The following is a 228,021-nucleotide window of genomic DNA, read 5'->3' as shown; positions in this document are numbered from 1 at the left end:
GCTCGCTGGCGCGCCGGGGACCGATGCCGCCCTCTTCGCCGTGGCGGCCGGGGTCGAGGCCGCGCTGAAGGACTGAACGCCGCTCAGGCTTTGGGGGCGCCCGGTTTGGGCAGCCGCACGATGAGGCGCGCGCCACCGCCGGGGCGGTCATCGATGGTGACGCTGCCGCCATGCCCCTCGGCGATCTGCCGGACGATGGTGAGGCCGAGCCCGGCGCCGCCGCTGTCGCGGTTGCGCGAGGGCTCCAGCCGGTAGAAGGGCTCGAACACCGTCTCGCGTTCGCCCGCCGGAATGCCCGGCCCGCGATCCTCCACCACGAGGTCCACCGTGTCGCCGCGATCGTGCAGGGAGATATCCGCGCACGTCCCGTAGGTGATGGCGTTGCCGACAAGATTGGCGAGCACGCGGGCGAGCGCCCCGCGATTGCCCTCCACCACCAGCGGCGCCTCGGCCCCGGTGAGCGTGACGGCCGCGCCCTGCGCCCTGCGCGCCTCCCACTCGGCGCGTGCCAGCGCGGCGAGATCCACCGTCTCGCCCGAGGCGGGGGAGAAGGAGGCGCGGGCGAAGGCGAGAGCGTCGTCCACCAGCGCCTGCATTCCATCGAGATCGGCCTGCGCCTTTTCCACCTGATCGCCGGGGGGCATCAGCTCCAGCCGCAGGCGCAGGCGGGTGAGATAGGTGCGCAGATCGTGGCTGATGGCGCCCAGCACCAGGGTGCGCATGCGCACCAGCTCCACGATGCGATCCTGCATGGCGTTCACCGCCCGCACCACCAGCCGCACGTCCGGCGCGCCGCGCTCCTTGACGTGCGATGGCTGGAGCTGGACGCCGAACCGCTCCACCGCCCCCGCGAGATCGGACAGGGGGCGCGTCTCCCGGCGCACCGCGAGGAGCGCGAGGAGCGCCACGAGGAAGCCGAGGATGCCGGCGACGAGCCCCACCGGCAGGCCGAGGAAGCGCACGGTGATGTCGCCGCCGGCGACGATTTCCAGATAATCCCCGCCCGCAAGGCCGATGGCGACGGTGAGGTTCGCGCCGCGCAGGTCGCGCAGGCGATCGACCGGGCGCAGGGGGCGGCTCGAGCCGGTGAGCGCCACGGCGATGAAGCGATCGGGCGGTCCGCCGATGAGCTGCCGCAGCCGGCGCTCGGCGAAGCGGAGCAGACGGGGACTTTCGATTTCCGGCCGCTCCGTCCGGATGGCGGGCTGGAAGCCCGAGGTCGCGACGGCGCGCAAGGCGAGGTCGCGCTCGCCCGGCGGCAGACGCTCCAGAAGCTGAACAAGCGCGGCGACACGCTGCATCGCCGGTACGAAAGCGCTCGGCGCGGCCGCACGCTCGCGCTCCGCCACATAGGCGAGCAGCATCAGCACCTGCACCGCCAACAGGCCCCCGACCACGATCAGCGCCAGCCGCGCGGCAAGGCCGAAGCGGCGGGGGCGCGCGGGCGCGGTCTCAGAGGGGGCGGACATCGACCGTGAGAAGATAGCCGCCATTGCGCACGGTCTTGATGAGGCTGGCCGCGTCGTCGGACACGCCGGAGAGCTTGCGCCGCAGGCGGCTGACGGAGACATCGATGGTGCGGTCGAACGGATCGGCCGAGCGCCCGCGCGTCCAGTCCAGCAACTGGTCGCGGGAGAGCACGCGCTTCGGCCGCTCCAGGAAGCAGGCGAGCAGCTCGAACTCCGCAGAGGTGAGGTCGAGCGCGCCCCCCTCGGCCCCGGCGACGCTGCGCGCATCGAGATCGGCCACGAAGCCGGCGAAGGTGACGCGGCGATTGCGCGGGGTGGCTTCCGCCAGCGCCCCCTCCGCCCGCCGCAGCACGGCGCGGATGCGGGCGAGCAGCTCGCGCGGATTGAACGGCTTCGGCAGATAATCGTCGGCGCCCATCTCCAGCCCGACGATGCGATCCACGTCGTCGCCCTTGGCCGTGAGCATGAGGATGGGCAGTCCGCCCCGCGCCCTGAGGCGGCGGCAGATGGACAGCCCGTCCTCGCCGGGCAGCATGAGGTCGAGGATCACCAGATCCGGCCGCGCGGTGGAAAGGATACGGTCCATGGCGACGCCATCCTCGGCCGCCAGCACGCCATAGCCCTCACGGCCGAGAAAGTCCGAGAGCAGGGCGCGGATCTCGCGGTCGTCCTCGACGATGAGCAGCGTGCGCAGGGCCAAAGCAGTCTCCGGGAAGGGCGCGGGCAGTGTCGCGGAGGGGAGGGGGGCGAGCAATCCCGGCCGATGGCGGGGTTACAAAACGTTACACCACCTCACTCCGGCGATAAGCGGACGCAACGGCGCGCCCTCAGTCTTTCCCCATCGCAATCGGCCGGCCCTTCGGACGGCCCTGCACGGAGGCCACCATGTCCCGCATTGCCCCCCTCGCCGTCGTTCTTTCCGTGTCCGGCTTCACCCTGCTCGCCGGCATCGGCGAGGCCGCCGCTTGGACCCGATCCGGCAGCGTGACCACGCCGCGCGGCACCTATACCGGCGCCGCCGCCGGAAGCTGTGCGGGCGGCACCTGCAGCCGCGCCGCCGTCGCGACCGGCCCTTACGGCGGCAGCGTCTCGCGCACCGGCAGCGTCACCCGCACCGCGCCGGGCAGCTACTCCTATCAGCGCACCACCACCGGCCCCGCTGGCAACAGCGTCACCCGCTCGGGCGCGGTGAGCCGCTACTGAGCGGCGGACCAGATCCGGGCGCCTCGGCGCCCGGGACACCGGGTCGCGGCAATGCCGCCCCTATGCCGCGACCCGGCTGCCGTCCATGCAACTTATAAGCGCGTATGGGTTGCAGATCGCGGCCGCAGACGCGATTTTTCCGCGCCTTGTGGGCAGGCCCCGGAGGGGTCAGCGCTGACTCCTCTCGAACCTCGACCGAACCGACCCGGAAACCGGGGTGGACAGCGCCCGAATCCGCTTTGACTCGTGGCAGTTCAGCTCCGATCGCCTACTCCGGTAGGCACAGGATTGCGTGGAATGCATTTCTGGAATGCGGAAAATAGGCGTGCTGCATCGCAGCAAGTGGTCTATGTTGCGCCACAGCTAAAGCGCACCGAGATCTTGGCCGTGGGCCGCACGGAGCGCAGCGAGGCTGACATGAAGACCATCCTCCTTGCCGGTGCCGCCGGCCTCCTTGCCGCGACCTCCGTGCTCGCGACCGCCCCCGCCTTCGCCGGCGAGACCCTCCCCGCCGAGCGTCAGGCCATCGTGACCTACCTCGGTGGCAAGGCCTCCGCCGTGACCTATTATGTGCGTAATGCCAAGGGTTATCAGGTGGTTACGACCCTCGATGCGGCCGGCGAGCCCGGTGCCGCACCGGCCGTGGTCCGCGTCTCCACCGTGCTCCAGCAGCCCGGCGACGAGCAGACCGTATCCCTGCCTGGCCCCCTCGGCCGCGACGGCACCTCGCTGCGCATCGTCCGCGTGGGCGATGCCATCCAGGTGGAAAAGGTCGGCGCGCTCGCCTACTGACATTTTGCCGCAGTGCAGCAGAAAGGCGCCCGTCCGGGCGCCTTTTTTGTGTCCGGAGTGGCTACCGCCCCCTCAGCTTCGCATCCCCATAGCCACCCCCCGTCGGGGTGACAATGATGACTGCCTCTCCTGCCTCCAATACCTTCTGGTCGCAGCCCTGCAGGATCTCGGTCGAGCCATCCAGCCGCCGCACAAACCCTTCTCCCAATTGACCTTTTTCACCCCCGTCCACGCCGAAGGGATGGACGCGGCGGTGCGAGGAGAGCAGGGCGCAGTCCATCTTCTCCAGGAACCGGATGCGCCGGTACGTCCCCGACCCGGCCTGCCACCGCCCGCGCCCGCCGGAGCCGGGACGGATGTGAAAGTCTTCCAGCAGAACGGGAAACCGCGTTTCCAGCACCTCCGGATCGGTCAGTCGGGAATTGGTCATGTGGACATGCACCGCATCCGTCCCGTCAAAGCCGGGACCGGCCGGCGAGCCGGAGCAGATGGTCTCGTAATACTGGTAGATGTCGTTGCCGAAGGTGAGGTTGTTCATGGTGCCCTGCGAGGCCGACATGGCCTTCAAGGCGCCAAACAGGCAGTTGGTAACCGCTTGGGATGTCTCGACATTTCCCGCCACCACAGCGGCCGGATAGACCGGCGACAGCATGCATCCTTCCGGCACGACAATGCGGATGGGCCGCAGGCACCCCGCATTCATGGGGATCTCGTCCTCCACCATCACCCGGAACACATAGAGCACCGCGGCGCGGGTGACGGGGGCGGGGGCATTGAAATTGGTGGGCTGCTGGGGCGAGGTGCCGGTGAAATCCACCGTCGCTTCGCGCTTCTCCTTGTCCACCGAGATCTTGACCTTGATGACGGTGCCCTGGTCCATCTCATAATGGAAGGAGCAATCATCCAGCCGATCCAGGACACGACGGACGCTTTCGGCAGCATTGTCCTGCACATGACCCATATAGGCTTGAACCACATCGAGGCCGAACGTGTCGATCATCTTCAGAAGTTCACGTACGCCCTTTTCATTGGCCGCAATCTGCGCCTTGAGATCTGCGATATTCTGGACGGGATTACGTACCGGATAGCGGGCGGAGGTGAGCAATTCCAGAAGCGCGGCCTCGCGGAAGGTGCCTTCCGAGACCAGCTTGAAATTGTCGATATAGACGCCCTCTTCCTCGATATGGGTCGCGAGCGGGCTCATGGAGCCGGGGGCGACGCCGCCCACGTCTGCATGGTGTCCGCGGGAGGCGACCCAGAACAGGATGGCCTTGCCGGCATCGTCGAAAACCGGCGTTACCACTGTAATATCAGGCAGATGCGTCCCGCCATTGTAGGGGGCGTTGAGGGCGAAGACGTCGCCGGGGCGGATGTCGCCGGCGTTCTCGCGGATGACGGTTTCCACCGAGCGGTCCATGGATCCGAGGTGGACGGGCATGTGGGGGGCGTTGGCGACGAGATCGCCCTCGGCGGAGAAGACCGCGCAGGAAAAATCCAGTCGTTCCTTGATGTTAACCGAGTAGGCGGTGTTCTGGAGGGTGACCCCCATCTGCTCGGCGATGGACATGAAGAGGTTGTTGAAGACCTCCAGCATCACCGGGTCGGCATGGGTGCCAACCGCTTCTGAACGTTGAAGTTTTTCCGTCCGGGTGAGGATCAGGTGGTTCTTCGCGGAGACCTCCGCCCGCCAGCCCTTCTCCACCACCACCGTCTGGTTCGGCTCGATGACGATAGCCGGACCCTGCAAGCCCATGCCCGGCCTGAAGTTTTCCCGCTTCACCACCGGCGCGTCATGCCATGCGCCGCGGGCGAAGAAGCGGGTATTGACGGTATCATAAGGGGTATCGGACTCGATCGGCAGGTCAGGCTCGGCGATTCCCGCGCCGCCGCCGGCGGAAATCACCTCAAGCGCTTCCACCACAATGGTTTTTTCCGGGGACACGAAGCCGAACTGGGCGCGGTGCTTGGCCTCGAACTCGGCGGTCATCGCCGCGATATCGGCGAGTTGAACCGGGATTGCGGTATCGGTTCCACCGTATCTCAGGTGGGCTTTGGCATCTGTCAGGATCGCATCGGTTCGAATGCCCTGAGCGGCGAGCTCGGCGCCGGTCGCGGCGGCAAGTTCCGCCTTCAGCTCAACCAGGCCGGGAACGAGGGTTGCAGTCATCTCCTCCCCCACCGCGCGGGTGCGCTGGGCGCGGACGGAGGCGAGGCCCATGCCATAGGCGGAGAGGAGGCCGGAGAAGGGGTGCAGCAGCACCGTGGTCATGCCCAGCGCGTCGGCGACGAGGCAGGCGTGCTGGCCGCCGGCGCCACCGAAGCAGTTCAGGGCATAGCGGGTCACGTCATAGCCGCGCTCGACGGAGATCTTCTTGATGGCGTTGGCCATGTTCTCCACGGCGATGGTGACGAAGCCGTCCGCCACCTCCTCGGGGGTGCGGCCGCCGCCGATCTCGGCGGCCAGCGCCGAGAACTTCTGCCGCACCACCTCGGCATCGAGGGGCTGGTCCTGGGCCGGGCCGAAGATCTTCGGGAAGTAGTCCGGGATCAGCTTGCCCAGCATCACGTTGGCATCGGTGACGGCCAGCGGCCCACCGCGGCGATAGCAGGCGGGTCCGGGATTGGCCCCGGCGGAATCCGGGCCGACGCGGAAGCGCGCGCCGTCGTAATGCAGGATGGAGCCGCCGCCCGCCGCCACCGTGTGGATGCGCATCATGGGCGCGCGGATGCGCACGCCGGCGACCTCGGTGTCGAAGGCGGTCTCCAGCTCGCCGTCATAGTGGCAGACATCGGTGGAGGTGCCGCCCATGTCGAAGCCGATGATGCGCTCGAAGCCGGCCAGCGCCCCGGTCTCCGCCGCGCCCACCACGCCGCCGGCCGGGCCGGAGAGCAGGGCATCCTTGCCCTGGAACAGGTCGGCGGCGGTGAGGCCGCCCGACGACATCATGAACATCAGGCGGATCGCGCTCTCCGCCTCCTCCGCGCCGCCGGAGAGTTCATCCGCCACCTGCCGCACATAGCGGCGCAGGATGGGGGAGAGATAGGCGTCGGCGACCGTGGTGTCGCCACGCCCCACCAGCTTGATGAGGGGTGAGACCTCGTGGGAGACGGACACCTGCGGGAAGCCCATGTCCCGCGCCAGCGCAGCCACCTGCTGCTCGTGCTCGGGGTAGCGGTAGCCATGCATGAAGACGATGGCGACCGCGACGAGACCGTCCGCCTTCGCCTGCTCCAGCGCGGTGCGGACGGCGGCAAGATCGGGCGCAGCTTCGACGGTGCCGTCGGCGCGCACGCGCTCGTCCACCTCCAGCACGCGCTCGAACAGCATGTCCGGCAGCACGATCTTCTTGGCGAAGATCTTCGGCCGCGCCTGATAGCCGATCTTGAGCGCGTCCCTGAAGCCGCGGGTGGTGACGAGGAGGGTGCGGTCGCCCTTGCGCTCCAGAAGGGCATTGGTGGCGACCGTGGTGCCCATCTTCACGGCAGAGACCAGTCCGGGCGGGATGGCCGCACCGGGGGCAAGGCCCAGCAGTTCGCGGATGCCGTGCACGGCGGCGTCGCGATAGGCCTCGGGATTTTCCGACAGCACCTTGTGCGCGACCAGCGTCCCGTCCGGCCGCCTGCCGACGATATCGGTGAAGGTGCCGCCCCGGTCGATCCAGAATTCCCAGGGGGCGGGAGGGGGCACCAAGGCTGCCGCTTGGCGCTCGGGCGCCCCCGCCGTCCCGCTGCCCAGATCGCCTTCGGTCCCCGTCATTGCCCGTTCTCCCGATCATCGAGCCGCAGCGCTGGCGTCGCCGTGCGCGCTTGTGGCGTGTACCTTGCTTGGGTCGGCTCCAGGCTGCCGCACGGTCAGCCTTCCCGTCCGTTACCCTGCTTCGGGTTCAAGAAGGCCACGCCCGCGTTTTTTCGTCAACGGATCGTTGACATTTTATCGACGTGTCCCAAAAATGCCATCAAACGCCACAGAGCGGGCGGCCCTGCGCCGCGAGAGGGGATCACTGGACATGTTGAAACACCCGCCTCGCACGGGCGTCGCCCCGTCGCGTCCCGCCGCCGGCGCCCGCTCCGGATCGGGCGCCTTCACCACCGGGAGGCGCGCATGATCCGCCGCGCCCTCGACGGGCTCTACCTTGGGGCGGGCTGGCTCGCCGGCCTCTTCATGCTTGCCATCTTCGTGCTGATGATGCTGCTCTCCGTGGGCCGCTTGGTGGCCCTCAACATTCCGGCGGGCGATGATTTCGTCGCCTGGTGCATGGCAGCCAGCGCCTTCCTTGGCCTCGCCCACACCTTCCGGTCGGGAGAGCTGATCCGCGTCGGCCTCATCACGGACCACATCAAGGGCCCGGCCAAGCGGGCGGTGGAGTTGCTCTGCCTCGTCATCGGCGTCGCCTCGGTGGGCTTCTTCGCCTGGAACGCGGTGACGCTCACGTGGGATTCCTACCGCTTCAACGACATCTCGCAGGGCGTCATCGCCATCCCGCTCTGGATTCCCCAGCTCGGCTATTCGGGCGGGCTCGTCATCCTGTTCATCGCCTTCGTGGACGAACTGGTGAACGCGCTGATGGGCGGCAAGCCGCGCTACGAGAAGGAACCTCCGGCCACCGCCGAAGAACTGGTCGAGCGCGCCATGCAGAGCGGAGTGTGATGCCATGGCGATGATCGAGATTTCCGGGCTTCTGCTGCTCCTGCTCATGGCCCTGCTGGCCTGCGGGGTGTGGATCGGCATCGCCCTTCTGGTGGTGGGCTATGTGGGCATGCAGTTCGTCGGGGGCGGCATTCCCGCGGGCGCGGTGCTGGCCACCACCATATGGGGCAATTCCGCCTCCTGGACCCTTGCGGCGCTGCCCCTGTTCGTCTGGATGGGCGAAATCCTGTTCCGCACCCGTTTATCGGAAGAGATGTTCCGGGGCCTTGCGCCCTGGCTCAACTGGCTGCCGGGGCGGCTGATGCACGTGAACGTCATTGCCTGCGGCCTGTTCGGCTCGGTGTCGGGCTCCTCCGCCGCCACCTGCGCCACCGTGGCCAAGATCGCCTTGCCGGAGCTGAAGAAGCGCGGCTACGACGATAATGTCAGCCTCGGTTCGCTCGCCGGCGCCGGCACGCTCGGCATCCTCATCCCGCCGTCCATCACCATGGTGGTGTATGCGGTGGCGGCCAACGTCTCCATCATCCAGGTGTTCCTCGCCGGCTTCCTGCCCGGTTTCCTGGTGATGGCGCTCTATTCCGGCTACATCATCGTCTGGTCGCTGCTGAACCCATCGAAGACGCCGCCGGCCGATCCGCCCCTGCCGTGGCGCGAGAAGATGCGGGAATCGGCCAACCTGATCCCGGTCAGCCTGCTCATCATTTTCGTGTTCGCCTCGCTGCTGTTCGGCTGGGCGACGGCGACCGAATGCGCCGCCTGGGGCGTCGCCGGCTCGCTGGCCATCGCCTGGTGGCAGGGCGCGCTGAACTGGCCCGCCTTCTGGGCCTCGGTGATGGGGGCGACGCGCCTGACCTGCATGATCATGCTGATCCTGGCGGGCGCCTCCTTCATGTCCACTTCCATGGCCTATACGGGCATCCCGGTGGCGCTGGCCGAATGGGTGGATAGCCTCCACCTCTCCCCCTACGCCCTGATCGCCGCGCTCACCGTCATGTACATCGTGCTCGGCACGGCGCTCGACGGCCTGTCCATGATCGTGCTCACCACCTCCGTGGTGATCCCCATGATCAAGACGGCGGGCTTCGATCCGGTCTGGTTCGGCATCTTCCTCGTGCTGGTGGTGGAGATGGCGGAGGTCTCGCCGCCCGTGGGCTTCAACCTGTTCGTGCTGCAGACCATGTCGGGGAAGGATTCCAACACGGTCGCGCTCGCCTCGCTGCCGTTCTTCTTCCTTCTCGTTGCGGCAGTTGCCATCATCACGGTGTTTCCGCAGATCGTCATGATCCTGCCGGACCTCGCCTACGGGAACTGACGGGCACCCGCCCGCCCGGGCCTTTCCGCCCGGGGAGAGTGCATAAAAGGTCCAACCGAAGGAGTTCTCATGTCTCGACTGACGCGCATCCTCGCCCCGGCCCTGGCATTGGGGGCCCTCGCCTTCGCCGGCCCGGCGCTCGCCCAGACCAAGTGGAACCTGCCGTCCGCCTATCCGGCCGACAACCTCCACACCGAGAACCTCGCCCAGTTCGCCAAGGACGTGGAGACCGCCACCGGCGGCAAGCTCGTCATCACGCTCCATCCCAACGCCTCGCTGTTCAAGGCGCCGGAGATCAAGCGCGCGGTGCAGACCGGGCAGGCGCAGGCGGGCGAGGTGATCATCTCCATCCACGAGAACGAGGACCCGGTCTTCGGCGTGGACGTGGTGCCCTTCCTCGCCACCTCCTTCGAGCAGTCCAAGAAGCTGTGGGCCGCCTCCCGCCCGGCGGTGGAGAAGAAGCTCGCCACCCAGGGCATCAAGGTGCTCTACGCCATGCCGTGGCCGCCGCAGGGCCTGTTCTCCAAGATGACGGTCGAGAAGGTGGAGGATCTCAAGGGCGCCAAGTGGCGCGCCTACAATCCGGGCACGTCGCGCATCGGCGAGATGGTCGGCGCCCAGGCCGTCACCGTGCAGCAGGCGGAGCTCGCCCAGGCGCTCGCCACCGGCGTCGTCAACGCGCTCATCACCTCCAGCGCCACCGGCAACGACGTGAAGATCTGGGAGAGCGTGCCCAATTTCTACGACATCCAGGCCTGGCTGCCGAAGAACGTGGTGTTCGTGAATCAGGCCGCCTTCGACGCCCTCGACAAGCCCACGCAGGAGGCCGTGCTCAAGGCCGCCGCCGCAGCCGAGGAGCGCGGGTGGAAGCTCTCCGAGGCCAAGACCAAGGGCTACATGGACACCCTCGCCGCCAAGGGCATGAAGGTGGTCCCGCCCTCGCCCGAGCTGAAGGCCGGCTTCGAGAAGATCGGCGGCACCCTGTCCGAAGCCTGGCTCGCCAAGGCCGGTGCGACCGGGCAGGAGATCATCGCCGCCTACAAGAAGTGATGGCGCGCGGCCGGGACGGAACGCCGCCCCGGCCGCCTCCCCAAGGACCGAGCCCGTGACCAAGGACACACTCCCGAAGCCGACCGATGGCGCCCGCCGCAAGGCCGGCCCCTCCATCGTCTCCTCCGCGCATCTCGCCGACGGGGCGCTGCCGGCGCTGTCCGAGTTCGAGTTCGGGCTCAACATGCTCACCCACGCCTACAGCCGCTGGATGGTGCGCTGCATGGCGGCGGCCGGTGTGCCGGACCTCTCCGCGCTGGACGTGCTGATCCTGCACCATGTGGTCCACCGCGACCGGCCCAAGACCATCGCCGACCTCTGCCTCGTGCTCGATGTGGAGGACACCCACCTCGTGACCTATGCGGCGAAGAAGCTGCAGGCCCTCGGCCTCGTCGAAGGCGGCCGCCGGGGCAAGGAAAAGACGCTCTCCGCCAGCCTCACCGGCCGTGCCGCCTGCGCCCGCTATCGCGAGGTGCGCGAGGCGCTGCTCGCCGACGCGGTGGCCGCCACCGGCATCGATCCCGGCCGCCTGTCCGAGGTCGCGGCGCTGATGCGCACGCTCTCCGGCCATTACGACCAGGCCGCCCGCGCGGCGGCGTCGCTCTGAAGCCGGCTTAACATTTCCGCCACAGGCATGGTGCGCCGGGGGCGTTCGGCTATGATGGGCCGTCGCCCCACCCGGACCGCAAAGGACGGACCGCGCCTCATGTGGCTTGACGATCTGCGTCCCTTCCGTCCCGCGGCGGCCGATCCGCTGCCCTGCGCGACCGAGGACGCCTATCGCGCGTTCGGGCTGGCCAGCGGCGTCGTGCGCGAGGAGGTACCGGCCGGCCTTCCCTTCGGCCGGCTGCGGCTGTTCTGCCGGCAGGATGCACCTGACGCGCCCGCCCGCACCGTGCTGGTGGTGGCGCCCATCGCCGGCGGCTATCCTTTCCTGATGCGCGATCTCGTCGCCGCGCTTTTGCCTGCTGCGGGGCGTGTCGGCATCACCGAATGGCCCAATGCGCGCTACCTGCCGGCCGGCGCGGGCCGCTTCGGCTTTGCCGAGAATTGCCTTGAAACGGCGCAGATGGCCCGTGCGCTCGCGGTGACGGGGCCGGTGCATCTGGTGGGCGTCTGCCAGGGTGCGCTGCCCGCCTTCGCTGCCGCCTGCCTGCTGGCGGAGGAGGGGGTGCCGGTGGCGAGCCTCAGCCTTGTCGGTGGACCGATGGACCCCGCGCGCAACCCCACGCGCCTGTGGAAGATGCTGCAGGAGCGCTCCCTTGAGGCGCTGGAAGCGCAGGTGATGGAGGACGTGCCGCAGGGCCTGCCGGGCGCCGGGCGGCGCGTGTTTCCGGCGTGGCGGCAGATCGACACCTTCGCGCTGTACCTCTGGCGCCAGTCCATCAGCGGCGGCGACCTGCCCATGCGCCTGCTGTTCGACGAGGGCGACGACCCTTTGCGCTTTCCGCTCTCCCGCCTGTGCTGGACCATGATGGACGTGCCGGACGAATTCTTCATGGAGAACGTCTCCACCATCTTCCGCGACAACGCGCTGGCTAAAGGCACGCTGGAGATCGGCGGGCATCGGGTGCGGGCGGAGGCCCTGCGCGGCGTCCTGCTCACGGTCGAGGGCGCGCAGGACGACATCTCCGCCCCCGGCCAGACCGAGGCGGCGCACGATTTCTGTCGTGCCGTCCCCGAGGCCCTGCGTCGCCGCGTCAGCGTCGCGGACTGCGGCCATTTCGGCCTGTTCTACGGCCGAAGGATGCGCGCGACCGTGATCCCGGCTCTGGTCGAGGCGATGGAGGCGGGGGAACGGGCGCTGTGAGGAGGGTTGGCCTGGCGCCCACCCCTTCGGCTGATCGCAACGGCGCGTCACTTTGAACGCGCGCGTCACATTGAACGAAGGTGCGCGCAAGCCCCTCCGGCTGTCATCGCCCGCCGTGTGCGGGCGATCCACGGTACGGTGGGGAGGGGTGTCGGTCCGGCGCGGGCGGGACAAGCGGCAGAGTGGATCCCCCGGACGAGCCGGGGGATGACGGCTTTGGGAGGGCCGAGGCTGATCCCAACGCCCACCCTATTCCTCCGTCACGCTCTCCCATGTGGCATGGCGGGTATTGGGGCGCCTAGCCAGACGATCGGTGATGGCGTCAAGTTCGGCCGGAACCACCGAGGTGGTGACGAGCTTCGCCACCAGCACCACGGCGCCGTCGGTGCCGGGCTCCTCGTCCACGTCGCCCACGAGATATTTCTCGGCCTCCAGCGTGTCGATGAGCACGTCGCGCAGATCGGCGGCGGCGGCGGAATCCACCGTGAGGCGCACCTCGTAGCTGACTTCCGAGCGGCGGGCGTCGAGGGGCGCGCGGTCGATGGCACGGGCGACCGGGCGCAGCACCGTATTGCCGGCGATGATGATGAAGGTGATGAGCGCCGCCTCGGCGAGGCGGTCGGCTCCGGCGCAACTGCCTACTGCCGCCGAGCACCAGAGCGTCGCGGCGGTGTTGAGGCCGCGCACGTTCATGCCTTCCTTCATGATGACGCCGGCGCCGAGGAAGCCGACGCCCGTCACCACGTTGGCGGCGACGCGCATGGCGTCGGTCGGCCCGCCGAGGCTGGCGGCGAGATCGACGAAGGCGGCGGAGCCCACGGCCACCAGGACGTTGGTGCGCAGCCCGGCGGTGCGCTGGCGATACTGCCGCTCGGCCCCGATCAGCGTGCCGAACAGGAAGGCGGCGGCGAGGCTGACCACGGTATCTAGGAACTGCACCCCGTGGAAATTGGAGACGAACTGCACCCGAAACTCCTCCTCCTGCGGCGGGCCTCACGGCCGGCCGCCCAGCGCCTCGCCCAAGATGATGGCGACGGCAAGGTCGCGGGGCCGGATCATCCCCGCCCCGCGCCCGGTTTTCACATCGCTGCGCGCCGGATTGTCGCGCCATCGTGGAACTGCTAAAAACCCGCCCCATGCGACAGACGCGTGACCATCGCCACAGCCTCGACCGGGCGGCCCATTGCGGGGCCGGCCCGTTCGCGCGCACGACGATGGAGTTCGCGGCGGTGCCGGACCATGTGCGCCTGCCGGGTCGCTTCTTCGGCCGCTTCACCACGGCGGCGTCCTCGGTGCTTTGACGCCCGCATGGTGACGCGCCCATAAGCGGCGCGACGGATACCGCCCTTCCATCGTTACCGGCCCGGCCGCACCGACGCGCGCCGGCCTTTCCTCAGGACACGACGCGATGAACGCCCCGGTGAACGGTCCCAAGACCCTCTACGACAAGATCTTCGACGACCACGTCGTCTCCCGGCAGGATGACGGCACCTGCCTGCTCTACATTGACCGCCACCTGGTGCACGAAGTGACCAGCCCGCAGGCGTTCGAGGGCCTGCGCATGACCGGCCGCAAGGTGCGCGCGCCGCAGAAGACCCTCGCCGTGGTGGACCACAACGTCCCCACCACCGACCGTACCCTGCCGAACCCGGACCCGGAGAGCGTCGCGCAGATCGCCGCGCTCGCCGAGAACACGAAGGAGTTCGGCGTCGAATATTATGACGGCTTCGACAAGCGCCAGGGCGTCGTCCACGTGGTCGGCCCCGAGCAGGGCTTCACTTTGCCCGGCACCACCATCGTCTGCGGCGACAGCCACACCTCCACCCACGGCGCGTTCGGCGCCCTCGCCCACGGCATCGGCACGTCCGAGGTGGAGCATGTGCTCGCCACCCAGACGCTGATCCAGAAGAAGGCGAAGAACATGCGCGTCACCGTCTCCGGGCCGCTGCCCGAGGGCGTCGGCGCCAAGGACGTGGTGCTCGCCATCATCGGCACCATCGGCACGGCCGGCGGCACCGGCTACGTCATCGAATATGCCGGCGAAGGCATCACCTCCCTCTCCATGGAAGGGCGGATGACCGTCTGCAACATGTCCATCGAGGGTGGCGCCCGCGCCGGCATGGTGGCCCCCGACGAGAAGGCGTTCGAATATCTCAAGGGCCGGCCGAAGTCCCCCAAGGGCGCCGACTGGGATGCGGCGCTGCGCTACTGGCAGACCCTGCGCTCGGACGAGGGCGCGCATTTCGACGCCGAAATCCACATCGACGGCGCCAACCTGCCGCCCATCGTCTCCTGGGGCACCAGCCCCGAGGACGTTGTGTCCGTGGAAGGCTTCGTGCCCGATCCCGCGCTCATCGAGGACGAGGGCAAGCGCGCCGCCAAGATCCGGGCGCTCGGCTACATGGGCCTCACCGCCGGCACGAAGATCACCGACATCGCCATCGACCGGGCCTTCATCGGTTCCTGCACCAACGGCCGTATCGAGGACATGCGCGCGGCGGCCGCCGTGGTGAAGGGCCACAAGGTGAACCCGCGCGTGAGCGCCATGGTCGTTCCGGGCTCCGGCCTCGTGAAGGAGCAGGCCGAGGCCGAGGGGCTGGACAAGATCTTCATCGAGGCGGGCTTCGAGTGGCGCGAGGCGGGCTGCTCCATGTGCCTCGCCATGAACGCCGACCGCCTCGCCCCCGAGGAGCGCTGCGCCTCCACCTCGAACCGCAATTTCGAGGGCCGCCAGGGCTTCAAGGGCCGCACCCACCTCGTCTCCCCCGCCATGGCGGCGGCGGCGGCCATCGCCGGCCACTTCGTGGACGTGCGGGCGTGGCCGAAGGCCTGAGCCTCTTTTCTTCCTGAACACAGACGGCCGGGCCGGGAGACTCTCCTCGCCCGGCCGTTTTCGTTTCCGGGCCTCACTCCGCCAGTTGGTAGGTGAGGGGGAGCCAGCGATAGGCGCTGCCCTGCCGCTCCACATAGCCCACCGACGGGAAGGACGTGTGATAGCCCACCACCGGGATGCGGTCGGTGGCGGCCATGTCGTAGATGCGCTTGCGGGTGGCGGCGCCCTGCGTCTTGTCCATGTCGAACAAGGCGTGCCACTCGGGGTGCGCGAGGGACGCCACCTCGTGGTGGGCGCAGTCGCCCCAGACGAGCAGCCGCTTGCCCCCGCTCTCCAGATGGAACGCCAGATGGCCGGGCGTGTGCCCGAAGGCTTCCACCGCATGGATGCCGGGGACGATCTCGGCGCCCGGCCGCACCCGGGTGACGCGATCGGCGAAGGGGGCGAGGTTGCGGGCGAACACCTGCGCGGTCGCGTGTTCGAGGCTGTCGGGGGCCGCCGCGCGCCGCTCGGGCGCGGCCCAGAAGGAATATTCCGCCTCGCCGATGACGTAGCGGGCCTTGGGAAACACCTCCTTGCCCGCCTCCACCAGCCCGCCGATATGGTCCACATGGGCGTGGGAGAGCACCACCACGTCCACCTGCTCGGGCGCATAGCCGGCGGCGGCGATCTGCTGCGTGAGCCAACCCCCGTTCGGCCTCGGGATGAAGCCGTTCGCGCCGTTGCCGGCATCGAACAGGACGAGCTGCGAGCCGGTATTCACCAGCGTCGGGGTGAAGCCGGGCCGGAAGCGCTTTTCCGGCAGCAGGCTGGCCTGCATCAGCGCCGCCACCTCGCCGGCCGGCCGGTCCTCGCCGACGATGGGCCACGGGCCGTCGATCATGGCGGAGGCGTCGAGCACGGTGGTCACCTCGAACGCGCCCAGGCGGAAGCGGAAGGGCGTGACGGGGAGGGCGCCGCGCTCGGGCGCCGTTGCGCTCGCCCGACCCGTGCGCAGGAGCGCCGGGGCGGCGATGGCGGCGGCGAGGAGGGCGCGGCGGCTGGGCGCGCCGGGCCGGAATGGCGAAGCCGGATCTGTCTGCATGGCGGTCCCCCTGCGGGCCGCTTTGTACTGCCCGCTATGTGTGTTGAAGTGTGGTGGGAGGAGCCTAGGCATGGGCACGCGGCCCCGCTTGTACGAACGTGCTGCGCCGGGGACAGCGGGCCTCGGGCCGCTCTGGTTCCTGGATGCGGGCCGCACCTTCTTCGCCGGGCCGCTCATCTACAATGCCCCGCACCAGCACGGCGCCCCGGTGTTCCTTGCCGGGCTGTACGGGCCGTTCGGGCTGCGCGTGCGCGGCGGGGAATGGCAGGCGTGCCGCACGGCGCTGGTGCCCGCCGGGGTGGTGCACGAGCTGGACGTGGGCGGCGAGCCCATCGCGGTCTTCTATCTGGAGCCGAGCGTCGACGGCGCCCATGCGCTGGCGCCTCTGGTGGCCAATGCGCGGGAGGAGCAGGGCGCCCTCTTCGGTGCCGGCACCGCGCTGCCGCTGCTGCGCGAATTATGGGAGGCGCCGGACGCGGCCGGCTGGGCCGGCGAGGCCCTCGCCGACATGGTGGATGTCTCCCGCCGGCGCGCCCGCGCCGGGCTCGATCCCCGCATCCAGCGGGTGGCGGCGGCGATGACCGACGCGGAGCGCGTGCCGGAGCTTGCGGCCCTCGCCCGCAAGGTGGGCCTGTCGCCCTCGCGCCTGCAGCACCTGTTCACCGCCGAGATGGGCGTGCCGTTCCGCCGCTACCGCGCCTGGGGGCGGATGCGGCGGGCCATCGCCGAGATCGCCGACGGCAGCAGCTTCACCGCCGCCGCCCATGCGGCCGGCTTTGCCGACCAGGCGCATTTCACCCACGACTTCCGCCGCACTTTCGGCGCGGCGCCGTCCCAGAGCCTGCGCGGCGTGCGCCTGTGATCCGCGTCAGCCCACCCAGTCGAGGCCGATGTCGAGGATGGGGGCGCTGTGGGTCAGCCAGCCCACGGAGATGAGGTCCACGCCCGACGCCGCGATGGCCGGCGCGGTCTCGCGGTTCACCCGGCCGGAGGCCTCGGTGAGCATCCGCCCGCCGACCATGCGCACGGCCTCCGTGAGGGTGGCGGGGGTCATGTTGTCGAGCAGCACGGCGTCGGCGCCGAGGGTCAACAGCTCTTCGAGCTGAGCGAGGGTATCCACCTCCACCTCCACCTTCACCATGTGACCGGCACGGGCGCGCACACGCCGCACCGCTTCGGCCACTGAGCCGGCGATGGCGACGTGGTTGTCCTTCACCAGCACCGCATCATCGAGGCCGAAGCGGTGGTTGGCGCCGCCGCCGGCGCGCACGGCGTATTTCTCCAGCGCGCGCAGGCCGGGCGTGGTCTTGCGGGTGCAGACGATCTGCGCCTTGTGGCCCGCCACCGCATCCGCCAGCGAGGCGGTCGCCGTGGCGATGCCGGAGAGGCGGCAGGCAAGGTTGAGGCCGGTGCGCTCGCCGGTGAGCAGAGCGCGGGAGGGGCCTTCCACCTCCGCCAGAACGGTGTCCGGCGTTACCCGCGAACCGTCCGCCACCACGGGCGTGAAGCGCACGTCCGGGTTGAGCAGGCGGAAGGCGAGGCGGGCGCAGTCGAGCCCGGCAACCACGCCATCCTGCCGCGCGGCGAGCACGAGGCGGCTGACGTGTCCGGCCGGCACCACGGCGTCGGTGGTGATGTCCCCGGCGCGGCCGAGATCTTCCAGCAGGGCGGCGCGGACGATGGGCTCCACCATCAGTTCGGGGAGCGGGTCGAGGGCGGCCATGGCGGCTCCGTTCGATAGGATCATGTCCCCGTTTCGCGGAAACGGGGACATGATCCACGTTATTGAGTTGACGCATTTTCTTCACGCGAACCGGTGCCCACTTCGCTTGAAAATGCTTTAGGCGAAGGCGAGGTCCGGCACGCGCACGCGACCGGCGGCGGCGCGCGCTTCGGCGAGGGTGATGCGCGAGCGCCGGGCGACCGGCGCCGTCTGCGGAAAGTCGGTGCGCGCATGGGCGCCGCGGCTTTCGGTGCGGGCGAGGGCGGCGGCCGCCATCATCAGGCCGACGCGGGCGGGCGCTGTGGCCGGGGTCGCGCCTACGGCCAAAGGCAGCAGGCGCTGGAGCGCCATCGTCAGCCCCTCCGCATCGCGGGTGACGCCGACGAGGCGGGAGACGATGGCGCGCGCCGGCGCCGCATCCGCCGCCGGGGGCAAAGCGGACGGCGCTGGGACGATCGCGCGTCCCACCGGGCGGCCGGCGATGTCGTTCGCCACCTCCCGCCCGCACACCACCGCTTCCAGCAGGGAGTTGGAGGCGAGGCGATTGGCGCCGTGCAGGCCGGTGGCGGCGCATTCGCCCGCCGCCCAGAGGCCGGGGAGGGTGCTGCGGCCGTGCGCGTCCACGGCGATGCCGCCCATGTGGTAGTGCGCGGCGGGGCGGATGGGCACGAGATCGGTCGCCGGATCAATGCCGGCGGCGCGGCAGCCCGCCGCCACCTGCGGGAAGCGGGCGGAAAAGCGCGCGCCGAGGCTGGCGCGGGCATCGAGAAACACCTCGCGCCCCGCCACCACTTCGCGCCAGACAGCGCGGGCCACCACGTCGCGCGGCGCCAGCTCCCGGCCCGGAACACCCTCCAGAATGCGCCGGCCGTTGCCGTCCACGATGAGCGCGCCTTCGCCGCGCACCGCCTCGCTGATGAGCGGGAGCGGGCGGGCGGGCGTCGCCAGTGCGGTGGGGTGGAACTGCACGAATTCGAGGTCCGCCAGCTCCGCCCCGGCCTCGGCGGCCAGCGCGATCCCCACGCCCCAGGATGCGGCGGGGTTTGTGGTGTGCTCATAGAGCGCGCCGACACCGCCCGTCGCCAGCACGACGCGGCGCGTGGCGAGCACCTGCGCGCCTTCGGCCGTGGCCACGAGCAGGCCGCAGACCGCGCCGTCGCGCATCAGGATGCGCCGCGCCTCGCCCTGAACCAGCATGATGGAGGGGCAGGCCCGCGCGGCCTCGGAGAGCGCGCGCACCAGTTCGCGCCCGGTGCCGTCGCCGTCCGCATGGACGATGCGGCGCCGGCTGTGGGCGGCTTCGAGGCCGAGCAGCAGGCTGCCGGCCGCGTCGCGGTCGAAGCGCACGCCGAGACGTTCGAGGGCCGCGATAGCATCCGGGCCGGCGGAGAGGATGCGGCGGGCCGCCTCGGCATCGCAGAGGCCGTCGCCCGCCGCCAGCGTGTCGGCGAGGTGGAGGGCGTCGTCGTCGTCCGCCCCGACACTGGCGGCGATGCCGCCCTGCGCGAGCGGACTGGAGCCGTCCGCGCCCAGCGGCGCGCGGGTGACGAGCACCACCGGCTCGGGGGCGAGGAAGAGGGCGGCCGCGAGCCCCGCGATGCCGGCACCGACGATGACGGGGCGGCCGTCCAGCCTGTCCCCGGTCATAGCGCCAGCATCCGCTCGACCGAGGCACGGGCGCGCGCGGCGATCTCGGGGTCGATGGTGACTTCGTGGAGGTTGTTCTCCAGCGCCGCCCGGATGTTGCGCAGCGTGATCTTCTTCATGTGCGGGCAGAGATTGCAGGGGCGCACGAAGTCGATGTCGGGATAGTGGACCGCCACGTTGTCGGCCATGGAGCATTCGGTGAGGAGCACCACGCGGGGCGGGCGCTTCTCGCTCACATAGTCGCTCATGGCGGCGGTGGAGCCGGCGAAATCGGCTTCCGCCACCACCTCCGGCGGGCACTCGGGGTGGACGAGCACGGTGACGCCGGGATTGGCGGCGCGCAGCTCGCGCACGTCGGCGGCGGTGAACAGCTCGTGCACCTCGCACTGGCCGGCCCAGGAGATGATGTCGATGCCGGTCTCGGCGGCGACGTTCTTCGCCAGATACTGGTCCGGCAGCATGATGACCTTGGGCACGCCGAACGACTTCACCACCCGCGCCGCATTGCCCGAGGTGCAGCACACGTCCACCTCGGCCTTCACGGCGGCGGACGTGTTCACATAGGCGATCACCGGCACGCCGGGATGGGCGGCGCGCATGAGGCGCACGTCGGCGGCGGTGATGGAATCGGCCAGCGAGCAGCCGGCCTCCTGATCCGGGATCAGCACGGTCTTGCCGGGGTTCAGCAGCTTTGCCGTCTCGGCCATGAAGTAGACGCCGGCGAGCACGATCACGTCCGCATCCACCCGCATGGCCTCACGGGCCAGCGCCAAGCTGTCGCCCACGATATCGGCGACGCAGTGGAAGATTTCCGGCGTCTGGTAGTTGTGCGCGAGGATGACCGCGTTGCGCTCGCGCTTCAGCCGGAGGATCGCCTCCGCATCCTCGGCGAGGAAGGCCCAGTCGGCGGGCGGCACCACCCGGCGGATCTTCTCGTAGAGCGGCGCGGTGCGGGCGAAGGCCGCCGCGAGGGCGTCCGGCGTGGGAGAAACGGCGGCGGTGGAAAGGGCGGATACGACCATCGTCTATACTCAGTTTGAGCATATGGTGGGCATATGCTTATCCTGAGCATAAGCCGTGTCAAGAGCGTGCGAGGGGCAATTTCGTTCCGGCGAAGGCCCGCTCCTCCACCACCGCATGGCGGAAGCGGAAGAGTTTTGCAGGCCGGCCAAGGGTTTCGGTGGTGGCGCCGCCGGCTTCCTCCACCAGTTCCTGCTGCTCCATCAGCCGGCGAAAATTCTGCTTGTGCAGGGTCCGCCCGGCGATAGCCTCCACGCAGCGCTGCAGCTGGAGCAGGGTGAAGGTGGGCGGCATCAGCTCGAACACCACGGGGCGGTATTTGATCTTGGCCCTGAGCCGCGCGATGGCGGTGGCGAGGATGCGGCGGTGGTCGGCTATCATCGGCCGTCCGGCGCCGGCGGTCTCCTGCCGGCCCTCGCGGCGCAGGCGCTCGGCGACGATGCCGGCCTCGTAGAGGAGTTCATAGCGCTGGAGCGTCAGCTCCTCGTTCCATATAGCGCCGTCGAGCCCGAAGCTGATGGCGGCGCGCTGGCCGCGATGGCTGCGCTCGGCCGCCGAGGGGGCGGCATCCGCCCAGGCGGCGAGGGCCGGCGCGAGCGTTCCGGCGATGACGGGCGGCGCCCCGTCGCGGTGGTCCTCCCAGGGGAAATACTCATACCAGCCGTGCCACTCGGCGGCGCCGGCGGTGGCCGCCTGCTCCCGGGCGAGGCCGAGATAGGAGATGGAGATGGTGCGGGCCGCGCTCTCCGCTCCGGCGCGGTCCTTGTCGGCGAAGGTGTAGAGCTGTTCGAGATAGCCGAGCGGATGGTGGGTGCGCTGCTCCACCCAGTCGCGCAGGCCCTGCTGGAGCGAGCGGTGCGCCAGCTCGAACGGGCCGGAGGGCAGGGCCGAGCCGTGCTCTACCGTCATCACCCGCGGCGCGCCCCCCGTCACTGCCGCGAGCACGGCGATGAGGTCCACGACGACGGATCGGCTGGCGGACTTCGGCATGAAGCTCCCGGAAGGCGATGGGCTGGGCGATGGGGTATTCGCCCACGATCTCCCGGATATCATGGCCGCGCCGGGCTGCGAAGGCGCCGCGCCCCTTCAGGCGTTCCGCCTCAGGCGGATTCCACCGCCGCCCGCGGGGCGGCCACGCGCACGCCGTCCTTGCCCTGCTGCTTCACCTCGTACATGGCCGTGTCCGCGAGGCGGATCAGTTCGGTCTCGTCCGTGGTGTGGCGCGGATAGAGCGCGATGCCGATGCTCGCGCCGACGCTGACCGTGTAGGACTGGTCGTTGTACGAAACGACATAGGGCTCGCGCAGCGCCTCGCACAGGCGCTGACCCTGGGCGTGGGCGGCGTCGCCCTCGACGAGGTCCACCATGATGACGGCGAACTCGTCGCCCGACAGGCGGACCGCGAAATCCTCCTGCCGCAGGTTGCTGCGCAGCCGGCTGGCGATGGCGCAGAGCAGCTTGTCGCCGACCCCGTGGCCGTGCCTGTCGTTGACCTGCTTGAAGCCGTCGATGTCGATGTAGAGCAAGGCGAACTCGCGGCCGTGGCGCTGCGCCTGCGAGCGCGCGCGGGTCAGGTGCTCGACGAACAGGATGCGGTTGCCGAGGCCGGTGAGGGCGTCGTGGGTCGCCATATGGCGGATCTGCTTCTCGACCCGGCGGCGCTCCTCGATCTCGATCTCCAGCTGGCGGTTGCGCTTCTCCAGCTCCTCCAGCGCGCCCTTGAGGCGCAGCTTGGAGATGTGCAGGTCGAGGAAGACCGTGACCTTGGACAGGAGCACGGCGTCGTTGATGGGCTTGGCGATGTAGTCCACTGCGCCGAAGGTGTAGCCCTTCAGCCGGTTGATGTCGTCGTGATAGGCCGCCGTGACGAACACGATGGGAATGTCGCAGGTGTCCGGGTCGTTGTTGAGGAGGGAGGCCACCTCGAATCCGTCCATGTCCGGCATCTGCACGTCGAGCAGGATGAGCGCGAAGCGATGGTCGAGGCAGAGCGCCAGCGCCTCGTTGCCGGAATGGGCCTCGTAGATCTCGGCCTTCACCGGCGCGAGCAGGCGGCGCATGCCGACGAGGTTCGCACGCACGTCGTCGACGACGAGAATTTTGGGCAGGTCGGCCGTGGTCATTCGGGCATCCCCCGGCCCGGACGCGCGCGAGGAGCGCGGCAGAAGGCATCGAGGGCGACGGCGAGCGCGGCGAGGGGCGCGCACAGGTCCGCTCCGGCGCGCGCGAGCGCGGCCAGCGGCATGGTCTCGACCTCGGCTTCCGACGGCTCTTGCACGAAGGCGCGGCCTCCCAGTTCCCGAATGCGCTTCAGCCCGTCCGCCCCGTCGCTGCTGGCTCCGGTGAGAACCACGCCAGCCAGGGCGTCACCGTAAGCCTCCGCTGCGCTGGCGAACAGCACATCAATTGCAGGCCGCGAATAGCACACCCGTGGGTCCACGGAGAGTGAAAAACGGCGGTCGCGACCGACTTCCAAGTGGTAGCCGCTGGGTGCGACGTGAACAAGGCCGCCCAGGAGGGGGGCCCGCTCCTGCGCCAGCACCACGGTGCGGCCGGAGAGGCGGGCGAGGATGGCGGGCAGCATGTCCGGCCCGTCCGCCCCGACGTGGTTGACCACAGCGATGCCCACGTCCGGGTGCGGCGCCAGTGCGGCGAAGAGCCGTCCCAGCGCCGGAAGTCCGCCCGCCGACGCGCCCACCACGATGGCGCGCGGCGCGGGAGTGCCGGGAGCGGACGGACCCATCCCGCCCCTCCTGTCAGCGCCGCGGCCGACTTATGGCGTCACAACCAGGGCTGCTCGGCGCCCTTGGCGGCTTCGTACTGGTCGATGGCCGGCGCCTTCTGAAGGGTGAGGCCGATGTCGTCCAGGCCCTCGACCAGGCAGCGCTTGCGGAAGGGGTCGATCTCGAACTTGACCACGCCACCGTCCGGGCCGCGGATTTCCTGGGCCGGCAGGTCGATGGTGAGGGTGGCGTTGGCGCCGCGCTCGGCATCGTCGAACAGCTTGTCCAGGTCGTCCTTGGAGACGACGATGGGCAGGATGCCGTTCTTGAAGCAATTGTTGTAGAAGATGTCCGCGAACGACGTGGAGATCACGCAGCGGATTCCGAAGTCGAGCAGCGCCCACGGCGCGTGCTCACGCGAGGAGCCGCAGCCGAAATTGTCGCCGGCGACGAGGATCTTGGAAGAGCGGTACGCGGGCTGGTTCAGCACGAAGGCGGGGTTCTCGGCGCCGTCGTCGAGATAGCGCATCTCGGAGAAGAGGCCCTTGCCGAGGCCGGTGCGCTGGATCGTCTTCAGATACTGCTTGGGGATGATCATGTCGGTATCGACATTGACCAGCTTCATCGGCGCCGCGACGCCCTCCAGGACCGTGAACTTCTCCATGGGACCTACTGCCTTGTCTCGTCTGCCGGATCTCGTCTGCCGGGGGCCGGTGGCCGGACCCGCGGCGGCGCGGCCCGCTCAAAGGGCGCGCCGGAGGCGCCCCGCAGGGTGCCTCCGTAGCGTTCATCCATAACAGGCGGACCGGGCCTTGCACAGCACCTTGGCCAGCCCCGAGCGCGAGCCTCTCCCAGGCGCGTCTCAGGGCGCGAGGCGCTCCGGCAGCATGCGCTTCAGCACATCGTCCTTGAGCACCACGTGGTGGAGCACGGCCGCCGCCGCGTGGAGGAGGGCGAGGACGATGACGGCGTTGGCCATCAGCTCGTGGATCTCCTGCACCTGCTTGCCCAGATCGCGATTGACCGCGATGGGCGAGGGGATGGTGAAGAGCGAGAAGAAGGACACCGGGGCACCGCGCAGGAAGGCGAGATAGACGCCGAGCGCGAGCGTGGCGATGAGCGCAAGATAGAGCAGCCCGTGCACGATGTGCGAGGCGATCGCCACCGGCCGGCTGATCTGCGTGGAGGCGGGCGGATTGCGCCCGAAGATGCGCACGGGGATGCGCACCGCCAGAAGCGCGATGATCAGGAGGCCGACCGAGATGTGGACCCACCACACCATGCCCCGCGCCGGCGTGCCGCGGGCGTAGAACTGCTCCAGATAGGTGACGCCGAACGCCGTGAACACGGCGATGGCGGTCAGCCAGTGCAGCGCGCGCAGGGCCGGCCCGTAACGGGTCATGCTGGAATCGACAGGCATGGGGGTCTCCTTTTTGGAGTCATTCTAGAAAGCGCTGCCCCTGCGTCCAGTGCCAGGGTCACGTTTTGCCTGCGGTCAATTGGCCCGGTCCTCGATGGCCTCCATGTCGTCGTCGCTGAGGCCGAAATGATGGCCGATCTCATGCACCAGCACATGGGTGACCACGTCGCCGAGGGTTTCCTCGTTCTCCGCCCAGTAATCGAGGATGGGGCGCCGATAGAGGAACACCATGTTCGGCATCTGCCCGGTCTGGGCCACCGCGCCGCCCTGCGCGCGGCCGATGCCGTGGAACAGGCCGAGCAGATCGAACGGCGTCTCGGCGCCGAGCTCGTCCAGCACTTCGTCGGTGGGGAAGTCCTCCACCTTGATGACGAGGCCGGCGCACAGGGCGCGGAAGGTGTCGGGCAAAGCGGCGAAGGCTTCCCGCGCAAGCTGCTCCAGCTCGTCCTGTCCCGGGGCCTCCAGATCACGCCATCGGCTCTTCGACGGTACGCCGGTGAACGACATGCTTCCCCTCCTGGCGGTTACATCCGCGTTACATCGGTATTGCGTCGCAACATCACGAACCGCTGAAGTCCTCGCGGCCGCTGACTTGGCCGGCTCTGGCGTCACGGACCCGTGACTTTCCTGAACACTTCGTTAACGCAAGCATCAATCCGGGTTCAGGGTGACTTGGTTAAGGAACTCTTAACCCACCTGCATCGTTGAGGGTGCAGAACGGGTTCGTATGGGATCTGGGAGTTAAGCCATGCTTCGCAAGCTTGCTGTCACCGGTGCTCTGGTGTCCATCCTTGGTATCGCTGCGTTTTTCGCTCCGCACGAGGCGAGCGCGGCATCGGTCGCCACCGTGGTGGGCGCGGTCTTCTGAGTCAGCGGAAGATTGCGCGGGCCTTTTGTGCCCCGGTCGATCACGTGATTGTGATGTTATTGGAGCGGGTTCAGGATTGCTCGTTTCTTCGATGCAACAGCTCCGAATCGTCTTCGCAGGTGCGAAATGCGCCGCGAGGCGGGCCGTGGTGAGCCGCAAAGGCTTGCCGCGCCAGAATGCTGTGCGCCTTCGCGTGGCGGCCGAAAGGGCTGCCGGCGCCGTGAACTGATTCGCGCCGACGCGGCCTGACCGGTCTGTTCTGGTCGAGAGGCTCATTCCGTGGCCGCCCGCACCAGTTCCTCCTCCGCCTCCGCAAGCAGTGCCTCATTGGCATCCCCGCCGACGCTCTCCCGCCCGATTTCCAGCAGGACTGGCACCGCCAGCGGCGACACGCGCGGCAGCGGCTGGTGCACCACGTGCCCCCGGATGCGCGCCAGCATCTCCCCGAGCCGCTTCACGTCCAGAAGGCCCGTCGCCGCGTCCGCCCGCGCCGCGCGCAACAGCAGATGGTCCGGCTCGTGCCGGCGCAGCACGTCATAGATAAGGTCGGTGGAGACGGTGACCTGCCGCGAGGTCTTCTCCTTGCCCGGAAACCGCCGTTCGATGAGGCCGGCGATGACGGCGCAATAGCGGAAGGTCCGCTTCATCAGCGCGCTTTCGGCGAGCCACGCCTCCAGATCGTCGCCCAGCATGTCCTGATCGAACAACTCGTCCAGCGAGAGCCGCCCCTGGCTGATGGCCGCCCCCATGTCGCCGGCCGCATAGACGGCGAGGGCGTAGTCGTTGGCGACGAAGCCCAGCGGCTTCAGCCGGGCGCGCTCCAGCCGGCGGGTCAGCAGCATGCCCAGCGTCTGGTGGGCGAGCCGGCCCTCGAACGGGTAGGTGACGAGATAGTAGCGCCCCGACCGCTCGAAGGTTTCCACCAGAAGATCGTCCCGGCCGGGCAGGCGGGACTTGGCCTTCTGCAATTCCAGCCAGTCGCGCACCTGCGGCGGCAGCGCGGCCCAGCGCTCCGGCGCGGAGAGCAGGGCGCGCACGCCGGCGGCGAGGAAGGTGGAGAGCGGGAACTTGCCGCCCGCATAGGCCGGCACTTTGGGCTCGGTGGCGGTGGTGCGGGAGACATAGACTTCGTCCTCTACCAGCACCTCGTAGCGCAGGATTTCCCCGGCGAAGACGAAGGTGTCGCCGGGCACCAGAGTCTCGACGAAATATTCCTCCACCTCGCCCAGCAGCCGCCCGCCGAAGCGCACCCGGCCCGCCACCCCTGTTTTGGCCGCCCCGCGCGCCGAGACGAGGCGTACCTTGAGCATGGAGGCTTCCACAATGGTGCCCACGTTCAGCCGGTAGGCCTGCGCGATCATGGGATTGGCGACGCGCCACAGCCCGTCCTTGGTGCGGCGGATCTTGGCGTAGCGCTCATAGGCGCGCAGCGCATAGCCGCCGGTGGCGACGAAATCGAGCGCCGCGTCAAAGTCTTCGCGCGACAGGGCCCGATAGGGCGCGGCCGAGCGCACCTCCGCATAAAGGGCATCGGCAGAGAAGGGCGCGGCGCAGGCCATGCCGAGGATGTGCTGGGCCAGCACGTCGAACGCCCCCTGCCGCTCGGGCGGCGTGTCCTGCGCGCCCGCCTTCACCGCCTCCAGCGCGGCACGGCATTCCAGCACCTCGAACCGGTTGGCCGGGATCAGCACGGCACGCGAGGGCTCATCCAGCCGGTGGTTGGCGCGGCCGATGCGCTGCATGAGGCGGGAGGCGCCCTTGGGCGCGCCCACATTGATGACGAGATCCACATCGCCCCAGTCGATGCCGAGGTCGAGGGAGGACGTGGCCACGACGGCCTTCAGTTTCCCCGCCGCCATGGCCGCCTCCACCCGGCGCCGCTGCTCCACCGCGAGGGAGCCGTGATGGAGCGCGATGGGGAAATCGAGGTCGTTGATGCGCCAGAGTTCCTGAAACAGGAATTCGGCCTGCCAGCGGGTATTGACGAAGACGAGGGACAGCTTGTTGGCGCCGATCAGCTCGTAGATCTCGGCGAAGGCGTGCTGCGCCGTGTGGCTCGCCCACGGCATCCGCGCGCGGCTCTCCAGCATGGAGATGTCGGGCGCCGCGCCGCCGGCCGCGATCACGAGATCGGCGAGGGCGGGTTCGACCTTTTCCTCATCCTGCGGCACCAGATAGCGCCTGAGGTCGTCCGGCTCCGCCACGGTGGCGGAGAGGCCAACGCATTGCAGGCCCGGCGCGATGGCGCGCAGCCGCGCGAGGGCGAGGGACAGCAGATCGCCGCGCTTGGAGGTGACGAGGGCGTGCAACTCGTCCAGCACCACGCGCTTCAGGCCGGAGAAGAGGTGCTCCGCATCCTTCGAGGCGAGCAGCAGGGAAATCTGCTCCGGCGTGGTGAGGAGAATGTGCGGCGGGTCGCGCCGCTGGCGCTGGCGGCGCGAGGCGGGCGTGTCGCCGGTGCGGGTCTCGACGCGGATATCGAGCCCCATCTCCGCGACGGGCGCCTCCAGATTGCGGGCGATGTCCACCGCCAGCGCCTTCAGCGGCGAGATATAGAGCGTGTGCAGGGGCGATGCCGGCCGCTCCGCCTGCCAGCGGGCGAAGGGGACGGGGGCTTCAGCGGCGCCGGGTTCGTCCGGCGGCGGCGAGGCCTTGCGCGCCTTCGTCTTCGGCCGGCTCAGCTCGATGAGGCTCGGCAAAAATCCGGCCAGCGTCTTGCCGGCGCCCGTGGGGGCGATGAGCAGCACCGAGTGCCCGCTCTCGGCGGCGGCGATGAGGTCGAGCTGGTGCGCGCGCGGCGTCCAGCCCCGCGCGCGGAACCAGCCGGCGAACGGCTCGGGAAGGGCGGGGGACGCCCCACGCCGTGGTTCGCCGGTCTCGGGACGGGTTTTGCCGATGGATCTGGTCGCTTTGGCCACCTGCGGAAGATAGGCACACCACGGCGTGGGCGCGAGCCTCCGCGCCGCTCAAGCGAACGATTCCGTCCGCGCGCGGTTCCTTCGGTGTCCTGGCCCGGAGGAGTCGCCCATGAGCTACGCGCGCTTTGCCGCCATGATCGCCACTTCGACCGTGGTGATGTTCGGTCTGATGTACCTGAACACCTACGCCCTCGATCATGTGGCCTTCAGCGAAACCCGCGCCTTCATGGCGCTCGTCATGGGGGCCGTGATGGCGGGGATCATGCTCGGCTTCATGTGGGGCATGTATCCGAACCGCCGCATCAACCTCGCCATCCTCCTGGCCAGCACCGCCGTCTTCGCCGGAGCGCTCGCTCTGGTGCGCACCCAGGCGACGGTCGGCGATGTGGCGTATATGCGGGCGATGATCCCGCACCATTCGATCGCCGTCCTCACCAGCGAGCGCGCGCACATCCGCGATCCGCGCGTGCGGCTGCTGGCGGACCGGATCATCGACGCGCAGGTGCGCGAGATCGGCGAGATGAGGGCGCTGGTCGCCGATCTCTCGCGCAACCCACCCCCTGCGGACGCGCCGGACCTTCCGTCCTACCGGGCACGGGGCGCGAGCCCGCCCGCGCCCGAACGTCCTTAATCCGCCGTCAACCAACGCGGGGGCATGGTGCGGGAAATGTCCCGTCCCGGAGTATGCGTCCCATGATGTCGCGCGCCGACCGCACCGTCTTGAGCGAATGGTGGTGGACGGTGGACCGCGCCCTGCTCGCGAGCCTCGTCGGGCTGATGGTGATCGGCATCATCCTGTGCCTCGCCGCGAGCCCGGCCGTGGCGGCCCGCCTGAACATCCCCGATCCGTTCCATTTCGTGAACCGGCAGGTGCTGTTCCTCATCCCCGCCGCGGTGGTGATGATCGCCACCTCCTTCCTCTCGCCCCGCACCATAAGGCGCACCTGCGTGGTGGTGTTCGGCCTGTTCTTCGTGCTGCTGCTGGCGACGCTGGTGTTCGGGCCGGAGGTGAAGGGCGCGCGGCGCTGGCTCACCATCGCCGGCATCACCGTGCAGCCGTCGGAATTCATCAAGCCGGCCTTCGTCATCCTCGCCGCGTGGCTGTTCGCCGAGAGCACCAAGCGGCCGGAGATGCCGGCGACCCTGTTCGCCTTCCTGCTGCTCGGCAGCGTGCTCGGCCCGCTGGTGAAGCAGCCGGACTTCGGCCAGAGCCTGCTCATCTGCCTCGTCTGGGCGTCGCTGTTCTTCCTCGCCGGCCTGCGCTGGATCTGGATGGTGGGGCTCGCGGGCATCGGCGCGGGCGGCGGCTTCATCGCCTACATGACCGTGTCCCACGTCCAGAAGCGCATCAACCGCTTCATCAATCCGGATTCCGGCGACACCTACCAGATCGATGCGGCGCTGAACTCGTTCCGCAGCGGCGGCTGGTTCGGCACCGGGCCGGGCGAGGGCACCATGAAGCGGATGCTCCCCGACGGCCACACCGACTTCGTGTTCGCGGTGGCGGGCGAAGAGTTCGGCATCATCCTGTGCATGATCATCCTCGCCCTGTTCGCCTTCATCCTCCTGCGCTCGCTCTCGCGCGCCTCCAAGGAGAGCGATCCCTTCACCCGCTTCGCCATCACCGGCCTTGCGCTGCTGTTCAGCCTGCAGGCCTCCATCAACATGGCGGTGAACGTCCACATCGCGCCGGCCAAGGGCATGACGCTGCCGTTCATCTCCTATGGCGGCTCCTCGCTCATCTCCATCGCCTTCGGCATGGGAATGCTGCTGGCCCTCTCGCGCAAGCGGCCCGGCGCCGCGGCGCTGGCGCGGCTCAGCGAGGGGCATGGCGATGCGCGCAGGGGTGAAAGCCTCGCCCGCCCGGTGTCGCCGCCGCCCGCAGCGGTGGCGGAACCGGCCTGATCGCGGGCCTGATCGAAGGTCGCGCGGACGCGGAACCGCCGCATTGCCGGGGCACTGCGGCGCGTGCGCCGGATGATCCGGCCGCACCGCTGCCCGGCAGCCCGAGGGGATAATGTGACCGATCTCGTCCTTCTCGCCGCCGGCGGCACCGGCGGCCACCTGTTCCCGGCCGAGGCGCTGGCCGCCGTTTTGACCCGGCAGGGCTTCACCGTGGACCTCGCCACCGACGCCCGCGCTGCCCGCTATGCCGGGCATTTCCCGGCGCGGGAGCTGCACGTGCTGCCGGCGGATACGGTGCGTGGGCGCTCGCCCATCTCGCTCGCCCGCACCGGGCTCGCGCTCGCCTCGGGCTTTGTCTCCAGCCTCTCTCTGCTGCGGCGGGTGAAGCCCGTGGCGGTGGTGGGCTTCGGCGGCTATCCCACCGTGCCGCCGCTGCTGGCGGCGAGCTTTTCCGGCGTGCCGAGCATCGTGCACGAGGCGAACGGCGTGATGGGCCGGGCCAACCGGATGCTGGCGCGCCGCGTTACCGCCATCGCCACCGGCTTTCCCGGCGTGGTCGATGCCGATCCCGCGCTGAAGGCCAAGGCGGTGTGGACGGGCAATCCCCTGCGCCCCGCCGCCATTGCCGCCGCCGCCGCACCCTATGATCCGCCGCTGCCCGGCGGCGACCTCCACGTGCTGGTCTTCGGCGGCAGCCAGGGCGCACGGGTGATGTCCGATGTGGTGCCCGAGGCCATCACGCGGCTCGGCGCCGATCTGCGCGCCCGCCTCGTCCTCGTCCAGCAGGCGCGGGAGGAGGATCTGGAGCGGGTGACCGCCACCTATGCCCGGCTCGGCGTTCGGGCCGAGGTGCAGACCTTCTTCGACGATCTGCCGGCCCGCATGGCGCGCGCCCACCTCGTCATCTCCCGCTCCGGCGCCGGCACGGTGGCGGAACTCGCCGCGCTGGGCCGGCCCTCCATCCTCGTGCCGCTGCCCCACGCGCTGGACCAGGATCAGGCCGCCAATGCCCGCACCCTCGCGGACGTGGGCGCGGCGCTGGTGCTGCGACAGGTGGAATTCGAGCCGGACCGGCTGGCGCTGGAACTCAATACCTTTGCCGGCGAACCCGGATCATTGACGCGCATGGCCGATCGGGCCAGAAGCCAGAGCGTGCTTGACGCCGCCGAGCGGCTGGGCGGTCTCGTCCGGCATCTGGCGGGCGGCGGCGCGGTCGCAACCTTCAGGGGAAACAGCGCATGAAGCTGCCGTCCGGCCTCGGCTCCATCCACTTCGTCGGCATCGGCGGCATCGGCATGAGCGGCATCGCCGAGGTGCTGCACAATCTCGGCTACGCGGTGCAGGGCTCGGACGTGGCCGACAGCGCCAATGTGAAGCGCCTGCGCGAACACGGCATCACGGTGATGATCGGCCACGCCGCCGCCAATGTGGACGATGCTGACGTGGTGGTGGTCTCCTCCGCCATCAAGCGCGACAATCCAGAATTGATGGCCGCCCGCGCCAAGCGCCTGCCCGTGGTGCGCCGCGCCGAGATGCTGGCCGAGCTGATGCGGCTGAAGAGCTGCGTCTCCATTGCCGGCACCCACGGCAAGACCACCACCACCTCGCTGGTGGCGACGCTGCTCGACGCCGGCAATTTCGACCCCACCGTCATCAACGGCGGCATCATCAACGCCTACGGCACCAATGCCCGCCTCGGCGACGGCAACTGGATGGTGGTGGAGGCGGACGAGAGCGACGGCACCTTCCTGAAGCTGCCCACCGAGGTGGCCATCGTTACCAACGTGGACCCTGAGCACCTCGACCACTTCAAGACCTTCGACAGGGTACAGGAGGCGTTCAAGGCGTTCGTGGAGAACGTGCCCTTCTACGGCTTCGCGGTGATGTGCATCGACCATCCGGTGGTGCAGGCGCTGGTGGGCCGCATCGAGGACCGGCGCGTCATCACCTATGGCGAGAATCCGCAGGCCGACGTGCGCCTCGTGGACGTGGACCTCAAGGGCGGCGTCACCAAGTTCGGCGTGGTGTTCCGCAACCGCGCGGGCGAGACCGTGCACGAGATCCGCGGCCTGCGCCTGCCCATGCCCGGCAAGCACAATGCGCTGAACGCCACCGCCGCCATCGCCGTCGCGCACGAGCTGAAGGTGCCGGATGAGAAGATCATCGAGGCGCTGAGCCAGTTCGGCGGCGTGAAGCGGCGCTTCACCCGCACCGGGGAATGGAACGGCGTGACGGTGTTCGACGATTACGGCCACCACCCGGTGGAGATCGCCGCCGTGCTCAAGGCCGCCCGCGCGGCGAGCGACGGGCAGGTGATCGCTGTGGTGCAGCCGCATCGCTACACCCGCCTCGCCTCGCTGTTCGACGAATTCTGCACCTGCTTCAACGATGCCGACCATGTGGTGGTGGCGCCGGTCTACACCGCCGGCGAGGCGCCCATTCCCGGCGCGGACCGCGACCATCTGGTGCAGGGCCTCATCGCCCACGGCCACCGCTCGGTGACGGCGCTCGACGGACCGGAGCAACTGGCCGGCATCGTCGCTGGCCTCGCCAAGCCCGGCGATTACGTGATCTGCCTCGGTGCCGGCTCCATCTCGGGCTGGGCCTATGCGCTGCCGGGGGAGTTGCAGGCGCTCAAGCCGGCGGCTTAGTCGGCGCAGACCCGCGCGCACCTCCAGAAACAAAAAAGCCCCCGGACGCGCCGGGGGCTTTCGCTTTCAGGGACGCCTCACTTCTTCGGCAGGGCCTCGAGCACGTCGTCGAACGTGCGCAGGCCGGTGCGGGGGGAATTCACCAGCACCGCCATGTTGCCGGGGGCGTGCTGGTTCTTCCACATCTTGGTGTGCGCCTCGGGGATGCGGTCCCACGGGAACACTTCCGACATGCAGGGGTCCACGCGCCGGTCGATGATGAACTGGTTGGCGGCGGAGGCCTGCTTGAGGTGGGCGAAGTGCGAGCCCTGGATGCGCTTCTGGCGCATCCACACATAGCGGGCGTCGAAGGTGATGTTGAAGCCGGTGGTGCCGGCGCAGAACACGATCATGCCGCCGCGCTTGCCCACCAGCGTGGACACCGGGAAGGTGCTCTCGCCGGGATGCTCGAACACGATGTCCACGTCGCGCTTGCCGGTGATGTCCCAGATGGCCTTGCCGAACTTGCGGGCTTCCTTGAGCCACTCCGCATATTCCGGCGAGTTCACCGTGGGCAGCTGGCCCCAGCACTTGAAGTCCTTGCGGTTGATGACGCCCTTGGCGCCGAGGCCGAGCACGTAGTCGCGCTTGGTCTCGTCCGAGATGACGCCGATGACGTGCGCGCCGGAGGCGGCGGCGAGCTGCACGCCGAACACGCCGAGGCCGCCCGAGGCGCCCCACACCAGCACGTAGTCACCCGGCTTCACCGTGTGCGGCGGGTGGCCGAACAGCATGCGATAGGCGGTGGCCATGGTCAGCGTGTAGCAGGCGCTCTCTTCCCAGGTGAGGTGCTGGGGGCGCGGCATCAGCTGGCGGGCCTGCACCCGGCAGAACTGGCCGAAGGAGCCGTCCGGCGTCTCATAGCCCCAGATGCGCTGGGAGGGGGAGAACATCGGGTCGCCGCCGTTGCACTCCTCGTCGTCCCCGTCGTCCTGGTTGCAGTGGACGACCACCTCGTCGCCCACCTTCCAGCGCTTCACCTTCGGGCCCACCGCCCAGACGATGCCCGAGGCATCGGAGCCGGCAACGTGGAACGGCGCCTTGTGGACATCGAACGGGGAGATCGGCTGGCCGAGACCCGCCCAGATGCCGTTGTAGTTCACGCCGGCCGCCATCACGAGCACGAGCACGTCCTGCTCACCCAGCTCCCAGGTCGGCACCACCTCCAGCTGGAACGATTGCTCCGGCGGCCCGTGGCGGTCGCGGCGGATGGTCCAGGCATACATGTTGGCAGGCACGTGGCCGAGCGGCGGGATCTCGCCGAGCTCATAAAGGTCCTTCACCGGTCCCTCGTTCGTATTGGCGGCTGCCGTCTGGGCCATGGCTGTCATCCTCTCCTGGATTGGACCGTTCGGTCGCGTCGTTGCAGTCCCTATCTCGCAATGCAGCGTAGCAGAGAAAAAATCCAAGGCGAGAGCCATTCTCAACCCCGACATTGGGCCATGTGGACGCTGCGGCGCGGAACAGGAACGCCCAAGGCCCCGCCGGCGTTTCCGGCCGCGCTGGCGTTTCCGGCGGCGGCGTGCCCCGCTAGAGTGGGACTGTTGCGCGCCGGACGGCCGGCGTCGCCGCAAGGGGATGGGAGAATTTCATGGGCATCATCTGGATGATCATCGTCGGGGCGGTCGCCGGCTTCCTGGCGGGCCAGCTGTTCCAGGGCTACGGCTTCGGCCTGTTGGGGAACATCGCCGTCGGCATCGTCGGCGCCATCATCGGCGGCTTCCTGTTCGGCGGCGTCTTCGTGGTGGGCGGCGTGATCGGCCAGATCATCTCCGCGACGCTGGGCGCGGTGATTCTCCTGTTTGTCATCTCGCTGGTGAAGCGCTAGCGCGCCGGCCCGGCGCGCCATGTCGCGGGCGCGCCATTTCGCGGGCGGGTCAGGAGGCCTTCTGGCCCTCCTCGCGCTGGAAGGCGATGCCGCATTTCTTCTGGATGGACACCTGCTCGATGGCGTCCATCTCGCCTTTCAGCCGCGCCAGCTCGGCGGTCTGCGCATCGTCGCCGCCCACCAGGAAGGCGGCGGGCCAGAAGACCACCACGGCGACGGTGGTCGCCACCGCGTCGCTCGTCGCGCGGTTGTTCTGGGCGCCGGTGAGGGCAATGGCGCGGGCCGAGCTGCTGGCAGCTGTAGCTCTGGAACTGCATGGGTGAGACATAGGCGGCCGAGACCTTGTCGGCCGATTTCGCGCATGCGGCGGTCGCAAGCGCCGCCATGAGAACCACCACCGTCCGCACCCTCGCCCCCCGGATGTCCAGCGGGGGAACGCTAGCATCAATGCAATCAGAATGAGAATTTATTTATTGATGCAATTTTAAGTATTCTCCGCCGCGCCGCTGCGCACGGCTCCCGGCGTCCCGTCCATTGGATAATTTTCCCATCGACGGCGCTGCCATTGCGACGCACAATCCCGGCAAATATCCAAAAGCGATGGATGGGGATTAGGAATGGTGCTCCGCGACAAACCCTGGCTCTTCCGCACCTATGCGGGGCACTCCACCGCCGCGGAATCCAACAAGCTCTATCGCTCCAACCTCGCCAAGGGCCAGACCGGCCTCTCCGTCGCCTTCGACCTGCCGACCCAGACCGGCTACGACAGCGACCACGCCCTCGCCCGTGGCGAAGTGGGCAAGGTGGGCGTCCCCATCTCCCACCTCGGGGACATGCGCACCCTGTTCCAGGGCATCCCGCTCGCCGAGATGAACACCTCGATGACCATCAACGCCTGCGCGGCGTGGCTGCTCTCGCTCTACATCGCCACCGCCGACGAGCAGGGGGCCGACCGCGCCAAGCTCCAGGGCACGACGCAGAACGACATCATCAAGGAATATCTCTCGCGCGGCACCTATGTGTTCCCGCCCGCGCCCTCCATGCGGCTCACCAAGGACACCATCATCTTCACCACCGAGCATCTGCCCCGGTGGAACCCGATGAACGTGTGCTCCTACCACCTGCAGGAAGCCGGGGCGACGCCGGTGCAGGAGCTGGCCTTCGCGCTCGCCAACGCCATCGCCATCCTCGACACGGTGAAGAAGTCCGGCGAGGCGGAAGGCGCGGTGTTCGGCGAGGTGGTGGGGCGCATCTCCTTCTTCGTGAATGCGGGCATGCGGTTCATCACCGAGATGTGCAAGATGCGCGCGTTCGTGGACCTCTGGGACGAGATCTGCGTCAACCGGTACGGCATCACCGACGCCAAGCAGAAGCTGTTCCGCTATGGCGTGCAGGTGAACTCGCTGGGCCTCACCGAGCAGCAGCCGGAGAACAACGTCTACCGCATCCTGCTGGAGATGCTGGCCGTTACCCTCTCCAAGAAGGCCCGCGCCCGCGCCGTGCAGCTGCCGGCCTGGAACGAGGCGCTGGGCCTGCCGCGCTCCTTCGACCAGCAATGGTCGCTGCGCATGCAGCAGGTGGTGGCCTATGAGACCGACCTCCTCGAATACGGCGACATCTTCGACGGCTCCACCGAGATCGCCAAGAAGGTGGAGGAGCTGAAGGCCGAGGCCCGCGCCGAGCTGGCGCAGATCGAGGCCATGGGCGGCGCCGTCGCGGCCATCGAGAACAGCTACATGAAGCAGCAGCTGGTGGAGAGCAACACCCGCCGGCTGGAGGCCATCGAGCGCGGCGACCAGGTGGTGGTGGGCGTCAACCGCTGGACCGAGAGCGAGCCCTCGCCGCTCACCACCGGCGAAGGCGCCATCCTCACCGTGCCGGAGGGCGTCGAGGCGGAACAGATTGCGCGCCTTCAGGCGTGGCGCGAGGCGCGAGACGCCAAGGCGGTGGACGCGGCGCTGGCGGACCTGAAGAGCGCGGCGCAGGAAGGCCGCAACATCATGGAGCCCTCCATCGTCTGTGCCAAGGCGGGCGTGACGACGGGCGAATGGGGCACCTGCCTGCGCGAGGTGTTCGGCGAATATCGCGCCCCCACCGGCGTCGGCCGCGCCGCCCGCGTGGATACGCAGGGCCTCGAAGAGGTGCGCAAGAACGTGGATGCGGTCTCCGAGAAGCTCGGCCGCCGCATCAAGTTCCTCGTGGGCAAGCCTGGCCTCGACGGCCATTCCAACGGCGCCGAGCAGATCGCGGTGCGCGCCCGCGATTGCGGCATGGAAGTGGTCTACGAGGGCATCCGCCTCACCCCGGCGGAGATCGTCAACGCGGCGCTGGAGGAGAGCGTCCACGTGGTGGGTCTCTCCATCCTCTCCGGCTCCCACGTGCCGCTGGTGCGCGACGTGATGGAGCGGATGCGGGCGGAAGGTCTCTCCGACGTGCCGGTGGTGGTCGGCGGCATCATCCCGCCGGAGGACGAAGCCCAGCTCAAGGGCTTCGGCGTCGCCGCCGTCTACACGCCGAAGAATTTCGAGCTGAACCGCATCATGGCGGACATCGTGACCATCGTGGACCGCGAGGCCCAGAAGGCGGCGTGACCGCTGCGGGACGTATCGGGCGCAGCTCATCCCGCTGCGCCCGGCGCCCGGGATCTCCGATGGCGGCTGTATTCGAGGCCTGAGACGCCAGCTTTTGCTTGCAATGGTGCAATGGCGTCTTGCGCGGGGCGTGTCCATATTTGGCTCAACGCCCAGCCGGGCGGACGACACCGCCCGGCGCCAAGGAGCCTCATCATGACCCTCGCCGCCCCCGCCGGCTCGCCCGGCGCACATCCTGCCATTGGGATCGAGCCGTCTGCCCGCATCGCCCCGCACGATCTTGTGCTCGGTGCCGTCAGCCTCGCCAGCCCCGACCCGCGCCGCCTCGTCGCCTTCTACCGCGACCTCCTCGGCCTCGATGTTCTCGCCGAGGGTGAGGCGACCATGCTCGGGGCCGGCGTCCGGCCGCTGGTGGAAATCCTCTCCCGGCCCAAAGCCCCGCCGGCGCCGCGCCGGGCGCCCGGCCTGTTCCACATGGCCATCCGCGTGCCGGACCGCGCCAGCCTCGCCGCGCGGCTGCTCGCGCTACACGGTGCGGGCCTGCGCCTCGGAGCCTCGAACCATCTGGTGAGCGAGGCGCTCTATGTGGACGATCCGGACGGCAACGGCGTCGAAATCTATCGCGACCTGCCGCGCGCGGAATGGCCCGTCGAGCCGGACGGCTCCATCGCCATGCAGACGCTGCCGCTCGACCTCCAGTCCCTCGCCCGCGAGGCGAAGGTGGCGGGCGGGCCGGCTCCGGCCGGCACCGACATGGGCCACGTCCACCTCAAGGTGAACGACCTCGACGCGGCCAAGCGCTTCTGGGTGGATACGGTGGGCCTCGCCATCATGGCCCGCTATCCCGGCGCGCTGTTCGTGAGCGCCGACGGCTATCACCACCATGTGGGGCTGAACGTCTGGCAGTCCGGCGGCGCCCCGGTGCCGGCGGCGGGCACGGCGGGGCTCGACCATTTCACCGTCACGCTGGCGGCGGACGCCTTCGCCGCCCTCGCCGTCCGCCTCGTCGCGGCGGGTGTGGAAACGCAGCCGGGACGGGACGGTGCCCTGCGTGTGGCCGATCCCTCCGGCAACACGGTCGAGTTCCGCGCCGCAGCGTGACGCCCGCGTCGGCCTCCTTTACCCTCGGCAGGCACCGAATCGCACATCCGCGACGGTGCGGGCCGGGGGGCCGAAGCCATGATGTCGCTGCCGTTCTTCGGCGTGTTCCTCGCCCTCGCGGCGACGCTCATGGGCCAGCGCATGGCCGCGCTTGCGCTCTGGGTGCTGTCGGTGGCGACCATGCTGGTGCTGTTCCGCCTGCACGTCACCGATCCGCTCAACATCGCGCTGTGAGGGGCGTCATGGACACCGGCTTCACCCTCGCGGACCGCTTCCGGGTGCTGAACGCGCTTGGCCTCCTCGCCGTCTCGGCGGTGCTCATCGCCGCCTTCTTCGACCAATTGGTGTTCAACGACCTGCCGTGCCCGCTCTGTCTGCTGCAACGCGCCGGCTTCGTCTGCGTCGCCGCCGGGCTCGCGCTGAACGTGAAGTTCGGCCCGCGCCCCTCGCATTACGCCATCATGATCCTCTCCGCGCTGGCCGGCGGGGCGGTCTCCACCCGCCAGACCCTGCTGCACATCATTCCCGGCGAGGGCGCCTATGGCGACGCCTTCTTCGGCCTGCACTTCTACGCCTGGGCGCTGGTGCTGTTCGGCGTGTGTATCCTCGGCTCGGCCGTGCTGCTGCTGTTCGACGGCCAGTTCGAGCGGCAGTCGGCGGACGCACCGCCCCATCGCCCGCTGCTCGGCACGGCGGCGATCGTGCTGGTGCTGCTGCTGGCGCTGGCGAACGGCGTCTCCACCGTGCTCGAATGCGGCGGGGGCCTGTGCGCCGACAACCCCACCGGCTACCAGCTGATCCAGGACGGCACCATCAACCGCCTGCTCGGGCGCTGAAGCTTCAGCGGCGCCGGAAACATCTCACGGCTTTGCCTGGGTCATCACTTATTGTGATGCTTTGCGCCGTGAAATTCGATTTCCCTCATGGCTCTCCTCGGGTTAGAGGAGGGGGCCCGTGGGCCGTCGCAATAAGAGGGGACGGACGGCACTCCCGGCCAACAGGTCATCAGATGGCGCGCCGTCACGGCGCGCCTCGGGAGAAGACATGTCCGCCACCCCGGTCCGCCCCAGCCGTTTCGCCCTCTATGACGCCCCTTATGTGCTGCTGACCCTGGTGGCCCTCCTGTGGGCCATCAACCTCGTGGTGGGGCGCTACATCGCCGGCCACATCCCGCCCATCACGCTGGCCATGGTGCGCTGGATGGGCGCGACGCTCATCCTCCTGCCGTTCGCCTGGAAGCAGATCGTGCGCGACGCGCCGATCATCCGGCGCAATCTGCCGTTCCTCGTGCTGCTCTCGGCCACCGGCATCGCCTGCTACAACGCCATGAGCTATTACGGCCTGCAATACACGCAGGCGGTGAACGGCCTTCTGGTGCAGTCCACGGCGCCGCTTCTGGTGGCCGTGTGGACCTTTGTGCTGTTCCGGGAAAAGCTCAGCCTCGGCCAGGCGGCGGGGGTCATCACCTCCCTTCTCGGCGTGATGGTCATCATCAGCCACGGCGACCTCGACACCTTCCTCCACCTCAAACCCAACATCGGCGACGTGGTCATCATCGTGGCGCTGGTGATCTATGCTTTTTATGCCGCCATCCTGCGCAAGCGTCCGCCGCTCGGACCGCTCTCCTTCCTCGCGTCCATCATGGCGCTGGGCTCGTTGCTGCTCTCGCCCTTCGCGCTCTGGGAATATCTGAACGGGCAGGTGCTGCCGCTCGACCACATCACCTTCACCACCCTCGCCTATGTGATGACCGGGCCGTCGCTGATCGCCTATCTGTTCTTCAACCGGGGAATCGAGCTGGTGGGCGCCAACGCGGCCGCGCCCTTCCTGCACCTGATGCCGGTGTTCGGAACGGCGATCGCCATCGTCGTCCTCGGCGAAACCATGGCCTGGTATCATCTGGCGGGCTATGCGCTGGTCATCGCCGGTATCGCGCTGGCGACGCTTTCCGCGCGGCGGCGGCAAACCGTGCGCTGACCGGCGCGGGCGGCGGCCCGCCACTTTCTTCTTCAATCCTTCTTCACCCCCGCCTATGCATGCTGCGCCGGGCGCGGAAGGGGTTTAGGGGATGCTGGAAAAGCTGACCGAACGGTCGTGGTTCGCCAATCTCGGGATGCAGGCCAAGGCTGGGCTGATCGTCGGCCTCCTCATCTCCATGTTCCTGCTGCTGCTCGGCGCCAACTGGGTGATGGGGCAGATGGTGAAGGCGCAGGAGCGCCGGGTGGAGCAGGTCCGCCAGGTCAGCGTGCTGGCCGCCGACGCGATCCGCGCCTTCAATCGCCGGCAGCTCGAGACGACGCGCACCGCGCTCGCCGAGCCTCGCAACCTCAAGGCCCGACTTGCGGCATCGACCGCGCTCACCACCGAAATGCTCGCGGCCCTGCGCGCGGCGGTGTCGGGCGAGCCCACGCTGCTGCCGTTCGCCGAGCGGGCCTCGCGCATCTCCGGGCGCTGGAGCGACGCGGTGGCGGCGCCCCTTCTGACGGCGGCCGAGAGCGCGGATCTCGATACCATCGAGGCGGCGCTGCGCGTCTTCCTCGCCGCCGAAGCGAGCGAGGAGGGCTATCGCGGCATCGTCGGCGCCATCGACGAATTGAGCGCCGCCGCCTCCGCCGAGGTCGTCAGCGCCCAGGTGGACCTCGACCGCGCGGACGCCATCGTCAGCGCCATCGATGTCATCGCGCTGGTGGCGACCCTTTTCGTGGCGGTGGCGGGCGTGTTCCTCGGTGCCGTCTTCATGGCCATCCCGCTGCGGCGCCTCGCCGAGCTGATGACGCGCCTCGCCGAGCAGGACCACACCATCGAGGTGCCCTACGCCGAGCGCAAGGACGAGGTGGGCACGCTGGCCCGCGCCCTCAGGGTGTTCAAGGCCACCTCCATCGCCGCCTATGACACCGATTGGGTGAAGACCAGCCTCAACGCCATCGGCACCCGCCTGCAGGCGCAGGAGGACACCCGCGCCTTTGCCGATGCGCTGCTCACCGAGCTGGCGCCGCTGCTGGGCGCCGGGGTGGGCGTGTTCTACGCCCACGATGAGACAGCGGGGCCGGAAGGGGAGGCGCTGGAGCTGGTCGGCAGCTACGCCTTCAGCGAGCGGCGCCATCTCGCCACCCGCGTGCGCCTCGGGGAGGGGCTCGTCGGCCAGTGCGCGCTGGAGCGGCAGACCATCGTCCTCTCGCCCGTGCCGGCCGACCACATGCGCATCCGCACCGGCACCGGAGAGGCGGCGGCCCATACGGTCGTCGCCGTGCCGCTGGTGCTGAAGAAACGCCTGCTCGGCGTCGTCGAGCTGGCGCTCCTCGCCCCCATGGACGAGCGGGCCCGCCGCCTGCTCCACGAGGTGATGCCCCTCGCGGCCCTGTCGCTGGACAATCTGGCCCGCGCCGCCCGCACCCGCGAGCTGCTGGAGCAGAGCCAGAAGCAGGCGCAGGAACTGCGCGTCGCCGAGGAGGAACTGCGCACCCAGCAGGAGGAATTGCGCGCCACCAACGAGCAGCTGCACGAGCGCACCCTGCGCCTCGCCGCCTCGGAGGAGGAACTGCGGGTGCAGGCGGAAGAGCTGCAGGCCTCCAACGATGTGCTGCGCCGCTCCTCGCAGGAGATGACGGAGCAGAAGGAACTGCTCGAGGCGCTGAACCAGCAGATGGAGGCGCGGGCCGAGGAACTGCTGCGGGCCAACGAGTACAAGTCGCAATTCCTCGCCAACATGTCCCACGAGCTGCGCACGCCGCTCAACAGCCTGCTGATCCTCTCCCAGGACCTCGCCGAGAACCGCACCGGCAATCTCGACGCCGACCAGGTGGAGGCGGCGAGCATCATCCATTCCTCCGGCTCGAACCTCCTGCGCCTCATCAACGACATCCTCGATCTCTCGAAGGTCGAGGCCGGCAAGATGGAAGTGGTGCGCGAGCCGGTGAAGGTGGCGAGCGTCGCCCAGCGCCTCGAACGCAACTTCCGGCGCCTCGCCCAGGAGCGCAAGCTGCGCCTTTCGGTCAGCGTCACCGAGGCGCCGGACCTCGTGTTCACCGACCCCGGCAAGCTCGACCAGATCCTCACCAACCTCGTCGGCAATGCACTGAAATTCACCATGCAGGGCCGGGTCTCCGTCACCTTCTCGCAGGACGAGGCGGGCAAGCGGCTGAGGGTGGCGGTGGCCGACAGCGGCATCGGCATTCCGGAGGAAAAGCTCGGCACCATCTTCGAGGCGTTCGAGCAGGTGGATGCGTCTACCCGCCGCCAGTTCGGCGGCACCGGCCTCGGCCTCGCCATCACCCAGCGCCTCGCCGGCCTGCTCGGCGGCAGCGTGAGCGTGGAGAGCTCCCTCGGCCAGGGCTCCACCTTCACGCTGGAAATCCCGGTCGGCGAGCCTTTGCCGGATGAGGCCGACGGGGAAAGCGGGACCGCCCCTTCACTCGCCCCTTCACTCCCCCCTTCACTTGCCCCCTCCCTCGCCCCGTCCGCAGGCCTCTCGCCGGCGCAGGTCACGTTCGACACCACCCGGCAGGAGCGCGAGGCCGCCGGCCTCTCCGGCCTGCCGCCGGTGCCCGCCGTGAGCGTGGAGGACGACCGCGACCGGCTCACGCCCGGTTCCACCGTGATCCTCGTGGTGGAGGACGATCCGGTGTTCGCCCGCACCCTGGTGGGGCTGGTGCGGCGCAAGGGCTATCTGGCGCTCGCCGCCGGCGACGGCGAGAGCGGCCTCGCCCTCGCCCGCACCTACAGGCCCACCGGCATCCTTTTGGACGTGATGCTGCCCGGCCTCGACGGCTGGACAGTGATCGAGCGGCTGAAGGCCGACGCCGCCACGCGCCACATCCCGGTGCATTTCGTCTCGGCGCTGGACGAGAGCCGGCGCGGCCGCGACCTCGGCGCCGTGGGCTTCCTCACCAAGCCGGTGAGCGCGGAGCAGCTCTCCGAGGCGCTCGGCCTCCTCACCCATTATTCGGCCGACCGTCCCCGCCGCGTGCTGGTGGTGGACGACGACGCCGCCGCCCGCCACGCGGTGCGCACCCTGCTCGCCCGCGAGAAGGCGCAGATCGTGGAGGCGGCGAGCGCCGAGGCGGCGCTGGAGGTGGTGGCTGCCGGCGATCTCGACTGCATCGTGCTCGACCTCGGCCTGCCCGGCATGTCCGGCTTCGAGCTGATCGAGCGCCTCGCCGAGGGGGACAGGCATGTGCCGGTGGTGGTCTATTCGGGCCGCGACCTCACCACCGAGGAGCGCATGAAGCTGCGCGCCTTCACCGATGCCATCGTGGTGAAGGGCGCGCTCTCGCCCGAGCGTCTGCTCGACGAGGTCTCGCTGTTCCTCCACTCGGTGCAGCGCGAGCCGGAGCAGCTCGCGGCCAATCCGGACGGCGATCTCGAAGGGCGCAAGCTGCTGCTGGTCGACGATGACATGCGCAACATCTACGCTCTCGCCAAGGTGCTGCGCGCGCGCGGCGTCAACGTGGTGCTGGCGCAGGATGGCGCCAAGGCGCTGGGGCAGCTCGACGAGCAGCCGGATATCGAGATCGTGCTCATGGACGTGATGATGCCGGTGATGGACGGCTACGAGGCGATGACGCAGATCCGCGCCCAGCCGCGGTTCGCCAAGCTGCCGGTCATCGCCCTCACCGCCAAGGCCATGAAGGACGACCGGGAGAAGTGCCTCGCCGCCGGCGCCAGCGATTATCTGGCGAAGCCGGTGGACGTGCCGAAGCTGCTGTCCATGATCCGCACCTGGCTCGCCGCCCGATGACCGCGGACACCGACGCGCAGGACGATTCGCCGCCGCCGGCCTCCACAGCGGCGGCGCGGGATGCGCTGGCGCTGGAGACCATCGAGGTGGATCTCTTCGTCGAGGGCCTGTTCCGCCGCTACGGCTACGACTTCCGGGACTATGGCCGGGCTTCGCTCACGCGGCGGGTGCGCAACCTCGCCACCGCCTTCGGCGCCGCCACCATCTCCGATCTCACCGCCGGGATGCTGCACGCGCCGGAGCGACTGCCCGACATCATCGCCGGCCTCTCGGTGCCGGTGTCTGAATTCTTCCGCGACCCGCACGTGTTCCTGACGCTGAAGGAGCGGGTGTTTCCGCTGCTCGCATCCTATCCGGAGATCAACATCTGGCAGGCGGGCTGCGCCCATGGCGAGGAGGTCTATTCCCTCGCCATCCTGCTCACCGAGGCCGGGCTCTACGAGCGCACGCGCATCTTCGCCACCGACATCTCGAAAGCGGCGCTTACCCGCGCCGCCGAGGGCATCTTCCCGCTGCAGGAGGCGGGCGAGGCGGCGCGCCGCTATCGCGCGGCCGGCGGGGCGGCAAGCTTCTCGGACTATTTCCACGCCCGCTACGAGCTGATGAAGCTGGACCAGAAGCTGACGGCCAACGTCACCTTCGCCGAGCACAACCTCGTCACCGACGGGGTGTTCTGCGAGGCCCATCTCATCCTGTGCCGGAACGTGCTGATCTATTTCACCACGCCGCTGCAGGACAAGGTGCTGGGCCGCTTCGCCGAAAGCCTCGTGCGCGGCGGCTTCCTGTGCATCGGCACCCGCGAGAATCTGGAATTCTCGCAGGCCCGCAACCGCTTCCAGCTGATCGACGGCGCCGCCCAGCTCTACCGGTTGCTGCCGGGAACGGCGGCTGGGTAGGTCTGCGGAGCGAGGAGAGTGCCCGCCTATACCACCGTCATCCCCCGGCCCGTCCGGGGGATCCACGGTTACGCTCGTCGGGCTTTCTGGCGGTTGTCACCCTTTACCCGACGCCCCTCTGGCCCATGAGTGGATCGCCCGCACGAGGCGGGCGATGACGGGCGGTGGGGCATGCATGTAGCTGTCGGCGTTCGGGACGTGCTCAGGGCCGCGCAGGCCACGGCCCCTCACGTTCACGAGGCCTTCAGCCCTTCACATAGACCCGCGTGCCGAGCGGGACGCGCTCGTACAGGTCGATGATGTCCTGGTTGAGCAGGCGGATGCAGCCAGAGGACACCTGCTGGCCGATGCTCCACGGCTCGATGGTGCCGTGGATGCGGAACAGGGTGTCGCGGTCGCCGTCATAGAGATAGAGCGCGCGCGGGCCGAGGGGGTTGGTCTCGCCGCCGGGCAGGCCGGCCTGGTAGGGCCCATAGCGCGCGGGCTGGAGGCGGACCATGTTCGCGGTGGGCGTCCAGTGGGGCCACTTTTCCTTGCGCTTGATGGTGGCCCAGCCCTTGAACGAATAGCCCTGCTTGCCCACGCCCACGCCGTAGCGGATCGCCGTGCCGTTGCGGCCGATGAGGTAGAGATAGCGCTCGCTGATATCCACCACGATGGTACCGGGTCCATAGCCGGCGGGGGCGGGAACCTCCTGCCGCAGGAACCGCGGGTCCACCTCGGAAAGGTCCACGGCATCCACGGGGAAGGGCTCGCCGTCCACCGGGCCATACATCATGCTGGCGCGGCTGAGCGGGGCCGGCGGCGCGTTGGTGACGCACGCGGCGAGCGCCAGCGGCGCGCCAAGCACGAACAGGCGGCGGCCGAGGACGGGTGCGTCCTCCCCCTTCACCATTTCGGCCGCGGCGCGGGAAGCCTTGACCAGGACCTTCGGGAACAACCGGGGCAGAAACGAAGGCATGCTTGGACCACTCAGACGATGCGAGACCCTACGCCGCACACAACGCACGACGCCGCGCTTCAGTTTCCTGTCGGCGCACGGATGCATTGAAGCCGGATAAGGTGGCGTTAAGGTTAACGCCCGGAAGTTGGAGCCCAACCCGGGCGGGACGACCCAGCCTTTGCTGATCTAGCATCTTCGCTGCGTCGCGGGGTTGCGCCGGGGCCACACCCGCCCCGCCATGTGCATCGCACAATCGTGAACGGCCGGCAGCGCGTTTCGATTTTCCTTCCCGACTCCAGCCTGGGGCAAGCCTCGGCGCCTAGCCCTTTGGGGCGTGACGCGCCGCTTCGGGCAGCGCTGCGGCAGGCGGCGGCCTCTCGCCGTGGAGAACAGGACGGACAGCATGACGGCAAGCGCGCTGCGGGCGAGGCCCGAGCCCACGCCCTCCGGACGCGGCACGGTCGCGAAGGAATTCGGCACCCTCGCCACCGGCATGGCGGCGCAGATTATCGCGGCTCTGCCATATGGCGTGCTGCTGTGCGAGGGGCGCGGCCTTGCCGTGGTTCAGGCCAATGCGGCCGCCACCGAGATTCTCAATGCCGTCGCCGCCGGCCTCGCTGCGTCCCCGGCGGGGCTTCAGGGGATGTCGCTCGGCGCGCTTCATCCGGCGCTGGCGGATCTCGGCCGGCGCCTCGCCGAGCCCGGCTTCCTGCCCCATGAGACGCACCTTGCGGTGTCCGGCGAGACGCTGGCGCTGACGCTCACCGCCTTGCGCGACCGGCACGGCGTCCTTGCCCATGTCATGGTCACGCTGCGCTCCGACACGGCGCGCGCCGGCATCGAAGCCCGCGCCCAGCGGCTCCAGCAGATGATGGAGAACATGCCGGTGAACATCATGACCTGCGATCGCGAGACGCTGGTCGTCGATTATGTGAACCGCACCAGCATCGAGACCCTGCGGCGCATCGAATCCCATCTCCGCGTAAAGGCGGACCAGATGCTGGGCACGTCCATCGACGTGTTCCACAAGCACCCCGAGCACCAGCGTCGCCTTCTCGCCGATCCCGCGAACCTGCCGCACAATGCCCGCATCCGCGTCGGGCCGGAGACTTTGGACCTGCGCGTCTCGGCCATCTTCAAGGCGGACGGCAGCTATGACGGCCCCATGCTCACCTGGGACGTGATCACGACCGCCGTTGCCACTGCCGAGGGCGTGACCGAGGTTGGGGAAGACATGTCCCGCACCTCCGAGGCCAGCCAGTCGGCCTCCGCCGAGCTGCTCCAGCTCACCGAGCGCACCGAGGAGATGGCCACCGCGGTCTCGTCGGCCGCGCAGGAAATGTCCGCCTCGTTCAACGGCATCTCGCACCAGATCGAGCGGGCTAGCACCATGTCGCAGGAGGCGACCCAGCGCGCCGCCCGCACCAACGAGCTGGTGGAAAGCCTCGCCACCAGCGTCGGCCGTATCGGCAACGTCACTACCCTGATCGAGAAGATCGCGGCGCAGACCAACCTACTCGCCCTCAACGCCACCATCGAGGCGGCGCGCGTGGGCGAGGCCGGCAAGGGCTTCGCGGTGGTGGCGCAGGAGGTGAAGGCGCTGGCGCTCCAGACCGCCAAGGCGACGCAGGACATCCGCCACCAGGTGGAGCAGGTGCAGCAGGACGGCAGCGTCGCCACCGAGGCGGTGTCCGACATCACCCAGAGCATCGCCAACCTCGGCGACCTGTTCGTGGAGCTGTCGGCGGCCATGGCGCAGCAATCGTCCACCTCGCGCTCCGTCTCCGACAGCATCGACGGCGTGTCCCATGCCGCCTCCGACATCCGCCGCGCGGCGGTGGGCGTGCGCGCCATCGCCGATCAGGTGGCGGGCTATGCCGATCGCCTGCGGCGCGAGGTTTCGGCCCTGCTGCGCCGCTGATCCCGCACGGTTTCTCGCAAACGGATGCACGGCCCTTCGCCAGCCGTGCGCCGCCTCGCCCCGCCCCCCGCCCGGGCGAGGGGTGACGGCCCGCCCGCTTCCCCCGGGCGGGCCGCACGCCGTTTGCGGTGTCGTTCAGGTCAGCCGGGCTCGAGACCCAGCTCCCGGCAGGTGCCCTCGCTCTCGCGCGCCAATTGGTCGAAATGGGCGGCGCGGTTGTTGCCCGCGCGCCAGAAGAATCCCATGTCCCGCGTCGCCGGCCAGCCCTCCACCTTGAGCAAGGCGATATGGTCCTGCACGCGGAATTCCGAGCGCGCGTAAAGCTCGGGGAAGAGCGACAGGCCCATGCCCATGATGACCATCTGGCGCAGGGCATCGAGGCTCGTGCCCTCGTAATCCTCCCGCACCTGGGCGCCGGAGGCCGCCGCCAGCGCCCGCGCGCTCTCGAACAGCTGATGGCCGCGCCCGAGGGTCAGCAGCCGCTCGCCCCTCAGCTGGCCGATCTCCACGCTCTCGCCCTCGCCGAGGCGGTGGTCGCGGGCGGCGCCCAGATAGATGGCTTCCCGGCACAGGCGGCGGAAAGTGAGCACCGAGCCGGACAAGGGCTGCGGGCCGAGGCCGCAATCGAGATTGCCGGCGGTGACCTCCCGCTCGATCACCGAGGGGCGTTCCTCGCGGATGTAGATCTGGAGGCCGGGATAGCGCCGGTGCAGCACCGGCAGGAGGTGGGGCAGGAAGTAGGGCCCGAAGGTGGGCGCGACGCCGAGCCGGATCAGCCCGCCGAGATTGTCCGCGCCGGTGGCGGCGGTGGCGACGATATCGTCCAGCGCCTGCAGCACGGCCCGGGCGGAGGCGATCACTCGCTCGCCGACGGCGGTAGGGATGACCCGGCCGCGCGTGCGATCGAACAGCGGCGTGCCGAGCTGCTCCTCCAGCAAAGCCACCTGCACCGAGAGCGTCGGCTGCGAGACATGGCAGCGCTTGGCGGCCGTGCCGAAATGCCCGGTCTCGGCGAGGGCGACCACATATTCGAGCTGGCGATGGCGTGGCCGGAAGGGCATGGCGATTTCATAGTCCAGAGCTATTACCAATATAGCGACTATGGATTGGAGCTATCAAGCGCCCGGCCCCATCCTCTTCCCATCGAAAGGAGGTTGTCGTGGACCAGTTCATGAAATCCCTGAAGACGCGCCATAGCCTGATCGAGGAGGAGATCTCCTCCGAGCAGACACGGCCGAACCCCGACCGCAATCGCGTGCTGGCACTGAAGAAGATGAAGCTCCGCCTGCGCGACCAGATCGAATATCTGCGCCGGGAGGGGGCCGACATGGCCCGCGTCGTGGTCGTCCACCGCAAGAGGTGGGCGGAAGTCACCCTCAAGCCGGCGAGATAGTCCGGCACAGCGCCCGCGCGCAGAACTCCCGCGCGCCCCCCGGCGCCCGGACCCTTTCCCTCAACACGCGAGGTCCGGGCCCCTCTGACGGGCGCGGATGCGGACCGGCCTGCCCCAGCTGCCCCGGGGCAGGCCGGATCCGTGCCCGCAAGCCCGCCATGTCGGTCCTCCTATCCGGTTTCCTGCCCCGTTTCTGCCCGGCGCCGCTCTTCGCGGCGGCCGCCGCTGGCGCAGGCCCTGAAAGGACCGTCCCATGGATCAAGTCATCGCGCTTCTGTTTCTGGATGTCGCCGGCAAGCCGCTCTGGCTCTGGCTTGGCTTCCTCGCCATCGTCTTCGCTTTGCTCGCCTTCGACCTCGGCGTGCTGCATCGCGACTCGCGGGAGATCGGCATCGCCGAAAGCCTCAGGCTCTCCGTCTTCTATATCGCCGTGGCGGCCGTGTTCGGCGGCTGGATCTGGGCCTCGATGGGGCCGCAGGCCGGCATGCAATACTTCACCGGCTACGCCATCGAGAAGGCGCTCTCCATCGACAACGTCTTCGTCATCTCGCTGATCTTCAGCTACTTCTCGATTCCGCGCGCCTATCAATACCGGGCGCTGGTGTGGGGCATCATCGCCGTGCTGGTGCTGCGCGGGCTGATGATCGGCGTCGGCGCGGCGCTGGTGCAGGCCTATGACTGGGTGCTGCTGCTGTTCGGCGCGTTCCTGCTCGTCACCGGCATCAAGATGCTGTTCGCCAGCGAAGGCGAGACGGACATCTCGCAGAACGCCGCGCTGCGCTTCCTCACCAAGCGGATGCGGGTGACGCACGAACTCCACGGCGAGCGCTTCTTCGTGCGCCAGCCCCACCCGGTCACCGGCAAGGCCGTGCTGTGGGCGACGCCGCTGTTCCTCGCCCTGGTGGTGATCAATATCGCGGACTTCGTGTTCGCGGTGGATTCGGTGCCGGCGATCTTCGCCATCACCACGGACACCTACATCGTGTTCACCGCCAACATCATGGCCATCCTCGGCCTGCGCGCCCTCTACTTCGCGCTGGCCGCCATGGTTCACCGCTTCTCGCACCTGAAGTATGCGCTGGCCGGCGTGCTCGTCTTCATCGGCGGCAAGATCTTCTGGAGCTACTTCTTCGGCAAGGTGGACCCGGCCATCTCGCTGGGCGTGACGGTGGCCATGATCGCGGCCGGCATCCTCTTCTCGCTCTGGCGCACCGGCGGCGGGACGGATGTGAAGCACGCGGCCTGATCCGTCTGAAACGAAAGAAGCCCCGTCCGGCCGGACGGGGCTTCTGCTTTTTCGGGGGGCAGGCTCAGAAAGCGAGGGCCGTCAGAAAGCGAGGGCTTTGGCCGCCTTCACCTGCGGCAGGGCCTGCACCTTGGCGAGCAGCTCGGCCGGAACAGCGCCGTCCACCGCCACCAGGGCGATGGCATCGCCGCCCGCATGATCGCGGCCGAGGGCGAAGGTGGCGATGTTGATGCCGGCATCGCCGAGCAGGCCCGCGAAGCGGCCGATGAAGCCGGGCTTGTCCTCGTTGGTCACATAGACCATGGCGGGGGCGAACTCGGCATCCACCTTGATGCCCTTGATGTTGACGATACGGGGATGCCCGTCCGCGAACACCGTGCCGGAGACCGAGCGCTCGAACTGCTCCGTCACCACCGTCACGGTGATGAGGCTCTCGTAATCGCCGGTGGCGGCGCGGGTCGTCTCCTCGATCACCACGCCGCGCTCCTTGGCCACCGAGGGGGCGGAGACCACGTTGATGTCGGCCAGCGCCGGGCGCAGCAGGCCGGCCACCGCCGCCGAGGTCAGCGCCTTCACCTTCAGGTCGGCCACCGCACCCTCATAGATGATGCGCACGGTCTTGATGTCGGTGTCGGTGAGTTGGCCGGCGAAGGAGCCGAGCTTTTCCGCAAGCTCGATGAAGGGCTTCAGCTTCGGCGCCTCTTCCGCGGTGATGGAGGGGAAGTTCACCGCATTGGAGATGGCGCCGGTGAGGAGATAGTCGCTCATCTGCTCGGCCACCTGCAGCGCGACATTCTCCTGCGCCTCGGTGGTGGCGGCGCCGAGGTGGGGCGTGCACACCACGTTGGGATGGCCGAACAGCGGGTTGGTCTCGGCCGGCTCGATGGTGAACACGTCGAAGGCGGCGCCGGCCACGTGCTTGGAATCGAGCGCGGCGCGCAGCGCCGCCTCGTCCACCAGTCCGCCGCGGGCGCAATTGATGATGCGCACGCCCTTCTTGGTTTTGGCGAGGTTCTCGGCCGAGAGGATGTTCTTGGTCTTCTCGGTGAGGGGCGTGTGCAGGGTGATGAAATCGGCGCGAGCGAGGAGGTCGTCCAGCTCCACCTTCTCCACGCCCAGGTCCAGCGCCCGCTCCGGCGAGAGGAAGGGATCGAAGGCGATGACCTTCATCTTCAGCCCCACGCCGCGCTCGGCGACGATGGAGCCGATATTGCCGCAGCCGATGATGCCGAGGGTCTTGGCGGTGAGTTCCACCCCCATGAAGCGGTTCTTCTCCCACTTGCCGGCCTGGGTGGAGGCGTCCGCCGCCGGGATCTCGCGGGCGAGGGCGAACATCATCGCAATCGCATGCTCGGCGGTGGTGATGGAATTGCCGAACGGCGTGTTCATCACGATCACGCCCTTGGCGGTCGCGGCCGGCAGGTCCACGTTGTCCACGCCGATGCCGGCACGGCCGATGACCTTGAGGCGGCTGGCCTTCTCCAGGATCTTCGGCGTCACCTTGGTGGCCGAGCGGATGGCAAGGCCGTCATAATTGCCGATGATCTCGGCCAACTTGTCCTTGTCCTTGCCGAGGTCGGGCTGGAAATCCACCTCCACGCCGCGGTCCTTGAAGATCTGGATGGCGGCGGGGGAGAGCTTGTCGGAGATGAGAACGCGGGGTGCCATGGGATGGGCTCCGTTTCGCGAAGGGGATGAGCCGGGCATGCGCGGTCGTTCGCGCGTCTCCGGCGTGGACCTCGCCCGCTTGCGGGGGAGGTGAAATGGGGCGGCGCTCTCCCCTCTCCCCTCGAACTCGGCTGTTGCCGAGTTCGACTTTCACGAACCTAACTCGGCAACAGCCGAGTTCGGGCGGGAGAGGGGCCGGGGGTGAGGGGGCTCGCGGCGTCAAGAGCTGTGCTTTCGGCGAGGTCTTACCCCTCACCCTAGCCCTCTCCCGCAAGGGGAGAGGGGACGCAGTGCGCCAAGCCGAACCGCTTGCCCAGCCTTACCCAGCTTAAATCACGCCGCCGAAATCACGCTGCCTTGGGCAGCGCGGACTTCGCCTCGGTGAAGGCCCAGTCGAGCCAGTGGGTCAGGGCTTCCACGTCGGCGCGCTCGACGGTCGCGCCGCACCAGATGCGCAGGCCGGGAGGGGCGTCGCGATACGCGCCGATGTCGTAGGCGATGCCGCCCTTCTCCAGCCCCGAGGCGATGGCCTTGGCGAAGGCGGCCTGCGCGTCGGCGGGCAGCGCGGTCACGTCCGCATCCACCACCTTCAGGCACACAGAGGTGTTGGAGCGCGTCACCGGGTCGGTCGCGAGGAAGTCCACCCACGCCGTGCGGTGCACCCACTGGGCGATGGCCTCGAAGTTGCGGTTGGACCGCTCCTGGAGCGCGGACAGGCCGCCGATGTTCTTCGACCACTTGAGCGCATCGAGATAGTCCTCGACGCACAGCATGGACGGGGTGTTGATGGTCTCGCCCTCGAAGATGCCTTCGATGAGCTTGCCGCCCTTGGTCATGCGGAAGATCTTGGGCAGGGGCCAGGCCGGCTTGTAGCTCTCCAGCCGCTCCACCGCGCGGGGGGAGAGGATGAGCATGCCGTGGGCCGCCTCGCCGCCGAGCACCTTCTGCCAGGAGAAGGTGACCACATCGAGCTTGGCGAAATCGAGCTTCTGCGCGAACGCCGCCGAGGTGGCGTCGCAGATGGTCAGGCCCTCGCGGTCGGCCGGGATCCAGTCCGCGTCCGGCACCATGACGCCGGAGGTGGTGCCGTTCCAGGTGAAGACCACGTCGTGGGTGAAATCGACGCTCTTGAGGTCCGGCAACTCGCCATAGGGGGCGGTCAGCGTGCGGGCATCGGTGAGCTTGAGCTGCTTGATGACATCCGTCACCCAGCCCTCGCCGAAGCTTTCCCAAGCCAGCATGTCCACCGGCCGGGCGCCGAGCATGGACCACAGCACCATTTCCACGGCGCCGGTATCGGAGGCGGGGACGATGCCGATGCGGTAGTCGGCCGGGACTTCCAGCACCTCACGGGTGAGGTCGATGGCTTCCTTCAGCTTCACCTTGCCGACCTTGGCGCGGTGCGAGCGGCCGAGGGGGGCGTCGGAAAGCCCTTCCAGCGTCCAGCCGGGACGCTTGGCGCAGGGGCCGGAGGAAAAATTGGGGTTCTCCGGGCGCGTGGCCGGAGCAGGATTCATCGTCATGTGGTCCATCCTTACAGATGGGCGCCTCCCGTTGGGGGGAGGTGTCCCACGGATGGGGTTACGCCTCGTGGGGGTGGGGCGTCAAGGGCGATGAGGGGGCTGCTGCCGAAGGCTTGATCTTGGCGCTTAAACAGAAGGCAGGCTTGCTTCGGATTGCCGCGCCTTCATCCGCACCCCGACGAACGCCGCGATGAACACGCCCGTCATCAGCAGCACGATGGTCGGGGCGGGCGCCGAGTCGAGGAAGAAGGAGAGATAGACGCCGGCCAGCGAGCAGGAGACGGCCACCAGAACCGCCGTCACCAGCATCCAGCCGAAGCGCTTCGTTACGAGAAACGCGATGGCCCCCGGCGCGATCAGCAGCGCCACGGCGAGGATGATGCCCACGGCTTTCAGGGCCGCGACGATGGTCAGCGAGAGCATCACCAGCAGGCCGTAATGCAACAGGCCGGTGTGAAGCCCCACCGCCTTCGCCTGCGCGGGGTCGAAGGCGTTCAGCAGCAAATCGCGCCATTTGGCGAGCAGCACCAAAGTCACGAGGCCGGCGATGAGCGCGCTCTCGGCGATGTCGCCCCAGCTTATGCCGAGGATGTCGCCGAAGAGGATGTGGTCGAGGTGCACGTCGGTCTGGATCTTGGTGTAGAGCACCAGCCCCAGCCCGAACATGCCGGAGAAGACCACGCCCATCACCGTGTCTTCCTTCACCCGGCTGTTGGCCTTGAGATAGCCGGTGCCGAGCGCGCAGATCATGCCCGCCACGAAGGCGCCGAAGGCGAGCGGGAGCCCGGCCATATAGGCCAGCACCACGCCCGGCAGCACCGCGTGGGAGACGGCATCCCCCATCAGCGACCAGCCCTTCAGCACCAGGAAGCAGGAGAGCAGCGCCATGGGCACCGCCACCAGCGCGGCAATCACGAGGGCGGTCTGCATGAAATCGAACTGGAAGGGGGCGAAAAGGCTCATGCCGCGCCCTCCTTCAGCGCCTCGGCCGCCTGCCGCCGCGCCGCCAGCACGCCGTGCTTCGGGGCGAAGACGAAGGCGAGGAGGAAGATCAGCGTCTGCAGCACCACGATGATGCCGCCCGTCGCGCCGTCGAGGAAATAGGAGGCGTAGGCACCCACGAAGCAGGTCGTCGCGCCGATGGCGACGGACAATGCGATGAGGCGGGGAAAGCGGTCGGTGAGGAGATAGGCGGTCGCGCCCGGCGTCACCACCATGGCGATGACGAGGAAGGCCCCCACGGTCTGGAGTGCCGCCACCGTCGAGGCGGCGAGCAAGGTGAAGAACATCACCTTCAGCGCGGTGGGTTTCAGGCCGATGGAGCGGGCGTGGCTCTCGTCGAAGAAGGTCACCATCAGGTCCTTCCAGAACACGAGCAGCAAGGCGAGCGAGACGAAGCCGATGATGGCGAGTTGCAGCGTGTCGGCGGGCGAGATGGCGAGGATGTTGCCGAGCACGATGGTCTGCACGTTCACCGAGGTCGGCGACAGCGAGACCATGAACAGGCCGAGCCCGAAGAAGGAGGTGAAGATGAGGCCGATGACCGCATCCTCCTTCAGCTTGGTCCGCTCCTGCAAAAACAGCATCGCCCCCGCCGCCAGCGCCCCGGCGAAGAAGGCGCCCACCGAGAAGGGCAGCCCCAGCATGTAGGCCCCCGCCACGCCCGGCACGATGGAATGAGACAGCGCATCGCCGATCAGCGACCAGCCCTTGAGCATGAGAAACGCCGAGAGGAAGGCGCACACGGCGCCGACGAGCGCCGACACCCACATGGCATTGACCATGTAGGAATAGGTGAAGGGTTCGAGGAGGAGGGTCATGGCGTTGCCCTCCGGCGCCGGCCCGTATCCCGGCCGACCGCAGCGGAGCGCGAGCGCAGCGGAGGGAGAGCCGGGATCCAGCGCAAGGACATGTCGAAGGCGCCCTGCTCCGGAGGCCGCTGGATTGGGGCTGCTGCGCAGGAGTCTTGCGCTGGGCCCCGGCTCGGCGCTCCAGCTGCGCTGTCGCTTGTCCGGGGCGCGAAGGCGGTTCCGGGTGCGCCCATCACCCGATCCCCTCGCTCGATCCCGCCGTGCCGCTCTGGGCGGGGCGGTCCTTGTAGAGCACGAGGGGACGCTCGTCGTCGGTGAGCACGCCGAGCGTGCCGGGGGTGGCGGAATGGCTCTCGTCCAGCACGAAGTGGCGCAGCACGCCGCCGAAGGCCTTTTCGAGGTTCGCTTGCGTGAACACCTCGGAGGTGAGGCCGTAGGCGAGCACGGTACCCTTCACCAGCACGGTGCGGTCGCAGAATTCCGGCACCGAGCCGAGATTGTGGGTGGAGACCAGCATCACCCGCCCCTCGTCGCGCAGGGCACGCAGCAGGCCGATGATGGCGTCCTCGGTCTTCACGTCCACGCCGGTGAAGGGCTCGTCCAGCAGGATCACGCGGGCGTCCTGCGCAAGCGCGCGGGCGAGGAACACGCGCTTTCGCTGCCCGCCGGAGAGTTCGCCGATCTGCCGCGTGCGGAAGTCCAGCATGTTGACGCGCGAGAGCGCCGCCTCCACCGCCGCGCGGTCGGCGGCGCCGGGCATGCGCAGGAAGTTCATGTGGCCGTAGCGGCCCATCATCACCACGTCCTCGACGAGGACGGGGAAGGTCCAGTCCACCTCCTCGGCCTGCGGCACATAGGCGACCACGTTGCGCTTCAGCGCCTCGGGCACGCTCATGCCGAGAATGCGCACCTCGCCGCGCGCCGCCTTGAGGAAGCCCATGATGGTCTTGAACAGGGTGGACTTGCCCGAACCGTTCACCCCCACCAGCGCCGTGATGGTGCCGGTGGGAATGGCGAAGCTCGCGTCACGCAGCGCCGTGTGGCCGTTGCGATAGGTGACGGTGACATGCTCGACGACGATGCCGGCGCCGGCCTCGGCGAGGCTCTGGCGGGAGAGGGGCGCGTTCATTGTGCCGCCTTTCCCGTCAGGCCGGCGGCGATGGTGCTGCTGGTCACCCTCAGCAGGTCGAGATAGGTGGGCACCGGCCCGGACGCATCGGAGAGGGAATCCACATAGAGCACGCCGCCGTAGCGCGCGCCGGTCTCCCGTGCCACCTGCTTGGCGGGCTCGGCCGAGATGGTGCTTTCCGAGAAGATGACGGGGATCTTGTCCTTCCGCATCAGGTCCACCACGCGGCGCACCTGCTGGGGGGTACCTTGCTGGTCGGCATTGATGGGCCAGAGGTAGAGCGCCTTCAGCCCGAAATCGCGGGCGAGGTAGGAGAAGGCGCCCTCGCTGGTGACGAGCCAGCGCTGCTCGGCCGGCACCTTTTCCAGCTCGGCGCGGATGGGGTCGATGGCGGCGGTGATCTTCGCCTTGTAGGCGGCGGCATTGGCCGTGTAGGTCGCGGCGTTGGCCGGATCATACTTCACCAGCGCGTCGCGGATGTTGTCCACGTAGATCAGCGCGGCGGAGGGTGACATCCAGGCGTGCGGGTTGGGCTTGCCGCTATAGGGGCCATCCGTGATGCCCATGGGCTCGACGCCCTTGGAGACCACCACGCTCGGCACGTTCTTCAGGCGCGAGAAGAATTTCTCGAACCACAGTTCCAGGTTCAGCCCGTTCCACAGGATCAGGTTCGCGCCCTGCGCCTTGATGAGGTCGCCGGGGGTCGGCTGGTAATTATGGATCTCGGCGCCGGGCTTGGTGATGCTCTCCACCTGCGCGGCGTCCCCCGCCACGTTCTTCGCCATGTCGGCGATGACGGTGAAGGTGGTGACCACCTTGAACGGCGGAGCCGCGCGGGCCGGCTGGGGGGCGAGAAAAGCCGCCGCGGCGGCGAGGGCGAGCGCCGGAAAATGCCGGCGGGACAAAACGAAAGCGTCGGGCACGGGAATGCTCCGGTCCGGCGGTCGTGACGGGTGCGGCCGCCTCTGTTGCGATCAATTCGCAAAAACTACCGCACCCTTCCTGCAATTGCAAATTATTCGCAATAAGGTCGAGCTACAGCGTCTCTTTTTGCGCCGCCGCAGCAGGCTCCGCAAGGCCGCGCTGGTTGGGGCCGGGCTCCACGGAAGCGGCGGCTGCCACGCCCGATGCCGAGTCGGCCACCTGCGCGGCATCCGGGGCAAGCGGCGGTCCCGCCTGATTTCCGCCCGGCACCGCCTGTTCGGCGGCCGCGGCTGCGGCGATATCGTTCTGGGAGGTCTCCAGCACATGCGCCAGCATGCCGCGCGCCACCTCCCGCTCGCCCATGATGATGAAATCGGCCCCGCTCTGCCTCAGGTGCTCAACTTCCGCATCCGAATGGGCGCGCGCCACGATCTCGATGCCGGGATTGAGCTGGCGCGCCCTCTTCAGCACGTTGCTGGCCTCGAACCCGTCCGGGATGGCGAGGATGATGCGCCGCGCGCCGACGAGATTGGCCGCCGCAATGGCGGGGGCCGAGGCGGCGTTGGCGTTCACCGCCTCCAGGCCGAGGCGCTTCAGCTCCTCCAGCCGGTCGCCCTGGTCCTCGATGACGAGGAAGGGCGTGCCCGCCGCCTTCAGCCCGTCGGCGACGAGGCGGCCCACCCGGCCGTAGCCCACGAGCACGGTGTGGTTGGCGAGCGCCGTCACCGGCAGTTCAGGAATGGGCTGCGGGGCAGGGACGGGCGCGGCGGCTTTCTCCGGCCGCAGCGGCGCATGGCGGGCGCGGTAGCGGTCCAGCACCAGGAAGAAGAAGGGGTTGGCGAGGATGGAGATGATCGCCGCCGCGAGGATCAGGTCGCGCCCCTCGGACGGCAGCAATTGCAGGTCCACGCCCAGCGCCACGAGGATGAAGGAGAATTCGCCGATCTGCGCCAGCGAGGCGGAGATGGTGAAGGCGGTGGAATTGCCGTAGCCGAACGCCCGCACGATGAGAAAGGCGGCGATCGACTTGCCGAACAGCACGATCAGCACCGTCACCAGCAGCGGAACCGGGCTCTTCACCACGATGGAGGGGTCCACCAGCATGCCCACCGAGACGAAGAACAGCACGGCGAAGGCGTCGCGCAGGGGCAGCGTCTCCTCGGCGGCGCGGTGGGAGAGGGGGCTTTCGCTCAACACCATGCCGGCGAAGAAGGCGCCGAGCGCGAACGACACGCCGAACAGCTTGGCCGAGCCGAACGCGACGCCCAGCGCGATGGCCAGCACCGCAAGCCGGAACAGCTCGCGCGAGCCGATGTGCGCCACCCAGTGCATCACCCACGGGATGACGCGGCGGCCCACCACCAGCATCAGCACCACGAAACCCGCCACCTTCACCAGCGTAACGGCGAGCGTGGTCCACACATCCCCGCCGAGGCCCAGCCAGTCGATGGTGCCGGTGGTCACCGTGCGTCCGCCGAGCGCGCCGGAGAGGGCCGGCAGCAGCACCAGCGCCAGGACCATGGCGAGGTCCTCGACGATGAGCCAGCCCACCGCGATGCGTCCCTGCTCGCTCTCCACCATGCGCCGTTCCTGCAGGGCGCGCAGCAGCACCACGGTGGAGGCGACCGACAAAGCGATGCCGAAGACGATGCCCGCCCCGAGGCCCCAGCCCATCGCCCAGGCGAGGCCCATGCCCATGAGGGTCGCCACCGCGATCTGCACCACCGCGCCGGGAATGGCGATGGCTCTCACCGACAGAAGGTCGGACAAGGAAAAATGCAGGCCGACGCCGAACATCAGGAGGATGACGCCGATCTCCGCCAGCTCCAGCGCCAGATGCTCGTCGGCCACGAAGCCGGGGGTGAACGGCCCCACCAGCACGCCGGCGAGGAGATAGCCCACCAGCGGCGACAGCTTGAGGCGCTGCGCGATGGCGCCCAGCACGAAGGCGAGGACGAAAGCCCCCACGAGGGTCGCAATAAGCGGCGTGTCGTGGGGCAAGCGTGTCCTCCATGCGGCAATGGGCGCCACTCCGCGCCCCAGGGCACAGCATGACGGCAGGTCTGGGATGAGGATCGGTCGGCGGTTGCCGTGACCCGTTTACATCATGCGCGCAGAACACGGCGCTGTCATGGCGCAGGTGACGAAACGGAAGCTTTTTGCACCGTGCGCAGCCGTTCCCGGCCCGCGACCTTGCCGTCACCGGCCCCGTCCTTTAAGACGCCCCGACCCTTGCATTTACCGAGCGGGACACGGGTCCCGAAGCATTGAAGCTCGAAGCATCATGGCCAAAGAATTCAAGCCGAAGGCGCGGCTCCCGCGCGGCCTTGTCGACCGCACCGGCGCGGAGCTGTCCGCCACCCGCGCCATGCTGGAGAAGATCCGCGCCGTCTATGCGCTCTACGGCTTCGAGGCGCTGGAGACCCCGGCCATCGAATATACGGACGCGCTCGGCAAGTTCCTGCCCGACCTCGACCGGCCCAACGAGGGCGTCTTTTCCTTCCAGGACGATGACGAGCAGTGGCTCTCCCTGCGCTACGACCTCACCGCGCCGCTGGCGCGCTATGTGGCCGAGCATTTCGAACAGCTGCCCAAGCCCTATCGCTCCTACCGGGCGGGCTATGTCTTCCGCAACGAGAAGCCCGGCCCCGGCCGCTTCCGCCAGTTCATGCAGTTCGACGCCGACACGGTGGGCGCTCCTTCGGTGGCCGCCGACGCCGAGATCTGCATGATGGCCGCCGACACGCTGGAGGCGGTGGGCATTCCGCGCGGCTCCTATGTGGTGAAGGTGAACAACCGCAAGGTGCTCGACGGCGTGATGGAGGCCATCGGCCTCGGCGGCGACGAGAATGCCGGCCGCCGCCTCACCGTGCTGCGCGCCATCGACAAGTTCGACAAGTTCGGCGCCGAGGGCGTCGCCCTCCTGCTCGGTCCCGGCCGCAAGGACGAGAGCGGCGACTTCACCAAGGGCGCCGGCCTCGATGAGCGGCAGGCGGCCGTGGTGCTCGCCATGCTCACCGGCAAGGGCGTGCGCGCCACCGATGTGGGCGTCGAGGTGGAACTGGACGATGTCGGGCTCGCCACCGCGCTCGCCGGCAACGCCGCCTTCCAGGACGGCATGGCGGAGCTGAACGACATCCGCACCCTGCTCGCGGCCGGCGGCTATCAGGACCGGGTGAAGATCGACCCTTCCGTGGTGCGCGGCCTCGAATATTACACCGGCCCCGTCTACGAGGCGGAGCTGACCTTCGAGATCACCGACGAAACCGGCCGCCCCGTGCGCTTCGGCTCGGTGGCCGGCGGGGGGCGCTATGACGGCCTCGTCGCCCGCTTCCGCGGCGAGAAGGTGCCGGCGACCGGCTTCTCCATCGGCGTCTCCCGCCTGCTCGCGGCCCTCGCCTTCCTCGGCAAGATGGACGCGGACGCCGAGGTCGGCCCCGTCGTGGTGCTGGCCATGGACAAGGAGCCGGCCCGCATCGCCGATTACATGAAGATGGTGGCCGAGCTGCGCGCCAACGGCATCCGCGCCGAGATGTATCTCGGCGGCGCCGGCATGAAGGCGCAGATGAAATATGCCGACCGGCGCGGCGCCCCGGCCGTCATCATCCAGGGCTCCAACGAGAAGGACGCCGGTGAGGTCCAGATCAAGGATCTGGTGGAAGGCGCGAAGATCGCCGCCGGCATCGCCGACAATGCGGAATATCGCGCCGCCCGTCCTGCCCAGTTCGCGGTGAAGGAAAGCGAGATGGTCGCCGCCATCCGCGACGTGCTGGAGCGCCGCGCGGCGCCCTCGCTGGGGCTGGACGACTGAGGGCTCAAGCAGGCTGAAAGAAAAAGGCCCGCCTCCGGCTGGAGACGGGCCATCCTTCTTGAGGATCTTGCTTTTCCTGGGCGGCATGAACGCCCGACGCGATGCGAACGCTGTCTTCCTGAGCCGTCATGCCCCGGCTTGTCCGGGGCATCCACCGGGCCGACAGGCCGGCGCAGCCATCCCTGGCGCGGGCCTGCGGAAGCGTGGATCCCCCGGACGAGCCGGGGGATGACGCCGCCCCCAGAAACAAGAAGGGCCGGCCTCCGCCCGGACGCCGGCCCTTTTTCATGTCGCCTGTCCGTCGGCGCCGGAGGCCTCTTCCGGCGCCTCCCGCCTCAGAGAAACGCGAGACGGCGGTCGCGGCGGCGGTCCTGCACCGGCTGGTAGGCGATGCGGGCGTGGGTCTGGCAATAGGGCATGCCCGGATTGGCCTTGCCGCCGCAGAAATGGAAGCTCTCGGTGCCGGGCTCGCCCAGCGGCCAGCGACAGGTGCTCTCGGTGAGCTGCATGATGGTGCAGCCCTGGGTCATGGGCACCACGTTGTCGCTCATGACGGGGGCGGGCGCCGGTGCCTCTTCCGGTGCCTCGTCCAGATCGGCCGCAAGCGCGGTGTTGCCGATGGTGGTGGGCCGCTGCGGCCGCGCCTGAGCGTCGGGACGCCCGGCCGGGGCGCCCATCGGCCCGTTCATCGGGCCGGCCTTTGCCGGCGCCGCTCCGCTGGCGCGGGGGCGCGCCGGGGTGGGGGCGGACTTCGCCCGGCCGGACAGGCCGAGGCGGTGGACCTTGCCGATGACGGCATTGCGCGTCACCTCGCCAAGCTCCGTCGCGATCTGGCTCGCGGAGAGGCCTTCGCTCCAGAGCTTTTTCAAGAGTTCGACGCGCTCGTCATTCCAGCTCATCGCTCTTCTCCATTCGCCGCATCTACTTGCCGCATTTCAACCGGCAGCATCTCAAGAACGCCGCGGGCGCCGGAAACGCTCGGCGCCGCATCCAGCCATCCGCGGGCGCGCCGCTGCGGGCGCGTCCGGGCCGTGACTTCGCAGGGCTGAATCCCTTCCCGTTCCCGTGCGCGGCAAAGCGCTCGGATGGACCCGGATTGCGGTTCCTTGGAAGAGGGTTCCTGATGCCCCTGCGCACGACATCTCGTGGCTGACGATCACGAACCTACAATATGGCCCGTCCTCGCAACAGAGTCGGCAAGGGGTGCCGGCGTGTTTTCCCCAGCTCCTTAAGGCTTCGTTTACCCTTGGGCGGCGTCGGGTCGCGACAGCGATTCGCCGCGCGGCCGGCGATCGGTTGACCTCGCGCGCATGATCATTAGAATCCGGAGGTCGGGCTGCCCCCGCTTGGGCGGCCTTTTTTAGTTTGTGCGCGCGGCTGGGCGAGGGCCCGCTGTCGCACAGTGTTCGCAAACCCGTGCAACCTCGAGGCCGAAGCCTGAAGCCAAGCCCCCCAGGAGGATAGTGTGATCACCCCCGTTCTGCCGACCTACGCACGCATCGACCTCCAGTTCGAGAGGGGAGAGGGCTGCTGGCTCGTCACGACGGACGGGCGACGTTTCCTCGACTTCACCGCCGGCATCGCCGTGAACGTGCTGGGCCACGCCAACCCTTATCTCGCCGCCGCGCTCTCCGAGCAGGCGTCGAAGCTGTGGCACGTGTCCAACCTGTTCCGCATTCCCGGCGCCGAGAAGCTGGCCGACCGGCTGAAGGCCGCGACCTTCGCGGACACCATGTTTTTCACCAATTCCGGTGCGGAAGCGCTGGAGTGCGCCATCAAGATGGCGCGCCGCTATCAATATGTGAGCGGCCATCCGGAGAAGAACCGCATCATCACCTTCGAGGGCGCCTTCCACGGGCGCACGCTGGCGACCATCGCCGCCGGCGGCAACCCGAAGTATCTGGAAGGCTTCGGCCCGGACCTGCCGGGCTTCGACCAGGTGCCGTTCGGCGACCTGGACGCGGCCCGCGCCGCAGTGACCTCCGAGACCGCCGCCATCCTGGTGGAGCCGGTGCAGGGCGAGGGCGGCGTGCGCGTGCCGCCGGCAGGCTTCCTCGCCGGCCTGCGCCAGCTGTGCGACGAGAACGGCCTGCTGCTGGTGCTGGACGAGGTGCAGAGCGGTGTCGGCCGCACCGGGCGCCTGTTCGCGCACGAGTGGACCGGCGTCACGCCGGACATCATGTCGGTGGCCAAGGGCATCGGCGGCGGCTTCCCCATGGGCGCGTGCCTCGCCACCGAGGAGGCGGCCAAGGGCATGACGGTGGGCACCCACGGTTCCACCTATGGCGGCAACCCGCTGGCCATGGCGGTGGGCAATGCGGTGCTGGACGTGGTCCTGGAGGAGGGCTTCCTCGATCGCGTCAACCGCGTCGCCGGCCGCTTCCAGCAGCGCCTCGCCGAGCTGCGCGACAGCCATCCGGCCGTCATCGCCGAACTGCGCGGGCAGGGCCTGCTGCTCGGCATCAAGGCCGCCGTGCCCGCGCCCGAGCTGATCGCGGCGCTGCGCGAGGAGGGCATGCTGGTGCCCGGCGCCGCCGAAAACGTCATCCGCCTTCTGCCGCCGCTCAACGTGAGCGAGGAGGAGGTGGGCATCGCAGCCGACAAGATCGAAGCCGCCTGCCGGCGCATCGAGGCGCGCCTCGCCGCAGATCCGGTGAAGGGAGCGGCCGAATGAGGGGGAATGGGGTGCGTCATTTTCTCGACCTGTCCGAGATCCCGGCCGAGGAGCTGCGCCGGGTCCTGGACTTCTCCAAGGACCTGAAGGCCCGGCGCAAGGCGGGCGAGCCGGTGGAAAAGCCGCTCGCCGGCAAGTCGCTGGCGATGGTGTTTGACAAGCCGTCCACCCGCACGCGCGTGTCGTTCGACCTCGCCATGCGCCAGCTGGGCGGCGAGACCATCATGCTCACCGGCCAGGAGATGCAGCTCGGCCGCGGCGAGACCATCGCCGACACGGCCCGCGTGCTGTCGCGCTTCGTCGACGCCATCATGATCCGCATCCTGGACCATGACGACCTGACGGAGCTGGCCAAATACGCCACCGTGCCGGTCATCAACGGCCTCACCCGCATCTCCCATCCCTGCCAGGTGATGGCGGACGTGATGACCTTCGAGGAGCATCGCGGCCCCATCACCGGCCGCTCGGTGGCCTGGACGGGCGACGCCAACAACGTGCTGGCCTCGTGGGTGCACGCCGCCCAGCGCTTCGACTTCTCCCTGAAGGTGGCGACGCCCAAGGAATTGTCGCCGCGTCAGGCGCTGAAGGATTTCGTCAAGCGCACCAAGGCCAAGGTGAAGTTCATGCGCGACCCGGAAGAGGCGGTGGAGGGCGTGGATTGCGTCATCACCGACACCTGGGTCTCCATGGGCGACAAGGAGGCCGAGCGCCGCCACAACATCCTCAAGCCCTATCAGGTCAATTCGGCCCTGATGGCGCGGGCGGACAAGGATGCCATCTTCATGCACTGCCTGCCCGCCCATCGCGGGGAAGAGGTGACGGACGTGGTGATGGACGGCCCGCAGTCCGTGGTGTTCGACGAGGCGGAGAACCGCCTGCACGCGCAGAAGGGCGTGCTCGCCTGGTGCTTCGACGCGGTCGGCGGCTGAGGCCTCTGGCGGACGACAGGACGAGCCGGGTTGAAACGGCCCGGCTCGTGAATATGTGTGGGACCAAACCTTTGGGACCCATTGGCTGTGCGTAGAGCGCGGGCAGGCGGGTCCGGCACGTCCGGAGACCAGTCATGAAGGGCGAGCGCACCCGCACCGCCACCCGCGCCGCATCGGATGCCGCGCAGGACGATATCGTCACCGCCTTCCAGGTGGACGCCCTCGACATTCGCGGCCGCACGGTCCGCCTCGGCCCCACGCTCGATGCGCTTCTCGCCCATCACGCCTATCCCCCCGCCGTGAAGCGGGTGGTGGGCGAGGCGGTGACGCTCGCCGTCCTGCTCGGCTCCTCGCTGAAGTTCGAGGGCCGCTTCATCCTCCAGACCCAGACCGACGGGCCGGTGGACATGGTGGTGGCCGACTTCGTCACCCCCGACAAGATCCGCGCCTATGCCCGCTACGATGCCGATGCCCTGGCGGAAGCAGAGCGCCGCAACGAGACCTCGCCCGCGGCTTTGCTCGGGCGTGGCCATCTCGCCATGACCATCGACCAGGGCATCAGCACCAACCGCTACCAGGGCGTGGTCGCCCTCGACGGCTCGGGGCTGGAGGCGGCGGCGCACGAATATTTCCACCAGTCGGAGCAGATCCCCACCCGGGTGCGCCTCGCCGTCGGCGAGGAGATGAAGCCGGGGGGAGGGGAGTCCTCCTGGCGTGCCGGCGGCCTGCTCGCCCAGTTCCTGCCGCAGGACGCCTCCCGCGCCCGCATGGCCGACCTCTCCCCCGGCGACGCGCCCGAGGGCGTGGAAGAGCACACGGTGGACGAGGACGACGCCTGGGTGGAGGCCCGCTCCCTCGTCGGCACGCTGGAGGACGTGGAGCTGATCGACCGCGACCTCTCCTCCGAGCGGCTGCTCTACCGCCTGTTCCACGAGCGCGGGGTGCGGGTGTTCGACGCGCTGCCCATCGCCGCGCGCTGCTCGTGCTCGCGCGAAAAGGTCTCCGGCGTCCTCGCCTCCTTCGGGCCGGAGGAGCGCCGCGAGATGATCCAGGACGACGGCAAGGTGACGGTGACCTGCGAATTCTGCGGCCGCACCTACAAGTTCACCGCCGAGGAGGTTCTCGGCCGGGCGGACGGGTGACATTTTAGGTGTGCCGTCGTGCTCCGGTTCGGTGGGCGGGGGTAAGAGGCGGCGCCCGCGCCGCAAGAGCCGTCATCCCCCGGTTCATCCGGGGGATCCACCCCTCCGCCTGTCGGCGCCCAGCCATTAAGGCTTAGCGTCAGACCACCCGTGGATCGCCCGGACGAGCCGGGCGATGACGGTTGAGTGGGGATGGTAAGAGGCGGCGTCCTCGCTGCAAGAGGCCGTCATCCCCCGGTTCATCCGGGGGATCCACCCCTCCGTCTGTCGGCTCCCGGCCATCGGGGCACGGCGTCAGACCATCCGTGGATCGCCCGGACGAGCCGGGCGATGACAGCGCGGTGGGCGGGGCTGCCTCCCGCCCCTCACATCTCCTCCGCCGTCTTCAGCAGAAACGCATAGAGCGCTTCCGCCGCGAGGCCGATGTCGGCGGGGGCGGCGTATTCGCGGGGGTTGTGGCTGCCGTTCTCCGAGCGCACGAACAGCATGGCCATGGGCATCACGCCGCGAAACACCATGGCGTCGTGGCCGGCACCGGAGGGCAGGCGCATCACGGGCAGCTGAAGGCTCTCCACCACCCGCGCCATGCGCTCCTTGAGCGGTCCGTGGCAGGGGGCGGCGGGCACCTCGTGGCCGATGTCCACGCTGGCCTTCACCCCACGCCGGGCCGCGATATCGGCGACCGCCGCGCGGATGTCGGCGACGGCACGGGTGCGCAATGCGTCCGAGAGGGCGCGCACGTCGAGGGAGAATTGCACCTCCCCGGGCACCACGTTGACCGCGCTGCCGGCGATGATGAGGGTGCCGACCGTGGCGACGAGTTCCTTCCCGTCGGCGCGGCCGCGCGCCTCCACGGCGAGGATCATTTCGGCGGCGGCGGCGAGCGCGTCGTGGCGCATGGCCATGGGCAACGTGCCGGAATGGCCGGCCTCGCCCCGGATGCGCACATAGCCGCGCGAGGCCCCGGCGATGCCGGTGACGATGCCGAGCGGCGCGCCCGCCGCCTCCAGCACCGGGCCCTGCTCGATATGCACTTCCACATAGCCCAGCGTCTCGGCGGGATCGCGCCGGCAGTCGGCGACGCGATCCACCGGCGCGCCGAAGGAGCGCAGCGCCTCGATGCGGGAGATGCCCTGCGCGTCCACGTCCTCCAGGCTTTTCGGATCGAAGAGGCCGGCCATGGCCTTGGAGGAGGTGAGGGTGGAGAGGAAGCGCACGCCCTCCTCGTCGGCGAAGGCCGCGACCTCGATGGCGAAGGGCAGGCGGATGCCGTTCTGCTTCAGCGCCTCCACGGCGGCGATGGCGACGAGCACGCCGAGATTGCCGTCATAGATGCCGGCATTGCGCACGGTATCGATGTGCGAGCCGAGGATGAGGGTCTTGGCGTTCGCCCGGTCGGCGGCATAGCGGCCGACGATGGAGCCGGTGGCGTCCATGTGGACCTGCGCGAGCCCCGCCTCCCGCATCCAGAACGACACCTGCGCCGCCGCCCTTTTGTGGGCCGGGGTCAGCGTCAGGCGCGTCATCTCGCCGGGCACGTCGGTGCAGGCGGCTAGCTCCTTCAGGCGAGAGACGATGGTCTCGCCGTCGAGGGGCGAGGGGAGCGAGGCGGAGCCGGTGGCGGAGCGGGGCACGGGGGAGACCTTGTTCAGGAGGCGGCCGGCAGCATCTGGGAGAGGCGCAGCAGGCCGATGCGCTCGATCTGCGCCAGCGCCTCCGCCACCTCGGTCTCCCGGTCGTGGGCGAGGCGGCGCTCGAAGGCGGCGAGGATGTCGGCCTTGCTGCGCCCGCGGATGGCCATGATGAAGACGAAGCCGAACTTCGCCTTGTAGGCGTCGTTCAGCGCGGTGAAGCGCGCCTTCTCGTCCGGCGTGAGCTGGTCGAGGCCGGCGGAGGCCTGCTCGGCGGCGGACTCGGCGGTGAGGAGCTTTGCCTCCGCGAGCTTGCCGGCGAGATCCGGGTGGGCGTGGATGACACCCATCTGCTTCTCAGGGGGCGCGGCGCGCAGCACGGCGGCGAGGGCGTCGTTGAGCCCCTCGGCGGTGTCGGCGGCGGCGGTGAGGCCCTTGTCATAGGCGCCTTCCGCGATCCACGGGGAATGCTCGTAGATGCCGCCGAACCGTTCCACGAACAGGCCGCGCGGCATGTAGGTGGGCCGGTATCCCCCGACGGGTGGGTGATGAGCGATCCAGTGGCGGGCGATGTCGAGGCGGCGCGCCACCCACACCTTCTCGTGCCCGGCGATGTAGTCGAGGAAACGGGCCAGCGCCTGCGCCCGGCCGGGCCGTCCGGCGAGGCGGGGGTGGAGGCCGATGGACATCATGCGCGGGGCGGTGGCGCCCTCGGCATAAAGCAGGTCGAAGCTGTCCTTCAGATAGTCGAAGAATTCGGTGCCGTTGGCAAAGCCCGCCGCCACCGAGAAGCGCATGTCATTGGCGTCGAGCGTGTAGGGCACGACCAACTGAGGCCCGCGCGGGCCATGGATCCAGTAGGGCAGCTCGTCCGCATAGCTGTCGGCCACATAGAGGAAGCCGCCTTCCTCCATCAGCAGCGGCACCGTGTGCTCGGCGGAGCGGCCCTGATAGAAGCCGAGGGGGCGTTCGCCCGTCACCTCAGTGTGCAGGCGCACGGCCTCCTCGATGTGCTCGCGCTCGGCGTCGCGGGTGAAGTCCTTGTATTCGATCCATTTGTAGCCGTGGCTCGCCAGCTCCCAGCCGGCCTCCTGCATGGCTGCGACGGCATCGGGATTGCGGGCGAGCGCGGTGGCGACGCCATAGACGGTCGCCGGCATGTTGCGCTCGCCGAACAGGCGCAAAAGCCGCCAGATGCCGACGCGGGCGCCGAACTCGTAGATGGATTCCATGTTCATGTGCCGCTGGCGGGGCCACGGCACGGCACCGATGATCTCGGACAGGAAGGCCTCCGAGGCATTGTCGCCATGGAGCACCGAATTCTCGCCGCCCTCCTCGTAATTCACCACGAACTGCACCGCGATGCGCGCATCCCCCGGCCAATGGGGATGGGGCGGATTGCGGCCGTAGCCCACGAGATCGCGCGGATAGGGCTTGCCGGTGACGGGATCGGTGGGGATGCCGGAATTGTCGCGTCCGGTGAAGGGGGCGGGCATGGGCTCAGGATCCCCGATAGGTGGAATAGCTCCACGGGGAGCACAGCAGCGGCACGTGATAGTGGCCTTCGATGAGGGTCACGCGCAGCGGCACCACGTCGAGGAAGGGCGGGTCGGCGACCGGCGCGCCCGTGGCGCGGAAATGCGCGCCGATGTGGAAGACCAGCTCATAGGTGCCGGGGATGAAGTCGTCGCCCGCCAGCAGGGGCGTGTCGGTGCGGCCGTCCGCATTGGTCTGACGGGTGGTGACGAGGGCGCGTTCGCCCTCCGCGGTCAGCCGGTAGAGTTCAACCGCGACACCGGCGGCAGGGCCGCCGGACACCGTATCGAGCACATGCGTGGACAGCCGCCCCATCGCTTCCTCATCCGTTCCTGGTTCAGCCCCGACCGCCCGCCACGCCTTGGGTGCGCAGGGCTGGAGGCCGGGGCAAAGGTCCGCTGCACGGCAGCATAACCTGCGCCTCGCCGATCTATTTTCCGAAAAAATCGGAAGATATTCCGATTTCCCGACCTGTTTCCCCGGCGCAGGATTTGATCTCCAATGAGGCATGCCGATGTGTTGGGCAATGCCCGTTCGGTTCCCGCGCCGGAGCGTTGCCGTCGCCAAAAAAATTTGAAGAACGCCCTTCCGTTTCAACCGACCTTCCGTTTGGGGAAACCTGATGTCACAAGCCGTTCATCCCGTAGATGAAGTCCTGCCGACACCGAAACTCGCGGCGCTCGGCCTCCAGCATGTGCTCGTGATGTATGCCGGTGCGGTCGCCGTGCCGCTCATCATCGGCCGGGCGCTGAAGCTGCCGCCGGAGCAGGTGGCGTTCCTGATCTCGGCCGACCTGTTCGCCTGCGGCCTCGCCACCCTCGCCCAGTGCCTCGGCATCCTCGGCGTCGGCATCCGCCTGCCGGTGATGATGGGCGTCACCTTCGCGTCCGTCGGCCCCATGCTCTCCATGGCCAACGATCCGTCCATCGGCATCCTCGGCATCTACGGCTCGGTCATCGCCGCCGGCATCTTCGGCATCATCGTCGCCCCCTTCATCTCGCGCCTTCTGCCGCTGTTCCCGCCGGTGGTCACGGGCACCATCATCATGGTGATCGGCATCTCGCTGATGCGGGTGGGCATCAACTGGGCGGGCGGCGGCATCCCCTTCTTCACCCAGACCATCGACGGCAAGGTGGTGCAGATCGCCAACCCCAATTACGGGCAGCTGCAGGGCCTCGGCATCGCGCTGTTCGTGCTGCTGGTGATCCTCGCCTTCATCCGTTTCGGCAAGGGCTTCGTCGCCAACGTGGCGGTGCTGCTCGGCATCGTCGCCGGTGCGGTGCTCGCCTCAGCCCTGGGCCTCATGCATTTCGAGAAGGTCGCGGCGGCGCCGTGGTTCGACGTGATCCTGCCGTTCCACTTCGGCATGCCCACGTTCCACCTCGTGCCCATCATCACCATGTGCATCGTGATGATCGTGGTGATGATCGAGTCGCTGGGCATGTTCCTCGCCCTCTCCGACATGACCGGCAAGCCGGTGGACGAGAAGGCGCTCGCCCGCGGCCTCAGGGCCGATGGCGTGGGCACGCTGCTGGGCGGCATCTTCAACACCTTCCCCTACACCTCCTTCTCGCAGAACGTGGGCCTCGTCGGCGTCACCGGCGTTCGCTCGCGCTGGGTGACGGTGACGGGCGGCGTCATCATGCTCGCCCTCGGCCTTTTGCCGAAGATGGCCGCGCTGGTGGAGGCGGTTCCGCAGGTGGTGCTCGGCGGCGCGGGTCTCGTGATGTTCGGCATGGTGGCGGCCACCGGCGCGCGCATCCTCACCGGCGTCGATTTCAAGACCAACCGCAACAATCTCTTCATCGTCGCCATCGCGGTGGGCTTCGGCATGATCCCGCTGGTGTCGCCCAACTTCTTCAAGGCGCTGCCGCACGAGCTGCACCCGCTTCTGGAGAGCGGCATCCTGCTCTGCGCCATCGTCGCGGTCGTGCTCAACGTCTTCTTCAACGGCGTGAAGAAGAGCTCGACCGAGGAGATCGTCGCCGCCGCCAAGCAGGCCGAGGCGCACTGAGGTCCGGTCAGGGGCAGGCCGGGGAGTGGTTGCCTGTCGGTGTCGAAAGGCTCAGGCGGGCAGCCGCTCCCCGATCTTGGCGAGTTCGCGGGCGATGTAGCGCCGTCCCTCGTCCACCAGCATGTCGGCGAAGGCCTTCACCTTCAGCGGCACCAATTGGCGGGCGGGATAGAGCACCGCCAGCGTCGCCGGCTTCGGCGGGTTCTTCTCCAGGAGCGGCACCAGGCGGCCGTCCGCGAGGGCGTCCGCCACCTCGAACCGCGGCTTCACCACGATGCCGCGCCCCTCGACGGCCCACACCGTCAGCACGTCGCCGTCGTCGGCCTCCAGATGGCCGGTGACGGGAACGGCGAGGTCGCGCCCCTCGTCGGTGAGCATCCAGCGCAATTCCCGAAGGCTCGCGAACCGCAGGAGGAGGCATTGATGGGCGAGGAGATCCTGCGGCCTGTTCGGCACGCCGGCCCGGTCCAGATAGCTGGGTGCGGCGCACACAATGCGCTCGACCTGCGAGACCTTGCGCATGATCATGCTGGAATCCTCGAAGGTGGCGAGGCGCAGCGCCACGTCGATGGATTCGGCGATGAGGTCGAGGGTATGTTCCGACAGGCGCAGGCGCACGTCGATCTCGGGATGGATTTCCTGGTAACGCGCCGCCACCTGCGCCACCAGCCGCCGGCCGAGATGGAGCGGCGCGGTGACGCGCAGCGCGCCGCGCGGCAGGGCGCCGAGTTCCGAGACATTGCTTTCCGCCGCCTCGATGAGGCGCAGCGCCTCGGTGATGGCCTCGTAATAGACGCGCCCCTGCTCGGTCAGGCTCATGCGGCGGGTGGTGCGGTTGAACAGCCGGCAGCCGAGGTGCTTCTCCAGCATCTGGATGCGGTGGCTGACCACGTTGGCAGAGAGGTGCAGGCGGCGCCCGGCCTCCGAGAAGCTCTCGCTCTCCACCGAGGCGACGAAGGCCTTCATGTTCTCCAGCACGTCGCGCGACCCCTCAGCCCAAGCCACAACAACGATAGCCAAACCGACATTACCCATGCCGCCGGCCCGGGCCAATGGTCCCGCCCGGCGGACGTGACGGGCGCGAACGCCCCATCCTCTTCCAGCCACGGGATCTGAACGGCAATGGAACCCATTCTCCACGAGTACGGCAGCCTGCTTCTGCGCTGGACCCACATCATCGCCGGCATGGCGTGGATCGGTGCGTCGTTCTACTTCATGCATCTCGATGCCAGCCTGAAGGCGACGCCCGACATCCCCGCAGGCAAGGGCGGCGAGGCGTGGGAGGTGCATGGCGGCGGCTTCTATCAGGTGAAGAAGTATCTGGTGGCGCCCGACTTCCTCCCCGATGAGCTGGGCTGGCACAAATGGCAGTCCTACGCCACCTGGATCACCGGCTTCTTCCTGCTCATCTGGGTCTATTACTACCAGTCGTCCATCTATCTCATCGATCCGGAGGTGATGAATCTGAAGCCCGCCGCAGCCATCGCCATCGGCCTCGGCGGGCTGGCGCTGGGCTGGATCGCCTATGACCAATTGTGCCGCTCGAAGCTCGGCGACCAGCCGCTGGTGGTGGGCATCATCGTGTTCACGGGCGTGGTGCTGGCGACGTTCCTCTACCAGCAGGTCTTCTCGCCCCGCGCCGCCTTCATCCATACCGGCGCGCTGATGGCGACCATCATGAGCGGCAACGTCTTCTTCGTCATCATCCCCAACCAGCACAAGGTGGTTGCGGCGCTCAAAGCGGGCGAGGTGCCGAACCCCTATTACGGCAAGACCGCCAAGCTCAGGTCCGGGCACAACAATTATTTCACCCTGCCCGTCGTCTTCCTGATGATCTCCAACCATTACCCGCTCACCTATTCCACCCCTTATGCCTTCGTCATCGTGGGGCTGGCGCTGATCGCGGGAACGGTGATCCGCTATTTCTACAACGAGCGGCACGCGGGGCGCGGCGACAAGGCGTGGTGCTGGCTGGTGGCGGCGGTATGCCTGATCGTCGCCGTGTTCATCTCGGCCACCACCACCGCCGCCGGCCGCATGGCGCTCGGCCTGCCGCCGCTGGTCACGACGGCCTATGCGAAGAGCGGGCCGCCGGCCGACGTGCCGGTGGACATCCAGAACATCGTCATGGGCCGCTGCGCCATGTGCCACGCCGCCGAGCCGGTGTATGAGGGGTTCGCCATCGCCCCGCGCGGCGTGCTGCTCGACACCGCGGAGGCCATCCACAAGAACCGCAAGCTCATTCTCGTCCAGGCCGGCCTCACCCATGCCATGCCGCCCAACAACATCACCGAACTCTCCGACGAGGACCGGGCCATGCTGAAGGAATGGGCCTCCGGCAAATAGGCCGCACCCCATCGCAACGACAGAACCGGCGGGCCGTCGCCCGCCCCAGAACAAGGAAGCATTCATGTCCACCGCCGCCGCCGACACACTCCGCAGCCTGATCGCCGAGCGCGCGGAAGCGCAGCGCCAGTTCCTGGCGGAGCTGGTGAAGGTGCCGTCCGACAATCCGCCCGGCGACTGCGCGCCCCACGCGGCGCGCGCCGCCGATCTGCTGGAGGCCCTCGGCTACACCGTCGAGCGCCATGCGGTGCCGGCCGACCGGGTGAAGGCGGCGGGCATGGTGACGGCCACCAACCTCATCATCCGCCACCGGTTTGGTGACGGCCCCGTGGTGGCGCTCAACGCCCATGGCGACGTGGTGCCCCCCGGCGAGGGCTGGACCAAGGACCCCTATGGCGCCGAGGTTGTGGATGGTCGCATGTATGGCCGTGGTGTCGCGGTCTCCAAGTCCGATTTCGCCACCTATGCCTTCGCCCTCGACGCGCTGAAGCGCTCCGGCCTGCCGCTGAAGGGCACGGTGGAACTGCACTTCACCTATGACGAGGAGATCGGCGGCGAGGTCGGGCCGGGCTGGATTCTCGAAACCGGCCTCACCAAGCCCGACTACGCCGTCTCCGCCGGCTTCTCCTACGCCGTCGTGGTGGCCCACAACGGCTGCCTGCATCTGGAGGTGGAGGTGATCGGCAAGTCCGCCCACGCCGCGCTGCCCTTCACCGGCATCGACGCGCTGGAGGGCGCGACCCACATCCTCGCCGCCCTCTACGCCTATCGCGACACGCTGCAGGCGAAGGTCTCGGACGTGCCGGGCATCGGCTCGCCGCAGCTCACGGTGGGTCTCATTTCCGGCGGCATCAACACCAATGTGGTGCCCGATCGCGTCACCTTCCGCCTCGACCGCCGCATTGTCCCCGGCGAGAATCCGGATCAGGTGGAGGCCGAGGTGCGCGGCGTCATCGCCAAGGCGCTGGAGGGCTCGAAGGCCAGGGCCGAGGTGAGGCGCATCCTCATCGCCCGTCCGCTGGTGCCGGACGACAAGGCCCTGCACCTCGCCGGCGTCATCTGCCGCAACGCCTCGGCCGTCACCGGCGAGGAGGTGAAGACCACCGGCGTGCCGCTCTATACCGACGCGCGGCTCTATGCCGAGGCCGGCGTGCCCGTGGTGCTCTACGGCGCCGGCCCGCACACCATCGAGGAGGCCAACGGCCACCGGGCGGACGAGAACCTGCTTTTGTCCGACCTCGACAAGGCGACGCTGGTGATCGCCCTTACTGTCGCCGATCTGCTCGCCTGAACAAGGCGTGCTTCCCTCCGGTCCCGCCGGAGGGGCGCGCGTTCAGCCCTGCTCGGCGAGAAGCTGCGCCACCGCCGCGCGCAGCTCTGGGAAACCCTGGCCGGTGTTGCTGGAGGTGGGGAAGATCTTCGGATAGGCCGCCGGCCGCCGGCGGATCTTCTCCTCCACCCCGGCGATGACCGATGGCAAGGCGGTGGGCTTCACCTGGTCCACCTTGGTGAGGATGATGGCGTAGGAGACCGCCGCCTTGTCCAGCAGATCAAGGATCTCCTCGTCCACCGGCTTGATGCCGTGGCGGGAATCGATGAGCACGAACACGCGTGCCAGGTTCACCCGGCCGCGCAGATAGTCCTTGATGGTGCGCGTCCACGCATCCACCTTCTCCTTCGGCGCCTTGGCGAAGCCGTAGCCCGGCATATCCACCAGACACAGCTCCGGCCCCACCCGGAAGAAAATCAATTCCTGCGTCCGCCCCGGCGTCACCGAGGTGCGGGCCAAAGCCTTGCGGCCGGTCAGCGCATTGACGAGGGACGACTTGCCCACGTTGGAACGGCCTGCCAGCGCGATTTCCATGCCCTGCATGGGCGGCAGCACGTCGACGGTGGGCGCGGCCGAGACGAACTGCCAGTCGCCCGCGAACAGCAGGCGTCCGGGCTCGAGATAGGGATCGGCTTCGGCGGGGGAAGGGCTCTCGGTCATGACGCCTTATCCTAGAGCCGGGCGGCGCGCGCAAGGCAATGGGCTTGCCAAGGCCCTGTTTGAGTTTCCGGCGTGGCCGTGCACCATGGCGGAAAAGGGGAGAGCGCCGTGGTTCCTGATGTAACCGTCCTGGTGGTGGGGGCCGGACCCACCGGGCTGCTGCTGGGTGCCGAACTGAAGCGCCGGGGCGTGGACAGCCTCGTCATCGATGCCCATGAGGCGCCCATGACGTGGGACCGCGCCACCGTGGTGCATCCGCGCTCCATCGAGGTGTTCGACCACCTCGGCATCGCCGACGCCCTGCTCGACGCCGGTGTGAAGCAGCGTTTCGCCCGCATCCATGCGGACGGCGCCGTGCTGGGCGAGATCGACCTCAGCCTGTCCGGCAGCCGCTACGCCTTCAACATCGGCGTTTCCGAGGAGGTGACGGAACAGATCCTCACCGACTATCTCGTCCGGCTCGGCGGCGCGGTCACGCGCGGTACCAAGCTCGTGGATCTGGAGCCGCATGGCGACGGGGTCGTCGCCATGCTCGAGAATGGCAGCGAGTCCAAGGTGGTGCGCGCCCGCTGGGTGGTAGGCTGCGACGGCCATCGCAGCGCCGTGCGCACCCTCGCGGGCATTGCGCAGGATGGCCATCCCATCGAGGAGCCGTGGGCGGTGTTCGACGCCACGCTTACCGATTTCCCGCACACCTTCGAGGCCAATTACGCCTATCTGGACGACATCCCCCTCATCCTCACCGCTCTGCCGGGCCAGCGCTGGCGCGCCTATGTGCGGCCGAGCGGGCCGGACAGCGATCTGGTGGCGGATGCCTCCGCCACGCTTGCCCGCTACCTCCCGGCTGCGCGCTTCGTGGACGTGGCCAATCCCGTCCGCTTCCAGTGCTTTACGCGGGTGGCCCAGCACTACCGCTCGGGTCGCCTGCTGCTGGCGGGCGATGCCGCCCACACCTGCAGCCCCATCCAGGGGCACGGGATGAACAGCGGCATCCAGGATGCCTTCAACCTCGCCTGGAAGCTCGCTTTGGTGGCGCAGGGCCATTGCGCCGACACCCTGCTGGACAGCTACGAGGCGGAGCGCCGGCCGGTGGCCCTGCGCATCACCGCCTCGGGCGACGAGGCCGACAGCGCCCAGATGCTCAAGAGCGCGGCCGACCGGCAGGCCCGCAATGCCGTCATCCGGGACGTCCTGTCCGATCCCGAGGCGCGACACCACGAGGCGGTGGCCGAAGCGGAGCTGGATGTGGACTATGCCGCCTCGCCCATCGTGGTGGGGGAGGCGGGGTCCGCGCTCTCCCCCGGCCAGCGCCTGCCGGATCGTGTCCCGCTGGGGATGGCGGACGGCGAGGTGCTGATGCTGGACGATCTCGTCAACCGCACCGGCCACACTTTGCTCCTGCTCGGCGGCGAGACGGCGCGCGTGGAGAAGGTCGCCTCGCTCTTTCAGGCCCTCTGCGCCCGCGCCGACCCCCGCCTCTATGGCGCCAGCTTCGCCGCGACCGTGCTGAACCAGGGGGCGGGCGGGACCGACGTGGCGCACGGCGTCGCCGGGCTGCCGGCCGAGGATGCCCTTCGGATGGGGATCACCGGCATCACCCTGCTCGTCGTCCGGCCGGACGGCCACGTTGGCCTCCGGGCCGACACCGGCCACGAGGCGGCGCTCGTCTCCTACGGGCTGAAGCTGGGCGTTCGACGGTAATCGAGTGCTATCGAATCGAACTCCGCTCTCGAACGCGCCAAACGCCATCGATTCCCGGCCTGAACCCCTGGTGCTACTCGCACTGATCTCGGTGTCAGGTCAGAGGAAGGGCTTGCCGCCGGTGACGGCGATGGTCGCGCCGGAGACGTAGCTGGAGCGCGGATCGGCCAGCATCACATAGGCCGTCGCCAGCTCCGCCGGCTGCCCCGGACGGCCCATGGGCACTGATTTTCCAAAGTTTTTCACCGCCTCCTCCGGCATCGTGGAGGGGATCAGCGGCGTCCAGATCGGCCCCGGCGCCACCGCGTTGACCCGAATGCCGCGCGGGGCGAGCGATTGGGCAAGTCCTGCCGTGAAATTATGGATGGCACCCTTGGTCGCTGCGTAAGCCAGCAAGGTTGGATTGGGATTGTCCGAGTTGATCGACGCGGTATTGATGATGGAGCCGCCGTCCTTCATATACTTAAGCGCGGCCTTGCTGAGATAGAACATGGAATGGATATTGACGGCGAAGGTATGTTCCCACTCGCTATCTGGAATATCTTCCACTTTCTCGAACGTGGCCTGATGGGCGGCATTGTTTACCAGAATATCGAGCCCGCCGAGCGCCTCCGCCGCATCGTCCACCAGCCGCCGGCAGAATGCGGGGTCGGAAATATCCCCCGCCGCCAAAATCCCTATTTGCCCAGCCTCTTCCACCAGCCGGCGGGTCTCTTCAGCGTCCTCGTCCTCTTCCAGATAGGCGATGCACACGTCAGCGCCCTCGCGGGCAAAGGCCAGGCAGACGGCCCGCCCGATGCCGCTGTCGCCTCCGGTAACCAAGGCCTTGAGGCCCTTGAGCTTTCCGGAGCCGACATAGCTCGTCTCGCCATGATCGGGGCGCGGATCCATCGCCTCGGTCAGGCCCGGCATGGGCTGCCGCTGCGCGGGAAGCGGAGGCGTCGCGGGATGGTCCATGATGCTGCTCCCGTCGGGGAATGGGTTCGAATGCAGGACAACCCGTCCGGCGGTGGCCGGTTCCGCCTCACGCCGCGTCGGCCGTTCGCCAGGCCGACAAAATCTCTTCCATTTCAGCGACTTCCACCTGGATCGACAATCGTTGCGACAGCATGTGCAGCACCGCATCGTGTCCCGCGTCGGAGGACGAGCACACCGCGTCTCGCGCCACCACGACCCGAAATCCGTAATCCACGGCATCGAACAGCGTTGCGAGAATGCACACATCCGTCTCCGCCCCCGTCAGCACGAGGGTGTCGGCACCGAGATGGGCGAGAAGGGGCAGGAGGCTCGGGGAGGAGAACGCAGAATAGCGAGTCTTATCAACGAGTTGTGCGGGAGGTGAGAATCGCTGTAGCTCCGGTACCAGCTCCAGGAGTTCGGGCGCGAGTTGGGCCTGCGTCACCTCTCGCCATTTGCTGTAGAGCTGGCGCCAGGTGCCCGGCAGTGCTTCCGGCGCATGCGGCGGGATGAAGCGGGAGAACAGGGTCCGCCCTGGCACACGGCCGGCCAGCTCGACGATCACCGGCAGAATCCGCGGTGCCCAGGGCGTCGGCCAAGGTCCTCCGGGCGCGAACAATTGCTGCATGTCCACGCACAGATGCACTGCGCGGGGACCGATGGGGCTTCTCAGGCCTTGTCCCATTCATTCCTCCGGCGGCGGTCCGCTTTCTCCGGGCCGGCCCGTCGGCTGGTCCGCGCCGCGCTTGCCGATGCCGACGATTGCGGCTTCCCGAGTCGGGTAGGGACCTGCCGCCGGCGTGCCGTCGGGTGCGACGGCCCACCAACCGGCCATCACGCCGAGGCGGGTGGCATCAGCCTCGGAAATAAGTCGCGGTTCGAGCGTCATGGCGCCTCCTTGTCGGCCCGCAACCGGCGGGCGCATAAGGCTCAACGGCGCCGTGCGGAGGCAGGTTCCGGCACCGGACATCGCGACAGGTGGACAGCCCCGGTGCTGCTGTGCATTTTAGCCGCTCCCGGAGGGGGTGACGGCGGCGCTGCCGCCGTGGATCGGGTACGGAGAAGTTGCGTGGCGGAATTCAGCGGACGCAGGGCCGAAATCCTCGCGGTCATCGCAGAAGAGGCATCCATCGATCCGGCCATCATCGACGCGGACACCAGCGTCGCGGACCTCGGCATCGGATCGCTCGACCTCGTGGAACTGATCTTCAAGATCGAGGAACGCTTCGGCATCGAAGTGCCGTCCCAGGGCGTGCTCGAAAGCAACGACGTGAAGGTTTTCGCCCTGCTCGAAGCGGTCGAGCAGCTCATCGACGCGCGGAGCGGCACGGTGTCCACGGCGCAGCCGGCCCGATGAGCCGCAGGGTCGCCATCACCGGCATCGGCGCCGTTTCCGCCCTCGGCCTCGGCATTCCCATTCATCTCGAAGCCCTCCGGCAGGGGCGTGGCGGCATTGGGCCGCTCACGCTGGTGCCGCAGGAACAGGTCAAGACGCGGGTGGTGGGTGAGGTGCCGGGCTACTCGGCTGAAGCGCACTTCACCCCACGGCAGATTTCCACGGTCGACCGGTCCGGCCAGTTCGCCTTGCTGGCGGCGGCGGAGGCGATGACCGAGGCTGCAGGCGCCACCGAGGGCGTGGCGCCGCAGAAGGCCGGCGTCATCTTCGGTGCGGCGGTGGGCTGCCAGACGTTGGAAGAGGGCTATGTGCGCATCCTGCGCGATGGCGCGCGCCCTCTGCCCTTCACGGTGCCGCGCGTCATGCCCTCGTCCGCGGCCAGCCAGATTTCCATGGCCTATCACATCACCGGGCCGAGCTTCAGCGCCGCCTCGGCCTGCGCCTCGGCTTCCCATGCCATCGGCCTCGCTTTTCAGATGATCCGCGGCGGGATGCTGGATATGGCCGTCACCGGCGGCTGCGAGGCCCCGCTGACGCTGGGCATGGTGAAGAGCTGGGAAGCGCTGCGCGTGCTCGCGGCCGACACCTGCCGCCCCTTTTCCAAAGACCGCAGCGGGCTGGTGCTGGGTGAAGGCGCGGCCGTGCTGGTGCTGGAGGAGATGGAACGGGCCCGCGCCCGCGGCGCCACCATTCTCGGCGAGGTGCTCGGCTTCGGCATGACCGCCGACGGCGCCGACCTCACGGCGCCCGATGCCTCGAGCACCGCCCGCGCCATTTCCGCCGCCCTCGACGATGCGGGGCTCGATGCCGGCGCGGTGGATTACGTCGCGGCGCACGGCACCGGCACGGTGCTGAACGACAAGACCGAGACCACGTCGCTGCGCACGGTGCTTGGCGAGCGGCTGGCCAAGGTGCCGGTGTCGTCGCTGAAATCCATGACCGGCCACTGCTTCGGCGCCTCGGGGGCGCTGGGCGTCACGGCGGCGCTGCTCGGCATGCGCAACGGCTTCCTGCCGCCCACGCTGAATTTCCGCGAGCCTGATCCCGAATGTGACGTGGATTGCGTGCCCAACGCCCCGCGGACGGCCACGGCGGAAATCGCCCTGGTCAACGCCTTCGCCTTCGGCGGCCTGAACGCGGTGCTCGCGATCAGGGCCGCCTGAAGGGGTTTCAGTCCACCGTCAGGCGGATTTCGCCGACGCCCTCGACGCCGCCTTCCAGCACGTCGCCCTTCTGCACCGCCCCGACGCCCGCCGGGGTGCCGGCGAAGATCAGGTCGCCGGGGGCGAGGCGGAACAGGGTGGAGAGGGTCGCGATCATCTCCGGCACCTTCCAGATCATCTGGTTCAGGTTGCCTTCCTGCTTCACCTTGTCATTGACCTTCAGGAAGATGCGCCCGGCACCGGGATGCCCGGCGGTCGCGACCGGAAGAATCGCCGAGCAGGGCGCGGAGTCCTCGAAGGCCTTTCCGGTTTCCCACGGGCGGCCGAGCTTCTTGGCTTCGCCCTGGAGGTCGCGGCGGGTCAGATCGAGGCCGACGCCGTAGCCGAACACGTGGTCGAGGGCCCGTTCCACCGGAATGTCCTCGCCGCCTTCCTTCAGCGCCACCACCAGTTCGACCTCGTGGTGCAGGTCCTTGGTGAGCTTGGGGTAGGTGATGGTCGCGCCCGAGCGCACCAGCGTGTCCGGGTTCTTCTGGAAGAAGAAGGGCGGCTCCTTGTTGGGGTCGTGGCCCATCTCCACCGCATGGTCAGCGAAGTTGCGGCCGACGCAATAGATGCGATGCACCGGAAACACGGCATCGCTGCCGACGATGGGCAGGTGGGGATGGGGCTGGGGCTGGAAGACGTAGCTGGCCATGGGGCGCTCCGAAGGTTCGGGTGCTTGAATAGGGCGCGGCGGCCGGCGAGGAAAGGGCGAAACGTCGCAGCGCGTGGCGGGTGAACGGATTTCGCGAGCCTCAGGCCCGGCGGGCTTCCACGATGGCGAGCGCCGCCGCAAAGGCGGCTTCGATGCCGAGGTCGGAGGTGTCGAGCAGCACGGCGTCGTCGGCCTTCAAGAGCGGCGCGCTGGAGCGGCCCGAATCGCGCTCGTCGCGCTTCAGGATGTCGGCCAGGACGGCGTCGTATGCGATGGTCTCGCTCCGTCCGGCCAGCTCGCGGAACCGGCGCTCGGCCCGCACCTCCGGCCGTGCGGTGACGAACAGCTTGGCCGGCGCATCGGGGCAGATGACCGTTCCGATGTCGCGCCCGTCCAGCACCGCCCCGCCGGCCTGGGCGGCGAAGCGGCGTTGGAGGTCCAAAAGCGCCGCGCGCACGCCGGGCCGGGCGGCCACCACGGATGCCGCCTCGCCGAGTTCAGCCGTTCGCAGCGCGTCCGGATCTAGTGCCGAAACATCAAGGCTCAGGGCGGCTGCGACCGACGCTCCCTCGTCGCCGAGGCGGCCCTCTTTGAGGCAGCGCGCTCCGACCGCGCGATAAAGCAGGCCGGTATCGAGATGCGGCAGGCCGTAATGCGCGGCCAGCCGCCGGGCCAGCGTGCCCTTGCCGGATGCCGCCGGCCCGTCGATGGCGATGATCATGGCCGTCCCGTCAGTCGATGATGGCGCCGAGGCCGCGCATCATGGGCATGAAGGTGGGGAAGGAGGTGGCGATGAAGGCCACGTCGTCGACGCTCACCCCATCCTCGCTGGCAAGCCCCAGCACGAGGAACGACATGGCGATGCGGTGGTCCATGTGGGTCTCCACCGGCCCGCCGCCCTTGACCGTCGCGGCGCCGGTGACGAGGAGGTCGTCGCCCTTGACCTCATGGGCGATGCCGCAGGCGGCGAGGCCGGCGGCCACGGCGGCGAGCCGGTCGCTCTCCTTCACCCGCAGCTCGGACAGGCCGCGCATGGCCGTCGTGCCCTCGGCGAAGGCCGCGGCGACGGCAAGGACGGGATATTCGTCGATCATGGCCGGTGCCCGCTCGGGCGGCACCTCGACGCCCTTGAGGCGGGAATGACGCACGCGCAGGTCCGCGACCCGCTCGCCGCCCTCGGTGCGCTCGCCGACCACGGTGATGTCGGCGCCCATCTCGATGAGGGTGGTGATGAGGCCGGTGCGCAGCGGATTCATCATCACGTCGGTGAGGATGATGTCCGACCCGGGCACGATCAGCGCCGCCACCAGCGGGAACGCCGCAGAGGAGGGGTCGGCCGGCACGTCGACCGGCGCGGCGACGAGATGCGGGCGGCCCTTCAGCGTGATACGGCGGCCATGGGCGCCATGGGGCTCGACGGAAATCTCCGCGCCGAAATGCTCCAGCATCCGCTCGGTATGGTCGCGGGTGGCCTCGCGCTCGATCACCACCGTCTCGCCGTCGGCGCCGAGGCCGGCGAGCAGCACGGCGGACTTCACCTGCGCGGAGGGAACCGGGGTCTCGTAGATGATGGGCTTGGTTTCGCTGCTGCCCTTCAGCGTCAGCGGCAGACGGCCACCCTCGGCCGAAGAAACCACCTCGACGCCCATCTGCGTCAGGGGATCGAGCACGCGCTTCATGGGCCGGCGGCGAAGGCTGGCGTCCCCGTCGAACCCGGCGATGACATGCTGTCCGGCCACCGCACCCATCATCAGACGCACGCCCGTGCCGGAGTTTCCGAAATCGAGCGGCGCGGCGGGGGAGGCGAGGCCCCGCCCGCCTGTGCCCGTCACCTCCCAGGCGCCTTCGCCCGTGCGGGTGACGCAGGCGCCCAGCGCCGCGCAGGCCTTGGCGGTATTCAGCACGTCCTCGCCTTCGAGCAGGCCGGTGATGTGGGTCGTGCCCTCCGCGAACAGGCCGAAGATCAGAGCGCGGTGCGAGACGGACTTGTCTCCCGGCACCCGGACCCGGCCGGAGAGGGCGGGCGAGCGGCGCCCGGTGGCGGGGCGGGCCTCGCCCGTGCCGTGGCCGTGTGCTTCGGGAGCGCTTGCGGTTGCGGGTTCGGGATGGGCCATTTCTGCCTCGCTCGGGCGCTCGGCCGCCGGCCTCGGCCGGGGCGATCGCCGCATGTTCTGTGCCGCCGTCGTCTAGCACGCCGTCGCTTGCGGCGTCACGCTGTTGCGACGCCATGATGATCTGCCCTTGACAGGGCGCGGGCGAAACGCCAATGGAGCACGCTCCTTATACAGCTCCGAGGAACTTTGCCGTGGCGAAGCCCGAACTCGGCACCAAGCGCATCTGTCCGGTTACGGGGCGCAAGTTTTACGACCTCAACAAGGATCCCGTCGTGTCTCCGTTCACGGGGGAATCCTATCCGAGGTCCTATTTTGAACCCGCCGCCCGTGGCAGCAGCCGCGCGGAGCCGCGCGCGGCCGTCGCTGCCGAAGAGGTGGACGGCGAAGAGGCTGAGGCCGAGGTCATCAGCCTCGAGGAAGCCGACGAGGAAGCCGCAGCCCCCGCGAAGGTGGTGGTCGGCGACGACGTGGATGTGGACGACGACATCGAGGCCGGTGACGACGACACGTTCCTTGAAGAAGACGAAGATGATGGGGATGACGTCTCCGATCTGATCGGAGAGGGCCTCGAAGACGACGAAGAGGCTTGATACCCGACGCGGCCTGTGCTTTAAGGCCGCTCTCGCTCGGCGGACATCAATCGCCGGGCACCCCGCCGCGGGACTTCCCGGCGCGCTAACTGGTTCTGATGCCGAGGTTTTCAGCCTTGGCTATGAAACCCAAAGCGCGCAGCCCGCGGCCCGGTGGGGCCATAGCTCAGTTGGGAGAGCGCTTGAATGGCATTCAAGAGGTCGGCGGTTCGATTCCGCCTGGCTCCACCAAATTTCCACCCGGCATTCCCCATCGATCGCTCCATGCCGGGTCGTTCCACCCAGGTTTCCGGCTGAGGTTCATCCCCCGATTCGGGTGGGTTCGGCCTGATTCGAGCGACGATTCGAACCCCCGCCGATAGCCGTCCCTCCGGCAGCCCGCTCCGACAGGCCGACTCATCCGCGAATCGCGCCCGGCCCGCGCCGCGAACGGCGGCGCGCTACGCGCAATCTTGAGCATTGCAATTGCGACGCACTTTCAGGTTGCGACGGCGCGAGGGCCACTCCCGCACGCCCGTTGCGCCGTGGGGTCCCGCCTGCCAGCCTGCTTCAGCTGCCCGCCAGCTCCGCCCCGGGCTTGCCCCTGACCTGCTTGCCCCTGACCTGCTTGCCACCGAGCTGCTTGCGCCCGACCTCCTTGTCCCCGATCTGCCCGCCCGAAAGGTATCCCCACCCTCATCCGCCGCCCGGTCCGCCCGCCCCAGCGTCATCGATCGAGGTCCTGCCCCTTGTGGACACCCCCCGCCGCCCCTGCGAACGAGGCCCAGCGCCTCACCGTCCTTGCGACGTGTGGTCTCATGGATACGCCCCCCGACGAGCGGTTCGACCGGCTGACGCGGCTGGCGCGGCGGCTCTACGAGGCGGATGTCGCCTTCCTCGGCCTCATCGACGGCACCCACCAGTGGCAGAAATCGCGCACGTCCGCTCTCGTGCCGGCCAGCGTTCCCCGGCGCGACACCATGTGCAACATGCTGGTGGGGAGCGGCGCACCGCTGGTGATCGGCGACATGAAGTCCGATCCGCGCCTTCTGGGCCATCCCCTCGTCCCGCACCTGCCGCTGCGCTTCTATGCGGGCGCGCCGCTGATGGTTGAGCCGGATCTGGTCATCGGCACGATGTGCGTGATGGGGCGGGAGGCGCGGGACAAGGAGGCCTTTGACTTCGGCCCGCTGCTCGACCTCGCGGCGGTGGCGGCGGACGAAGTGGAGCTTCTGCGCCTCAATCGCGATCTCGCCCGCAAGTCCCAGCTGGACGCACTCACGGGCCTGCCCAACCGGCGCAGCTTCGACGAGGAACTGGAGCGTGCCATGCGCAGGGCGCAGCGCCTGGAGGGGCCGCTGTCGCTGCTGGTGATCGACATCGACCACTTCAAGGTGGTGAACGATTTGTGGGGCCATCAGGCCGGAGATGCGGCGCTGGCCGCGGTGGGCGGCGTGCTGGCGCGGCTTCCGGGGCGGGCGCAGGATACCGCGGCGCGCTATGGCGGCGAGGAATTCGCGGTGATCCTGCCGGATACCGACGAGGCCGGCTGCGATGTGGTGGGCGAGGCGCTGCTGGCCGCGTTCCGGGCAGAGAGCATCCCGCACCCGTCGGGCGGCCATCTTACGGCGAGCATCGGCGGGGCCACAGCGCGGGGCTGCGATCTCGCCGGCCTGTTCGCGGCGGCCGATGCCGCCCTTTATGGGGCGAAGGCCGGCGGCCGCAATCGCTATCGCCGCGCCGCGGCACACTGACCGGCGCGACGGGCGGGCTCAGTCCACGGCCGCCTCGGCGCCGAGGCTCTCGAACACCGCGTCGATCTTGCCCTTCAGCGTCTGTGCGTTGAACGGCTTGACGATGTAATTGCTGACGCCGGCCTTCTTGGCGGCGATCACGTTCTCGGACTTGGCTTCCGCCGTCACCATGATGAACGGGATCTGGCCAAGGGCCCCGTCCGCGCGCACCTGCTTCAACAGCTCGTAGCCGGTCATCGGCTCCATGTTCCAGTCCGAGATGACGAGGCCGTAGCTGCGTTCCTTCAGCTTGGCCAGCGCCTCGGTGCCATCGGAGGCCTCGTCCACATCCTCGAAGCCGATCTGCTTCAGAAGGTTTCGGATGATGCGCACCATGGTCTTGTAGTCGTCGACCACAAGGACGGGCATCCCAAGATCAACGGACATGATCAACCCCCATGACACACTCCAGAAACGGGGACGATGAACACGCTCTTTCCAACTCTGGCGAGATCCAGGTCTGGCGAGCGCAGCGATGAGAATTGTTTTGATGTCCCGGGCTTGTGCGAGGCTTGCACCAAGAATTGGGGCTATCTTCCTCAATCATCGGGGAGGATTTATAGGAGGGTGCAAAGCAAAGCGTGTTTCAGGAGGCCTTCATGTCGGCTGCCCGGCGACCCTTCAGGATTGAGACCCCGTGTTCCGCCGGCGCCGCCGTCGATCTCCTCGCGGTGGATGGCCTTGACGATCAGCTGCGCCGCATCTTCGGCGAGATCGCCGGGGTGCGCGAGGAGATCTCGCGCTTCAAGGCGCGCGATCCGGCGGTGGATCGCGAGCGCGACCGCAATGTGCTGTGGGCCGGCATCGAGACCATCCAGGATGCCATCCAGCACACCAAGCACGAGATCGCGAGCCTGCACGCCGAGGGCGCGCGGGGCGAGAAGCTGTTGCGCGCCACCAGCGAGCTGGAGGCGGTGGTGAGCGACACGGAGGAGGCGACCGAGGCCATCCTCACCTCCGCCGAGCGGGTGGACGCGCTGATGGTCCAGATGCATACGCTGCTCACGGGCGATGCGGCGGACCTTGCCTCCGAGATCCAGAACGAGACCACCAAGATCTTCGAAGCCTGCAATTTCCAGGACATCACCGGCCAGCGCATCCGCAAGGTGGTGAAGCTGCTGCTCTTCATCGAGGAGCGGGTGGCACGCATGACCGACATCTGGGGCGGTGCCGACCTGGTGGCGCAGGGCGCCCGCATCATCCCGCGCGAAGGCGACGAGGCCCTCCTCAACGGCCCGGCGCTCGCCGACGACATCGGCGTGGTCTCGCAGGACGACATCGACAGCCTGTTCGCCTGAGGGGCGGGCGGGGGCGGCCGATGATGGGTGCCCCCCGCCTTCGCCAAGTTCTCTTCCCCGCAAGCCTCGCGCAAGCTTGCGCCTCTAACGTCTCTTCCATGGCAGGTTGACCGGCCCCGAAACGGGCCGGGCGCCGGACCCCCTGGAGCGCGATCCGAGCGGAAACAATCCGCTCGGGAAATCGCCCTCCAGCTCTAGGGACCGGTCATCCAAAGGCATGACGCCGCCCTGCCATGCCGGTGCGAACCCGGCATGTCCCCCTTCATTCCAAGTCACAGAGGGACATTCCCATGACCAGCCTGATCACCAACAACTCCGCCATGGTCGCCCTGCAGACCCTGCGGACGATCAACGCCAACCTCGACACCACCAACGCCCACGTCTCCACCGGCAAGCGGATCAACTCCGCCAATGACGGCGCGGCCTACTGGTCCATCGCCACCACCCTCACCTCGGACAACGGGGCGCTCGGCGCGGTGAAGGATGCCATGAGCCTCGACAAGAACTCGGTGGATGCCGCCTCCAGCGGCGTCAACGCGGTGGTCGCCTCGCTCGCGAAGATCAAGAACAACCTGACGGCCGCCCTCTCGCCGAACGTCGACCGGGCCAAGCTGCAGACGGAAATCTCGTCCTACGTCAGCGAAATCAAGACCACCGCCGACAACACCGTGATGAACGGCAGCAACTGGCTGTCGGTGGATACCAGCGCCTCGGGCTTCAACGGCACCAAGAACCTGCTGTCGTCCTTCTCGCGGACCGGCTCGACCGTGACGGTGGGCTCCACCTCCATCGACACCGGCTCGTTCACTGTCTACGACGCCTCCACCACCGGCACCTCCACCGGCACGTCCACGACCCTCGACAAGGCCGTCACGGCCGTGGCGACGGCCGCGAACATCACCGGCGGCGCCACCGTGACCGTCGACACGACCGCGGGCAGCCTCAAGGGCTTCATGGACACCAAGTACGTCATCGGCGGCACCGCCACGGCGGGCACGGAAGCCATCACGGACTTCGACGTGTCCGGCCTCGGCAACACCGACGCTGACCTCGCGAAGATCCAGGCCTATGTGAAGATCGTGGACGCTACCATGCAGCAGCTGCAGAACGGCGCCACCACGCTCGGCACCACCTCGACCCGGCTGGACTCGCAGCAGACCTTCGCCCAGAGCCTGATCGACCTCAACACCTCCTCCATCGGCACCCTCGTGGATGCCAACATGGAAGAGGAATCGACCAAGCTGAAGGCCCTGCAGACCCAGCAGCAGCTCGCGGTGCAGTCCCTGTCCATCGCGAACAGCTCTTCGCAGAACGTGATGACCCTGTTCCGCTGATCGCGTCCCCGCCGCGCCTCCGGGCGCGGCGGTTTTCGTCCCCCGCGCCTCCGGGCGCGGCGGTCCGCGCGCGGGCGCCGTCCCCTCCGGCGGCGCTCCGGCGTTCCCTGAGTTTCAGCGTCCCCCCGACGCCCCCCTCGGCCACCTCCGCCCCCCGGAGCGTGGCCATTTTTTTGTCCTCTTCCCCTCTCCCCTCGCGGGAGAGGGTGGATCGCGGCAAGGCCGCGAGACGGGTGAGGGGGCTGGCGCAGCACGAGCGGACGCCGAGATCGCGCCCCGCCTCACCCCTCACCCCCGCCCCCTCTCCCTCTCCCTCTCCCGCAAGGGGAGAGGGGAGACGCAAAGCCCCCGCAACGCCCATGCAAGTTTGACCGTCGAGATTGCCGCCCGAGGCACATGAGCGCGAGGGGTCCCGTCCCCCGCGCGTGCCCGGTCCCTGAGGTGCGCCTCCGCGCGCCGCAATCAGACGAGATCCCGCCGATGATCGGCAAGGAACAGTTGGAGCAACTCTGGCGCAATCTGCGCGACCTCGGCGCCCGGCGCCTGATCGCGCTGGCGCTGATCGGCCTCACGGCGGTGGCCGCCGTGGCGCTCGGCGCCTGGTATCTCGGCCAGCCCGAGCGCGAGCCGCTCTACGCCAACCTCACCCGCGAGGACGTGAACCGCATCGGCGGCGCGCTGAAGGACGCGGGCATCGCCTTCGACGTGAATGCGGACGGCACCACCGTCCTCGTCTCCCATTCGGACACCGCCCGCGCCCGCATGCTTCTGGCGGTGAAGGGCCTGCCGCAGAGCGGCAATACCGGCTACGAATTGTTCAACGATGTCCGCGCCTTCGGCCTCACCTCCTTCATGCAGGAGGTGACGCGGGTGCGCGCGCTGGAGGGCGAGCTGGCCCGCACCATCCAGACCATGAAGGGCATCAAGGCGGCGCGCGTCCATATCGTCCTGCCCGAGCGCGGCTCCTTCCGCCGCGACCAGCAGGGCGCCTCCGCCTCCGTCGTCATCCGCACCGAGACGGCGGAGGACGCCTCCACCGCGCAGGCCATCCGCCACCTCGTCGCCGCCGCCATTCCCGGCCTCAAGATGGACCAGGTGACGGTGCTCAGCACCGAGGGGGCGGTGCTCTCCTCCAGCGAGGACGGCGCCAGCGCCGCCGCCGGCAAGAAGGCCATGCTCCAGCAGCAGGTGAGCCGCGAGACCGAGGAGAAGGTGCGCCGCACCCTCGCGCCCTATCTCGGCCTCGGCAATTTCGAGGTGCAGGTCTCCGCCCGCCTGGACACCGATCGCGTCACCACCTCCGAAACCACGTTCGATCCCGCCTCCAAGGTGGAGCGCTCCGTGCGCGTGGTGAAGGAGCTGGGCCAGAGCCAGAACAAGACCAAGCAGCCCAATACGTCCGTCCAGCAGAACATCCCCGGCCAGCAGCAGCAGGGCGACGGCGGCACGGATTCCAACGAGAACTCCTCCCGCCGCGAGGAGCTGACCAATTTCGAGGTCTCCACCCGCACCGTGCAGACCGTGCGCGAGGCCTTCGTGGTGCGCGGCCTGTCCATCGCCGTGCTGGTGAACAAGGAGCGCCTCGTGGGCGCGGCCGGCGGCGCCGATGCCATTCCCGTGGAGCAGCAGCTCTACGAGGTGGAGCAGATCGTCGCCTCCGCCTCCGGCTTCGACAAGGAGCGCGGTGACAAATTGAAGGTCGCGGCCGTCTCCTTCGCCAATGGCGGGGCGGGGCTGGAGCCGGTGCCGCCCTTGCCGTGGTCCGAGCTTCTGCTGCGGCAGGCCGGCACCATGATCAACGCGGCCACCATTCTCATCGTCGCCGGCCTCGTGATCTGGTTCGGCCTCCGGCCCGCCGTGCGCGCCATCCTCGCCCGCCCCGAGCGCGACGAGGTGGAGGACGCGGATGCCATCGAGGCCGCCATGCTGGCGGGCGGCGCGCCGCTCGCCGCCGTCGCCGGCCCGTCCGTGGTGCCGGGCGATGGCGCCGCAGGGGAGGAGGCGCCAGGCGCGCTCAGCCTCATCGAGGATCTCACCAGCCGCCTCAACCGCTCGCCGCAGAAGCGGCTGGAGCAGATCGTCGAGTTCGATGAGGAGCAGGCCGCCGCCATCCTGCGCCAGTGGCTGCATCAGGACGCCCGCGCATGAGCACCACCGCGCTTCACCGTCACCTGCCCCATTTCGGCCTCGCGCCGCGCGCTCCGGTGAGCGCCGTGCCGCCCGTGCCGGCCCTTGCACCCACCCCCGCCTTGCGCCCGCACGAGCCGCCCGGCGCCGATGCCATCCGCGCGGCGGCCGAGGAGGCCCGGCGCCTTGCGCTGGAGGAGGCCGCCATCGCGCTGGCCGCCTGCGAGCAGCAGCTCGCCGATGCCGAGGCCGCCTTCGCCGCGCGCCTCGAGGACGAGATCGAAGCGGCCCGCGCCCGCTGGTGCAGCGAGGAGAGCGAACGGCTCGCCGGCCTCATCGGTGAAGGCCTCGATGCGGTGGAGGCGCGCATCGGCGAGGCGCTCGCCGCCGTGCTGCGCCCCTTCGTGAGCGGGGCCGCCCGCGCCCGCGCGCTGGAGGAACTGGCCCGCCGGGTGCGCGACCTGCTGCGCGGCGGGGCGGCGGGGCCGTCCATCACCATCACCGGCTCCGGCGACCTCGCGGCGGCTTTGCGCGCGCGGCTCGCGGACGTGCCGGGCATCGTCATCGCGGACGGATCGACGAGCGACCTCAAGATCACCTGCGACGACAGCGTGCTGGAGACTCAGCTCTCCGGCTGGGCGGCCGCCGCCGCGCGCGGCAACTGACGGGAGCGCGGCATGTCCGGCAAGGAAGGCCACCAGGAGCCTCACGGCGAGATCATCATCGTCAAGCGCCACGACGACGAGGAGCACGAGCACCATTCGAGCGCCTGGAAGGTGGCGCACGCCGACTTCATGACGGCGATGATGGCCTTCTTCCTCATCATGTGGCTCATCAACGTTACCGACAAGGATACGCGGAAAGCCATCGCCAATTACTTCAATCCGGTGGATCTCGCCTCCAGCATCACTGACGTGCGCGGGCTGAACGATCCCGAGGATACGAAGGCCAAGGGCACCTCTTCCGATGGCGACAAGCAGTCGAGCCTGAAGAACACCACGGGGCCGGAGACCGGCGCCGGCGACGACCGCCAGCAGGGCGACAAGGAGCGCGCCGCCTTCCGCGATCCCTATGCGGTGCTGAACAAGCTCGCGGGCGATGCCGATGCGCGGGCCGGGGGCACGCCCGACGCCGCCGCCGGGGATACCGGCTCGCCGGGTACCGGGGCGGGCGACGTGAACCGCGATCCGTTCGATCCCACCTATTGGCAGATGTCCAGCGGCCGGCAGGCCCGCAATCCGCAGGCGAAGCCCTCCAAGGTGGACCAGCCCACCGGCCGCCCCGACGCCACCACCGCCGCGGCGAAGCCCGGCGAGGCACAGGACAAGGCGGCCGCGCAGGCCGCGGCTCAAGCCGCCACCAAGGCCGCGCGCGACCTGGAAGGCGAGCTGAAGCAGGTGGTCGCCGCCACCGTGGGCACGGCCGGTGCCGCCCCGCGTGTGGATGTGCGCGCGACGAAGGAAGGGCTCGTCGTCGATCTCACCGACGATCTCGACTTCTCCATGTTCCCGGTGGGGTCGGCGGTGCCGGATGCCCGCTTCGTGCGGGCCATGGGCGAGATCGCGAAGAAGCTCGGCGCGCGGCCAGGCGAGATCGTCATTCGCGGCCACACCGACGCGCGGCCGTTCCGCTCCGACACCTACGACAATTGGCGGCTCTCCAGCGCGCGGGCGCAGATGGCCCTCTACATGATGGTGCGCGGCGGGCTGGAGGAGAAGCGCGTCACCGCCATCGAGGGCCTCGCCGACCGCAATCTCAAGAACACCGCCGATCCCAACGCGCCGCAGAACCGGCGCATCGAGATCCTGCTGAAGGCGCCCTCATGACCCGGCCCCGCCTTTTCCCCCTCGTCCTCGCCGGGGCGCTCCTGATGACCGGCGCCGCCCGCGCCCAGGACGATGCGGACCCGTGGGACGGCCTGCGCGAGGAGCCCGCCGCCCCCGCGCGCCCCGCTGCGGCGAAGCCGGCGCCGAAGCCGGTCGCGACCAAGCCTGCGGCGCCGAAGCCCGCGACGGCGAGTGCGAGCGCTGCGAACCCGGCAGGGCCGAACGCCGAAAATCCGAAACCAGCGCCCGCCGGCGCGCCTGTGGCCGTTTCCCCGGCGACCGCGCCGGTGGCGCCCAACGCCGCCCGGCCGGCTCCCCCGGCTGGCACGCCCGCGCCAAAGCCGGCCCCAGGCGCGACCGCTCCCGCTGCGCCGATGTCCGTCCCAAGCGCCCAACCCAAGCCAGCCGTCGCTCAGAAGCCGGCCCCTGCCAGCGCCGCGTCGACAGCCATCACCGATGCCCGACCGGCGGCTCCCGCCGCGCCGCCAGCCGCGCCGAAGCCCGTGGCCTCCTCGCCAGCCGGACCCGCCGTGCGCCCGGTGGTCGCGACGCCTCCCGCCAATGCGGGAGCAGCCACCTCCGGCCAACCTGTGCCGGCACCGGCTCCCAAGCCGACCGCAGCGCCCAGACCGGTGGCGGCGCCCGTCCCCGCGCCCGTTTCCGTGCCCCTTCCCCAGCCTGCGCCCGCATCCAATCCCGCAGCGGCCTCCAAGCCCGTGCCCGCGCCGCCCCAACCCACGCCCGCCTCCGCGCCGGGCCCGGCTGTCGCGACGCCCGCACCTGCATCGGCGGTCTCCGCCTATGCTCCCCTCGCGCCCATGCCGCTGCCGCCGCGACGTCCGCTGCCGCCCGCGCCGGCGGCGCCGATGGCTCCGGCCGTCTTGCCGCTCCCGGCCGCCGTTTCGACCGCCGTCCCCGGCCTCGCTCTCGCTCCGCCCGCTGCGCCGGCCGAGGCGAGCGGAATGGCCGCTGCGCCGCCGGCGCCATCCATTCCCGATCCTGCCGAGGCCGGCTCGCCCGCAGTTGCAGAACCTTCGGCGGAGCCCGTCGCCATGGCCGCTCCGTCCGCTGATGCCGCGGCTGCTCCGCCCCGCGACGCCCAATCCGCTCCGGCTGCCGCCCCGGCGCGCCCGTCCGAGCCTGCTTCCGCCCATGCGGACGCCGCCGCCCCCCACAGCGCACCGGCCGCGGCCGCGGCGCCGACCGGACGCACGGACATCTATCCCGTCACGTTGGTACGTCGGCTCCAGCGCTTGCAGGACCTCATCGCCGCCGGCTCCACCGCCGGCATCGCCCAGCAGCGGGCCATGATCACCGAGATGGACGTGGCGTTCGGCGAGGCCGACCCCTCCGTCTGGCAGGACCCCGCCAATGCGCGGGCGCTGGTGATGTATTTCCTCGGCGGCGGCAATCCCGCCGTGCTGCGCGATATCATCAACCGCGAGCCCAGGCCGAACATCGACGAGAAGCTGCTCACCGGCAGCCTGCTCTATCTCGAAGGCCGCGAGGAGCCGGCGCTGCGCCAGCTCGGCGAGATCGACGCCCGCAAGCTGCCCAACGGCATCGGCGGGCAGATCGCGCTGGCCCAGGCCGCGCTCACCGTACGCACCGATCCGGCCAAGGCGTCGCGCCTGCTGGAGGTGGCGCGGCTGCTCATGCCCGGCACGCTGGTGGACGAGGCGGCCCTGCGCCGCGCTGTTCTGGTCGCCGCGCAGGCCGGCGACCTCGACCAGTTCGAGCGGCTGTCCGGCCAGTACTTCAGCCGCTTCCGGCACTCCGCCTATGCCGGCAATTTCCGCCAGCGCTTCGCCGCCGCCTTGAGCCGCATGAACGTGCTGGCGACGCCGGACGGCCTGTTGCGCCTCGACGCCCTGCTCGCGCCGCTCGACGAGGAGGCCCGCCGCGAGGTGTTCCTGCTGGTGTCGCGCGCCGCCATCGTGGAGGGCAAGACCGCGCTCGCCACCGCCAGCGCGGAGCGTGCCATGGTCCTCGCCCCGGTGGCGAGCCGCGATGCCGAGCGCGCCCGCGTCTATCTGAGCGCGGCGCAGGCGGCGACTCCGGACCGCTACAAGGCGGCGGAAGAGGCGCTGAAGGCCATTGACCGCGCCCGCCTCGATCCCTCCGACCAGGCCCTGCTCGAGGCCGCGCGCCGCACCGCCGAGCTGATCCGCCGCGCCGACGAGGCCCCGCCCGCTGCGCCCGCGCCCGCAGCAGCCCCCGCTGCTCCGGCGGTGGTCGCCAGCGCGCAGCCGTCGCGCGCGGCACAGGAGGGGGAGAAGCCCTCGACGGCCATCAGCAAGGCGCAGGCGAAGCTCGGCGAGATCGACGCCATGCTGAAGGAGGCTCCGCGATGAGGACCGCCGACATCGCCCCCGCCGCTGTGGCGCGCCCACCGGACCTCGCCGGCCGCGCGGCACTGCCGGATGGCCAGCCCTTTGACGACCTGCTCAGCGGGATGGGCGAAGCCCCGGCAGCGCCTGTTCCCGAGACCGCGGCGGGGGTGCCGCCCGCCGACGCTTCGCCTTGCCCGCCGCCTGCAAGCCTCGACCGGCTGCTCGCCCGCTGCGCCCGCTCCGACCCGGAGCGCGAGGCGATCGAGACCCCTCCCGCCCCGGGCCGCGCGCCGGGCCTCCTGCGGCCGGAGGCGGAGCCCGTCGACACCGCCGATGCCGCGCCCGCTCCGCTGCCGGACGCACCCGCTCCGGACACGCCTGACCGCCCCCAGCCGCCGCCGCTCCTCGCCCTGCTATCCGCGCCGCTCGCGGGACCGCGGGACGTGTCGGCGGAGGTGGCCCCCCAGCCCCGCGCGAGCCCCCCGCCTGTCCCCCTCGCGGTGCCGGCCGTGCCGGCGGAGACCGCGGCGGAAGCGCCGGCGCCCATGCGGGTCGCCGTGCTGCGACAGGAAACCCATTTCGCGCCGGTGCGGCCGTTCACGCCGGAGCCCCCGCCAGCCCTGGCGGAAGCCGCGCGAGAGGCGCCTGGCGGGCGCGATATCGAGGCGAACCCGCCGAGCCGTGAGGGCCGCATCCCCGTCCGGCCGCTCCCCCTTGGCGCGGCGGCCGATGATGGCGCGCCGAACGATCAGCCAGAACCCCGCCGCGCCGACGCCCGGCAGAGCCCCGGGACGGCGCGCGCCGCCGCCGCGCCCGCGGTCCTGGACGACCGGCCACCTGCGCCCGTCCGGCCGGCGGAGGCAACGCCCGCGCTGCCGTTCGCCAGCCTCGCCCAGATCGGCCGCGCCATCGCGGCGGAAGTCGCGCAGATGGATACGGCGCCCGCCGCTGCCGGGACGGGCGCGCCGCCCGCAAGCGAGGACGCCCCCGTGCCCACCGGCCCCGTGCGCGTGCTCGATATCGCGCTGTCGCCGGACAGCCTCGGCCGGGTGGTGGTGCATATGCGCCTCACGCCCCACGGCCTCACCGTGCGCCTCAAGGCGGACGACCCCGCAACCGCCGCCCTTCTGGCGGGCGACAGGGCGCACCTCTCCGCGCTGCTCGGATCAGCCGGCCTGCCGGACGTGGATCTGGAGGTCGGCGGCGCCGGCCTGCCCGTGATCGACGCGCCGCTGCGCGCCCCCGCCGCCATGGAGGGTCCGCCCCCGCAGGACACGGCGGACCATCCGGATGGCGGCAGCCGGGGCGGCGCCGATCCCGGCCGTCAGGGCCGCGGCGGCCGAAACGACAGGACTTATCCCGATGACGACGCTGCGCCTTCTTTTGCTGACGAGCCTCGCTTTGGCGCCGGGTGAGGCACGCTGCGGCGACGCCTCGTCAATCGTCGGATCGTCCGAGCCCCTGCCCGCCGCTTCGGCATCTCCCGCCACCATCCGGCCGATCTGGGGCGAACGGCGCGCGCCCGCCGGCACGCCGCGCCAGACGGCGGCTTCGGCTCCGGCTCCCACCAGTCCGGCGGCGGCGGACTCAGCGCCCGGCAAGGCCTCCGCCAAGGCCTCCGGCAAGCCCTCCGCCAAAACCTCCGCAAACCCCGCCCCGCAGGGCGTCTGCGAGCGGGAACTGGCCCGCGCGGCGGCGAAATACCAGATCCCGCTCCAGATCCTCTATGCCGTCGCGCTGACCGAAAGCGGCACGGGCAAGGGCCTCCAGCCGCTGATGCTGCACATCGAGGGCAAGGACCATATCCCCGCGACGCTGCCCGAGGCGCTGACGCTGTTCCGCGCCGCCAATGAGCGCGGGGTGAAGCTGATCGACATCGGCTGCATGCAGGTGAACTGGTACTGGCACCGGCACGAGTTCAATTCGCTGGAGGAGATCTTCGATCCGCGCCTCAACGTGGAGCAGGGGGCGCGCTTCCTGCAGGTCCTGCGCAAGCGGCATGGCAACTGGACCATGGCGGCCGCGCGCTACAATGCCGGCCCGAAGAACACCGTGGCGCAGCACCGCTATGTGTGCCGGGTGATGAAGAATCTGGTGAAGGCCGGAGTGGGGCAATGGACTGCCACAGCCGAGGCCTTCTGTGCCGCGCCGCCGGAGCCGCCGCAGCAGGCCCGCGTGGAGTGACCGGCGCGGCGTGGCGCGGCGGGCCACCGGCCGTGCGGTCCGCGCTCAGAAGAAGGAGCGGATCAGCCCGCCGACGAGCAGGTTCCAGCCGTCGATGAGGATGAAGAAGAGGATCTTGAACGGCAGGGAGATCACCGCCGGCGGCATCATCATCATGCCCATAGACATGACCAGCGTCGCCACGATCATGTCGATGATGAGGAAGGGCAGGACGATGAGAAAACCGATCTCGAAGCCGCGCCTGAGTTCCGAGATCATGAAGGCGGGGATGAGCACCCGCAGGGGCACTTTTTCCTCGCCCGCCTTCTCCGGCGCGGGCGCAGGGGAGGTCGCCTCCTCGGCCGGCTTGTCGCGCGAGGCGATGTCGGCGAACAGCTTCAGATCCTTGCCGCGCACGTGGGTGAGCATGAAATCGCGGAACGGGTCGGCGATGCGCTGCAGCGCCTCTTCCTCGCTGATCCGGTTCTCGGTGAGGGGCTTCACCCCGTCCTGCCAGGCGCGGTCGAAGGTCGGGCCCATCACATAAAAGGTCATGAACAGGGAGAGCGAGACCAGCACGAGATTGGCCGGCGTCGAGGGCAGGCCGAGGCCGGAGCGCAGGAAGGAGAAGGCGATCACGAAGCGGGTGAAGCTGGTGACCATGATGAGCAGCCCGGGCGCCACCGACAGCACCGTGAGCAGGGCCACCATCTGGATGAGGCGCCCCGCCGTGCTGCCGCCGCCCTCGGGCAGAAGCTGCTCCAGGGAAGGCATCTGCGCGGCAGCCTGCGCCAAGGCCGGCGCGGCGGAGAGGAGCAAGGCGGCGACGAGCGCGGATATCAGCGCCGCAAGGCGCACCGGCCCCCTCACTGCACCACCAGCGTCGAGACGATCAGTTCGTCCACCTTGCCGTCGGATCGGGCGCGGGCGCGCTCGTTGAGGTCCTCGCGCAGGTGCTGGAGCGCGCTCGGGCCTTCGAGCTGGCTCAGCGCCAGGGTGCGCATGTAGGCCATGATGTCCTCGCGCAATTCGGCGGCCGTCACGTCCGGGTTCGTCAGCGCTCCGTTCTTGAACACGATGGCCGTCTCGATGCGGATGAAGGTGGAGGAGGGCGCGGAAAGGTTCACCACCACCGGCTTCAGGTCCTTCAGCACCAGGTCGCCGGAATGCCGCAATGGCGGGGCCGGCTTCTTCTCCGGCTCGGCGGCGACCTTCTTCGTCACCGCCTGCTCCACCGTGCCGGCGAGCTGGAGCCCGAGCCCCGCGCCGGCGGCGAGCGCCAGCAGCGTGACGATGAGGAGGGGCACGAGGAGCCCGGGCTTCTTCTCGGGCGCTCCGTTCGGGGCGAGGGCTTTGGCGGGGGCTGCGGTCGCCATCACGTCACCAGGGCGTCACGACGTCATAGAGGCGCTGGCCCCAGGCGGGCTGCTGCACATCCGTGAGCCGGCCGCGTCCGCCATAGGAGATGCGTGCCTCGGCGATCTTGTCGTAGGGGATGATGTTGGTCGAAGACACGTCCAGCGGGTTGACGATGCCGGCGATGGTCAGCTCGCGCACCTCGTAATTGACGAGGATCTCCTGCGAGCCGCGGATGACGAAATTGCCGTCCGGCAGGATCTCCGTCACCACCACGGCGACCGAGAGGCGCAGCTTCTCGGAGCGGTCGATGTTGCCCTTGCCCTTGGTCTTGGTGTCGCCGTTGATGTCGAGATTGCCGGAGCCCGCGCCCGCGTTCGCGCCCTTGCCGAAGCCGGAGAGGGTGAGCGCCGCGTCGAAGCCGAGGTTGCTCTTCGATTCCCGCGAGCGATCGGTGGCGTTGTCGAACTGGGCCTTGTCGTCGATGGCGATGGCCACGCGGATCACGTCGCCCACCTTGGCGGCGCGCAGGTCGCGATACATGCTCGACGAGCGGTTGAGGTCCCAGGTGGAGCGGAAGGTCTTCTTCTCTGGCTGCTGGAAGGTCATGGGCAGCGGTTCGCGCTTGGCGGTGTCGAGCCCGTAGCCGACGGGGGTCAGCGACGGCCCGGTGGCGAGGTTGTCGTAGGTGCTCTTGCAGCCGGAAAGGGCGAGGCCGGCGAGGGCCGCGAGGGCGGCGCGGGCGATGAGGGGGATGAGGGGGATGAGGGTCATGGTGCTTGGGGCCTTTCTGGCGCGCATCAGCCGGGCCGCCCGGTGGTGCGGGGCGCCTCGGTCCGCCCTTCCTGCGCGCGGCGGGCCATGCCGACCATGGTGGAGGTGAGGCGCGCGGCGCGGGCCGGCTCGCTCTCGTTAAGGATGGCGCTGGCGACGCGCGGCGACAGCCGGGCGAGCACGGCGGCCGCCATGTCCTCGTTCATGGCCGCGAGCTGGGCGGCGGCGGCGTCCGGGCGCATCTGCGAGACCACGGCGATGAGGCTGTCGTCGGCCTTTTTCAGGAACGTCTCGCGGCGGGCCAGCCACTCCTGGTATTCGGCGCGCTTGGCCTCGAGCTGGGCGAGGCGGGCCTCGATCTCCTTCTCCATGGCGGCGAGCGCGGCCTGCTGGCGGGTGAAGCGGGCGTCGGCGGCGGCATCGGCGATGTTGCGGCAATAGAGGGCCGCATTCTCGCCGGCGGCGGCGTCGGGGGCGCCGGGGGAGGGCTCCGCGCGGGCGTCGCCCGATATCGCCAGGGCGGAGCCGCAGAGCGCGGCGAGGGCCAGCGCGGCACCGGCGTTGCGGCCGGATCTCGCCCGGGCCACCTTGCGGCGCCGCGCGGTGACGAAGACGGCATGGAGCCGCGAGCAGGTCACGCGCCGGAGCGCGATCACGCCCACGAGCAGCGAGCACGAGACCGAGGCGATCGCATAGACGATTGCGGCGTCCAGCAGGACCGTCGACACGGACATGGAACCTCTCCTCTTCCCCGAGGGGCGGCGCCGGCAGGGGCAGGGGCGCCTTGATGGTTCCGGTCTAGGGGGAGAGACTTGCGCGACGCTTGCGGGGGCAGTCTGCGCCCGGCGGGGTCACTGGAACACCAGCTCGGCCTGCAGCGCGCCGGAGGTCTTCACCGCCTGGAGGATGGAGATGATGTCCGAGGGCTTGAGCCCGAAGCGGTTGAGCCCGTTCACCAATTGCTGGAGATTGGGGCCGCGGACGATGCCGATGGGCCCGCCACTCTCGTCGGCCTGGATGTTGGTGCGCGGCACCACCACCGTCTCCCCGAAGGTGTAGGGCTCGGGCTGCGACACCTCCGGCGCCTCGGTGACCTGTACGGTCAGGTTGCCCTGGGTGACGGCGAAGGTGGAGACCTGCACGTTACGGCCGATCACCACCGTGCCGGTGCGCTGGTCCACCACCACCTTGGCCGGCGTGTCGGGCGTGATGCGCAGTTCGCCGATCTCGGCGATGAAGCGGGCGGTGCCGGAATTCGGCGGGCGCTGCACCACCACCGTGCGCAGGTCGCGCTCGCGGGCGAGGCGCTTGCCGTAGCGGGCGTGGGTGTAGGCGTTGATGACGTCGGCCATCAGCGCGGCGGTGCGGAAATCCGGATTGGTGAGGTCGATGAGGATTTCCGGCAGCTCGGAGAGCTGGCCGGGGATCTGCCGCTCCACCAGCGCACCGTTGGCGATGCGCCCTGCGGTGGGCACGCCCTGGCTCAGCGTCTCCGCCTGCCCGGTGATCTGGATGCCGGAGACGATCTGGCCCTGCGCCACCGCATAGGTCACGCCATCGGCGCCGTTGAGGGGCGTGACGAGCAGGGTGCCGCCGCGCAGGGAGGTCGCGTCGCCCAGCGAGGCGATGGTCACGTCGATGCGCGTGCCGAGGCCGGCGAAGGCGGGCAGGTTGGCGGTGACGGCCACCGCCGCCACGTTCTTGGCGCGCAGCGACAGGCCCTGCACATTGATGCCCATGCGGTCGAGCATGGATTGCATGGCCTGCTCGGTGAAGGGCGAGTTGCGCAGCGTGTCGCCGGTGCCCTGGAGGCCGATGATGAGGCCGTAGCCCACGAGCTGGTTGTCGCGCACGCCCTGGATGGAAGAGATGTCCTTGATGCGCGTCGTCGCCTGCGCCGCCGCGGGGCCGGCGAGGGCGAGGAGCGCGGCGAGGGCCATAAGCGCGCGGCGGATCATCGCGTCTTCACCCACACGGTGCCGTCGCCGGCCACCTCGCCGACGATGATCTGGCCGGATTCCATGTTCTTGAGCCGGATGGTGGCGCCCGCCGCGCCGGAATCCAGCGGCATGCCGTAGCCGGAAATGGAGAGACCCCCCTCCCTCAGCTGGATGCGGGTGGCGACGCCCTTGGTGACGAGGGTCACGTCGGCGAGCGCATTGAGCGGCACCGGCTGGCCGGCGGCGACGACCCGCCGGGCCGACTTGCCCACGATGGCGGAGGCTTGCAGCGCGATGCCGCCGCGATCGAGCACGGCATCGGCCACCTCGCGCTGCGCCAGCATGCCGGCGGAAATGACATCGCCCGGATAGAGGGTGACGGCGGCGACGGGGACGCGCGCCATCGGCGCGGCATCGGCCGTCGGGCGCGCGGGGGCGGGGCGGGGCGGCTCCACCTCCTCGCGGCCGGCGGCGGCCTGCTGGGCCAGGGAAGAGATGCTCTGCGCCGCAGCGGGGGCGGCAACGGCGCAGAGCAAAGCTGCGGTGCCGGCCCAGAGGCCGAACCGCAGGCATCGGGTGCCACGCATGGCGCGCCGCCGCGATTGCGTGTTCATCTCGATTGCGTTCACCGGATTCCCTTCGACACGACCCCGGCCATGTCGTCGGCGGCCTGGATCACCTTGGAGTTCATCTCATAGGCGCGCTGGGCCTGGATGAGTTGGGTGATCTCCTTGATGGGGTCCACGTTGGAGCCTTCCAGATACCCCTGCACCACGGCGCCGAAGCCGGTGGTGCCGGCGACGCCCGTCACCGGCTGGCCGGAGGCGGATGTCTCGCGATAGAGGTTGTCGCCGAGCGGCTCCAGGCCGGAATCGTTGGCGAAGGTCGAGAGCGTCAGCTGGCCCACCAGGGTCGGCGAGGACTGGTTGGCGATCTGGGCATAGATCTGCCCGCTCTCGTTGATGACGATGCTGCTGGCATCCTGCGGCAGTGTGAGGGACGGGTTCAGCGCATAGCCGTCGGCGGTCACGAGCTGGCCGGTCGGGCCCTTGTTGAAGGAGCCGGCGCGGGTATAGAGCGTGTCGCCCGAGGGGCTGGTGATCTGGAACCAGCCGCGGCCGTTCAGGGCAAGATCGAGCGGGTTGCCGGTCTGCGCCAGCGGCCCCTGCAGGTGCAGGTTGCGGATGCCGATGGTGCGCACGCCGAGGCCGACGAGCGCGCCTTCCGGCACCGGGTCCGCGCCGTCCTGATTGGGCACGCCCTGGGCGCGCTCGGCCTGATAGAGCAGGTCCGTGAACTCGGCGCGGGCGCGCTTGAAGCCGGTGGTGTTGATGTTCGCGATGTTGTTCGCGATCACCTCCACGTTGGTCTGCTGCGCCGACATGCCGGTCGCGGCGATGGCCAAAGCTCTCATGTCATTCTCCTCAGATGGCCATCCGGCTGATTTCCTGATAGGCGGCGACCACCTTGTCGCGCACCGCGATGGCGGTCTGGAGCGTCTGCTCGGCGGACATCACCGCCTCCACCACCTGCTGCACGGAGACGCGTCCGTGGATGCCGGAAATGGCGCTCGCCTCCGCCGTCTTCACCTGGTCCACCGCATCCGACGACATGCGGGCGAGCATGGTGGAGAAGTCCGAAATGCTGCCCGCGCTCTGGGTGGCGTTCGCGGCCTCGGTGGCGCGGGCGGCGGTGGTGGCGCTCGTGGCGGTGGTGCGGCTCAGCGCATTGAGGGAAACGGCGTCGATCATCACGGCGTCCTCAGAAGATCGATGGTCATGGCGACCATGGAGCGGGCCTGCTTGATCATCTGGAGGTTGGCCTGATAGCTGCGGCCGGCCTCCCGGAGATCCGCCATCTCGGCGAGCGGATTGACGTTCGGCACCTTCACCCGCCCCTCGGCATCGGCGGCCGGATTGCCGGGGTCGAACTCCACGGAAAAGGCGCTGCGGTCCACGCTCGTCGCCTTCACCTTCACCCGCGATGCGCCGAGCGCGCGGTCGGGCTCCTGGGTGAATTCCACGGTCTTGCGGCGATAGGGGTCGGCGCCCGGCGTCGTGCCGGTGGAGCGCGCGTTGGCGATGTTCTCCGCCACGATGCGCATGCGCTGGGTCTGCGCGGCAAGGCCGCTCGACGCGATGCCGGTGATGGTCTTGAACGGATCGCCGATCATTTGACGCTCGCGAGGATCATGCGGTGGAAGGAACGGACGATGGAGGTGTTGAGCGAATAGGCGCGGTTCACCTCGTCGGCCTTCAGCATCTCCTGCTCCAGGCTCACGCTGTTGCCGGAATGGGAGGTGTCCCAGCCGTCGCGGGGGGCCACCTTGGTGGCGCCGATGCCGCCCGCCGCCACGTCCATGTGGCTGCCCGAGGTGCGGGCGACGGCGAGGCGGGTGCGGTCGAGGATGGCGCTGAACGGCTCGGCGTCCACCGCCTTGTAGCCGGGGGTGTTGGCGTTCGCGATGTTCCCCGCGATGGCTGTCTGCCGCACCGTGGCCCACTGGGCGTGCCGCGAGGTGAGATTGAACAGGAACAGGGGTTCCATGGCACATTCCCCGGATGAACCGCGATGGTCTCGCGCGCCTTTGGAAGGGGCGAGATAACGAGTGCTAGCGCGTCAACCTTGCCCGAGGCTGGCCGGTCAACCGCCTCTCCCTCACGCCCCCAGCCGCACGCCCTCCAGCGTGGCGGTGAGGTGTTCGAGGAGCCCGTCCGCCTCCGGTTCCGCCTCGTGGTAGAGGATGCTGTCCATCTCCACGCCCACGGTGCCGGCGTCGAAGATGATGCGGAAGTAGAGCGAGCAGTCGGCGCAGCCAAGCTCCATGTCCATGGCGACGGTGGGGGCGACGCCCCAGTCGGCCTGGATCAGCGCCTGCCCGCCATAGCGCAGCGCGCCTGGCTTCAGGGAGCGTTCGGCGCAGGAGGCGACGATGTCGTCGATGATGTTGGTCTGCCCGGCATGGATATAGGCCATGAGCAGGCCGGCATTGGTGAAGAACAGTTCGGTCATCACCTCGCGCAGCGCGCCGGCCAAAACCCGCTCGCAGGCGAGCCGCTCCAACTTCGGGCGGCCGGCGAGGCGCTGGAGGCGGAGGAATTCATTTCGCGCCATGGCCCGGCCTCGCATAGATGTAGTGCAGTATTTTCGCCACCGGCCGATAGAAATCCTGCGGAATCCACTGGTCCACCTCCACCGCCGCGAACAGGGCGCGGGCGAGCGGGCGGTCCTCGATCACCGGCACGCCGTGGCGTTCGGCGATCTCGCGGATCTTGAGGGCGATGAGGTCCACGCCCTTGGCCACCACCAGCGGCGCGCCGCCGGTCTGCCGGTCGTATTGCAAGGCGACGGCGTAATGGGTCGGGTTGGCGATGACGACGGTGGCCTTGGGCACGGCGTTCATCATGCGCTGGCGCGCCCGCTCGCGGGCCACGGCGCGGATGCGCGCCTTGACCATGGGGTCGCCCTCGGCCTGCTTGAACTCGTCCTTCACCTCCTGCTTCGTCATGCGCAGATTGGTCTTCCAGCTCACCCGCGACCACACGATGTCGGCGGCCACCAGCCCGATGGTGACGACGCACACCGTCGCCACCAGCCGCATGGCGAGGGCGAGGAGCAGGCTCGGCAGGCGGAGCGGATCGGTGAACATGGCATCCACCATCTCGCGCTCCTGGGCATAGAGCACGAGCGCCGCGACGATGCCGATGGCGAACAGCTTGAACAGCGCCTTGCCGAACTCGATCTGCCCCTGCGTGCCGAAGATGCGCTTGAAGCCGGCGGAGGGCGACACCCGCGACCATTGCGGACGGATGCGCTCCGCCACCAGCGAGGGCACGTTCTGGAAGCCCGAGGCGACGAGGCCGGCGAGCATCAGCACGATGACCATGGGCATCAGGAAGCGCCCGGCCCCCGCCAGCGCGCCCCACAGGATGGAGACCGCATCGTTGCCGGTGGCGATGGGAAAGCCCGCCGGATCGTCGATGAGGCGGGAGAGGTCGGCGGTGAGGAGCTTTGTCGGCGCCGCGACGAAGAAGGCGAGGATGGCGAGGATGCCGATGAGCGAGGCGAACAGCGTCGCCTCCCGCGAGAAGGGCACGTTGCCCTTCTCCACGGCGTCGGAAATCTTCTTCTCGCTCGCCTCTTCTGTCTTGCTCTCCTTGTCCTGTTCCTCAGACATGGCGCCCCCGGTGCGGCGGGCTCAAAAGGCCGGGCAGAGGGGCGCGGGTCTCAGCGCACATAGGCGTCCTCCTCCGTGCCGGAGGCGATCTCGATCTCGCCGCGCCCGGCCATGTCGAGAGCGAGGTCGGTGACGGTGCGGCGCGCCTCCATGACATCCTTGGCGGGCGCCGGCTCGCTGCCGGCCATCTCCTGCTCCACCATGCGGCGCACGCGGGCGCCGAGCGATTGCAGGATGATCTCGCGGAAGTCGGGATCGGTGCCCTTCAGCGCCAGCACCAGCTTGTCGGTGGGCACCTGGTCGAACAGCGATGTGCGGGCGCGGGGCGTCAGCTTCACGATGTCGTCGAAGGTGAAGAGCAGGCCCTTCAGGATCTCCGCCGATTTCGGGCGCGTGTTGGCGAGGCTCGCGAGCACCGTCTCCATGGCGTCGCGGTCCATCTTGTTGATGATGTCGGCCATGCGCGCGTGCGGGTCGGCGCCGGCGTTGCGCGAGAAGTTCATCATGAAGTCCTCGTGCACCTGCCGCTCGATGACCTGCATGGTGGCGTCCACGATGGGCTTGAAGGTGAGCATGCGGCGCAGGATGCCGTTGCGCTTCTCCTCGGGAATGAAGCTCAGCACCTTGGCGGCGCAGGCGGGCTTCACCTTGGAGAGCATCAGCGCGGCGGTCTGCGGGTGCTCCTTCGCGACGTAGGCCGCGAGCACGTTCTCGTTGACGGTGGAGATGCGGTCCCAGATGGACTGGTTCGCCGCGCCCATGATGTCGTTCATGATGTCGGCGATCTGCTCGGCCGGCAGCACGCCCTGCAGCAGCCGCTCCACGTCGGCGACCGTGCCCACGAGGTTCGCCCCGCCGGCGAAATTGCTGGCGAAGTCCTCGACGAGGGTCTCGATCTGCGCGGTGGTGACCGGCTTCAGCGCCGCGATGGAGCGCGTGATGAGGCGGATCTCGTCCGCCTCGAAATGCTTCATCACCCGGTTGGCCGTGGGCGCGCCCATGGCCATCAGCAGCGCCGCCACGCGGTCGATGCCCTGGAGGGGACGCGGCTTCGCCGCGCTCGCAGCCGCCATGGCCGCCTCAGCCGGCGTCGGCGTCGTTGGGGCCGACGATCTCGGTGAGAGAGACGCCGAAGCGGGAATTGTCGTCCTCCACCACCATCACCTCGCCACGGGCGATGACGCGGCCGTTCACCACCACGTCCACCGGCTCGCCGACGCGATGATCGAGGGGCACCACCGTGCCGCGATTGAGCTTCAGCAGGCTCGACACCGGCATGGAGGCGGAGCCGAGCACCACCTGCAGCAGCACCGGGATGCGCTTGACGGTCTCAAGCCCCGCGCCGGAGCCGAGCGTCTCGCCCCCCTTGGCGAGCAGCGCCTCGTCGAGGGCGCTGGAGGGGGTCATGGTTTCGATGTCGGGAGCGGGCATGGCTTTGATCCGGAAGTGCGAGAAACGATTCAGCGGTCGCTGAGTTCGGGGGCGCGCCGCGCGTCGATCTCGGCGATGAGGTCGTGGGCGGTGTCGATGCGGCCGGCGAGCATCACCAGCACCTCGCGGCCGTCGCGGCCGAAGGTGTCGAGCGCGTCGCGGGCGCAGACGAGGGCGGCGGAGGCTTCCGCCAGCGCCCGCCCGTAATCGGCGTTCAGCCGGTCCACCGCCTTGAGCCGGCGGTTGAGCAAAGCGACGGCGGCGGTGGTGACGACCAGCGCCGCGAGCAGGAGGAGATCAGCGGGGAAGGATGTCATCGAGAAAGTCCTGATGCTGGTTGATCTGCTCGTCGAGGCGCACCACGTAGCCGCCGTCGGACTGGCCGAGGTGGCACCAGAACAGCGGCTGGGCGGCGCTCTCCAGCTTCACCCGGCTCGCCGGGGTAGCGGCGAGCTTGAGGATCTGGCCCACCTTGAGGGCGGCGATGTCGCCGAGCGTCACCTCGTGCTCGTCGAGCACGGCGCGCAGCTCCACCTCGGTGCGGTTCACCTCGTCGCGGATCTTCTGCGCCCATTTCGGGTCGCGCCCGCCGGTCTCCGCCTGGCTGGTGCTGGAGAGCGCGCGGCGCAGCGGGGTGAGGGCCGACTGGGGGATGGTGACGAACATCTCGCCGCCCCGGTTCAGCGCCTGCAGCAGGAATTTCGCGGTCACCGCCAGATTGTTGCGCCGGCCGATGACGGCGAAGTCCATGCGGGTTTCCTGCCGCTCGAACTGGAAGGTGGTGTCGCTGACCAGGGCGAAGGCGGCTTTCAGCGCCTTCGTCATCTGCTCGAACAGGAGCTGCGCCACCCGCCCCTCGATGTTGGAGAAGGAGCGCTCGTCCTCCACCGGCGGCTCCGAGCCGTCGGCGCCGAACAGCACCTCGATCATGGTGAAGATGAAGTCGCGGTCGAAGCCGACGATGAGCTGGCTGTCCCAGGACGGCGCGTTGAAGATGCCGGCGATGGCCATGCCCTCATAGGCTTCCAGCACGTCGCCGATGCGCCCGCTCTCGACGCTGGAGAGCGAGTAATAGGCCTGCGAGGCCGCCACCTGCCGAAGGCCGTCGGCGCAGAAGGTGGCCATGCGGTCGAACAGCACATGCAGCATGGGCAGCCGGTCCAGCGAGAGGCCGGCGGCATCGAGCAGCATGTCGCGGATGTCGTGGTGCTTGGATGCGGATTTGGCGGCGGACTTGGCGTTCATGGCTCAGGCCGCCTGCTGCACGGCGCCGCTGGAGGAGGGCGCGGCCTGGATGGCCTCGCTCTCCACCTCGTCGATGGTCGGGCGCTCGCCGGCCGAGATGGTCTTGCGGCCATGCTCCAGCGCGATGGGTGGCAGCGCGCCGTTCATGAAGGCGATGAGCGTCTGCTTGGTGATGATGAAGGGCTGGCACTGCTTCTCGCGCGTGCTCTTCACCTTGGCGGCGAGGGGCGAGACGATGGCGTAGGACGCATAGATGCCGACGAAGGTGCCAATGAGCGCCGAGGCGATGTAGTGGCCGAGGATTTCCGGCGACTGGTCGATGGCGCCCATGGCCTTGACGATGCCGAGCACCGCCGCGCAGATGCCCAGCGCCGGCAGCGCCTCCGCCACCGTGCCGAGGGCTCCGGCCGCCTTGGTCTTGTGCTTCTTGATGGTGGAGATCTCCTGCTCCATCAGCGCCTCGATCTCGTGCGACTTGGCGTTGCCGATGAGGATGAGGCGGGCGTAGTCGCAGATGTACTGCGTCAGTTCCTTATCCTTGAGCAGGCTCGGGAAATGGCCGAACAGCGGCGAACTGGCCGGATCGTCGATATGCGCCTCGATCTCGTTGCGTGGCTTCTGCCGCATGTCCCGCATCAGCGCGTAGAGCAGGCTCAGCAAAGCGAGGAAATCCTTGCGCTTCGGCGCCGTGCCCTTCAACGCCTGCATGATGCCCGAGCCCGTGTCCTTGATGACGGACAGCGGGTTGGCGATGATGAAGGTGGAAAAGGCGATGCCGCCGATGATGACATATTCAAACGGCTGCCACACCACTTCCGGGTGTCCGCCCATGGCCATGAAGCCACCAAAGGTAGCGGCCAACCCCAATATAATTCCGATGATGACGGCCACGGCTTCCCCCGTTCTGTCCGGTGTCCGGTGGTAGGGGGCGAGGATTGTGCGAGGCTGTGCTGTGTCGAGCTTGGCAATGTGCCCGGTTTCACTCCATAATCATCGCCAAAATGGAGCGGATTCTTCTGCCATCCATGGGTTGTGCGTGCTACACAACTCGCGTCTTGGCTCGCAGGCCTTTCTGGTTGCACGTTCGGCCGATGCGAAGCCTTCGATATCCCGTGCCAAGCCCTGACCGGCACGGGGTGGCCGGACCGGGGGGTGTCAGAGATGACGTCTTCCGGTCCGCGCTGGGCTGATCCCGGACAAATCCCCCCAGAAAAATCCCCACAGATTGAAGCCCTTGCGCCCGCAAGGCTGGCGCAAGGCAGCGCGGGCGAGATGGGGCGCGCGTCGGCGGGCCGCCGCGCGCCCCTGCTCCCTGCGGATGCCGATATGGACAGCACGCTCCTCACCTACCGCCAGCTGACGCGCGACATGACGCGCTCCTTGTCCGCCAAGGCGGCCGAGAAGCCGGTGGCGCTCGAATCCGCCTACTATCTCAAGCATATCGGCAAGGTGACGGGCATCGAGGGTTTCCTCAAGGATACCCGGCTCTTCACCTATGCCATGAAGGCGTTCGGCCTGGAGGACATGGCCTATGCCAAGGGCTACATGCGCAAGGTGCTGAAGGAGGGCGTCACCGATCCCAAGAGCTTCGCCAACAAGCTCAACGACGACCGCTTCAAGGCTTTCGCGAAGGTCTTCGATTTCCAGGGCCTCGGCGCCGCCGCCACCCGCTTGCCCGACGCCGGGCAGAAGGTGGTGGACCGCTATGTGCGCCAGGCGCTGGAGGTGGACCAGGGCACCAGCAACGAGGGCGTGCAGCTCGCGCTCTACTTCCAGCGCCAGGCGCCCACGGTGAAATCGGTCTATGGCCTGCTCGCCGATCCCGCGCTGTGGAAGGTCACGAAGACCATCTTCGACTTCCCCGATGCCATGGCGGCAGCGCCCATCGAGAAGCAGGCCAAGGCGGTGAAGGCCCAGATGAACATCGCGGATCTCAAGGAGCCGGCGAAGCTCGACGCGCTGCTGCGCCGCTTCAGCGCGAAATGGGACGTGGCGCAGACCATGAGCGCGACGCCGGTGCTGGACCTGTTCTCGGCCCGCACCTCCAGCGCGGCCTCATTCTCCATCCTCAACCTGAAATACGGGGGTTGAGATGGGCTCGGGTCTCTACGTCTCGCTCTCGGCGCAATTCGCCGCCGACAAGCGCCTCGCCACCATCGCCAACAATGTCGCCAACCTGAACACCGCCGGCTACCGCGCCGAGGAGGTGCGGTTCGAGTCGCTGGTCTCCAAGGCGGGCGGGCAGGACGTGTCGTTTACCTCCGCGGGCGAGACCTACACCTCGCGCAAGTCCGGCCCCATCAACCCCACCGGCAATCCGCTGGATATCGCGGTGGAGGGCCAGGGCTGGTTCGCGGTGCGCGACGGCGCGACCACCGCCTATACCCGCGACGGGCGCATGAGCATGAGCCCGGAGGGCGAGTTGCGCACCCTCTCCGGCCGTCCCATCCTCGATGCATCCGGTGCGCCGGTGGTCATCGATCCCACCGGCGGCACGGTGCGCATCGGCACCGATGGCTCCATCTCCCAGAACCGCCGCCCCATCGGCCGCGTCGGCCTGTACCTGATCCCGGACGACGCCAAGCTCACCCGCCGCGACGGTGCGCTGGTGGTGCCGGACAAGCCCGGCGCGCTGGTGCAGGACTACACCCGCAACGTGGTGCGGCAGGGCTTCGTGGAAGGCGCGAACGTGGATGCCGTCACCGAGATGACGCGCCTCATCGCCTTGCAGCGCGCCTTCGAGATGGCCGCCTCCGCCGTGTCGCAGACCGAGGATGCCACCTCACAGACCATCCGCGAGCTTGGTCCGGGATGACCGCGCCGCCGACCAACGCGCTCCAGCGCCTGCGCCAGGCCGTCGAAAGCGGGCTGGAGGACAATCCCCTCGTCCGCGTCGGCGGCATCGTTCGCGAGGTGGCGCCGACCCATCTGCGGGTCTCCGGCCTCTCCAGCTTCGTCACTTTGGGCGAGCGCGTGGGCTTTGAGCAGGCCTCCGGCACCAGCATCGGCGAGGTGGTGCGCATCGATGGCGCGGGCGCGGTGGTGAAGCCGTTCGACGAGCGGGTGGCGGTGGGCATCGGCACGCCGGCCTTCCGCATCGGCCCCCTCGCGCTCAGTCCCGACCGCTCCTGGAAGGGCCGCGTGATCGACGCCCTCGGCCGTCCCCTCGACCGCGCGGAACCCCTCGCCCACGGCCCGCGCCGCATGCCGCTCGACGCCGAGCCGCCGCCCGCCATGGCGCGCGGGCGGGTGCACCGGCCCCTCGTCACCGGCGTGCGCGCGGTGGATATCTTCACGCCCCTCTGCGAGGGCCAGCGCATCGGCATCTTCGCCGGTTCGGGCGTGGGCAAGTCCACGCTGCTCTCCATGTTCGCCCGGTCGGCCGGCTTCGACACGGTGGTGGTGGCGCTGGTGGGCGAGCGCGGGCGCGAGGTGCGCGAGTTTCTCGAAGGCCCGCTCGCCGCCAGCCGCGACCGCGCGGTGGTCATCGTCTCCACCTCCGACCAGAGCCCCATGATGCGCCGCCTCGCCCCGCAGGCGGCGCTGGCGGTGGCCGAGTATTTCCGGGATGCCGGCGAGAGCGTGCTGCTCATCGTCGATTCCGTCACCCGTTACGCGCATGCGGCCCGCGACGTGGCGCTGGCGGCGGGCGAGCCGGCGGTGGCGCGGGGCTATGCGCCGAGCGTTTTCTCCACGCTGCCGAAGCTGCTGGAACGCGCCGGGCCGGGCCTGGAAGGGGAGGGCGCCATCACCGGCATCTTTTCCGTGCTGGTGGATGGCGACGACCACAACGATCCCGTCGCCGACGCCATCCGCGGCACCCTCGACGGGCACATCGTGCTCGACCGCGCCATCGCCGATCAGGGGCGCTTTCCGGCCGTCAATTTGCTCGGCTCCATCTCGCGCCTCGCGGGGGAGGTGTGGAGCGAGCCGGAGCGCGATCTGGTGCGGCGGCTCAAGGCCATGATCGCCCGCTTCGAGGACACAAGCGACCTGCGCCTCATGGGCGGTTACCAGCCCGGCGCCGACGGCGAGCTGGACCAGGCGGTCGCCATCGTGCCGCGCATCTACGATGCCCTGCGGCAGGACCCCGGCGCCCCGCCCAGCCTCGCCGCCTTCTCCGACCTCGCCGCCGCACTGAAGGCCTGAGCGGCTGACTCCAGCCCCGCGCAAGCCATCCGCCCTCAGATGCGGCGAAGACACTGGCGCAGGCTCCGCCCCCGGGCGGGCGGCGCGCCCCATATCCAGACCGCGACGAGGACGAAGCCATGAGCCTTTACGGAATGCTGCGCACCAGCGTGTCGGGGATGACCGCGCAATCCAACCTGCTCGGCACGGTCTCCGACAACATCGCCAATGCCGGCACCACGGGCTACAAGCGCGCCGACACGGAATTCTCCTCCCTGCTGCTGGAGACCGGCGGCACGGAATATCAGTCCGGCTCGGTCAATACGGATGTGCGCTATGCCATCACCCAGCAGGGGGCGCTGGACTACACCTCCTCCTCCACCGATCTCGCCATTCAGGGCGGGGGCTTCTTCCTCGTCAACGACCCGTCGGGCCAGACCCAGCTGACCCGCGCCGGCTCGTTCCAGGTGGATGCCAGCACCGGCAACCTCGTGAACAGCGCCGGCCTCACCCTCATGGGCTACGACGTCTCCAAGGGTGATCCCAGCGTGGTGCTGAACGGCACGGCCGGCCTCGTGCCCATCAATCTGCAGAACACCAAGCTCGCGGCGACGCCCTCCACCGAGGGCACGTTTGCGGCGAACCTGCCGTCCAATGCCCCGGTCGCCACCGCCCCCGTCGCCGGCGCCAATGTGGCGGGCGCGAGCTTCACCGAGAAGTCCTCGCTGGTGGCCTACGACAATCTCGGCAATGCGGTGACGCTGGATCTCTATCTCACCAAGACGGCGGCGAACCCGGATACGTGGCAGCTCGCGGTCTATGACCAGGCGGGCGCGCCCGCCACCGGCACCTTCCCCTATGCCTCCGGCCCGCTGTCCACCCAGACCCTGACCTTCGACGCCAGCGGCAAGCTCGCTTCCGGCGACAGCATCTCGTTGGCCGTGCCGAACGGGGCGACGCTGACCCTCGATCTCTCCGGCATGTCGCAGCTGGCGGCGCCCTACACGCCGTTTACCGCCAGCGTGAACGGCAATGCCCCGAGCGCCATTTCCGACTTCTCCATCGCCAAGGACGGCACGGTCTACGCCACCGATGCCAATGGCCGGAAATCCGCCATCTACCGCATCCCGCTGGCCACGGTGGCAAGCCCCGACCGGCTGGAGCCGCTCACCGGCAACGCCTACAGCACCACGCTGGAATCCGGCGCCATCCAGGTCGGCTTTCCCAACGAGGGCGGGGCCGGCACGCTGCTGTCGGGCGCCACCGAGCAGTCCAACGTGGACATGGCCTCCGAGCTGACCCGCATGATCGTGGCGCAGCGCGACTACACCGCCAATTCCAAGGTGTTCCAGACCGGCACCGAGCTGCTCGACGTGCTGATGAACCTGAAGCGCTGATCTGACGGCGCCGCCGCGCGCACGGGTGCATCATGAGCCTTTCCCTCGCCTTCAACACGGCGCAATCCTCGCTCACCGCCAATGCGGCGAAGATCGCTTTGTCCAGCCGCAACGTGGCGGGGGCGGGCGAGGCCTCGGCCTCGCGCAAGATCGCCGTCACCACCACGGCGGCGGACGGCTCGGTGCGGGTGGTCTCCATCACCCGCGCCACCGGCAGCGCCCTGTTCGACCGGATGCTCGGCGCCACCTCCGACAGCGCCGCGCAGCAGGCCCTCGCCGATGGCCTCGGCCGCCTCGCCCAGACGGTGGGCGACCCGCAGGACCCGACCTCCCCCGTCGCCCGCCTCGGCACGCTGAAGGATGCGCTGGCCCGCGCCGCCGACACGCCGGACGACATGACCCTTGCCCAGGCGGCGGTGACGGCGGCGCAGGATGTCGCTGCCACCCTCAACACGGCAACCGACACCGTGCAGCAGGTGCGCACCGATGCGGATGCGGCGATCGCCAACTCGGTCGCCAACGTCAACGACCTCCTCCACCAGTTCGAGGCGGAGAACAGCGCCATCGTGAAGGGCTCCGCCGCCGGCGCCGACATGACCGATGCGCTGGACCGGCGGGATTCCATCCTCGCCAAACTCTCCGAGGAGATCGGCATCTCCACGGTGACGCGGGCCAACAACGATATCGTCATCTACACCGAGGGTGGCGCGACCCTGTTCGAGACCACCGCCCGCTCCGTTGGCTTCACCCCGTCCCATACGCTCGATGCCAAGACGCAAGGTGGCAGCGTGTTCGTGGACGGTGTGTCGGTGACGGGACGCGATGCCACCATGCCGGTGCGCACCGGCCGCATCGCCGGCCTCACCCAATTGCGCGACGAAGCCGCCTCCACCTACCAGACGCAGCTGGATGAACTCGCGCGCGGCCTCACCGACGCCTTCCAGGAGACCGACGGCGCGGGCACCACCCGCGCCGGCCTGTTCGTGCCGGCGTCCGGCAGCGCCGCCGTGCCCGGCGCCGTGTCGCCCGGCCTTGCCGGGACGCTCGCGGTGAACGCGGCGGTGGACGTGGCGCAGGGTGGCGATATCCGCCTGTTGCGCGACGGCGGCATGAACGGCGCGGCCTTCGCCGCCAACACCACCGGCGCGGCGAGCTTCGCCGGACGGCTGAAGGCGCTCTCCGCCGCGCTCGACGCCCCGCGCGCCTATGACGGGGCGGCGCAGCTCTCCGACAACCAGAGCCTCGTCTCCTTCGGCACCGCCTCGGTGAGCTGGCTGCAAGGCGCGCGCAGGGCGGCGGACACGCGGCTCGATTCCGAAAAGACCGTGCTGGCGCAGGCCTCCAACGCGCTCTCCGCCGCCACCGGCGTGAACCTCGACGACGAATACGCCAGCCAGCTCGAACTGGAGCGCGGATATCAGGCCACCTCCAAGCTCATGGGCGTGGTGAACCAGCTCTACGACAGCCTCTTCCGGATGATCGGCTAAGCCATGCGCAGCACCTACATCTCCACCCTCGCCTGGACCTCCCCGTCCCGCGCGGCGCTGCCGAAGCTGCAATCGGACATCTCGAAGGCCACCACCGAGATCGCCACCGGGCGGCAGGCGGACGTGGGCCTCACGCTGGGCGTCGCCACGGGGGAGAGCGTGGCGCTGCATCTGGCGCGCGGCGCGATCCTGTCGCAGAAGCAGGGCAATGCGCTGGCCGCGAGCGTCCTCGGCAACAGCCAGGTGGCGCTCTCGCAGATCTCGGACGATGCCAACCAGTTCCTGAAGGACATCCTCGCCGGGCAGGCGGGCAATTCATCCGGCGCCATCCTCGCGGATCAGGCGAAATCGGCGCTCGAGGCCTTCACCGCCCACCTGAACGCCACCGACGGGCAGCGCTATCTGTTCGCCGGCATCAACAGCGCCGAGCCCCCGATGGCGGATTACGCGACCGGCCCCAAGGCGGCGGTGGATGCGGCCTTCGCCAGCGCCTTCGGGCTTGATCCCGCGAACCCGCAGGCGGACCCGAAGGTGGCGGACATCTCGGCCGCCGACATGGGCACTTTCCTCGACGGCGCGTTCAAGGACCTGTTCGCCGATCCCGCCTGGGGCGCCACCTGGTCCAGCGCGTCGGACGAGGCGCTGACCAGCCAGATTTCCGACACCGCGCGCGTGCCCGTCACCACCACCGCCAACACGACAGCCATGCGCAACCTTGCCATGGCATTCACCATGGTGTCGGAGCTGGGCACGGCGAACCTCTCCGAGGCCACCCGCAAGGTGATGCTGGACAAGGCCGCGACCGTCGCCGGTTCCGCCGTGAGCGGGGTGGTTTCGCTGTCCGCGCAGCTTGGGGTGTCCCAGACCCGCGTCGATGCGGCGGACGAGGCCCTCGCCCGGGTGTCCGATCTCGTCGACCGGAGGATCAACGTCCTCGAAGGGGTCGATCCCGCCGAGGCGAAGACCCGCCTCGACACCCTGACGACCCAGTTGCAGATGTCCTACGCGACCACCGCCAAGGTGATGCAGCTGAGCATCCTGAACTACATCTGACATGAGGGTGCGTGATGTATCGTTTCTCCTACGCGGAAATTCTCGACGAATCCGCGACGCTCAACCGCGAGCGTGAACGCCTCGCCCTCGACAAGGCGGTGGAGCTGCTCACGCTCGCCGCGAAGGCGGAGCCGGGCTCGCGCGAAGTGATGGCGGCGGTGGCCTATCTCCAGAAGCTCTGGGGCTTCTTCATCGCCGACCTCGCCGACGCCAACAACGAGCTGCCGCGCGAGCTGCGCGCGTCCCTCGCCTCCCTCGGCCTCGGCGTGATCCAGGAATGCGACCGGCTGATCTCCGGCACCGGAGGCAGCATCGGCCTGCTCATCGATATCAATACTGCGATCCGGGATGGCCTGAAATGACGAAATCCATGCACATCTCCCTCAAGGCTGGCGAAAAGCTGTTCCTGAACGGCGCGGTCTTTCAGGCGGACCGCAAGGTGACGCTGGAGTTGCTCAATGACGCGACCTTCCTGCTGGAAAGCCACGTCATGCAGCCGGAAGACACCACCACGCCGCTGCGCCAGCTCTACTTCGTCGCGCAGTCACTGCTGGTGGACCCGGCCAATGCGGATGCCGCCCGCCGGCTGTTCTTCCGCCATCTGGCCGCGCTGATGACCACCTTCTCCAACCCCGCGATCCTGTTGAACCTCGACGCGGTGGGCCGGCTCGTCAGCGAGGGCCGGGCCTTCGAGGCGCTGAAGGCGCTCCGGGGCATGTTCCCGCAGGAAGAGGTGGTTCTCGCCTGCACCCAGCCGCACCGCGCCGCATGAGGGATTTCGCGAAGTCGGCCTCGCGCAATCCTCGCGGGTGAGAAGGGCGGCAGGACGCGGCGTGAGGAAGGAGACAGCAGCATGACCCAGGTCCAGAGCGTCGCCCCGGCGGCCGGCGCCGCCGCAAACGGCAAGACGGCCTCGGCCGGCAAGGCGAACAGCATCGACTACAACGCCTTCCTCCAGCTCCTGGTGGCGCAGCTGCAGAACCAGGATCCGACCCAGCCCATGGATTCCACCGCCTACATGTCGCAGCTCGCTTCGTTCTCTCAAGTCGAGCAGCAGGTGGCGAGCAATTCCAAGCTGGAATCGCTGCTGGCCGCCAGTGCCTTGCAGACCGCCAACCTCGCGCTCGGCCACACCGTCACCTCCGCCGACGGCAGCATCAGCGGCAAGGTCACCTCGGTGGAGATCACCAGCGACGGGCCGCTGGCGCAGCTCTCGAACGGCAAGAGCCTGCTCATCGGCCCCGGCGTCACGGTGAGCTGACGATGAACGAGGCGGATGCGCTCGGCATCGTCCATTCGGCCATCTGGACCATCCTCGTCGCCGCCGGACCGGCGGTGGCCGCGGCCATGCTCATCGGCATCCTCGTCGCCCTGTTCCAGGCGCTGACGCAGATCCAGGAAGTCACCCTCACTTTCGTGCCGAAGATCGTCGCGGTGCTGGTGGTGGCGGCGGTGACGGGTTCCTTCATGGGGGCCCAGATCATGGCCTTCACCGAGGAAATCTACGGCCGCATCGCCAGCGGCTTCTGATCTCATTCTGCGGGAACCTGATCCATGTCCGACATCACGGCGCGCGCGCCGGCAGCGCAGGGCTCGCGCCGCGACATCGGCTTCGCCCTGGGCATGGTGGCGATTCTCGCCATCCTGTTCCTGCCCATCCCGCCCACGCTCATCGACATCGGCCTCGCGCTCTCCATCGCGCTGTCGGTGCTGATCCTGATGGTGGCGTTGTGGATCGACAAGCCGCTGGAATTCTCCGCCTTTCCCACCGTCCTCCTCATCGCGACGCTGCTGCGCCTCGGCCTCGGCGTGGCGACGACGCGCCTCATCCTCGCCCACGGCTCCGAGGGGGTGAGCGCGGCCGGGCACATCATCCACGGCTTCTCGCAGCTCGTCATGAGCGGCGATTTCGTCATCGGCATCGTGGTGTTCCTGATCCTGGTGACGGTGAACTTCCTCGTCATCACCAAGGGCGCGACCCGCATCGCGGAGGTGGGCGCGCGCTTCACGCTCGATGCCATCCCCGGCAAGCAGATGGCCATTGACGCCGATCTCAACGCCGGCCTCATCGACGACAAGGAGGCGCAGCGCCGCCGCGCCGAGCTGGAGGAGGAGAGCGCCTTCTTCGGCTCGATGGACGGCGCCTCCAAATTCGTGCGCGGCGAGGCGGTGGCGAGCCTCATCATTATCGCGGTGAACATTTTCGGCGGCATCATCATCGGCGTCACGCGGCACAAGATGCCCATCGCCGACGCCGCCGACATCTTCACCCGCCTCTCCGTGGGTGACGGCCTCGTGTCGCAGATCCCGGCCCTCGTCGTCTCCCTCTCCGCCGGCCTGCTCGTCTCCAAGGGCGGCACGCGGGGGCGGGCGGAAAAGGCGGTACTGGGCCAGCTCGGCGCCTATCCGCGGGCGCTGTTCGTGGCGGCCGGCCTGCTCTTCGCCCTCGCGCTGGTGCCCGGCCTGCCGTTCCTGCCCTTCGCGCTCATCGGCGGCATGATGGCCTTCGTCGGCTGGTCGGTGCCGCGCCAGCTCGCCAAACAGAAGGCGGATGCCGACGCGCGCGAGGCCGATGCGAAGCAACTGGCGGACCGCGAGGCGCGGGAGTCCGTAAAGGAGCAGCTGAAGACCGCCGAGATCGAGGTGTGCGTCGGCAAGCAACTGGCGACACAGGTGCTGAGGACGCCCTCGGAGCTCGGCAACCGGCTCGGCAAGATGCGGCGCAAGTTCGCCCTGCGCTACGGCTTCGTGGTGCCGGACATCCGCATGTCGGAGAGCCTCGCCGCGCCGGCCAAGGGCTACCAGATCAAGATGCACGGCACGGTCTTGGCGGCGCAGGAGATGCGCATCGGCGAACTGCTCGTGGTGGTGGGCGACGGCGCGCCGCCGGACGTGCCGGGCGACGAGGCGCGCGAGCCGGCGTTCGGCATGAAGGCCATGTGGATTCCGGAGGCCTACGCCACCGAGGTGAAGCGCGAGGGCTTCGCGCCGGTGGACAATCTCACCGTCATCCTGACCCACCTCTCCGAGGCCATCGCCAACAACCTGCCGCAGCTTTTGTCCTACAAGAGCATGCGGGCGCTGATCGACCGGCTCGACCCCGAATACAAGCGCCTCGTGGAGGACATCTGCCCGGCGCAGATTTCCTATTCCGGCCTGCAGGCGGTGCTGAAGCTGTTGCTGGCGGAGCGCGTCTCCATCCGCAACCTGCATCTCATCCTGGAGGCGGTCGCGGAGATCGTCCCCCACGCGCGGCGCTCCGAGCAGGTGGCCGAGCATGTGCGCATGCGCATGGCGCAGCAGATCTGCGGCGATCTCGCCGAGGGCGGCGTCTTGAACGTGCTGCGCCTCGGCAGCCGCTGGGACCTCGCCTTCCACCAGAGCCTCAAGCGCGACGCCAAGGGCGAGGTGATCGAGTTCGACATCGACCCGCGCCTCGTGGAGCAGTTCGGCACGGAAGCGGCCACCGCCGTGCGCGAGCGCATGAAGGCGGGCGCGCCCTTCGTGCTCGTCACCGCGCCGGATGCGCGGCCCTATGTGCGCATGATCGTGGAGCGCATGTTCCCCTCGCTGCCCGTGCTCTCCCATGTGGAGATCGCGCGCGGGGTGGAGATCAAGGCGCTGGGCGCCATCTCGTGACCTCCGGCGCCGTGAGCCTGCTCGCGCGCGAGGCGGTGCTCGCCGCCTTCCTCGTCTTTTGCCGGGTGGGCGGCGCGCTGATGCTGATGCCGGGCATCGGCGGCCGGCACATTCCCATGCGCGTCAAGGTGTTCCTGGCGCTCGCCCTCTCCTTCGCTTTCCTGCCGCTGGTGCTGGACCAGGTGGCGCCGCGGGTGCGGACGGCGGGTTCGGGAGATTTCGTCTTCATGATCGCCGGCGAGCTTCTCACGGGCCTCCTCATCGGGCTTCTGGCGCGGCTCTATGTGACGGGGCTGCAGTTCGCCACCAGCTTCATCGCCCAGGCGGTTGGGGTCTCGCCCATGCCGGGCGTGTCGGTGGAGGAGGACGAGCAATTGCCGATCCTCGCCACCCTCATCGTCTTCGCCGCCACCGCCCTCATCTTCGTCGCCGACCTGCATCTGGAGCTGGTGAAGGGGCTGGTGGACAGCTTTTCCCGCGTGCCGCCGGGCAGCCTGCTCGCGGTGCGGCCGGCGCTGGTCGATCTCGTGGACCAGATGACGGCGGTGTTCCTGGTGGCGGTGCGGCTCTGCGGCCCGTTCATCCTCTATTCGGTGATGGTGAATTTCGCGGTGGGCCTCATCAACAAGTTCACGCCGCAGGTCCCGGTCTATTTTGTGGCGACACCCTTCGTCACGGCGGGCGGGTTGCTTCTGCTCTACGTGAGCGTGGAGCCGCTGCTCTCGGCCTTCCTCGTCGCCTTCTCGCAATGGCTGAGGGTGGGCTGAGCATGGAGAAGGCGCGCCACAGGAAGGCCGAGCGCCTCGTCGCCGTCCAGCGGCAGTTGAAGCGCGCCGCCGAGACCCGCCATGCGGACGCGGTGCGGGAGGGCGTGCGGCTCGACGGCGAGACGGCGGACCTTCTTGCCGCCCTCGATGACGGGCATTTCGCGCCTTTGATGCTGGAGAACGTGGCGCGCCGGCTGGAGCGGGTCGCCCTCGCCCGCCAGCAGGCCCTTGCCGCCGAGGCGACGGCTGCCGATCAGGTGAAGGCGGAAAGCTTCACCCTGAAGCGCGCCGAGCGCCATGCGGAGGCGACCGGCCGCCTCGCCCGCGCCGAGGATGAGCGCGCGGCCACCGACGCCATCGCCGAGGCGAGCCTCATCTCCAGCGGGCGTGCAAGCCTCGCATAAGCATGGCGGGGCAGGGTGGCTGCCGAACCGTTTTCGATGGAAGCCGCGCCATGGGCATCTCCCCGCCGTCCGACCTCGTCTTCGACGTGATGCAGGCCGCAGACGCCGCCCGCGCACGGCAGGTGATGGGCAAGCTTCAGGCCCTCACCCCCGCGCCCGACGGCGCCTTCCGCACCGAGCTGGATACGGTGGCCGAGGCGAAGGCCACCGCGCGGACTGAAAAACTGGCTGCGCGCGGAGACAAGGATGCCGCGGCCGCCGCCGCGGCGCTGATCCCGCCCGGCGTCGCCTTTTCCGGCGCCAGCCTCACCGGGCTGAAGAACGCCCATGCCCTCGGCCCCCACCATGCGGGCGGCGGCACCGGCGCCGCGCCGCTGGCCGGCACGCCGAACGCCGCTACCCCGGGGGCGGCCTCGCTCCAGAAGTTCGAGGCCATGGTGCTCTCCCAGTTCCTCGACACCATGATGCCGGCGAAGGGCGCGACCTCGAAATCCTCCATGTTCGGCTCCGGCACCGCCGGCGACACGTGGAAATCGCTGCTCACCCAGAAGGTGGGCGAGGAGGCGGCCCGCGCCGGCGGCATCGGCCTCGCCGCGCGCCTCGGCACGTCGTCGGCCGTCTTCGCGCGGGCGAAGGGAGGCGCGGCATGAGCTTGGATCTCGACGCGCCGAGCCGGCCCCCTGCGGTCGCCACCCTCATCAGCGCCCTCGACCGGCTGGAAGAGATTATCGATCTGGAGAATGCCGCGTTCGAGGCGCGCGGCGCCCTTGACCTCGTGGAGATCAACCGGCGCAAGAGCCGCGCCTTGCTGGAACTGAGCCGCGTCATGCGCGGGCTGCCGGACCGGCTCGATGCCGCCACGGCCGCGCGGCTCGCGCGGCTGAAGGCGAAGCTCGATCGCAACCTCTATGTCATCGCCCTGCGCATCGCCGCCGCGCGCGAGGTCGGCGCCATCCTCGACCGGGCGCTCGCCGAGGCGGAATCGGACGGCACCTATTCGGCGCATTCCGCCCATGCGGCGCGCGCGGGGGCGGGGGCATGATCCGCTTCGTCATCATCGGCGTGTGGGCCTGCCTCGTGGGGCTCGGCTCCAGCTATGCGGCGGCCTGGTATGCGGCGGGCACGCCGCGCAAGAGCGAGGAGCCCTATCTCGCCGGCCTCGAATATCGCCGCCTGCCCGCCGTCACGGTGCCCATGATCGTGGACGGCAAATTGCAGGGCTACGTGCTGGCGAAGTTCGTCATCACCGCCGATGCCGCCGAACTGCGCAGGCTCCCCCTGGAGCCCACCGTCTTCGCGGTGAATGCCGCCTTCAGCGAGATCTATGTGAACGGCCGCATCGAGAGCGGCAAGATCACCAAGTATAATCTTCCCGAGATGCTCGGCCGCATCAAGACGAGCACCAACACCTATCTCAAGGGTGAGGTGATCCGCGAGGTGCTCGTGGATTCACTCAACTATATCGACAAGACGGACATGCGCTCCGGCGTCGGCGTCAATGTCGCCAGCGCCCCGGGCGAGAAGCCGGCGGGCAAATCCGGTGACAAATCCGGCGGCCACGGCGAGGCCGATGCCAAGCCGAAGGGCGGGCACTGAGCATGCGCCCCCACATCCTCGCAGACTTCTCCCACCTTGTAAGCGGCCGCGCCGCACCGCCCCGGAGCCAGGATCATGGATGATCTCTTGCGCGAGTTCCTGACCGAGACCAGCGAGAGCCTCGACGTCGCCGACGTGGAGCTCGTGAAGTTCGAGCAGGACCCGAACAACGCGCAGATTCTCAACAACATCTTCCGCCTGGTGCACACCATCAAGGGCACCTGCGGCTTCATCGGCCTGCCGCGCCTCGCGGCCCTCGCCCACGCGGCCGAGACGCTGATGGACCGCTTCCGGGAGGGCCGTCCCGTCACCACCGAGGCGGTCGGGCTGGTGCTGTCGACCATCGATCGCATCAAGCTCCTGCTCCAGCATGTGGAGGAGAGCGAGGGCGCCGAGCCCGAGGGCGAGGACCGCGATCTCATCGCGCTGCTCGAAGCCATGGCGGAGGCCGTGGACGCGCCCGTCGCATCTCCCCCGCCACCTCCGCCGCCGGCCCAGCCGGTGCAGACGCTGGAGCGCCCGCTGCTGCCCGGAGAGCTGTCGCTGGACGAGCTGGACCGCATCTTCCGCGAGACCAAGGTGGAGCCCCCCGCCGCCGCGCCCGCGCCGGCCTCGGCTCCGGCCCCCGCGCCGGTGGCCAAGAGCCCGCCCCCGGCGGAGGCGGCCCAAAGTGCCCCCCAAGGCGCCCCGTCCGCCGGCGATGGCCACGGCGTCGCCGCCCAGTCCATCCGCGTCAACGTGGGGGTGCTGGAGCAATTGATGACCATGGTCTCCGAGCTGGTGCTGACCCGCAACCAGCTGATGGAGATCGCCCGCCGCCACGACGAGCCGGAATACAAGGTCTCCCTGCAGCGCCTCTCCAACGTGACGGGCGAACTGCAGGAGGCGGTCATGCGCACGCGCATGCAGCCCATCGGCAATGCCTGGCAGAAGCTGCCGCGCATCGTGCGCGATCTCGCGCAGGAGCTGGGCAAGCAGATCGAGCTGGAGCAGGTGGGCGCCGACACGGAGCTGGACCGGCAGGTGCTGGACCAGATCAAGGACCCGCTCACCCACATGGTCCGCAACTCCGCCGACCATGGGCTGGAAATGCCCGAGCAGCGCCGCGCCGCCGGCAAGTCCGAGCGCGGCCTCATCCGCCTGTCCGCCTATCATGAGGGCGGCCACGTCATCGTCGAGATTTCCGACGACGGCCGCGGGCTGGACGTGGCGCGCATCAAGCAGAAGGCGCTGGAGAACGGTCTCGCCACCGAGGCGGAGCTGGCGAAGATGCCGGACGCGCAGGTGTTCCGCTTCATCTTCCATGCCGGCCTCTCCACCGCCAGCAAGGTCACCAGCGTCTCCGGCCGCGGCGTCGGCATGGATGTGGTGCGCTCGAACCTGGAATCCATCGGCGGCACGGTGGACGTGCGGTCGCGGCCGGGCGAGGGCTCCACCTTCGTCATCAAGATCCCGCTCACCCTCGCCATCGTCCCGGCCCTCATCGTGCGCGCCGCCGGCGAGCGCTTCGCCCTGCCGCAGAGCGCGGTGGAGGAACTGGTGCGGGTGCAGGCAGGCTCGGACCACGAGATCACCTGGCTCAACAATTCGCCGGTCCTCGCCCTGCGCGACCGTCTGCTGCCCATCGTCAGCCTCGGCGGCCTGCTCGGCCTCGCGCCGGAGGGCGACGGGCGCGAGGAGGCGCTGTGGGAGCGGGCGCTCATCGTGGTGATGAAGGTGGGGCACCAGACCTTTGGCGTGGTGGTGGAGGCGGTGTCCCACACCGAGGAGATCGTGGTGAAGCCCATGGCCTCGGCGCTGCGCCAGCTGCCCATGGTGTCGGGCAGCACCATCCTCGGTGACGGGCGGGTCATCATGATCCTCGATCCTTCCGGCCTCGCCCAGCATGCCGCGGCGCGCGGCGGTGCCGCCGAGGATGTCGGCCGGCACGGCGCCGGGCGTCAGGCGCGCGCCGCGCAGAAGCGCTCGTCGCTGCTGCTGTTCCGCGCCGGCTCCCGCGATCTCAAGGCGGTACCCCTCGGCCTCGTCACCCGCATCGAGGAGCTGGAGGTGGCGCGCATCGAGCGGGTCAACGGCTACCCGGTGCTGCAGTATCGCGGCGCTCTCATCCCCGTGCTCTACGCCAACGAGGAGGTGCAGCGCGTGGCGCAGGGCACCCAGCCCATGCTGGTGTTCGCCGATGGCGTGCGCGTCATGGGCCTGGTGGTGGACGAGATCGTCGACATCGTGGAGGCCGAGCTCGACATGGAGCTGTCGCCCTCCAACATGCCGGAGGTGCTCGGCGCGGCCGTCCTGTCGGGGCAGGCCACCGAGATCCTCGACGTCGCCTTCTATACGCAGGTGGCCTTCGGCGAGCGCTTCCGCCATCTCGTCCGTCCGGCGGAGCGGCCGCGGCTGCTGCTGGTGGATGACAGCCCGTTCCACCGCGACCTGCTCGCGCCCATGCTCAACGGCAACGGCTACGAGGTCACGGCCTGCGCCTCCGCCGGCGAGGCACTGGCGCGGCTCGGCGAGGAAGATGGCTTCGACGCCATCGTCAGCGACGTGGACCTGCCGGGCATGGACGGCTTCGCCCTGGCCGCCGCCGTGCGCGGCGACCCGCGCATCCGCGCGGTGCCCATCATCGCGCTCGCCACCGCGCAGGACCGCGACGCGCTGGAGCGGGGCCGCGCCGTGGGCTTCACCGACTGCGTCGCCAAGTTCGACCGCCCCGGCCTCATCGCCGCGCTGAAGGAATTCACCGGCCGACAGGGAATTGCCGCATGAACGCCCACACACCCCTGACCCCCGACGCGGCCCAGTCCGCGCATGACGTGATCCAGTACGTGACGGTGCGCATCGGGCCGCAATTGTTCGGCCTGCCCATCGCGCTGGTGCACGAGGTGTTCGTGCCGGAAGCCATCACCCGCGTGCCGCTGGCCCCAGGCGAGATCGCCGGCGTGCTGAACCTGCGCGGCCGCATCGTCACCATGGTGGCCATGCGGCGCCTGCTGTCGCTGCCGGATGCCGAGGGCGCGCCCATGGCGGTGGGCATCGAGCACCATGGCGAGGCCTTCGGCCTCATCATCGACGACGTGGGCGAGGTGCTGTCCCTCGATGCCGCGCGTCGCGAACCGAACCCGGCCAACCTCGACCCGCGCTGGGCGCAGGTGGCCGCCGGCGTCCATCGCCTCTCCGGCGACCTGATGCTGATCCTCAACGTGGACCTGGTGCTGGAGCGGGCCGGCTCGGCCGTCGCCCGCCAGGATGCCGGCAAACGCGCGGAGCTTTGAATGAAGACCTGTCTTGTGGTGGACGACTCCAGCGTCGTCCGCAAGGTTGCCCGCGGCATCCTGGAAGATCTCGGCTTCTGCGTGGAGGAGGCGGCGGACGGCGCCCCGGCGCTGGAGATGTGCGCGCGGGCGATGCCCGACGCCATCCTGCTCGACTGGTCCATGCCGGTGACGGACGGCCTCGCCGTGCTGGAGCAGTTGCGCTCCACCGAGGCGGGACGGACGCCGAAGGTCATCTTCTGCACCGCCAAGAACGACATGGAGCATATCGCCCGCGCCGTCTCGCTCGGCGCGGATGAATACATCATGAAGCCGTTCGATTCCGAAATCCTGCGCGAGAAGCTCGAGGCCGTGGGTCTCCTGGACAGGGTGGACTGATGCCGCAACCTTCCTCCCCGCCGGCGACGGCAACGCCGGGCACCGCCATCCGCGTGATGGTGGTGGACGACAGCGTGTTCGTGCGCGGCATCATCGCCCGCTGGCTCTCGGACGACCCGGCCTTCGAGCTGGTCGGCACCTATTCCAACGGCAAGGCCGCCCTCGGCGATCTTGAGCGGGTGCAGCCCGACGTGGTCATCCTCGACCTCGAGATGCCGGAGATGGACGGCCTCACCGCTCTGCCGCTCATCCTCAAGCAGCGGCGCAACACGACGGTCATCGTCGCCTCGGCCCTCTCCCGCCGGGGCGCGGAGATCAGCCTCAAGGCGCTCACGCTGGGCGCCGCCGACTATCTGCCGAAGCCGGACGCCACCAAGGGCACGTTTGCCACCGACGACTTCAAGCGCGAGCTGATGGAGAAGGTGCGCAGCCTCGGCCTGAAGGTGCTGCGGCAGGCCGGCCGCGCGCCCGCCTTGCCGCCGCCCTCCCTGCAGCCGCAGGCGGCGGCCGCCAGCCTGCCAAGGGGACCGATCCGTTTGCGACCCTATTCCGCGTCCGACATCTCGCTGATCGCCGTGGGCAGCTCCACGGGCGGGCCGCAGGCGCTCACCCGCCTGTTCGCCGTGCTCGGGCCCTATATCGAGCGCATCCCGGTGGTCATCACGCAGCACATGCCGGCAACCTTCACCGCGCTCCTGGCCGAGCACGTCAGCCGCGCTGCCGGCCGTCAGGCGGCCGAGGGGCAGGAGGGCGAGGCGCTGCGCGCCGGGCACATCTACATTGCCCCCGGCGGCAAGCACATGCTGCTGGAGCGCGACGGGCCGCGCACGCTCATCCGCCTCTCCGACGGACCGCCCGTGAATTTCTGCAAGCCGGCCGTGGACCCCATGTTCGACACGGTGGCGCAGATCTATCGCCGCAACGCCCTCGCGCTCGTGCTGACCGGCATGGGCAGCGACGGCGCGCGGGGCGCCGGCCTCATCGCCGACGCGGGCGGCAGCGTCATCGTGCAGGACGAGGAGACGAGCGTGGTCTGGGGCATGCCCGGCGCCACCGCCCATGCGGGGAACGCCAGCGAGGTGCTCCCGCTCCAGGCCATCGGACCCAAGGTCATCGCCATGCTTGCGAGGAGGCGCGGATGATCCGCCCCGCGGACTACGACTTCTTCGCCCGGTTCCTGAAAGACAGGTCGGGGCTTATCCTCACCGACGACAAGCATTATCTCCTCGAAAGCCGCCTCATCCCGCTGCTCAACCGCTTCGCCATCCCCGATTTCGCGCGGCTGGCGGAGATCTTGAAGAGCAACGAGGCGCCCATCATCGCGGAAGCGGTGGTTGAGGCGATGACCACGAACGAATCCCTGTTCTTCCGCGACAAGGTGCCGTTCGAGGACATGGCCCGCTCGCTGCTTCCGGCCTTGTGCGCGTCGCGGCTGAAGACCCACACGCTGCGCATCTGGTGCGCCGCCGCCTCCACGGGCCAGGAGCCCTATTCCATCGCCATGCTGCTGGCCGAGCGGCCCGAGCTGACCGGCGGGCGGCGGGTGCATATCCTCGGCACGGACATTTCCAGCGACGTGCTGGAGCGGGCCCGCGCCGGCCGCTACAATCAGTTCGAGGTGCAGCGCGGCCTCTCGGTGCAGCAGCTGCTCAAGTATTTCGTGAAGTCGGGCGACTGGTGGGAGGTCGTGCCGCAGCTGAAGTCCGTGGTGGAGTATCGCAAGTTCAACCTGCTCGACCCGTACACCGGGCTCGGTACGTTCGATCTCATCATGTGCCGCAACGTGCTGATCTATTTCGACGTGCCCACCAAGGCCGACATCCTCGCCCGCATGTCGCGCCAGCTCGCGCCGGATGGCTTCCTCCAGCTCGGCGGGGCGGAGACGGCCATCGGCATCTGCGATGCCTTCCGCCCGCTCCCCGATCATCGCGGCACCTACGTCCACACCCGCGCGCCGTCGACGATCGTCGCCGCCCGGCGCTAGCACGAGCTTTCGCCGGCCGCCGGCGCCCAGCCCGCGGCGGGGATCGTTCCGGATCGGAGCCAATCCGGAGCGAGAATGCCCTCAAAACTCCAGAGCCGGCGCCGCGGATGCAGAATCCGCCGCCGGCTTTCGTCTTTCGTAGGGGGTGAGGCCGCGACCACTCCGATCTGGCAGTCAATTCGCTTCCAAACCCGTTACTCTTCAGATTGCCCGTTCTGTGCCATCGTCCTAGGGATTTTGCGTCGCCTGACGCGAAATAAATCGTTAAGACATCGATGCCGGCGACACGAACCCTTTAAGACATGATGGAGGGAATCATGTACGTCGTCGTTGATGAGCGGGCCTCTGTTGCCGAAAGCTATGTTTCGGCGTTCTCCCGCGAGGGTTTTTCTTCGCAGGGTTTCACGGGTAGCGAATTCCGCGACTGGATCGAGACCACCTCGGACCAGGATCTCGGCGCGGTGGAAAGCTTCCTGATCGGGGAATCCGACGCGCGCATCACCTATCCCGACCTCATCCGCTCGCACAGCCCGGCGCCCATCATCGCGCTGGAGGACGTGAAGTCCCTGACCCAGACGCTGGAACTCTTCACCGCCGGCATCGACGACGTGGTGCGAAAGCCCGTCCACGTGCGCGAGATCGTGGCCCGCGCGGACGCGGTGTGGCGGCGGGTGCGTTCCGGCGACATCCAGATGCCGTCCGACGAGCGCCTGCGCGTGTTCTTCGACGGCCGCGACCCCGAGGTGGACGGCGCGCCCTTGGCCCTGCCGCGCCGTGAGCGGCACATCCTCGAATATCTGGTGAAGAACTCCAAGCGCCGGGTCACCAAGACCCAGATCTTCAACACCATCTACGGCATCTTCAACGAGGACGTGGACGAGAGCGTGGTCGAGGGCCACATGAGCAAGCTGCGCAAGAAGCTGCGCCTGCAGCTCGGCCGCGACGTGATCGATGCCCGCCGCTATCTCGGATACCAGTACGTCGGCTGACGGCGCGGGTAGTACTCTCGGTAGCGCAAGCTCCAATCCAGCTTGGGTGAGTATGAAAAGGCGTATCTTTGTCTTTCAGTCCTGAGACAAGTTCAGAAATACCCGAAAAAGGGGAGACAAACATGCGTCTGACCGTCAAGAGTACATTGATCGGCCTCTACCTCGTCCTGGTCGCTCTGGCGGCAGGGCAGGGCGCGCTTGCCCTGAGCAAGCTCGCCCACATCAACCAGAATGTCGACGAACTGGCGGAGAACTGGCTGCCGAGCGTGCGTGCGCTGGGCGAGGTCAAGTATGCAATGACCCGTGTCCGCGTCGCCGCCATGCGCACCCTGCTGGTCACCGAGCCCAAGGAGAGCGCGGCCCTGGCGGACCGCATGAGCCGCCTCATCGGGGAGACCGGCAAGGCTACGGGAGAGTATGAGAAGCTGATCTCCTCGCCGGAGGAGCGCTCGCTGTGGAACGACGTGTTGGTGCGCTGGGCGGAGTATGTCCAGGTGCAGGGCGAACTCTTGGGCAAGCACCGCGCCGGGCAGGAGGACGCCGCCATCGAGCTCGCCAACAAGAGCGTCGGTGTCTTCGATGCCGTGATGCTCAGCCTTGCGAAGAGTATCGATATCAACAACAAGGGGGCGGCCGACGCCGAGACCCGCGCCGCCCAAGACTACGAGACCGCGCAATCGGTCCTGATCCTCGCCGTGGTCGCGCAGCTCGTGCTCGGTCTTGCGGCCGTTGCCTTCATCCTGTTCGGCATCACCCGCCCGCTCAACCGCGTCACTGATGCGATGGGCAAGATCGCCGGCGGCGCGCTGGATACGCAGGTGCCGAACCGCGAGACGAAGAACGAGATCGGCGACATCGCCCGCACCCTCGAGGTGTTCCGCGACGGCCTCGTCGAGACCGAGAACCTGCGCGCCGAGCAGAAGCGCAAGGAGGAGGAGATGGCGCAGCAGCTCATCGCCGAGCGCGCCAACATCGCCAACGCCTTCCAGAGCCGCATGGGCGCCCTCGCCGAGCGCTTCTCCGGCTCGTCCGGCGAGGTGGCCGACGCCGCCCGCAACCTCTCCGCCACGGCGGAGGAGACGTCCCGCCAGGCCCAGTCGGTGACGCTCGCCGCCGAGGGGGCCTCGGACAACGTGCAGACGGTCGCGGCTTCTGCCGAGGAGCTGTCCGCCTCCATCCGCGAGATGAGCGACCAGGTGTCGAACTCCGCCGTCATCGCCCGGTCGGCGGCGGATGAGGCCGAGCGCACCAACGACAACATCCGCCAGCTCTCCGAGGCGGCCCAGTCCATCGGGCAGGTGCTGAACCTCATCAAGGAGATCGCCGAGCAGACCAACCTCCTCGCCCTCAACGCCACCATCGAGGCGGCGCGGGCGGGCGATGCGGGTCGCGGCTTCGCGGTGGTCGCCTCCGAGGTGAAGGAACTCGCCGCCCAGACGGCGAAGGCCACGGACGAGATCTCCATGAAGATCGGCGAGATCCAGCACGCGACCTCCGCCACGGTGACCTCCATCCAGAGCATCGTGACCACCATCAACAACGTGCGTGACCTCACCGCCATCATCGCCGGTGCGGTGGAGGAGCAGCGGGCCGCCACCAGCGAGATCGCCGCCAACACCCACCGCGCCGCGCAGGGCGCCACCCAGGTGACGAACAACATGTCGGGCGTCGGCCAGGCCGCCGGCATGACCGGCTCCGCCGCGACCCAGCTCATGAGCCTCTCCTCGGCGCTCTCCGAGCAGTCGCAGGACCTCCAGCGCGAGGTGACGAGCTTCGTCTCCACCCTGCGCGCTGCCTGATCCGCGCCGCGCAAAGAAAGAGGGCCGGTGTCGCGAGACACCGGCCCTTTTCGTTTGTCTCGTCGCGTTCAGTCGAGCTTGATGCCGAAGCGGTCGGCCTGCCGCTGCACGAAGGCCTCCATGCGGCCGCGCCCCTGCTCGGTGAGCACCACCAGGATGCGCCGGCGGTCGCGGCCGTCGGGCACGCGCTTCACCAGCCCCGCCTCCTCCAGATCATCGATGCGGCGCAGCGCCGTGGTGGTGGGCGCGCCGGAGGCGATGCACAGGCTGGTGACGGAGATGGGCCGGGCGCTCGCCTCCGCCACCGCGAGGTCGAGCATCATCTCCCACGCGGGATCGGAGAACAGCCCGGTCTGGAAGATGGCGTCCCGGTCGGCCCGGGCGGCGACGAGCGCCTTCATGTAATTGGGCCGGGCGATCGTGGCGGGCAGGTCGTCCTCGCCGTTCGCGTTCAGCGCCTCGTCCTCGACGATGGCGAGGGCGCGGTGGATGGCGTGCGCCACCTCCTCGGCGAGAAGCGGCTTCTGGAGGAAATCCACCGCCTGGAGGCGCAGCGCGCCCACGGCCCGGTCGAGGGAGGCGTGGCCGGTGATGACGATGGCGGCCATGGGATGCTTGCGGCGCCGCACCGAGAGCTTCTGCAGAAGCTCGATGCCGTCGATGCGCGGCATCTGGAGATCGGTCACGATCACTTTCAGGGGATCGTTGCGCTGCACGAGGTCCAGCGCTTCCACCGCCGTGGTGGCGGTGAGCGAGGCAATGCCCAGCATCGAGAGGCCGTCGTGCAGCTCTTCCAGCACGTCGCGGTCGTCATCGACCAGAAGTACCTGCGGCTCGGCGGTCGCGGCCTCGGCCCATCCGCCCTTGGAGCTGTCGTTACGCATTCTTCAGCTTGGCGTCCTGGGGTTAGGTCGTGGGTTGGGTCCTCGGGGGCGTCCTCGGTCAAGCTTTCTCTGGGCCGGCGACCGTGATTGTGGCGCCGGATTGTCTCCATTCCTTGAACATCGCGATGAATTCGGCAAGGGCGAGTTTGCGGGAAATGACAAAACCCTGGACCAGATCCACGCCCATGGCCTTGACGCGGGACAAATCCTCTTCCGTTTCCACGCCCTCGGCGACCACCTTCAGGCCGAGGCGATGGCCAAGCTCGATCAGAGCCTCCAGAATGCTGCGGGATTTTTCGGTGCCCCGGGACTGGACGACGAGGGCGCGGTCGATCTTGAGCTCGGTGATGGGCAGGCGGGCCAGCTGGAGCAGGCCGCTCTGGCGCTGCCCCACATCGTCCAGCGCGACGCCGAAGCCGGCCATGCGCACCTGGGCGAGGGCCATCAGCGCGTCGCTGGAGGAATCGTAGATCGCGTCCTCGGTCAGCTCCAGGATCACGTCGGAGGGGGCAAGGCCGGCTGCCCTGACGGTTTCTGCGAGCAGCGCCGGGGCGCGGGGCTCGGTCAGAAGGTCCAGGGTCATGTTGATGCTGACCGGACCGTCGAGCCCGGCCGCGCGCCAGGCGGCGCCGCCCCGGGCCGCGCGCCAGGCGGCGCCGCCCCGGGCCGCGCGCTCCACCACCTCGAGGGTCAGCCGCCGCAGCAGGCCCGGCATCGTGCCGGCCGCCTCGATGATCGCTGACGGGGAGATGCGGCCGAGGCCCGGCCAGACATCGCCTAGCAGTGCCTCGGCACCGCCGAAGGCGCGGTCGCCGGGACGGCACTTGGGCTGGAACATCACCGGCACCGTGCCGCCCGCGATCGCCGCCTCCACCGCCTCGGCCACCTGCGAAACGGAGGGAGCGCGGGCGGTGGCGTGGTGGATGCTCGCCTCGGCCGCCTCGCCGCCGATGAGTGTGAGCAATTCCTCGGGATCGAACGGCTTGTGGAGGGTGCCGAGGATCCGGATGTTGCTCATCCTCCCGGCCTCGGCGGCCGCTTCGATCACATCCTTGTCACTGCCGCTGATGAGGACCACCTGGGCGCTGAGAACGCACCGGCAGAGGTTGCGCAGTACGTCCACACCGTCGACGCCCGGCATGTTCAGGTCAAGCAGGAGGATGTCGGTATCGCACAGGCTCCGTGGGGTCACATCCGTGGGATCGGAGGTATGGCTTACCGTATGGCCGGCGAAAGTAAGGTATTCCGCTAGGTCTTCGCGAAAAGCCGCATCGTCGTCAAGAATAAGGATGCGCCGAAGCTTGCCACGCCCCGGGGGCACTTTGGGTGGTGCGGCAGCCTGCGGCATCAAATACACCTCGCGCTGGCCGCCATCTTTCTGGCCGGGTTGGAAAAATTCCAATCTATGGGCTCATATTTCACTCCGTTTGTCATCTTTCAAGCCGGCAACTGATCCGGAATTCACTTCAAATCGGAATGAGTTTGCCTTGACGGAGGGCAGGCGCGGGCGTGGAGTGCGCCGCAAAACCGGCATCCCATCCTTCAATACCGGCTGAGCGGGGTCCGACGACAGATGACTCATGTTCTCATCGTCGATGACGAGCCTGAATACCTCGACGAGCTGATCGAGGCGCTGGCCTTTCGCGGCCTGTCCACCCGCTCCGTCGGGCGGGGCGCCGAGGCCATAGACATTCTCGCGCGCGATACCGACATCCGGGTCGTGCTCACCGACATGCGCATGCCGGACATGGACGGCGTCGCTCTGGTGGAGACCGTGCAGGGGCGGTTTCCTGGCCGCGATGTGCGCTTCCTGATGATGACCGGACACGCTGCCGAGGCCGACATGGAGCGCGCGCGCCAGAAGGGCGTGCTGCGCTGCTTTCCGAAGCCGCTGGCCTTCGATGATCTCTGCGCGGCGCTGGTGGAGCTTGGAGGGGCCGGCGATGTCACCGCCTGATGCCATGTCTGGTCGGCCGGCCGATCACCCCTCCGGTCCCGGACCCGGTCCGTCGCCGAAGCAGGAACCCCAGGGCTTCAACCGCGTCACGCTGATGCTTGCCGGGCTCGTCTTTCTCGTCGGCCTCATTCCGCTGGTGGCGGCGCTGGTGCTGTTCCAGTTGCACAGCGATGCGGAGATGGAGAAGGCGGAGATCACGGCCCACCGCATGGCGACGCTGCTCATGCGCAGCTTCGAGCAGGCGGTGGAGCCCATCGACGCGCTGCTGCAAAACTTCGCGAGCAATTACGACCACAGCGCTGCGCCCTACCAGATCTATGAGCAGCTCAAGGACTTCAGCGTCCCCCCCTCGGTGGTGCAGCTCGCCGTCACCGACAGAAACGGCGTGATGGTGGCGAGCAGCCTCGCGCCCCCGGGGCCGGAGAAGGTGGATCTCTCCGATCGCGAGCACATCCGCGTCCACATGGGCAAGGACCCGGGGAAGGGGCAGCTCTTCATCAGCAAGCCCGTGCTCGGCCGGGTCTCCAAGAAATACACCATCCAGCTGACGCGGCCCCTGACCGACGCGCAGGGCGGTTTCGCGGGCGTGGTCGTCGCCTCCTACGCCATCAGCGACTTCATCGATTTCTACAAGCAGCTGCGCACCGAGGATGGCCAGCTCATCGCCCTCATGGGCACGGACGGCATCGTCCGCGCCCGCGCCACCAACAGGACCAGCTTCGGCGACGATTTGTCCAAATCGCCGGCCTTCGTGGCCGCCATGCAGAACGGCGGCGATGCCTATCGCCAGGCCAGCACCGTCGACGGCATCGAGCGGGTGGGCTTCACCGTGCGCTCGGGCAAGTTTCCCATCCTCGTCTCCGTGGCTTATTCCACGGATTTCGTGCGAGCCCAGTCCGCCGACTTCAAGGCGGCGATCTGGAGCACGGCGGCCGGCCTCTCCATCGCGCTCCTGGTGGTGGTCGCGGTGGGCGGCAGCTATTTCAACCTGCAGAAGCGGCTGGAGGCGCAGGAGGTTCAGGCACTCGCGCGCCTGCGCGAAGCCAATGTGCTCGACGCCATCAGCCGGGTGCCCGGCGTTTCGGTCATGCACGTCACGCCAGAGGGCGCCAGCGAGATCGGCTCGCCGCCGGACGGGACGCTCGGACGCCTCCTGCGGTCCTATCTGGGCAGGCCCCGCTTCCGCACCATCGTCGCGGACCTCAATGCGCCGCGCCACATCAATGAGCGCCTCTCCGACGGGGAGACCGACGTGGAGGCGGAGATCGTCGTGGCGCCGCTGCAGGGCATGGGCCCGGGCGGCTCCGGCGGGCAGGAGGTGGTGGTGGTCGCCGTCGACCAGACCCAGCGCCGGATGGAGGAGAACAAGCTCTACCAGATGTCCAAGCTCGCCTCGCTGGGCGAGGTGGCGACGGGCCTCGCCCACGAGATCAACCAGCCCCTCGGCGTCATCCGCCTCGCCGCCTCCAACGCTTTGACGGGGATGAAGATGGGGCTGCCGCCCGAGCATCTCGTCTCCAAGCTCGACCGCATCGTGCAGCAGACCGTGCGCATGAGCCGGATCATCGACCACATGCGCATCTTCGGCCGCAAGAGCGACGAGCACCTCCAGCCCTCCGCGCCGCTGGATGCGGTGGAGGGCGCGCTGCAGGTGGTGGGCGCCCACCTGCGGCTGGACAATATCGAAGTCGAGACCGCCCAGGGGCCGGACATTCCCAAGGTGCTGTGCCGGCAGGACCAGCTGGAGCAGGTCATCATCAACCTCATCCAGAACGCCCGCGACGCCATCGTCGAGCGCCGTGCCAGCACCGGCACGGACTTTCCCGGCCTTATCCGGCTGCGCGTCGGCTGCGAGACCGGCAAGGCCGGCCGCCTGCTGCGCATCCGCGTGGAGGACAATGGCGGCGGCATCCCCGAGGACGTGATGGAGCGCATCTTCCAGCCCTTCTTCACCACCAAGCCGCCGGGCAAGGGCACGGGCCTCGGCCTCTCGGTGAGCTTCGGCATCATCCGCGACCACGGCGGAACGCTTTCCGTGGAGAACGGGGAGGGCGGCGCCGCCTTCACGATCGAGCTGCCGGCGATGAAAGAGGAGCCGGCGGCGCAGGCCGTCTGAGCCGATCTGGCGGGCAGCCGCCGGGCCGGCCCTCCCATCGACCCTACCCGCGCGCGCCGCGACATGGATCGCGCGCGCGCCACGCTCGCAGTGCGTCATAAGCCGTGCGCCGCGCAATGCCCGCAATCACGCCGATCCGCCACGCGGCGGCGTCCTGCCTCGCTGCATTGCACCCAGCCAAAATCGCCAAATTAGTCAGTGTCACATCATTTCTTTCGGATCGCCGCCGAGAGATGCGGCACGAATGTGCGCGATTTGCCAGCAATCAGCCCATATCTGCGTCATTTTCCGGAAATGTGACGTGGCGCATTGACGGCCGAATTAATCAGTGTACTCCTATTAATGGAGTCCGCCGCAGGCGGGCGCACAGGAGCAGGCGCCGCCGGGTCGCGTTGCGATCGGGTGCATCGTCTCCGGGCAACGAGAGGGAGACACGAATGGCTCAAGAGCCGCTCGCCACCAAGGGCAACTACCTCCACATCTACGACTTCACCATCAATCCGGGCTCGGAAGCGGAGTTCATCCGCGAGTTCGAGGATTTCGACTATTCGGATGGAAATCCGATGCACAAGTCGTGGGCGCAGGTGAAGGACGGCGTTCTGCTGCGCGATGAGGAAAATCCGCTGCGCTTCTATTTGATCGCGGAGTGGAAGGACATCGAGGAGCACGCCAAGATCCGCAAGATCCTGGCCGAGGAGCTCAAGCCCTCCTTCATCCGCCACATCGTCGGTGGCAAGTTCGTGCCGCGCTACGCGAAGGTCGTGTCCTCCACGCCCGACGAGATCCTCGCCAAGGCCGCCAGCTGACATCTCCGGGCGGCGCTGTCTGCCGCCCCCTCCGGCGATGGCTTCGCGCCATCGCCGTTCCATGCGTCCGAAGAAAAAACAAAACTTCCAGAGTGCGCAAATGGAACTCTACGGTTTCTTTCGGTCGTCGGCGTCCTACAGGGTGCGCATCGCGCTCGCCTTCAAGGGGCTCACCGCGACGCCGCGTGCCATCAGCCTGCCGAAGATGGAGCACAAGGCCGACGCCTTCGTGCGCCTCAATCCGCAGGGCCTCGTGCCGGCCCTGGTGGATGGCTCTCTCGTGCTCACCCAGTCGCTCGCCATCATGGAATATCTGGAGGAGACGCAGCCCGAGCCGGCGCTGCTGCCGAAGGATCCCATCGAGCGGGCCTATGTGCGCGCCTTCAGCCAGGCCATCTGCTGCGACATCCATCCGCTCAACAATGTGCGGGTGCTCAAGCATCTCGACCGCCTCGGCCATGACGAGACCGCCCGCAACGCCTGGTATGCCCACTGGATCGCCGAAGGCTTCCGGAGCTTGGAGGCCATGCTCGCGGCGCGGGGCCTCAGCGGCAGGTTCGTGCTGGGCGATGCGCCCGGCATGGCGGACATCTGCCTCGTGCCGCAGGTGTTCAATGCCCAGCGCTTCAATTGCGATGTGACGCCCTATCCGCTGGTGATGGGGATTTACGAAAACTGCATGGCCCTCGACTGCTTCGAAGCCACGCACCCGAAGTATCAGGCTGACGCCGCCTAGATTAGAATAGTTCTTTTTCAAGTTGAAAAGACGCGTTGTTCGATCCGTCCGCCGCTCGCATCCCTTGCCCCGGGAGTAGAGGCATGAAAGCCCTATTGTCCTTGTCGCGTTCCATAGACGCGCTGAATGTCTTCGTCGGCCGCGTGGCGTGCTGGGCGATCTTCGTCGCCATCCTCGTCTCGGCCGCCAACGCCGTGGTCCGCAAGATGTTCGGCGTATCGTCCAACGCCTGGCTCGAATTGCAGTGGTATCTGTTCGGCGCGGTGTTCATGCTCTGCGCGCCGTGGACGCTGCAGCTCAACGAGCACATCCGCATCGACATCGTGGCCTCCCGCTTCAGCCGGCGGGTCACCAACATCATCGAGATCGTCTGCATCGTCCTGTTCCTGATGGTGTTCTCGATGCTGATGGTGTGGCTGTCCGTGCCGTTCGTGTTCGAGTCCCTGAAGTCCAGCGAGACCTCCACCAATGCGGGCGGGCTCATCCTTTGGCCCGCCAAGGCGCTGATCCTCGTCGGCTTCGCGCTGTTGCTGCTGCAGGGCGTGAGCGAGCTCATCAAGCGCGTGGCCATCATGCGCGGCGATCTCGCGGAGGCGGCGGGCCCCGACATCCACGCGGCCGAGGCGGAGCGCATTCTCCACGAACTCGCGAAGGTGGACCCGCGGATCTCGGAAGGCGGCATGCGGCCATGACCCTGGCCGCCCCAACTTCCTCGCCCGTTCGCCCGCCGCGCCCAAGGCTGCCCCGATGATCGAGTTCATTGCCCAGAACCTCGCCCCCATCATGTTCGCGACGCTCGTCGTGTTCATGCTGCTCGGCTATCCCGTCGCCTTCGCGCTGGCCGCCAACGGACTGCTCTTCTTCTTCATCGCCGTCGAGCTTTCGCCCTACGCGCCGGACGCGATCACGCTGTCCTGGCCGCTCCTCCAGGCGCTGCCGGAGCGCATGTTCGGCACCATGGCCAACGAGGTGCTTCTGGCGATCCCCTTCTTCACCTTCATGGGGCTGGTGCTGGAGCGCTCCGGCATGGCCGAAGACCTTCTGGAGACCATCGGCCAGCTGTTCGGCACCGTGCGCGGGGGCCTTGCCTATGCGGTGATCTTCGTGGGCGCGCTGCTGGCCGCGACCACGGGCGTCGTGGCCGCCTCGGTGATCTCCATGGGGCTCATCTCGCTGCCCATCATGCTGCGCTACGGCTACGATCGGCGCCTCGCGGCCGGCGTCATCGCCGCCTCCGGCACGCTGGCCCAGATCATCCCGCCCTCGCTGGTGCTGATCGTGATGGCCGACCAGCTCGGCCGCTCGGTGGGCGACATGTACGAAGGCGCCTTCCTGCCCGGCCTCATCCTGTCCGGCCTCTATGCACTCTACGTCTTCGCGGTCACCATCATTTCACCCAAGTCGGCGCCCGGCCTGCCCCCGGAAGCGCTCACCTGCCGCGAGCCGTCGGGCGCGCGCGGCGTGTGGCAGCTCGGCGTGCTGGTCGCCTATTCCGCCGCCATCGCCACTTTGCTGATGCGCGAGACCGGCATCAAGGCGGGCGCGGACTATGTCATTCTCGCCATCTGCGTGGCGGTGGTGGTGGCGCTCGTCTGCGCGCTGCTCAACCGCTTCCTCGGCGCGCGGCGGCTCGTCCTCTCGGCCGTGCTGACGGCGGCGTTCGGCGCGGCCTATGTGCTGCTCCGCGAGAGCGGGCATCCGACGGTCGGTCTCATGGCCGACATCCTCGCCGCGGGTGCCCTCTATGCCTTCATCGCCGGCGGGATCGAGCGGTTCACCGGCCTGCCCCTGGTCTCGCGCATGGCCGAGCGGGTCACCTTCGTGATGGTGCCGCCGCTGCTGCTCATCTTCCTGGTGCTGGGCACCATCTTCCTCGGCGTCGCAACGCCCACGGAGGGCGGCGCCATGGGCGCGCTCGGCGCCATGGCCCTCGCCGCGCTGAAGCGCCGGCTGGAGAAGAACCCCGCACGTTTCTCGCTCTCCATCCTCACGCAGGCGACCCAGACCACCGCCAAGCTCTCCGCCTTCGCCATCTTCATCGTGCTCGGCGCGCGGGTGTTCTCGCTCACCTTCTACGGCATCAACGGACATGTGTGGGTGGAGCATCTGCTCACCGGCCTGCCGGGCGGGCAGATCGGCTTCCTGCTCTTCATCAACGCGCTGATCTTCGTCCTCGCCTTCTTCCTCGATTTCTTCGAGCTGGCCTTCATCGTCGTGCCGCTGCTGGCGCCGGCGGCGGACAAGCTCGGCATCGACCTCATCTGGCTCGGGGTGATGCTGGGGGTGAACATGCAGACCTCCTTCATGCATCCGCCCTTCGGCTTCGCGCTGTTCTATCTGCGCTCGGTGGCGCCGAAGAGCGCCTATCTCGACCGGCTCACCGGCAAGCGCATGGAGCCGGTGACGTCGGCGCAGATTTACTGGGGCGCCATCCCCTTCGTGGTGATCCAGATGGTGATGGTGGGCCTCATCGCCGCCTTCCCGGGCCTGGTGATGCACTACAAATCCTCGGCCCCCACGGCCGATCCCGCCGCCGCCCAGCGCCAGCTCGACAGCCTCGATGCGCCGGCGAGCGGCCTCGGCCTGCCCGCCATGCCCGGCCTCGATGACCTGCCGAAGCCCGGGGCCGGCTTCTGATTTCGCCTTTGCCGACCGACGCCGACCTGACAAAAACAAGGGGAATGATGATGAAGAGACGGACCTTCCTGACCAATATCGCCGCCGGCTCCGCCGCCACTTTGGTGGCCGCGCCCGCCATCGCGCAGAGCCAGGCCACGGTGAAGTGGCGCATGGCGACGAGCTGGCCGAAGAGCCTCGACACCATCTATGGCTCGGCGGCCGCCATGTGCCAGCGCATCGGCGAGCTCACCGAGGGCAAGTTCGAGGTGACGCCCTTCGCCGGCGGCGAGATCGTCGGCGCGACGCAGGTGTTCGATGCCACCAAGAACAAGACGGTGGAGTGCTCGCACACCCTCACCTCCTTCTTCACCGGCAAGAATCCGGCCTATGCCTTCGACGGCGGCATCGCCTTCGGCACCAACGCCCGCCAGCAGAACGCCTGGTATTACTACGGCGGCGGCAAGGCGCTGATCCAGGAGCTGTTCGGCAAGGAGAACATGGTCTCCTTCCCCTGTGGCAACACCGGCGTGCAGATGGGCGGCTGGTACCGTAAGGAGATCAAGGGGCTCGAGGACCTGCAGGGCCTCAAGATGCGCATCGCCGGCCTCGGCGGCCGCATCCTGACCAAGCTCGGCGTGGTGCCGCAGCAGATCGCGCCGGGCGACATCTATCCCTCGCTGGAGCGCGGCACCATCGACGCGGCCGAGTGGATCGGCCCCTATGACGACGAGAAGCTCGGCTTCAACAAGGTCGCCAAGTATTACTACACCCCCGGCTGGTGGGAGGGCAGCGCCCAGATCACCACGCTTGCCAACAAGGAGGCGTGGGACGCGCTGCCGCCGGTGTTCAAGGCCGCCTTCGAGACCGCCGCGACAGAGCAGAATCTGATGATGCTCGCGAACTACGACACCAAGAACCCCGAGGCGCTGCGCCGCCTGCTCGCGGCCGGCGTCGAGCTGCGCGCCTTCCCGCAGCCGGTGATGGAGGCGGTCTACAAGGCGACGCTGGAGACCTTCGCGGAACTGGCCGCCTCCAACCCCGAGTTCAAGAAGATCTACGAGCCCTGGAAGACCTACCTGAACGAATCCAATTCCTGGATGCGCGTCGCGGACTTCCGCCTCGACAGCTTCCGCTTCTCCGCGCCCAAATGGCCGTGAGCGCGGCAGCCTGAGCCGATGATCGCAGGGCGGCCCTTGCCGCCGCCCTGCCCATACCGAAGGAGAGGGACGCCATGTCCGTGGAGCACGACACCCATCCCGCCGTCAGCGGCGAAGGCATCGGCGCCCGCGTCCGCCGCAAGGAGGATGCGCGCCACCTGATGGGCCGCGGCCGGTTCGCCGGCGACATCCGCATGCCCGGCATGAGCGACGTCGCCTTCCTCCGCAGCCCCGTGGCCCACGCGCGCATCCTCTCGGTGACGAAGCCGCAGGGGCACGAAGGCGCCGTCTTCACCGCCGCCGATTGCGCGGGCGTCGGCGACATCATCACCCGCTCCACCATCCCCGGCTACAAGCTCTCCGCCCATCCGCCGCTGGCGCGGGAGAAGGTGCGCTTCGTCGGCGACATCGTCGCCATGGCCTATGCCCCCACCCGCGCCGAGGCGGAAGACCTCTGCGAGGCGACCCTCTTCGACTATGAGGAACTGCCCGCCATCGTCGATTGCGACAGCGGCCGCGCGCCCGGCGCCGCGCTGCTGCACGAGGCGTGGGGCGACAACCTCTTTCTGGAAACCAGCTTCGATTCCGGCGGCATCGAGGAGGTCGCCCGCACTGCCGCCGTGAAGGTGGAGAAGCGCTTTCGCACCGGCCGCCAGTGCATGCACCCCATGGAAGGCAAGGGGCTGGTGGCGTGGTGGGATTTCCAGAACGACACGCTGGTTGTGAACACCTCCACCCAGGTGCCGCACATGATCCGCGCCGGCCTCGCCGAGACCTTGGGCCTGCCGGAAGCGCAGATCCGCATCGCCCCGCCCGACGTGGGCGGCGGCTTCGGCTACAAGTGCCTCCTCCAGCCCGAGGAAGTGCTGGTGGCGTGGCTGGCGATGACGCTGAAGCGACCCTTCCGCTGGATCGAGGACCGGCGCGAGCACCTCACCGCCGGCGCCAATGCCCGCGAGCATGAATATGTCATCACCGCCTATGCCGACGAACGCGGCCGGCTGCTCGGCCTCGACGCGGAAGTGGCGGTGAACGTGGGCGCCTATTCGGTGTGGCCCTTCACGGCGTGCCTGGAGGCCGCGCAGGCGGGCGGCAATCTGCCGGGGCCGTACATCTGGCCGCAGTATCGCTGCAAGACCTATTCGGTGGCCACCAACAAGCCGCCCTTCGCCCCCTATCGCGGCGTGGCGCGGCCGGGCGTGTGCTTCGCCATGGAACTGACCATCGATGCGGTCGCCGCCGCCGTGGGCCGCGAGGCGGTGGATGTGCGGGCGGAAAATCTCGTGCCCGCCTCGGCCATGCCGTACCTGAACATTACCAAGAAATTCTACGACAGCGGCGACTATCCCGCCTCGCTCGCCACCGCCCGCGAGATGATCGGCTTCGAGGCCATCCGCGCCCGGCAGAAGATGGGCGAGATGGACGGCCGGCGCATCGGCGTCGGCTTCTCCACCTATACGGAGCAGTCCGCCCACGGCACCAAGGTGTTCGCCTCCTGGGGCACGCCGCTGGTGCCGGGCTATGAGCAGGCCACCATCCGCCTCAATCCGGACGGCAGCGCCGATGTGAAGGCCGGAATCCACACCATCGGCCAGGGGCTGGAGACGACGCTGGCGCAGATGGCGAGCGAGATCCTCACATTGCCCATCGCGCAGATCCGCGTGACGCTGGGCGACACCGCCACCACGCCCTTCTCCACCGGCGCCTATGCCTCGCGCGGCATCGTCATGGCCGGCGGCGCGGTCTCCAAGGCGGCGCAGAAGCTGGCGGAAAAGGTGAAGGCGCTCGCCGCCCATCTCATGCAGTGCTCCGCCGAGCAGGTGCGGTTCGAGGGCGGCGCCATCCATGGGCCGACCGGCTCCGTCACCTTCGCCGAGATCGGCCGCGCCTGGTATCGCACCCCCGAGGTGCTGCCGGACGGCGTGGACACCGGCGGCCTCGAAGTCACCGAGGGCTACAAGCCGGACGTGGACACGGGCCTCTTCTCCTACGCCACCCACGCCGCACTCGTGGCCGTGGACGTGAAGACCGGCGCCACCGAAATCCTCGACTATGTGGTGGTGGAGGATTGCGGGCGCATGGTGAACCCCATGATCGTCGAGGGGCAGGCCTATGGCGGCGTCGCCCAGGGCGTCGGCACGGCGCTGTTCGAGGAAAGCACCTACGATTCCGAGGGCCAGCCGCTCGCCTCCACCCTCGTGGATTATCTGCTGCCCGGCCCCACCGAGTTGCCCAAGGTACGCATCGCTCACACCGAGACGCTGTCCCCGTTCTCCGCCCACGGCATCAAGGGCGTGGGGGAGGGCGGCGCCATCGCCCCGGCGGGGGCCATCGTGAACGCCATCAACGATGCGCTGAAGGATCTCGGCGCCACCCTGTGCGAGATTCCCGCGACGCCGGAGCGCGTGCTCGCGGCCCTCGCCGAGGCGCGTCGCGCGAATAACGGACGGAGCGCCGCATGAAGCCCGCAGCCTTCGACCTCACCCTCGCGACCTCCCTCGATCAGGCGCTCTCCGTGCTGGCAGGCGAGGGCGCAAAGCCCGTGTCCGGCGGCTGCTCGCTGGGGCCGATGCTCAACCTGCGCCTCGCCCGCCCCGCCGCGCTCGTGGACCTGCGCCGCGTCGGCGAGCTGCGCACGCTTCAGGGCAGCGCGACCCATCTCGATATCGGGGCCGGCTGGACCCATGCGGAGATCGAGGACGGCGTGGTGCCGGACGTGACCGGTGGGCTGATGCGCCGCGTCGCCCACGGCATCGCCTATCGCGCCGTGCGCAATCGCGGGACGATTGGCGGCAGCATTGCCCATGCGGACCCGGCCGCCGACTGGATCAGCACCATGACCGTGCTGGACGCGACCCTCCTCATTCGGGGACCGGCCGGTGCGCGGGCCTGCGCCATGGCCGACTTCATGCTGGCGGCCTACACCACCACCCTCGCGGCGGACGAGATCATCACCGCCGTCCGCGTGCCGGTGCTCTCGGCCGGAGCGAAGACGGGCTACCACAAGGTGTGCCGCAAGACCGGCGAGTTCGCCCAGGCCATCGGCGCCGTGGTGGTGGATGGCGGGCGCGGCCTCGCCCGCGTGGTGGCGGGCGCGGTGGAAGCGCCGCCGCTGGTGCTGGCGGGGGCGGGCGAACGCCTCAAGGCCGGCGACATCGCGGGGGCGCGCGCCGCCGCCAACGAAGAAATCGAGGCCGCGCTGGCGGGCCATCCGGAGGCGTTCCGCGCACTCCATCAGGTGGCCGTGGACCGCGCCCTCACCGATGCGGGGCTCGCATGAACGCCATCACCCTCACCGTCAACGGCCAGCGCCTCTCCCGTCAGGTGGAGCCGCGCACGCACCTCGCCGATTTCCTGCGCGAGGAGCTGAACCTCACCGGCACGCACCTCGGCTGCGAGCAGGGGGTCTGCGGGGCCTGCACCGTGCTCATCGACGGCAAGCCCCAGCGCTCCTGCATCGCCTCCGCCGCCGCCTGCGACGGGGCGGATATCCGCACCATCGAGGGGTTTGATGGCGATGCGCTGATGGGCGAGCTGCGCGAGGCCTTCTCCGTCCACCACGCGCTCCAGTGCGGCTTCTGCACGCCGGGGATGCTCATCTCCTCGCGCGATATCGTCAGTCGCCTGGGGGAGACATCCGAGCGCACGGTGCGCGAGGAGCTGAGCGGAAACCTCTGCCGCTGTACCGGCTATGTGGGCATCGTGAACGCCGTCTGTGCGGTCTCCGCCGGGAAGGCTCCGGCATGGCAGGCGGAGGCGGTCGGCATCGCCGCGGCTGCGGCTCCCGCGCCCGTGGCGGCTGCCGCTCCCAAGGCCGCACCGGCCCCCGCCGCGTCCATCGGTGCCGGCGGCAGCGAGATCCGCCAGAGCCTCACCGTGGATGCCGCGCCGGAGGTCGTCTGGCCAGCGCTGAAGGACATCCACCTCATCGCCCGTTGCCTGCCCGGCGCCGAGGTGACGGCCTTCGATGGAGAGAAGCTGGAGGGCCGGATGGTGGTCACCTTCGGCCCCATCAAGGCGGCCTTCGGCGGCGATGCGACCGTGACCTTCGACGATGCCGCGCGCACCGGCCTCGTCGTCGGCTCCGGCCGGGATGGCGGCTCCCGCGCCCATGGCGAGATCACCTTCGCCCTCAAGCCGGCCGGCACGGGCAGCGCCATCGACCTCGCGCTGCGCTACCGCATCTCCGGCCCCCTCGCCCAGTTTTCACGGGGCGCCCTTGTGCAAAATCTCGTCTCACACCTGACGGGGGTGTTCGCCGCCAATCTGGCCGCCGCCCTGAAAGGGGAGGCGCCGACCACTCAGACGAGCCTCTCGGCACTCGGCATTGTCAAAGTGGTGCTGGCAACGTGGTTCAAGCGGATGAAAACGTGGGTGGAACCCCACCCGAAGTGATGTCGAACGTGTGAGTACCGAGCGGCTTGCGGCAGAAAATTACTCGGTATACTGATTAAAATCGCCGGAAACGGTGGGAGGATCCGATGGGCTTCAGGAAGGTGGCGGAACTCGACGCGCTGCGCGACGGCGGCGTCACCGGGGTGGAGGTGGACGGTGTGCCTATCGCCTTGTTCCGTCAAGAGAATGAGGTTCACGCCACCCACGGCATCTGCACCCACGCGCTGGCCTTCCTGAAGGATGGCTATGTGGAGAATGGCACCATCGAATGCCCCCTCCACCAGGGCGTCTTCGACATCCGCACCGGCCGCGCTTTGTGCGCTCCCCTCACCCAGGACCTCACCACCTATGCCGCCAAGGTGGAGGGCGGCGATGTGCTCGTCGACCTCGAAACCGCCAGCACCGGCCGCGCCGATGAGGCGCCTGTCGATGCGGATCAAGTGCTTGAAAAAACGGGACGAGATCAGCTTCCGCTCGTGATCGCGGGAGCCGGCCAGGCCGCCGCCGCCGCCATCCGCGCGGCGCGCGCGGCCGGCTTTTCCGCCCCCATTCATCTCGTCGGCGCCGAGCCGCATCTGCCCTATGAGCGGCCTCCTTTGTCCAAGGAGGCGCTGGGCGAAACCTTCGATCCCGCCTCCGCCTGCCGCCTCCCGCCCGCCGACGTGGCGGCGCTGGGCGTGACGTTCCATCCGGGCCTGCGCGTGGCCGGGGTCGATGCGGCGTCGCGCATCGCAACCCTTTCTGATGGAACGGAAATCTCCTATGGCGCGCTCCTGATCGCCACCGGCGGAACGGCCCGCCGCCTCGGCGTTGCGGGCGATGACCTGCCCGGTGTGCATCACCTGCGCACGCTGGAGGATGCCCGCTCCATCGCCGCGTCCCTGGCATCCGCCGGCACCGTTGCCGTGGTGGGCGGCGGCTTCATCGGGCTGGAACTTGCCTCCGCCGCCCGGGCGCGCGGTCTCAAGGTGGTGCTGCTGGAGCGCGAGGGCGAGCTGATGTCCCGCCTCCTGCCGCCGCCCCTGGGCGCCGCCTTCCGCCGGCTCGCGCAAGCCCATGGCGTCGATATCCGGCGCGATGTGGCGGTGAAGGCGATCGCCCCGCGCGGCGGCGCTCTGGCGCTCGCGACCACAGCCGGCGAGATCCTTGCAGACACGGTTCTGGTGGGCGTCGGCCTCGTGCCCGAGACGGACCTTGCCGCCTCCGCCGGCTGCGAGGTCGCGGGCGGCATCGTGGTGGATGCGTCCGGGCGCACCACCATCGACGGCATATGGGCGGCGGGCGATTGCGCGCTCCATCATGCCCCGCTGAACGGCCGGCGCGGCCGGCTCGAAAGCTGGCAGAATGCCGAGGAGCAGGGTGCCGCCGCCGGCCGCAGCATCGCCGGGGACGACACCGCGCGGGCCGAGAGGGCGCCGTGGTTCTGGACCGACCAGTTCGGCCTCAACATCCAGATGCTGGGCGTGCCCGGCACCGGAGACGCGGTGGCTCTGAGCGGCACGGACGGCGCTGCGGGCGCCGTCTACCGCACCGTCGCGGACGGGCGCGTCACGGCTGTGATCGCCTTCTCCGAAGCCGCCGCCATCCGCGCCGCCCGCGCGGAGCTGGCCGCCGGCACCCCCTTCGACCTTGCCGCCCACGGCGCGCGTCTCCTTGCGCCGGGCGATTTTGAACCCACGCCGATCGATCCTGAGGAGGACGACATGAGCGCGAGCCCCGACGTCCAGTTCACGAAGAAATATGTGTGGCCCGATGAAGGCCTCTCCATCATCCCCGACTGGGTCTATACGGACGAAACCGTGTACCACCGCGAGGTGGAGCGCATCTTCCACGGGCGCACCTGGAATTTCGTCGCGCTGGAATGCGAGATCGAAAATCCCGGCGACTTCGTCCGCTCCAATGTCGGCCCGACCCCCGTGGTGGTCGCCCGCGCGGAAGACGGCACCATCCACGTCTTCGAGAACCGCTGCGCCCATCGCGCGGCCGAATTCTGCCGGGAATTGTCGGGCAATGCCAAGGAGTTCGTCTGCCCCTATCACCAGTGGTCGTATGACCTGAAAGGCAATCTCGTGGGCGTCCCCTTCCGCCGCGGGGTGGATGGCAAGGGCGGCATGCCGAAGGACTTCAAGCCGGCGGACCATGGCCTGAAGCAGCTCAACGTGACCACCCATCGCGGCGTCGTCTTCGCCTCCTACGCGGAGGACATGGAGAGCTTCCCGGACTATCTCGGCCCCGAGGTGCTGCGCGAGTTCGAGGCCACCTTCGACGGCCGCAAGCCCAAGCTGCTGGGCCACTATCGCCACAGCCTGCCGGGCAACTGGAAGCTCTATCACGAGAACCTCAAGGACCCCTATCACGCGACCCTGCTGCATACCTTCCTGGTCACGTTCGGCCTGCTTGTGGCGGGCAACAAGTCTCTGATGCTGGCGGACCCCTCCGGCCGGCACGGGGTGATGGCGTCCGCCAAGTCGGATGCCGTGGTGTCCGAGGACAAGAAGAAGGAAATGCGCGCCTACAAGGAGGGCATGACCCTCGAGGAGCCGCGCTTCATGGACTTCATCGACGAGTTCGACAGCCCGTGGTCCGTCACCATGGCGACCATCTGGCCGAACCTCATCGTGCAGCGGGAGATGAACACGCTGGGCATCCGCCACATCGTGCCGACCGGCCCGAACGAGTTCATCATGAAATGGACCATGTTCGGCTTCGAGGGCGATGACGAGGAGATGACCCGCCATCGGCTGCGCCAGGGCAACCTGATGGGTCCGGCCGGCTTCCTGGGGCTGGAGGACAACGAGGCGATCAAGTTCGTGCAGGACGGCATGATCGGCGTGCCCGGTGGCAAACATCTGGTGAAGCTCGATCCCGGCACCGAGGCGGGCACCGCCGACACGCTGATTTCGGAAGCCGCCATCCGCGCCATGTATCGCCACTGGCGCGACGCCATGGGTATCGCCTGAGGAGGCGCGAACATGCTGAACCCCACGAGTGCAAATGCGCCCTCCCGTGAAGATCTGATCGATGCCCTGCTGCTTAAGGCGGAGGTGGAGGCCTTCAACGAGGCCTATGCCTCCGCCCTCGACCAGCAGCGGCTGGCGGACTGGGCCGAGATGTTCACCGTCAATGGCTTCTACAACATCATCTCGCGCGAGAATTACGACCGGAAGCTCCCGGTGGGCCTGATCTATTGCGAGAACCGCGGCATGATCCGGGACCGGGCGTTCGCGCTGGAGAAGACCGCCATGTTCGCGCCGCGTTATTTGCGGCACATGGTGGGCAACCTGAAGGTCGCCGAGGCGGAGGACGGCAGCGTCGACGCCACCGCGAACTATGTGGTGTTCCAGGTGCTGTTCGACCGGCCGGACGCGACCATCCACCAGGTGGGCCGCTACATCGACCGTTTCGTGCGGGAGGAGGGCGGGCTGAAGCTCGCCTCGCGCATTTGCGTTTACGACAGCCTGCTCATCGACAACGCTCTGTGCATCCCGGTTTGAGCATGAACGCGATTGCACGAGAAAGCGAGGTCGCACGCCTCGCCGCAGCCCATGCCGCCGGCACGCGGCGGGTGAGCGAGACGGTGGACGCGGCGCTGGCCCGCGCGCAGGCGGCCCAGGCGGGGTACAATTGCTTCGCCGCGCTCGACGGCGCGGGCGCGAGCGCGGCGGCGGCGGATATGGACGCGCGCACGGCCGCCGGCGAGACGCCCGGTCCGCTCGCGGGCGTCCCGATCGCCGTGAAGGACATTCTCGATTGCGCCGGACTGCCCACGCGCTGGGGTTCACAGCTGTTCGCTGAGGCCGCGCCGGCGGCGTCGGATATCGCGGCCGTGGCCCGGCTCAGGGCGGCGGGCGCCATCGTCATCGGAAAGACGACGACGACGGAATTTGCCCATTCGCCGCTGGGCTTCTCGCCCCTCACCGGGCTGACGCTGAACCCGTTCGCGGCGGGCCTCACCTGCGGTGGCTCGTCCTCCGGGGCCGGGACGAGCGTCGCGCTCGGGGTGACGCCGGTGACGCTCGCGACCGACGCCGGCTGCTCCAGCCGCCTGCCGGCCGCGGCCACCGGCACCTACGGCTTCAAGCCGACGCTGGGCCTCGTGCCGCACGAGCGGGTGCCGGATGCCTTCGGCAGCTTCATCCATCTGGGGCTGATCGGCCGAAGCGTCGCCGATATCGCGGCAACCCTGCCCGTGGTCGCCGGGCCGTCGCCGGCCGATCCCTGGAGCCTGCGCGCCCCTCCGCTCGCCGCAACCGGCGGCGGCCTCGAAGGTGCGCGGGTTCTTCTGTGGATGCGTGCCGGGAATGGCCGTGTCGCCCGCGAGGTGGAGGCGGCGACCCGCGCTGCGGTGCGCATGCTGGAGCGGCTGGGCGCCAACGTGGCGGAGGAGGATTATGCCCTCGCTGCGCCCGATCCCATCTGGAGCACCCTGCAGCAGACGAACTGGGCGCTGCGATTTGCTACGACCTCCGCAGAGGATTTCGCGCGGCTGTCGCCGGCACTCAGGGCGGGAATCGAGGCGGCGCGGGGGTTCACCGCCCTCGACCTGATGCGCGCCCAGGTGGCCCGCGCCCAGCTGTTCCGTGGGGTGCAGGCGAAGTTCGCGCAATACGATTTCATTCTCACCCCCTGCCTCTCCGCCCCGCTGGTGGCCGCCGATTTCGACCTTTCGGCGCCCCTGGTGATTGACGGCGAGGCCGTGGGGCCGCTGCGGGCGGAGTGGACTTCGGCTTTGTCGCTCTTCGATCTTTCGGGCCACCCCGCTCTCGCGCTACCCGTCGGGCTTGCGGAGAATGGCGGGCCGCTCGGCGTGCAGCTGGTGGGGCGCTGGAACCACGATATGGCGCTGCTTGCCGCCGCCGCCGAGATCGCCGCTGGGATGCCGGCGCCGGCATGCCCTGAAGTGGAAATCCGGGGCTGAGGCTCGGGCCGGCAACCGGCCCGAGTTTGATCGTCGCCAACGCCCGCGTCCGGCGCACCGGCCGCGGGCGTGTCTACGTGTGGGCCTACTTGCCGGAGGCGACCCGTGCCGAGATCGTGGTATCGATCAGGTCGTTGGTGAAGAAGTCCGGGGCGGTCTGACCGGCCGGGACGAGACTGCCATCCGCGAGAACGTCCAGCCCCTGCCGCCAGTCGGCCTCGGCCATGATGCCCATGGGCTTGTCCTTGGTGGCCGGGGTGGCGACGAACCCCTTCAGCACGTCGATCTGCTGGCGCAGGATGGCCGGATTGAGCTTGGCGTTCGGCCGGGCCTCGATGATGGCGGCGACCGCCTCGTCCTCGTGTCCGGCCATGATGTAGGTCCACATGCCGGCGACGACGCTGGAGAAGCGGCGCAGCGCATCGGTCTTGGCCGCGATGCTCTTCTCGGTGGCGAACAGGCCGAAGCTCGGGAAGGTCAGGCCATAGGTGGTGAAGTTGATGGTGCTGGAGGGGCGCTGCGCATTCACCACGGGCAGGATGAAGGGCACGGTGGAGAAGACCCCGTCCGAGCGTCCGGCCATGTAGGTGCCGCCCTTGGCGGACGCATCCACGGCGATCAGCTCCACGTCCGACCGCTTCAGGCCGCCGGCGGCCAGGAAGCGATCGATGAAGGGGGCTTCGAGCGAGCCGGCGGTGAAGGCCAGCTTCTTGCCCTTCAGGTCGGCCGGGCCGGTGATGCCGCTGTCCTTCGGAACCAGAAGGCCGATGTCGTTCTGGCGCACGAAGCCGGCGATGGCCTTTACGTTCAGGCCCTTGGCGCGGGCGATGGCCATGGGCGCGAGTGCCGCATGGCCAACGTCGTACTCACCATTGCCGACGATCTGCACGGTTGACACGGAGCCGTTGCCATCCACCAGCTCCACATCGAGCCCGTTGGCGGCGAAGAGTCCCTTCTTCGCGGCAAGGTGGAAGGGGGCGTGGACGCCCCAGGGCGTCCAATCCAGCCGGACGCGGATCACGTCCGCTGCATGTGCCGGTAAGATAGTCAGCATACAGCCTACAATTGATGCAAGGAGGGCCGGGGCAGACAGTCCAAACATCGGGTTGATCCTTTTCTGGTAGCTATTCCAGTGTGCTTAACTCACGGGAATAGCTCGTATCGAGCGCGGTACAATGTGGTACACTGCACGAAACATGCCTCTGCTGGGAAGTCCCTTCCAGGCCGGGATTCAACAATAGCTGCCGGCGCTTGCCGGCGCGGCGGCGAGTGTGCTCCCATTCTTCTTGGCCAAGGCATCATGTGGGCTCGTGCCGTCGCGGGCTGTCGCTCGAGGAAGATGAAAGGTGAGGCCTTGAAGGGGAACGACATGACGGCTTCCGGTGCCGTGGACGCAACATCGGCGCGGGATCGGAAGGGGACACGTCGGCTCGGCGCAGGGCGGAAGATCCGGGGCGCCGATCCCGATCCGGGCCGGGATGTCCCAATCTCGGACGCGCAGGGCCGCGATGCGGAGGCCACCTTGCGCGAGGTGGCTGTTACCCACGATGCCGCCGGCGCTTCGTCCCCCTCCATGCCGCTGTGGGAGCGGCCCGGCTATCTGGTGCGCCGGCTGCATCAGATCCACTCCGCCATCTTTCTGGAGGAGTGCAAGGCCTTCAACATCACGCCCGTGCAATACGGCCTCATGACCACGCTGCTCCAGCATTCCGGCAGCGACCAGCGCACCATCGGCGTCGAGGTGGGCATCGACCGCACCAATGTCGCGGACGTGCTCGAGCGCCTTGCCGAGCGCGGCCTCGTCCGCCGCGAGCGCTCTGAGACGGACCGGCGCGCCATGAACGCCTTCCTCACCGATGAGGGCCGGACGCTGGTGGGCGAGATGTATGAGGCCATGGTCCGCGCCCAGCAGCGCCTGCTGGAGCCGCTCGATCCGGAATACCGCTCAGCCTTCCTCGCGATGCTGACGCAGTTGGTGGAAGGCAACAACCACTACAGCCGCGCCGAGCTGAAGGCCGATTTCAAGGTCCGCCGTCGTCGCGCTCCGGGTGAGGACTGAGCGACCTTCGGCGGCGCGGGTGGTGGGGGTCTGTGGCTGACGATGGGGAAAGTTCGAACACCTCCATTTGACACGTCGCGGAGCGGACGTAACTATATGGTTAGATAACTCGCGGCGGGTTGCCCCGCCGATGGGATCTGCCTCGCCCTGATGCGCGCCAACGCGGGGGCGGGAGTGACACGACAAGGCCCGCACATGATACGGGCCGGATGGAACGGGAGGATAAGATGGCGCTCAAGGCGAGGTTCGGCGCGTGGCTTGGCGGTGCGGCGGTGCTCCTGTGCACCACCCTTTCGGCCGCTGCTGCCGACAAGGTGACGCTGCTGCTGAACTGGTACAATTACGGCGAGCATGCGCCGTTCTACCTCGGCATCGAGAAGGGATACTTCCCGGCCGAGGGTATCGAGCTTTCCGTGGAGGAGGGGCGCGGCTCCGGCGCGACCGTGCAGGCGGTGGCGGCGGGCTCCGCGACGTTCGGCTACGCGGACTTCGGCACCATGGTGAAGGCGGCCGTCAAAGGCGCCCCCATCAAGGCCGTGGGCATCATGCTGCAGAAGAGCCCCATGGCCGTGCAGGGTTTCGCGGACAAGAACATCCGCACCCCCAAGGACATGATCGGCAAGACTGTCGTCTATACACCGGGCGACAGTTTTTCCCAGCTGTGGCCGGCACTTCTGAAGGTCAACGGCATTCAGGACAGCCAGGTGAAGGTCATCACCGGTGATGCCGCCACCAAGCGCAACGCGGTGATTTCCGGCCAGGCCGACTTCCTCCTCGGCAACGTCAACGACCAGAAGCCGCTGATCGAGGAAGCCACTGGAAAGCCTGTCTACGCCATGCTTTTCGCCGATTTCGGCGTCAACACGGTGAACGGCTCCGTCATCGTGCGTCCGGACCTTCTGGAGAAGAACCCGGACCTCGCCAAGCGTTTCCTGCGCGCGCTGCAGAAGTCCATCGCGGAAGCCAAGTCGAATCCGCAAGGCGCCGTGGATGCCATGCTTAAGGTGAACCCGAAGGCAGGTAAACGCGAGACCCTTCTCGCCAGCTGGACTGTGACCCTGCCGCTCCTGCACACGGCCCTCACCGAGAAGAAGCCGCCCCTGTGGACGGACCCCAAGGACATCGCCGGAACCTTGGACATCCTCTCCAAATACTCTGGCGTGGACATCGACCCCGCCCAGGGCGCGAAGTTTTACACCAACGACTTCCTCCCGAACTGACAGCGATATCGATGCTGTCAGCCCCGGTTTTCACCGGGGAATCGATGCCGTTCGGGAGAGAGTCAGTCGAATGATGCCGAGGCCCCCGCCGCGCGCGGGGGCCGAGCCGTTCCAGATCGCGCCAGACCCGCGCGCCATGAACCACCTAACCGGATAGTTACCAAAGGAGCCCCCATGGTCGCCGGCACCGCCCGCCTCTATGCCATCATCGGCGATCCCGTCGGCCATGTGCGCACGCCGCTCGTGTTCAATGCGTATTTCGCCGAGCGCGGCATCGATGCCGTCTGCGTGCCCATCCACATCCGCCCCGACGAGCTCGAAACCGCGATGGCGGGCCTCAAGGCCATCGCGAATCTGGATGGCTTCATCGTCACGGCGCCGCACAAGGCGCGGGTGGCGGGCATTGTAGACCGGCTGGTGGGGGACGGGGATAAGGTGGGCGCCGTGAACACGGTGCGGCGGGAGGCGGATGGCACCTTCACGGGCACCATGCTGGATGGCCACGGCTTCGTCGCCGGCCTCGCCAAGGCGGGGTGGGGGCCGCAGGGGAAATCCGTCTACATCGCCGGCGCCGGCGGGGCGGCGAGCGCCATTGCCTTTGCGCTGGCGGGGGCGGGCATGGCGCGGCTCACGCTCTTCGATCGCACCCCCGCCATCGGGCAGGCCCTGCTTAAGCGGGTGAAGGCGGCCTACCCGCAGATCGAGACCCAATTCGGCACCCGCGACCCCTCCGGCCATGACCTGGCGGTGAATGCGACGCCGCTGGGCCTTGAGCCAGATGATCCCTTCTCCTTCGATGTGGAGAAGGCGGGCCCGGAAACCCTCGTCGCCGAGGTGCTGATGAAGCCGGAGACCACGGCTCTCCTCCACGCCGCCGCCGCGCGCGGCTGCGCCATCCACCAGGGCAGGCACATGCTGGATGGCCAGCGCGATCTGATGATGGCCTATTTCGGCCTTGCCCTGCAGGCGGGCGCATGAGCCCGGAAGACGCCGCCCGCCTCGCCGGCCTGCTCCATGCGGCGCGGCAGGGGGCGCGCCTTGCCGAGCTGCCCGCCGACGCGCGCGTGCCCGCGACGCCGGAGGAGGCCTATCAGGTGCAGTCGGAGATCGTCCGCCTTTCGGGTGAAGACATTCGCGGATGGAAGGTCACGGCGCTGAAGGAGGAAGACCGCGCGGCCTATGGCGGCACGCGACCGGTGGCCGGCCCGCTGCTCTCCGGCTGGGTGTTTCCCGCGCCTGCCGAGGTGGCGCTTTCCCGCTTCGTTGCGCCGCTCCTGGAATGCGAATTCGCCTTCCTGCTGGGGCGGGATCTGCCCCCGCGCGAGACGCCCTACACCCTGGAGGAGATTGCCGAGGCGGTGGCCGCGCTTATCCCCGCCTTCGAGATCGCCGATGGCCGCGTGCCTCCGGACGCCCCCGGCGCCCTGCGCCTTGCCGACAGCATGGGCAACGGCGCCTTCATTCCCGGAACGCCGGTGAGTGACTGGCGCGCCCTCGACCGCGCCGGCCCCGTCACGCTCCGCATCGACGGCATCAAGATCGAGACCGGCAGCGGCGCGCGCATCCTCGGCGACCCCCTCAAGGCCGTCCAGCACCTCGCCAACGCCCAGCGCCTCTGTGCGCCCTTGCGCGCCGGCCACATCATCACCACCGGGACGGCGACGACGCCGGTGCGGCTGGAGCGAGAGGGACGGGTGGAGGCGGATTTTGGGGCGGTGGGGCGGGTGGGGGTGGGGATCGCGTAGGCCAATCCAAAAGGGGCGACACCAAAAGGGGCAACACAGAAAAGGGCAACCGCCAGCGGCGCAGTTGCCGCTTGATTGCAGACGATGCTACCGATGAGGAAGCGGACGGCCCGCCGTGGGGGCAAAAGCAGTCTGCGCTGAACGAGGGGGATATCGTGATCGCGTCGATCCGGGGGCTTGTCGTGTGCGCGGTCGCGACCGCTCTTGTCGCCGCCTTTGGCGCGGGGGCGGCGGCGCAATCCATCGATTTCAGCCGCCCCTATTATGAGGGCCGCTGGGCCTGGCAGAGCAGCGCCAGACCGCAGGAAAACAGGCAGAACACCAGCCGCCTGCAGTTCAACGCCACGGCCGATCGCGCGGTCTATTGCTATGACGGCTCTTGCTACAACGTGACGCCCAGGACGACGGCGGACGGCGGCTTCACCTTCCCGGGCCTCGGCAAGAACGGCTTCAAGTTCGACCCCGCAAGTTCCGATGCGCAACTCACGGGCGGCTACTGGTACACCTACCCCTCCAGCCGCGCGCCCGACGCCACCATCGTCTTCCGGCTGAAGTCCGGCGCCCCGGCCGCCGCCGCCATCGACTTCAGCCGCCCCTATTATGAGGGCCGCTGGGTTTGGCAGAGCAGCGCCAGAGCGCAGGAAAACAGGCAGAACACCAGCCGCTTCCAGTTCAACTCCACCGGCGAGCGTGGGGTCTATTGCTATGATGCCTCGTGCTTCGCCGTGAAGCTCACCCCCGCGGCGGGCGGCAGCTTCACCTTCCCGGGCCTCGGCAAGAACGGCTTCAAGTTCGCCTCCTCCAATTCCGAGCGGCAGCTCAACGGCAGCTACTGGTACACCTTCCCCTCCAGCAAGACGCCGGACGCGACGGTGGTGCTCAATCTGAAGCCGTGAGGGGGGGCGGCGACGCGCTCGAAGCCGTCCGGCACATCGCCGGCGCCCGGCTTTGTGCGCGCCCCTGCGCGAGGGGTGGATCGTGACGACCGGGACGGCGACGACGCCGGTGCAGCTGGAGCGAGCGGGACGGGTGGAGGCGGAGTTCGGGGCGGTGGGGCGAGTGGGTATGATGAGGCAGTAGGTCCCGCCGACAATGGGCGACTTTCCGTGACTCAGTTGCAGCTTACACGAACGCGGCGGTACCGATAGTGAGGCCGCAGGCCACTTCACTGCGCCGAGGTCAGGAAGCATCGCGGGATCGTCGATCAATTAACTATAATTGAAAGCAAAGATTAATTTTCAGATAACATATTATAATTTTCGATGGAATCACTATATCTCAAATACGTGAGGATATTTTTCGCTATTAAAGCAAATTTTTCTATCTAAATCAAGTTTCGGTATTCCATGATCTCCTATTCGTATCAGAGATCGTGAAAAGTATGGTTCCGTATCTATTTTCGTATCTAATAAATCAAATCCGACATCAACGATTCTATCACCCGTATTATTTTGCGTTACGATTGCAATTTTCAGATTTCCATCGGGGAGTATAGACGAAATTGTGTATCCTAAATCAGATTCGAATTCACTGGAGCGCTCCATCGGTTCGCTTCTATGATGGCCAATTGTCAATTGAATGCGTGCGGTAAATCCAGAAACTATATCGACGGATTTTCCATTGAGAATAACCGCGGTAGCGACGATAAATCTATCAATTTCGGTTGCTTCGATTTTTTCTCTTTGGAAGATATCAAAAACTTCTCTTTTAACGGCATTCAATTCAAAAGCTGAATTTACAACTATTTTTTGCGAAAAAAGGCCAGCCATTCCGTATAAAATATCTGGATCGTTGCAATTAATTATATTTTGATAGGATTCGTCTGTCGGAAACCATGATTTAACGGCATTTTTAGATTGTTTTTTGGTCAGACCAATCGACCGTAGGAGGTCGTGTTCACTTTCTTCTTTAATCTTTGTGAGTAGGTAGTGCCGGAGCCACCAGCCGCAGGGGCCTTTCGGATCTAGTGGCCTTTTTTGATTGCTTTGATAAGTGTGAAAGAACGCAATCTGAGAAAATATATACGCCGTCGAATCGAGTGTTGCGCCTCTGTTTCTTTTGGAGTGCGCGATAAAATCTCCAACTTCGCGGGTAAATGGGCCGATTCGAGACTCTCTGTATTTCAAGTAAAGCGCGAGAACGTCGGCTTCCGTGTACCGTCCACTTTGGATTCGGGCGGCAGATGGCATTTCACTATCCTACCAAACGGATGGGGCACATCGAGTGTGCTGAAATTTTTTGCCAATCGCAACATAGCGACATCCTTAGTGAGAAACTTGATATTGCTTTATCGCTTACCAGTTCAAATCGCTCCCCTCAAAACCGCCCCTCCCGCCCCTCCTGAAACGCGGTGATCCCCTCCTGCCGGCCCCGGTCGCTCATGCAGATCACGTGCAGTTCGTTCTCGTGGCGGATGCCGGCCTCCAGCGGCATGGAGAGGGCGGCGCGGGTGGCGGCTTTGACGGCCTGGGTGGCGAGGGGGCTGAAGGTGGCGATGCGCTGGGCCAGCGCCGTGGCGTGGGCGTCGAGGGCGTCGTCGTCCACCACCTCCTCCACGAGGCCGATGGAAAGTGCGCGCGCCGCATCGATGGTGTCGCCGGAGAGCAGCAGGCGCATGGCCTGTCCGTAGCCCACGAGGCGCGGCAGCATCTGGGAGGCGCCGCCGCCGCCCACCCATCCCCGCGTCACCTCCGGCGCGCCGAATTTGGCGGACGTGCCGGCGATGCGGATGTCGGCCCCGAGCGCGATCTCCAGCCCCCCGCCCAGCACCCAGCCGCGCAGCAGCGCGATGACGGGCTTGCGCATGTCGCGCACCACGGCGGCATATTCCACCCGGTTGCGGAAGGCCCAGAGGTCGGTGATCTCGCCGAGGGCATTCATGTCCGAGCCGGCGGAAAACGCCTTCTCCCCGCCGCCGGTGATGAGCACCACGCGCACCCCATCGTCCGCATCCAGCGCCGCGCAGGCCGCCGCGAGGTCGCGGGCCATGGCGGGGGTGATGGCATTGTGCTTGCGCGGCCGGTCGATGACGAGGCGCGCCACCGCCCCTTCGTGGGTGACGCGGATGGCGCCGTCGGTGTCGCTCATGCGTTCTCTCCCGTGCGTGCGGCGGAGCGGCGCTCCACCTCCTCGAAGATGGCGGAGACGTCGCGGTCCGTGCCGCCATGGGCCATCATGTCCGTGAACAGGCCGGTCAGCGTGTCGAGCAAGGTGAGGCTCAGCCCCATCTCCCCCGCCAGCGCCTGCGCCGTCCTCAGGTCCTTCAATTGATACTGCGCCGGGGAGCCGGGCACGAAATCCCGCGCCGCCATGCGCGCGCCGTGGAGGTTCAGCACCTTCGAGTCGCCGAAACCGCCCATCAGCGCCGTGCGCAGGTTGGCAAGGTCCGCCCCGCCCTTCGCGGCGAAGGCGAACGCCTCGGCGACGCCCGCCATGGCCGCGCCGACGATGATCTGGTTGGCGAGCTTGGCCAATTGCCCCGTCCCCACCGGCCCGATGCGCGTCGCCCGGCCCATGGGGGCGAAGAGGGGGGCAAGGTCCGCGATGGTGCCTTCATCGCCCCCCGCGAGGATGGCGAGGGTGCCGTCCCGCGCCCCCACCTCGCCGCCGGAAACGGGCGCGTCCACGTATCGGATGTTTCGCGCGGCGGCTTGGGCGGCCTGCGCCCGGCAGGTCTCGACGGGGATGGAGCTCATCACCACCATCGTTGCGCCGGGTTTGAGCGCATCGAGCGCGGGGCCTTCGAACAGTACCTCGTCGATCACCGCGCCGGTGGAGAGCATCACCACCGCCGCCGCCGCGCCCTCAAGCGCCGCTTCCGGCGCCTCGGCGATGGTGGCGCCGTGGGCAAGAAGCGGCTCCGCCTTCGCCCGGCTGCGGTTCCAGGCGGCGACGCGGAAGCCGGCCTCGGCGAGCCGCCGCGCCATGTGTCCGCCCATGATGCCGGTGCCGAGGAAGGCGATCCGCGCCCCCGGTGCGATCTCCGCCATGGTGTCCTCCGAGGTTCTTAGGCGGTCTTCGCCGCCTTCTTCACTGCCGCGAGCTGCTTGAATTCTTCGGACTTCTTGTAGAACGCATCCAGCGGATAGCAGCCGGAGACGATGCCGTTGCGCGGTGCCGAGGTGCAGTCGGAGAAGGTGCGGCACACCTTCTTCTTCTGGAAGGGCCGGCCGTGCAGCACGTCGAGCGGCAGGTCGGGATAGGAGAGCACCATGCGGCCGAGGCCGACGACATCCGTCCAGCCCTGCCGCACCACCGCCTGCGCCACGTTGGGCAGGAATTCCTGAAGATAGGTATAGCCGGAGCCGATGAGGGTGAAGTCCGGGAAGCGTTGCTTCAGCGCCCGCACCACCTCCAGATGGCGCATCACGCCCAAGAGCGGGTCTTCCGGCGGCTGGTAGCCGTCGGAGGGCGGATAGCTCGCGGGGCGGGTGACGTGGGGATTGTAATAGGGGCTGCCGAGCGTGACGTTGACGAGGTGGATGTCGAGCGCCCGCAGCACCTCGAACACCTCGAACGTCTCGTTGAGATCATAGGCCGTGGGGTCGCCCGCATCGGTGCCGAAGCCGTAGACATAGGGCAAAGCGCCGGCCGCATTCTCCGGCACGCCGGGGCCGAGGATGCCGGGCACGCTCGCCGCAGGGTCCGGCCGGTAGGCGATGAGGTCGATGGCCGAGAGGCGCACGCCGAACTTCAGCCCCGGGCAGGCCGCGCGGATGCCGCTCGCGAGTTCCCGCAGGAAGCGGGTGCGGTTCTCCAGGGGTCCGCCGAACGCGCCGGGTCGGCTGCGGGCGGAGAGGAATTCGTGGCCGAGATAGCCGTGGCAGTGCTTCAGGTCCACGAAATCGAAGCCGCAGGCCTGCGCGCGTTTGGCGGCCGTGATGTAATCGTCGATCAGCCGCCAGATGTCGTCGTCCGACATCACCGGATACTCCTCCGGGATACCGAATTTCCGGTCGAGCACCGGGTGGCGGTAGAGGATCATCTGCTCGAACTTGCGATTGTCGTTCGGCTTGCAGAAGCGGCCCGAATGGGTGAGCTGGAGGCCGATGACGAGCTTGTCGTCACTGCCGGTGGCCTCCCTGTGGGCCGCGATGACCGTCTCGCGCAGGCCGGCGATGGCCGGCTGCGTCGCCTCGGTCATCACCAGCTGGAGCGGGTTGGCGCGCCCGTCATGGCGCACGGCCACCGCCTCGCCGCCATAGATGAGCTTCGCCCCGCTCTCGCCGAACCGCCGCCACCGCCGCACGGTGTTCTCGGTAGGGGCACCCTCCCGCGTGCCGTCCCAGCCCTCCATGGGGTGGATGGCGAAGCGGTTGCCGATGGTCATGCCGTCGACCGTCAGCGGCGCGGCCAGCGGCTGGTCGGGGCCGTGGGCGACGATGTCGTCGCAGGGCATGTCCGCGCCCAGCTCGGCGAGATGCGCGCGGAAGCCGGCGACGCCGGAGAAGGACGTGATCTTCGGGAAATCCCCATACTTCATGGAGGGCTCCTTGGGGTGTTTCTCGGGGCGTTTCGGATGCGGGCCTTGCGGCCGGCGTTCTTGCTTATGTAACTGGTTAGTTAATACGGGTGAGGCGGGGCTGTCAATGTGGATGGCGTGGGGAGGATGCAGGCGGGAAAGGTGCGGCGTGAGGCGCCACCCGCGCTCCCTCTCCCCTTGCGGGAGAGGGTTGGGGTGAGGGGTGTTTCGCCCTTTGCCCGGAAGTTGAGATTGCGGCATCAGCCCCCTCACCCCCAGCCCCTCTCCCGCGAGGGGAGAGGGGAGCGTGCTTGGGCATCTTGGAAAGGCATTATCCGCCAAACCACCGTCATGCCCGGGCTTGTCCCGGGCATCCCCGTCGGGCCGAGGGCGCGATGAGCGGAAGGTGTTCCCGGCCGCTCCACGTGGATGGCCGGAACCCGCATGTTTGCGGGTTCCGTTCCCAGGGGCGGAAGTCGGCAACAGCCGACTTCCGGGACAAGCCCGGCCATGACGGCTTGGGGGTCAACGAGGCCGAGCCGCGCCGCCGCAGGCGCTCCTACTCAAACGCTCCGGGGCTCGCTGCGCCCCCCTCACACCCGCTCGATATACCGCGTCACCACATCCACCACATGCCGGCGCCGGGCCGCGCGCTCGTCGGCGGTGGCGAGGTCGCGGCCGAAGGCGGTGGAGAGGGTGGGGTTGTTGGAGAAGTAGAAATAGCTGATGGCCGAGATGGTGAGGTAGAGGTGCAGCGGGTCAATGCCGGGCCGCAGCGTGCCGTCGGCGGCGCCGCGCGCGAGGATGGCTTCCAGCCGGGCGATGAGGGAAATCTGCATCTCGCGCAGGCGCAAGGAGCGGCGCAGATATTCGCCGCCGAGCAAATTCTCGCTGTTGAGCAGCGGAATGAGGTGGGGGTGCTGGGCGGGATAGTCGAACTTGAATTCGGCGAGGCAGGTGATGGCCGCAAGCGGCGCCATGGCTTCCAGCGCCAGCTCGGCCTCCGCGACGCGCATGTCGGTATAGACGCGCTCCAGCACCGCCAGATAGAGGTCTTCCTTGCTGCCGAAGTAATAATAGATCATGCGCTTGTTGGCGCCGGCCTCCTCGGCCACCACGTCCACCCGCGCGCCGGCGAGGCCCTTGGCGGCGAATTCCGCCTCGGCGGCCTCAAGGATGTTCAGCCGCGTCTTGTCCGCATCCCGCGTCGCCGCCTCGCGCTGCGGGGCGGCGGTGGTGGAGCGGGCCGCCTTGCGGGCGGGAGGGGATGCGGGCATCGCAGGGTCCGGAACTGGCAACGAAACAGGAAACGTGACGAGAGCGCGCCCGCTCAAGCGCTGAGTCTTGCGCCGGGCTTGCGCGGCGAACGTTGCGACACGGCGAGCCGCTGTTCAAGTCCGATCGTTTGCGGATGGAACAATGCCAGATCCATCAGTCGCAGATCGGGCGCGATATCAGGGCGGAAATCCATGTGGGCGAGCACGTCATGCTCCAGGTCGATGCCGGGGGCGATCTCGATCAGCTCCAGCCGGCCGGAGCCCCCGCGCCGGAATACCGCGCGCTCGGTGACATAAAGCGCCTCCTGCCCGATGCCGGCGGCATAGGCGCCGCTGTAGGTGAGCTGCTGGAGGCGATCGACGAACTTGCGGTCGCGCCCTTCCCTGCGGATGACCGTCTTTCCGTCCGGCCACGCCATGTCGAGCCCGCCCGAGGTGAAGGTGCCGGAGAAGACCACCTTCTTCGCATTCTGCGAGATGTTGATGAAGCCGCCGGGGCCGATGATGCGGTCGGAGAAGCGCGAGACGTTCACCGAGCCCTCCGCATCCACCTCCGCGAAGGAGAGGAAGGCGATGTCGAGGCCGCCGCCGTCGTAGAAATCGAACTGGTAGGGCTGGTCGATCATGGCGTGGAAGTTGCGGCTGGCGCCCACCTCGTTGCCGCTCGCCGGCGCGCCGCCGATGAGGCCCTGCTCGTTGGTCAGCGTAATGGCATCGAGGCACCCTTCCTCCGCCGCCACGGTGGCGATGCCGGTGGAGATGCCCGAGCCGAGGTTGCAAACCGCGCCTTCATACAGCTCCAGTGCCGCGCGCCGGGCGATGACCTTGCGTGGATCGAACGGCAAGGGCGCGATGGCGGAAAGCGGTATCTTCAGCTCGCCGGCATAGGCGGGGTTGTAGTCCGAGACATAGGTCTGCATCTGTGTGGGATCGACCACGACCACGTCCACCAGAATACCGGGGATCTTCACCATCTTCGGGTTCAGCGTGCCGCGCCGGGCGAGGCGCTTCACCTGCACGATGACGGTGCCGCCGGCGCGCTTGGTGGCCTGCGCCATGGAGATCATCTCGCCGAAGATGGCCTCCTGCTCCATGGAGATGTTGCCGTCCTCGTCCGCCGTGGTGCCGCGCAGGAAGGCGATGTTGGGCACGAAGGGCTTGTAGAAGAGCCACTCCCGCCCGGCGAGCTGGACCACCTCCACCAGGTCTTCCGTCGCCGAAGGGCTCTGCCGCCCGCCGCCGAGGCGCGGGTCGATGAAGGTGTTGAGGCCCACATGGGTCACGAGGCCGGGGCGGCCGGAGGCCATCTCGCGGGTGAGCTGGGAGAGGGCGCCCTGCGGCAGGGTGTAGGCCTCGACGCGGTCCTCCAGCGCCATCTTCTCCACCGGCGGGGAATCCACCAGCGTGCCGCAGACGACGCGCTTCAAGAGGCCGTCATGGGCGAGATGGCCGACGCCGCGGGTCTTGCGGTCGCCGAGGCCGACGGGATGCATGGTGGTGAGGTCGCGCGGGGCGCCCTCCTTCAGGAAGCGCTCGGCCACGGCGGCGATCAGCGTGTCCGGCACCGCATGGCCGCCGCCCGAGCCGCCGATGAGGATGGTGTCGCCACTCTGCACCAGCCGCGCGGCTTCCTCCGCGCTCAGAACGCGCATCGCCATGTCGATTCTCCCTGCCGTTCCTGCCCATCGCGGCGCCGCCGGGCCTCGAGGCACGGGGCTCCGTCTTGATTAACTCACCAGTTAGTTATATGTCTCGATGCGTCCATCGTCAATTCGCCCCGTGCCGCGCGGGCGCGCCGTCGTGCGCGCCTCAAGGCGGCCGCGCGGCCCAGAGCCACCGGATCGCCCATGAGCAATTTCGAGACGCAGGACGTGCTCAGCGTCCATCACTGGACCGACACGCTCTTCAGCTTCCGCACCACCCGCAGCCCGGCGCTGCGCTTCATCAACGGCCAGTTCACCATGATCGGGCTGGAGGTGGACGGCCGCCCGCTGGTGCGCGCCTATTCCATCGTCTCGCCGAACTATGACGAGGAGCTGGAGTTCTTCTCCATCAAGGTGCCGAACGGCCCGCTCACCTCGCGCCTCCAGCACCTGAAGGTGGGCGACCGCATCCTCGTCGGGAAGAAGCCCACCGGCACGCTCATCCACGACAATCTCCTGCCCGGCCGCACGCTCTATCTGCTCGGCACCGGCACGGGGCTCGCGCCTTTCCTCAGCATCATCCGCGACCCGGATACCTATGCGCGCTTCGACAAGGTGGTGCTGGCCCACGGCTGCCGCACGGTGGCCGAACTCGCCTATTCCAACTACCTCACGACGGAACTGCCGGAAGATCCCTTCCTCGGCGAGGAGGTGCGCGAGCGGCTCATCTATTACCCCACCGTGACGCGCGAGCCCTTCCGCAACCAGGGCCGGCTCACGGACCTGATGACCTCCGGCAGATTCTTCACCGACATCGGCCTGCCGCCCCTCGACAAGGCGCACGACCGGGTGATGCTCTGCGGCAGCCCGGCGATGATCGCCGACATCCGCGGCCTGCTCGACGCGCAGGGCTTCGCCGAGGGCAGCATGTCCGAGCCGGGGCATTATGTGATCGAGAAGGCGTTCGTGGAGAAATAGGGGGCTTCCTCTTCACGCTCATAGCCGTCATCCCCCGGCTTGTCCGGGGGATCCACCTCGCCACACGCGGGGGGCCTGACAGCGCAGAGCCGGCCCGGCCGTTCCGTGGATGCCCCGGACAAGCCGGGGCATGACGGTCTTGAGGTTAGCGCGCGGAACCAGACGGGCGAGAACGACGCCCCCGTCCTGTCACGCTTCTTGCTTGGCCGTCCCCATGGCCATGAAATTCTACATGACGCCCGGGTCCTGCTCCACGGGCATCCACATCCTGCTCGAGACGCTGGAACTCCCGTTCGAGGCGTGGATCATCAACATCCCCGCCGGCGACCATTTGCGTCCGGACTATCTCAAGATCAACCCGCGCGGCACCATCCCGACGCTGGTGCCGGACGGCGGCGAGCCCTTGTGCGACTTCAGGTCCATCGCGCTCTGGCTCGCCCGCACCTATCCGCGCGGCAAGCTGCTGCCGGAGGATCCGGCGCTGGCGGCCAAGGCCGAGGAGCTGATGAATTTCGCCATCGGCCATCTGCACGGCGAGGGCTTCACCCGCGTCTTCGTCGCCGAGCGCTATGTCGCGCCGGAGGATACCGGACGTCTGAAAGACGACGTGACATCCCATGGCCGGGAGATCGTGACGCAGGGGTTCGACATCGTGGAGCGTCGCCTGCCGGAAGAAGGCTTCGCCGTGGGCGAGCGCTTCTCCATCGCGGACGCGGCTCTGTTCTACAACGAGTTCTGGGCCGACCGCACCGGCATCCCCATGCCGCCCAAGGTGAAGGCCCATTACCAGCGCCTGCGCGCCCGCCCGGTGGTGCGGCAGGTGCTGGCCGAGGAGGGCTACCGGACCTGAGCGGAATCCCGCGGGATTTTGCTCTGCGTCAGCACCCCGTCGCGGCAACGCCGGTATCGTGGCATCATGCTGCCCGTTACCGTCCCATCGTCCGAGCCCTACCGACACGCCGCCGAGGCCGTACTCGCCGCGCTGGGCAGCGATGCCGAGCGCGGCCTGTCGTCCGCCGAGGCGGAGCGGCGGCAGGCGGCCTTTGGTCCGAACCTGATCGCGACCGCCCCGCCGCGCGGAGCATGGCGGCAGTTCCTCGACCAGTTCGCCAACGCCCTCGTTCTCATGCTCGTGGCCGCCGGAGCCATCTCGGCCGCCATCTGGCTGCATGAGCGCGAGACGCCTGTGCCCTATGAGGCGCTGGCGATCTTCTCCATCGTGCTCATCAACGCCGTGATGGGCTATGTGCAGGAGGCGCGGGCGGAGCGCGCGGCGGCGGCGCTGCGGCAGCTGTCGGCGGCCCAGGCCCGGGTCGTACGCGACGGCGCGCCCCTGTCCATCGACGCGGCCGGCCTCGTGCCCGGCGATGTGATTCTCGTGGCGGAAGGCGACACCATTCCCGCCGACGCACGCCTGCTACGGGCCACCGCATTGCAGACGGTGGAGGCGGCCCTCACCGGCGAGAGCGTGCCCACCGCGAAGGATGTGGCGGCGCTGCCGGACGGGGCCGAGCCGGCGGACCGCGCCAACATGGTGTGGAGCGGCACCCATGCGGTCTATGGCCACGGCCGTGCGGTGGTGACGGCCACCGGCATGCAGACGCTGATGGGGCGCATCGCCGGCCTCATCGAGAAGGCGCCGCTGGACCAGACGCCCCTCCAGCGGGAACTGGAGCGGGTCGGCCGGGTGCTCGGCGCCGTCGTCCTCGCCATCGCCGTCGCGGTCATCGGCACCATCCTCCTCATGGAGGGCGTGCGCGACCTGCCACACGTGCTGAACGTCCTGATCCTCGGCGTCGCCCTCGCCGTCGCCGCGGTGCCGGAGGGCCTGCCGGCGGTGGTGACGGCGGTGCTGTCGCTGGGCATGCAGCGCATGGCGCGCAACAAGGCCATCGTGCGCCGCCTCGCCGCCGTGGAGACGCTGGGCTCGGCGACGGTGATCGCCTCCGACAAGACCGGCACCCTGACCCGCAACGAGATGACCGTGCGCCGGGTGGTGACGGCAAGCGGCAGCGTCGCCCTCACTGGAACCGGCTATGCCCCCGACGGCGCGCTGGAATTTCCCGACGCGCCCGCCGACCGGCTGGCGCTGGAGCAGGAGGTCGAGCGCGCGCTCATCGCCGCCGAGCGGGCCAACAACGCCATCCTCCGCCAGGGCGCGGACGGCTTCGTGGTGCATGGCGATCCCACGGAAGGCGCGCTCATCGTCGCCGCGCGCAAGGCGGGCCTCAGCGCCCTGGCGCTCGATGCGCGCTTCGCCCGGCTGGGCGAGGTGCCCTTCTCGTCCGAGCGCATGCTCATGAGCACGCTGCACAGCGACGCGGAACGCCCCTCCCACCTCGTCCTCGTCACCAAGGGGGCGCCGGACGTGCTGCTCGCCCACTGCACCGGCGAGCTTCGGGGCGAGGCCGAGGTGCCGCTCGGCGAAGCACGCCGCGCCGCCATCCTTTCCGCCAATGACGCGCTTGCCGGCGAGGCGCTGCGCACCCTGGGCGTCGCCTACCGGACCTTGCCGGCCCCCGACCTGGCGGATGGCGCCGTCACCGCGGAGCACGAGCGCGACCTCGTCTTCATCGGTCTGATCGGCATGATGGACCCGCCCCGGCCCGAGGCGCGGGCGGCGGTGGCTGAGGCCCATGCCGCCGGCATCCGCACGCTCATGATGACCGGCGACCATCCGGCCACCGCCGCCGTCATCGCCCGCGAACTCGGCATTCCGGTGGACGTTGGGGTCGTGACCGGGGCCCGCATCGCCGCCATGGACGAGGCCGGGCTGGACCGGGTGGTCGCGCAGGCGTCCGTTTATGCCCGTGTCGATCCCGAGCACAAGCTGAGGATCGTCGCGGCCCTTCGCCGGGCCGGCGAGACGGTCGCCGTGACCGGCGACGGGGTGAACGACGCGCCGGCCCTCAAGGCGGCGGATATCGGCATCGCCATGGGCACCACCGGCACGGACGTGTCGAAGGAGGCGGCCGACATGGTGCTGGCGGACGACAATTTCGCCACCATCGTGCGCGCCGTCGCGGAAGGCCGGGCGATCTTCGCCAACATCCGCAAGTTCCTGCGCTATCTGCTCTCGTCCAACATCGGTGAGGTGATGACCATGGTCCTTGGGCTGCTGCTCGCCGACCGCATCGGCCTTTCGGCCGCGGCCGGAGCGGCAGGCGGGGGCGTGGCGCTGCCGCTGCTGGCCACCCAGATTTTGTGGATCAACCTCGTGACCGACGGCGCGCCCGCGCTCGCCCTCGGCATCGATCCGGCCGACCGGGACGTGATGTCACGGCCGCCGCGCCGGCGCGGAGAGGGCGTCATCACCGGCACCATGTGGGCGGGCATCGCCTTCGTCGGCGCGGTGATGGCGGTGGGTACGCTTTTCGTGATCGACCTGTCGCTTCCGGGCGGGTTCGTGGAGGGCGACGGCACGCTGGCCTATGGCCAGACCATGGCCTTCACCACCCTCGTTCTGTTCCAGCTGTGCAATGTCTTCAACGCGCGCTCCGACACGGCGAGCGCCTTCGTGCGGCCCTTCGCCAACCGCTGGCTCATCGCCGCCGTCGCGGCGTCGCTGCTCCTCCATGGGCTGGTGCTCTACCTGCCGGCGCTCCAGCGGGCTTTCTCGACGGTTCCGCTCGCAACGGGCGACCTGGTGCTGTGCGCGGCGGTGGCAAGCTCGGTCGTGTGGACGCGCGAGCTGTGGAAGCTCGGCGCGCGGGCGATCCGGCGGGGGAGGCCGGCATGAGCGGCCTGTCGTCGATCTGTCAGATGCCGGTCGTAAAGCGGAGGCGCCGCAAGTCCTACACAGCCTTTCGACACCCGGCGCCCGCCCGCGCGGCCGGCGCGTGGGCGGCTGTGTGTGCGGGTGACCGTGTAAGAGACATGGAGGCGGAAGCATGGAGAAGACCCTGATCGTCGAAGCGCTCGGCGAGGGCGGGTTGCTGCTCCCGGCGCGGCTGGAACATGCGCTCGCCGCCAATGACCGCGCCAAGCTGCGCATGACCGCTTTGCAGGACGCCGCCGCCCGCGCCCGTTCGCCCGCCTCTCCCGTGCGGCCGCTGGACGCCGAGGCCCATGCCGCCGGCCTCTCGGGCGACGGGCTCGATGCGGTGGTCGCCAGCGCCCGGCTGCTCGACGGCGGCGGCTATCAGGTGGCCGGCGCCGGCCGCCTCACGCAGGCGATCCTCGACGACATCGCCGCCATGGCCGACCCTCTGGAGGCGGCGGGGGAGGCCGGCGCCGACGCCTTCGCCGCGCGCCTTGCCGCTTTGCGCACGGCGTTCGGCGCGGGCACGGACGACATTCTTTCCGTCGATATCCTCTCCGAGGCCGACCTGGTGCGCCTCACCAGTGCCCGGCGCGGCGGGGCGGACAGCGCGCATCTCCTCGTCATGGACCTGCACAAGGCGCTGAACCGCCTCTCCGCCGCCCTCTCGGCGGAGACGGTGGCCGGCGCGCGGACGCTGGGCATCGCGGAGGACGACAAGCCGCGCATCGCCGCCTTCATGGCCGGGCTCGCCGAGACGCGGGGGCTGATCTTCGGCCATCCCGGCCTCGACACCACGGCGAGCCGCAGCGGGGCGCGCCTCGTGATCCAGAATGACATCGGCACCACCGATGCCCATGTCATCATCATCGCGGTGGAGGGGCTCGGGGCCACCGTCACCTACACCGACGTGCATCGCTCCCGCGCGAAATTCTTCATCTCCCTGTTTTCGGACGCGGGGGCCGAGTGGACGCCGCTGGCCGAGCGCACGGCGGCGGGCATCGCGGGGGGCGCGGCCTTCCACCTCGTCACCGGGCGCTTCACCGCGAAGGACGCGGAGGCGCTGGACGGCTTTCTCGCGGCCGTGGGCCGCAACATCGTCTTCCTCATCGACTGGAACAAGGCGCGCAAGGCGCTCCAGACCTTCGTGGACAAGCCCACCGCCATCGCTTTGCTGCGCACAGCGGCGCGCGGGGCCATCGGCCATCGCGGCTTCCTGGAGATGGGCGGGCCGGAACTGGTGTTCGATGCCGTCCGCCGCAGCGCCGAGGGGCGGGTGCCCTATGGCGCGCGGCTCGACCGGGTGCTGGGGCGTGAGGGCGCGGCGCGCTTCCTCGCCGAGGTGCTGCGCCTCGCCAGCGAGGGATTGGCCGCCGGCCGCTCGGCCCGGCTGATCCGCGACGAGGTGCGGGCGGAGCTGGCGCGCAGCTTCGGCTCGGTGGAGGAGGAGATGCTGGCCGTGGTGCTGCGCCAGCTCGGCATCGCCCGCATGCTGGCCGGCGAGGTGGCCGGCGTGCTCGATGGCCCGGCGGACCTCTCCGATGCCGCCCGCGATGGGCTCCGCAGCCGCGCCAAGCGCCTGGAGGAGAAGGCCGACCGGCAGATCATCGGCGCCCGCGAGCGGGCGAGCGGCCCGTTCGGACAGGGCGGCCGCTTCCTGCCCGTGGCGGATGCCGCCGAGCAGGCGGTGGATGCGTTCGAGGAGGCCGCCTTCCTCGCCAGCGCCGCGCGCTTGAAACCGGGCCTCGCCGGCCCGCCCCTGCGCGATCTCGCCGCCGGCGCGGTGGTGTGCTGCTCCGACCTGGTGCGGGCGGTGGCCGCCGCCAGCGAGGGTTCGGCCGGCCGGCGGGAGGACGTGACCGACACGCTGGAAGCCATCGACGCCGTGACCGAGGGCGAGCGCCGGGCCGATGCCGCCCATCGCCGGGTTCAGGAGGCCACGCTGGCGCCGGCCGCTAACGACCCCATCGATGCCGGGGCGCTGGTGGCCACCCTGGAACTCGCCCGCGCCATCGAGGGCGCCACCGACGAACTGGCCCGCGCCGCCCTCGCGCTGCGCGCCTCGGTGCTGGAGGAGATGGCCCCGTGAAACACGACACCCCGCACCCCATCGCCTTCATCGGCCCCGGCGGCACCAAGGCGCCCCTCACCGCGCATGACTTCGGCTCCAAGGCCGCCCAGCTCTGGCGCATGAACGCGCTGGGGCTCGACGTGCCGCCCGCCTTCGTGCTCTCCACCGCGCTCTGCGGCGACCGTCGCGAAGGCGCCCTGCGGCGCCTGCTGGAGGAGGGGCTCGGCTTTCTCGAATCGGCCACCGGCCGGCGCTTCGGCGACCGACGCCGCCCGCTCCTCGTCTCGGTGCGCTCCGGTGCGGAAAAGTCCATGCCGGGCATGCTGGAGACCGTGCTGGACGTGGGCATGACCGCGGAGACCGCGCGCGGCCTCATGCGCCTCCACGGCAACCCGCGCCTCGCCTTCGATTGCCATCGCCGCTTCATCGAGGGCTGGTGCGAGGTGGTGGCCGGCCTGCCGCGCGCGCCGTTCGAACAGGTGCAGCGCGATCTCATCGCCGCCGAGCAGGCGTTGAGCGAGCAGGGGCTGGACCCGGAGGCGCTGGAGCGCCTCGCCGCGCGCTATCTCGACCTCGCCCGCGACGGCTACGGTTCGACCGTGCCCGCCGACCCGCGTGACCAGCTCGCCGAGGCGGTGGAGGCGGTGTTCCGCTCCTGGGCGGCGCCGAAAGCGATCGAATATCGCCGGCTGAACCATCTGGAGCACTTGGCCGGCACGGCGGTGACGGTGCAGGCCATGGTGTACGGCAATGCCGGCGTGCGCTCGGGCTCCGGCGTCGCCTTCTCGCGCAATCCGGCAAGCGGGGTGCCGGGCCTCTATGCCGACCTGCTGTTCGATGCGCAGGGCGAGGATGTGGTTTCCGGCCGCCGCCAGCCGGTGGGGCTCGACCGGCTGGGCGCGGTGTTGCCCGATGTCGCCTCGGCGCTGGCCGAGGGCGTCGCGGCGCTGGAGCGGCATTATCGCGACGTGCAGGACGTGGAATTCACCTTCGAGGAGGGCCGCCTCTATTTCCTCCAGACCCGCGCCGCCAAGCGCACGCCGCGCGCCGCCCTCAAGATCGCGGTGGACATGGTGGCGGAAGGCGCCATCACCCCGGCCGAGGGGCTGGCGCTGCTCGAAGGCGTGGATCTTTCCGCCGTCGCCGCCACAAGCTTTTCCGGCGATGCGGAGCCGGTGGCGCACGGCGTCGCCGCCTCGCCCGGCACGGTGAGCGGCCGGGTGGCGTTCGACGAGGAGGGTGCGCGCCGTCTCACCGCGGCGGGCGATCCGGTGATCCTGCTGCGGCCGGATGTGGCGACCGACGACATCGCCGCTTTGGCGCTGGCCGCCGGCATCCTCACCAGCGTGGGCGGGCGCACCGCCCATGCCGCCGTGGTGGCGCGCCAACTGGGCCGGGCCTGCGTGGTGGGCTGTTCTGCCCTCGTCATCGATGGCGCGTCGCGTCGCGCCAGGCTCGGGGCCGAGACGCTCGGGGAGGGGGATTGGCTGTCCCTCGACGGCGAGGCGGGCAGCGTCTTCCTGGGCCGGCGCGCGGTGGTGTCGGAAGAGCCGCAGGCGGAGCTTGCGGCGGTGGCCGGCTGGCGGGTGGCCGCGCCTGCTCCGGCGTGACGGGCGGCCGATCCATCAGCATGCCTCATGGGTTGCAGCTCAAACTCTCATTAGGTTGAATGGATCGCGCGCGGTAGCCTGTGGCCCGATTTCGGCAGGCGGGCACGCGGCAAGCATGACTTCACAGACGACGGACACGCACAGGGCGGCCGCGCCAATCCCTACGGGGCGCTATGTGGCGGGGGCGCTGTTCGGGCTGGCGAGCGTCACCATCTGGGCGGGGTGGATGTCCATCACCCGGCTCGGCGTCACCTCTTCCCTCGGCGTGTTCGACGTCACCATGCTGCGCTACGCCACCGCCGGCCTCGTGCTGCTGCCGGTGCTGCTGCGCCACGGGCTGGGGCTCGACAAGGCGAAGCCGTGGCAGCTTCTCGTGATGATCGCGGGGGCCGGCGCGCCGTATGCGGTGGTGGCGGGCTTCGGCCTGCGCACCACGCCGGCGGGGGAGGCGGGCGTGCTCATTCCCGGCGTCATGCCCCTCTTCGTGGCGCTGATCTCGGCCGTGGCATTGCGCGAGCGGTTCAGCATGCAGCGGAAGGTCGGCTATGCGCTCATCCTCGCCAGCGTGGCGCTGATCGCCGGGGTGGGGGCGGTGGCCACCGGGCTGGGATCGGGCATCGGCCACCTCCTGTGCATGGCCGGCGCCTTCATGTGGGCCTGCTATGCGGTGGCGCTGCGCAGGAGCGGGCTCGGCGCGCTCCACGCGGTGGCGGTGGTGTCGGTGGGGTCGGCGGTGTTCTATCTGCCGCTGTACGGACTGCTGCACGGCTTCACCGTGCTCGATGCGCCGCTGCGCGATGTCATCTTCCAGGCGGTCTATCAGGGCGTCTTCGCCACCGTGATCTCGCTGTTCCTGTTCGCCCGCTCTGTGGCGCTGCTGGGCGCCTCGGCGGGCGCGGCCTTCGGCGCCTGCGTGCCGGTGATGGCGGCGCTCATGGCCATCCCCATCCTCGGCGAGTATCCCTCCGGCAGCGACTGGCTGGGCATCTTCGCCGCCACCATCGGCGTCTATCTCGCGAGCGGGGGGCCGCTCCCGCGCCGCGGCTGAGCGGCGAGGGCAAGGCAGAAGGCCGCCCGCCGCTCCTGAGCGGCGGGAAGGGCTTTAAGAGGCCTACTTCGCCGCCTGCTGGCGCAAAGCGGGCAGCCGCCCTCGGCGAGGGGACGGAACGCCTCGTGGCCGGGAGTGGTGCGGATGAGCTTGCGATAATCCTACGGATACTTCTGCTCGGCCGGCGTCTTCACCTGCAGCAGATAGAGATCGTGGACCATGCGGCCATCCTCGCGGATGCGCCTGCCGTGGGAGAAGAAATCGTCCACCGGCGTCGCCTTCATCTGCGTGGCGACGGTCGCGGCGTCTCCATTACCCCTCACCCCGGCCCTCTCCCGCAAGGGGAGAGGGGGGATGGCCGATCTGTCTCCCCTCAGGGCTTGAACGCCGCGCAGGCGATGCGGGCGCCGGCGCCGCCGATGGGCTGGGTGATGAAATCGTCGGGACTGGCGTGGATCACCAGCGCGAAGCCGCCCGGCTGGCCCAGCCCGTCCTTGTCGGTGAGGCCGGTGGTGCTCGACACCTCGGCATTCACCGAGCCGTCGGCGTTGGCGAAGATGTTGGGCAGGTCGCCCTGGTCCGGTCCGTTAGGGTTGAGCAGGCCGTGGGCCTTGTCGTGATGGTTCACGTGACCCTTGGAGTCCATGAACTTCGCGGTGTCGGAGCAGTTCGCGACCTGGTGGAAGTGGATGCCGTGCCAGCCGGGGGGCAGCGCGCCGGCGGACAGCGCCACGCGCACGATGGTGACGCGGTCCGTGCCCGTCGCGGTGGCGGAGCCGATGGTCTTGCCCTCGTTGTTGATGATGTCGGCCTTCACCACCTTCGCGGCGGGCGCGGCGGCGGGGGCAGGGGCCTGTGCGAAGGCCGGTGTGGCGACGAGCGCGCCGGCGAGAATCGGGGCTGCGAGAAGGGCAAGAGAGCGCGGTGTCCGGGCGGGGCGGCGGGCACTGGTGAACGGACGCATGATCGTTCCTCCTCCGGCCGGACGGCGCGCCGGCCTCGACGACGAGCCTACATCAAGGCTGCGGCGAACTCGACCGGGCCGCAGCCGGCCCGTCCACCCCTATCGCCACAGGGGTGCGAACGTTCCGGGCCTCGATTGGAATTTTTCCAGCAAAGCTTGCGATGCCCCCTGATGGTCGCGGCAGGGCAAAGCTGGCGGCGTCGGGACGTTGATGTAATGATGCGGTTCCCGCTGATTTCGCCATGGTGCGACGCCGGCAATGACTTGCCCCTGCGCGCGCAGAGGCCACCGCTTCGTCTTGCGGTGCGCCGCGTCTCCGCCTAGATATTGGACGAATGCCCCTGTTCTGCCGGATCATCTGTTTTGATCGATAATAGTTCAAATATTGAGGCCCGTATGACCACCGCCGAACTCGACCGCCCCGCGCCCCGCGCCGAAACCCGCGCATCGGCGCTCAAGGCCCTGACCCATGCCGCCCATGAGCGGCTGGACGGTGCCATCATGGCCGGCCGGCCGTTCGAGAGCCGCGAGCGCTACGGGTGCTTCCTCGCGGTGCAGTATCTGTTTCATCGCGACATCGCCGCGCTCTATGACAGCCCCGCCCTCGGCGCGCTGCTGCCCGACCTTCCCGGCCGCCGCCGCCTCTCCGACATCGCCGACGATCTGGCCGATCTCGGCCTCCCCGTGCCCGCGCCGACCGAGGCGCCCGCGCTGGGAGCGGCGACGCCTCTGCCTGAGGCGCTGGGCTGGCTCTATGTGGCGGAGGGCTCGAACCTCGGCGCCGCCTTCCTGCTGAAGGCCGCCGCCGGCCTCGGCCTCGACGAGCGCTTCGGCGCCCGGCACCTGGCCGCCGCGCCGGAGGGGCGGGGGCTCCACTGGAAGACCTTCGTCGCCGCGCTCGATGCCGTGCCCCTCTCGGCCGAGGAGGAGGCGCGGGCCGCCCGCGGCGCGGAAGCCGCCTTCAATCGGGTCGCCTCCTATGTCGGTGACGTGTTCGGCTGATCCGCCTACCGTCATTGCCTACCGCCAATCCACCTGCCGCCAAGCTCTGGACGCCGTTGCCCCGGCCCGCATAGTCTCGCGCCGCTCGCGAGCGGGAGGGGACCATGGGGGACGGGGTGCTGTCGCGTCGTGCGTTCGTTGCGGCGCTATCCGCCGGCTTGGCCGGGGTTTCACAGGCCTCGGCCGCGACGGCCGGGATCGATCCGAAGCGGGTGGCGCGCGTCGCCATCCATCCCGCCATCGGCGTGGCGCGGGTCGGCAACAGCAAGGACGCTTTCTATTTCGGCCCCGAGGTGCCCGGCGGCGTGCCCGCCGGCCCGTTCAAGGATGAGGCCGGCGCCATGGCCCGGCAGGCCGCCCGCTTCCGCCTCTTCGCCTATGACGCGCAGGGGCGCGTGCTGGGCGAGGTGACGGCGCGCGAGGCGGAGGTGTCCTGGACGCTGACCGTCGCAAACACCAAGGCGCTCTGGTACGGCATCGACATTCCCTTCGACCTGCCCGGCGCGCCCGCCGCCGGCCGCCGCAACGCCAAGGTGGCGGACCGCGCCAGCCTCGCCATCGTGCCTGGTCCACGCACCGTCTCAGGGCCGGGCGCCGCGCCCCAACGGCTCGATGGCGGCACCTTCCAGGGGCAGAAGGTGACGCTCGGCGAGGTCATGACCGACACGGACGGCCGCCTCGTGGTGATGCCCGCGTCCGGCCGCTGCCATCCCGCGCCGGACGCCCCGCCCATGAGCGGCTATGCCGACAATGACGGCTGGGCCGACGACACCGGGGACGGGCCGGTGGATGCGGTGGTGCGCATGGGCGGGCGGGAGTTCCGCGCCGATCCCGCGTGGCTCATCAGCGTCGGCCCAAACTATGCGCCGGCCATCGCCACCAGCCTTGTCACGCTGCACGACGTGGTGGAGGCGACGCTGGTCGCAGCCGGCAAGCGCAAGGCGCCGCCGACGGTGTTCGAGGACCACGTCTGGCCGGTCTTCGCCCGCCTCTCCGATCTGCAATGGGTGAACGCCGGCTTCTTCGCGAAATTCGGGTTCGGGTCGGCGAAGGATTTCGCCAGCCCCGCCTTCCGCGCCCGCCTTGCCGATACGGCACCGGCCAATGCGGCCTTCCGCGCCGAGATCTTCGCCCTGTTCCGCGATCCCGCCTCCGGGGATGTGCGGCCGGACCTCGAGCCGCAGCTCTACGGCGACCATCTGGTGATGCCGCCCGACGCCATCGAGCCGCGCCAGTGGATGACGCTGACGCCGCTGCAATATGCCCATCTGCGCAACTGGGCGGCCGGCCGCTTCACGCCCGGCCGTCCGTCGCGCACGGCGCGGCTGGAGGAGATCGCCGTCGCGGGCCGGCCGGCGGCGCTGGACCGGGCTTCGCTGGAGGCGTGCGTCGGCGGGCCGTTCCATCCGGGGCAGGAATTCCCGTGGATCGCGCGCGTGCCGTGGATCTGGACCGCCGACATGCGCCTCGCTTCCACCGCGCGGGCGGTGGACCTCACCGACTACGGCCCCGAATTGACCTCGCCGGAAGCACTGTCGAAATCCGGCCCGCTCTCCCGCCTCGGCCCCGGCGGCATCACCCAGTGGCTCGGCCTGCCGTGGCAGGCGGACTGGGCGAGCTGCCGCTCGGGCTACCAGTCCTCCATCTCGCCCGTGCTGCCCGCCTTCTGGCCGGCGCGGGTGCCAAACACGGTGCTGTCGGAAGCCGACTACAAGGTGGTGATGGACACCGCCCGCGCCATCGAGGAGCGCCGCGCCGCCTTCGCCCGCCGCCGCGACTGGGAGCGCTTCATCAGCGCGCCGACCCGCCCGCCGGTGCTCGCCGCCATGGCGCAGGACTGGTTCCGCCTCGGCATCGTCGCCGACCGTCCCGGCCCGCGCGACGGCGCCTTTCCCGGCCGCATGAAGGTGGAGACGCTGGTGGGCTTTTCCCGCGAGCCGGACGTGAGCTATGGCGCCAACACGCTCTATCCGCAGGCGGCGACCTTCCCTCTGGTGACCGCCAATTCCGACGACAACAGCCTGCGCCTCGTGGATGCCGAGGGCGCCGTGACGGTGATGGCCCTCTCCGCCCCGCTGGAGCGGCCCGAGGGCATGACGCGCAACCTCGACGGCAATCTCTACGTCTCCTGCATGAATGCCGGCTATGTGCGGCGGGTGACGCCCAAGGGCGAGGTCTCCCTGTTCGCGGAGGGCTTCTCCCAGCCCATGGGCATCGCCGCCGACCGGCAGGGCAATCTCTATGTGGCCAACTGGGTGGAGAAGGGCTTCGTCTCCGTCATATCGCCGGACGGGAAGAGCCGCGTGCTGGTGCCGCCGGAGGCCGGGCTCGTGTCGCCCATCGGCGTCATCGTCACGCCGGATGGCGCGCTGCTGGTGAGCTGGGGCGGCACCTCGGTGGCGCGGATCAACGCCACCACGGGCGAGATCATCAACCTCCACTGGCTCACCGGCTTCCGCAATCCGCGCCAGATGGCCTACGACACCTCCTACCGCCTCTATGTGGCGGACCAGCTGGACAATGGCGTGAAGCGCTTCGACCCCCTCGGCGCGCCCATCCCGCTCATCCTGCGCGGGGCGGAGCTGACCATGCCGTTCGGCCTCGCCTTCGACCTCAAGGGCGATCTCTACACGTCGCAGACGCGCGGACGGCTCATCAAGAAAGTGCAGCTGAAGGGCGAGGTGGGCATCGTCTCCGACTTCGCCGATGGCCTGCCCAATCCGGGCGGCCTCGTCTTCATCGGATGAGGTGCGATCTGCTGGTCGCCGGCGCCGGCCCGGCGGGCGCCGCCGCAGCCATCGCCGCGGCGGGGCGGGGGCTGAACGTGGTGCTGCTTCACGATGCCCGCGCCGCCACATGGCCGGGGGAGAGCCTGCCGCCGGGCATGGCAGGGCTGGTGGACGCCGCCTTCGGGCCGGGACTGCTCGACGAGGACCGTCACCTTGTCTCCTACGGCGCGCGCGCCGCGTGGGGCAGCGATGATCTCGTGGAGACGGATTTCCTCGCCAATCCCCTCGGCGGCGGCTGGTTGCTGGACCGCGCCCGCTTCGATGCCGATGCGCGCGCCCGCGCGGCGGCGGCCGGCGCGGCGGTTGTGGAGGGGCGGCTGGAGGCCATCGCCGCCGCCTCCGATGGCTGGGACATCACGCTGAGAGACAGCCGGCGCATCGTCGCGCGCTTCATTCTCGATGCCACCGGCCGCGCCGCCGCCGTGGCGCGGCGGCTGGGCACGGGGCGCGAGGCCTCCGACCGTCAGGTGGCGCTGGTGGCGACGCTGGATGACGCCGACCCCTATCGCGGCACGAGCGTGGAGGCGGTGGCGGATGGCTGGTGGTACACGACGCCCCTTCCCGGCGGTCGGCGCGTCCTCGCCTTCCTCACCGATGCCGGCCTTCTCGGGGACGGCACCGCCGGATGGGCAAGGCGCCTTGAGATGACGCAGCACATGCGGCGGATCGCCGGCGCGGCGGCGGGCGCCGCCCCCCGTATTTGCCCGGCCGAAACCGCCGCCGAGCGCACCCTCCACGGCCCGCGCTGGTGCGCGGCGGGGGATGCGGCCATGACGTTCGACCCCCTGTCCTCGCAGGGCATCTCTGCCGCCATCCTCATGGGCGCCCGCGCCGGCGCGGCGGTAGTGGATGCGCTGGCGGGGGAGACCTCCGCCTTTGACGACTGGGCGGAGGATTACCGCACCCTTCAGGGCGAGACCGCCGACCTCGGCCGTCATTACGCTGTGCTGGAAACCCGCTGGCGCGATGCGCCTCTCTGGGCACGTCGGCGGATGGCGGGGGCGTAACGAGCATTTCGGGCCGGCTCGCCTGCCCGCCGCGTCCATCCGATGATAGACAGGCCGCAGGGAAGAAACCGGGGGGACACCATGGGCACGATCGTATCGCTGCGCTCGGAGGCGCTGTCGGCGGAGATTTCCACGCTGGGCGCCGAGCTGCGCGCGCTTGCGGATGCCGAGGGCCGCGCTTTGCTGTGGCATGGCGACCCGGCCTTCTGGACCGGTCGCGCGCCGCTGCTGTTCCCCATCGTCGGCGAACTGCCGGACCTCACCCTCGTGCATGAGGGCAAGGGCCATTCCATGCGCCGGCACGGCTTCGCCCGCTTCTCCGTCTTCGAGGTGGTGGCCGAGGCGCCGGACCGGGCCACCTTCCGCCTCCTGCCCAGTGAGGCCACGCGCGCCGAATATCCCTTCGATTTCGCGCTGGAGGTCACTTTCGCCCTCGAAGGCGCGACGCTGGCCATGGAGGCGGTGGTCACCAATCCCGGCCCCGGCGTCCTGCCGGCGAGCTTCGGCTACCACCCGGCCTTCCTCTGGCCGCTGCCCTATGGCGGTTCGCGGGCCGAGCACCGGGTGATCTTCGAGCATCCCGAGGCCGCGCCGATCCATCGCCCGGTCAACGGCCTCCTCTCCCGCGCCGTCGAGCCGAGCCCCGCCGCCGACGGCGTGCTGAAGCCGGACGATGCGATGTTCGAGCGGGACGCGCTGATCTTCCTCGGTCTCAACTCCCATCGCCTGCAATATGGCGTGCCCGGCCGGCCGGGGCTGGACATCACCTTTCCCGGCATGCCGGACCTCGGCATCTGGACCAAGCCCGGCGCCCCCTACCTCTGCATCGAGCCATGGTCCGGCTATGCGACGCCCGAGGGCGATGCCCGCCCGTTCGTGGAGAAGCCGGGCCTTCTCCACATCCCGCCGGGCGAGCAGCGCCGCTTTGTGATGACCGTGCGGCTGATCCCCGAAATCGCCGCCTGAGGAGCGCTAAGCGCCTTTGAACATACGCGCTTTCGCTCCGCGCGCCGCATGGCGGCGGGCGCCATCCCCTGCCGGTTGGGGCTGTCCCGCGTCATGCCCCTTGATGGAACGCGCCGGGTTTGCTTCCATCAGGGCATGACGACCGGCCTGATCGAGATCCGCAGGGCCAAGCCCGCCGACGCCAAGGCGATCGCGGCGGTCCATGACGACGCCTGGCGCACCGCCTACCGTGGAATCATTCCGGGGCTTGAACTGGAGCGCATGGTGGAGCGGCGCGGCCCGCGCTGGTGGGATGCCGCGATCCGCCGGGGCAGCCGCCTGTCCGTCCTGCTCGTTGGAGAGGATGTCGCCGGCTACGTGAACTATGGCGGCAACCGCGCCAAGGCGCTGCCCTATGGCGGCGAGATCTACGAGATCTACCTGCACCCGCAATACCAGGGCCTCGGCTTCGGCCAAAGGCTGTTCGCGGCGGCGCGGCGCGATCTCGCCATCGCCCGGCTCGGAGGTCTCGTGGTGTGGGCGCTCTCGGAAAACGAAGGCGCCATGGGCTTCTACAAGGCGCTGGGGGGGCAACCGGTCGCATCCTCGACCGAGCAGTTCGGTTCGAAAACACTGGACAAGACCGCCTTCGCTTGGCAGCGGTAGCGCCCGGACAGGCATGAGCCCGTCCGGTCCGCAGAGCCCGCAAAGCCTTGTGCCGTGTGGGTTCGACTTTGGTCGGAGCGGGCCTGAAGTCCCGTGGCCAGTGGCAAGAGCGAGCATCCCATGCGCATCGACGCGATCCCGATCGGCAAGAACCCGCCCCACGACGTGAACGTGCTGATCGAAGTCCCGATCGGCGGGGAGCCGATCAAGTACGAGATGGACAAGGCCGCGGGCACCCTCTTCGTGGATCGCTTCCTCTATACCGCCATGCGGTATCCCGGAAACTACGGCTTCATCCCGCACACCCTCTCCGGCGACGGCGACCCGTGCGACGTGCTGGTGGCCAACACCCGCGCGATCGTGGCCGGCGCGGTCATCTCGGTGCGCCCCGTCGGCGTGCTGCTGATGGAGGACGAGGCCGGCATGGATGAGAAGATCATCGCCGTGCCCTCCTCCAAGCTCACCAAGCGCTACGACAAGGTGAACAACTACAGCGACCTGCCCGAGATCACCCTCCAGCAGATCGAGCACTTCTTCGAGCACTACAAGGATCTCGAACCCAACAAGTGGGTGAAGATCGTCGGCTGGCGCGATGCCGCCGAGGCGCACAAGCTCATCCTCGAAGGCATCGAGCGCGCCAAGGCCGAAGGCAAGGAAGGCTGAGGGCTGCGCTGCCCTCTCGGCCGTTTACCTGTCGCCCTCCGGCTCGACCGGAGGGCATTGGGTCCGTGTTCCCCGGACAAGCGACACCGAAGGTGGAGCGCCGATCCGGGGGCCAGCGCAAAACTCCCGCGTAGCGGGGCATTATCCCCTCTCCCGCAAGGGGAGAGGGGGACGTGCAGCGCCTTCGGCGGTCTCTTGCGCTGGGTCCCGGCTCGCATTCCGCTTTCGCTTCATGCGTCCGGGGCTCGCGAGCGGGCTCACGCCGGCGCCTTCGCCTCCAGAATGAGCTTGCGGATTTCCGGCAGGCAGGAGCCGCAATTGGTCCCGGCCTTGAGCCTGGCGCCCACTGCTGCCGCATCGGCCGCGCCGTCCCGGATGGCGGCGAGGATGGTGTCCTTCGGCACGCCGAAGCAGGCGCACACCAGCGGCCCGCACGACGCCCCCGCCCCGGCGCGGCGGCCGGAGAGGAGGAGGCGCCGGTCGGCGGCCGAGACCTCGGAGGCCAGAAGCCCCTTCAGCGCATCCCACGCCACGCGCTGGCCGGCGGCGCCGATGAACACCGCGAAATCGAGCCGCCCGTCCGCATCGAAGGCGGCGGCGCGATAGAGGCCGGAGGGCGTGTCGCTCAGCTCGGCCACATCGGCCGGCCCTTCCGCCGTCACCCATTGCGCCCAGTCCTCAGGTGCCATGCGGCCGGCGATGCGCCAGCCATAGCCGCCCTCCAGCGCCGCGCGCGCCCACCACACACCCTCCGGCAGCGGCATGTGGCGGCGCGCCAGCACGAAGCCCTCGAACGGTGCGGCATAAGGCGCGAGGGCGGCCGGCGTCGCCTTGGCGTCGGGCTGGCCGGAGACCGGATCGGTCACCGCATGCACCAGCGCGCCGACGCGTCCGTCGGAGGAATTGGCGTGGCTCCAGTGGATGGGGGCGAAGAGCGTGCCCTGCCTTTGGCCGGCATCCACCACCACCTCCAGCACCGCGCGGCCGTGGGCGCTTGTCACCTCCGCCAGCATGCCCGTGGCGAGCCCCAGCGGCGCGGCATCGTCCGGATGCACCGCCACGAACGGCGCCGGGATGTGCGCGCCGAGGCGGGGGGCAAGGCCGGTGCGGGTCATGGTGTGCCACTGGTCGCGGATGCGGCCGGTATTGAGCAGGAAGGGGAAGGGCGGGGTGCTTTCCGCGGCCGCCACGGGACGCGGGGCAACGAAGCGGGCGCGCCGGTCCGGCGTGAAATAGCCGCCCTCCGCGAAGAGGCGCGCCGTGCCCTCCACCCGGCCGGCGGGGACGGGCCATTGCACCGGCGCGATATCCTCATAGGCGGTCTCGCTGAGGCCGCCGAAGGCGGAGATGTCGAAATCGCGCGTCCCGCCATTCTCGAAACCGGACAGCGCGGCGTGCTCGCGGAAGATGTCCGCCGGCCCGCGCCATTGGAAGGCCGCGCCGAAGCCGAGGCGCTCGGCCACGCCCTTGAGCGCCCACCAGTCCGGTCTCACCTCGGCCGGGCGGGGCAGGAAGGGGCGCTGGCGGGAGATGCGGCGTTCGGAATTGGTGACGGTGCCGTCCTTCTCGCCCCAGGCGGCGGCGGGCAGCATCACATGCGGGCGGCAGGCGGCGGTGTCGTTGGCCACCACATTCTCGGACAGGACGAACAGCTCCAGCCCTTCCAGCGCCGTGCGCACGGCATCCGCCTCCGGCAGGCTCACGGCGGGGTTGGTGCCCATCACCCACAGGGCCTTGATCTCGCCCCGGCCGATGGCGGCGAACATGTCCACCGCCTTGTGGCCCTCATGCTCCGCCATGTGGGGCGCGCCCCAGAATCGGCGCACGCGGTCCACCTCGGCGGGGGAAAAGCCCATGTGGGCGGCGAGCTGGTTGGCGAGCCCGCCCACCTCGCGCCCGCCCATGGCATTGGGCTGGCCGGTGAGGGAGAACGGCCCCATGCCCTCCCGCCCGATGCGGCCGGTGGCGAGGTGGCAATTGAGGATGGCGTTCACCTTGTCGGTGCCCACCGCCGACTGGTTCACCCCCTGGGAATAGCAGGTGACGGCGTGCGCGGTCTCCGTGAACAGCGCGAAGAAACGTTCCACGTCCTCCACCGCCAGCCCGCAGGCGCGCGCGGTGGTTTCGGCATCGGGCGCCACCGCGCGGGCGGCTTCCAGCGCTTCGGCGAAGCCGGTGGTGTGCGCCTCCACATAGGCGGCATCGAAGGCCGGGCTCTGCGCCAGATGCACCAGCAGGCCGGAGAACAGCACCGCATCCGTGCCGTGGGCCAGCGGCAGGAAAAGGTCCGCCTCGGCCCCCGTGTCGGTGCGGCGCGGATCGAGTACGACGAGCTTCGTGCCCCGCGCCTTGCGCGCCTGTTCCATGCGGCGGAACAGGACAGGATGGCACCACGCCGTGTTGGAGCCGGTGAGGATGATGAGGTCCGCCCCATCCAGATCCTCATAGCTGCCCGGCACCGTATCCGAGCCGAAGCCGCGCTTGTGGCCGGCGACGGAGGAGGACATGCACAGGCGGGAATTGGTGTCCACGTTGGCCGTGCCGAGGAAGCCCTTGGCCAGCTTGTTGGCGGCGTAATAATCCTCGGTCAGAAGCTGGCCGGAGAGATAGAAGGCCACCGCCTGCGGCCCGTGCCGGTCGATGATGTCCCTGAGGTCGGAGGCGATGCGGTCGAGCGCCTCGTCCCACGTCGCGCGGGCGAGCGCGCCGTCCGCGCCGCGCACCATGGGATGGAGCAGGCGGGTGCCGAGCCCCAGCGTCTCGCCCAGCGCCGCGCCCTTGGAGCACAGGCGGCCGAGATTGGCGGGGTGGTCATGATCCCCCTCGATGAGCGCGCCGCCGCGCCCGTCGGGCGTCGCCTTCACGCCGCAGCCGACGCCGCAATAGGGGCAGGTGGTCTTCACCGAAGGGGGTGAGGCGAGCGGGGCGTTCATGCCGGTCCTGCCTGAGGCTTGGCCATCATTTCTAGCTCAGTACACGTCGGCCTGATAGCGCCCGGCGGTCTTGAGATCGGCGACGAATTTCGCCGCCGCCTCCGCCGAAAGACCGCCATGGGTGGCGGCGACATCAGCCACCGCCTTTTCCACGTCCTTCGCCATGCGCTTGGCATCGCCGCAGACGTAGAAATGCGCACCGTCCTTCAGCCAGTCCCACAATTCCGCGCCCGCCTCGCGGATGCGATCCTGCACATAGACCTTGCCGGCGCCGTCGCGGGACCATGCGGTGTCGAGGCGGGTCAGGCAGCCGGCGGCCTGAAGGCCGGAAAGCTCGTCCTCATAGAAGAAATCCGTCTCGCGCCGCTGGTGACCGAAGAACAGCCAGTTGCGGCCCGGGGCCTTCGTCGCCAGCCGCTCGTGCAGGAAGGAACGGAACGGCGCGATACCCGTGCCGGGGCCGACCATGATGACGTCCTTCGCCAGATCCTGCGGCAGGGCGAAGCCGTGCGCCTTCTGGATATAGGCTTTCATCCGCGTTCCCGGCGCGAGCCGGTCGCCGAGGAAGGTGGAGGCGACGCCGAGCCGGGTGCGGCCCTCCAGATCATACCGCACCGCATCCACGGTCAGGGTGAGCCGGCCGGGGGTGGCGACGGGGCTGGAGGAGATGGAATAGAGGCGCGGCTGCAGCGGCTCCAGGCACTCCACCAGCGCCTCCGGATCGGGGCGGATGCCGGGGAACTTCGTGAGCGCCGCCAGCACGTCGAGGGTGGCGGCATCGCCGTCCGGGTCCTCGCCATTGGCCAGCGCGCGGGCCTTCGCCTTGCGCTCCCCGCCGACCAGATAGGAGATGAGGGTGAAGAGCGCATCCGGCGCCGATTTCAGGCACACCTCGCGGGCCAGCACCTCGGCCAGCGTATGGCCGGCAATGGGGAAATCGGCGGGGGCGTGCAGCGCCTCCAGCACCTGCGCGACGAGGCCGGGATCGTTGACCGGGAACACGCCGAAGCTGTCGCCGGCGGCATAGTCGATGCCGGAGCCGGCGAGATCGAACTCCACGTGCCAGGTCTCCTTCTCCGAGCCCGCCTTGTTGAGGCGGGTGCGGGAGAGGAAGGTGACTTCGCCGGGATTTTCGCGGGTGCCGGTGGCGGGCGCGGCGTGGCCGGGGGCCGGGTGCACGATGGCCGTGGCCGGGGCCTCGGGCGCCGCCTCGGCGGGGGCGGAGGTTTCCGCCGCCAGCTGCTTCAGCATGCGCAGCGTCTCCTTGCCGCCGGGGGCGCAGAGATTGAGCTTGCTCTCCGCGCCGCTCGCAAGCGCCTGCGCATAGGTCTCGCAGACATAGCCGCACTGGCCGCAATCCTGCTGCGCCATGGCCGCCATCATGCGCCGGGGCAGGGCCTTGCCCTCGGCCAGCGCCATGCGCTCGGGAAGCGGCATGGATGGGTCGTGCCAGGGGGCGCCATCGTCCTCCTCCGCAGGCGCGGGCGCGGAGATGTCCGGCATCAGCGCCGCCGCGTCACCGGCCGACAGGGCCATGGGCGCGTGCCCGGCGTCGGTGGAGAGGATGGCGGCGAAGAAGCCGTTCAGCCACGCGCGCTGCTCCGCCGAGAAGGGGGCGCTGTCGGGCAATACGGGGACGACGGGGGGGCGGGACTGGAGGCTCATGGGCGGGATCCGGAAACGGTGCGCGCCAGAGGCGCACGCATGTTGCGCTGGGTCCCGGCTCTCCTTCCACTGCGCTGCGTTGCATTGCAGTCGGCCGGGACACGCGCCCGTTCTCGCGCCCCGGACGCATGGAGCGTCAGCGGAATGCGAGCCGGGGGCCAGCGCACGGCGTCGCGCAGCGGCCGAAGGGAAGAGGCCGGGCGATTCATGCCGCCGCCGCCAGCGCCTTCAGCGCATCGGGATCGAGGCGGCGGGTGAATTGGGCGAAGGTCTCGCCCGGCGTGCGGTGGGCCTTCCAGCTTTTCAGCAGGCGTTCCACCACGGCCGGGGCGTCGTCCGCCGGCACATATTGGTAAAGCTCGCGGGCGATGGCGGCCGCGCTGCCGAAGCCTCCGCCGACGAGGATGTGATAGCCGTCCACCGTGTCCCCGTCGTCATTGACGGGCACCCGCGCCCCGATCAGCCCGATATCGCCGATGTAATGCTGGGCACAGGAATTGTGGCAGCCGGTGACATGGATGTTCACCGGCCCGTCGAGGGCGACGCGCTCTTCACAGTGGGCCAGAATGGCCCGCGCGGTGCCCTTGGTGTCGGCCGCCGCGAAGCGGCAGCCCTTCGCCCCGGTGCAGGCGACGATGCCGGCCTGGAGCGGTGTTGCCTTCGTGGTGAGACCGAGGGCCTCCACCGCGTCCGTGACGGCCGCGATATCCGCATCGGCAACGCCGGAAATGAGCAGGTTCTGCCAGACGGTGAGGCGGATGTCGCCGTCGCCGGAGCGCGCCGAAATGTCGGCGAGGCCGCGCATCTGCGCCGCGTTCATGCGGCCCACGGGCGTCGCCACGCCCACATAATTCAGCCCCGCCTGCTTCTGCGGATGCACGCCGAGATGGGCGAGCCGGTCCGGCTCCGGCCGCGGCATCACCGCCGCGGCGGCAAGGCGGGTGAAGGGGCGGCCGAGCTTGTCCTCCACCAGCTTCAGGAAGCCGTCGAAGCCCATGGAATCGAGCACGTATTTCAGCCGCGCCTTCTTGCGGTCGGTGCGGTCGCCGGTGTCGATGAAGGCGCGCACGATGGCCGCCGCCACCTCCACCGCCTCGTCCGGGCGCACGACGATGCCGGTGTCGCGGGCGAAATCCTTGTGGCCGGTGATGCCGCCCAGCACGAGGCGCAGCCACACGCCTCCGTCGACGCCGAAGCCGTCCATCACCTCCACCGCCTGGAAGCCGATGTCGTTGGTGTCCTCCAGCGCGCCGATGGTGCCGGCGCCGTCGAAGGCCACGTTGAACTTGCGCGGCAGGCCGTACATGTCGCGGCTGTTGAGGATGTAATGGTGCCACCCGCTGGCCAGCGGGCGGGTGTCGATGAGTTCCTGCGGGTCGATGCCGGCGGTGGGCGTGCCGGTGACATTGCGGATATTGTCCGCGCCCGAGCCCTTCGCCGTGAGGCCGAGGGCGACGAGCCCCTCCAGCACGGCGATGCCGTCAGTGGCCGCAATCTCGCGGATCTGGAGATTGGCGCGGGTGGTGATGTCGGTGTAGCCGCCGCCATGGCGCTCCGCGATGTCGGCGACGCCCCGGAACTGCCAGTGGGTGAGGATGCCGCCGGGAATGCGCATGCGGCACATGTAGCTGTCCTGCGCCGGGGCGACATGGAACAGGCCGTGATACTTCCAGCGCAGCAGGTCGGGCCCCTTCGGGAACACGCCCTCGCGGGCGGCGGCGCGCATGCGGTCATAGGCGTCGAGGCCCAGTTCCTCGCGCTTGGCCTTCTCTTCCGGGGTGAGCTTCCTGCCCTCCGCCTCGAAGCGGGCCATGGCGCGGTGGCTGGCGGCGTCCGGGCCGGTCATCTCCGCCACCGGCGCGACTGCGGGCGCGGGCGCGCTCCGTGCGATCTGCACCGCCTTCGCGCCGGAGACGAAGCCTTCCAGATAGCGTTTCTGGTCGGTGGTGAAATCGGCGCCCATGGGGTTTCCTTTCTTCTTCTTGTCAGGCAGCGGCGGCCACCGCATCGCGGCCGAACGCAAGCTCAGGGCGCATGGCGGCGATGGGGGTGCGGCGTGTGATGAGGTCGAGATAGAAGAGACCGTCCGCCGTGTCGCCGAACAGCACGGCGCCGGCGAGCCGGCCGTCCTTCACGATGAGCCGGCGATAGACGCCGAGGCCGCGATCGGTGAGCACGATGTCCTCGGTGCCCGGACCGCCGGTGACGTCGCCGGCGGAGAAGACGGGCACGCCCGACACCTTGAGATTGGTGGAGACGACGGAGCCCGCATAGCGCGCGTCCTCTCCCGCGAGGCGACGGGCGAGCACGCCAGCCTGCTCATAGGCCGGGGCGACGAGGCCGTAGGTCATGCCGCGATGCTCGGCGCATTCGCCGATGGCGAAGATGTCGGGATCGGAGGCTGCGAGGGTATCGTCCACCACGATGCCGCGCTTCACCTCCAGCCCCGCCGCGCGGGCAAGGTCCGCATTGGGGGTGACGCCGCAGGCCACCACGAGAATGTCGGCGGGAATGACGCGGCCGTCTTTCAGGCGCAGGCCGGTGACATGGCTGTCGCCCTCTATGGCCTCGCTCGCGGCGCCGAGCAGCACTTCGATGCCCTTGGCCTCCACGGCGCGCCTGAGGAAGCCGGCGGCGGCGACATCGAGCTGGCGCTCCATCAGCCGGTCCATGAGATGGACGAGGCGGGTCTCGACGCCCGCGCCGGCAAGGCCCGCCGCGGCCTCGATGCCGAGCAGGCCGCCGCCGATGACCACGGCGCGGGTTCCGGGAACAGCGGCGGCGGCGAGCAGGGCTTCCACGTCCTTCAGATCGCGGAAGGTGTGGACGCCGGGCAGCGCCATGCCGGGCAGCGGCAGGCGGATGGGGTGGGAGCCGGTGGCCAGCACCAGCTTGCCAAAGGGCAGGCGGCGGCCGTCGGCGAGGACCACGTTGCGCGCGGCGCGGTCAATGGCGGCGGCGGGGGTGCCGTATTGCAGCGTCACGCCCCGCTCGCGCCACCAGGTGGCGGGCTTCATCTCCGCCTCGGCGGCGGTCATGTGGCCGGCGAGCACCTCGGACAGAAGCACGCGATTGTACGCAAGGCAGGGCTCCGCCCCGATCACCGCAACGGCGTGGCGGCCCAGCGCGCGGGAGGTCAGCTCCTCGCAGAGCTTCGCGGCGGCCATGCCGTTGCCGATGACGAGAAGGGGCTCGCTCACGCCTGCCTCCTTACTCGGCCGCGACCGGCGCCTTGGCAGCGGCGGCGATCATGACGGAGGAGAGGATGGCGTAGGCCTCGATCCACGCGGCCTTCGTCTCGGGGGTGAAGTCCGGCCCGAGGCCTTGCTCCAGCGTCCAGATGAGCGCGGCGCCGACGGGGGCGTAATGCTCGTCCTTCACGCCGTAGCCCACATGCTTGCGGGCGAGGCTCTCGGCGGCCGGGACGATCTTCGACAGATCGTTGAGGCCGGCGACCACGAGGCCGAGCGTCGCCATGAGCTTGGCGCCCTGGAGGCTCATGTCGCCCTTGAACAGGGGCTTCACCTCCGGCGCGATCTCGAACAGCCGGCCGTAGAACAAAGCGGCGGCGGTGTCGGAGATGGGAACGACCTTGCGAAACGAATCCTGGATCAGATCAATCTGGCTCGGAGTCATGGATATCTCCTGGCTTGAAATGAAGACGGGGAGCGGGTGCGGGGAAACCCGCTCCCCGGCGCGTCAGGCCGCCTCGACGAAGCGGTGGCGTTCGTGGAGGAATTTCAGCACCGCCTCGCGGGCCTTGAGGTAGGTGGGGTTGGTCACCAGCTCGAGGCGCTTGCGCGGACGGGGCAGCTTCACCTCCAGCACCTCGCCCACATAGGCGGAGGGGCCGTTGGTCATCATCACGATGCGGTCGGAGAGCAGCACCGCCTCGTCCACGTCGTGGGTGATCATGAGGATGGTGTTGCCCAGCGTGGCGTGGATCTGCATCACGCTGTCCTGGAGATGGGCGCGGGTGAGCGCGTCCAGCGCGCCGAAAGGCTCGTCCAGCAGCAGCACCTTCGGCTCCATGGCGAGCGCGCGGGCGATGCCGACGCGCTGCTTCATGCCGCCGGAGACTTCCGCCGGGCGCTTGTCCTTGGCGTGGCCCATCTGCACGAGGTCGAGATTGTGCAGGGTCCAGTCGTGCCGCTCGGCGCGCGAGCGGGTGCCGGAGAACACCTTGTCCACCGCGAGGCGCACATTTTCGTAGACGGTGAGCCAGGGCAGCAGCGAGTGGTTCTGGAACACGACCGCTCGGTCCGGGCCGGGGGAATTCACCTCCCGCCCGTCGAGGATCACCCCGCCCGTGGTGGCGGAGGTGAGGCCGGCCACGATGTTGAGCAAGGTGGACTTGCCGCAGCCGGAATGGCCGATGATGGAGATGTACTCCCCCTTGGCGATGTCGAGGGAAACATCGCGCAGCACCTCGGTGGTGGCGGCGCCGCGGGAGAAGGTCTTGCCGATCTGGCTCAGCTCGAGATAGGCGGGCATCGAAGCCTCCTTGAAGATGGGGTCGGGCAGGGCTCAGGAAGCCTGCGTGCCACGGGTGACGAAGGAGCCGATGCCGGCCACCAGGCGGTCGAGCACGAAGCCGACGAGGCCGATGTAGACGAGGGCGACGATGATGTCGGGCAGGCGGGAGGAGTTCCACGCATCCCAGATGAAGAAGCCGATGCCGACGCCGCCGGTGAGCATCTCCGCCGCAACGATGGCGAGCCAGCTGAGGCCGATGCCGATGCGAAGGCCGGTGAAGATGTAGGGTGCCGCGGACGGCATCATGATCTTCCAGAAGAATTCGAGCGGGTTCAGCCGCAGAACCAGCGCCACGTTGCGGTAATCTTGCGGGATGTTCCTTATGCCCACCGCCGTGTTGATGATGATCGGCCAGATGGCGGTGATGAAGATCACGAAGATCGCCGAAGGATTGCTGTCGCGGAACGCCGCCAGGGCGATGGGCAGCCACGCCAGCGGCGGCACCGTGCGCAGCACCTGGAAGATGGGATCGAGCCCGCGCATGGCCCACACCGACTGGCCCACCACAGCGCCGAGCGCGATGCCCACCACCGCCGCGAGGCCGAAGCCCACCGCCACCCGCTGGAGCGAGACCAGAACGCGCCAGCCGAGGCCGATGTCCTGCGGGCCGGCGACGAAGAACGGGTCGAGGATGAGGTCCTTGGAATCCGCCCAGATGCGGCTCGGCGGCGGCAGCGTGGCGCCCGCGCCGGAGCACAGGATTTCCCACAGCAGGCCGAGCAGCACCACCATCACCAGCGGCGGGATGACGGTGGCGGCGACGGATTTCGCATAGCCCGGCCAGCGGGAGGGCCGGCGCATGGCGGCAGGCTTCATCTTGACGACTTCTGCTGTCCCGGAGCGTCGGACCTCGCGGGGCGGCTCCTTCAAGGCGGTGACGGACATGGCACGAACTCCGGGTCTGGGTATCGGGAAGAGGCCCCTCCGCGCGGGAGGGGGCGTATTGGCGCGGCTCAGGCGTCGACGCGCTTGATGCCGAGGCTTTTGAGGTAGGCCTGCGGATCGGCGGGGTCGAAGACCTTGCCGTCGAAGAAGGTTTCCTTGCCGCGCGACGACGAGGCGGGGATATCGCTGGCGGCGACGCCCAGCTCCTTCGCCGCCTCGCGCCAGATCTCCTCGCGGTTCACCTTGGCGACGAGGGCGTTGATGTCCGTCGTGGGCTCGAACTTGCCCCAGCGGATGTCCTCGGTGATGAACCAGGCGTCATGGCTGCGGAAGGGATAGGAGGCGTGGTCCATCCAGAACTTCATGTACTGGTCGGAATTCTTCACCACGCGGCCATTGCCGTAATTGATGTCGCCGATGGCGCGGCCGTAGATGTCGGAGACGGGCACGTTGAACCACTGCCTTTTGCCGACGATTTCCGACATCTCCTTCTTGTTTTCCATCTTGTCGCACCATTGCTGGGCTTCCATGACGGCTTTCAGGATGGCGCGGGTGGCGTTGGGGTTCTTGTCCACATAGTCGGCGCGCATGCCGAGCGCCTTCTCGGGGTGCTGCTTCCAGATCTCGCCGGTGGTGCAGGCGGTGAAGCCGATGCCCTGGTTGACCAACTGCTCGTTCCACGGCTCGCCCACGCAGAAGGCGTCCATGTTGCCGACCTTCATGTTTGCGACCATCTGGGGCGGCGGCACCACGATGGTGGAGACGTCCTTGTCCGGGTCGATGCCGGCCGAGGCCAGCCAGTAGCGGATCCACAGATCGTGGGTGCCGCCCGGGAAGGTCATGGCGATCTTTACTTCCTTGCCCTCGGCCTTCTTCTTGGCGAAAGCCTCCTTGAGGGCGCCGGCATTGGCCGTGACCTTGAGGTCCTTGTATTCGTTCGAGACCGAGATGGCCTGCGCGTCGAGGTTCAGGCGCGCGAGGATGTACATGGGGGTCGGCACATTGTTCTGCGTCACCTTGCCCGTGGAGATCAGGTAGGGCATGGGCGTGAGGATGTGCGCGCCGTCGATGCCGTTCTTCTCGCCGCCGAGCACGAGGTTGTCGCGGGTGGCGCCCCAGGAGGCCTGCTTCACCACCTCCGCGTCGGGCACGCCGTGCTTGGCGAAGAAACCCTTCTCCTTCGCGATGACGAGGGGCGAGGCGTCCATGAGCGCGATGTAGCCGAGCGTCGCCTTGGTGGTCTCCGGCGTCGCCGCATAGGCCGCCGGCACGCCGCCGGGGAACGCCATGCGGATGCTCTCGAACAGCGCAGCGGTGCCGAGCGCGGCGGCCGTGCCCTTCAGGAGCGAGCGGCGCGAGACGCCGGCGGCAGCGGCCGGGGTGGCGCTCTCAGTCTTGGCGCTCTCAGTCTTGGCGCTCTCAGTCTTGGCGTTCGATGTGGCTGCGGATTCGGCGGCAGCGGACTCGGTCTTGGAAGCGTCGCTCATTTTGTTTTCCCCTGGACGGCAAAGGCGGACGAGGAGACCCGAAACGAAAAAAGCCGCGGACATGCTCACGACCTTCCGGCCATGGCTGTCAGCGGCTCTGCTGCGGGTCCCATCGTTGGGACGAATATGGGGCGCGGTCATCATCGACTGCGCCGCAACGTTAAAAGCAAGCGGCGGGCCAACTGCCTCGAAATGCCTATCTGGCTGATTTGAATATTGAATCTTGTCTGATTAAAAATTGGGCGCGGACGCTGCCTGCATCAGTGTTGGTCATTACGCGATGCAGATGCCTGTGAAGTGTGCGACGCGGCACGGCTTGGCCGTTGGAGCGTGCACCTCTTGAGCCGCGTCTATCGGCGGCGCTGCCGCCGGTGCCGCTCTTGTCCCCCGCCGCCCCCTCGGGCATCGTGCGCGCCTTCGATCGACCCCGATTCCGACCGCTGGTCGCCGCTGCCGCCGGACCTTTGAAGGACGCCCCATGTCCCCCTCTCCCCGCCCCCTCAAGCCCGGCGACCATGTGTTCCTGGTGGATGGCTCCTCCTTCGTGTTCCGCGCCTATTTCCAGTCCATCAACCAGGACCGGAAGTACAATTTCCGCTCGGACCGGCTGCCCACGGGCGCGGTGCGCCTCTTCTGCACGAAGCTGTTCCAGTTCGTGCGCGACGGGGCGGTGGGCATCCGCCCCACCCATCTCGCCATCGTCTTCGACAAGTCGGAGGACAGCTTCCGCAAGGAGCTGTACCCCGACTACAAGGCCAACCGCTCCGATCCGCCGGAGGAGCTGATCCCCCAGTTCCCGCTCATGCGCGAGGCGGTGCGCGCCTTCGGCCTCATCCCGGTGGAGCAGGCGCGCTACGAGGCTGACGACATCATCGCCACCTATGCCGAGCAGGCGGTCAAGGCCGGGGCGGACGTGCTCATCGTCTCCGCCGACAAGGACTTGATGCAGCTGATCGGCCCGAAGGTCGCCATGTATGACCCCGCCTCCGGCGAGAGCGGCGGGCGCGGGGCGCGGCCCGAGCGGCGCATCGGCCTCGGCGAGGTGCAGGAATATTTCGGCGTGCCGCCGGAGAAGGTCACGGACGTGCAGGCGCTGGCCGGGGATTCCACCGACAACGTGCCCGGCGTGCCCGGCATCGGCATCAAGACCGCCGCCCAGCTCATCGCCGAATATGGGGATCTGGAAACGCTGCTCGCCCGCGCGGGCGAGATCAAGCAGCCCAAGCGTCGGGAATCGCTTCTGAACAATCAGGAGGCGGCGCGCATCTCCAAGCAGCTCGTGACCTTGGTGCGCGACGTGGCGGTGGAGGTGCCGCTCGAAGACCTCGTGCTGGAAGATCCGGACGCCAAGCGCCTGATCTCCTTCCTGAAGGCCATGGAATTCACCACCATCACCCGCCGTGTGGCCGAGGCCTATGGTGTGGAAGCCGGCGAGGTGGAGCCGGACCCGAAGCTGGCGCCGAGCGGCGGCGATCTCTTCGCGCCCGCCTCCTCGCCTGCCGCAGATGGGGAAGCGCCGGCCGCCGTCGCCCAGCCGGGCGCCGCTGCCGCCGCCCCCGGCGGCACGCCCACCCCTGCCGATCTCGCCCACCAGCGCGCGCAGGCCGCGCGGGCGACGCCGGTGGACCGCAAGGCCTACCGCACCATCCTCGATCTTTCCGAGCTGAAGGCATGGTGCGCGAAGGCCGTGGACCTCGGCGTCGTCGCCTTCGACACCGAGACCAATTCGCTGGACCCCATGCAGGCGGACCTCGTGGGCGTCTCGCTGGCGCTCTCGCCCAATGAGGCCTGCTACATCCCGCTGCTGCATCAGGGGGCGGGCGACGGCCTGTTCAGCGAAGGCCTGCTGCCGGGGCAGATTTCGCTCACCGATGCGGTCGCCGCGCTGAAGCCCATGCTCGAGGACAAGGGCACGCTCAAGGTCGGGCACAATGTGAAGTATGACGAGGCGGTGCTGGCCCGCCACGGCATCACCGTTGCGCCCATCGACTGCACCATGTGCATGTCCTACGCGCTCGATGCCGGCAAGAACGGCCACGGCATGGACGAACTCTCCGTCCTCCATCTCGGCCATCAGCCCATCGGCTATTCGGAGGTGACGGGGAAGGGCAAGGCGCAGATCACCTTCGACAAGGTGGCGCTGGAGCCCGCCACCGCCTACGCCGCCGAGGATGCGGACGTGACGCTGCGCCTGTGGCAGGTGCTGAAGCCCCGTCTCGCCGCCGAGGGCCGCACCACCGTCTACGAGACGCTGGAGCGCCCGCTCATTCCCGTGCTGGCGCGCATGGAATCGCGCGGCATCGCCATCGACAAGGCCATGCTGGCGCGCCTCTCCTCCGAATTCGCGCAGGGCGCGGCGCGGGTGGAGGACGAGATCGCGGAGCTGGCCGGCGAGCGGCTGAACGTGGGCTCGCCGAAGCAGATGGGCGACATATTGTTCGGCCGCATGGGCCTGCCCGGCGGCACCAAGACCGCCACCGGCATGTGGTCCACCAAGGCCACCGCGCTGGAGGAGTTGGCCGAGCAGGGCCACAAGCTGCCGCAGAAGATCCTGGAATGGCGCCAGCTCTCCAAGCTCCGCTCCACCTATACGGACGCGCTGCCGAACTTCGTGCATCCTGAGACGAAGCGCGTCCACACCTCCTATGCGCTGGCCGCCACCACCACGGGGCGGCTCTCCTCCTCCGATCCCAACCTTCAGAACATCCCCGTGCGCACCGAGGAAGGCCGGCGCATCCGCCGCGCCTTCGTGGCGGAGGAGGGCAATCTCCTCGTCTCGGCCGACTATTCGCAGATCGAACTGCGGCTGCTGGCCGAGATCGCGGACATCCCGGCGCTGCGGCAGGCCTTCACCGACGGGCTCGACATCCACGCCATGACGGCATCGGAAATGTTCGGCGTGCCGGTGCAGGACATGCCGGGGGAAATCCGGCGGCGGGCGAAGGCCATCAATTTCGGCATCATCTACGGCATCTCCGCCTTCGGCCTCGCCAACCAGCTCTCCATCCCGCGCGAGGAGGCGGGGCAGTACATCAAGCGCTATTTCGAGCGCTTCCCCGGCATCCGCGACTATATGGAGGAGACCAAGACCTTCTGCCGCGAGCACGGCTATGTGGAGACGCTGTTCGGCCGGCGCTGCCACTATCCGGACATTGCGGCGAAGAACCCCTCCATTCGCGCCTTCAACGAGCGCGCCGCCATCAACGCCCGCCTCCAGGGCACCGCCGCCGACATCATCCGCCGCGCCATGATCCGCATGGAGCCGGCGCTGGAACAGGCGGGCCTTTCCGCCCGCATGCTGTTGCAGGTGCATGACGAACTGGTGTTCGAGGTGCCCGAGGGCGAGGCCGAGGCGACCATTCCCGTCGTGCGCCACGCCATGGAGAGCGCGGCGGCGCCCGCCGTGCACCTCGCCGTGCCGTTGAAGGTGGACGCGCGGGCGGCGAAGAACTGGGAAGAGGCGCACTGAGGGGCGGCTCTCGCGTCCCGGCCGACTGCAACGCAGCCTTTCCGCCGTCATGCCCCGGCTTGTCCGGGGCATCCACCGGGGCCGCGGACCGCTCATCGACTGCTGACAGGGTGCCCGGCCACAGGTGGATCCCCCGCACAAGGCGGGCGATGACGCCGGGATGAGGAGAGACTGCCTCCGCCATTGACGTCTGTGCCCCTGAAACTGCTAAACACCCGCCATTCCCCAACACGAGGACACATCATGAGCATCGAACGGCTCGACAAGGGCGCCCGCATGAGCGAGGCGGTGATCCACGGCAACACCGTCTATCTCGCCGGCCAGGTGGCCGAGGGGCCGGACGTGGAGAGCCAGACCAAGGCCGTGCTCGCCTCCATCGACAGCCTGCTGGCCCGCGCCGGCACCGACAAGTCGCGCCTTCTCACCGCCACCATCTGGCTGTCGGACATCAAGAATTTCGCCGGCATGAACAGCGTGTGGGACAGCTGGGTGGACAAGGACAATCCCCCCGCCCGCGCCACCAGCGAAGGCAAGCTCGCCGCGCCGCAGTTCCTGGTCGAGATCATCGTCGTCGCCGCCCGCGGCTGATCTGCCGGGCATCCCCCTCTCCCCCGAAGTCGGCTTTTGCCGACTTCGGCTTTCACGAAATGAACTCGGCATCAGCCGAGTTCAGGCGGGAGAGGGTGGATCGCGGCGCAGCCGCGAGACGGGTGAGGGGGTGGCGCCGCGATCACATTCCCGGCGGCGTCTACCCCTCACCCCCGACCCCTCTCCCGCAAGGGGAGAGGGGTGGCGCCAGGTGTTCTTAAAGCTTACCTTCTCTGCCTGACGTTTTTCCGGAGCTTCCGACCCATGGCCGCCGCCGGTGCCGAATCCAGCAGCCCCCGCGCCCCGCGCGAGACCGGCCATGCGCGCATGGAGGCGCTTGCCCGCCTGCCGGTGTTCTTCGGGCTGGACGGCCGGCGCGTGCTGGTGGCGGGCGGTGGTGAGCCGGCGGCCTGGAAGGTGGAGCTTCTCTCCGCCGCCGGGGCGCGGGTGGAGGTGATCGCCCCAGCCGTCTGCGAGGACATCTGGCGGCTGGCCGGCGCGCCTGCCCATGGTGCCATCGCGGTGCATGTGCGCGACTGGCATGACGACGACATCGCGGGCGCGGCCCTCGCCATCGGCGATTTCGAGGATGCGGAGGCGGCCGCGCGCTTTTCCTCTGCTGCTCGCGCGGCTGGCGTGCCGGTGAATGTCATCGACCGGCCGGCCCTGTGCGACTTCACCTTCGGCGCGATCGTCAACCGCTCGCCCCTCGTGGTGGGCATTTCCACGGACGGCGCCGCCCCGGTGTTCGGGCAGGCGGTGCGGGCCAAGATCGAGGCGCTCCTGCCCTCGGGCTTCCGCGCCTGGGCGCAGGCGGCGAAGACGTGGCGCGCGGCGGTGACCGAGCGCGGCCTCTCCTTCCACGCCCGCCGCGCCTTCTGGGAGCGGTTCGCCGCGAAAGCCCTCGCCGAGCCCCACCGCGCCCCGGAAGAAGCCGACCGCGCCGCGCTGTTCGCCGCCATCGAGACGCAGGGCTCATCCCCGCAAGGTCGCTCGGGCGTGGGCGGCTCGGTTGTACTGGTGGGCGCAGGGCCGGGCGATCCCGAATTGCTCACGCTCAAGGCCGTGCGCGCGCTGCAATCGGCCGACGTGGTGCTCTATGACGACCTCGTCTCCGGCGCGATCCTCGATTTCGCCCGACGCGAGGCGAAGAAGATGCTGGTGGGCAAGACCGGCTACGGCCCCTCCTGCAAGCAGGACGACATCAACGCGCTGATGGTGGACCTTGCCCGCGAGGGCCGCCGCGTGGTGCGTCTGAAGGGCGGCGAACCCATGATCTTCGGCCGGGCGGGCGAGGAGATCGCTTATTGCCGCGCCGCCGGCGTGCCGGTGGAGGTGGTGCCCGGCATCTCCTCCCCCCAGGGCGCGGCGAGCCGGCTCGTCACATCGCTCACCCATCGCGACCATGCGCGGCGGCTGCAATTCGTCACCGCCCATGCGCGCGACGGCAAGCTGCCCGCCGATCTCGACTTCAAGGCGCTCTCCGACAAGGCGGCGACCACGGTCGTCTACATGCCGCGCCGGACACTGCCGGACCTCGTGCGGAATCTCCTCGCCGCCGGCATCGAGCCGGCGACGCCTGCCATCGCCATCTTCTCGGTCACCCGGCCGGAGGAAAAGGTGGTCGTCGCCACGGTCGCCAGCCTCGCCGAGGCGGTGACGCGCGCCGTCGAGGCCGGGGCGGATGGCCCCTGCCTCGTGCTCTATGGTTTCGCGCTGTCGGAAGTCGCGGCGCAGGACCTGCCGCAGGCGGCCGAGGCCGCGCGGGGGTAGGGCAGGGCGCGGATAGCGCCGTCATGCCCCGGACGAGCCGGGGCATGACGACCCATCCTCACATGTTGGGATAGTTCGGCCCGCCGCCGCCTTCCGGCGCCGTCCAGGTGATGTTCTGGTTCGGGTCCTTGATGTCGCACGTCTTGCAGTGGACGCAGTTCTGCGCGTTGATCTGGAAGCGCGGGGCGTCCGCGCCCTCCTCGATCCACTCATAGACGCCGGCGGGGCAGTAGCGGTTGGAGGGGCCGGCATAGACGTCGTGCTCCGACGCCTTCTGCAGGGCCATGTCCTTCACCACCAGATGCACCTGCTGGTTCTCCTCGTGATTGGTGTTCGAGAGGAACACCGAGGAGAGCTTGTCGAAGGTCAGCACGCCGTCGGGGCGGGGATACTGGATCTTCTTGCAGTCCTTCGCCGGCTTCAGCGAGGCGGCGTCGGTCTTGCCGTGCTTCAGCGTGCCGAACAGCGAGAAGCCGAAGGTGTTGGTCCACATGTCCAGCGCGCCCAGCGGGATGCCGAGGAAGGTGCCGAACTTCGACCACAGCGGCTTCATGTTGCGCACCTTCTTCAGGTCCGCGCCGATGGCCGAGGCGCGCCAGGCCGCCTCGTAGCTCGCAAGCTCGTCATGGCTGCGCTCGGCGCAGAGCGCGTCGAGCAGGTGGTCGGCGGCGAGCATGCCGGAGAGCACCGCATTGTGGCTGCCCTTGATGCGCGGCACGTTCACGAAGCCGGCCGCGCAGCCCACCAGCACGCCGCCGGGGAAGGAGAGCTTCGGCACGCTCTGGTAGCCGCCCTCGGTGATGGCGCGGGCGCCGTAGGAGATGCGCTTTGCGCCCTCGAACGTGTCGCGGAACATGGGGTGGGTCTTGAAGCGCTGAAACTCGTCGAAGGGCGAGAGCCAGGGGTTCTGGTAGTTGAGGTGGACCACGAAGCCCACCACCACCTGCTCGTCGTCGATATGGTAGAGGAAGGCGCCGCCGCCGGTCTTGGAATCGAGCGGCCAGCCGAAGGCGTGCTGCACGAGGCCGGGCTTGTGCTTCTCCGGCTTCACCTTCCAGAGTTCCTTCAGGCCGATGCCGAACTTCGGCACGTCGCGGCCCGCGCCGAGGTCGTACTTGGCGATGATCTTCTTGGTGAGGTGCCCGCGCGCGCCCTCGGCGAAGACGGTGTAGCGGCCGCGCAGCTCCATGCCGCGGGTAAACTCGGCCTTTTGCGCGCCGGTCTTGTCGACGCCCATGTCGCCGGTGGCGATGCCGATGACCGCGCCCTTCTCGTCATAGAGGATCTCGTCGGCGGCGAAGCCCGGATAGATCTCCACGCCCAGCGCCTCGGCCTTCTGGGCGAGGAAGCGGCACACGTTGCCGAGGGAGCCGACATAATTGCCGTGGTTGTTCATCAGCGGCGGCATGGCGAAATTGGGCAGGCGCACGCCCCCGGCGGGCCCGAGCAGATAGAAGGCGTCGTCCGTGACCTGGACGGTGAGGGGGGTGTCCGCCTCGTCCCGCCAGCCGGGGATGAGGGCATCGAGGCCGATGGGATCGACGACCGCGCCGGAGAGGATGTGGGCGCCCACTTCCGAGCCCTTCTCCACCACCACGACGGAGACATCCGTGCCGCGCTCGGCGGCCTGCTGCTTCAGGCGGATGGCGGTGGCAAGGCCCGCAGGGCCGGCGCCGACCACCACCACGTCATAATCCATGCCCTCGCGCTCTGGCAGCTCCGCCGCGCCCATACGCCTGCTCCCGTCCGTCAATCCCGTTGATTGGACTTTTTCCACGACACGCCGGCAAAGACAACCGGGCACTTCCGCTTAGGGCAACATCTTGCCCTATATGGGACGATAGTTCCGTGGTTACGCACGCGCGGGCGCTGGCCTATGGTTGCCATGTTCGGGCGGGCTTCGTCCGGGCGGGCTTCGCGCCGGCGGGCGGACTGTCTAAAAGGATGGGATGGACGTGACCGCCGATCGGGACTTCGACGACTGGGCCGACATTCTCGCCTTCCACTGGGAGGCGGGCGTGGACGTGGCCATCGGCGAGGTGCCGGTGGACCGCTTCGCCGAAAGCGCCGCCGAGCCGAGCCGTCCCCGGCCACCGGCGCCTGCGGCGCGCGGGGCCGCAGATGCCGGCCCGGCCTCCGGCGCCCTGGCGGGCGTCGCGCCCTCCCGTCCCGCGCCCTCCCGCAACCAGCCCGCGCGGCCAGCCGCTCCGGCGACGCCCACTCTCGTCACCCAGCCGCCCGACGAGGCGGTGATGGGCGCGCGCGAGGCGGCACGGGGGGCCGCGAGCCTCGACGAGCTGAAGGCGATCCTTGAGGGTTTCGAAGGCTGCGCGCTCAAGCGCACCGCGAGCCGGCTGGTGTTCGCCGATGGCAATCCGGCCGCGAAGGTCATGTTCGTCGGCGAGGCGCCGGGCCGCGACGAGGACCAGCAGGGCCTGCCCTTCGTCGGGCGCTCCGGCAAGCTGCTCGATCTGATGCTGGCCGCCATCGGCCTCGACCGCACCAGCGCCTATATCGCCAACGTCATCCCCTGGCGCCCGCCCGGCAACCGCACGCCGACGCCGCAGGAGACGGCGGTGTGCCTGCCCTTCATCGCCCGGCAGATCGAGCTGGCCGACCCGGATATCCTGGTGTGCCTGGGCGGCCCCTCGGCGCAGGCGCTGCTCGGCACCACCGAGGGCATCACCAAGCTGCGCGGGCGCTTCATGGATTACGACACCGGCACGCGCACCATCCGCGCCATCGCCACCTTCCACCCGGCCTATCTCCTGCGCACCCCGCTCGGCAAGCGCTTCGCCTGGCGCGACATGCTGGCGGTGGAGGCGCTGCTTGCGGGGAAGGCAGGCGGGGCGCTATGACGTTGCTATCATAGCGTGTGTCGGAACCGGCCGTGATGCAGGATTTGAGTTTCCCCTACCGGACGACCCGCCCCATCATGACGGTGCTGGGAATCCTGGCATTCGGCGCAGGCGCCTACGTCCTGTTTTTAAGGTCCCAAACCAATGTGCGAGGTCTGGTTCTCAATCACATCATTGAGCTGAGTGCTTCCGATGCGAGCTTCTTCTATCTGGCGCTCGCCGCGGCAAGCGTCGTGCTCTGTCTTATGGGCATCGTGATTCTGCTGCTGTCCCTGTTCGCAAACCGCAACATCGAGATCACGTCGACACATCTCTCGGTGCCGCGGGGTATTCTCTCCCCCAACAACGCAATCATCCCCTGGGACAGCATTACCGGCCTGCGCGATATCAGCATGTCGAACCATCACTGGCTGGACGTGTTTCACACGGGCGGCAAGGTGCGTATCGCCGAGAACATGCTGGGTTCGGAGGATTTCGCCACGGTTCGGCAGATTGTGCTTGGGACTGTGAACCGGGTCCAGTCGCGCAATAACATCGGTCCGGGCCGGCGCCGCCCAACGAGGTGAGCCCTACTTCCCATACCCCAGCGGGGCGTTCACCAGCGCGGAGTTGCGGTAGCGGGGGTCGGAGGTGACTTCCTCGCCCACCCACTCGGGCAGGTCCACCTGCTGGTCGATGCCGTCCAACTCCACCTCGGCCATGACGAGCCCGTCATTCTCGCCCTCGAAGACGTCCACGGTCCAAAGGCGGCCGGCGTGCTCCACGGCGTAGCGGGTCTTCTCGATGAGCGGCCGGGCGCAGAGCGTTTCCAGCATCACACGCGCGTCCTCGATGGGGATCGCATATTCGAACTCGGCGCGGGAGAGGCCCTGCGTCTTGCCCTTCACGGTGATGAAGGCGTCGCCGTCCGCGATGCGGATGCGCACCGTCGCGCCATCGTGCGAGAGGTAGCCCTGGCGGATGGGGGTGGCGCGCGCGCCCGCCCGCCATGCGTTGGAGGTCACGAGGAACTTGCGCTCGATCTCGACGGGCATGTTTCGGCCGGCTGGGACTGTGGATATCCGCACCATAGACCGAAGGGGGCGGGACTCGTCCAGCCCGCAGAACGGGGCTAAAACCCTAAAACATCGCAGAAAACGATTTCATGATACCGCATGCGTCAACACGCTGCACATTGGGGCGTGGCGCCTGTGGCCACGCTCCAGTTTCAGGGCCGGGCCTTGCGCGCGCAAGGCGCGCACTGCCTCAGCCATGCACGTATCAGGCGTGGACCTTGCCCTTGGACGCCTTCGGCGCGTCCTGCGCCGCACCGGTGTCCAGATCATCCCGCGACGGCGGGTTGGTGGTGCCGATGGTGGTGATGCGCATGATGTTGGTGGTGCCGGGCTTGGCGAAGGGCACGCCGGCCGTGATGGCGAGGCGGTCGCCCGGCTTGCCGAGGGTGTGCTCCACGGCGGTGCGCACGGCGGTGTCCACCATCTCCCCGAAGGAGTGGATGTCCTCCTTCATGTGCACGGCGTGCACGCCATAGGAGAGGGCGAGGCGCCGCGCGGTCTCCACCTTCGGGGTGAGGCCGAGGATCGGGATGGCAGGCCGCTCGCGCGCCGCGCGGAGGCCCGTGGTGCCCGACAAGGTGAAGGCGACGAAGGCGGAGGCATCCACCGCGATGGCCGCCTGGTAGGTGGCCTTGGTCACGGCATCGCCGATGGTCTTGCCCCATTCCGCCTGGGTGGCGTCCAGCACCTGACGGTAGCCGGGATCGCACTCCACGTGGCGGATGATGTCGTCCATGAAGGTCACGGCCTCCACCGGGAACTGGCCGGCGGCGGTCTCGGCGGAGAGCATCACGCAGTCCGCGCCCTCATAGACGGCGGTGGCCACGTCCGACACCTCGGCGCGGGTGGGGACCGGAGCGGTGATCATGGATTCCAGCATCTGCGTCGCCACGATCACCGGGCGGCCATACTTGCGGGATTCCGCGATCATGCGCTTCTGCAGCGCCGGCACCTCGGCCAGCGACATTTCCACGCCCAGATCGCCGCGCGCCACCATGATGGCGTCGGACAATTCCACCAGCTCGGTGAGATGCTCCACCGCGGCGGGCTTCTCCATCTTCAGCATGATGGCGGCGCGATCCTTGATGAGGCCGCGCGCCTCGTGGATGTCCTCCGGACGCTGCACGAAGGAGAGGGCGATCCACTCCACCCCCGCCTCGCAGGCGAATTCGAGGTCGTGGCGGTCCTTCTCCGTGAGGGGCGAGAGCGGCAGCACCACGTCCGGGATGTTGAAGCCCTTGTTGTTGGAGAGCTTCGTGCCCGCCACCACCTGGGCCTCCAGGAAGCCGGCGCCCTTCTTCACCACCTTCAGGCGCACCTTGCCGTCGTCGCACAGCACGGTGGAGCCGACGGTGAGGGCTTCGAGGATGTCGGGATGCGGGATCGGCACGCGGGTCTCGTCGCCGGGGCGGTCCACGTCGGCGTCGAAATGCAGCACGTCGCCGGCCTTCAGCGCGATGGAGCCGTCCTTGAAGCGGCCGATGCGGAGCTTCGGGCCCTGCATGTCGGCGATGACGCCGATGGGCCGGTTCATCTCCTTCTCCAGCCGCCGGATGCGGGCCAGCACCTCGCCGTGATCGGCCTGGGTACCGTGCGAGAAATTGAGCCGGAACACGTCCACGCCGGCGAGGAACAGCGCCTTCAGCTTCTCCTCGCTGTTGGAGGCGGGGCCGACGGTGGCCACGATCTTGGTGGCGCGCTGGCGCTTGAAGGTGGGGTGGCGCTTGCTGGGCATGTGTCGTCCTCCGGCTCGGCGCGTTCGCGCTCGGTTCAATGCGTTTTAGGCGGCATCATGCGCGCCTTTGATGTACGCATAAAGTCGCATAAACGGCAGCAAGGCTGACCGTTGCAGGCAGGTCCGTGCAGGCAGGTCCGTGCAGGCAATTCTGGCTGCGCATCGCCCCCCGTTTCGGCGCCGGAGGTTGGGGGGCGCGATCTGAAGTGGCGGAGGCGCGCCGGGAACGCTGTCGGCGCGCCTCTTCCGGAGGGGCCGCGCGGACCCGTCCGGGGTGCCGGCGGCGCAGGGCAGGGAACGTGCCGCGCGTCGCCGAGGCTGTCGTGGCTCTGCGTGCCGTAAGGCGCGCTCAGGCGTCCGGGGCCACCGTGTGGTTGGCCATCAGCTCGAGGGCCTTCACCATGGCGGAGTGGTCCCACTTGGAGCCGCCGTGGGCGGCGCAGGCGTTGAACAGCTCCTGGCAGGTGGCGGTGTTGGGCAGGCTCACGCCCAGCGCCTTGGCGCTCTGGAGCGCGAGGTTGAGGTCCTTCTGGTGCAGCTCGATGCGGAAGCCCGGATCGAAGGTGCGCTTCACCATGCGGTCGCCGTGGATCTCCAGGATCTTGGACGAGGCGAAGCCGCCCATCAGCGCCTCGCGCACCTTGGCCGGGTTGGCGCCTGCCTTGGAGGCGAACAGGAGGGCCTCGCCCACCGCCTCGATGGTCAAAGCGACGATGATCTGGTTGGCGACCTTGGTGGTCTGGCCGTCGCCATTGCCGCCGACGAGGGTGATGTTCTTGCCCATCTTCTCGAACAGGGGCTTCACGGTGTCGAACGCGCCGTCCGGCCCGCCCACCATGATGGTGAGGGAGGCGGCCTTGGCGCCCACCTCGCCGCCGGAGACCGGGGCATCGAGATAGTCGCAGCCAAGCGCGTTGATCTTCTGCGCGAAGCCCTTGGTGGCGACCGGCGAGATGGAGCTCATGTCCACCACGATCTTGCCGGCCGACAGGCCTTCGGCGACGCCGCCCTTGCCGAACAGCGCCTCTTCCACGTGCGGGGTGTCCGGCACCATGGTGATGATGATGTCGGCGTGCTTCGCCACCTCGGCGGAGGAGGCGCAGGCGGTCGCGCCCTTGGCGGTCAGCGCCTCCGGCACCTTCACCACGTCATAGACGAACAGCGTGTGCCCGGCGTCGATGAGGTGGCCGGCCATGGGGGCTCCCATGATGCCGAGGCCGATGAATCCCACGTTCATGTGCGTTTCTCCTGAAGAGTGCTTTTGTGTCTCGCGGGGCCGAACCCCTCACCCGTCCCGCGGCCATGCCGCGGTCCACCCTCTCCCGCAGGGGGAGAGGGGTAAAATCAGTTCAGCCCTTGTAGGGGGCGAACCAGCCGATGCCTTCGTCGGTGGTGGTCTTCGGCTTGTATTCGCAGCCGATCCAGCCGTCGTAGCCGGTGTCGTCGATGGCCTTGAACAGGAAGGGATAGTTGATCTCGCCCGTGCCCGGCTCGCCGCGACCCGGATTGTCCGCCAGCTGGATGTGCTTGATGCGGGCGATGTTGGTGCGGATGGTCGGGGTGAGATCCCCTTCCATGATCTGCATGTGGTAGATGTCGTACTGGAAGAAGATGTCGTCCGCGCCGACTTCATCCAGCACGGCCAGCGTCTGCTTGGTGTTGTGCAAATGGAAGCCGGGGATGTCGCGGGTGTTGATGGCCTCGACGACGAACGGGATGCCCGCCTTCTTCAGCTCCGCCGCCGCGAACTTCAGGTTGTTGATGAGGGTCTCGTGGACCTTCTCCGCCGGCACGTCCTTGGGGGTGAGGCCGGCGAGGCAGTTGATGGCCTTGGTGCCGAGGGCCTTCGCATAGTCGATGCCCTTGCCCACGCTGTCCTGGAACTCGCCTTCGCGGCCGGGAATGCAGGCGATGCCGCGCTCCCCCGCCGCCCAGTCGCCGGCCGGCAGATTGTGCAGCGCCTGGGTGAGATTGTGCTTCGCCAGCTTCTCGGCCAGCACGTCCTTCTCGAAGGGATAGGGGAAGAGATATTCGACGCCCGTGAAGCCGGCATTGGCGGCCTTCTCGAAGCGGTCGAGGAAATCGATCTCGTTCCACAGCATGGTGAGATTGGCGGCGAACTTGGGCATGCGTCTCTCCGCGGGCTGAGCCGTTGTGGCGCACTGTCATGCCCCGGCGGGGCCGGGGCATCCAGGCTTTTTTAAATCGATATGAGTCTTTTGGCCCGGCCTATTCGGCCGGCTCCAGGGTGCGCACCTCGGAGAGGGGCACGTCGAGGACTTCCTCGAACTCGTTCACCGCGTTGATCTCCACGCCCATGGCGATGTTGGTCACGCGCTCCAGGATGAATTCCAGCACCACCGGCACCTGATGCTCGTCCATGAGCTTCTGGGCGTTGGCGAAGGCGTCCTTGAACTCGTTCGGGGTGCGCACGCGGATGGCCTTGCAGCCGAGGCCTTCGGCCACCGCCACATGGTCCACGCCGTAGGCGCCGACCTCCTCCGAATTGATGTTGTCGAAGGAGAGGCTCACCTCGAAGTCCATGTTGAAGCCGCGCTGCGCCTGACGGATCAGGCCGAGGTAGGAGTTGTTCACCACCACGTGCAGGTAGGGCAGCTTGTGCTGGGCGCCCACCGCCAGCTCCTCGATGAGGAACTGGAAGTCGTAGTCGCCCGAGAGCGCGACGATCTTGGCGTCGGGCCGCGCGGCGCGCACGCCGAGGGCCGCCGGCAGGGTCCAGCCCAGCGGCCCGGCCTGGCCGCAATTGATCCAGTGGCGCGGGTGGTAGACGTGCAGGAACTGCGCGCCGGCGATCTGCGAGAGGCCGATGGTGGAGACGTAGGTGACGTCCCGGCCCAGCGCCTCGTTCATCTCCTCATAGACCCGCTGGGGCTTCAGCGGCACGGCGTCGAAATGGCTCTTGCGCAGCATGGTCTGCTTGCGGCCGAGGCATTCGTCGGCCCAGGCCGTCCAGTCCGGCAGCTTGCCGGCGGCCTTCAGCTCCAGCGCGGCGGCCACGAACAGCTCCAGGGCCGCCTTGGCGTCGGAGACGATGCCGAAGTCGGGGCCGAACACGCGGCCGATCTGGGTGGGCTCGATGTCCACGTGGATGAACTTGCGGCCCTGGGTGTAGACCTCCACCGAGCCGGTGTGGCGGTTGGCCCAGCGGTTGCCGATGCCGACCACGAAGTCGGAGGCGAGCATGTTGGCATTGCCGTAGCGATGCGAGGTCTGCAGGCCGCACATGCCGGCCATCAGCGGATGGTCGTCGGGAATGGTGCCCCAGCCCATGAGGGTGGGGATGACCGGGATGCCGGTCAGCTCGGCGAACTCGACGAGCAGGTCCGAGGCATCGGCATTGATGATGCCGCCGCCGGCGACGATCAGCGGCTTGTTGGCGTCGAGGATCATCCCCATCGCCTTGTCGATCTGCGCCCGCGTGGCGGACGGCTTGTAGACCGGCAGCGGCGCGTAGGTCTCCTCGTCGAACTCGATCTCCGCCATCTGCACGTCGATGGGCAGGTCGATGAGCACCGGGCCGGGGCGGCCGGAGCGCATGACGTGGAAGGCCTGCTGGAACACCATGGGGACGAGGGCCGGCTCGCGCACGGTCACCGCCCACTTGGTGACGGGCTTGGCGATGGATTCGATGTCCACCGCCTGGAAGTCTTCCTTGTAGAGGCGGGCGCGCGGCGCCTGGCCGGTGATGCACAGGATCGGGATCGAATCCGCCGAGGCCGAATAGAGGCCGGTGATCATGTCCGTGCCGGCGGGGCCGGAGGTGCCGATGCACACGCCGATGTTGCCGGCCACCGCGCGGGTGTAGCCCTCGGCCATGTGGGAGGCGCCCTCGACATGGCGCGCCAGAACATGGCGAATGGAGCCGCGCGCCTTCATGGCGGAATAGAGGGGATTGATGGCCGCGCCCGGAACACCGAAGGCGCAGGAGATGCCTTCCTTCTCGAGAACACGGACGGCGGCGTCGACGGCGCGCATGCGGGCCATGGCAGTCCTCCCTTTGAATCTTGTTGCTTCGTCCTGGCGGGCCGCGATCCGGATCGGATCGTCTCGGCTTTGGACTTTCGTATTGGATACGCCCGCACCGTTTTCGCTTCTATGGGAAGAAACGGAATGACATTCGTGCCATCTGAGCAATAATGGTGCGGGGCGCACCCGCCGGCCGCGTCAGGCGGTGGCCGGGTGTGGAGCAAAGGGGAGGCAGGGATGGCAGACGGCAAGGGGAGGGGGCTGGCGGCGCTCGCCCTCGGAGCCTGCGCGGCGACGGTTTTCGTCACGGGCGCGGGCGCGCAGGCGCTCAGCGAACTGTCCTGCAAGGCGCTGTGGTACCAGCGCAATGCGGTCTATGCCGAGCAGGGCTATTGCTTCAAGACCAAGGACGCCATCGCCACCTTCGGCGCCCGCTGCTACGCCCCCTTCGGCAAATTGACCCCCGACCAGCAGCGCTTCGTGAACGAGGTGCAGGCCTGGGAGGCCCGCAAGGGCTGCCGCTGAGGGAATTCCGACCGCTGACGGGCGCGGCTTCTAGGGCGTCCAGCCCGGCAGAGCGGACGCCTGCTTCACCCAGGACACCAGTTGCGCTTCGTCCAGCGTGTCGGTCTCGTGGATGTCGAGCCAGCGCGCGTCGCCGCTCCTGGGCGTGCCGCCGGGCGGCACGGGGTCCAGCGCGAGGCCGTTGAAGAATGTCACCTTCACGTAGCGCGTGAAGACGTGAAAGTAGAGGAACCACCCCTTCCCTTCCACACCGTAGAAGGGCGAATTCCACTTCACCGCCTTGCGCACCTCCGGCACGGTCCCGACGACGATCGCATCGAGCCGCGCGCCGAGGTCGCGCTTCCAGCCCGGCATCGCGGCGATATAGGCCGCGATCGGGGCATCCCCCTCGCCCTTGGGGATCTGCGGATTGCCCCCCGCGAGGAGAACCACGGGACGTTCCTCGGCCCGCCCGCCCGTCGCGCCCGGCCTACGCTTCCCTTCCGTCATATCCGCCTCCCGAGGTCAGCCTGCCCATTCGGGGTCTCGCCTGCGGGCGAAGCCTCCCATTCCTGTGCGACGATGGTATAGGTGCTGTCCCGCCCCTGGGGTCACCCATGACCGACATCGCCACGCGCGTCTACAACCACACCTGGAAGATCGACCCCATCGTGCGGTCCGTGCTCGACACGGACTTCTACAAGCTGCTCATGGGGCAGACGATCTTCAACCGCCACCGGGCCACCCGCGTCACCTTCGGCATCCACAACCGCTCCACCTCGGTGCGGCTCGCCGACATCATCGACGTGGGCGCCCTGCGCGAGCAGCTCGACCATGTGCGCTCGCTCTCCCTCACGCGGGGCGAGAGCACCTGGCTGCGCGGCAACATGTTCTACGGCAAGCGGCAGATGTTCTCGCCGGACTATGTGGCCTGGCTCGAGGGCTTCCGCTTCCCCGCCTATCATCTGGAGAAGGTGGACGGCCAGTATGAGCTGACCTTCGAGGGGCCGTGGGTGGAAACCACCATGTGGGAGATCCCGGCCCTCTCCATCATCAACGAATTGCGCTCGCGGGCCGTGCTGAAGGGCATGGGCAAGTTCGAATTGCAGATCCTCTATGCCCGGGCCATGGCGCGGGTATGGGAGAAGGTGCAGTTCCTGAAATCCCTCGGCCGCATCAACATCGCCGATTTCGGCACCCGCCGCCGCCACGGCTATCTGTGGCAGGACTGGTGCGTGCAGGCGCTGATCGAGGGGCTGGGCGAGGGTTTCCTCGGCACCTCCAACTGCCTCATCGCGCTCCGCCGCGAGGTGGAGGCCACCGGCACCAACGCCCACGAGCTGCCCATGGTCTACGCGGCCCTCGCCCGCAACGACGACGAACTGCGCTGGGCCCCCTATCAGGTGCTCGCCGACTGGCAGGACGACTATGACGGCAACCTGCGCGTCATCCTGCCCGACACCTACGGCACCACCGGCTTCCTGGAGCGGGCCCCCGACTGGGTGACCCACTGGACCGGCATCCGCATCGACAGCAAGGACCCCATCGCCGGCGGCGAGGAGGCCATCGCGTGGTGGGCCTCGCGCGGGCAGGACCCGCGCGACAAGCTCGCCATCTTCTCCGATGCGCTCGATGTGGAGGAGGTGGCCCGCATCCACCGCACGTTCGCCGGCCGCATCCGCCTCGGCTTCGGCTGGGGCACGCTTTTGACCAATGATTTCCGGGGCCTCGCGCCGAATGGGGCGCTCGATCCCATCTCCATCGTCTGCAAGGTCATCGCCGCCAACGGCCACCCGGCGGTGAAGCTCTCCGACAACCCCACCAAGGCCATGGGCCCGGCCGGCGAGGTCGAGCGCTACAAGAGGGTGTTCGAGGTGGGCGAGCAAGAGGCGCGTAGCGCCCTGGTCTAGAAAGAGGCGCGGGTCGCCATGGTGTAAGGGCGACCCGCCCGTCCCGCCGGCTCAGTTCTTCAGCGCCGCCGTCCCGTCCACCGCCGCCGGGAAGGGCAGGTCGGTGACCAGCCGCGCGCTCGGCTTGTCCTGCGCGAAGATGGTGTCGAGATCGAGGGTGATGAAGGTCGTGCGGTGGGCGTAGTCGGAGATCGTCAGCTTGTTGTGGGTGAGGTCCTTGATGGCCACCCACTGGGTGTAGTCCGAGACCACCGCGTTGCCGTCCCGGCTCTGGGCGACGCCCAGCGGGATGTCCACCGTGTTCAGGATGTGGCCGATGGAGGTGACGGCGTCGGCGGCGTCCTTCGGCTGGGCCATGGAATGGCGCATGAAGGCCGCCCGCACGAAGCGCGAGGGCGGGGTGAAATCCCCCGGCAGCCCGGTGGCGCCGCCGCCCTGGCCGATGGCCGTGACATTGGCCGTGCCGAAACGGCGGTCGCCGACGCCCATGGTGGAGAGATTGAGATAGTTGCGCAGGTTCAGGAGATGCCAGTCGTAGGGCGGCGAATTGGTGAGGACGCTCGCCACATTGTCGTGGATCTGCAATTGGCCGCCCACATATTCCACGATGATGCTCGCGCCCGAGCGGTCGGTGAAGACCATGTGGATGGTGGGCGGGGTCGGCCCGCTCGGCAGCGAGGCATCGGCCCACACCTTGGTCTTCTCCAAAGCGGCGCGGACATCGGCCACCGTGCCGTGCATGCCCAGCGCCCAGGCGCCGAAGCCGAGGATGGAGACGTAGGCCGTGTCGGCCTTGGTCACCGTCTGGTAGGTGGTGAAGCCGGGCAGGAAATTGCCGCTCATGCCGAGCCCGGCCGCGTTCTGCCCCTCGATGATGGCGCCGCCGGGGATGACCTCGGCGCTGATGCCGACAGCCGAATAGAGCGTCGCCACCTTCTTCTCGGGCAGGCCGAGGTCCGCCGGGGCGGTCAAGGTGAGGGTTGTGCCCTTGGGGATGCTCTTGAGCGTCCACTTCATGTCGAACGCCCATTCCATCGTGCGCCCGGCGATCACGGTCTTGTCCGCCGCGACCACGTTCACCGCCGTGCAGGCCACCGCGAGGCTGACGTTCTGGAGGGGAAGGACGGCTGCGAGGGCCATCGCCAGGATGCGTTTCATGTGAATTTTCTCCCTCCAGGTCCCGCGGATCGCGGAGCGTATCGGCTCTCCGGCCGGCTGAGACTTGAGCACACAAAGGCTGATGCCTGATGAATGGCGCCGTCGATACGGCCGCGGGGCGCGCGGTCGACGGGGCGTGAATCCGCTTTAAATGCATCGAGCTTCTGGTATAATAAAACAATATACAGTTTTTACATGTTTATTGGAGACGACCATGGCGACGCTGCGACTGGGCGATGTGGTGCCGGATTTCGAGGCCGTGACCACCGAAGGCCCCATCACGTTTCATGAGTGGCTCGGCGACAGCTGGGGCATCCTGTTTTCACACCCCAAGAACTTCACGCCCGTCTGCACCACGGAGCTGGGGCAGGCGTCCCACCTCAAGCCCGAGTTCGACAAGCGCGGCGTGAAGCTGCTCGGCCTGTCGGTGGATGCCATCGACAATCACCCGGCCTGGGTCGGCGACATCAAGGACGCCACCGGCGCCACCCTGAACTTCCCGCTGATCGCGGATTCCGACAAGAAGGTCTCCGACCTCTACGACCTCATCCACCCCAATGCGAACGACACGCTCACCGTGCGCTCGGTGTTCATCATCGGCCCGGACAAGAAGCTGAAGCTGTCGCTCACCTACCCCGCCTCCACCGGCCGCAACTTCGCGGAAATCCTGCGCGTGGTGGACAGCCTCCAGCTCACCGCCAAGCACTCGGTGGCCACCCCGGTGGACTGGAAGCAGGGCGATGACGTGATCATCGTCCCCTCGCTCTCTGACGACGCCGCCAAGGAGAAGTTTCCGGACGGCTGGACCACCGTGAAGCCCTATCTGCGCGTGGTGCGCCAGCCCGGCGCGTGAGGCGTTTCTTGCTTTGATTGTCGCCCTCCGGCCCACCCGGAGGGCGAAGCCTTTCCCCGGACAAGCGACGTCGCAGCCGGAGCGCTGATCCGGGGTCCAGCGCGCAAGTGCCGCGCAGCGGGCAAAACCTGATCGCGGCTGCTTACGGAGCACGGCGCTATCCATTGACCCCGCCGTCATCGCCCGCCTTGTGCGGGCGATCCACCGACGACCGGGTCGGCTCTTGCCGACACGAGAGCCGGACAGGCGGAACCGTGGATCCCCCGCACCAGGCGGGGGATGACGTGGGTTCCGATATCCGCTCCCCTCAGGCCGACATGATGTAGTCGCGCAGCTGGGCGCTCTCGCGCTCCATTTCCTCCACGCGATACTTCACCACGTCGCCGATGGAGATGATGCCCACGAGCTTGCCGCCCTGAACCACGGGCACGTGGCGGAAGCGGCCGCGGGTCATGCGTTCCATGATCTGGGGCACGGTGTCGTCCGGGGCGCAGGTCACGACCGCCTTGGTCATCAGCCCGGTGATCGGCTCGGCGAGCACGTCCACGCCGCGTTCTCCGATGAGGCGCACCACGTCGCGCTCGGAGATGATCCCCTCCACCCCCATGTCCGCATTGGTGACGACGATGGCGCCGATGCGGTTGCGCGCGAGGCTCGCCACGGCATCGCCCAACGTGGCGTCGGGCGACAGGGTGACGATGTCGTTGCCCTTGCGGCTCAGGATGACGGTCACGGACATTGGCGTAATCTCCCTAGCTGGTGAAATCCAGGGGCCCGCTCCGCCGGCGGGGCCTTCTCTGGAAACGATCCGGACAGGGATGATCACTCGCATTGCGGTGCGACGCAAGCGCGCAGCGCGCTCCATGCACCACGACCTTGGGCCTATAAAATGCCCTCAGGCCATGCGCCGGCGCCCCACCGGGTCGAACAGGGGGAACAGCAGCAGGCCGGCAACGAAGCCGCCGATATGGGCCTGCCAGGCCACCTCCGCATCCTCCGTTCCGGGGAGCGAGACGCCGACGGCGAACAGGAGGTTGAAGGCGAACCATGCGCCGACGAAGATCAGCACCCTTTTGTCGCTGAAATTTTCCCGCAGCGTCCCGGCCGGCTGGTGGTCGGCGAAGATGGTGCGGTAGCCGGAGAGCGCGCCGCCCGGCCCGAACGCGAAACGCACCGCCGCCGCCATGGTGCCCGAGATGGCCGCCGACGCGCCGATGAGCGGGGCGATGGCATCGCGATTGGCGAGATAATGCGCCCCCGCGCCCGCCGCCGCCGTCACCGCGCAGAACAGCCAGAAGCGCGTGGAGCCGAACCGCCGCGCCACAGGCGTCCCGAAGGCCAGCAGCCAGACGAGGTTGACGATGAGGTGCATCCAGTTGGCGTGCAGCAGCGCGTAGCTCACCACGGTCCACACCTTCGGGCCGAGGCCGCCCGGCAGGTAGAACATGCTGTCCGGCAGCGTGTAGCGCGCGGGGATGAAGGCGAAATAGGTGAGGATTTCGATGTCCGCGTCCTGCGAGAGCAGCAGCACGCGGATGGCGTGGATCGCCACCAGCCCAAGCGCCATCACCGCCACCGCGCCGGGCACGTTGAAGACGGGTTCCCGATGCGACGTGCCGGGATGGGTGGGGCGGTTCAGCACGCTCTGCACATAGGTGCCGCCGCCCCGCCCGGCAAGGGAAAAGCGCGGGGGGATGGCGGGCAGCTCTGGTGCCTTCACTTGCCGGGGACGTCCGGGGCGCTAGGGCGGTTCCCTGCTCCATCGTCGCCCTCCGGCCTGACCGGAGGGCCCATCCAGCCGCCGGTGCCAGTGTCCGATGACCGGGGCCAATGGCGTCATGGGTCCTCCGATCAAGTCGGAGGACGACGGCGGTTGGCGCGCCGCCTACAGCGCGTAGCGCAGGCCGAAGCGCACCTGCTGGGCGGTGGAATTGCCGAGGGACAGCCCGCCCGCATAAGAGGGGCTGCCGAGGTCGAGATAGCGGTAGCCGAGATCGAGGCTGAAGCTGCTCGACACCGCGAAGGAGATGCCCGCGCCCGCCGTCCAGGCGAATTCCCAGGCATTGCCGGCCGGCTGGAGCGCCGCCGGGGCGCTGAGCGTGTCGATGGCGAAGCCCGCGCCGGCGCTGAGATAGGGCGTGAAGCCGGCGAGCGTGATGATGTCCCAGTAGACGCTGGCGAGCCCCACCGTGGCACTGGCGCCGACGCCTGGCCCGAACGGCGCGAGGCTGGCGGAGCCGAGGGCGAGATAATCGAGGCTCACCTCGGCCCGCAGGAAGGGGAGGAAGCGATAGCCGATGCCGCCGCCCAGCGACCAGCCCGACCCCGACACATCGAGCCCGGTGGGGAGCCCGCCGAAGGAGAGGCTCGCGCTGCTCGCGGCGACGTAGCCCACGTCCGCGCGGAAATACCAGCCGGAGGCCGCGTCCTCGCTCACCGCAGGGGCGGCGAGGGAGAAGTCGCCCGGCTTGCCGAGGGAGGCCATCATGGCCTCCATCTCCGCATCCGCCTTGTCGGCGGCCTGCGCCGTGCCCGCCAGCGCGGCGATTGCGAGAGAGGCCAGAAGAAGACGCCCGGCCCGACCAAACACACCCATCATGACGACCCGCCCGAGAAATGCTCTGGAGCGAGGTGTGCCACGGGGAGGCTTAAGGCCGGATTAACCCTGATGAAGGGTTAAGCTCTGGCGCGGCAAGGGAATTCGGGGGGCGGCAGCGGCGCGCCTTCGTTCCGTCATCCGGCGCGTCCGGGGGATCCACCCCTCGGCCAGCACGCTTTCGGCACATCCGTCCCGGCCCGACCGTGGATCGCCCGGACGAGCCGGGCGATGACGGAGGAGGGGGCGGGTGTTCCGGCGTCGTAACGCTGTCTGGGCGGTGCGGTCCGGGGCCCTCCGGTCTGGCCGGAGTACGACTGCTGCGGAAGAGCGCGCCCCGCTCAGGTGGCAGCGCATACTCGTGCCGTCATCCCCCGGCTTGTCCGGGGGATCCACCCCTCGGCCTGCGGGCTGTCTGCAAATCCATCCCGGCCCAACCGTGGATCGCCCGGACGCGCCGGGCGATGACGGAGGAGGGGGCGGGTGTTCCGGCGTCGTAACGCTGTCTGGGCGGTGCGGTCCGGGGCCCTCCGGTCTGGCCGGAGTACGACTGCTGCGGAAGAGCGCGCCCCGCTCAGGTGGCAGCGCATACTCGTGCCGTCATCCCCCGGCTTGTCCGGGGGATCCACCTATCGGCCTGCGGGCTGTCTGCAAATCCATCCCGGCCCAACCGTGGATCGCCCGGACGAGCCGGGCGATGACGGAGGAGAGGGGTGGACCGGCGTCACGGTGCGGTCCGGGCCCTCCGGTCCGGCCAGAGGGCGCGACGGCTGCGGAAGACCGCGCCCCGCTCAGGCGGCGGCGCGCTGGAGGGCGTCGATCACCTCGTCCACCACGGTTTCCACCAGCTCGCGGTCGTCGCCTTCGCCCATCACGCGGATCACCGGCTCGGTGCCCGAGGGGCGGATGAGCAGGCGGCCGTGGTTGGAGAGGCGGCGCTCGGCATCGGCGATGGCGACCTTCACCTTCTCGTTCTCGAGCGGCGCGCCGTCGCGATAGCGCACGTTCTTGAGGATCTGCGGCAGCGGATCGAACCGGTGGCAGACCTCGGACACCGGCTTGCCCTGCCGCGCCACCACCGCCAGCACCTGCAGCGCCGCGACGAGGCCGTCGCCGGTGGTGGAATAATCCGACAGGATGATGTGGCCGGACTGCTCGCCGCCCACATTGAAGCCGTCCGCCCGCATGCGCTCCAGCACGTAGCGGTCGCCCACCCCGGTGCGGGCGAGGGTGATGCCCTCGCTGGCGAGGTGGCGCTCCAGCCCGAGGTTGGACATGACGGTCGCCACCACGCCGTCGCGGGCGAGGCGGCCGTCCTCCTTGAAGCTCTCGGCGATGACGGCCATCAGCTGGTCGCCGTCCACCGTGTGGCCCTTCTCGTCCACGATCATCACCCGGTCGGCGTCGCCGTCGAGGGCGATGCCGATGTCGGCGCGCACTTCACGCACCTTGGCGGCCAGCGCTGCCGGGGAGGTGGAGCCTACGTCCCGGTTTATGTTCATGCCGTCCGGCTCGACGCCGATGGCGATGACTTCCGCGCCAAGCTCCCACAGCGCCTCCGGGGCAACGCGGTAGCCGGCGCCATGGGCGCAGTCCACTACCACGCGGATGCCCTCGAACGACTGGTTCCGCGGCAGGGTGCGCTTGGCATATTCGATGTAGCGGGCGTGCACGCCCTCCAGCCGCCGGGCGCGGCCGATTTCGGCGGGCTTGGCGAGGCGCTTGGCGAGATCCTCGTCGATCAGCTCCTCGATCTCGCGCTCCACCTCGTCGGAGAGCTTGAAGCCGTCCGGGCCGAACAGCTTGATGCCGTTGTCGTCGAACGGATTGTGCGAGGCCGAGATCATCACCCCGAGGTCGGCGCGCATGGAGCGGGTGAGCATGCCCACCGCCGGCGTCGGCATGGGGCCGAGCAGCAGCACGTCCATGCCCACCGAGGTGAAGCCGGCCACCAGCGCATTCTCGATCATGTAGCCGGACAGGCGCGTATCCTTGCCGATCACCACGCGATGGCGGTACTCGCCGCGCTGGAACACCAGCCCGGCCGCCATGCCCACCCGCAGCGCCAGATCCGCCGTCAGCGAGGCATTGGCGCGCCCGCGCACGCCGTCCGTTCCGAAATACCTGCGCGACATGGTCCCTCTCGTCGCCTGAAGCTCTTTTATCCCGGCGCGCCGTGCCCCGACCGGCGGCCGCCGAACCTGCCTTTAGCATCCGCGCGGCGCCGGGCGGCATCACGTCTCGTGACGCTCCGCAACGCAACGTCCCGTCCGTGGGTCGATCAGGCCCCTGTGAGCAGACGTGTCCGAATTGTTCAGAAGGGCGCCCCCGTTGCAAGTGCGAAGGCGCGGGGCCGGGCGGGGCGGTGGGCATTCCTTGCGGAAAGGTTAAGGGGCGGCGGGCTGAGGGTGGCCCGGCGATTGCACCGCACCAAGGCGGATGCTACCCCTCGCCGAACCTTCCGGAGACCTTCCCGTGACGACCAGCGCCCTCGACGTCCTCGCCATCGGCAACGCCATTGTCGATGTCCTCTCGCGCGCCGAGGAGGATTTCCTCTCCGCCAACGGCATGGCCAAGGGCGGCATGGCGCTCATCGACGAAACACGGGCGGAGGACGTCTACGCCGCCATGGGTCCGGGCACCGAGGCGTCCGGCGGCTCGGCCGCCAACACGGCGGCGGGCGTCGCCTCGCTGGGCGGCAGGGCCGGCTTCATCGGCAAGGTGAGGGACGACGTGCTCGGCACCGTGTTCGGCCACGACATCCGCGCCGCCGGCGTCGCCTATGGCACGCCTGCCGCCGCCGACGGCCCGGCCACCGCGCGCTGCCTCATCCTGGTGACGCCGGATGGCGAGCGCACCATGAACACCTATCTCGGCGCCGCGCAGAACCTCGTCGCCGCCGACATCGACGCCGCCATGGTGGAGAGCGCTTCCGTCACCTATCTCGAAGGCTATCTGTGGGACCCGCCGGCTGCGAAGGAGGCCTTCCTCGCCGCCGCGAAGATCGCCCATGGCGCCGGCCGCAAGGTGGCGCTCTCCCTCTCCGATACCTTCTGCGTGGACCGCTACCGCGCCGAGTTCAGGAACCTCATCGTCTCCGGCACGGTGGACCTCGTGTTCTGCAACGAGGGCGAGCTGAAGTCGCTCTACGAGACCTCCGATTTCGACGCCGCCCTCGTCGCCTTGCGCAAGGATGCCAAGGAGGCGGTGGTGACGCGCTCGGAGAAGGGCGCCTCCTTCGTCACCCGCGAGGCGGTGGTGAGCGTGCCGGCCCATCCGGTGGAGCGGGTGCTGGACACCACCGGCGCGGGCGACCTCTTCGCCGCCGGCTTCCTCACCGGCACTACCCGAGGGCTCGACCCGGCCACCAGCCTGCGCCTCGGCGCGCTGGCGGCGGGGGAGATCATCGGCCAGATGGGCGCGCGGCCCCAGCGCCCCCTTATCGACCTCGCCCGCGAGGCAGGCCTTATCTCTTGAAAGGCCTCCTTTCGTGAGCGGTCTCCTTTCGTGAGCGATCTGCCCGCGCCAACCGAAGCCCCCGGCGCGGATGCCGCCGGGCGGGCGCTTGCCGCCATCGAGGCGAAGGCCCCGCTCATCATGGTTCTGGGCGGCGCGGGCACGGGCAAGACCACCTTCCTGCACGAATTGAGGAAAGCCCCACGCGGCCGGCAGGTGGTGCTGGCGCCCACCGGCGTCGCGGCGCTGCAGGCGGGCGGCCAGACCATCCATTCCTTCTTCGGCATTCCGCCGCGTCTCATGAACCCGGACGAGGTGAAGCCCCGCGCGCAGGTGCGGCGCCTCTTGAAGAAGCTCGACCGGGTGGTGATCGACGAGATTTCCATGGTGCGGGCGGACCTGCTCGACGCGGTGGACATCTCGCTCCGCATCGCCCGCGACACGTCCGAGCCCTTCGGCGGGGTGCAGATGGTGCTGGTGGGCGATTTCCTCCAGCTGCCCCCCGTGGTGCCCTATGCCGAGCAGGAGATGCTCGGCCGCATGGGCTACGAGGGGCCATTCGCCTTCCATGCCAAGGCGCTGGACGGGCGGGAGGTGACGGGCGTGCCCTTCACCTTCGTCCACCGCCAGACCGACCGCGCCTTCATCGCCATGCTCGACGCCCTGCGCCGGGGCCGTGGCGCCCGCGAGGCGGCGGAGGCGCTGAACGACGCCTGCGTGCGCCCCCACCGCGACGGCGCGCTCCCCGTGCTCCTCACCCCCACCAACGCCCGCGCCGACGCCTACAACGCGCGCGGCCTTGCTTCCCTTTCCGATGAGGGGCGCGAATTCTCCGGCCTGCTCAAGGGCGAGTTCGGGCTGGAGGGCGACCGCCTGCCGGTGGCGGAAAAGCTGGTGCTGAAGCGCGGCGCCCGCGTCATGGCCCTGCGCAACGATCCCGCCCGCCGCTGGGTGAACGGCTCGGTGGGCACGGTGACCGGCCTCGGCCCCCATTCGGCGTTGGTGAAGCTCGATTCCGGCCCCAGCGTGGAGATCGAGGCCTTCACCTGGGAGCGCATCCGCTACGGCTGGGACGAGCCGGGCGGCCGGCTGGAGGCGCAGGTGGTGGGCACCTACACCCAGCTTCCGCTGGCCCCCGCCTGGGCCCTCACCATGCACAAGGCCCAAGGCCTCACCCTCACCGACGTCCGCATCGACTTCGCCGACGGCGCCTTCGCCCCCGGACAGGCCTATGTGGCCCTCTCCCGCGCGCGGACGCTGGAGGGGCTCTCGCTGGTGCGGGCGATCACCGGGCGGGATGTGCGGGTGGATCGACGGGTCGCGGAGTTTGTGGAGCGGTTTGAGGGGTGAGGGGGACACTAAGAGTATGGCATCTTGCCCGCATACGTTGAATCGGGGCATGATTACCCACTCAGCGAAAAATCAGGTATTCGTCGATGCGTTCAATCGGGTTCCATTCCTCTAAGGGCATTCTGCGATTTGTGGTTCTTGACGGTAGCCGCAGCGCGCCGACTGTTTTTACCCATGACAGACGTCCGCTTCAGTTGCTGGATGATCGGCCCCAATTTGTGAGGAACGCATATAATTTATTTGAAAGTATATTAAATTTATACAATCCTGACAGTGTTGCATATCTGCTCACAATGAATGCTAATAGTCAAGATCAAATAGCTGGATTAATAATGCCGTACGGCGCTCTTAACTTGCTTTCGATCAGCTCAGGCCGAAAGTGTTCGGAGGCTATAATCGCCAATTTCTCGAAGAAATTTTTCCAAAATAGAAGTGCGGTCTGGGATGGAGACAAGTACAGCTCGGCTGATCTGGTCTTTGGGGTACATGCTCCGAATTGGACAAATAGTGAGCGGTCGGCTGCTCTTGCTGCGTGGAGCGCTATGTGATGACGTCAGATTTTACGGGATCGGTAGTTGCTGGCCAGTTCGAGGCGTCAAAGAGGATAGGGAAGGGGCATTTTGGATCGGTATATTTATGTAAAAATAAGATACTAGGGTATAATTCCGCGGTAAAAATCATTCCAATCAGCGGAAAGAATAAAGACTCTGCTGCGATAGAGGCTAAGTTATTGGCCATCTCTCAGCATGGTCATATTGTGAATGTCCGCTCTGCATCTTTCTGGGACGATGGGATTGGTAATAATTATTTCATCATAGAAATGGAATATGTGGATGGGGGAAGTCTTGAGGATGCGATAAAGCTGAACGTCTCCATTGGGGATGTGCTCTCTACGATTAAAAATGTACTGTTTGCCATAGCTCATGTTCATTCCGATGTCGTTCACAGAGATATTAAGCCTGCCAATATTTTGATGGGGGGCGGAGGAAAATTGACAGATTTTGGAATCGCAATGGCCGTGTCTACAGGAGATATGGCGAGTGGACTGAATTATAATTTCAATTTGGCACCGGAGTGTTATGCGCCGAGGTATTTATTTGATGCGAAGACCGACGTTTTTGCGGCGGGGCTTACTCTTTTCAGGGCAATGAGCCTGATTAGAGATTGGCGATCTCAAGTTCGCGGGGTATCTAATTGGCAAGCCAAGATGGTGTCCGGGGGACTTATTAAGAAAATTGGATATCATCCACGAGTCCCGGATAAGATAAGGAAAATTATAAATAGAGCCTGTAATCCGGATCCAATAAAAAGGTATGCCTCCGCGCTGGATTTTAGGGATGCACTTGAGGCAGTTCGCCTCATTCGCGACTGGAAATACATAAACCCATCTACATGGGCGTGTGAATACGATGGGGCCGAGGAGGTTATCGCAATTTCGGTTCTCAAGAATGCTTTTGAGGTTACATATACGCGTTCAGGTCGAAAAAAGGCTATATATACCCGCAGATTTGGTAGTTTTAGGGATGCCGAAAACTATCTATACAGTATTATATCAAATACATCTGTTGTTTAGGGGGCGGGTTTTCCCGTCGTGCGGGCGTGGCCTCTTGGCGTGAGTCCCTCACCACCCCTCCTCCACCAGAAAATCCAGAACGTCCGCACCTTGGCGGGCAGGTGGGTGCGGTTGGGGTAGATGGCGTAGAGGGGGCGGAGGGGGTGGGGGCGGTGGGCAGGAGATGCTCCAGCGTGCCGGCGGCGAGGTCGTCCTCCACGATCACCCGCGGCAGGAAGGCGAGGCCCATGCCCTCTCGCGCCGCTATCAGCAGCAGGGTCTCGTTGCCGCTCAGCACCGCCGGATCGAAGCGGATCTCGTCGTAGGCCACACGGAGATTTTGATGGTATTATAATGCAGAATGGCCGCCGCAGCCACCCATTCCCCTGACTCCCACCCGAACCGCCTCCCGAACCCCGCCGATATCCCCACCGGAAACCCGGTGAAACACCCCCGGCATGGGCCGGTCAGGCCATGCCGGGGCGGTCGCGTCGGCCTCTCCTCAGTCCCAGATCTGGAACATGTTATCCCCCTCCGTGCGGGAGGCGGGGTTGCCGTACATGACGCCGCCGTGGCAGGTGCCGCGGGAGTCCACGGCAATCCAGGGATGGGTGCCGAAGGTGGACTGGGTGACGTTGGAATTGGGCGCCAGCGTGTGGTATTTCTTCCACTCGCCGTTGAAGTCGATCCACATGATGTTCAGCGGAACCTTCGAGAGATTCACGAACATCACCTTCACCGGTGCCTTGCTGTTCTGCGAGCGGACGGTGCCGAAGGGCGGGCAATTCTTGCCGTTGGTCGCGTTCTGCTGCGGGGCCGGCGGGGGCGGGGAGGCCTTCTGGCCCTTGTTGCGCGCGCACTCGCGGGCCTTGTCGATGGCCTGTGCGGCTCCGGCGAGCTTGAAGGTCTGCTCCCCGCGGTCCAGGTTCACCGAGAATTCTGGCAATGTTCTGAAGGCGTTGAGCTGATCATTGTTGATCATCATGGAGGCCCAGCCGTCCCCTTCCGCATGGAAGGTGCCCATCTCCGCCGCGCCGCCGAAGCCGTAATAGACATCGAGGGGACCAGAGACGTTGCCATAGTAAGGCACGCCGATCTGCCAAGACTTTCCGTCCGTCCCGATGCGGAATTGCACCTTCCCATTGTCCACGTCGGCGGCGCAATAGCCGAAGCGGTTGCCGTCATTGACGACGGTGATGGACCAGCGCCCCACCCGGTCGTAGGCCGTCTCCTGCTGCGCCATGGCGGGCAGGGCGGCGCCGAGCGCCGAGAGGGCGAGGAAGCCGGCAAAAAATCCTGTCCTGAAAGTCACTTGTCCGCTCCCTCACCCCGGTATGGTTAACGCTGTTTTCCTATTTTGCGACCCCTCGACTGTCAAGCTGACGCATGTATTTCAGGGCTCGCGAGGGCGGCCGGCCATGGCCTATAAGCAGGTCTCCACAGCAGCAGGCCGCCATGTCCGACCAGAGCCCCGCCACCCCCCTCATCACTTTCGACGATTTCCTGAAGGTCGACATCCGCGTCGGCACCATCCTGTCCGCCGAACCCTTTCCACAGGCGCGGAAACCCGCCTTCAAGCTGACCATCGATTTCGGCCCGGAGATCGGCGTGAAGAAGTCGTCGGCCCAGATCACCGTGCATTACACGCCGGAGGATCTGGTGGGGCGGCAGGTGGCGGCGGTGGTGAATTTCCCGCCCCGCCAGATCGGCCCCTTCATGTCGCAGGTGCTGACCCTCGGTTTCCCGGACGAGAACGGCGCGGTGGTGCTGATCTCGCCGAGCCTCAAGGTGCCGGACGGCGGCCGCCTGTTCTGAGCCTCAGGCGTCCGCCCACCGCTCGGATTTGAATGCGGACGCAATGGCTTGCGCGCGGGCGACGGCGATGTCGTCTCCCTCGATGCCGGCGCAGGCGTCGCGGGCGGCGCGCAGCAGGTCCACCTTGGGGTGGGTCTCGCCCGCGCGGCCGCCGTGGCCGAAGTAATTGCAGGTGGCCACCAGCATCAGCGCCTCGAACAGATCGGGATCGCGGAAGGCACCGGTGCGGTCGAGCATGGCGGCGAGCGGTCCGGCGCGGACCGGCGAGGCGCGCTGCACCCGCTCGCATTCGTGGAGCGCAAGCAGCGCGAGGTCGCGGCAGCGCTCGGGCACGTCGTAGCGGTCGCAGGCGGCCGCGATGCGCGGGATGGCGCGCTCGATGTGGCGATAGTGGACGGGCAGGTGCTCGCGCGGGGAATCCGATTTTCCCGCGTGCATCAGCAGCAGGGCCGCGCGCACCTCCAGCGGCGCCGCCCGGCGGCCGGCTTCGTCCAGCGCCGCGACGAGGAGCGCCCCGAGGTCGATCTCGTCGGTGCTGTCGGTGATCTGCGGCACGCCGAAGACCGCGGATATTTCGGGGAAGATCTGTTCCAGCACGCCGCATTCGCGCAGCGCTTTCACCATGGTGCCCGGCCGCGGGCCCATCAGCCCGCGGGAGAATTCCGCCCAGATGTCGGCGGGGGCGAGCCCGTCGAGCGCGCCCACCTCCATCTGCTCGAACATCATGTCGAGCGTCTCCTCATCCGCCTCGCTCCCTTCCGCCAGAAGCGCGGCGAGCCGGAGCAGCGAGAGGCCCGGATGGGTTTCGGCGAAATCCGAGGGCTGGAAGGGCGAAGACGGGGGCAGCTTGTCCATCCCGTCAGTGGATCATCAGCCGGCGAAAAGGGGCAAGCCTAAGCTTCGGGCATGCATAAATAATGGGCTAGACCGGGATGCGCACAATCGCCCGGAGGCCGCCCATGGGGCTGTCGGAAAGCTGGATGTCGCCGCCATGGGCGCGGGCGATGTCGCGGGCGATGGAGAGGCCAAGCCCCGAGCCGCCGGCATCCTGGTTGCGTGCATCATCCAGCCGCAGGAAGGGGCGGAACACCTCCTCGCGCTTCTCCTCGGGAATGCCGGGCCCGTCGTCGTCCACGGTCACGATGAGATAGCGCGCGTCCCGCGTCCCGGCGATGGCGACGCAGCGGGCATGGCGCACGGCGTTGTTCACGAGGTTGCCGATGCAGCGCTTGAGCTGGTCGGCCTTCACCTCCACCAGCGGAGGCCCCATGAAGCTCGCAGTGGCGGTGGCGCCATCGCGCTCGGCGTTGAGGCGCAGGTCCTCGATCAACTCGCCCATGTCGGTGAGCGCCGCCTGCTCGCCCGGGTCGCCCCGGGCGAATGCGAGGTAGGCTTCCAGCATGCCCTGAAGCTCGTCCACGTCCTTCTTCAGGGCCTCGCTTTCACCCTCGGGCAGGAAGGCCAGCTCCAGCTTGAAACGGGTGAGGATGGTGCGCATGTCGTGGGAGACGCCGGCGAGCATGGTGGTGCGCTGTTCGATCTGCCGCTCGATGCGCCGCTTCATCTCCAGGAAGGCGATGGCCGCCCTCCGCACCTCGCGGGCGCCGCGGGGCCGGAAATTTTCCACGTCCCGCCCCTTGCCGAAGGCCTCGGCGGCGTCGGCGAGGTTCTCGATGGGGCGGATCTGGTTGCGCAGGAACAGGATGGCGACGGCCAGCAGCACCAGCGAAGTGCCCACCATCCACAAGAGGAAGATGTGCGAATTGGAGGCATAGGCGGCATTGCGCGGCGCAAAGATGCGCAGCACCGCGTCATCCATCTTCACCCGCACCTCGATGAGCATGGAGCGGCCCACGGTGTCGAGCCAGAAGGGCTGCTTCAGCCTGAGGCCGATCTCGCGGGAGAGCGCGGCGTCCAGCACCGAGAAGAAGGGCTTCGGCCCCGGCGGCGGCAGGTCGGTGGGCGGCAGGACTGCCACGTTCAGCGAGAGGTTGCGCGAGGCGAAGGTGCGCAGGGCGATGTGGTCGTTGGTCCTGGGCAGGAGATCGTAGAGCGATACGACGGCCGAAATGTCCTGGCTGACGGCGGCCGAGAGGCGGCGCGTCACCACATTGTAGTGGCGCTCCATGAACACGAAGGCCAGCACCGATTGGAGGATCACCATCGGCGTCACGATGATGAGCAGCGAGCGCGGATAGAGCCCCTTGGGCGTCACCCGGTTGAACCAGGCGGCGAAGCCGTTCGTGCTGTCGCGCAGCCGGACGAGCACCATCTTCGCCCAGTGCCGTGCGCCGGAAGGGCTCTCCGCCACGCTCAAGGCGTCACCACCAGCCGATAGCCGATGCCGCGCACGGTCTGCAGGTAGACGGGATTGGCGGGGTCGCGCTCCAGCTTGCGGCGCAGGCGGTTCACCTGCACGTCCACGGCGCGCTCGCTCGCCGCCCCGCCGCCGGCGAGGGCGAGGCGCTGCACGGTATCGCCCGGCGCCTCGGCCAGCGCCCGCAACATGTCGCGCTCGCGCTCGGTGATCCGCACGATCTCGCCGTTTCGGGTCAGCTCGCCGCGCTCCAGATGGAAGGCGAACTCACCGAAACGCACGCTCTCGATGGCCTTCTGCGGCGGCTGCAGGGCGCGCTTGAGGATGGAGCCGATGCGCAGCAGCAACTCGCGCGGCTCGAAGGGCTTGGCGAGATAGTCGTCCACCCCGGCCTCCAAGCCGGTGATGCGGTCGGCGGTCTCCGAGCGGGCGGTCAGCATGAGGATGGGCACGGCCGAGCCGCGCCTGATGTCGCGGGCGAGGTCGAGCCCGCTCTCGCCTGGCATCATCACGTCGAGCACCAGAAGGTCGAAGGCGAGCCCCTCCAGCCGGGCCCGCGCCTCGGCGGCGGAGGCGGCGGTGCTGACGCGATAGCCGTTCTCCGTGAGGAAGCGCGACAGGAGCGTGCGGATGCGGTTGTCATCGTCCACCACCAGCAGGTGGGGGGCGTCGTCGGCGACGGCGACGGATACGGGCGCGGCCTCAGCCATGGCGCGGGGCCTCCCGGAAAGCGCGAAGGGTCATCTGGGTCTCGTTCTCCGGCGGCCGTGCGGGCATTGAGGGAGCGGAGCCGAATGCGCTCACCCGCGCCGCGCCCGCGCCGCGCGGTCCGCCCGCTCGATCAGTCGCTCCACGGGCATGCGATCCTCCGGGTCGATCATGGCGAGAAGAAAGCGCCGCACGGTATCACGCCCCTCCGGTCCGCCGGCCTCCAGCGCGGCCTCGATGCGCCGGCTCTGCAGCGCCACGAACTGTCGCGCCAGTGCCTCGCCCTTGGGGGTGGGAAAGAGCAGCCGCTGGCGGCGATCGGAGGCGCCCGCCCGGCTCTCCACGAAGCCTTCGTCCACCAGTTCCCGCAACACCCGGCCGAGGCTCTGCTTGGTGATGCGCAGGATGTCGAGCAGGTCAGTGACCCTCATCCCGGGATGCCGGTTCACGAAATGCACCACGCGATGGTGCGCGCGCCCGAAGCCGATGGGCGCGAGGATCTCGTCCGGGTCGGCCACGAAGTCGCGATAGGCGAAGAACAGGAGCTCGACGAAATCCACCAGCGGCGCGGCCTCGGCCACGGCGGGAGAGGAGGCGTCGGCGGTGGTCTTGGGGGCGTCCGTCAGGGCGAGTGCGGAATTTATGTCAGTCATGTTGACTTTTTTCGTTTTGATCGTTACCCAAAGAGCGTGTTCCACGAAAGGATCGGTCGCGAGTGTTGCCCCGCCCGATCGATCGTTTCGCGGCTTTGCCGGCTTTCCAAGCAGGCGTAAAGATATCCCCATGCGGGACCGCTGGAAAGCTGCGGTCATGCAGGGGGGAAGCCGCGCGCACGACGCGGTCTGAACAGGAGTTGAGAAGATGAGCGCTCAGGGTGTCCCCTTCGACCAACGCGACGGCTGGATCTGGTACGACGGCGTCTTCGTGCCGTGGGCCGATGCCAAGCTGCACGTGCTCTCGCACGGCCTGCACTACGGCAGCACGGTGTTCGAGGGTGAGCGCGCCTATGGCGGCGAAATCTTCAAGACCTCCGAGCATTCCGAGCGGCTGCGCCTGTCGGCCGAGATGCTGGACTTCACCATCCCCTACACCATCGGCGAGATCGACGCCGCCAAGAAGGCGACGCTCGAGAAGAACGGCCTCATCGAC

Annotated in this window: 206 protein-coding genes and 1 tRNA gene (2 of these 207 running past the window's edge); 114 read left to right on the top strand and 93 right to left on the bottom strand. The window is 68.7% G+C overall.

Annotated features, from left to right (window positions below):
- Positions 1-76 carry the 3' end of an amidase gene (locus tag J2126_RS09655; protein ID WP_209486165.1) on the top strand. Its footprint begins 1,271 nt before the window's first position, so the window shows 76 of its 1,347 coding nt (coding positions 1,272-1,347); its start codon lies off the left edge, out of view; its stop codon occupies positions 74-76.
- 7 nt (positions 77-83) lie between these two features.
- Here the strand turns inward: J2126_RS09655 and J2126_RS09650 are convergent, their stop codons facing one another.
- Complete coding sequence (locus J2126_RS09650) at positions 84-1,469, bottom strand: sensor histidine kinase (protein ID WP_209486163.1); 1,386 nt, start codon at positions 1,467-1,469, stop codon at positions 84-86.
- Positions 1,453-2,169: a response regulator gene (locus tag J2126_RS09645; protein WP_209486161.1), complete on the bottom strand. Its 717-nt coding sequence runs from the start codon at positions 2,167-2,169 to the stop codon at positions 1,453-1,455. Before J2126_RS09645 ends, J2126_RS09650 begins: the two co-directional genes overlap by 17 nt.
- Before the next feature lie 185 nt (positions 2,170-2,354).
- On the opposite strand from J2126_RS09645, the gene J2126_RS09640 reads away from it, so the two are divergent.
- The gene (locus J2126_RS09640; protein WP_209486160.1) at positions 2,355-2,672 is read left to right on the top strand and encodes a hypothetical protein; all 318 of its coding nucleotides are present in this window, start codon (positions 2,355-2,357) and stop codon (positions 2,670-2,672) included.
- 417 nt (positions 2,673-3,089) lie between these two features.
- On the top strand, positions 3,090-3,464 hold the full coding sequence (locus J2126_RS09635; protein ID WP_209486158.1) for a hypothetical protein: 375 nt from the start codon (positions 3,090-3,092) through the stop codon (positions 3,462-3,464).
- 61 nt (positions 3,465-3,525) lie between these two features.
- Here the strand turns inward: J2126_RS09635 and J2126_RS09630 are convergent, their stop codons facing one another.
- Positions 3,526-7,221, bottom strand: a complete 3,696-nt coding sequence (locus J2126_RS09630) for a hydantoinase B/oxoprolinase family protein (RefSeq protein WP_209486156.1) — start codon at positions 7,219-7,221, stop codon at positions 3,526-3,528.
- Between the two features lie 345 nt (positions 7,222-7,566).
- Here J2126_RS09630 and J2126_RS09625 point away from each other — a divergent pair, with 345 nt between their 5' ends.
- From J2126_RS09625 to J2126_RS09605, 5 genes are all read left to right on the top strand, one after another.
- Positions 7,567-8,112, top strand: a complete 546-nt coding sequence (locus J2126_RS09625; RefSeq protein ID WP_209486154.1) for a TRAP transporter small permease — start codon at positions 7,567-7,569, stop codon at positions 8,110-8,112.
- Between the two features lie 4 nt (positions 8,113-8,116).
- Complete coding sequence (locus J2126_RS09620) at positions 8,117-9,424, top strand: TRAP transporter large permease (RefSeq protein WP_209486151.1); 1,308 nt, start codon at positions 8,117-8,119, stop codon at positions 9,422-9,424.
- A gap of 69 nt (positions 9,425-9,493) precedes the next feature.
- A complete protein-coding gene (locus J2126_RS09615; RefSeq protein ID WP_209486149.1) occupies positions 9,494-10,474 on the top strand; it encodes a TRAP transporter substrate-binding protein in 981 nt (326 codons plus the stop codon).
- Between the two features lie 55 nt (positions 10,475-10,529).
- Complete coding sequence (locus J2126_RS09610; RefSeq protein ID WP_209486147.1) at positions 10,530-11,081, top strand: winged helix DNA-binding protein; 552 nt, start codon at positions 10,530-10,532, stop codon at positions 11,079-11,081.
- Positions 11,082-11,180: 99 nt separating this feature from the next.
- Positions 11,181-12,284, top strand: coding sequence for a polyhydroxyalkanoate depolymerase (locus J2126_RS09605; RefSeq protein WP_209486138.1), 1,104 nt, complete (start codon positions 11,181-11,183; stop codon positions 12,282-12,284).
- A gap of 249 nt (positions 12,285-12,533) precedes the next feature.
- Here J2126_RS09605 and J2126_RS09600 read toward each other — a convergent pair whose 3' ends face one another.
- Entirely contained in the window at positions 12,534-13,250 is a 717-nt protein-coding gene (locus J2126_RS09600; RefSeq protein WP_209486136.1) for an MgtC/SapB family protein, read from the bottom strand.
- 170 nt (positions 13,251-13,420) lie between these two features.
- Here J2126_RS09600 and J2126_RS09595 point away from each other — a divergent pair, with 170 nt between their 5' ends.
- Together J2126_RS09595 and leuC are read left to right on the top strand one after the other, a co-directional pair.
- A complete protein-coding gene (locus J2126_RS09595) occupies positions 13,421-13,585 on the top strand; it encodes a hypothetical protein (RefSeq protein WP_155982206.1) in 165 nt (54 codons plus the stop codon).
- Between the two features lie 119 nt (positions 13,586-13,704).
- Positions 13,705-15,117 (top strand): 3-isopropylmalate dehydratase large subunit, encoded by a 1,413-nt coding sequence (gene leuC / locus J2126_RS09590; protein ID WP_209490013.1) that lies wholly within the window; start codon positions 13,705-13,707, stop codon positions 15,115-15,117.
- A 73-nt stretch (positions 15,118-15,190) separates the two neighbouring features.
- Here leuC and J2126_RS09585 read toward each other — a convergent pair whose 3' ends face one another.
- Complete coding sequence (locus tag J2126_RS09585) at positions 15,191-16,201, bottom strand: MBL fold metallo-hydrolase (protein ID WP_209486134.1); 1,011 nt, start codon at positions 16,199-16,201, stop codon at positions 15,191-15,193.
- 70 nt (positions 16,202-16,271) lie between these two features.
- On the opposite strand from J2126_RS09585, the gene J2126_RS09580 reads away from it, so the two are divergent.
- A complete protein-coding gene (locus tag J2126_RS09580) occupies positions 16,272-17,063 on the top strand; it encodes a helix-turn-helix domain-containing protein (protein WP_209486132.1) in 792 nt (263 codons plus the stop codon).
- Between the two features lie 6 nt (positions 17,064-17,069).
- Here J2126_RS09580 and nadC read toward each other — a convergent pair whose 3' ends face one another.
- From nadC to J2126_RS09530, 10 genes are all read right to left on the bottom strand, one after another.
- Positions 17,070-17,924, bottom strand: a complete 855-nt coding sequence (nadC, locus tag J2126_RS09575) for a carboxylating nicotinate-nucleotide diphosphorylase (protein ID WP_209486130.1) — start codon at positions 17,922-17,924, stop codon at positions 17,070-17,072.
- 117 nt (positions 17,925-18,041) lie between these two features.
- Positions 18,042-19,571, bottom strand: a complete 1,530-nt coding sequence (locus tag J2126_RS09570; RefSeq protein ID WP_209486128.1) for an L-aspartate oxidase — start codon at positions 19,569-19,571, stop codon at positions 18,042-18,044.
- Positions 19,568-20,593: a quinolinate synthase NadA gene (gene nadA / locus J2126_RS09565; RefSeq protein WP_209486126.1), complete on the bottom strand. Its 1,026-nt coding sequence runs from the start codon at positions 20,591-20,593 to the stop codon at positions 19,568-19,570. The genes J2126_RS09570 and nadA overlap by 4 nt, the downstream gene beginning before the upstream one ends.
- Before the next feature lie 58 nt (positions 20,594-20,651).
- The gene (locus tag J2126_RS09560; protein ID WP_209486124.1) at positions 20,652-21,581 is read right to left on the bottom strand and encodes an NUDIX hydrolase; all 930 of its coding nucleotides are present in this window, start codon (positions 21,579-21,581) and stop codon (positions 20,652-20,654) included.
- A gap of 110 nt (positions 21,582-21,691) precedes the next feature.
- A complete protein-coding gene (locus tag J2126_RS09555) occupies positions 21,692-22,714 on the bottom strand; it encodes a two-component system response regulator (RefSeq protein WP_209486122.1) in 1,023 nt (340 codons plus the stop codon).
- Positions 22,711-23,334 (bottom strand): chemotaxis protein CheB, encoded by a 624-nt coding sequence (locus tag J2126_RS09550; protein WP_209486114.1) that lies wholly within the window; start codon positions 23,332-23,334, stop codon positions 22,711-22,713. Before J2126_RS09550 ends, J2126_RS09555 begins: the two co-directional genes overlap by 4 nt.
- A gap of 38 nt (positions 23,335-23,372) precedes the next feature.
- Positions 23,373-23,978, bottom strand: coding sequence for a 3-isopropylmalate dehydratase small subunit (gene leuD, locus J2126_RS09545; protein WP_209486112.1), 606 nt, complete (start codon positions 23,976-23,978; stop codon positions 23,373-23,375).
- A 198-nt stretch (positions 23,979-24,176) separates the two neighbouring features.
- Positions 24,177-24,734 carry a cytochrome b gene (locus J2126_RS09540; RefSeq protein WP_209486110.1) on the bottom strand — a complete coding sequence of 186 codons (558 nt, stop codon included), beginning with the start codon at positions 24,732-24,734 and terminating at the stop codon, positions 24,177-24,179.
- 75 nt (positions 24,735-24,809) lie between these two features.
- Positions 24,810-25,241, bottom strand: coding sequence for a metallopeptidase family protein (locus J2126_RS09535; RefSeq protein ID WP_209486108.1), 432 nt, complete (start codon positions 25,239-25,241; stop codon positions 24,810-24,812).
- 633 nt (positions 25,242-25,874) lie between these two features.
- On the bottom strand, positions 25,875-28,499 hold the full coding sequence (locus tag J2126_RS09530) for a ligase-associated DNA damage response DEXH box helicase (protein WP_209490011.1): 2,625 nt from the start codon (positions 28,497-28,499) through the stop codon (positions 25,875-25,877).
- 130 nt (positions 28,500-28,629) lie between these two features.
- Between J2126_RS09530 and J2126_RS09525 the strand changes: the two genes are divergently transcribed.
- The 4 genes from J2126_RS09525 (at position 28,630) to murC (ending at position 33,076) form a co-directional block, all read left to right on the top strand.
- Complete coding sequence (locus J2126_RS09525; RefSeq protein ID WP_209486106.1) at positions 28,630-29,151, top strand: DUF305 domain-containing protein; 522 nt, start codon at positions 28,630-28,632, stop codon at positions 29,149-29,151.
- A gap of 62 nt (positions 29,152-29,213) precedes the next feature.
- Positions 29,214-30,425, top strand: coding sequence for a putative lipid II flippase FtsW (ftsW, locus tag J2126_RS09520; RefSeq protein WP_209486104.1), 1,212 nt, complete (start codon positions 29,214-29,216; stop codon positions 30,423-30,425).
- A gap of 72 nt (positions 30,426-30,497) precedes the next feature.
- On the top strand, positions 30,498-31,667 hold the full coding sequence (gene murG / locus J2126_RS09515; protein ID WP_209486102.1) for an undecaprenyldiphospho-muramoylpentapeptide beta-N-acetylglucosaminyltransferase: 1,170 nt from the start codon (positions 30,498-30,500) through the stop codon (positions 31,665-31,667).
- Complete coding sequence (gene murC / locus J2126_RS09510) at positions 31,664-33,076, top strand: UDP-N-acetylmuramate--L-alanine ligase (RefSeq protein WP_209486100.1); 1,413 nt, start codon at positions 31,664-31,666, stop codon at positions 33,074-33,076. Before murG ends, murC begins: the two co-directional genes overlap by 4 nt.
- A 77-nt stretch (positions 33,077-33,153) precedes the next feature.
- On the opposite strand, the gene ccrA is transcribed toward murC, so the two are convergent.
- The gene (gene ccrA, locus J2126_RS09505) at positions 33,154-34,437 is read right to left on the bottom strand and encodes a crotonyl-CoA carboxylase/reductase (protein ID WP_209486098.1); all 1,284 of its coding nucleotides are present in this window, start codon (positions 34,435-34,437) and stop codon (positions 33,154-33,156) included.
- 269 nt (positions 34,438-34,706) lie between these two features.
- Here ccrA and J2126_RS09500 point away from each other — a divergent pair, with 269 nt between their 5' ends.
- Entirely contained in the window at positions 34,707-34,943 is a 237-nt protein-coding gene (locus tag J2126_RS09500; RefSeq protein WP_169121728.1) for a GlsB/YeaQ/YmgE family stress response membrane protein, read from the top strand.
- A gap of 49 nt (positions 34,944-34,992) precedes the next feature.
- On the opposite strand, the gene J2126_RS25310 is transcribed toward J2126_RS09500, so the two are convergent.
- Positions 34,993-35,172: a hypothetical protein gene (locus J2126_RS25310; protein ID WP_245327260.1), complete on the bottom strand. Its 180-nt coding sequence runs from the start codon at positions 35,170-35,172 to the stop codon at positions 34,993-34,995.
- Between the two features lie 388 nt (positions 35,173-35,560).
- Here J2126_RS25310 and J2126_RS09490 point away from each other — a divergent pair, with 388 nt between their 5' ends.
- From J2126_RS09490 to J2126_RS09460, 7 genes are all read left to right on the top strand, one after another.
- Complete coding sequence (locus J2126_RS09490; protein ID WP_209486096.1) at positions 35,561-37,534, top strand: protein meaA; 1,974 nt, start codon at positions 35,561-35,563, stop codon at positions 37,532-37,534.
- A 195-nt stretch (positions 37,535-37,729) separates the two neighbouring features.
- Positions 37,730-38,635 (top strand): VOC family protein, encoded by a 906-nt coding sequence (locus J2126_RS09485; RefSeq protein ID WP_209486094.1) that lies wholly within the window; start codon positions 37,730-37,732, stop codon positions 38,633-38,635.
- A 78-nt stretch (positions 38,636-38,713) separates the two neighbouring features.
- The gene (locus J2126_RS09480) at positions 38,714-38,869 is read left to right on the top strand and encodes a DUF5993 family protein (protein ID WP_029556801.1); all 156 of its coding nucleotides are present in this window, start codon (positions 38,714-38,716) and stop codon (positions 38,867-38,869) included.
- An 8-nt stretch (positions 38,870-38,877) separates the two neighbouring features.
- Positions 38,878-39,471: a disulfide bond formation protein B gene (locus J2126_RS09475; protein ID WP_209486092.1), complete on the top strand. Its 594-nt coding sequence runs from the start codon at positions 38,878-38,880 to the stop codon at positions 39,469-39,471.
- A gap of 208 nt (positions 39,472-39,679) precedes the next feature.
- Positions 39,680-40,612, top strand: a complete 933-nt coding sequence (locus tag J2126_RS09470; RefSeq protein ID WP_209486090.1) for a DMT family transporter — start codon at positions 39,680-39,682, stop codon at positions 40,610-40,612.
- Between the two features lie 91 nt (positions 40,613-40,703).
- Positions 40,704-44,372 carry a response regulator gene (locus J2126_RS09465; protein ID WP_209486088.1) on the top strand — a complete coding sequence of 1,223 codons (3,669 nt, stop codon included), beginning with the start codon at positions 40,704-40,706 and terminating at the stop codon, positions 44,370-44,372.
- Positions 44,369-45,268: a CheR family methyltransferase gene (locus tag J2126_RS09460; RefSeq protein ID WP_209486086.1), complete on the top strand. Its 900-nt coding sequence runs from the start codon at positions 44,369-44,371 to the stop codon at positions 45,266-45,268. Before J2126_RS09465 ends, J2126_RS09460 begins: the two co-directional genes overlap by 4 nt.
- A gap of 244 nt (positions 45,269-45,512) precedes the next feature.
- Here J2126_RS09460 and J2126_RS09455 read toward each other — a convergent pair whose 3' ends face one another.
- Complete coding sequence (locus tag J2126_RS09455) at positions 45,513-46,229, bottom strand: L,D-transpeptidase (RefSeq protein WP_348634273.1); 717 nt, start codon at positions 46,227-46,229, stop codon at positions 45,513-45,515.
- 385 nt (positions 46,230-46,614) lie between these two features.
- Between J2126_RS09455 and J2126_RS09450 the strand changes: the two genes are divergently transcribed.
- Entirely contained in the window at positions 46,615-48,132 is a 1,518-nt protein-coding gene (locus tag J2126_RS09450) for a methyl-accepting chemotaxis protein (protein WP_209486081.1), read from the top strand.
- 140 nt (positions 48,133-48,272) lie between these two features.
- On the opposite strand, the gene J2126_RS09445 is transcribed toward J2126_RS09450, so the two are convergent.
- Positions 48,273-49,193: a hydrogen peroxide-inducible genes activator gene (locus J2126_RS09445; RefSeq protein WP_209486079.1), complete on the bottom strand. Its 921-nt coding sequence runs from the start codon at positions 49,191-49,193 to the stop codon at positions 48,273-48,275.
- Between the two features lie 98 nt (positions 49,194-49,291).
- Between J2126_RS09445 and J2126_RS09440 the strand changes: the two genes are divergently transcribed.
- Positions 49,292-49,525, top strand: a complete 234-nt coding sequence (locus tag J2126_RS09440; RefSeq protein ID WP_209486077.1) for a YdcH family protein — start codon at positions 49,292-49,294, stop codon at positions 49,523-49,525.
- 253 nt (positions 49,526-49,778) lie between these two features.
- Positions 49,779-50,771, top strand: a complete 993-nt coding sequence (locus J2126_RS09435; protein WP_209486074.1) for a TerC family protein — start codon at positions 49,779-49,781, stop codon at positions 50,769-50,771.
- An 81-nt stretch (positions 50,772-50,852) separates the two neighbouring features.
- Here J2126_RS09435 and serA read toward each other — a convergent pair whose 3' ends face one another.
- From serA to ybaL, 7 genes are all read right to left on the bottom strand, one after another.
- The gene (serA, locus tag J2126_RS09430; RefSeq protein ID WP_209486071.1) at positions 50,853-52,439 is read right to left on the bottom strand and encodes a phosphoglycerate dehydrogenase; all 1,587 of its coding nucleotides are present in this window, start codon (positions 52,437-52,439) and stop codon (positions 50,853-50,855) included.
- A gap of 347 nt (positions 52,440-52,786) precedes the next feature.
- Positions 52,787-53,962 carry a phosphoserine transaminase gene (locus J2126_RS09425; protein WP_209486069.1) on the bottom strand — a complete coding sequence of 392 codons (1,176 nt, stop codon included), beginning with the start codon at positions 53,960-53,962 and terminating at the stop codon, positions 52,787-52,789.
- Positions 53,963-54,088: 126 nt separating this feature from the next.
- Entirely contained in the window at positions 54,089-54,925 is an 837-nt protein-coding gene (locus J2126_RS09420) for a metal ABC transporter permease (RefSeq protein WP_209486067.1), read from the bottom strand.
- Positions 54,922-55,782 carry a metal ABC transporter permease gene (locus J2126_RS09415; RefSeq protein ID WP_209486065.1) on the bottom strand — a complete coding sequence of 287 codons (861 nt, stop codon included), beginning with the start codon at positions 55,780-55,782 and terminating at the stop codon, positions 54,922-54,924. Before J2126_RS09415 ends, J2126_RS09420 begins: the two co-directional genes overlap by 4 nt.
- Before the next feature lie 223 nt (positions 55,783-56,005).
- Positions 56,006-56,902 (bottom strand): manganese/iron ABC transporter ATP-binding protein, encoded by an 897-nt coding sequence (locus tag J2126_RS09410; protein ID WP_209486059.1) that lies wholly within the window; start codon positions 56,900-56,902, stop codon positions 56,006-56,008.
- Entirely contained in the window at positions 56,899-57,807 is a 909-nt protein-coding gene (locus tag J2126_RS09405; RefSeq protein ID WP_209490007.1) for a metal ABC transporter substrate-binding protein, read from the bottom strand. The genes J2126_RS09410 and J2126_RS09405 overlap by 4 nt, the downstream gene beginning before the upstream one ends.
- Positions 57,808-57,937: 130 nt before the next feature.
- Positions 57,938-59,827, bottom strand: a complete 1,890-nt coding sequence (ybaL, locus tag J2126_RS09400; protein WP_209486057.1) for a YbaL family putative K(+) efflux transporter — start codon at positions 59,825-59,827, stop codon at positions 57,938-57,940.
- 283 nt (positions 59,828-60,110) lie between these two features.
- On the opposite strand from ybaL, the gene hisS reads away from it, so the two are divergent.
- Complete coding sequence (gene hisS, locus J2126_RS09395) at positions 60,111-61,637, top strand: histidine--tRNA ligase (RefSeq protein WP_209486055.1); 1,527 nt, start codon at positions 60,111-60,113, stop codon at positions 61,635-61,637.
- A 335-nt stretch (positions 61,638-61,972) separates the two neighbouring features.
- Here the strand turns inward: hisS and J2126_RS09390 are convergent, their stop codons facing one another.
- Positions 61,973-62,536 carry a GcrA family cell cycle regulator gene (locus J2126_RS09390; RefSeq protein WP_209486053.1) on the bottom strand — a complete coding sequence of 188 codons (564 nt, stop codon included), beginning with the start codon at positions 62,534-62,536 and terminating at the stop codon, positions 61,973-61,975.
- Positions 62,537-63,102: 566 nt separating this feature from the next.
- On the opposite strand from J2126_RS09390, the gene J2126_RS09385 reads away from it, so the two are divergent.
- The 3 genes from J2126_RS09385 (at position 63,103) to J2126_RS09375 (ending at position 66,382) form a co-directional block, all read left to right on the top strand.
- The gene (locus tag J2126_RS09385; RefSeq protein WP_209486051.1) at positions 63,103-64,311 is read left to right on the top strand and encodes an aspartate aminotransferase family protein; all 1,209 of its coding nucleotides are present in this window, start codon (positions 63,103-63,105) and stop codon (positions 64,309-64,311) included.
- Positions 64,308-65,240 (top strand): ornithine carbamoyltransferase, encoded by a 933-nt coding sequence (argF, locus tag J2126_RS09380; RefSeq protein ID WP_209486049.1) that lies wholly within the window; start codon positions 64,308-64,310, stop codon positions 65,238-65,240. The genes J2126_RS09385 and argF overlap by 4 nt, the downstream gene beginning before the upstream one ends.
- Before the next feature lie 134 nt (positions 65,241-65,374).
- Positions 65,375-66,382 (top strand): Hsp33 family molecular chaperone, encoded by a 1,008-nt coding sequence (locus J2126_RS09375; protein ID WP_209486047.1) that lies wholly within the window; start codon positions 65,375-65,377, stop codon positions 66,380-66,382.
- A 365-nt stretch (positions 66,383-66,747) separates the two neighbouring features.
- On the opposite strand, the gene J2126_RS09370 is transcribed toward J2126_RS09375, so the two are convergent.
- Genes J2126_RS09370 through uraH form a run of 3 tightly spaced genes read right to left on the bottom strand, consistent with a single transcriptional unit; the run spans position 66,748 to position 69,864 of the window.
- Positions 66,748-68,016 (bottom strand): allantoate amidohydrolase, encoded by a 1,269-nt coding sequence (locus tag J2126_RS09370; RefSeq protein ID WP_348634271.1) that lies wholly within the window; start codon positions 68,014-68,016, stop codon positions 66,748-66,750.
- A gap of 14 nt (positions 68,017-68,030) precedes the next feature.
- The gene (puuE, locus tag J2126_RS09365) at positions 68,031-69,509 is read right to left on the bottom strand and encodes an allantoinase PuuE (RefSeq protein WP_209486045.1); all 1,479 of its coding nucleotides are present in this window, start codon (positions 69,507-69,509) and stop codon (positions 68,031-68,033) included.
- Between the two features lie 4 nt (positions 69,510-69,513).
- Positions 69,514-69,864 (bottom strand): hydroxyisourate hydrolase, encoded by a 351-nt coding sequence (gene uraH / locus J2126_RS09360; protein WP_209486043.1) that lies wholly within the window; start codon positions 69,862-69,864, stop codon positions 69,514-69,516.
- A gap of 307 nt (positions 69,865-70,171) precedes the next feature.
- Between uraH and J2126_RS09355 the strand changes: the two genes are divergently transcribed.
- Positions 70,172-71,563, top strand: a complete 1,392-nt coding sequence (locus J2126_RS09355) for a nucleobase:cation symporter-2 family protein (protein WP_209486041.1) — start codon at positions 70,172-70,174, stop codon at positions 71,561-71,563.
- Between the two features lie 51 nt (positions 71,564-71,614).
- Here J2126_RS09355 and J2126_RS09350 read toward each other — a convergent pair whose 3' ends face one another.
- Positions 71,615-72,568 (bottom strand): LysR family transcriptional regulator, encoded by a 954-nt coding sequence (locus J2126_RS09350; protein ID WP_348634270.1) that lies wholly within the window; start codon positions 72,566-72,568, stop codon positions 71,615-71,617.
- 117 nt (positions 72,569-72,685) lie between these two features.
- On the opposite strand from J2126_RS09350, the gene J2126_RS09345 reads away from it, so the two are divergent.
- Positions 72,686-73,909 carry a urate hydroxylase PuuD gene (locus J2126_RS09345; RefSeq protein WP_209486037.1) on the top strand — a complete coding sequence of 408 codons (1,224 nt, stop codon included), beginning with the start codon at positions 72,686-72,688 and terminating at the stop codon, positions 73,907-73,909.
- Between the two features lie 64 nt (positions 73,910-73,973).
- Entirely contained in the window at positions 73,974-75,200 is a 1,227-nt protein-coding gene (locus tag J2126_RS09340; RefSeq protein WP_209486035.1) for an ArgE/DapE family deacylase, read from the top strand.
- Positions 75,201-75,242: 42 nt separating this feature from the next.
- Here the strand turns inward: J2126_RS09340 and yihA are convergent, their stop codons facing one another.
- Positions 75,243-75,899: a ribosome biogenesis GTP-binding protein YihA/YsxC gene (gene yihA / locus J2126_RS09335; RefSeq protein ID WP_209486033.1), complete on the bottom strand. Its 657-nt coding sequence runs from the start codon at positions 75,897-75,899 to the stop codon at positions 75,243-75,245.
- A gap of 108 nt (positions 75,900-76,007) precedes the next feature.
- Here yihA and J2126_RS09330 point away from each other — a divergent pair, with 108 nt between their 5' ends.
- Positions 76,008-77,600, top strand: coding sequence for an FAD-dependent monooxygenase (locus J2126_RS09330; RefSeq protein ID WP_209486031.1), 1,593 nt, complete (start codon positions 76,008-76,010; stop codon positions 77,598-77,600).
- 99 nt (positions 77,601-77,699) lie between these two features.
- On the opposite strand, the gene J2126_RS09325 is transcribed toward J2126_RS09330, so the two are convergent.
- The 3 genes from J2126_RS09325 to J2126_RS09315 all read right to left on the bottom strand — a co-directional run bounded on the left by J2126_RS09325 (position 77,700) and on the right by J2126_RS09315 (position 79,446).
- Positions 77,700-78,557, bottom strand: a complete 858-nt coding sequence (locus J2126_RS09325; protein ID WP_209486029.1) for an SDR family oxidoreductase — start codon at positions 78,555-78,557, stop codon at positions 77,700-77,702.
- Positions 78,558-78,624: 67 nt separating this feature from the next.
- Positions 78,625-79,242, bottom strand: coding sequence for a cysteine hydrolase family protein (locus tag J2126_RS09320; protein ID WP_209486027.1), 618 nt, complete (start codon positions 79,240-79,242; stop codon positions 78,625-78,627).
- Entirely contained in the window at positions 79,243-79,446 is a 204-nt protein-coding gene (locus J2126_RS09315) for a hypothetical protein (RefSeq protein ID WP_209486025.1), read from the bottom strand.
- A gap of 180 nt (positions 79,447-79,626) precedes the next feature.
- Between J2126_RS09315 and J2126_RS25770 the strand changes: the two genes are divergently transcribed.
- Together J2126_RS25770 and J2126_RS09305 are read left to right on the top strand one after the other, a co-directional pair.
- Positions 79,627-79,914, top strand: coding sequence for an acyl carrier protein (locus J2126_RS25770; protein ID WP_209486023.1), 288 nt, complete (start codon positions 79,627-79,629; stop codon positions 79,912-79,914).
- Positions 79,911-81,116 (top strand): beta-ketoacyl-[acyl-carrier-protein] synthase family protein, encoded by a 1,206-nt coding sequence (locus tag J2126_RS09305; protein ID WP_209486020.1) that lies wholly within the window; start codon positions 79,911-79,913, stop codon positions 81,114-81,116. The genes J2126_RS25770 and J2126_RS09305 overlap by 4 nt, the downstream gene beginning before the upstream one ends.
- A 7-nt stretch (positions 81,117-81,123) precedes the next feature.
- Here the strand turns inward: J2126_RS09305 and J2126_RS09300 are convergent, their stop codons facing one another.
- The 3 genes from J2126_RS09300 to aroA form a co-directional block, all read right to left on the bottom strand.
- The gene (locus J2126_RS09300) at positions 81,124-81,813 is read right to left on the bottom strand and encodes a fumarylacetoacetate hydrolase family protein (protein WP_209486018.1); all 690 of its coding nucleotides are present in this window, start codon (positions 81,811-81,813) and stop codon (positions 81,124-81,126) included.
- 100 nt (positions 81,814-81,913) lie between these two features.
- Complete coding sequence (locus J2126_RS09295) at positions 81,914-82,534, bottom strand: (d)CMP kinase (protein ID WP_209486016.1); 621 nt, start codon at positions 82,532-82,534, stop codon at positions 81,914-81,916.
- A 10-nt stretch (positions 82,535-82,544) separates the two neighbouring features.
- Positions 82,545-83,927 (bottom strand): 3-phosphoshikimate 1-carboxyvinyltransferase, encoded by a 1,383-nt coding sequence (gene aroA / locus J2126_RS09290; RefSeq protein ID WP_209486014.1) that lies wholly within the window; start codon positions 83,925-83,927, stop codon positions 82,545-82,547.
- Positions 83,928-84,118: 191 nt separating this feature from the next.
- Between aroA and J2126_RS09285 the strand changes: the two genes are divergently transcribed.
- The 3 genes from J2126_RS09285 to J2126_RS09275 all read left to right on the top strand — a co-directional run bounded on the left by J2126_RS09285 (position 84,119) and on the right by J2126_RS09275 (position 86,250).
- Complete coding sequence (locus tag J2126_RS09285; RefSeq protein ID WP_209486013.1) at positions 84,119-84,517, top strand: TIGR02300 family protein; 399 nt, start codon at positions 84,119-84,121, stop codon at positions 84,515-84,517.
- A 155-nt stretch (positions 84,518-84,672) separates the two neighbouring features.
- Positions 84,673-84,748: transfer RNA gene (locus tag J2126_RS09280), tRNA-Ala, on the top strand.
- A 566-nt stretch (positions 84,749-85,314) separates the two neighbouring features.
- Positions 85,315-86,250, top strand: a complete 936-nt coding sequence (locus J2126_RS09275; protein ID WP_209486011.1) for a sensor domain-containing diguanylate cyclase — start codon at positions 85,315-85,317, stop codon at positions 86,248-86,250.
- 18 nt (positions 86,251-86,268) lie between these two features.
- Here J2126_RS09275 and J2126_RS09270 read toward each other — a convergent pair whose 3' ends face one another.
- Positions 86,269-86,676, bottom strand: a complete 408-nt coding sequence (locus tag J2126_RS09270; RefSeq protein WP_209486010.1) for a response regulator — start codon at positions 86,674-86,676, stop codon at positions 86,269-86,271.
- 212 nt (positions 86,677-86,888) lie between these two features.
- On the opposite strand from J2126_RS09270, the gene J2126_RS09265 reads away from it, so the two are divergent.
- From J2126_RS09265 to J2126_RS09245, 5 genes are all read left to right on the top strand, one after another.
- On the top strand, positions 86,889-87,587 hold the full coding sequence (locus J2126_RS09265; RefSeq protein ID WP_209486008.1) for a protein phosphatase CheZ: 699 nt from the start codon (positions 86,889-86,891) through the stop codon (positions 87,585-87,587).
- A 290-nt stretch (positions 87,588-87,877) separates the two neighbouring features.
- On the top strand, positions 87,878-88,921 hold the full coding sequence (locus J2126_RS09260) for a flagellin (RefSeq protein WP_209486006.1): 1,044 nt from the start codon (positions 87,878-87,880) through the stop codon (positions 88,919-88,921).
- A gap of 480 nt (positions 88,922-89,401) precedes the next feature.
- Complete coding sequence (gene fliF / locus J2126_RS09255) at positions 89,402-91,069, top strand: flagellar basal-body MS-ring/collar protein FliF (RefSeq protein ID WP_209486004.1); 1,668 nt, start codon at positions 89,402-89,404, stop codon at positions 91,067-91,069.
- On the top strand, positions 91,066-91,713 hold the full coding sequence (locus J2126_RS09250) for a hypothetical protein (protein ID WP_209486002.1): 648 nt from the start codon (positions 91,066-91,068) through the stop codon (positions 91,711-91,713). The genes fliF and J2126_RS09250 overlap by 4 nt, the downstream gene beginning before the upstream one ends.
- A 12-nt stretch (positions 91,714-91,725) precedes the next feature.
- A complete protein-coding gene (locus J2126_RS09245; RefSeq protein WP_209486000.1) occupies positions 91,726-92,874 on the top strand; it encodes a flagellar motor protein MotB in 1,149 nt (382 codons plus the stop codon).
- A 412-nt stretch (positions 92,875-93,286) separates the two neighbouring features.
- Here J2126_RS09245 and J2126_RS09240 read toward each other — a convergent pair whose 3' ends face one another.
- The gene (locus J2126_RS09240) at positions 93,287-93,451 is read right to left on the bottom strand and encodes a hypothetical protein (RefSeq protein ID WP_209485998.1); all 165 of its coding nucleotides are present in this window, start codon (positions 93,449-93,451) and stop codon (positions 93,287-93,289) included.
- Between the two features lie 475 nt (positions 93,452-93,926).
- On the opposite strand from J2126_RS09240, the gene J2126_RS09235 reads away from it, so the two are divergent.
- From J2126_RS09235 to J2126_RS25930, 3 genes are all read left to right on the top strand, one after another.
- A complete protein-coding gene (locus tag J2126_RS09235) occupies positions 93,927-95,228 on the top strand; it encodes a chemotaxis protein MotC (RefSeq protein ID WP_209485995.1) in 1,302 nt (433 codons plus the stop codon).
- Entirely contained in the window at positions 95,225-96,622 is a 1,398-nt protein-coding gene (locus J2126_RS09230; protein WP_209485987.1) for a flagellar hook-length control protein FliK, read from the top strand. The genes J2126_RS09235 and J2126_RS09230 overlap by 4 nt, the downstream gene beginning before the upstream one ends.
- Before the next feature lie 265 nt (positions 96,623-96,887).
- The gene (locus J2126_RS25930; RefSeq protein ID WP_394028932.1) at positions 96,888-97,391 is read left to right on the top strand and encodes a lytic transglycosylase domain-containing protein; all 504 of its coding nucleotides are present in this window, start codon (positions 96,888-96,890) and stop codon (positions 97,389-97,391) included.
- A gap of 45 nt (positions 97,392-97,436) precedes the next feature.
- Here the strand turns inward: J2126_RS25930 and fliP are convergent, their stop codons facing one another.
- The 17 genes from fliP to motA all read right to left on the bottom strand — a co-directional run bounded on the left by fliP (position 97,437) and on the right by motA (position 109,184).
- Positions 97,437-98,228, bottom strand: coding sequence for a flagellar type III secretion system pore protein FliP (fliP, locus tag J2126_RS09220; RefSeq protein ID WP_348634269.1), 792 nt, complete (start codon positions 98,226-98,228; stop codon positions 97,437-97,439).
- A gap of 8 nt (positions 98,229-98,236) precedes the next feature.
- On the bottom strand, positions 98,237-98,746 hold the full coding sequence (locus J2126_RS09215; RefSeq protein WP_209485976.1) for a flagellar basal body-associated FliL family protein: 510 nt from the start codon (positions 98,744-98,746) through the stop codon (positions 98,237-98,239).
- Between the two features lie 4 nt (positions 98,747-98,750).
- Complete coding sequence (locus J2126_RS09210) at positions 98,751-99,500, bottom strand: flagellar basal body L-ring protein FlgH (RefSeq protein ID WP_209485974.1); 750 nt, start codon at positions 99,498-99,500, stop codon at positions 98,751-98,753.
- Positions 99,501-99,526: 26 nt separating this feature from the next.
- Entirely contained in the window at positions 99,527-100,234 is a 708-nt protein-coding gene (locus J2126_RS09205; protein WP_209485972.1) for a MotE family protein, read from the bottom strand.
- A gap of 117 nt (positions 100,235-100,351) precedes the next feature.
- Positions 100,352-101,458 (bottom strand): flagellar basal body P-ring protein FlgI, encoded by a 1,107-nt coding sequence (flgI, locus tag J2126_RS09200; protein ID WP_209485970.1) that lies wholly within the window; start codon positions 101,456-101,458, stop codon positions 100,352-100,354.
- Entirely contained in the window at positions 101,455-102,027 is a 573-nt protein-coding gene (gene flgA / locus J2126_RS09195; RefSeq protein ID WP_209485968.1) for a flagellar basal body P-ring formation chaperone FlgA, read from the bottom strand. The genes flgI and flgA overlap by 4 nt, the downstream gene beginning before the upstream one ends.
- A 38-nt stretch (positions 102,028-102,065) precedes the next feature.
- A complete protein-coding gene (gene flgG, locus J2126_RS09190; RefSeq protein WP_209485966.1) occupies positions 102,066-102,854 on the bottom strand; it encodes a flagellar basal-body rod protein FlgG in 789 nt (262 codons plus the stop codon).
- Positions 102,855-102,864: 10 nt separating this feature from the next.
- The gene (locus J2126_RS09185) at positions 102,865-103,191 is read right to left on the bottom strand and encodes a flagellar hook-basal body complex protein FliE (RefSeq protein ID WP_209485964.1); all 327 of its coding nucleotides are present in this window, start codon (positions 103,189-103,191) and stop codon (positions 102,865-102,867) included.
- Positions 103,191-103,613: a flagellar basal body rod protein FlgC gene (gene flgC / locus J2126_RS09180; RefSeq protein ID WP_029556021.1), complete on the bottom strand. Its 423-nt coding sequence runs from the start codon at positions 103,611-103,613 to the stop codon at positions 103,191-103,193. Before flgC ends, J2126_RS09185 begins: the two co-directional genes overlap by 1 nt.
- Positions 103,610-103,987 (bottom strand): flagellar basal body rod protein FlgB, encoded by a 378-nt coding sequence (gene flgB, locus J2126_RS09175; RefSeq protein WP_209485963.1) that lies wholly within the window; start codon positions 103,985-103,987, stop codon positions 103,610-103,612. The genes flgC and flgB overlap by 4 nt, the downstream gene beginning before the upstream one ends.
- Positions 103,988-104,098: 111 nt before the next feature.
- Positions 104,099-104,554, bottom strand: a complete 456-nt coding sequence (locus J2126_RS09170; protein WP_209485962.1) for a hypothetical protein — start codon at positions 104,552-104,554, stop codon at positions 104,099-104,101.
- Positions 104,541-105,617 (bottom strand): flagellar biosynthesis protein FlhB, encoded by a 1,077-nt coding sequence (flhB, locus tag J2126_RS09165; protein ID WP_209485960.1) that lies wholly within the window; start codon positions 105,615-105,617, stop codon positions 104,541-104,543. The genes J2126_RS09170 and flhB overlap by 14 nt, the downstream gene beginning before the upstream one ends.
- A 50-nt stretch (positions 105,618-105,667) precedes the next feature.
- Positions 105,668-106,690, bottom strand: a complete 1,023-nt coding sequence (locus tag J2126_RS09160) for a flagellar motor switch protein FliG (protein WP_209485957.1) — start codon at positions 106,688-106,690, stop codon at positions 105,668-105,670.
- 7 nt (positions 106,691-106,697) lie between these two features.
- Positions 106,698-107,048, bottom strand: a complete 351-nt coding sequence (gene fliN / locus J2126_RS09155) for a flagellar motor switch protein FliN (RefSeq protein ID WP_394028909.1) — start codon at positions 107,046-107,048, stop codon at positions 106,698-106,700.
- Between the two features lie 29 nt (positions 107,049-107,077).
- Positions 107,078-107,365 (bottom strand): hypothetical protein, encoded by a 288-nt coding sequence (locus tag J2126_RS09150; protein ID WP_209485956.1) that lies wholly within the window; start codon positions 107,363-107,365, stop codon positions 107,078-107,080.
- Complete coding sequence (locus J2126_RS09145; RefSeq protein WP_209485954.1) at positions 107,346-108,293, bottom strand: flagellar motor switch protein FliM; 948 nt, start codon at positions 108,291-108,293, stop codon at positions 107,346-107,348. The genes J2126_RS09150 and J2126_RS09145 overlap by 20 nt, the downstream gene beginning before the upstream one ends.
- A 3-nt stretch (positions 108,294-108,296) precedes the next feature.
- On the bottom strand, positions 108,297-109,184 hold the full coding sequence (gene motA / locus J2126_RS09140; protein ID WP_209485952.1) for a flagellar motor stator protein MotA: 888 nt from the start codon (positions 109,182-109,184) through the stop codon (positions 108,297-108,299).
- A gap of 435 nt (positions 109,185-109,619) precedes the next feature.
- Between motA and J2126_RS09135 the strand changes: the two genes are divergently transcribed.
- From J2126_RS09135 to J2126_RS09025, 23 genes are all read left to right on the top strand, one after another.
- Positions 109,620-110,384: a DUF1217 domain-containing protein gene (locus J2126_RS09135; protein WP_209485950.1), complete on the top strand. Its 765-nt coding sequence runs from the start codon at positions 109,620-109,622 to the stop codon at positions 110,382-110,384.
- 1 nt (position 110,385) lies between these two features.
- Positions 110,386-111,108 carry a flagellar basal-body rod protein FlgF gene (gene flgF, locus J2126_RS09130; RefSeq protein WP_209485947.1) on the top strand — a complete coding sequence of 241 codons (723 nt, stop codon included), beginning with the start codon at positions 110,386-110,388 and terminating at the stop codon, positions 111,106-111,108.
- The gene (fliI, locus tag J2126_RS09125) at positions 111,105-112,442 is read left to right on the top strand and encodes a flagellar protein export ATPase FliI (protein WP_209485941.1); all 1,338 of its coding nucleotides are present in this window, start codon (positions 111,105-111,107) and stop codon (positions 112,440-112,442) included. The genes flgF and fliI overlap by 4 nt, the downstream gene beginning before the upstream one ends.
- A gap of 119 nt (positions 112,443-112,561) precedes the next feature.
- Positions 112,562-113,818, top strand: coding sequence for a flagellar hook protein FlgE (locus J2126_RS09120; RefSeq protein WP_209485939.1), 1,257 nt, complete (start codon positions 112,562-112,564; stop codon positions 113,816-113,818).
- 32 nt (positions 113,819-113,850) lie between these two features.
- The gene (flgK, locus tag J2126_RS09115) at positions 113,851-115,305 is read left to right on the top strand and encodes a flagellar hook-associated protein FlgK (protein WP_209485937.1); all 1,455 of its coding nucleotides are present in this window, start codon (positions 113,851-113,853) and stop codon (positions 115,303-115,305) included.
- Positions 115,306-115,308: 3 nt separating this feature from the next.
- Positions 115,309-116,358: a flagellar hook-associated family protein gene (locus tag J2126_RS09110; protein ID WP_209485936.1), complete on the top strand. Its 1,050-nt coding sequence runs from the start codon at positions 115,309-115,311 to the stop codon at positions 116,356-116,358.
- A gap of 14 nt (positions 116,359-116,372) precedes the next feature.
- Positions 116,373-116,720 (top strand): flagellar biosynthesis regulator FlaF, encoded by a 348-nt coding sequence (gene flaF / locus J2126_RS09105; RefSeq protein WP_209485934.1) that lies wholly within the window; start codon positions 116,373-116,375, stop codon positions 116,718-116,720.
- Positions 116,717-117,130 (top strand): flagellar biosynthesis repressor FlbT, encoded by a 414-nt coding sequence (gene flbT, locus J2126_RS09100; RefSeq protein WP_245327258.1) that lies wholly within the window; start codon positions 116,717-116,719, stop codon positions 117,128-117,130. Before flaF ends, flbT begins: the two co-directional genes overlap by 4 nt.
- An 81-nt stretch (positions 117,131-117,211) precedes the next feature.
- The gene (gene flgD, locus J2126_RS09095; protein ID WP_209485932.1) at positions 117,212-117,619 is read left to right on the top strand and encodes a flagellar hook assembly protein FlgD; all 408 of its coding nucleotides are present in this window, start codon (positions 117,212-117,214) and stop codon (positions 117,617-117,619) included.
- Positions 117,620-117,621: 2 nt separating this feature from the next.
- On the top strand, positions 117,622-117,888 hold the full coding sequence (fliQ, locus tag J2126_RS09090) for a flagellar biosynthesis protein FliQ (RefSeq protein WP_169124842.1): 267 nt from the start codon (positions 117,622-117,624) through the stop codon (positions 117,886-117,888).
- Between the two features lie 24 nt (positions 117,889-117,912).
- Positions 117,913-119,997, top strand: coding sequence for a flagellar biosynthesis protein FlhA (gene flhA / locus J2126_RS09085; protein WP_209485930.1), 2,085 nt, complete (start codon positions 117,913-117,915; stop codon positions 119,995-119,997).
- Entirely contained in the window at positions 119,994-120,764 is a 771-nt protein-coding gene (locus J2126_RS09080; protein WP_209485928.1) for a flagellar biosynthetic protein FliR, read from the top strand. Before flhA ends, J2126_RS09080 begins: the two co-directional genes overlap by 4 nt.
- 2 nt (positions 120,765-120,766) lie before the next feature.
- Positions 120,767-121,168, top strand: a complete 402-nt coding sequence (locus J2126_RS09075; protein ID WP_209485926.1) for a hypothetical protein — start codon at positions 120,767-120,769, stop codon at positions 121,166-121,168.
- A 50-nt stretch (positions 121,169-121,218) separates the two neighbouring features.
- Complete coding sequence (locus J2126_RS09070; RefSeq protein ID WP_209485924.1) at positions 121,219-121,818, top strand: rod-binding protein; 600 nt, start codon at positions 121,219-121,221, stop codon at positions 121,816-121,818.
- Entirely contained in the window at positions 121,815-122,210 is a 396-nt protein-coding gene (locus J2126_RS09065) for a hypothetical protein (protein WP_209485922.1), read from the top strand. Before J2126_RS09070 ends, J2126_RS09065 begins: the two co-directional genes overlap by 4 nt.
- Positions 122,207-122,764 carry a hypothetical protein gene (locus tag J2126_RS09060; protein WP_209485920.1) on the top strand — a complete coding sequence of 186 codons (558 nt, stop codon included), beginning with the start codon at positions 122,207-122,209 and terminating at the stop codon, positions 122,762-122,764. The genes J2126_RS09065 and J2126_RS09060 overlap by 4 nt, the downstream gene beginning before the upstream one ends.
- A gap of 75 nt (positions 122,765-122,839) precedes the next feature.
- Complete coding sequence (locus tag J2126_RS09055; protein ID WP_209485917.1) at positions 122,840-125,530, top strand: hybrid sensor histidine kinase/response regulator; 2,691 nt, start codon at positions 122,840-122,842, stop codon at positions 125,528-125,530.
- Entirely contained in the window at positions 125,527-126,036 is a 510-nt protein-coding gene (locus tag J2126_RS09050) for a chemotaxis protein CheW (RefSeq protein WP_209485908.1), read from the top strand. The genes J2126_RS09055 and J2126_RS09050 overlap by 4 nt, the downstream gene beginning before the upstream one ends.
- Entirely contained in the window at positions 126,037-126,414 is a 378-nt protein-coding gene (locus J2126_RS09045; protein ID WP_029555998.1) for a response regulator, read from the top strand. It begins immediately after the preceding gene.
- On the top strand, positions 126,414-127,556 hold the full coding sequence (locus J2126_RS09040; protein WP_245327257.1) for a protein-glutamate methylesterase/protein-glutamine glutaminase: 1,143 nt from the start codon (positions 126,414-126,416) through the stop codon (positions 127,554-127,556). The genes J2126_RS09045 and J2126_RS09040 overlap by 1 nt, the downstream gene beginning before the upstream one ends.
- Positions 127,553-128,398 (top strand): CheR family methyltransferase, encoded by an 846-nt coding sequence (locus tag J2126_RS09035; protein ID WP_209485906.1) that lies wholly within the window; start codon positions 127,553-127,555, stop codon positions 128,396-128,398. Before J2126_RS09040 ends, J2126_RS09035 begins: the two co-directional genes overlap by 4 nt.
- 317 nt (positions 128,399-128,715) lie before the next feature.
- Positions 128,716-129,387 carry a response regulator transcription factor gene (locus J2126_RS09030; protein ID WP_209485904.1) on the top strand — a complete coding sequence of 224 codons (672 nt, stop codon included), beginning with the start codon at positions 128,716-128,718 and terminating at the stop codon, positions 129,385-129,387.
- Positions 129,388-129,509: 122 nt separating this feature from the next.
- The gene (locus tag J2126_RS09025; protein ID WP_209485902.1) at positions 129,510-131,186 is read left to right on the top strand and encodes a methyl-accepting chemotaxis protein; all 1,677 of its coding nucleotides are present in this window, start codon (positions 129,510-129,512) and stop codon (positions 131,184-131,186) included.
- A gap of 68 nt (positions 131,187-131,254) precedes the next feature.
- Here the strand turns inward: J2126_RS09025 and J2126_RS09020 are convergent, their stop codons facing one another.
- Together J2126_RS09020 and J2126_RS09015 are read right to left on the bottom strand one after the other, a co-directional pair.
- Complete coding sequence (locus J2126_RS09020) at positions 131,255-132,070, bottom strand: response regulator (RefSeq protein ID WP_209485900.1); 816 nt, start codon at positions 132,068-132,070, stop codon at positions 131,255-131,257.
- 58 nt (positions 132,071-132,128) lie between these two features.
- Positions 132,129-133,418, bottom strand: a complete 1,290-nt coding sequence (locus tag J2126_RS09015; RefSeq protein WP_209485895.1) for an EAL domain-containing response regulator — start codon at positions 133,416-133,418, stop codon at positions 132,129-132,131.
- Between the two features lie 225 nt (positions 133,419-133,643).
- On the opposite strand from J2126_RS09015, the gene J2126_RS09010 reads away from it, so the two are divergent.
- From J2126_RS09010 to J2126_RS08950, 13 genes are all read left to right on the top strand, one after another.
- Complete coding sequence (locus J2126_RS09010; RefSeq protein WP_209485893.1) at positions 133,644-134,027, top strand: response regulator; 384 nt, start codon at positions 133,644-133,646, stop codon at positions 134,025-134,027.
- Positions 134,014-136,143 (top strand): ATP-binding protein, encoded by a 2,130-nt coding sequence (locus tag J2126_RS09005; protein WP_209485891.1) that lies wholly within the window; start codon positions 134,014-134,016, stop codon positions 136,141-136,143. The genes J2126_RS09010 and J2126_RS09005 overlap by 14 nt, the downstream gene beginning before the upstream one ends.
- A 437-nt stretch (positions 136,144-136,580) precedes the next feature.
- Positions 136,581-136,949 carry a hypothetical protein gene (locus J2126_RS09000; RefSeq protein ID WP_209485889.1) on the top strand — a complete coding sequence of 123 codons (369 nt, stop codon included), beginning with the start codon at positions 136,581-136,583 and terminating at the stop codon, positions 136,947-136,949.
- 100 nt (positions 136,950-137,049) lie between these two features.
- Positions 137,050-137,685 carry a maleylacetoacetate isomerase gene (maiA, locus tag J2126_RS08995; RefSeq protein WP_209485887.1) on the top strand — a complete coding sequence of 212 codons (636 nt, stop codon included), beginning with the start codon at positions 137,050-137,052 and terminating at the stop codon, positions 137,683-137,685.
- Between the two features lie 83 nt (positions 137,686-137,768).
- Positions 137,769-138,377 (top strand): TRAP transporter small permease subunit, encoded by a 609-nt coding sequence (locus J2126_RS08990; protein ID WP_209485885.1) that lies wholly within the window; start codon positions 137,769-137,771, stop codon positions 138,375-138,377.
- Between the two features lie 55 nt (positions 138,378-138,432).
- Positions 138,433-140,322: a TRAP transporter large permease gene (locus tag J2126_RS08985; RefSeq protein ID WP_209485883.1), complete on the top strand. Its 1,890-nt coding sequence runs from the start codon at positions 138,433-138,435 to the stop codon at positions 140,320-140,322.
- Positions 140,323-140,372: 50 nt separating this feature from the next.
- Entirely contained in the window at positions 140,373-141,461 is a 1,089-nt protein-coding gene (locus tag J2126_RS08980; protein WP_209485881.1) for a TRAP transporter substrate-binding protein, read from the top strand.
- Positions 141,462-141,535: 74 nt separating this feature from the next.
- The gene (locus tag J2126_RS08975) at positions 141,536-143,923 is read left to right on the top strand and encodes a xanthine dehydrogenase family protein molybdopterin-binding subunit (RefSeq protein ID WP_209485879.1); all 2,388 of its coding nucleotides are present in this window, start codon (positions 141,536-141,538) and stop codon (positions 143,921-143,923) included.
- Positions 143,920-144,741, top strand: coding sequence for an FAD binding domain-containing protein (locus tag J2126_RS08970; RefSeq protein WP_209485877.1), 822 nt, complete (start codon positions 143,920-143,922; stop codon positions 144,739-144,741). The genes J2126_RS08975 and J2126_RS08970 overlap by 4 nt, the downstream gene beginning before the upstream one ends.
- Positions 144,738-145,856 (top strand): xanthine dehydrogenase family Fe-S subunit, encoded by a 1,119-nt coding sequence (locus tag J2126_RS08965; RefSeq protein WP_209485875.1) that lies wholly within the window; start codon positions 144,738-144,740, stop codon positions 145,854-145,856. Before J2126_RS08970 ends, J2126_RS08965 begins: the two co-directional genes overlap by 4 nt.
- Positions 145,857-145,942: 86 nt before the next feature.
- Entirely contained in the window at positions 145,943-148,816 is a 2,874-nt protein-coding gene (locus tag J2126_RS08960) for an FAD-dependent oxidoreductase (RefSeq protein ID WP_209485874.1), read from the top strand.
- A gap of 12 nt (positions 148,817-148,828) precedes the next feature.
- The gene (locus tag J2126_RS08955; RefSeq protein ID WP_209485866.1) at positions 148,829-149,350 is read left to right on the top strand and encodes an aromatic-ring-hydroxylating dioxygenase subunit beta; all 522 of its coding nucleotides are present in this window, start codon (positions 148,829-148,831) and stop codon (positions 149,348-149,350) included.
- A 2-nt stretch (positions 149,351-149,352) separates the two neighbouring features.
- Positions 149,353-150,774 (top strand): amidase, encoded by a 1,422-nt coding sequence (locus tag J2126_RS08950; protein WP_209485864.1) that lies wholly within the window; start codon positions 149,353-149,355, stop codon positions 150,772-150,774.
- A gap of 85 nt (positions 150,775-150,859) precedes the next feature.
- On the opposite strand, the gene J2126_RS08945 is transcribed toward J2126_RS08950, so the two are convergent.
- Entirely contained in the window at positions 150,860-151,795 is a 936-nt protein-coding gene (locus J2126_RS08945) for an ABC transporter substrate-binding protein (protein ID WP_209485862.1), read from the bottom strand.
- A 348-nt stretch (positions 151,796-152,143) separates the two neighbouring features.
- Here J2126_RS08945 and J2126_RS08940 point away from each other — a divergent pair, with 348 nt between their 5' ends.
- From J2126_RS08940 to J2126_RS08920, 5 genes are all read left to right on the top strand, one after another.
- Positions 152,144-152,833 carry a MarR family winged helix-turn-helix transcriptional regulator gene (locus J2126_RS08940; RefSeq protein WP_209485860.1) on the top strand — a complete coding sequence of 230 codons (690 nt, stop codon included), beginning with the start codon at positions 152,144-152,146 and terminating at the stop codon, positions 152,831-152,833.
- Between the two features lie 227 nt (positions 152,834-153,060).
- A complete protein-coding gene (locus tag J2126_RS08935; RefSeq protein WP_209485858.1) occupies positions 153,061-154,053 on the top strand; it encodes an ABC transporter substrate-binding protein in 993 nt (330 codons plus the stop codon).
- Positions 154,054-154,227: 174 nt separating this feature from the next.
- Complete coding sequence (locus J2126_RS08930; RefSeq protein WP_209485850.1) at positions 154,228-155,031, top strand: shikimate dehydrogenase family protein; 804 nt, start codon at positions 154,228-154,230, stop codon at positions 155,029-155,031.
- Entirely contained in the window at positions 155,028-155,798 is a 771-nt protein-coding gene (locus J2126_RS08925; protein WP_209485848.1) for a 2-keto-4-pentenoate hydratase, read from the top strand. Before J2126_RS08930 ends, J2126_RS08925 begins: the two co-directional genes overlap by 4 nt.
- A gap of 155 nt (positions 155,799-155,953) precedes the next feature.
- Positions 155,954-156,694 (top strand): hypothetical protein, encoded by a 741-nt coding sequence (locus tag J2126_RS08920; RefSeq protein WP_209485841.1) that lies wholly within the window; start codon positions 155,954-155,956, stop codon positions 156,692-156,694.
- 375 nt (positions 156,695-157,069) lie between these two features.
- Here J2126_RS08920 and J2126_RS08915 read toward each other — a convergent pair whose 3' ends face one another.
- From J2126_RS08915 to J2126_RS08890, 6 genes are all read right to left on the bottom strand, one after another.
- Positions 157,070-157,987: a hypothetical protein gene (locus tag J2126_RS08915; RefSeq protein ID WP_209485839.1), complete on the bottom strand. Its 918-nt coding sequence runs from the start codon at positions 157,985-157,987 to the stop codon at positions 157,070-157,072.
- 127 nt (positions 157,988-158,114) lie between these two features.
- On the bottom strand, positions 158,115-158,885 hold the full coding sequence (locus J2126_RS08910; RefSeq protein ID WP_209485837.1) for an enoyl-CoA hydratase/isomerase family protein: 771 nt from the start codon (positions 158,883-158,885) through the stop codon (positions 158,115-158,117).
- Positions 158,882-159,850, bottom strand: coding sequence for an NAD(P)-dependent oxidoreductase (locus J2126_RS08905; RefSeq protein WP_348634396.1), 969 nt, complete (start codon positions 159,848-159,850; stop codon positions 158,882-158,884). The genes J2126_RS08910 and J2126_RS08905 overlap by 4 nt, the downstream gene beginning before the upstream one ends.
- Entirely contained in the window at positions 159,805-161,280 is a 1,476-nt protein-coding gene (locus J2126_RS08900; protein WP_209485835.1) for a hypothetical protein, read from the bottom strand. The genes J2126_RS08905 and J2126_RS08900 overlap by 46 nt, the downstream gene beginning before the upstream one ends.
- Before the next feature lie 572 nt (positions 161,281-161,852).
- Positions 161,853-162,536, bottom strand: a complete 684-nt coding sequence (locus J2126_RS08895) for a TetR/AcrR family transcriptional regulator (RefSeq protein WP_209485833.1) — start codon at positions 162,534-162,536, stop codon at positions 161,853-161,855.
- A 53-nt stretch (positions 162,537-162,589) separates the two neighbouring features.
- Positions 162,590-164,194 (bottom strand): acyl CoA:acetate/3-ketoacid CoA transferase, encoded by a 1,605-nt coding sequence (locus tag J2126_RS08890; RefSeq protein WP_245327255.1) that lies wholly within the window; start codon positions 164,192-164,194, stop codon positions 162,590-162,592.
- Between the two features lie 189 nt (positions 164,195-164,383).
- On the opposite strand from J2126_RS08890, the gene J2126_RS08885 reads away from it, so the two are divergent.
- The 6 genes from J2126_RS08885 (at position 164,384) to J2126_RS08860 (ending at position 173,646) form a co-directional block, all read left to right on the top strand.
- The gene (locus J2126_RS08885; RefSeq protein ID WP_209485831.1) at positions 164,384-165,157 is read left to right on the top strand and encodes a ferredoxin--NADP reductase; all 774 of its coding nucleotides are present in this window, start codon (positions 164,384-164,386) and stop codon (positions 165,155-165,157) included.
- A 220-nt stretch (positions 165,158-165,377) separates the two neighbouring features.
- A complete protein-coding gene (locus tag J2126_RS08880; protein WP_209489992.1) occupies positions 165,378-166,007 on the top strand; it encodes a glutathione S-transferase family protein in 630 nt (209 codons plus the stop codon).
- Positions 166,008-166,073: 66 nt separating this feature from the next.
- Positions 166,074-168,896, top strand: coding sequence for a cation-translocating P-type ATPase (locus J2126_RS08875; RefSeq protein WP_209485829.1), 2,823 nt, complete (start codon positions 166,074-166,076; stop codon positions 168,894-168,896).
- 151 nt (positions 168,897-169,047) lie between these two features.
- Positions 169,048-171,006, top strand: a complete 1,959-nt coding sequence (locus J2126_RS08870) for a hypothetical protein (RefSeq protein ID WP_209485827.1) — start codon at positions 169,048-169,050, stop codon at positions 171,004-171,006.
- Positions 171,003-172,598 (top strand): PEP/pyruvate-binding domain-containing protein, encoded by a 1,596-nt coding sequence (locus J2126_RS08865; protein ID WP_348634268.1) that lies wholly within the window; start codon positions 171,003-171,005, stop codon positions 172,596-172,598. Before J2126_RS08870 ends, J2126_RS08865 begins: the two co-directional genes overlap by 4 nt.
- 115 nt (positions 172,599-172,713) lie before the next feature.
- On the top strand, positions 172,714-173,646 hold the full coding sequence (locus J2126_RS08860; protein WP_209485825.1) for a DMT family transporter: 933 nt from the start codon (positions 172,714-172,716) through the stop codon (positions 173,644-173,646).
- Positions 173,647-173,807: 161 nt separating this feature from the next.
- Here the strand turns inward: J2126_RS08860 and J2126_RS25925 are convergent, their stop codons facing one another.
- The gene (locus tag J2126_RS25925) at positions 173,808-173,969 is read right to left on the bottom strand and encodes a hypothetical protein (RefSeq protein ID WP_209485823.1); all 162 of its coding nucleotides are present in this window, start codon (positions 173,967-173,969) and stop codon (positions 173,808-173,810) included.
- Between the two features lie 50 nt (positions 173,970-174,019).
- The gene (locus tag J2126_RS08850; protein WP_209485821.1) at positions 174,020-174,610 is read right to left on the bottom strand and encodes a superoxide dismutase family protein; all 591 of its coding nucleotides are present in this window, start codon (positions 174,608-174,610) and stop codon (positions 174,020-174,022) included.
- Positions 174,611-175,006: 396 nt separating this feature from the next.
- Here J2126_RS08850 and J2126_RS08845 point away from each other — a divergent pair, with 396 nt between their 5' ends.
- The 6 genes from J2126_RS08845 (at position 175,007) to ppa (ending at position 181,682) form a co-directional block, all read left to right on the top strand.
- Positions 175,007-175,612 (top strand): biliverdin-producing heme oxygenase, encoded by a 606-nt coding sequence (locus J2126_RS08845; protein ID WP_209485819.1) that lies wholly within the window; start codon positions 175,007-175,009, stop codon positions 175,610-175,612.
- Between the two features lie 104 nt (positions 175,613-175,716).
- Positions 175,717-178,359 carry a LodA/GoxA family CTQ-dependent oxidase gene (locus J2126_RS08840; protein ID WP_209485816.1) on the top strand — a complete coding sequence of 881 codons (2,643 nt, stop codon included), beginning with the start codon at positions 175,717-175,719 and terminating at the stop codon, positions 178,357-178,359.
- Entirely contained in the window at positions 178,356-179,408 is a 1,053-nt protein-coding gene (locus tag J2126_RS08835) for an NAD(P)/FAD-dependent oxidoreductase (RefSeq protein WP_209485814.1), read from the top strand. The genes J2126_RS08840 and J2126_RS08835 overlap by 4 nt, the downstream gene beginning before the upstream one ends.
- An 81-nt stretch (positions 179,409-179,489) precedes the next feature.
- Positions 179,490-180,374, top strand: coding sequence for an aldose 1-epimerase family protein (locus tag J2126_RS08830; protein ID WP_209485812.1), 885 nt, complete (start codon positions 179,490-179,492; stop codon positions 180,372-180,374).
- Between the two features lie 135 nt (positions 180,375-180,509).
- Positions 180,510-181,019, top strand: a complete 510-nt coding sequence (locus tag J2126_RS08825; RefSeq protein ID WP_209485805.1) for a GNAT family N-acetyltransferase — start codon at positions 180,510-180,512, stop codon at positions 181,017-181,019.
- Between the two features lie 120 nt (positions 181,020-181,139).
- On the top strand, positions 181,140-181,682 hold the full coding sequence (ppa, locus tag J2126_RS08820; RefSeq protein ID WP_209485803.1) for an inorganic diphosphatase: 543 nt from the start codon (positions 181,140-181,142) through the stop codon (positions 181,680-181,682).
- A 257-nt stretch (positions 181,683-181,939) separates the two neighbouring features.
- Here the strand turns inward: ppa and J2126_RS08815 are convergent, their stop codons facing one another.
- The 8 genes from J2126_RS08815 to J2126_RS08780 form a co-directional block, all read right to left on the bottom strand.
- Complete coding sequence (locus tag J2126_RS08815) at positions 181,940-184,615, bottom strand: nitrate reductase (protein WP_209485800.1); 2,676 nt, start codon at positions 184,613-184,615, stop codon at positions 181,940-181,942.
- 36 nt (positions 184,616-184,651) lie between these two features.
- Positions 184,652-186,280: a sulfite reductase subunit alpha gene (locus J2126_RS08810; RefSeq protein ID WP_209485785.1), complete on the bottom strand. Its 1,629-nt coding sequence runs from the start codon at positions 186,278-186,280 to the stop codon at positions 184,652-184,654.
- A 205-nt stretch (positions 186,281-186,485) separates the two neighbouring features.
- On the bottom strand, positions 186,486-188,243 hold the full coding sequence (locus tag J2126_RS08805) for a NirA family protein (protein WP_209485784.1): 1,758 nt from the start codon (positions 188,241-188,243) through the stop codon (positions 186,486-186,488).
- Between the two features lie 22 nt (positions 188,244-188,265).
- Positions 188,266-189,480, bottom strand: coding sequence for an NAD(P)/FAD-dependent oxidoreductase (locus tag J2126_RS08800; RefSeq protein WP_209485782.1), 1,215 nt, complete (start codon positions 189,478-189,480; stop codon positions 188,266-188,268).
- Positions 189,481-189,490: 10 nt separating this feature from the next.
- On the bottom strand, positions 189,491-189,916 hold the full coding sequence (locus J2126_RS08795; RefSeq protein WP_209485780.1) for a globin family protein: 426 nt from the start codon (positions 189,914-189,916) through the stop codon (positions 189,491-189,493).
- A 63-nt stretch (positions 189,917-189,979) separates the two neighbouring features.
- Complete coding sequence (locus J2126_RS08790) at positions 189,980-190,774, bottom strand: ABC transporter ATP-binding protein (RefSeq protein WP_209485778.1); 795 nt, start codon at positions 190,772-190,774, stop codon at positions 189,980-189,982.
- 33 nt (positions 190,775-190,807) lie between these two features.
- Entirely contained in the window at positions 190,808-191,701 is an 894-nt protein-coding gene (gene ntrB, locus J2126_RS08785; RefSeq protein ID WP_209485776.1) for a nitrate ABC transporter permease, read from the bottom strand.
- 68 nt (positions 191,702-191,769) lie between these two features.
- The gene (locus J2126_RS08780) at positions 191,770-193,188 is read right to left on the bottom strand and encodes a CmpA/NrtA family ABC transporter substrate-binding protein (protein WP_209485774.1); all 1,419 of its coding nucleotides are present in this window, start codon (positions 193,186-193,188) and stop codon (positions 191,770-191,772) included.
- 478 nt (positions 193,189-193,666) lie between these two features.
- Here J2126_RS08780 and polA point away from each other — a divergent pair, with 478 nt between their 5' ends.
- From polA to cysG, 3 genes are all read left to right on the top strand, one after another.
- Positions 193,667-196,657, top strand: coding sequence for a DNA polymerase I (polA, locus tag J2126_RS08775; protein WP_209485772.1), 2,991 nt, complete (start codon positions 193,667-193,669; stop codon positions 196,655-196,657).
- 243 nt (positions 196,658-196,900) lie between these two features.
- Positions 196,901-197,245: a RidA family protein gene (locus tag J2126_RS08770; protein ID WP_209485770.1), complete on the top strand. Its 345-nt coding sequence runs from the start codon at positions 196,901-196,903 to the stop codon at positions 197,243-197,245.
- A 264-nt stretch (positions 197,246-197,509) separates the two neighbouring features.
- The gene (gene cysG / locus J2126_RS08765; protein ID WP_209485768.1) at positions 197,510-199,018 is read left to right on the top strand and encodes a siroheme synthase CysG; all 1,509 of its coding nucleotides are present in this window, start codon (positions 197,510-197,512) and stop codon (positions 199,016-199,018) included.
- A gap of 58 nt (positions 199,019-199,076) precedes the next feature.
- On the opposite strand, the gene J2126_RS08760 is transcribed toward cysG, so the two are convergent.
- On the bottom strand, positions 199,077-200,750 hold the full coding sequence (locus tag J2126_RS08760) for an electron transfer flavoprotein-ubiquinone oxidoreductase (RefSeq protein ID WP_209485766.1): 1,674 nt from the start codon (positions 200,748-200,750) through the stop codon (positions 199,077-199,079).
- A gap of 217 nt (positions 200,751-200,967) precedes the next feature.
- On the opposite strand from J2126_RS08760, the gene J2126_RS08755 reads away from it, so the two are divergent.
- Together J2126_RS08755 and J2126_RS08750 are read left to right on the top strand one after the other, a co-directional pair.
- Positions 200,968-201,876: a uracil-DNA glycosylase gene (locus J2126_RS08755; protein ID WP_209485764.1), complete on the top strand. Its 909-nt coding sequence runs from the start codon at positions 200,968-200,970 to the stop codon at positions 201,874-201,876.
- A gap of 32 nt (positions 201,877-201,908) precedes the next feature.
- Complete coding sequence (locus tag J2126_RS08750; RefSeq protein ID WP_209485762.1) at positions 201,909-202,442, top strand: hypothetical protein; 534 nt, start codon at positions 201,909-201,911, stop codon at positions 202,440-202,442.
- A 3-nt stretch (positions 202,443-202,445) separates the two neighbouring features.
- On the opposite strand, the gene J2126_RS08745 is transcribed toward J2126_RS08750, so the two are convergent.
- The 5 genes from J2126_RS08745 to gcl form a co-directional block, all read right to left on the bottom strand.
- Positions 202,446-202,910, bottom strand: a complete 465-nt coding sequence (locus J2126_RS08745) for a CYTH domain-containing protein (RefSeq protein ID WP_209485760.1) — start codon at positions 202,908-202,910, stop codon at positions 202,446-202,448.
- 226 nt (positions 202,911-203,136) lie between these two features.
- Complete coding sequence (gene pyk / locus J2126_RS08740; protein WP_209485758.1) at positions 203,137-204,666, bottom strand: pyruvate kinase; 1,530 nt, start codon at positions 204,664-204,666, stop codon at positions 203,137-203,139.
- 349 nt (positions 204,667-205,015) lie between these two features.
- On the bottom strand, positions 205,016-205,903 hold the full coding sequence (gene glxR / locus J2126_RS08735) for a 2-hydroxy-3-oxopropionate reductase (RefSeq protein ID WP_209485756.1): 888 nt from the start codon (positions 205,901-205,903) through the stop codon (positions 205,016-205,018).
- A 112-nt stretch (positions 205,904-206,015) separates the two neighbouring features.
- A complete protein-coding gene (gene hyi / locus J2126_RS08730) occupies positions 206,016-206,795 on the bottom strand; it encodes a hydroxypyruvate isomerase (RefSeq protein ID WP_209485754.1) in 780 nt (259 codons plus the stop codon).
- 100 nt (positions 206,796-206,895) lie between these two features.
- Complete coding sequence (gcl, locus tag J2126_RS08725) at positions 206,896-208,671, bottom strand: glyoxylate carboligase (protein WP_209485752.1); 1,776 nt, start codon at positions 208,669-208,671, stop codon at positions 206,896-206,898.
- Between the two features lie 219 nt (positions 208,672-208,890).
- Between gcl and J2126_RS08720 the strand changes: the two genes are divergently transcribed.
- The gene (locus J2126_RS08720) at positions 208,891-209,178 is read left to right on the top strand and encodes a YARHG domain-containing protein (RefSeq protein ID WP_209485750.1); all 288 of its coding nucleotides are present in this window, start codon (positions 208,891-208,893) and stop codon (positions 209,176-209,178) included.
- A 30-nt stretch (positions 209,179-209,208) separates the two neighbouring features.
- On the opposite strand, the gene J2126_RS08715 is transcribed toward J2126_RS08720, so the two are convergent.
- Positions 209,209-209,667, bottom strand: a complete 459-nt coding sequence (locus tag J2126_RS08715; RefSeq protein WP_209485748.1) for a DUF1801 domain-containing protein — start codon at positions 209,665-209,667, stop codon at positions 209,209-209,211.
- Between the two features lie 107 nt (positions 209,668-209,774).
- On the opposite strand from J2126_RS08715, the gene pncB reads away from it, so the two are divergent.
- Positions 209,775-211,067 carry a nicotinate phosphoribosyltransferase gene (pncB, locus tag J2126_RS08710; RefSeq protein WP_209485746.1) on the top strand — a complete coding sequence of 431 codons (1,293 nt, stop codon included), beginning with the start codon at positions 209,775-209,777 and terminating at the stop codon, positions 211,065-211,067.
- Between the two features lie 51 nt (positions 211,068-211,118).
- On the opposite strand, the gene J2126_RS08705 is transcribed toward pncB, so the two are convergent.
- Positions 211,119-212,225, bottom strand: coding sequence for a choloylglycine hydrolase family protein (locus J2126_RS08705; RefSeq protein ID WP_209485744.1), 1,107 nt, complete (start codon positions 212,223-212,225; stop codon positions 211,119-211,121).
- A gap of 214 nt (positions 212,226-212,439) precedes the next feature.
- Between J2126_RS08705 and J2126_RS08700 the strand changes: the two genes are divergently transcribed.
- Positions 212,440-213,078, top strand: coding sequence for a peroxiredoxin (locus tag J2126_RS08700; RefSeq protein ID WP_209485742.1), 639 nt, complete (start codon positions 212,440-212,442; stop codon positions 213,076-213,078).
- Positions 213,079-213,385: 307 nt separating this feature from the next.
- Here the strand turns inward: J2126_RS08700 and J2126_RS08695 are convergent, their stop codons facing one another.
- The 4 genes from J2126_RS08695 to glmM form a co-directional block, all read right to left on the bottom strand.
- On the bottom strand, positions 213,386-213,817 hold the full coding sequence (locus tag J2126_RS08695; protein WP_209485740.1) for a CBS domain-containing protein: 432 nt from the start codon (positions 213,815-213,817) through the stop codon (positions 213,386-213,388).
- 156 nt (positions 213,818-213,973) lie between these two features.
- Positions 213,974-214,798, bottom strand: a complete 825-nt coding sequence (locus J2126_RS08690) for a rhomboid family intramembrane serine protease (RefSeq protein ID WP_348634266.1) — start codon at positions 214,796-214,798, stop codon at positions 213,974-213,976.
- Positions 214,799-214,963: 165 nt separating this feature from the next.
- The gene (locus J2126_RS08685; protein ID WP_209485738.1) at positions 214,964-215,677 is read right to left on the bottom strand and encodes an outer membrane protein; all 714 of its coding nucleotides are present in this window, start codon (positions 215,675-215,677) and stop codon (positions 214,964-214,966) included.
- A 788-nt stretch (positions 215,678-216,465) separates the two neighbouring features.
- Complete coding sequence (gene glmM, locus J2126_RS08680) at positions 216,466-217,809, bottom strand: phosphoglucosamine mutase (RefSeq protein ID WP_209485735.1); 1,344 nt, start codon at positions 217,807-217,809, stop codon at positions 216,466-216,468.
- A 340-nt stretch (positions 217,810-218,149) separates the two neighbouring features.
- Here glmM and J2126_RS08675 point away from each other — a divergent pair, with 340 nt between their 5' ends.
- The 4 genes from J2126_RS08675 to J2126_RS08660 all read left to right on the top strand — a co-directional run bounded on the left by J2126_RS08675 (position 218,150) and on the right by J2126_RS08660 (position 222,387).
- Positions 218,150-219,151: an adenosine kinase gene (locus J2126_RS08675; RefSeq protein ID WP_209485733.1), complete on the top strand. Its 1,002-nt coding sequence runs from the start codon at positions 218,150-218,152 to the stop codon at positions 219,149-219,151.
- 30 nt (positions 219,152-219,181) lie between these two features.
- Positions 219,182-220,480, top strand: a complete 1,299-nt coding sequence (locus J2126_RS08670) for an ATP-dependent DNA helicase (protein ID WP_209485731.1) — start codon at positions 219,182-219,184, stop codon at positions 220,478-220,480.
- Positions 220,481-221,027: 547 nt separating this feature from the next.
- Complete coding sequence (locus J2126_RS08665; protein ID WP_209485729.1) at positions 221,028-222,053, top strand: serine/threonine-protein kinase; 1,026 nt, start codon at positions 221,028-221,030, stop codon at positions 222,051-222,053.
- 163 nt (positions 222,054-222,216) lie between these two features.
- Positions 222,217-222,387 (top strand): hypothetical protein, encoded by a 171-nt coding sequence (locus J2126_RS08660; protein ID WP_209485727.1) that lies wholly within the window; start codon positions 222,217-222,219, stop codon positions 222,385-222,387.
- Between the two features lie 147 nt (positions 222,388-222,534).
- Here the strand turns inward: J2126_RS08660 and J2126_RS25765 are convergent, their stop codons facing one another.
- Entirely contained in the window at positions 222,535-223,344 is an 810-nt protein-coding gene (locus tag J2126_RS25765) for a hypothetical protein (protein ID WP_209485725.1), read from the bottom strand.
- A 143-nt stretch (positions 223,345-223,487) separates the two neighbouring features.
- Here J2126_RS25765 and J2126_RS08650 point away from each other — a divergent pair, with 143 nt between their 5' ends.
- Positions 223,488-223,847 (top strand): tRNA-binding protein, encoded by a 360-nt coding sequence (locus J2126_RS08650; protein ID WP_209485723.1) that lies wholly within the window; start codon positions 223,488-223,490, stop codon positions 223,845-223,847.
- Between the two features lie 3 nt (positions 223,848-223,850).
- Here the strand turns inward: J2126_RS08650 and J2126_RS08645 are convergent, their stop codons facing one another.
- The 4 genes from J2126_RS08645 to J2126_RS08630 all read right to left on the bottom strand — a co-directional run bounded on the left by J2126_RS08645 (position 223,851) and on the right by J2126_RS08630 (position 227,525).
- Positions 223,851-224,702 carry a tRNA nucleotidyltransferase gene (locus tag J2126_RS08645; RefSeq protein WP_209485721.1) on the bottom strand — a complete coding sequence of 284 codons (852 nt, stop codon included), beginning with the start codon at positions 224,700-224,702 and terminating at the stop codon, positions 223,851-223,853.
- A gap of 67 nt (positions 224,703-224,769) precedes the next feature.
- Complete coding sequence (locus J2126_RS08640) at positions 224,770-226,119, bottom strand: ATP-binding protein (RefSeq protein ID WP_209489986.1); 1,350 nt, start codon at positions 226,117-226,119, stop codon at positions 224,770-224,772.
- 41 nt (positions 226,120-226,160) lie between these two features.
- Entirely contained in the window at positions 226,161-226,874 is a 714-nt protein-coding gene (locus J2126_RS08635; RefSeq protein ID WP_209485719.1) for a response regulator, read from the bottom strand.
- Between the two features lie 90 nt (positions 226,875-226,964).
- Positions 226,965-227,525 carry a MarR family winged helix-turn-helix transcriptional regulator gene (locus J2126_RS08630; RefSeq protein ID WP_209485718.1) on the bottom strand — a complete coding sequence of 187 codons (561 nt, stop codon included), beginning with the start codon at positions 227,523-227,525 and terminating at the stop codon, positions 226,965-226,967.
- Between the two features lie 208 nt (positions 227,526-227,733).
- On the opposite strand from J2126_RS08630, the gene J2126_RS08625 reads away from it, so the two are divergent.
- Positions 227,734-228,021 carry the 5' end (the start) of a branched-chain amino acid aminotransferase gene (locus J2126_RS08625; RefSeq protein ID WP_209485716.1) on the top strand. 606 nt of this gene lie beyond the right edge of the window, so the window shows 288 of its 894 coding nt (coding positions 1-288); the start codon lies at positions 227,734-227,736; its stop codon lies beyond the right edge, outside the window.

The sequence above is a fragment of the Xanthobacter flavus genome, from assembly GCF_017875275.1.
Classification (GTDB): Bacteria; Pseudomonadota; Alphaproteobacteria; order Rhizobiales; family Xanthobacteraceae; genus Xanthobacter; species Xanthobacter flavus_A.
This window is presented reverse-complemented; position numbering and strand designations above follow the sequence as displayed.

Coding starts and splice junctions, on each gene's coding strand:
- J2126_RS09650 (WP_209486163.1), bottom strand. CDS start 1,469: ATGTCCGCCCCCTCTGAGACCGCGCCCGCGCGCCCCCGCCGCTTCGGC.
- J2126_RS09640 (WP_209486160.1), top strand. CDS start 2,355: ATGTCCCGCATTGCCCCCCTCGCCGTCGTTCTTTCCGTGTCCGGCTTC.
- J2126_RS09635 (WP_209486158.1), top strand. CDS start 3,090: ATGAAGACCATCCTCCTTGCCGGTGCCGCCGGCCTCCTTGCCGCGACC.
- J2126_RS09630 (WP_209486156.1), bottom strand. CDS start 7,221: ATGACGGGGACCGAAGGCGATCTGGGCAGCGGGACGGCGGGGGCGCCC.
- J2126_RS09625 (WP_209486154.1), top strand. CDS start 7,567: ATGATCCGCCGCGCCCTCGACGGGCTCTACCTTGGGGCGGGCTGGCTC.
- J2126_RS09620 (WP_209486151.1), top strand. CDS start 8,117: ATGGCGATGATCGAGATTTCCGGGCTTCTGCTGCTCCTGCTCATGGCC.
- J2126_RS09615 (WP_209486149.1), top strand. CDS start 9,494: ATGTCTCGACTGACGCGCATCCTCGCCCCGGCCCTGGCATTGGGGGCC.
- J2126_RS09605 (WP_209486138.1), top strand. CDS start 11,181: ATGTGGCTTGACGATCTGCGTCCCTTCCGTCCCGCGGCGGCCGATCCG.
- J2126_RS09595 (WP_155982206.1), top strand. CDS start 13,421: ATGCGACAGACGCGTGACCATCGCCACAGCCTCGACCGGGCGGCCCAT.
- J2126_RS09585 (WP_209486134.1), bottom strand. CDS start 16,201: ATGCAGACAGATCCGGCTTCGCCATTCCGGCCCGGCGCGCCCAGCCGC.
- J2126_RS09580 (WP_209486132.1), top strand. CDS start 16,272: ATGGGCACGCGGCCCCGCTTGTACGAACGTGCTGCGCCGGGGACAGCG.
- nadC (WP_209486130.1), bottom strand. CDS start 17,924: ATGGCCGCCCTCGACCCGCTCCCCGAACTGATGGTGGAGCCCATCGTC.
- J2126_RS09570 (WP_209486128.1), bottom strand. CDS start 19,571: ATGACCGGGGACAGGCTGGACGGCCGCCCCGTCATCGTCGGTGCCGGC.
- nadA (WP_209486126.1), bottom strand. CDS start 20,593: ATGGTCGTATCCGCCCTTTCCACCGCCGCCGTTTCTCCCACGCCGGAC.
- J2126_RS09560 (WP_209486124.1), bottom strand. CDS start 21,581: ATGCCGAAGTCCGCCAGCCGATCCGTCGTCGTGGACCTCATCGCCGTG.
- J2126_RS09555 (WP_209486122.1), bottom strand. CDS start 22,714: ATGACCACGGCCGACCTGCCCAAAATTCTCGTCGTCGACGACGTGCGT.
- J2126_RS09550 (WP_209486114.1), bottom strand. CDS start 23,334: ATGGGTCCGTCCGCTCCCGGCACTCCCGCGCCGCGCGCCATCGTGGTG.
- leuD (WP_209486112.1), bottom strand. CDS start 23,978: ATGGAGAAGTTCACGGTCCTGGAGGGCGTCGCGGCGCCGATGAAGCTG.
- J2126_RS09540 (WP_209486110.1), bottom strand. CDS start 24,734: ATGCCTGTCGATTCCAGCATGACCCGTTACGGGCCGGCCCTGCGCGCG.
- J2126_RS09535 (WP_209486108.1), bottom strand. CDS start 25,241: ATGTCGTTCACCGGCGTACCGTCGAAGAGCCGATGGCGTGATCTGGAG.
- J2126_RS09525 (WP_209486106.1), top strand. CDS start 28,630: ATGAGCTACGCGCGCTTTGCCGCCATGATCGCCACTTCGACCGTGGTG.
- ftsW (WP_209486104.1), top strand. CDS start 29,214: ATGATGTCGCGCGCCGACCGCACCGTCTTGAGCGAATGGTGGTGGACG.
- murG (WP_209486102.1), top strand. CDS start 30,498: ATGATCCGGCCGCACCGCTGCCCGGCAGCCCGAGGGGATAATGTGACC.
- murC (WP_209486100.1), top strand. CDS start 31,664: ATGAAGCTGCCGTCCGGCCTCGGCTCCATCCACTTCGTCGGCATCGGC.
- ccrA (WP_209486098.1), bottom strand. CDS start 34,437: ATGGCCCAGACGGCAGCCGCCAATACGAACGAGGGACCGGTGAAGGAC.
- J2126_RS09500 (WP_169121728.1), top strand. CDS start 34,707: ATGGGCATCATCTGGATGATCATCGTCGGGGCGGTCGCCGGCTTCCTG.
- J2126_RS09490 (WP_209486096.1), top strand. CDS start 35,561: ATGGTGCTCCGCGACAAACCCTGGCTCTTCCGCACCTATGCGGGGCAC.
- J2126_RS09485 (WP_209486094.1), top strand. CDS start 37,730: ATGACCCTCGCCGCCCCCGCCGGCTCGCCCGGCGCACATCCTGCCATT.
- J2126_RS09480 (WP_029556801.1), top strand. CDS start 38,714: ATGATGTCGCTGCCGTTCTTCGGCGTGTTCCTCGCCCTCGCGGCGACG.
- J2126_RS09475 (WP_209486092.1), top strand. CDS start 38,878: ATGGACACCGGCTTCACCCTCGCGGACCGCTTCCGGGTGCTGAACGCG.
- J2126_RS09470 (WP_209486090.1), top strand. CDS start 39,680: ATGTCCGCCACCCCGGTCCGCCCCAGCCGTTTCGCCCTCTATGACGCC.
- J2126_RS09465 (WP_209486088.1), top strand. CDS start 40,704: ATGCTGGAAAAGCTGACCGAACGGTCGTGGTTCGCCAATCTCGGGATG.
- J2126_RS09460 (WP_209486086.1), top strand. CDS start 44,369: ATGACCGCGGACACCGACGCGCAGGACGATTCGCCGCCGCCGGCCTCC.
- J2126_RS09455 (WP_348634273.1), bottom strand. CDS start 46,229: ATGCCTTCGTTTCTGCCCCGGTTGTTCCCGAAGGTCCTGGTCAAGGCT.
- J2126_RS09450 (WP_209486081.1), top strand. CDS start 46,615: ATGACGGCAAGCGCGCTGCGGGCGAGGCCCGAGCCCACGCCCTCCGGA.
- J2126_RS09445 (WP_209486079.1), bottom strand. CDS start 49,193: ATGCCCTTCCGGCCACGCCATCGCCAGCTCGAATATGTGGTCGCCCTC.
- J2126_RS09435 (WP_209486074.1), top strand. CDS start 49,779: ATGGATCAAGTCATCGCGCTTCTGTTTCTGGATGTCGCCGGCAAGCCG.
- serA (WP_209486071.1), bottom strand. CDS start 52,439: ATGGCACCCCGCGTTCTCATCTCCGACAAGCTCTCCCCCGCCGCCATC.
- J2126_RS09425 (WP_209486069.1), bottom strand. CDS start 53,962: ATGACGATGAATCCTGCTCCGGCCACGCGCCCGGAGAACCCCAATTTT.
- J2126_RS09420 (WP_209486067.1), bottom strand. CDS start 54,925: ATGAGCCTTTTCGCCCCCTTCCAGTTCGATTTCATGCAGACCGCCCTC.
- J2126_RS09415 (WP_209486065.1), bottom strand. CDS start 55,782: ATGACCCTCCTCCTCGAACCCTTCACCTATTCCTACATGGTCAATGCC.
- J2126_RS09410 (WP_209486059.1), bottom strand. CDS start 56,902: ATGAACGCGCCCCTCTCCCGCCAGAGCCTCGCCGAGGCCGGCGCCGGC.
- hisS (WP_209486055.1), top strand. CDS start 60,111: ATGGCCAAAGAATTCAAGCCGAAGGCGCGGCTCCCGCGCGGCCTTGTC.
- J2126_RS09390 (WP_209486053.1), bottom strand. CDS start 62,536: ATGAGCTGGAATGACGAGCGCGTCGAACTCTTGAAAAAGCTCTGGAGC.
- argF (WP_209486049.1), top strand. CDS start 64,308: ATGAGGGGGAATGGGGTGCGTCATTTTCTCGACCTGTCCGAGATCCCG.
- J2126_RS09375 (WP_209486047.1), top strand. CDS start 65,375: ATGAAGGGCGAGCGCACCCGCACCGCCACCCGCGCCGCATCGGATGCC.
- puuE (WP_209486045.1), bottom strand. CDS start 69,509: ATGCCCGCCCCCTTCACCGGACGCGACAATTCCGGCATCCCCACCGAT.
- uraH (WP_209486043.1), bottom strand. CDS start 69,864: ATGGGGCGGCTGTCCACGCATGTGCTCGATACGGTGTCCGGCGGCCCT.
- J2126_RS09355 (WP_209486041.1), top strand. CDS start 70,172: ATGTCACAAGCCGTTCATCCCGTAGATGAAGTCCTGCCGACACCGAAA.
- J2126_RS09345 (WP_209486037.1), top strand. CDS start 72,686: ATGGAACCCATTCTCCACGAGTACGGCAGCCTGCTTCTGCGCTGGACC.
- J2126_RS09340 (WP_209486035.1), top strand. CDS start 73,974: ATGTCCACCGCCGCCGCCGACACACTCCGCAGCCTGATCGCCGAGCGC.
- yihA (WP_209486033.1), bottom strand. CDS start 75,899: ATGACCGAGAGCCCTTCCCCCGCCGAAGCCGATCCCTATCTCGAGCCC.
- J2126_RS09325 (WP_209486029.1), bottom strand. CDS start 78,557: ATGGACCATCCCGCGACGCCTCCGCTTCCCGCGCAGCGGCAGCCCATG.
- J2126_RS09320 (WP_209486027.1), bottom strand. CDS start 79,242: ATGGGACAAGGCCTGAGAAGCCCCATCGGTCCCCGCGCAGTGCATCTG.
- J2126_RS09315 (WP_209486025.1), bottom strand. CDS start 79,446: ATGACGCTCGAACCGCGACTTATTTCCGAGGCTGATGCCACCCGCCTC.
- J2126_RS09305 (WP_209486020.1), top strand. CDS start 79,911: ATGAGCCGCAGGGTCGCCATCACCGGCATCGGCGCCGTTTCCGCCCTC.
- J2126_RS09300 (WP_209486018.1), bottom strand. CDS start 81,813: ATGGCCAGCTACGTCTTCCAGCCCCAGCCCCATCCCCACCTGCCCATC.
- J2126_RS09295 (WP_209486016.1), bottom strand. CDS start 82,534: ATGATCATCGCCATCGACGGGCCGGCGGCATCCGGCAAGGGCACGCTG.
- aroA (WP_209486014.1), bottom strand. CDS start 83,927: ATGGCCCATCCCGAACCCGCAACCGCAAGCGCTCCCGAAGCACACGGC.
- J2126_RS09275 (WP_209486011.1), top strand. CDS start 85,315: ATGGATACGCCCCCCGACGAGCGGTTCGACCGGCTGACGCGGCTGGCG.
- J2126_RS09270 (WP_209486010.1), bottom strand. CDS start 86,676: ATGTCCGTTGATCTTGGGATGCCCGTCCTTGTGGTCGACGACTACAAG.
- J2126_RS09265 (WP_209486008.1), top strand. CDS start 86,889: ATGTCGGCTGCCCGGCGACCCTTCAGGATTGAGACCCCGTGTTCCGCC.
- J2126_RS09260 (WP_209486006.1), top strand. CDS start 87,878: ATGACCAGCCTGATCACCAACAACTCCGCCATGGTCGCCCTGCAGACC.
- fliF (WP_209486004.1), top strand. CDS start 89,402: ATGATCGGCAAGGAACAGTTGGAGCAACTCTGGCGCAATCTGCGCGAC.
- J2126_RS09250 (WP_209486002.1), top strand. CDS start 91,066: ATGAGCACCACCGCGCTTCACCGTCACCTGCCCCATTTCGGCCTCGCG.
- J2126_RS09245 (WP_209486000.1), top strand. CDS start 91,726: ATGTCCGGCAAGGAAGGCCACCAGGAGCCTCACGGCGAGATCATCATC.
- J2126_RS09235 (WP_209485995.1), top strand. CDS start 93,927: ATGGCCGCTCCGTCCGCTGATGCCGCGGCTGCTCCGCCCCGCGACGCC.
- J2126_RS09230 (WP_209485987.1), top strand. CDS start 95,225: ATGAGGACCGCCGACATCGCCCCCGCCGCTGTGGCGCGCCCACCGGAC.
- J2126_RS09215 (WP_209485976.1), bottom strand. CDS start 98,746: ATGGCGACCGCAGCCCCCGCCAAAGCCCTCGCCCCGAACGGAGCGCCC.
- J2126_RS09210 (WP_209485974.1), bottom strand. CDS start 99,500: ATGACCCTCATCCCCCTCATCCCCCTCATCGCCCGCGCCGCCCTCGCG.
- J2126_RS09205 (WP_209485972.1), bottom strand. CDS start 100,234: ATGTCCGTGTCGACGGTCCTGCTGGACGCCGCAATCGTCTATGCGATC.
- flgI (WP_209485970.1), bottom strand. CDS start 101,458: ATGATCCGCCGCGCGCTTATGGCCCTCGCCGCGCTCCTCGCCCTCGCC.
- flgA (WP_209485968.1), bottom strand. CDS start 102,027: ATGCGTGGCACCCGATGCCTGCGGTTCGGCCTCTGGGCCGGCACCGCA.
- flgG (WP_209485966.1), bottom strand. CDS start 102,854: ATGAGAGCTTTGGCCATCGCCGCGACCGGCATGTCGGCGCAGCAGACC.
- J2126_RS09185 (WP_209485964.1), bottom strand. CDS start 103,191: ATGATCGACGCCGTTTCCCTCAATGCGCTGAGCCGCACCACCGCCACG.
- flgC (WP_029556021.1), bottom strand. CDS start 103,613: ATGATCGGCGATCCGTTCAAGACCATCACCGGCATCGCGTCGAGCGGC.
- flgB (WP_209485963.1), bottom strand. CDS start 103,987: ATGGAACCCCTGTTCCTGTTCAATCTCACCTCGCGGCACGCCCAGTGG.
- J2126_RS09170 (WP_209485962.1), bottom strand. CDS start 104,554: ATGGCGCGAAATGAATTCCTCCGCCTCCAGCGCCTCGCCGGCCGCCCG.
- flhB (WP_209485960.1), bottom strand. CDS start 105,617: ATGTCTGAGGAACAGGACAAGGAGAGCAAGACAGAAGAGGCGAGCGAG.
- J2126_RS09160 (WP_209485957.1), bottom strand. CDS start 106,690: ATGGCGGCTGCGAGCGCGGCGAAGCCGCGTCCCCTCCAGGGCATCGAC.
- fliN (WP_394028909.1), bottom strand. CDS start 107,048: ATGCCCGCTCCCGACATCGAAACCATGACCCCCTCCAGCGCCCTCGAC.
- J2126_RS09150 (WP_209485956.1), bottom strand. CDS start 107,365: ATGACATCCTTCCCCGCTGATCTCCTCCTGCTCGCGGCGCTGGTCGTC.
- J2126_RS09145 (WP_209485954.1), bottom strand. CDS start 108,293: ATGAACGCCAAGTCCGCCGCCAAATCCGCATCCAAGCACCACGACATC.
- J2126_RS09135 (WP_209485950.1), top strand. CDS start 109,620: ATGGACAGCACGCTCCTCACCTACCGCCAGCTGACGCGCGACATGACG.
- flgF (WP_209485947.1), top strand. CDS start 110,386: ATGGGCTCGGGTCTCTACGTCTCGCTCTCGGCGCAATTCGCCGCCGAC.
- fliI (WP_209485941.1), top strand. CDS start 111,105: ATGACCGCGCCGCCGACCAACGCGCTCCAGCGCCTGCGCCAGGCCGTC.
- J2126_RS09120 (WP_209485939.1), top strand. CDS start 112,562: ATGAGCCTTTACGGAATGCTGCGCACCAGCGTGTCGGGGATGACCGCG.
- flgK (WP_209485937.1), top strand. CDS start 113,851: ATGAGCCTTTCCCTCGCCTTCAACACGGCGCAATCCTCGCTCACCGCC.
- J2126_RS09110 (WP_209485936.1), top strand. CDS start 115,309: ATGCGCAGCACCTACATCTCCACCCTCGCCTGGACCTCCCCGTCCCGC.
- flaF (WP_209485934.1), top strand. CDS start 116,373: ATGTATCGTTTCTCCTACGCGGAAATTCTCGACGAATCCGCGACGCTC.
- flbT (WP_245327258.1), top strand. CDS start 116,717: ATGACGAAATCCATGCACATCTCCCTCAAGGCTGGCGAAAAGCTGTTC.
- flgD (WP_209485932.1), top strand. CDS start 117,212: ATGACCCAGGTCCAGAGCGTCGCCCCGGCGGCCGGCGCCGCCGCAAAC.
- fliQ (WP_169124842.1), top strand. CDS start 117,622: ATGAACGAGGCGGATGCGCTCGGCATCGTCCATTCGGCCATCTGGACC.
- flhA (WP_209485930.1), top strand. CDS start 117,913: ATGTCCGACATCACGGCGCGCGCGCCGGCAGCGCAGGGCTCGCGCCGC.
- J2126_RS09075 (WP_209485926.1), top strand. CDS start 120,767: ATGGAGAAGGCGCGCCACAGGAAGGCCGAGCGCCTCGTCGCCGTCCAG.
- J2126_RS09070 (WP_209485924.1), top strand. CDS start 121,219: ATGGGCATCTCCCCGCCGTCCGACCTCGTCTTCGACGTGATGCAGGCC.
- J2126_RS09065 (WP_209485922.1), top strand. CDS start 121,815: ATGAGCTTGGATCTCGACGCGCCGAGCCGGCCCCCTGCGGTCGCCACC.
- J2126_RS09060 (WP_209485920.1), top strand. CDS start 122,207: ATGATCCGCTTCGTCATCATCGGCGTGTGGGCCTGCCTCGTGGGGCTC.
- J2126_RS09055 (WP_209485917.1), top strand. CDS start 122,840: ATGGATGATCTCTTGCGCGAGTTCCTGACCGAGACCAGCGAGAGCCTC.
- J2126_RS09050 (WP_209485908.1), top strand. CDS start 125,527: ATGAACGCCCACACACCCCTGACCCCCGACGCGGCCCAGTCCGCGCAT.
- J2126_RS09045 (WP_029555998.1), top strand. CDS start 126,037: ATGAAGACCTGTCTTGTGGTGGACGACTCCAGCGTCGTCCGCAAGGTT.
- J2126_RS09040 (WP_245327257.1), top strand. CDS start 126,414: ATGCCGCAACCTTCCTCCCCGCCGGCGACGGCAACGCCGGGCACCGCC.
- J2126_RS09035 (WP_209485906.1), top strand. CDS start 127,553: ATGATCCGCCCCGCGGACTACGACTTCTTCGCCCGGTTCCTGAAAGAC.
- J2126_RS09030 (WP_209485904.1), top strand. CDS start 128,716: ATGTACGTCGTCGTTGATGAGCGGGCCTCTGTTGCCGAAAGCTATGTT.
- J2126_RS09025 (WP_209485902.1), top strand. CDS start 129,510: ATGCGTCTGACCGTCAAGAGTACATTGATCGGCCTCTACCTCGTCCTG.
- J2126_RS09020 (WP_209485900.1), bottom strand. CDS start 132,070: ATGCGTAACGACAGCTCCAAGGGCGGATGGGCCGAGGCCGCGACCGCC.
- J2126_RS09015 (WP_209485895.1), bottom strand. CDS start 133,418: ATGCCGCAGGCTGCCGCACCACCCAAAGTGCCCCCGGGGCGTGGCAAG.
- J2126_RS09010 (WP_209485893.1), top strand. CDS start 133,644: ATGACTCATGTTCTCATCGTCGATGACGAGCCTGAATACCTCGACGAG.
- J2126_RS09005 (WP_209485891.1), top strand. CDS start 134,014: ATGTCACCGCCTGATGCCATGTCTGGTCGGCCGGCCGATCACCCCTCC.
- J2126_RS09000 (WP_209485889.1), top strand. CDS start 136,581: ATGGCTCAAGAGCCGCTCGCCACCAAGGGCAACTACCTCCACATCTAC.
- maiA (WP_209485887.1), top strand. CDS start 137,050: ATGGAACTCTACGGTTTCTTTCGGTCGTCGGCGTCCTACAGGGTGCGC.
- J2126_RS08990 (WP_209485885.1), top strand. CDS start 137,769: ATGAAAGCCCTATTGTCCTTGTCGCGTTCCATAGACGCGCTGAATGTC.
- J2126_RS08985 (WP_209485883.1), top strand. CDS start 138,433: ATGATCGAGTTCATTGCCCAGAACCTCGCCCCCATCATGTTCGCGACG.
- J2126_RS08980 (WP_209485881.1), top strand. CDS start 140,373: ATGAAGAGACGGACCTTCCTGACCAATATCGCCGCCGGCTCCGCCGCC.
- J2126_RS08975 (WP_209485879.1), top strand. CDS start 141,536: ATGTCCGTGGAGCACGACACCCATCCCGCCGTCAGCGGCGAAGGCATC.
- J2126_RS08970 (WP_209485877.1), top strand. CDS start 143,920: ATGAAGCCCGCAGCCTTCGACCTCACCCTCGCGACCTCCCTCGATCAG.
- J2126_RS08965 (WP_209485875.1), top strand. CDS start 144,738: ATGAACGCCATCACCCTCACCGTCAACGGCCAGCGCCTCTCCCGTCAG.
- J2126_RS08960 (WP_209485874.1), top strand. CDS start 145,943: ATGGGCTTCAGGAAGGTGGCGGAACTCGACGCGCTGCGCGACGGCGGC.
- J2126_RS08955 (WP_209485866.1), top strand. CDS start 148,829: ATGCTGAACCCCACGAGTGCAAATGCGCCCTCCCGTGAAGATCTGATC.
- J2126_RS08950 (WP_209485864.1), top strand. CDS start 149,353: ATGAACGCGATTGCACGAGAAAGCGAGGTCGCACGCCTCGCCGCAGCC.
- J2126_RS08940 (WP_209485860.1), top strand. CDS start 152,144: ATGACGGCTTCCGGTGCCGTGGACGCAACATCGGCGCGGGATCGGAAG.
- J2126_RS08935 (WP_209485858.1), top strand. CDS start 153,061: ATGGCGCTCAAGGCGAGGTTCGGCGCGTGGCTTGGCGGTGCGGCGGTG.
- J2126_RS08930 (WP_209485850.1), top strand. CDS start 154,228: ATGGTCGCCGGCACCGCCCGCCTCTATGCCATCATCGGCGATCCCGTC.
- J2126_RS08925 (WP_209485848.1), top strand. CDS start 155,028: ATGAGCCCGGAAGACGCCGCCCGCCTCGCCGGCCTGCTCCATGCGGCG.
- J2126_RS08915 (WP_209485839.1), bottom strand. CDS start 157,987: ATGCCATCTGCCGCCCGAATCCAAAGTGGACGGTACACGGAAGCCGAC.
- J2126_RS08910 (WP_209485837.1), bottom strand. CDS start 158,885: ATGAGCGACACCGACGGCGCCATCCGCGTCACCCACGAAGGGGCGGTG.
- J2126_RS08900 (WP_209485835.1), bottom strand. CDS start 161,280: ATGAAGTATGGGGATTTCCCGAAGATCACGTCCTTCTCCGGCGTCGCC.
- J2126_RS08895 (WP_209485833.1), bottom strand. CDS start 162,536: ATGCCCGCATCCCCTCCCGCCCGCAAGGCGGCCCGCTCCACCACCGCC.
- J2126_RS08890 (WP_245327255.1), bottom strand. CDS start 164,194: ATGGCGATGCGCGTTCTGAGCGCGGAGGAAGCCGCGCGGCTGGTGCAG.
- J2126_RS08885 (WP_209485831.1), top strand. CDS start 164,384: ATGAGCAATTTCGAGACGCAGGACGTGCTCAGCGTCCATCACTGGACC.
- J2126_RS08880 (WP_209489992.1), top strand. CDS start 165,378: ATGAAATTCTACATGACGCCCGGGTCCTGCTCCACGGGCATCCACATC.
- J2126_RS08875 (WP_209485829.1), top strand. CDS start 166,074: ATGCTGCCCGTTACCGTCCCATCGTCCGAGCCCTACCGACACGCCGCC.
- J2126_RS08870 (WP_209485827.1), top strand. CDS start 169,048: ATGGAGAAGACCCTGATCGTCGAAGCGCTCGGCGAGGGCGGGTTGCTG.
- J2126_RS08860 (WP_209485825.1), top strand. CDS start 172,714: ATGACTTCACAGACGACGGACACGCACAGGGCGGCCGCGCCAATCCCT.
- J2126_RS08850 (WP_209485821.1), bottom strand. CDS start 174,610: ATGCGTCCGTTCACCAGTGCCCGCCGCCCCGCCCGGACACCGCGCTCT.
- J2126_RS08845 (WP_209485819.1), top strand. CDS start 175,007: ATGACCACCGCCGAACTCGACCGCCCCGCGCCCCGCGCCGAAACCCGC.
- J2126_RS08840 (WP_209485816.1), top strand. CDS start 175,717: ATGGGGGACGGGGTGCTGTCGCGTCGTGCGTTCGTTGCGGCGCTATCC.
- J2126_RS08835 (WP_209485814.1), top strand. CDS start 178,356: ATGAGGTGCGATCTGCTGGTCGCCGGCGCCGGCCCGGCGGGCGCCGCC.
- J2126_RS08830 (WP_209485812.1), top strand. CDS start 179,490: ATGGGCACGATCGTATCGCTGCGCTCGGAGGCGCTGTCGGCGGAGATT.
- J2126_RS08825 (WP_209485805.1), top strand. CDS start 180,510: ATGACGACCGGCCTGATCGAGATCCGCAGGGCCAAGCCCGCCGACGCC.
- ppa (WP_209485803.1), top strand. CDS start 181,140: ATGCGCATCGACGCGATCCCGATCGGCAAGAACCCGCCCCACGACGTG.
- J2126_RS08815 (WP_209485800.1), bottom strand. CDS start 184,615: ATGAACGCCCCGCTCGCCTCACCCCCTTCGGTGAAGACCACCTGCCCC.
- J2126_RS08810 (WP_209485785.1), bottom strand. CDS start 186,280: ATGAGCCTCCAGTCCCGCCCCCCCGTCGTCCCCGTATTGCCCGACAGC.
- J2126_RS08805 (WP_209485784.1), bottom strand. CDS start 188,243: ATGGGCGCCGATTTCACCACCGACCAGAAACGCTATCTGGAAGGCTTC.
- J2126_RS08795 (WP_209485780.1), bottom strand. CDS start 189,916: ATGACTCCGAGCCAGATTGATCTGATCCAGGATTCGTTTCGCAAGGTC.
- J2126_RS08790 (WP_209485778.1), bottom strand. CDS start 190,774: ATGCCCGCCTATCTCGAGCTGAGCCAGATCGGCAAGACCTTCTCCCGC.
- ntrB (WP_209485776.1), bottom strand. CDS start 191,701: ATGTCCGTCACCGCCTTGAAGGAGCCGCCCCGCGAGGTCCGACGCTCC.
- J2126_RS08780 (WP_209485774.1), bottom strand. CDS start 193,188: ATGAGCGACGCTTCCAAGACCGAGTCCGCTGCCGCCGAATCCGCAGCC.
- polA (WP_209485772.1), top strand. CDS start 193,667: ATGTCCCCCTCTCCCCGCCCCCTCAAGCCCGGCGACCATGTGTTCCTG.
- J2126_RS08770 (WP_209485770.1), top strand. CDS start 196,901: ATGAGCATCGAACGGCTCGACAAGGGCGCCCGCATGAGCGAGGCGGTG.
- cysG (WP_209485768.1), top strand. CDS start 197,510: ATGGCCGCCGCCGGTGCCGAATCCAGCAGCCCCCGCGCCCCGCGCGAG.
- J2126_RS08760 (WP_209485766.1), bottom strand. CDS start 200,750: ATGGGCGCGGCGGAGCTGCCAGAGCGCGAGGGCATGGATTATGACGTG.
- J2126_RS08755 (WP_209485764.1), top strand. CDS start 200,968: ATGGACGTGACCGCCGATCGGGACTTCGACGACTGGGCCGACATTCTC.
- J2126_RS08745 (WP_209485760.1), bottom strand. CDS start 202,910: ATGCCCGTCGAGATCGAGCGCAAGTTCCTCGTGACCTCCAACGCATGG.
- pyk (WP_209485758.1), bottom strand. CDS start 204,666: ATGCCCAGCAAGCGCCACCCCACCTTCAAGCGCCAGCGCGCCACCAAG.
- glxR (WP_209485756.1), bottom strand. CDS start 205,903: ATGAACGTGGGATTCATCGGCCTCGGCATCATGGGAGCCCCCATGGCC.
- hyi (WP_209485754.1), bottom strand. CDS start 206,795: ATGCCCAAGTTCGCCGCCAATCTCACCATGCTGTGGAACGAGATCGAT.
- gcl (WP_209485752.1), bottom strand. CDS start 208,671: ATGGCCCGCATGCGCGCCGTCGACGCCGCCGTCCGTGTTCTCGAGAAG.
- J2126_RS08720 (WP_209485750.1), top strand. CDS start 208,891: ATGGCAGACGGCAAGGGGAGGGGGCTGGCGGCGCTCGCCCTCGGAGCC.
- J2126_RS08715 (WP_209485748.1), bottom strand. CDS start 209,667: ATGACGGAAGGGAAGCGTAGGCCGGGCGCGACGGGCGGGCGGGCCGAG.
- pncB (WP_209485746.1), top strand. CDS start 209,775: ATGACCGACATCGCCACGCGCGTCTACAACCACACCTGGAAGATCGAC.
- J2126_RS08705 (WP_209485744.1), bottom strand. CDS start 212,225: ATGAAACGCATCCTGGCGATGGCCCTCGCAGCCGTCCTTCCCCTCCAG.
- J2126_RS08700 (WP_209485742.1), top strand. CDS start 212,440: ATGGCGACGCTGCGACTGGGCGATGTGGTGCCGGATTTCGAGGCCGTG.
- J2126_RS08695 (WP_209485740.1), bottom strand. CDS start 213,817: ATGTCCGTGACCGTCATCCTGAGCCGCAAGGGCAACGACATCGTCACC.
- J2126_RS08685 (WP_209485738.1), bottom strand. CDS start 215,677: ATGATGGGTGTGTTTGGTCGGGCCGGGCGTCTTCTTCTGGCCTCTCTC.
- glmM (WP_209485735.1), bottom strand. CDS start 217,809: ATGTCGCGCAGGTATTTCGGAACGGACGGCGTGCGCGGGCGCGCCAAT.
- J2126_RS08665 (WP_209485729.1), top strand. CDS start 221,028: ATGACGTCAGATTTTACGGGATCGGTAGTTGCTGGCCAGTTCGAGGCG.
- J2126_RS08660 (WP_209485727.1), top strand. CDS start 222,217: ATGCTCCAGCGTGCCGGCGGCGAGGTCGTCCTCCACGATCACCCGCGG.
- J2126_RS08650 (WP_209485723.1), top strand. CDS start 223,488: ATGTCCGACCAGAGCCCCGCCACCCCCCTCATCACTTTCGACGATTTC.
- J2126_RS08645 (WP_209485721.1), bottom strand. CDS start 224,702: ATGGACAAGCTGCCCCCGTCTTCGCCCTTCCAGCCCTCGGATTTCGCC.
- J2126_RS08640 (WP_209489986.1), bottom strand. CDS start 226,119: ATGGTGCTCGTCCGGCTGCGCGACAGCACGAACGGCTTCGCCGCCTGG.
- J2126_RS08635 (WP_209485719.1), bottom strand. CDS start 226,874: ATGGCTGAGGCCGCGCCCGTATCCGTCGCCGTCGCCGACGACGCCCCC.
- J2126_RS08630 (WP_209485718.1), bottom strand. CDS start 227,525: ATGACTGACATAAATTCCGCACTCGCCCTGACGGACGCCCCCAAGACC.